Raw genomic sequence first — 230,686 nt, forward strand, 5'->3', positions numbered from 1 at the left:
GCACCATCCGCATCCCGGTGCACATGATCGAGACGATCAACAAGCTCAACCGCATTTCCCGCCAGATGCTCCAGCAGTACGGCCGCGAGGCCACGCCGGAAGAGCTGGCGAAAGAAATGGACATGCCCGAGGACAAGATCCGCAAGGTCATGAAGATCGCGAAGGAACCGATCTCCATGGAGACCCCGATCGGCGACGACGAGGATTCCCACCTCGGCGACTTCATCGAGGACACCAATGTCGAGTCCCCGATCGAGAACACCACCAACATCAACCTGTCGGAAACGGTCCGTGACGTGCTCGCCGGCCTGACCCCGCGGGAAGCCAAGGTGCTGCGCATGCGCTTCGGCATCGACATGAATACCGATCACACGCTGGAAGAGGTCGGCAAGCAGTTCGACGTCACCCGCGAGCGCATCCGCCAGATCGAGGCGAAGGCGCTGCGCAAACTGCGCCATCCGTCGCGTTCCGAGCAGCTTCGCAGCTTCCTCGATATCGACTGACGCTGCAGACCGCGTCCCGTTGCACCAATGAAGCGCGGCCCCGATGGGCCGCGTTTCTTTTTGGTGCATGGCGTGCGATGCCCGGTACGCGAGCCTTGCCATCTTCGTCACGCGTGCGTGCCTACACTTGGCTTGCCCCACGAGCCAGACTTCCGCGTGCAGCGACGGGATGCAGTGAAATCCGTCCTCGCCATCGCATTGCTGAGCGGCATGCCGCGCGCGATGGCACAGGCCTCAATGGCGGCGGACAGCGCGACGGACGCCATGCGATTCACCTTGGAAACGGTTCCACGTCTCGCGCAGGCGATGGCGGCGCAGCCGTATCGCGCGTCGGATGAGCGACTGCCTGCCGCGCTGGATACCGGGTACGACGCTTATCGCGACCTGCGTTTCGACCCGGCACAGGCGATCTGGCGCAAAGAAGGCCTGCCGTTCCAGCTGCAGATGTTCCATCGCGGCTTCCTCTTCAAGCAGCGCGTCGAGTTGTATCGGGTGGAGGCTGGTCGCGCGACGCCGATCGCGTACACGCCGGAATTCTTTTCGTTCCCGCCGGGCGTGAAGCTCTAACTCGGCAGCGATCTGGGCTTCGCCGGCTTCCGCGTGCATACGCCGCTCAATCGACCGGATGTCTACGACGAACTGGTCGCCTTCCTCGGCGCAAGCTATTTCCGCGCGCTGGGCAAGGGCCATGCCTATGGTTTGTCGGCGCGCGGCCTGGCGCTGGGCAGTGGCGATGCCGGCGCCGAGGAGTTTCCGGTCTTCCGCGCGTTCTGGATCGAGCAGCCTGCGCCAGGCGACGATCATCTGGTCGTGCACGCGTTGCTCGACAGTCCGAGCGTCGCCGGCGCGTTCCGCTTCGACATGAGGCCGGGTGCCGACACGGTGATCGAGGTGCAGTCGAGGCTGTATCCGCGCGTCGACCTGACCCGTGCCGGCATCGCGCCGTTGACCAGCATGTTCGAGTTCGACGCCGGCGACCGCGTCGGCACGGACGACTACCGGCCCGCCGTGCACGATTCGGACGGTCTTGCGATCCTCAACGGCCATGGCGACCAGATCTGGCGCCCATTGAGCAATCCGCCGCGCGTGCAGGCCAGTGCATTCAGCGATGCGCGACCCCGCGGCTTCGGCCTGATGCAGCGCAAGCGCAGCTTCGCGGATTACGCCGACATCGAAGCGCGCTACCACCAGCGTCCCAGCCTGTGGATCGAACCGATCGGCGACTGGGGGCGAGGCGCGGTGACGTTGGTGGAAATTCCCACCGGCGACGAATACCACGACAACATCGTTGCGTTCTGGCGGCCGGAGCGGCCGCTGCGCGCCGGCCGCGAACACCGTTTCGATTACCGCATGCACTGGTGCGACACGCACCGCTGGAAAGCCGATCTCGCGGTGGTCACCGATACGCGCATCGGCGCGGCTCCGGATCCCGCACGACGCCTGGTGGTGATCGATCTCGACGGCGGGCGTCTTGCGTCCACGCCCAGGGACGCGGTGCTGATGCCGGATGTCTGGGCCACGCGGGGCGATGTCGTCGGTGCGGTGGTCTATCCGAATCCGGAAACACAGGGGTGGCGCCTCAGCTTCGAGTTCCGTCCGCATGCGGAAAGCGCGGATGGACGTGATGTGGAACTGCATGCGCGCGTGCTGGAGGGCCACGTGCCGCTGTCCGAAACCTGGCTGTATCGCTGGAGCCGCTGACCATGAGCAGCCATCGCCCCGTTTACTCGTCGCAATCCACATGGCTGCCGCCGGAGTCGCCGCTGCCCATGCCGGTGCAGGCACTGCGGACCGGCGGTCGGTCCGCGCGATCGCTGCCCACGTCGCCCGCCGGGATCGGCCTGCGGCGTGCACTGGTCATGGGGGCCGCGCTCCTGCTGACGCTGTTCGCGACCTATCAAGTCTGGTGGGTGTTGCGTGGCGACGGCATCGATGTGCTGGAAGGCGTCCTGCTGCTGCTCTTCGTCGCGCTGTTCGCCTGGATCGCATTGTCGTTCTCCAGTGCGCTCGCGGGCTTCGTGCAGATCGTGTCTGGACGGGCGCCTGCGCTCGGCATCGACGAAGCGACGCCGTTGCCGCTGCTGACCACGCGCACGGCCTTGCTGGTGCCGACCTACAACGAAGATCCATGGCGCGTGCTGGCGGGCGTGCAGGCGATGCACGAATCGCTGTCCGGCAGCGGACAGGGGAATCGCTTCGACTTCTTCATCCTCAGCGATACCACGCGCGAGGATGTCCGGCAGGACGAGGTCGCCGCAGTGCGCGCGCTGCGGCATCGGCTGGGCGACGATGCGCGCGTGTTCTACCGTCGTCGCGACAAGAACACCGAGCGCAAGGCCGGCAACATCGCCGACTGGGTCCGTCGCTTTGGCGGCGCGTATCCGCACCTGCTGATCCTGGATGCCGATAGCCTGATGACCGGCGATACGCTGGTGAGGCTGGCTGCGGCCATGGAACGGCACCCCACGCTGGCGCTGATCCAGACGTTGCCGATGATCGTCAACGGCCGCACGTTCTTCGCGCGCATGCAGCAGTTCGCCGGACGCGTCTATGGCCCGGTCGTCGCGCACGGCATCGCGTGGTGGCACGGTGCGGAAGGCAACTACTGGGGCCACAACGCGATCATCCGCACGGCGGCGTTTGCGCGGCATGCGGGTCTGCCGCACCTGGGCGGCGGCAAACCGTTCGAAGGCGCGGTACTGAGCCATGATTTCGTCGAGGCTGCCCTGCTGCGCCGCGGTGGTTGGGCGGTGCACATGGCGCCCGGGCTTGGCGGCAGCTACGAGGAGGGGCCGCCTTCGTTGACCGACATGCTGGTCCGCGACCGGCGCTGGTGCCAGGGCAACCTGCAGCACGGCGCGGTGCTGCCCGCGCGTGGCCTTCACCCGGTCAGCCGATTGCACCTGCTGGTGGGGATCGGGCACTACTTCACTGCGCCGATGTGGGCGATGTTGATGCTTGTCGGGCTGGCGATTCCGCTGCAGCAAGCCGGCTTCAACCTGGGCCAGCTGCATCTGGAGGGGTTCACGCCGGCGCTGTACTGGCGTGGCGGTGATCCGGAGCGTTTCCTCTGGGTGTTCTATTTCACGATGGCGGTCCTGCTGGCACCCAAGGTGATGGGTTGCATCGCCACGGTGCTCGACCCGGCCTTGCGCCGCCAGTGCGGCGGCGCGTTCCGCATCGCCGGCAGCGCCTTGCTGGAAACGGCGATGGCCGCGCTGATGGCGCCGGTCACCATGTACGTGCAATCGCGCGGCGTGGCCGAGGTGTTGGCGGGCCGCGATTCGGGCTGGGAAACGCAGCGCCGTGACGACGGCAGCGTCCCGCTCGGCAGCCTGCTGCGGCGCTATCTCGGCCTCACCGTGTTCGGCATCTTCACTGGCGTGCTCGCCTACCTGGTGTCGCCGGCACTCGCGGCGTGGATGGCGCCAGTGGTGCTGGGCATGCTGCTGTCCATCCCCATCAACCTCGTGACGGCGTCCCCCCGCGTGGGCGACGTCCTGCGAACGTCGGGATGGCTGCGCACGCCCGAGGAAATGGCGCCTCCCCTCTTGCTCGAACGCGCGCTGCAGCTGCGCACGCTGCACGCCGCGATGCCATTGTCCGCCGTCGCCTCCGGTACAATCGCCGCGGCGGGGGCCTATAGCTCAATGGTTAGAGCAGAGGACTCATAATCCTTTGGTTCCAGGTTCGAGTCCTGGTGGGCCCACCAATCGCATCCCCTCAAGTTGAGTTTTGATGCCGACCTCGCAAGTTGGAACATTGTTTCAACTTGCGATGACAGGAAAGGCAATAGTCGCAACGACTTGCCTCTACGACGACCGGATGGAACGCTCTGGCGGCTTTCTGCCAGGGATTCAGTCGATAAACATCGCAGCGTATACAGCGTGCGTGCTTGGCTATGCAGGCCAACCTTGAAGACAATTCAGCTGCTGGCACGGAAGCATGCCAGTTGACGCGGCTGGTCTTGGGGCGGCTCAACACGACACGCGACTGGCGTACGGATTTGACCCGTCCTCCACATGCATTGCTTGCACAACAGAAGCCTCCCTTTCTTGTGCGAATGCCACCTTCAGGCCGACAGTAAATTGACGGTTGCTGCGCCGGGAAAATGACACTACTGGTGTGATCCGATCCTTTGTTACCCTGCCGTTTCGGCGCCATTGCCAGACACTCCCACCGCTCCCCCAGCATGGTCTTCCGGCGCAGGCCTGGACTGCCCGGATGGCGCAGCAGTGGTGGTGCATGAGGCGCCTCGACGATGGCGAACAGGTCAGGGGACGAGGCGTCGGCGCGCTCGCATACATTGAGAATGAAACTGCAGAGCGAACCGAGAAGAGAAAAGGTGGCGGCCATCCTCACACTGGCCGGCGCGGCATGCGTCAGCCTGGGGCTGGCGTGGACATTCTGCTATTTGTATTTCGGGCGCCAAGAGCTGTCGGTGGTCTTCGTCGCCCTGACAGGGGTGGGCGTACTCGCCATCTATTGCAGCAAGCGGAGCAACGGCGCATCGCTTCTTCTCGTCGCGCATGGGGTCCTCGCCGTCATCTGCGCCATCGCACTGATCGACGCGCCAATCGCCTGGGTTCCACGATCCGCCCATCTCTTCCTGCTGCCGCTTGCAGCGGGTGCGGCGTTCACTTTCGAGCGGCGCGAGCGCTACGGCGCGCTGTTCTTCCCGATGGCGTGCCTTGGCGCTTTCGCCGCATTCGCGGTAGGCGCGCTGGACTCGCTTGCGCCCAACATCTCGCCGCCGGTGGAGGTGCGCGCATGGGGGGCGAGGGCGAATACGACGATTTCAATGATGCTGCTGGCCGCGATCTTTGCCATCTACCGGATCGACAGCGGAAAACGGCTCAGGATGGAGCGCGAGTTGGGGCGGGCCGTTCGCAACGGTGAAATCGAGATCCATTATCAGCCGCAGGTGCGCGACAGCGGCATCGTGAGTGGTGCGGAGGCGCTGGTCCGCTGGCGGCACCCATCCGGCAGGTTGCTGTCGCCCGATGCCTTCATCCACTTGGCCGAGGAAAGCGCGCTGATCCGCGAAATCGGGTTGGAGGTGCTTCGCCAGGCCTGCGAGACCCTGAAGCACTGGTCCGGCGATCCCCGGACGCAGGCACTGCGCCTGGCAGTGAACATCAGTCCGGTGCAGTTGCTGGACGATGCATTGGTCTCTTCGGTCTCCGCGATCATTCGGGCTGCCGGTGTCGATCCGGCATTGCTGGAGTTCGAACTGACGGAGTCCGCGTTGTCCACCGATACTGCGGCGATGATCGAACGGATGGAGGAACTGGAGTCGACGGGTGCTTCCTGGGCGCTCGACGACTTCGGAACGGGCTACTCCTCGCTGGCGACGTTGCGCACGCTCCCGGTCCGCAAGCTCAAGATCGATCGGCAGTTCCTGGTCGAGGCGACAAGGCAGGAAAGCGCGCAGCGGCTTCTCGGGAAGATCATTGAGATATCGCATGTCATGGGGATGAGTGCCCTGGCCGAAGGGGTTGAGACACTTGAGCAGCGCGAACTATTGCTTCGCCTCGGCTGCGATCACTTCCAGGGCTACCTGTTCGCGCGGCCGATGCCGCGCGCAGAACTGCAGGCGTGGCTGGATACGCAGCCGCTGCCCGCCACGTCTACGGATCCCCGTGCTGCGGCAGGGCTGCGACTTGTCCACGGTGCGCTTCATCGGCGCGTAACGCAGGGTTTGGACGGCATATGAGAGGATGCGGGCAGCAGTGTCGGCTGCGTATCGAACCGACGATGCCCTCGTATTGAACTTCCATCTGCCATCGGGTCGAACATGCGCGTGCTTGCCGGATGCGAACTGGTAGTTGAATCGGTCGAGGACTGCGCGGTGGTGGCGATGCTGCGGCCCCGCAGTGGCGAAGCGCAATGGCTGATCAGCGAAACCTATACCTTCGATCCCAACGTTCGCCCGACAGAGTTCGTCGACGTGTTCGGCAACCTGTGCCAGCGTTTCGTGGTGCGGCGTGGGCGCATGCGGATCCGCGCCGAGCTTGAGGTCGAGACCGAGCGCGACGTCGCCATTGCGCCGTGGGTCGCGCCGGCACCGGCCGCGCTCCTGCCCGATCACGTACTGCAGTATCTGTTGCCGAGTCGTTACTGCCCGAGCGATCGTGCTTTCAACCAGGCGCAGGCCATCGTCGATGCGGCCGATCCCCGCAGCGGCCAGGTCGGTGCGATCGTGGCGTGGATCCTCGCGCACATCGCGTACCGGTACGGCGTGAGCGACGCCAGCACGGACGCGCTGGGTACCATGGAGGCGGGTGCAGGCGTCTGCCGCGACTACGCCCATGTCGGGATCACGCTATGCAGGAGCTTGCGCATTCCCGCCCGGATGGTGGTTGGGTATCTGTACGGGCTGGAACCCATGGACCTGCATGCCTGGTTCGAGGCGTACCTGGACGGCCGCTGGTATACGTTCGACCCGACACAGTCGGCACCCCGTGGCGGCCGGATCGTGGTCGCCTATGGTCGTGATGCTGCCGACGTGGCGTTCCTGACCAATTACGGCTGGCTGCAGACGGTGGAAATGCAGGTATGGGTGGGCGAGCGAACGAGCGAAGCGCCACCTTCATTCACGGATGGCAGCCGGTAGCGGTCGGGTAGCGTCCGGGTCGGCATTCGAATCCGCAGCCGGAAGCCGGCATCGCCCGATGGAACGCGATCCAAGCGAGCGCTGGGCGCGGTCCACCGCGGCTGCCGAGCAAGCGGTTGGCCTCCAGGCTGGTCAACGGGTTGGACAGGCCGGCCTGTACGTAGGCGTGTGCTGAAGCAAGACGTCCGGGACGTGCTCGTCAGGCGTACGTACGGCGACTTGCGGCTGCCATCACCGTGCCGCTCTTCGGTGCGCTGCGCTGCTGTGGCCTGATCCAGTTGCCGCGCTTCCATATCGGGCCGTATCTGGAGGATGGGCGCCTGGTCGAATCCCGTTCTCTTGCCTCTTGAGTCCGTCCGCCTCTGGCGCCTGGCGCGTCCCGGCACTACGCTGGACACGGCCACTCGCACTGGGGAGCAAGCGCTTGGCCGCATCCCGACCCACAGCGTGACGCAGTCGACCTGCCGCAATCGTTGAAGCTCGCGGCCTGTATTTCCAGGCATTGGACGGGGCAGCCGGTCGCCGAACTGCCTCCGGCAACCCCGTCAGACACAGCATCACCACCCACCTGATCCATCCAGCATGGAGATCCGCCGTGAAAATGCTTGCCATCGGACTAAGCCTGGCCGCTCTTGCGCTGGCCGGTTGCTCCAAGGGACCTGCCGAAGCAGCGCCCGCCGGTTCGACTGCCGCAGCCGCCGGCCAGGCGGCCGATTCGATCTATTTCGGCGGTGAGATAATCACGGTGAACGATGCGCAGCCCAGCGCGGAAGCCATCGCGATCAAGGACGGGAAAATCATCGCCGTAGGCCGCCTCAGTGAACTCACCGAGAGTTCCAAGGGCGCGGATACGAGGATGGTGGATCTCGAAGGCAGGACGCTGCTGCCCGGTTTCATCGACCCGCACAGCCACTTCATCAATGGCATGGCGATGGAAGATCAGGCCAACATCACCGCGCCACCGGTAGGCCCTGCCAGCACGGCTGCCGAGATCGTTGCCGAGTTGCAGCGGTTTGCGGAAGCAAAATCGAAGAAGCCCGGCGACATCATCCTGGGCTACGGCTACGACGACAACATGCTTCCCGGCGACCACCCGCTGACCCGCGACGATCTGGACCCGGCATTCCCGGACAACCCGGTCATCGTCGTGCATGTATCGACCCATGGCGCAGTGCTCAATTCCGCCGCGCTGAAGAAGTTCGGCATCTCGGCGGCGACCAAGACACCGGAAGGTGGCGTCATCGCGCGCAAGCCGGGCAGCCAGGAGCCTACCGGCCTCCTGATGGAGACCGCGTGGATTCCGCTGCATGAGCAACTGCCTGCCTCGTCCAGGGACCAGGAACCGAGCCAGATCAAATACGCCCAGGACCTCTATGCCGCTGCTGGCGTCACCACCGCACAGGACGGCGCATCGATGGCGCCGCACGTGGAGATACTGCAGCGCGCGGCCAATCGTGGCGAACTCTTCATCGACGTCATCTCCTATCCCTTCATCGGGGACCTGGAGAAGGTCCTGCAGGCGCACCCGGCGAACACCTTCGGCCGCTACGGCCATCGCTTCAAGCTGGGTGGTTGCAAGATCCTGGCCGATGGATCGCCACAGGGAAAGACCGCCTACTTCACGACGCCCTACCTGACCGGAGGTCCAAGTGGCGAGAAGCACTGGAGGGGTGAACCCACCTTCCCGCAAGAGGTGCTCAACGGCATGTTCAAGACCTGCTACGACAACGGCCTGCAGGTCATTGCGCATGCGAACGGCGACGCCGGCATCGATGCCGTCCTGAAGGGTCATGAGTCCGCAATCGCGGGCGCCGCCGGCAAGGACCGCCGCACGGTCATCATCCATTCCCAGTTCGTCCGCAAGGACCAGCTCCAGAAATACGTGGAATACGGAATGATCCCGTCCTTCTACACCGAACACACGTTTTTCTTTGGCGAAGCGCACATCAAGAACCGCGGGCTCGAACAGGCGTCCTTCATCAGTCCGATGAAGACCGCGATCGGCATGGGCCTGCGCCCCACCAACCACACCGACTTCAGCGTGGTGCCCGTCGACCAGATGATGGTGGTGTGGTCGGCCGTCAACCGGACATTGCGGAGCGGCGAAGCGCTTGGCCCATCGGAGCGCATCAGCCCGATGGACGCCATCAAGGCCATCACGATCAATGCGGCCTACCAATATTTCGAACAGGATCGCAAAGGCTCCATCGAGCCAGGCAAGTTGGCCGACCTCGTCATCCTGGACAAGAATCCACTCACCGTTGCGCCCGATGACATCAAGTCGGTCAAGGTCCTGGAAACGATCAAGGAAGGCAAGACCATCTACATCGCGCCGTGATTGAAGACGCGGGACCAGCGTCCCGCGTCTGGCGAGGCGCCGCAAGCAGCGGGTGCTAGCCCGTCGTCTTGCGCGCTCGCGATACCTTAGGCAGCGCGTTGAGCTGGACGGCGACGTAATCCATGTGGCCGCCCGCGGTGTCGCGCGCGCGTTCGGCGTCGCGTGCGAGGATCGCGGACAGGAGCGCATCGTGCTGGCTGCGCAATTGCCGGGAAACCGGTGATTGCGGCGACAGGCCGGCGAGGCTGGCCTGCACGTGGTCGTGCAGCAGCGCGAGCAGCGAGGCGACGAGGTAGGAGAACACGGGGTTGTGGGTCGCATCGGCGATGGCGCGGTGGAAGGCGACATCGCTGCGGATCTGTGCCTGGCGGTCGCTGCCGCTGTATGCCGCATCGACGGCGGCATGGGCGGCCTGGAGGCGGATGCGATCGTCGTCGTCGTGGCGAAGCGCGGCGAGTTCGGCGGTGCGGCCTTCCAGCATCGCGCGGAATTCCACCAGGTCGGCCTGCAGCATCGGATGCTGGCGCGCCATGTCCTGCCAGATCTCGGCCATGTGCCGCTCGGCTGCCGCGACCACGTAGGTGCCATCTCCCTGTCGGCGCTCCAGCACGCCGCGGGCGACCAGCAAGCCGATCGCTTCGCGCACGGTCGCGCGCGATACCTGCAGGTGCCCGGCCAGCGTGCGTTCGGCGGGCAACCGGCGGCCGGCGGCGTAGCGTCCGGCGGCAATGCCCTGCTCGAGGTGCAGGACCACCTGGGCGACCTGGGACGGCATGGCGATGCGCTCCGCAACGGAATGGTCAGACCAATATACCGGCGGAGGAAGGACCGTCGGAGACTGCGTGCCGGACAACCCGGACCGCCCGCCATGCGCTCGCCAGATCCTGCCGGCTCCTCCCCTCGTCGGGACGTGTACCTGTTCGCCACGTGCGTGGTGGACCTGTTCATGCCCGATGCCGGCCTCGACGCGATCGCCGTGCTGGAACATCTTGGTTGCCGCGTGCACCTGCCCGAGGCGCAGACCTGCTGCGGACAGCCCGCCTATACCAGCGGCTTTCCCGAAGAGTCGCGCAAGGTCGCGCGGGCGCAGCTGGACCTGTTCCCGCAGCGCTGGCCGATCGTGGTGCCCTCGGGCTCCTGCGCGGGGATGATGCGGCACCACTGGCCACGGCTGTTCGCGGACGATCCCGTCCTGCTGGCGCAGGTCCGCGACATCGGGGCGAGGGTGGTGGAGTTCAGCGATTTCCTGGCGGCCACCGACCTGCCGATGCCTGCGGCCACCACCACGGGCCCGGTATCGGTGTGCCTGCACACCTCGTGCAGCGGGCGCCGCGAGACCGGTGCGCTGGCCAGCGGGCGCCGACTGCTCGAAGCGCTGCCCGGCGTGGAGTTGAAGATCCAGGCCTACGAGTCCGAGTGCTGCGGCTTCGGCGGCACGTTCGCGGTCAAGCAGCCGGACATATCGGCCGCAATGGCCGGCGACAAGGTGGATGCGCTGACGGACAGCGGCTGCGATGCCTTCGTCAGCGGCGATTGCGGCTGCCTGCTCAACCTCAATGGCACCCTGGCGCGTCGCGACAGCGCCCTGCAGGGCCGGCATATCGCCAGCTTCCTGCGCGAGCGCTGGGGCCTGCCGGCACCGGATGGCGACGCATGAGCACGCAGGTCGTATCGTCGCGAGCACGCGCTTCGATCCTGTCGCGGCTGCGCGCGGCCGCACCGGTCGAACTCCCGGCGCCGGACGTGGCGGCGTACTACGCCGATGCCGGCGCGCCATCGGCCGCCACGATGCGCGAGCGCTTCATTGCGCAGGCGCGCGGCTGGCGTGCCGAGGTGATCGAGACCGATGCCGCGTCGTGGCCAGCGGCACTCGCCACGGTGCTGGCGGACAAGGGCGTGCGCCGGCTGATGGCGGGTCGCGACACGGCGCTGGTCCACGGCCTGCACGCTGCCGCGCAGGCGGTGACGCTGGACTGGTACGACGCGCCCATTGAAACCCTCAAGCCGGTGTTGTTCGACACCGTCGACGCCGGCATCACCACCGCGCTGGGCGGCATCGCGGACACCGGCAGCCTGATCCTGTGGCCTGACGCGCGCGAACCGCGCACGCTGTCGCTGCTGCCACCGCTGCATATCGCCGTGCTGCGCGAGGAAGACCTGCAGCCCACGCTGTACGCGGCCATGCGCCACCGGCAATGGGCGGCGGGCCTGCCCACCAATGCATTGCTGGTGACCGGGCCGTCCAAGACGGCCGACATCCAGCGCCTGCTGGTGTACGGCGCGCACGGCCCGCGCGAACTGGTCATCCTGCTGCTGCGCGCGGAGGTCGCGGCATGAGCGCGACAAGGCCCGCCGCCGATCCGGTCGCGTTCAAGGACAACGCGCGGCTGGTGCTCGCCGATCCGGTGCTGCGTCGCGGGTTCCGCGGCGCGATGGATTATCTGGCCGACAAGCGCGCCGCGCAGTTTCCCGAGCAGGACGCGTTCGAACGCCTGCGCACGCTGGGCGAGCACCTGCGCAAGCGCGCGCTGTCGCGGCTGCCGGAACTGCTTGAACAGCTGGAAAGCGCGCTGCAGGCGCGCGGGGTGCAGGTGCACTGGGCCGAGGATGCGGCCGATGCGAACCGCATCTTCCAGGAGATCGCCGCGCGCCACGACGCCACCATGATGGTCAAGGGCAAGTCGATGGTCAGCGAGGAGATCGAGCTGAACCACCGCATGCAGGAGCAGGGCATCGCCTGCGTCGAGACCGACATGGGCGAGTACATCCTGCAACTGGATGGCGACCGTCCCAGCCACATCATCATGCCGGCGATCCACAAGACCAAGGAAGACGTGGCGAAGATCTTCGCAGAGCACATTCCCGGCGCCGGCTATACCGAGGACGTGGACGAACTGATCGCGATCGGCCGCGTCGCGCTGCGCGACAAGTTCCGCCAGGCGAAGATCGGGGTATCGGGCGTCAACTTCATGGTCGCCGAGACCGGCTCGCTGGTGCTGGTGGAGAACGAAGGCAACGGGCGGCTCTCGACCACGGTGCCGGACGTGCACATCGCGATCACCGGCATCGAGAAGGTCATCGAGAAACTCGAACACGTACCACCGCTGTTCACGCTGCTGACGCGCTCTGCGACCGGCCAGGCCGTCACCACCTACCTCAACATCATCAGCGGGCCGCGTCGCGAGGGCGAGAAGGACGGGCCGCGCGAAGTGCACCTGGTGCTGCTGGACAACGGCCGCAGCCAGGCCTTCGCAGAAGAACGTTTCCGCGCGACGCTGCAGTGCATCCGCTGCGGCGCGTGCATGAACCACTGCCCGGTCTACGCGCGCATCGGCGGCCTGTCGTACGGCACGACCTACCCGGGACCGATCGGCGCGATCATCTCGCCGCATCTGCTGGGACTGGAGTCGACCCGCGACCTGCCGACCGCGTCCAGCCTGTGCGGTGCCTGCGGCGACGTATGCCCCGTCGGCATTCCCATCCCCGAATTGCTGATGCACCTGCGCGAAGCCGGACGGCACCATCGTCCCGCAATGCAGCAGCACAAAGCGTTGAAGGGACAGGGTGCAGTGCGTAGCATCCCGGAGGTCCTCGCTTGGAAGGCGTGGCGACTGCTGTATTCGAGCCCGATGCGGTATCGCCTTTTTACCTGGATCGCCTCCCGGCTGCGCGGCCTGACGCCTGCGCGCCAGGGTGGCTGGACACGCTCGCGCATTCCCTTGACGCCCGCGCCGCGTTCGCTGCGCGAGCGGCTGCGGGATGCGCGCAATACCGCATCGCACGACACACGGGAGGAGTAGGGGAACACGATCAAGCCGACCGCGGACCGGGAGCATCCGCAGTCCATACACACGAACGGCACGCAAGCGGGAGCGTTTTCGGCCGGCCTTGGGAGGGGTGGCATGGCAACTGTCCAACAACACGTCGAAACGGTATTGCGGGTGATCCATTCGGGATCGCCGAACACCGGAAGCAACGCCAATACCGATCTGATCCACCGTTCGTGGCGCCGCTGCGCCACCGAACACGCACTCGATCCGGCGATGCGCCCGGACGTGCGGATCGAAACGAATTCGCGCCTGCGCGAATGCCGCCAGCAGGTGGAAGACCATCTGCACGTGGCGCGCGCCGGCATGGAGCAGCTCTACAAGCACGTTTCCGAACTCGGGTACGTCTTGCTGCTGACCGATGCGGAAGGCGTCACCCTGGATTTCATCGGCAACGACACCTGGGATGCGCCCCTGCGCCGCGCCGGCCTGGCGCTGGGCGCCAACTGGAACGAGATCCATGCCGGCACCAACGGCATCGGCACCTGCATCGCCGAGCAGTCCACGGTGATCTGCGACCGCGAGGACCATTTCTACATCGGCCACATCGGGCTCAGCTGTACCAGCACGCCGCTGTACGATCCCGACGGCGCCTTCATGGGTGCGCTGGACGTGTCGGCGCTTTCTTCGCCCGATCGGCGCGAAAGCCTGCACCTGGCCCGCCACCTGACCGTGCTGCACGCGCGGATGATCGAGGACGCCAACTTCATCCGCCAGTTCCGCGCGCACTGGATCCTGCGCCTCGGCACCGTCGGTCCGCTGGTCGATGTCTGCGGTGAGCTGATGCTGGCGGTGGACCGCGACGGCCGCATCGTCGGTGCCAACAGCGGTGCCCGCCAGCAGCTGCGGCTCCTGGAGTCGCTGCACACGCGCGACGCGGCGCGTGCGCAATTGGTCGGGAACCACCTGACCGGCGTGTTCGGTACGCGGATCGACGACATCTGGCGCCTGACCAAGGGCACGTCGCACGATTCGCGTGGCGTGGTGACCACGTGGGACGGCCAGGGCTACCACGCGTCGATGATTGCGCCCAAGACTGCACCGCGCATGCAGGTCGTCGATGCCGGCGAGGCGCAGCGGAATCCCACGCAGGACAGTGCGCTCTCGCGGCTGTCGGGCGGCGATCCGCGCATGGACCAGCTGCTCGAGCGCGCGGCGCGCCTGGTCGACAAGCCCGTCAGCATTTTCCTGCAGGGCGAAACCGGCACCGGCAAGGAGGTCCTCGCCCGGGCGCTGCATGATGCCAGCCGTCGTGCGGAGCGTCCGTTCGTGGCGGTCAACTGCGCGGCCATCCCGGAATCGCTGATCGAGAGCGAGTTGTTCGGCTATGCGCCAGGCACGTTCACCGGCGCTCGCAGCAAGGGCATGAAGGGGCTGATCCAGCGTTCCGATGGCGGCACGCTGTTCCTCGACGAGATCGGCGACATGCCGCTGCCGCTGCAGACCCGTCTGCTGCGCGTGCTGGCGGAACACGAGGTCCTGCCGCTGGGTGCGGATGCCCCGGTGCGCGTGGACCTCAATGTCGTCGCGGCCTCGCACCGCGACCTGCGCCGGCAGATCGTGGCGGGCACGTTCCGCGAGGATCTGTACTACCGCTTGTGCGGTGCCACGCTGGCGTTGCCGGCGCTGCGCGAACGCGGCGACAAGGCATTCCTCATCCAGCGCATCCTGAAGATGGAAGCGCAGGCGATGGGCGTGCGTGCCGAGATCGATCCGCAGGCCGTCGCCGCACTGCTGCGGCACGAGTGGCCGGGCAACATTCGCGAACTGCGCAATGCGCTGTGCTATGCGCTGTCGATCGCCGATGGCGCCACCATCGGCGTGGATCATTTGCCGCAGGAGGTCATGGAAGACGATGCGCTGTCCTCGCAGATGACGGCGACGGTGATCCCGTTCCCGCGCGAGGCTGCGGTTGGCGACGACGAGCGCGCGCTGTTGCTGGAGGTGCTCCGCCGCAACCGCTGGAACATCAGCGAGGCCGCGCGCGACCTGGGCGCGTGTCGCGCCACGGTCTACCGGCGGATGAAGCGCTTGGACATCGTGTCGCCGACACAGACGGAATAACGCCGCTTTCCTGCTGCTCCGCATGGTGGTTGCCATGCGATGACCCGACGGCCCGTCCATGACGGGCCGTCTTCGTTTGCGCCGTCGATGCGGACGTTGAAGGCCGGCGGGGTGCGACACCTGTCGCAGGGGGCTGCGACAGGTGGTCGCACCTACCTGTCGCATACGCATTGCACTGCCGCATGGATTCTGCGGCATTCGCCGATGCCGTTGGCGACAAGTCATTGATTCGACACGCATGCACGCCCAACGCTCCGTTGCACTGCAACGTGGCACGCGGCTTGCGCTAACGCCTGCGTGGACCTGATGCGCGTGCGCAGCGGTCCCGGAACCACCGCCGCCGCACGGACGAAGTTCCGCGAGCCGGGCGGTCCATTCACTCGGGAGGGAAGCACCACCATGAAGAGAGAGACGATGCCGTCGCTGCCGCGCCTGCTGCCGCTGGCCTTGCTGCCGCTGCTGGCGATCGCGGGCACGGCCAGCGCGCAGACCACGTTCGACGTGATCGGTCCGCGCGAATACGAGTTGCCGGTCGGCTTCGAGCCGTTCAACGTGTTCGTGCAGTACGCCACGTACCAGGACAACGGGCGCATCTTCAACGCCGATGGCGACCGCGTCGACGGTTCCGGCAGCAAGGCATTGACCGGCCTGTCCAAGTACGTGCGCTTCTGGACGCCGGAATCGAACAAGAAGATCGGCGTGGCCTGGGAAGTGATCGTGCCCGAGGTCTCCATCCGCAACCGGCGTGCCCCGGAAGGCGACCGCCACATCAGCGGCATCGGCGATCCGCTGACCGGCTTCGCCATCTGGTACAAGCCCAGCGAGAAGGCCACGCTCGGCTTCCAGTCGTTCGTGCAGATCCCCACCGGCACCGAGCGCGTCAGCGACACCAACTGGAAGAACCTCTCTAGCTTTTTCTGGGACTGGCGCATGGGCGACAAGTTCGGCTGGACCGGCGACGCCGGTTTCGTCTGGCAGAGCCGGCGCGACAGTGGCATCCAGCCCGGCCTGACGCTGCACACCAACAACCGCTTCGCCTACCGCGCGTCGCAGCGGCTGGAGCCGTTCCTGGCACTCGATGCCGAGCACACGGAATCGAACGACGGCCTGCCGACCGGCTGGGCCGTAGACGCCGGCGCCGGCCTGATGGTGCATACATTCGACAACCAGTCGATCACGTTGCGCTACTCGACCTCGCTCGACGGCAAGAACCACAGCGTCAACGACAGCTTCAACCTCAAGTACGCCTACGTGTGGTGATCGCCGCACACGGCGCGCCGTTCCCCATGGACGGCGCGCCCGCAAGGACAACGCAAGCCAAGGAAACCCCATGACACAGACCTACCAGAACTACATCGATGGCGCGTTCGTCGCCGGCGGCGGCGCGACCGTCGACGTCACCAACCCGGCCGACGGCGCCCTGCTGGCGCGCATTCCCGACAGCGATGCCGCGACCGTGGACGCCGCGGTATCCGCGGCGCGGCGCGCGCAGCCGGCGTGGGAGAAGCTGGCGCCGATCGAACGCGCCGGCTACCTGCGCAAGATCTCCACCAAGCTGCGCGAGCACCGCCAGGACCTGGCCGGCGTGATCGTCCGCGAGCAGGGCAAGATCCAACAGCTGGCGCAGGTCGAAGTCGACTTCACCGCCGACTACATCGACTACATGGCCGAGTGGGCGCGCCGCCTGGAAGGCGAGATCCTCACCAGCGACCGCGCCAACGAGAACATCTTCCTGTTCCGCAAGCCGATCGGCGTGGTCGCCGGCATCCTGCCATGGAACTTCCCGTTCTTCCTGATCGCCCGCAAGCTGGCGCCCGCGCTGATCACCGGCAACACCATCGTGATCAAGCCCAGCGAGGAAACGCCGATCAATGCGTACGAGTTCGCCAAACTCGTCGCTGAGACCGACCTGCCGAAGGGCGTGTTCAACCTGGTCGGCGGCCTCGGCCGCAGCACCGGGCAGGCGCTGGTCGAGCATCCGCAGGTCGACCTGATCACCTTCACCGGCAGCGTGGCCACCGGCAGCCGCATCATGCAGACGGCCGGCCGCAATCTGACGCGGGTGAACCTGGAACTCGGCGGCAAGGCCCCGGCCATCGTGCTGGCCGATGCCGATCTCGACCTGGCGGCCAAGGCGATCTACGACTCGCGCGTGATCAACACCGGGCAGGTCTGCAACTGCGCCGAGCGCGTCTACGTCGAGCGCGGTGCGCACGAAGCGCTGGTCGAGCGGCTGGTGAAGCTGTTCCGCGACACGAAGTACGGCGATCCGTCCGAACGCGACGACCTGCAGATGGGGCCGCTGGTCAACCAGGCCGGCCTGGACAAGGTGTCGGCGGCAGTCGAGCAGGCCAAGCGCGACGGCGCCACCATCGTCACCGGCGGCAAGCCGGCCGAGCTGGGCAAGGGCTTCCACTACGAGCCGACGCTGATCGTCGACGCGCGCGCCGACATGGCGATCATGCGCGAAGAGATCTTCGGGCCGGTGCTGCCGATCCAGGTGGTCGACAGCCTCGACGAGGCCATCGCGCTGGCCAACGATTCCGAGTACGGGCTGACGTCGTCGATCTTCACCCGCGACATCAATGCCGCGTTCAAGGCGGCACGCGAGCTGCGCTTCGGCGAGACCTACATCAACCGCGAGCATTTCGAAGCCATGCAGGGCTTCCACGCGGGCCGGCGCAAGTCCGGCATCGGCGGTGCCGACGGCAAGCACGGCCTGCTCGAGTTCACCGAGACCCATGTGGTCTACCTGCAGACGCCCTGAAGAAGAGAGTAGCCACGATGAGCGAAGCGAAAGAACAGGGCGGTTGCGCGTGCGCATGCGCCGGACATCCCGACGACAAGGGGCGACGCAGCATGCTGAGCGGCGCCCTCGCGCTGGCGGCGCTGGCGCCGCTGGCCGCGGTCAGCGGCGGTGCGCAGGCGCAGGCGGCCGCACCGCCCGCCACGCGTAGTCCGAAGCCCGAGCCGGGCGACAAGCTGGCTTTCATGATCGGGCCGAAGGCGGGCAAGGAAGTGAAGCCTGCCGATATCGAAGTCGGCAAGCCGCCGGTGCTCGCGTATCCGATGGATCCGGCGACCGGCAAGGTGCTGATCTCGAAAGCCAACCTGCTGACCGTGGTGCGGCTGAAGCCGGCCGACCTGAAGCCGACCAGCGCCCGCAACGCCGCCGACGGCATCGTCGCGTTCTCGTCGTTGTGCACGCACTACGGCTGTCCCATCACCACGCTGCACCCGAGCCAGACGCAGATCGTCTGCAACTGCCATGGCTCGGTATTCGACGCGGCCAACCGCGGCGCCGTCACCACCGGGCCGGCCACGCGCCGGCTCGCGATGCTGCCGGTGACGATCAAGGACGGCGCGCTGGTGGTCAGCGGCAAGTTCGACGGACCGCTCGGTCCGCCGACCACCTGATCAGCGCGCCGTTCCACATCCACGTTCCTTTTTGCACCACACACACCAACGCTTCACCCGGGAGGAGACCCATGCACCTGAAACTCATCACGGCCGCGCTTGTCGCGTCCCTCGCTTCGGCCCCGCTCGCGGCGGCCGATTACCAACCCGTCACCGACGCGCGCCTGGCGAAGCAGGAGCCGGCGAACTGGCTGCTGACCAAGGGCAACTACGCCGGCTGGAGCTACAGCGAACTGGACCAGGTCACCACCGCCAATGTCGCCAAGCTGCGGCCGGTGTGGTCCGCAGCCACCGGCGTCAACTCGGGTCATGAGGCGCCCGCGATCGTCAACGGCGACTACATGTTCGTGGCCACGCCGCACAACCAGGTGATTGCCTACGACACGCGTACCGGCAAGGTCCGCTGGAAGTTCGTGCGCGAAGTGCCGGAAGGCCTCGGCGCGCTCCATCGCACCAACCGCGGCGTATCGCTGTACGGCGATAAGGTGTACGTCGGCAGCATCGACTGCATGCTCAGTGCGCTGGATGCGAAGACCGGTGAGCTGGTGTGGGAAGCGCAGGTCTGCGACTGGGAACAGGATAGCGCCTACATCACGTCCGCACCGCTGGTGGTCAAGGGCAAGGTGCTGATCGGACCGTCCGGCGGCGAGTTCGGCGTGCGCGGCTTCCTCAAGGCGTTCGATGCCGAAACCGGCAAGCTGGCGTGGACGCGCTACAGCGTTCCGGGGCCGGGCGAGAAGGGCTTCGAGACGTGGCCGCAGGACGGCGAGTGGAAGGACGCGTGGAAGAACGGCGGCGGCACCATGTGGATGCCGGGCAACTACGACGCGACCAACAACGTCATCTACTGGGGCGTCGGCAACGGCGCACCGTGGCTGGGCGACCAGCGTCCGGGCGACAACCTGTATCTCGCCTCGGTGCTCGCGCTCGATCCGGAAAGCGGCGACATCGTCAGCCACTTCCAGTACCACTGGAACGATTCGTGGGACTGGGCAGGCATGAACGCGCCGACGCTGGTGGAGTTCAACCGCAACGGCAAGAAGGTCTCCGGCCTGATCAGCGCGCAGCGCAACGGCCGCCTGTACTGGCTGGACCGCGACGACAAGGGCCAGATCACCTACAACAAGTCCGAGCCGTACGTGACCAACACGGTGTTCACCAGCATCGATCCGAAGACCGGCCGTCCGACCTACAACGAAGAGGCCAAGCCGGCGACCGGCAAGACGCGCACCTACTGCCCCAGCCTGTGGGGCGGCAAAGACTGGCCGTACGAGGCGTACAACCCGAAGACCGGCATGCTGTACATCCCGTACAACGACAACCACTGCCTCACCCTGACCGGCATGATCCAGCCGCGTATCCCGGGGCAATGGTCGGCGGGCGTGGACATCAACCGCCTCGACCTGTCGGTGAAGAAGGACTTCGACCACATCGGCGGCATCCAGGCGTGGAGCGTGGACGGCGGCAAGGAAGTGTGGCGCGAGAAGTATCCGCACTCGTGGAACTGGGGTTCGATCATGACCACGGCCGGTGGCGTGCTGTTCGCCGGCGGCACCAACGACCGCATGTTCCGTGCGTACGACGCCAAGACGGGCAAGCTGCTGTGGGAGTTCCCCACGCCGTCCGGCATCATCGCGCCGCCCAGCACCTTCACCGTCGATGGCAAGCAGTACATCGCCGTGGTCTCGGGCTGGGGTGTGGATGCGCAATGGATCCAGGGCAAGATGCACGGCTTGGCGGGATGGGAGAAGGCGGTGCCGGAAGGCGGTTCGGTGTGGGTGTTCGCCCTGGGCGACTGATCCGCGCAACCGTTGTCTCCTGACTGCGCGGCCCCGATGACGGGGTCGCGCAGTGCAATCACCACGATTTTCAGGCACTCCCCCATGTCACCGAACTACACGATCCCTTCTCTCGCGGTGGCCTTGCTCGCGCTGCTTCCGCTGCACGCGGCGGCCAAGATCTGCAACGTGGCCATCGGCAGCAACGATGCGATGCAGTTCGACAAGCAGGAGATCCGCATCGCCGCCGACTGCACGCAGGTGAAACTGACGCTGCGGCATACTGGCGCCCTTCCCGCCGACGTGATGGGCCACAACTGGGTGTTGACCACCACCGCCGATCTCGAGGCGCTCGCCACCGCCGCCGGCAAGCTTCCCTCCAGCAGCGATCATGTACCCAAGGGCGACGCGCGCGTGCTCGCGGCCAGCAAGGTGGTGGGCGGTGGCCAGTCCACTACCTTCACCTTCCCAACGTCGGCGCTGCGCAAGGGCGGCGACTACACGTTTTTCTGCTCGGTACCGGGTCACTGGATGATGATGAAAGGCAAGCTGGTGTTCGGGTGATCCGCGCATGCGCATGAGGTCGCGCGTGTCGCCGCTGCTGGGTGCTGCGCTGCTGGCGCCAGGTGCCATGGCAGCATCCACGGGCGAGCCGGCGGCGCCGATGGAAACGCTCGATCGCGTGGTCGTGACCGCGACGCGGCTGGAGACGGTGGACGCCTTCGATGCGCCGGCCTCGACCAGCGTGGTCGCGCTGGGCGACGGCGGCGCGCGTCCGCAGGCGGCGCTGTCGGAAGTGCTGGACGGGATTCCCGGTCTGCTCGCGCGCGAACGGCAGAACCTCGCGCAGGACATGCAGCTGTCGATCCGCGGCTTCGGTGCGCGTTCGACCTTCGGCGTGCGCGGGCTGCGGCTGTACGCCGATGGCGTGCCGGCGACGATGCCGGACGGGCAGGGACAGGTCTCGCACGTCACCATGCTCGCGGCGGACCGCGTCGAGGTGTTGCGCGGCCCGTTCTCGGCACTGCACGGCAACTCTTCCGGCGGCGTGATCCAGGTGTGGAGCGATATTCCCGACGAAGGACACGAAGCGCGCGTGCAGGCCAGCGTGGCCAGCCACGACAGCACCGTGATCGGCGCGCGCTTGCGTGGCGCGGGCGACGTGCTGGGCTACAGCGTGGCCGCCTCGGTGCTGGATACGCAGGGCTACCGCGACCACAGTGCGGCGCGACGGGAATCGTTGAATGCCAAGCTGCGGTTCCGTCCCGGCACAGGCACGCTGGACCTGCTGCTCAACCATTTCAATGCGCCCAATGCCAAGGATCCCCTGGGCCTGACGCGGGTGCAGGCATGGCAGGATCCAAGCCAGGCCTCGCCGGTCGCGACCCAGTACGACACGCGCAAATCCGTCCGCCAGGACCAGCTGGGCGCGGTCTACGAGTGGCCCTTCGCCGACGGTCACCGCCTGCGCGCGATGGCCTATGGCGGACGGCGCGAGGTGGAGCAGTACCTGGCGTTGCCGATCGCGGCGCAGGCCAACCGGCTGAATTCCGGTGGCGTGATCGATCTCGACAACGACTACGGCGGCGCCGACCTGCGCTGGTCGTGGAGCGGCGATCTGGCCGGGCGCCCGTTCGAACTGAGTGCAGGCGCCAATGCGGACCGCCAGCGCCAGCATCGCCGCGGCTACGAGAACTTCGTCGGCACGACGCTGGGCGTGCGCGGTGCGCTGCGTCGCGACGAGCGCAACCAGGTATGGAACGTGGACCAGTACGCGCAGGCGTGGTGGCGCATCGCACCGCGCTGGTCGCTGCTGATGGGCGCGCGCCACAGCCGGGTCGGTTTCCGTTCGGACGACGACTACATCGCGACCGGCAATCCCGACGACAGCGGCCGCGTGGCCTACGAGCGCACGACGCCGGTGGCTGGCGTGGTGTTCGCGCCGGTGGATGCGTGGCGCGTGTATGTCTCGTTCGGCCGCGGCTTCGAAACGCCGACGTTCAACGAGGTCGGTTATCGCGCCGATGGCGGCGCCGGGCTAGCGTTCGACCTGCGCCCGGCGACCACCCGCAATGCAGAGCTGGGGATGAAGTGGCGCGGCGAGCACGGCGCCCGCGTCGAAGCCGCGTTGTTCCGCGCCGATACCGACGACGAACTGGCGGTCGCGCGCAATGTCGGCGGCCGCAGCAGCTTCCGCAATGTCGGCGCCGCCCGCCGGCAGGGCGTGGAGATGCAGGCGGACATGCCGCTATCGGAGGCCTGGCAACTGCAGGCCGCCTACACCTGGCTGGATGCGACCTTCCGCGACAGCTTTCCCATCTGCACGGCGAGTGGCTGTACGTCGCCCGTAGTGCAGGTGGCGGCCGGTACCCGCATCCCGGGCGTCGCACGGCAGCAGGCCTCGCTGCGGCTGCGCTGGCAGGGCGCACACTGGAACGCCGCGGCGCAGCTGCTCGGCGTGGGTGATGTGACCGTGAACGATACCGGCAGTGAGCGGGCACCCGGCTATGGCTTGCTCAACCTGGAAGTCGCGCGCGACTGGTTGGTAGGCAGTGGACGCCTGCAGGGCTTCGCGCGCATCGATAATGCGCTGGACCGCTTCCACATCGGGTCGGTCATCGTCAACGAAGGCAACGGGCGCTTTTACGAACCGGGTGCGGACCGCACGTTCACCGTCGGCCTGCGCTGGCTGTGGGCGGACGGCTGACGTACAGCCGGCTCAGGGCGGTGATGCGTCTTTCGCAGGCTGCCGGGAAGCGACGTACTGCATGATGTCGATGAAGGGCGCCACCCAGTAGACATCCGGGTGCGCGGCGAGATGGCGCAGCAGCTGCTCATGCGCCTCGTTCGACACCGCGAGGTGGTCGCCGCCGATGCCGTGGAAGGTGAAGCTGACCATCGTGCCGCGACGCGCGGCCTCTTCCACGCGTGCGATCAGCTGTTCGCCGGTCACGTCCACGGGCACATCGACCGGTACGGCGGCGGGATCGAGCGTGGCCATGTCGGCGACCACGCCGCCACTGCCGCGCTTGATCGCCACGAACTCCGACGCGACGGCATCGACATAGTTGCCGTCGCTCGCCTGCGTATCGCCGCAGGGCACGGTCATGGTGCGTGTGGTGCGGCCGTCCAGCGCCATCAGCATCACGTTCGCCAGCCGTATCTGGTCGGCCATCTGCCCGACCGTGGTGGTGTCGAGGTTGCGCTGCGGTTCCACCCAGGCGCGATCCGGGAGCGAGGCCGAGCACTGGTGGAACAGGCTGTGGTTGCCGAGCTCGTGGCCGTTGCGCGCGGCGGCGACCCATTCCTGCTGCCGCGTGCGTAGCGTGTCGGCCGCCAGTGTCAGGTAGAAGCTGCCCTTCAGCCCATGACGGTCGAGCGCGGGAATCGCGTTGTCGAGTTGCGACGGTGCGGCGTCGTCGTAGGCGAGGCTGACGGCGGCCTTCTGGCCGTCGGGCCACGGGAACGGTTCGGCCGCCTGCACCGTGCCGGCGACGGTCGCCAGCACAAGCAGGGCGAAGCGCCGTGCGCCGCGCATGCCTACTGTACCAGCGTCTGGATGGCGCGGGCAGGAATCGTTACCACCGCCGAATCCTGCCCGACATAGAAGTTGTACGCGATCTCCTTGTCGGTCGGGTTCATCACCACCGTTGCCAGGCGTCCGTCGGGATTGACGAAGGCGGTGGCCAGCAGGGTGCTGCGGCTGCTCGCCGTGCTGACGCGACGCGCTGCCGGCCGGATGAACCTGGAGAAGTGGCCGATGTAGTAGTAGCTGGGCGTGTAGATCAGTTCGCCCGTGCGCGTGTCGGCGTGCAGCGGCGCGAAGCAGAAGTTGCCGACGTGATTCGGGCCGCCGGTCTGGTCGAGCAGCATGTTCCAGTCGGTCCATCCCACGGCGCCGTTGTTGAAGTCGTTGATCATGGACGTGCCGTAGCGTTCGGCGTTCGGCCAGTGCTGGTAGCGGGCCGGGTCGAACTTCTCCACCGCCGCTTCGGTCAGCAGTACCGGCTTGTCGGGGAAGGCTTCTGTCACCGCCGCCACGTTGCGGAACATCGGATCGAAGCCGGCCCACGTCTCGTACCAGTGGAAGCCCAGGCCCCACGCATACTTCGCCGCTTCCGGATCGCCCAGGATCACCTGCGCGCGGTACAGCATCATGTCGCGGTTGTGGTCCCATACGATGATCTTCTTGTCCGCATAGCCGGCGGCATGCATCGTCGGGCCGAGGTGCAGCTTGAGGAAATCGCGCTCCTCTTCGGCCGTGTACAGCATCGACTCCCACGTCTGCGTGGCCATCGGTTCGTTCTGGATGGTGATGCCCCAGATCGGGATGCCTTCCTTCTCGTAGGCCTGGATGAACTTCACGAAGTAGTTCGCCCATGCGTCCCGGTACTCCGGCAGCAGCGCGCCGCCCTTCAGCATGTGCCGGTTGGTCTTCATGAAGGCCGGCGCGCTCCACGGGCTGGCGTACAACGGCAATGCACCACCGGCGGCCGCGATGGCCTGTTTGATCATCGGGATGCGCGCCTGGCGGTCGTGGTCGATGGAGAACGTGGCGAGCGCCTTGTCGCCCTCTTCGACGTAGGTATAGCTGGCGGAACTGAAATCGGAGCTGTGGATGGTGGTACGCGCGATCGAATAGCCGATCCCGTCCTGCTTGTCGTAGTACGCACGCATGAACTCGGCGCGCTTCTCCGGCGACAGCGTGGCGTAGACCTCGGCGGTGGAATCGGTGATCGCGCCGCCGATGCCGAGCAGCGCCTGGTGCCGCTTCGACGGGTCGACGAAAATCGAGTTCTCCACCTCGGTCAGCTTGTGGCCCGGCTTCAGCGTGGCGGTGCCGGTGCGCGCAAGCCGCTGTGTGCTGTCCTGTGCCGTGGTGTAGATGGTGACGATGGCGGGTGCGCCGGCGGCGCGCGCGTCAGGCGCGTCCGCCATCATCGACAGGCCCAGCACGGCGGCGGCGAACAGGGGGGTATGGCGCATCGGCAGGGTCCTCGTGGGCGCGACACGGCGTCCCGCGCAGTACGGCGGGCGATGTCGGATCGGATAGTTGACAGCGCTGTCATACAGTTGCTACACCATGCTGTCAACCGGGCGGTGTCGGCGCCCGCGCGAGCGCGTCGTGCAGCGGGGATTTTGCGTGTTGTGCGTCGCGCGGCGTGCTGCCATGCAGCATGGGAGGTGCGTCGCCTGCCGGTCCTGTTCGCGATGGACACGATACCCACCGACGCGTGGCGCTGTCAGAATCCGGCCTCGTTGTCGGAAGGGATGGATGAAGTGGAGCGGAAACCGTCTTATGCGTAGTCGGATCGAGGATGTGGCCGCCGCCGCAGGCGTTTCGATGAAGACCGTGTCGCGCGTGCTCAACAACGAGCCCAACGTGCGCGACGAGATGCGCCAGCGGGTCATGGCCGCGGTCGAGAAGCTGCAGTACCGCCCCAACCTGTCGGCGCGCAGCCTGGCGGGCCAGCGTTCCTACGTGATCGCGCTGGTCTACAACAATCCTTCGCGCAACTACCTGATGGAGATCCAGAGCGGCATGCTGGATGCCTGTCGTGACAACCACTACAACCTGGTCCTGGCACCCGTGGGTGCGCCGAAGCAGCGCAAGGCCGACGACCTGAAAGTCGTGTTCGAGCATTTCTCCCCGGATGGCGTGGTGCTGATTCCGCCGTTGACGGACGATCCCGTGGTGCTGGAGTTCCTGGAATCGCACGACGTGCCGTTCGCCTGCATCGCGCCCAAGCATCCCAGCGACCGCATCGGTGTGATGATGGACGAGACGGCAGCGGTGCTGGAACTGATCGAGGGGTTGGTGGCGCAAGGCCATCGCCGCATCGCCCACATCAAGGGACCGCCCGCGCACGGTGCATGCCAGTGGCGCTACAAGGGCTACAAGGATGCGCTGCGCAAGGCGGGGCTGGACTACGACGCCGACCTGGTCGTGCAGGGCGCTTTCTCGTTCGAATCGGGTATCGAGGCGGGCGACCGGTTGCTCGATCTGTCCGCACCGCCGACAGCCATCTTCGCCGCCAACGACGACATGGCCGCGGGCGTGATCCGCGCCGCCTGCGAGCGTGGCCTGGCGGTGCCGCGCGATATCTCCGTATGCGGCTTCGACGACACGCCCATCGCGCGCCACATCTATCCCGCGCTCACGACGGTACGCCAGCCCACGTCGGAAATGGGCCGGCTGGCGACGCTGCAATTGCTGGCCCGCATCCGCGCCGATGACGGTGGCTGCATGGTGCACGTCGAGCACGAAGTCCTTTTCCGCGAGTCGACACAGCCACCCGCCAAGCGTTGACGCGTGCGTCGGCGCTGGTCGATCTGGACCTTTTCTGGCCTCTGTGGTCGTGCCACGGCATTGGCGTCCATCATGTCCGGATGCCATACCAATAGAAAACCTTAGGCGTCGCGGTCAGAAAAAAATGTTGTGAAGTCGTGTTGCGTCGATAGTCCGGAAAACGGTTTCAGCTGCGTCGCAACATCGACTTCATGGCTTAAAACAAGCGGTTTTTTCGCTTATGTAAGTCGATTGGCGAAAAGTTGACAACGCTGTCAATCGCGCGTCCAATGCGGCCCAATGTGAGGGGCGAAGGGGTCCTCGAGCACGTTCATCCACGTCATTCGTGAATTTCCGGAGAGGGGAAAGTCCATGAAGCAAGTGCAATCCGTTCCAAGGAAGCGGGTGCTGACATCCGCATTGTTGCTGGCGCTCGCCGGCCCCGCGTGGGCGCAGCAGGCAGAGCCGCAGAGTGCAAGTCCCGCACCCACCACCGCCGAACAGGCAGATCCCACCGAGCTCGACACCATCGTCGTCACCGGTATCCGGGCCAGCCTTGAGTCGTCGATGAACCTCAAGCGCGATGCGCAAGGTGTCGTCGATGGCATCGTCGCGGAGGACATCGGCAAATTCCCCGATACCAACCTCGCCGAGTCGCTGCAACGCATCAGCGGTGTATCGATCGATCGCACGCCCAGTGGCGAAGGCTCGAAGGTCACGGTGCGCGGTATCGGGCCAGACCACAACCTCGTGCTCCTCAACGGCCGCCAGATGCCTGGCGCGCTGTTGAACGGTTTCTCCGCTTCCAACTCGCGCGCGTTCGATTTCGCCAACCTGGCGTCGGAAGCGGTGTCAGGCATCGAGGTCTACAAGACCGGTCTGGCCTCCAATCCGACCGGCGGCATCGGCGCGACCATCAACATCAAGACGGCCCGGCCGCTGGAAAGCGGGACGCTGGCGAATGTGGGTGTGAAGACCGTCCACGACACGTCCAACGGCAACCTGCCGAAGATCATGCAGGGCGACGATTGGACCGGTGAGATGTCGGGCATCTTCAGCCAGACGTTCGCCGATGGAAAGTTCGGTATCGCCGTCAACGGCAGCTACCAGGAACGCGACAGTGGCTTCAGCCAGGTCGGCGTGACCGCGGGCTGGCGCACGCATTTCGGTGGCGAGGGTGGTTGGGGTGCGATCGCGCCGGGAACGCCAGGCAATGCCAACCTGCCCGGTCCGGCCGATCTGTACTCGGTACCGCAGAACCTCAACTACAGCGTCAATGGCATCTCGCGTCAGCGCACCAATGGCCAGGTGACCCTGCAGTGGGCGCCGACGGACCGCATCACCACGACGCTGGACTACACGTACTCCGAAAACAAGATCCAGACGCGCCGCAACGAGATGTCGGTGTGGTTCAACTTCGTCGGCGTTGAGAGTGCCTGGACCGACGGCCCTGCCGCGGGTCCGGTGTTCTACCGTGAAAACATCCCGTGCACCGGCACCCAGAATGCCAACGGTACCTACGAGGGATGCAGCGATCTCGCCATGGCTGGCGGCATCAGCGCAACCAAGGCCGAGAACGAATCGGTTGGCTTCAACGTCGAATGGGAAGTGTCGGACGCGCTGGACCTGGCGTTCGACTATCACCGCTCCACCGCTGAGTTGAAGCCCGATAGCGACTGGGGGACGTCGGGCAACATCGGTACCGCCGCCTGGATCCGTGGCGATACGACGGTCTATTTCGATGGCGAACTGCCGATCCTCAGCTACGAGCTGGCGCCGGGTGTCACGGGCGTGAATCCGTCGCAGGCGCGCCCGACCGGCCGCCAGTTCGTGAACGGCTACTCGCGCGGCGAAGTAGATCAGGGCCAGCTGAGCGGTACGTTCAAGTTCGGCGACTACTCCGACCTGAAGTTCGGCGTCGCCAATACCGAGGTCAAGAACCGGACGGCATGGGGTATCAACGAGAATGCGGACTGGGGCGGGATTGGGTCTGCATCCGATTTCGACGACAGCCTCTGGCAGATCGACGACATGTCGCGATACTTCAATGCGTTCCCCGGTTACAAGGATCCGCGTTTCAACAGTCAGTCCTGGTCTTCGACTACGAGCGCATGCGCCAGGCCGTCGGTAATTTCACCGGCAGGCCGGACTTGGCACGTCGCCCAGACGATTACAATCGTGCCGACCTGCGTACCACTGAGAAAACCCGCAGCGCCTATCTGCAGTACAGCACCAGCTGGCAGACACGGATTCCCGTCAACCTGGCGGTGGGCGTGCGTTACGAAAAGACCGAGATTGAATCCGGAGCCCAGGTCGATACCCCGGTCCTCGTGCGCTGGGTAGCGGACAACGAGTTCTTCACCGACATGGGCGACAAGTCGTTCACCACCATGACCGGCGAGTACGACTACGTGCTGCCGAACATCGATACCAGCTTCGAACTTACGGAAGACATGGTGTTGCGCGCCAGCTATGGCCACTCGCTCGGCCGTCCCGGCTGGCAGGATATCCAGGGTGGACAGACCGTCAGCCCGCTGCTTCGCGTCAACGGCGGCAGCGGCAACTCGGGCAATCCGAACCTGAAGCCGCTGCTGTCGAAGAACATCGACCTGTCGTACGAATGGTATTACGCCGATGCCAGCTACTTCTCGGTCGGGTACTACCGCAAGAATATTTCCAACTACATCGACAGTGGTGCGGGATCGTTCCAGGACACGCTGTTCAGTCTACCCACGCCCGTGGGTGGGGCGTACTGGAACGCTGCCATCGGCGCCGGAGGTTGCGGCAGCGCGGACGTGGGGTGCATCCGCGACTACATCTTCGCCAACTTCGATGGTCAGCCGGGCGTGGACAGCACGGCGGGAAGTGCCGGCGAAATCACCGGCGTCGCCGGCGACCCGCTGGTGGTGTACAACGTTACCATCCCGGGCAACGCTGGTTCGCACAAGCTCAATGGTTTCGAGCTCAGCGTACAGCACATGTTCGGCGACAGCGGTTTCGGCTTGGCCGCCAACTACACCATCGTCGATAGCGACAGCCTGTCTTACAACAACAATGCCAAGGGTCCGCAGCAGGTGCTGATCGGCCTGAGCGACTCGGCCAACCTCGTGGGCTTCTACGACAAGGGGCCGTGGCAGGTACGTTTGGCGTACAACTGGCGCGACAAGTTCCTCAACGCGCAATACGACGGCGATGCTTCCGACGTCGCGAAGAACAATCCGGTGTATGTCGAGGATTATGGGCAGCTCGACTTGAGCGTCGGCTACAAGTTCAGCGATCGCTTCTCGGTCCAGTTCGAGGGCATCAATCTCACGGATGAAACCATGCGCCTCAGTGAACGCAACAAGAACACGCTGTTCTACGGCACTCAGACCGGCCCGCGTTACATGCTCGGTTTCCGCTACAACTTCCGCTGACGTTCGACGGCTTGCCCAGGCCCTACACTGGCCTGGGCGGCATCGCCAAAGCCGCTGGTTTTCAGCGGCTTTGGTTTTTGGGGCGGGCGTCATGCATGCCGCCAGGCGAGCGCACACACGAGGGAGCAGCGTGGATCTTCCTGTCAGGCACATAGTCATCCTAGGAGGCGGTTCTGCCGGCTGGCTCACGGCCGCCGTGCTGGCGGCCGAGCACCAGGCCGCTTCGGACACCGGGTTGCGGATCACGCTGATCGAATCGCCCGATGTCGCGACGGTAGGCGTGGGTGAAGGCACCTGGCCGACCATGCGCGACACCTTGCGCAGGACCGGCGTCAACGAAACGGATTTCATCCGCGAGTGCGACGCAGCGTTCAAGCAGGGATCCAAGTTCGTCCACTGGCGCGAAGAGGTGGAGGGCGACTACTACCACCATCCCTTCGTGTTGCCACCGGGATTCCTGGAAACCCACCTGGCCACCGGCTGGATGGCGCACCGCGACGTGCCCTTCAGCATGCTGACGTGCTTCCAGGCACATCTCTGCGAGGCAGGCAAGTCGCCCAAGCAGTTCGCCACGCCGGAATGGGCGTCCGTGGCCAATTACGCCTACCACCTGGATGCCGCCAAGCTTGGCGTGTTCCTGCGCAAGCACTGCGTCGAGAAGCTCGGCGTGCGGCACATCGCGGACCACATGGTCGAAGTGGAAACGCACGAAAACGGCGACATCGCGGCGTTGCGGACGCGCGAGCATGGGGCGATCGAAGGTGACCTGTTCGTGGACTGCAGCGGCATGCGGGCGCTGCTGATCGGCCAGCACTACGGCGTCGAAATAGAATCGCAGAAAGACGTACTGTTCAACGACCGCGCCATCGCCACGCGGGTGCCTTACGCAGATCCTTCCGTGGAGATCGCCTGCCAGACCATCTCGACCGCGCAGGAGGCGGGATGGATCTGGGACATCGGGCTGCAGAGCCGGCGCGGCATCGGTCATGTCTATTCCAGCACCCATACGACCGACGAGGCCGCAGAGGCCGCACTGCGCCGCTACATCGCAGCGACAGGCGGGCGCGAACAGGACATCGAGTCGTTGCCAAAGATCGTGATACGTCCGGGCTTCAGGCGGGGGGCATGGCACCGGAACTGCGTGGCCATCGGCCTGTCCAGCGGCTTCATGGAGCCGCTCGAAGCCTCGTCGCTGGTCATGGTGGAACTCGCCGCGGGCATGCTGGCCGACCAGATGCCCGCCACGCGCGCTGCCGTGGACATCGTCGCCAGGCGCTACAACGACACGTTCAGCTACCGCTGGGATCGCATCGTCGATTTCCTGAAGTTGCACTACGTGCTCAGCAAGCGCGACGACAGCGCGTACTGGCGCGACAACCGCAGGCCGGAAACGATCCCGGAGCGTCTGCGCGATCTGCTCGAGTTCTGGCGCCATCAGCCGCCTTCGCGCTACGACCTCAACCGGGTCGAGGAAGTGTTCCCTTCGGCGAGCTACCAGTTCATCCTCTACGGCATGGGATTCATGCCTGACGCACGGCCGACCACGCGGCGCATGGATGACGTGCGGCGCTCCGAAGAGTACTTCCGCCAGTCCGCCGACATCGCAAGGAAGATGCTGGCGGCATTGCCCGGGCATCGCGAGATGCTCGATCATGTGATGACGCGCGGAATGCCGCGCATCTAGGACAGCCCAACGATGCCCCGACACGCCCAGGTCAACAACATCGACCACAAGGATCTGAAGATCGATACCCGGCGCAGCGCTGCGCTGGGCGACGATGTCGGTTTTGCCGCCACGTTCCCGGCCGAGTTCCGCGACCTGCAGGCCTGCTATCCCATCGTGTTCCGCAAGGACGCCCACGGTGTGTTGTCGCCGGTCGCCTTGCTCGGGTTCGAAGAAGGGCGGAACCTGTTCCTCGACGGCGAGCGCTGGGATGCGCACTACCTGCCGCTGGCGATCGAACGGCAGCCGTTCCTGATCGGGAGAAACGGCGACGAGTTGACGGTGCATATCGACCTCGACAATCCCAGGGTCGGCCGCACCGATGGCGAGCCATTGTTCCGCGAACACGGCGGCAACACCGAGTACCTGGACCGTACCGCCTCGGTGCTTCTCACTCTGCACAACGGGCTGGAACGCGTGCCTGCCTTCGTCGATGCCCTGATGGCACTCGATTTGCTGGAATCTTTCGCGCTGGATGTGGAGCTGGATGATGGCTCGCTCAATCGCCTGGCCGGCTACTACACCATCAACGAAGACCGCCTCCGCGGCCTCGATGCCAAGGCGTTGGGCCAGTTGCACGCAGCGGGCCACCTGGAGCCGATCTTCATGGCGGTGGCATCGATTTCGAACTTCCGTTCCCTGATCGACAGGATGAATCGGAGCCGTGCTGGCGGACGCTAAGCCAATCCGGGAGCAGCGCGGTGATGTGGGTGATGCGCTGTCCAGCGTGTTGCCGGCCTCATCCGGGCCGGTCGTGCTGCGAGGGCTTGTTGCGCATTGGCCGATGGCCGCGGCAGCGCGCGAATCGCCGCAGGCGGCCGTGGCCTATCTGCATGGCTTCGTACGCAAGGACGCGCCGCCGGTGGTCGCGACGGTCGCGGCCCCCGAGGTCGGCGGAAGGGTGTTCTACAACCACGACCTGAGCGGACTCGATTTCCGCCAGGAACAGATTCCGCTGGGCACAGTGCTCGATACGCTGCTCAAGTACGCCGGGCATCCGTCGCCACCGATGATCTACGTCGCGTCGACGACGATCGATACCTGGCTGCCGGGCTTCAGCGACGACAACGGCCTGTCCCTGGGCGGGCGCGATCCGCTGGCCAGCATCTGGATCGGCAACCGCACCCGCATTGCCGCGCACCAGGATGTCCCCGACAACATCGCCTGCGTGGTGGCGGGGCGTCGCCGCGTCACCCTGTTTCCCCCGGACCAGTTGCGCAACCTGTACATCGGTCCGCTGGACCTCACGCCCGCCGGGCAGGCCATCAGCTTGGTCGATTTCGCGGCGCCCGATCTGGACCGTTTCCCGCGCTTCGCCGAAGCGATGCGGCATGCGCAGGTGGGCGAACTCGAGCCGGGAGACGCGGTACTGATCCCCAGCATGTGGTGGCACCACATGGAAGGACTGGAGCCGTTCAACGTGCTGGTCAACTACTGGTGGCGCGACGCGCCGGACTGGATGGACACGCCGATGAACGTGCTCATGTACGCACTGGTGGCCATCCGCGACCTGCCACCGCACGAGCGCGAGACCTGGAAAGAGGTGTTCCGCCATTACGTGTTCGAGGCCGACGCCGATACCGCCGCCCACATCCCCGAACACGCTCGCCGCCTGCTTTCGCCTTTCGACGAGATGCGCGCCCGCGATCTTCGCGCACGCTTGCTCAAACGCATCAACCGCTGACCAGAGACCACCAAGGAATCCGCTCGTGAGCGACCACGACAACGACATCCGCAACCGGCGCGTGAAGCGCGTGGTCATCGCCGGCGGCGGGACGGCAGGCTGGATGGCTGCGGCCGCGGTCTCCCGGGTCCTGGGTGCGACGCTGGACATCACGCTGGTGGAGTCCGAGGAAATCGGCACCGTGGGCGTCGGCGAAGCCACCATCCCGACGCTGCTGAGCTTCCACCGGATGATCGACATCGGCGAGCAGGAGTACATGGCCGCGGTGCAGGGCACCGTCAAGCTTGGCATCTCGTTCGAGAACTGGCTGGATGTCGGCCATCGCTACATCCACTCGTTCGGGTTCAGCGGCAAGGAGCGGGGAACGACCGGTTTCCAGCATTTCTGGCTGCGCGGGCGAAACGAAGGTACCGCCAGCGGCTACGAGGACTACTGCCTTGAACTGAAGGCGGCGACGGAGGACCGCTTCGCGCATCTCCCCAACGGGGGCCTCAACTATGCGTACCACATGGACGCCAGCCTGTACGCCAGGTTCCTGCGGAAGTTCAGCGAACGCCATGGCGCCACGCGCGTGGAAGGCAAGATCGCCGAGGTCCTGACCGACGCGGAATCGGGCTACATCACCGCGCTGAAGATGGAGAACGGCGACACGATCGAAGGCGATCTCTTCATCGACTGCACCGGCTTCCGTGCGCTGTTGATCGGCAAGACACTGGGCGTGGGGTTCACCGACTGGTCGCACTGGCTGTTCAACGACAGCGCCCTGGCCACCCAGACCACGGCGGTGCGCGATGCCGTGCCGTATACCCGTGCCATCGCGGGCACCGCCGGCTGGCAGTGGCGCATCCCGCTGCAGCACCGCGTGGGCAACGGCATCGTCTACTCGAGCCGCCACATCAGCGACGACGAGGCGCGCGAGCAGTTCCTCTCGAGTGTCGAGGGCGAGGTCATCAAGCAGCCGTGGCCGATCCGCTTCAAGCCCGGCCAGCGGCAGCAATGCTGGGCGAAGAACTGCGTGGCGCTGGGACTGGCCGGCAGCTTCATCGAGCCGCTGGAGTCGACCACCATCCACTTGATCCAGCGCGGCATCGTGCACCTGCTGCAGAACTTTCCGCAGGTGATCACCCAGCCCGCAATCGATGAGTACAACGCACGGCTTGATGAAGAACTGCAGCACGTGCGGGATTTCGTGGTGATGCACTACCACCTCACCGATCGCCGCGACTCGCCCTATTGGCGCGAGATCGCGGAGATGGAGATTCCCGCCACGCTGAGCCACCGCATCGAGCTGTTCCGCGAAACCGGGACGGTGTTCCATGTGCCGGGCGAGTTGTTCGGCGAGAACTCCTGGATCCAGGTGATGATGGGGCAGGGCATCGTGCCGAAGCGCTACCACCCGACGGCAGACGTGTTGTCACCGGATGAACTGAAGCGTTTTCTCGATGGCGTACGCCACCACGTGCTGGGGAACGTGCAGCGGATGCCGGCGCACATGGATTACCTGCGCAACTATTGTCCCGCGCCCAGACCCTGATCCGGGCCGACGCCGGCATGGCCTATGCTGCCGGCATGGACGACGCGAGACTCGAGGATTTCGTGGCGGCGCACCGCCGCCTGTTCGTGTTGACCGGGGCGGGCTGCAGCACCGCGTCCGGTATTCCCGACTATCGGGACGAGCAGGGCGCATGGAAGCGCACGCCGCCGGTGACCTACCAGGCCTTCGTCGGTGACGCAGGCACACGCCAGCGCTACTGGGCGCGTAGCCTGCTGGGCTGGCCGCGCATCGCGGACGCCCGGCCGAACGCGGCGCATCGCGCGCTGGCCGCGCTGGAATCGCAAGGCCGCTGCGAGCTGCTGCTGACCCAGAACGTCGATGGTCTGCACCAGGCCGCCGGCAGCGCATCGGTGATCGATCTGCATGGCCGGCTGGACGGCGTGGTCTGCCTGGCGTGCGGCGCATCGTCCGCGCGTGCCCGGCTGCAGGTGCGCCTGGCGCAGGCCAATGCGGCGTGGCTCGATCTGGAGGCAGGCACGGCACCGGACGGCGACGCGGATCTGGAGGGAATGGACTTCGGTACGTTCCAGGTACCGGCATGCGAGACCTGTGGCGGCATGCTCAAGCCCGACGTGGTGTTCTTCGGTGAGAACGTGCCACGCGACCGCGTCGAGACGGCGATGGCGCATGTGGGTCGTGCCGACGCGATGCTGGTGGTCGGGTCGTCGCTGATGGTCTATTCGGGACTGCGCTTCGTGCATGCCGCCGTGCGCCAGGGGCTGCCGGTCGCAGCGGTCAGCCTGGGTCGCACGCGCGCCGACGATCTGCTGCAGTTCCGGGTGGCGGCGCCGTGCGCCGATGCGCTCGGCTTCCTGCTGGAAGGCGCCGGGCCTCCCTCGCTCACTCGGCAGGTGGCTGCAGGCTGACCCAGCGTTCCAGCGAATGCGGCGACAACGGGCGCGAGACGTAATAGCCCTGCAGCAGATCGCAGTTGAGGGACGCCAGCACGGCCCGTTGCGCGGCGTTTTCCACGCCTTCGGCGACGACCTTCAGCGACAGGCTCTCGCCGATGCGCAGGATGGACGTGGTGAGCGCCCGCGCGGATTCGCTGTGCTCCAGGTCGCGGACGAAGCTCATGTCCAGCTTCAGTTCGCTGATCGGCAGGCGGTGCAGATGGCTCAGGCTGGAATAGCCGGTGCCGAAATCGTCGATCGACAGGCTCACGCCCATCCGGTGGATCGCATCGATGTTGGCCAGCACTTCCGGCTTCTGCGCCAGCATCACGCTTTCGGTCACCTCGACCATCAGTTCGTCCGGCGACAGGCCGCACTTGCCGAGCACGCTGCCGATGAACGTGGGCAGGTCCTGCTGCTCGAAGTTGATCGCCGACAGGTTCACCGATACGCGCGGCACCGGCACGCCGCGGCGACGCCAGTCCGCCATCTGCGTGCAGGCCTCTTCCAGCGTCCAGCGGCCCAGTTCGTCGATCAGGCCGCACTCTTCGGCCATCGGGACGAAGGTCGCGGGCGAGATTTCGCCGATCTCCGGGTGCCGCCAGCGCAATAGCGCTTCCACGCCATGCAGGCTCGCGACGTCGTCCAGCGCGACCTGCGGCTGGTAGTGCAGGCGCAGCTGGCCGCTACGGACGGCTTCGCGCAGTGCATTCTCGAGCGCGAGGCGTTCCTGCATCGCCTGGTTCATTTCCAGGCTGTAGAAGACGATGCGCGCGCCGCCTTCGGACTTGGCGCGGTACATGGCGATGTCGGCATGCCGCACCAGCGAGTCGACATCCCAGCCATCGGCAGGGAACATCGCCACGCCCACGCTGGCCTGCGGGGTGAGCATCATCCGGCCGGCATTGAGCGGTTCCGACAGCCTCGCCATCAGCCGGTCGGCGAGGTTGGCGGCCTCTTCCGCCGTGCGGTCGGGGATCGCCAGCACGAACTCGTCGCCCGCCAGCCGTGCCACCACGTCGACGTCGCGCAACTCGCCGCCCAGGCGCTTGGCGAGTTCGCGCAACAGTGTGTCGCCGGCCGTGTGTCCCTGCGTATCGTTGACGATCTTGAAGCGGTCGATGTCGACGAACAACAGCGCCACCTGGCTGTCGCGGCGCGCGGCCCCGAGCAGCATCTGCTCGACCTTGCTGTTGAACAGCGCGCGGTTGGGGAGCCCGGTGAGCGTGTCGAAGAAGGAGAGCTGGTGCATGCGGGCACGGGCGCGTTCGCGCTCCATGGCCAGGGCGCACAGATGCAGGCAGACATCGGCCACGCGCTGGTGGAATTCGTCCGGCGCGCGGTTTTCCCAGTAGTACAGCGCGAACGTACCCAGCACGCGGCCATCGTTGCCCTTGATCGGGCTGGACCAGCAGGCGCGGATGCCGAGCGCAAGGAAGGGGGCGTTGTGCGCCTGCCAGCGCGGGTCGCGCTCGATGTCGCTGCACTCGACCGGTTGCCCGCTCCAGGCGGCCGAACCGCAGGCGCCGACCATCGGGCCGGCCAGTTCGCCATCGATCATCGTGGCGATGTGGTCGGGCAGGCTGGGCGACGCCAGTGGCCGCATGCGGCCGTAGTCGTCCAGCCCGATCACCGAGGCCACCGCCTCCGGCATGACTTTTTCGACTTCGCGGCAGACCAGGGTCAACACGTCCTGCAGCGGTTGCTCGCGGACGATCGCGCCGAGCACCTTGCGGTGCATCTCCTCGTGCAGCTTGCTGTGGGTGATGTCGGTGTAGACGCCGAGCAGGTAACGCACGTTTCGTTCGGGATCGTAGACCGGGTTGACCACGGCGGAGATCCACAGCGGCACGCCGTTCTTGGCGTAGACCAGCAGTTCGGTGCGATAGCCCTGCTGCGCATGCAGTTGTCCGCGCACCCATTCGACGGTTTCGGGATCCGTATGCGGACCCGCGAGGAAATCACTGGGCCGGCGCCCCACGGCGTCTTCCCGTGTGTAGCCGAACATGCGGGTGAAGCCCTGGTTGGTCCAGGTGACGCGCGCCGTGTCGTCGCAGACCACGATGGCGTTGTCGCTGTGGTCGATGACCCAGGACACGTCCGGTTCGCCGTCGGCGATGTGCGAAGGCATGGCGATGGCAGTAGGCCTCACGGTCGGTTCTTCCCCAAAAGAACGGTTGCCGCCAGATGGACCGGGTACGCCACTGCATTCCCTGCCAAGTCGCCCCCGAAACAGGACATGACGTTGCGGCATCGCCCTTGTTCGCAGCACTTTACCTGAAGTTCTCCGCCACGCGGGCGCTTGGCGGGATGCAAACGATTCCAGTCTCACATCACGACGCGCGTGCGTTACAGGAGTAAGCCATCGACCCACGACGTCGCGCGCCGCGTCGGGGAGCGCATGACGGGGGCGCCCCTGCGTGCGGCCGAAGCGCCGGGCGCACGCCTGCCGGTATCCGGACAGGCGCGCACGCGGGCCGCACTGGCCGGACTGCCGCCTTGCGTGCTGATCGCCGCCAAGCAGGCGCATGCATCGAGCTGCGACGGCCGAGTGGTGTCGGCCGGCCTCTGCGGCGAGAATGGGGGCATGACGACCTCTTCCGCTTCCGACGTACTCGATACCGCCGAACATGAAACCGGCCCCGCGCCACAGTGGTCCGTGCTGTGGCTGCACGGACTGGGTGCCGACGGCCATGACTTCGCACCGCTCGTGCCCGAACTGGTACGGCCGGGCTGGCCGTCGCTGCGGTTCGTGTTCCCGCATGCGCCGGTGCGCGCGGTGACCATCAACAACGGTGTGCGCATGCGCGCGTGGTACGACATCGTGGGCATGGATTTCCCCACCCGGGCGGACAGCGCCGGCATCGAGGAATCCATCCTCCAGGTGGAGGCACTGATCGCACGCGAGCAGGCGCGCGGCATCGCGCCGGAGCGCTTGCTGCTGGCGGGTTTTTCGCAGGGGGGCGCCATCACCTTGGCCGCCGGGTTGCGCCGCAAGGTGCCGCTGGCGGGTCTGATCGCCCTGTCGACCTACCTGCCCGGTGCCGCACAGGCCGCCAGCCACCTGGACCCGGCGGCGACCGCGCAACCGGTCTTCATGGCGCACGGCAGCGGCGACCCGGTGATCCCGCTGGTCCATGCCGAACAGAGCGCGCGCGTGCTGGGCGAACTCGGCTTTGGCGTGCAGTGGCACCGCTATCCGATGGCGCACCAGGTCTGCGCTGAAGAGATTCGTGACCTGGGTGACTGGATGGCGGAGCGATTTGCGTTGTAATTCCCACGCGCCCCCCGCGGGATGACGCGTGGCGTCGCCACGGGTACCCTAGGCCACGGGGGATCACGCCAACGTTCACCGAGGACGCCTTTGCCGTGAAAGTGGTCATCGCAGACGACGAATTCCTTGCCCGCGAACGCCTGCGCGCGCTGCTCGCAGAGCATCCCGGCGTCGAGGTGGTCGCCGAGGCCGAGAACGGCCTCGATGCGCTGCAGGCGTGCTCGCAGCATCGCCCCGACATGGTGCTGCTCGACATCGCCATGCCTGGCGTGGACGGCCTGGAAGCCGCGCGCCATCTGGCGGCGTTCGATCCGCGGCCGGCGGTGGTGTTCTGCACCGCGTACGACGAGCACGCGCTGTCCGCCTTCGAGGCGGCCGCCATCGATTACCTGATGAAGCCGATCCGGCCCGAGCGGCTGGCCGCCGCGCTCGAACGCGCACGCACCCTCATCGCCGGTCGCGAGAGCCATCCGCCGGCGTCGAGCAGCCAGCCGCGCACCCATCTGTGTGCCCGCCTGCGCGGCAGCCTGCGGTTGATCCCGGTCGACGAAGTGCATTACCTGCAGGCCGAGGAGAAATACGTGGTGGTGCACCACGCCCGCGGCGAGGACCTGATCGAAGAATCGCTGAAGTCGCTGGAAGAAGAGTTCGGCAGCCGCTTCGTACGCATCCACCGCAACTGCCTGGTCGCGCGGCACGAACTGGTCGAGATCAAGCGTATCGGCGACGGCCACGTGCAGGCCATCCTGCGCCATGGCAAGGCCCCGCTCGAAGTCAGCCGCCGCTGCGTGGCCGGCCTGCGCGAGACCGTCAAGGCGCTCTGATCCCCGCGGGCGCCCTGCCATGCGGGATAATGCCCGCATGACCACGTTGCGCATCGCCACCCGCAAGAGCCCGCTCGCCCTCTGGCAGAGCGAACACGTCGCCGACCGCCTGCGTGCCGCCCATCCCGGGCTGGTGGTCGAGCTGGTGCCGATGAGCACGCGCGGCGACGAGGTGCTCGACCGTTCGCTGGCCGCGATCGGCGGCAAGGGCCTGTTCCTCAAGGAGCTGGAGCTGGCGATGCTGCGCGGCGAAGCCGATTGCGCCGTCCACTCATTGAAGGACGTGCCGATGGAACTGGAAGGCCCGTTCGCCCTACCGGCCATCCTCATGCGCGCCGATCCCGCCGATGCCTTCGTTTCCAATCGGTACGCCGGTGTCGTCGCGCTGCCGCAGGGTGCTCGCGTGGGGACGTCGTCGCTGCGCCGGCAGGCGCAACTGCGCGCGTGGCGGCCCGACCTCGAATTGCTCGACCTGCGCGGCAACGTCAACACGCGCCTGGCCAAGCTGGATGCGGGCGAGTACGACGCCATCGTCCTGGCCTGTGCCGGCCTGCAGCGGCTCGGCTTCGAATCGCGTATCCGCGCGCGGCTGGACGCGCCTGACTGGCTGCCGGCGCCTGCGCAGGGAGCGGTCGCGGTCGAGTGCCGCGCCGAAGATCCCGACACGCATGCGCTGTTCGCCGTGCTGGACGATGCCGCCACCCGCGTCTGCGTGGAAGCGGAGCGGGCGATGAACCGCGCACTGCACGGCAGCTGCCATGTGCCGGTGGCGGCCTTCGCGCAACGCGACGGCGACGATCTCGTCCTGTCGGGGCTGGTGGGTTCGGCGGCGGACGGGCAGGTGCTGCGTGCCGAAGCGCGTGGACCCGCCTTCGATCCCGATGCACTCGGTCGCCGGGTCGCCGCGCAGTTGCTGGAGCAGGGTGCGGGTGCGTTCCTCGCCTGACCCTGCGCGACGCTTTTACTTGAAGCGGTAGACCACGTTCATCGTGGTGAGCGTGTCGGTCTTCTTGATGTCCGGCGCCACGTCGCTGTTGTGGCGCGCCTGCCAGCCGGCCTTCAGGGCCAGGTGCGAATTCATCGTCACCGACACGCCCAGGTCGTTCTGCGCGAACGTGTTGTATTCGCCGGATTCGACCAGCAGCTTGTTGACGATTTCGGTGTTCTCGCTCAGCGCGTAGCGCATGTCGATGAGGCCACGGCCGATGAAGCTGGCCTCGTTGCGCCCGTCCAGCGTGTCGTAGGCGCGGCGGAAGCCGGGGCCGACCTGCAGGTCGAGGTGCGCGCGCTCGTTCTCGATCACCCGGTTGCCGTAGCTCAGGCTGATCGACTGTTGCCGGCTGTAGGTACCGAAATCGTCTTGCTCGTGGCGCACCGACGTATTGAGCGTGCCGCGGTCGTCCATCAGGTAGGCGCTGTTGGCGGTCACCGTGTAGCGGTTCGCCGTCGTGCGCCTGTCGCGGACCACGCTGCCATCGTCCTGTGTGCGCGTGTATTCCGAGCGCGAATGCAGGCCGAACAGGCTGGCGCTGTGCCGCCATGCGCTGCCGTCGTTGTAGGTCAGGTCCAGCCGGCCGTTGAAACTCTCGTTGTTGGTGTTGCCGCTCGCGGCCGCGAAGCCCAGTTCACCACCGCCGGTAAGGGTCGGTGCGGGAGGCGCGGGCGGCGGCGGTTCGGGAGGCGCTTCCGGGATCGGGCGCACGGCCATGGCGACCACCGGCAGTGCCATGCCTTCCTGCTTGCCGAATCCCTTGCCCGCCCGGGGCGCGTCGACCTTCTCGTTGCGCGGCAGCAGGACGTCGGTGGCCTGCGCCTGGGCCGCGCCCGCCAACAGGGCAATGGCGAGCAGGGAAAGGGGCATACGGGGGAACATGGCGAATCTCGGGGCAGCGGGTTGTAATCGGTTACATGTTAGGCGGCGACGTGTGACGCCACAACCCAAGTGCTTGTTCCGATTCAGGTTTGCGACATGGATTGTGCCATGGACGGCGTCCGGATCCCGGATGTCCGTCACGGTCGGCGGGATGCGGCGGCGCGCGTCGAAGGGCTGCCGACGGAACGGCCGACTCACCTCGCCCGTCTGCGGGTTCATCCGGTTCGCGAACACGGTGCTGCGGGGCGGGCGGGATACGCGGGCGCACGGATTCCGTCGCGGGGCATTCGCGCCCCGTTCGCCTGACTTTCCATGTGCCGATGCTGGCGGAACGAGTGCGGGTGCTGTCGCCAGCGGCCGGGAACCATACAGCGCCTTGGGTCCGTGCGTTGAGGGCGCCACGGCGGCGAGGACACGCCGCAGTACCAGGCACCGCACGGGCCCAAGGCGCCGTCGGCGCAGGTCCCCTGTCTCTGTTCCAACGCCAGGCAGGCGACGAAAACGGCCACCCGTCGGTGATAATCCCGCCACGCCCCCTGCCGTGCCGCTCATGGACAAGATCGAACGCATCACCGCCCTGCACCGCATCCTCAAGGCGGCGCGCTATCCGGTCACCGTAAAGCGCCTGCAGGAAGAACTGGGCTGCTCGCGCGCGACGGTCTATCGCGACCTCGCCTACCTGCGCGACGCGCTGATGGCGCCGATCGAAGGCGATGGCGAGGCGGGCTTCCGCTACCACGCTGCCGAAAGTGACCGCTTCGAACTGCCCGGTCTGTGGCTGAGTTCGGAAGAACTCTATGCCTTGCTGGCGGCGCAGCAGTTGCTGGTGCGGACCGGCGGCGGCGTGCTGTCGGGCGCGCTGGCGCCGCTGCAGAAGCGCATCGAAGGCCTGCTCGCCGACCATGCCGGCGTCGACCAGTGGCCGGTCGACCGCGTGCGCGTCATCCCGCATCGCGGCCGCACGCTGGACGAAGCCAGTTTCCGCACCGTCGCGTCCGCCGTGCTGGCGCGCAAGCAGCTGCAGTTCGAGTACCGTGCGCGCTCCACCGACGAGCGCACCCGGCGCACGGTGTCGCCGCAGCGCATCACCCATTACCGCGACAACTGGTACCTGGACGCCTGGGACCACGAGCGCAACGCGCTGCGCAGCTTCGCGGTCGACCGCGTCGGCCATGCGCGCATGGCCGAAGAGGCCGCCCGCGACCTGCCCAACGAGCAACTGAACCAGCACCTCGCCTCCAGCTACGGCATCTTTTCGGGCGAACCGAAGGGCTGGGCGACGATCCTGTTCAGTGCCAAGGCCGCGCGCTGGGTGGCCGACGAGCAATGGCACTCGAAGCAGCAGGGGCGCCACCTGCCGGATGGCCGCTACGAACTGAAGATCCCCTACAGCGTTTCGCGCGAGCTGTTGATGGACATCCTGCATTACGGCGCCGACGCCGAGATCGTCGAACCCGCCGTGCTGCGCGAGCAGGCCAAGGCACTGCTGGAACTGGCGCTGTCGAACTACGAGAAGAGATGATCTTCTGTAGGAGCGACGTCAGTCGCGACCGTTGATCTTGAGTGTCTTGATCCTGGTCGGCTCGGCAAGCGAACGCCACTTTCCTAAAGGAACGCCAAGGACCACTTCCTCATCCGGTCGCGACTGACGTCGCTCCTACAGGGAACCGAATCACGGCTCCTTCGGTCCGCCGAATCCCGGCTTGCCCACCTGGGCGGGCACCTGCGGCACGCGGACCAGTTGTCGGGCGTTGATGCCGTGGTCGCGGGCGCGCTTCACCAGGTCCTGGTACTGCGCATCGTCCATCACGGCATCACGGGACAGGATCCAGCCCATGTCACGGCCCGGGTAGTCGGCCAGCGCCCAGGAATAGTCCGGGGCCACGTCGACGATGCGCCATTTCGCCGGCACCACGCCGACGAACCACAGCGTCCATTCGCGGTTGCCGGACGCGCCCTTGACCGACGCGCGCGCTTCGCGCGACTGCTCGGGCTGATCGAAGCCTTCGCGGTAGTGGTAGGTCACGCCGACCTTGTCGGCGTCGCGCAGGACGTATTCGTAGCGTGCGGCGACGTGTCCGCGTTCGGCGAAATACGGGATGTGCGCCACCACCTGCCACGTCCCCATGAAGCGGGGCAGGTCGACCGCGTCCGGCACGTCCGGCACCGCGCCGCGGCTGGCACAGCCACCCGCCAGGCCGGCCACCAGGACAACCAGGGCGATGCGGGCCACGCGGTTAAACGACGCCAGGGACATGCGGAACTCCTTCCTTCCTCATACGGGCACGCTAGCCATCAGGATGCGAGGGAGATGTTAACCGGTGATGTCGCAACCCGTGAGATCTGCGTGCGCGACCGTGACGCCGTACTGACATCACACAAGGGAGTCCTTCACCATGTCCACGCTGTCGCTGACGTCTTCGCACGCGGTTGTCCGGGATCGTCCGGATGTCCATCTCGATCGCGTGTTGCGCAGGCTCGTGGTCACCGGCCTGGCGCTGGTGCTGCTGGTGCCGCTGGCGCGGGCAAGCACCGACTGGCTGGGCTGGCTTCCGCTGTGGCTGGTCGGCATGCCGGCGGCGGCCTGGTGGGCACTGCATCGTTTCCGCCTTCCGTCGGGTTGGACGGCGCGCGCAGGGCTGCGGCGGCGTCGCAGTCCGCAGGCGCGGCGGGTCCGGCCCCGGCGCGCGGCCGCCCTCCTGCGGGCGGCCTGACCTTCGGCATGGGGTGGCCTCCGGGCCTTGTGCTAGCGTGACATGTTCATGAACTGCACCTCCGGAGCCCCATCCGATGTCAAAACTCGCCCATGCCTGCCTGGCGGCAGGCTTCGCCGTTGCCGGCGCGCTGTCGGTTCCAGCCCATGCCAAGGACACTGACGTGTCCGACGACCCGTATGCCTGGCTGGAAGACGTCGAGGGCCAGAAGCCGCTCGACTGGGTGAAGGGCGTCAACGCCAAGGCCGAGGCCGAGATCGCGTCGACCCCGGCCTTCAAGCAACTGGAAGCCGACATCCGCGCCATCCTCGATTCCGACGCCAAGATCCCCGGCGTGCAGAAGATCGGCGACCACTACTACAACTTCTGGAAGGACAAGCAGCACGAGCGCGGCCTGTGGCGGCGCACCACGCTGGCCGAGTACCGCAAGGCCCAGCCGCAGTGGGAAACCGTGCTCGACCTGGATGCACTGAACAAGGCCGAAGGCAAGAACTGGGTGTGGCACGGCGCCGACTGCCGCAAGCCTGACTACGCGCGCTGCCTGATCGCGCTGTCGCGCGGCGGCGCCGATGCCGACGAGACGCGCGAGTTCGACCTGGTCAACAAGAAGTTCCTGGCCGATGGTTTCTACCGGCCCGAAGCCAAGGGCGGCATGGGCTGGAAGGACGCCGACACGGTCTACGTCTACAGCGATTTCGGCGCCGGCAGCATGACCAGTTCCGGTTATCCGCGCATCGCCAAGGAATGGAAGCGCGGCACGCCGCTGGACAGCGCCACGGTCGTCTACGAAGGCAAGCCGGACGACATGTACATCGCGGCATACCACGATGACACGCCGGGCTTCCAGCGCGATTTCGTCAGCCGTACGCTGGCCTTCTACAACGACGAAATGTATGTGCGGGGCAAGGATGGCACGCTGACCAAGATCGACGCGCCGAACTCGGCCAGCAAGGGCGTCTTCCGCGAATGGCTGACGCTGGAACTGCGCGAGCCGTGGACGGTCGGTGGCAAGACCTACGCGGCCGGTTCGCTGCTGGCGGCGAAGTTCGACGACTTCATGGCGGGCAAGCGCGCATTCGACGTGCTGTTCGAGCCGACCGCCACGACCTCGCTGGCCAGCGCCTCGGTCACCAAGAGCCATGTGGTGCTGAACGTGCTGGACGACGTCAAGAACAAGCTCAGCGTCCTGACGCCGTCGGCCAACGGCTGGAAGCGTGGCGAGTTCGTCGGTGCGCCGAGCTTCGGCACCGTCAGCGTGAGCGCCGTGGATGCCGACAGCAGCGACGCGGTGTGGATGACCGTCACCGACTACCTGACCCCGACCACGCTGTCGCTGGTGGAACTGGGCCAGAAGCCGGAGCAGTTGAAGTCGATGCCGGCGTTCTTCGATGCGGCGGGCAAGAAGATCGAGCAGCACTTCGCCACGTCCAAGGACGGCACCAAAGTCCCGTACTTCCTGGTGCGACCCGACAACCTGAAGTACGACGGCAGCACGCCGACGTTGCTGTACGGCTACGGCGGCTTCGAGATCTCGATGACGCCCGGCTATTCCGGCGGCGTCGGCAAGGGCTGGCTGGAGAAGGGCGGCGTGTACGCAGTCGCCAACATCCGCGGCGGTGGCGAATACGGACCGCGCTGGCACCAGGCGGCGTTGAAGGCCAACCGCCACAAGGCGTATGAAGACTTCGCCGCGGTCGCGCAGGACCTGATCGCCCGCAAGATCACCTCGCCGAAGCACCTGGGCATCCAGGGCGGCAGCAACGGCGGCCTGCTGACCGGCAACATGCTGACGCAGTACCCGGAGCTGTTCGGCGCGGTCGTGGTGCAGGTGCCGCTGCTGGACATGAAGCGCTACAGCCACCTGCTGGCCGGCGCGTCGTGGATGGCCGAGTACGGCAACCCCGATACCTCCGACTGGGAGTTCATCAAGACCTTCTCGCCGTATCACCTGTTCGATGCGAAGAAGGACTATCCGCCGACCCTGTTCATGACCTCCACGCGCGACGACCGCGTGCATCCCGGCCACGCCCGCAAGATGGCGGCGATGATGCTGGACGCCGGCAAGGACGTGCGCTACTACGAGAACATCGAGGGTGGCCACGGCGGTGCGGCGAACAACGCCCAGGCCGCGCACATGAGTGCGCTGGCCTACACCTTCCTCTGGCAACAGTTGTCGAAGTAAGTGTTTGCTCCCTTCCCCCGCCTGCGGGGGAAGGTGCCCGAAGGGCGGATGGGGGCAGCGCCGACGTCAAACGGAGTCGCTCGCCCCCCACCCCAACCCTCCCCCGCACGCGGGGGAGGGTGCCGATTCCCGCCGCCATTGCATCCCGCATTCCCGGACCCCATCCATGAAGACGACATCTTTCCTGCTTGCCGCGACCGTCCTGATGAGTACCCCGATCACCTCCGCCCTGGCCGCCAGCGCCACCCCGCCCGACGTGGCGAAGAAGCCGCACGTCGTGAAGGCGCCGCACGGCGCCGAGCGCAACGACGAGTACTACTGGCTGCGCGACGACAAGCGCGAGAACAAGGAGATGCTGGCGTACCTCAACGCAGAGAACGCCTACACCGATGCGCTGATGGCGCCGCTGAAGCCGCTGGAGGACAAGCTCTACAACGAGGTCGTCGCACGCATCAAGCAGGACGATGCCAGCGTGCCGTACCGCGAGCGCGGCTGGTGGTACTACGCGCGCTTCGTGACTGGCAAGGACTACCCCGTGCACGCGCGCCGCAAGGATGGTCCGGGCGTGGATGCGGTCTCCATCCAGAAGGCCAACGCGGCCGGCGACTTCGCCGGCGAGCAGGTGCTGCTTGACGTCAATGCGCTGGGTGAAGGCAAGGACTACTACAGCGTCGGCGACTACGAGGTCAGCCAGGACAACCGCCTGCTCGCCTACGCCGACGACACCAACGGCCGCCGCCAGTACACCATCCGCTTCAAGAACCTGGACACCGGCGAGATCCTGCCGGATACCGTGACCAACGCCGAGCCGAACCTGGTCTGGTCCAACGACGGCACCACGCTGTTCTACGTGGACAAGGATCCGGAGACCCTGCTCAGCAAGCGGGTGAAGTCGCACGTGCTGGGCACCCCGGCCAGTGACGACAAGCTGGTCTACGAGGAAGAAGACGACAGCTTCTACATGGGCATCGGCCGCACCCGCGACGACCAGTTCATCTGCATCGGCGTGGAAAGCACGGTGTCGTCGGAGATGCGCTGCACGCCGGCCGCCAGCCCCGGCGTGTTCACCGTGCTGGCGCCGCGAGAGCGCGACGTCGAATACCAGGCCGACCACCTGGGCGGCCGCTGGGTGATCCGCACCAATGCCGGCGGTGCCACCAATTTCAAGGTCGTCACCGCGCCGACCGGTTCGACCTCGCGCAAGGACTGGAAGGACTGGATCGCGCACCGCGACGACGTGTTCGTGGAAGGCATCGAACTGTTCGACGGCTTCAGCGTGGTGTCCGAGCGCGCCAACGCGCTGGAGAGCCTGCGCGTGGTCAAGGCCGACGGCAGCAGCGAGGCCATCAAGGCCGACGAGCCCGCGTATTCGATGGGACTGGCCGCCAATCCTGAGACTGGCACGGACTGGGTCCGCTACAGCTACACGTCGATGACGACGCCAGCCACGACCTACGAGATCAACACGAAGACCGGCGAGCGCCGGCAGCTGAAGCAGCAGCCCGTGCCGGGCTACGACGCGTCGAAGTACGTGACCGAGCGCGTGTGGGCGCCGGCCCGCGATGGCAAGACGAAGATCCCGGTGACGCTGGTATACCGCAAGGACGTGGCCCGCGACGGCAAGGCGCCGATGCTGCAGTACGCGTACGGCAGCTACGGCTCGTCGATGGATCCGAACTTCAGCATCACCAACATCAGCCTGCTCGACCGCGGCGTGGTCTACGCGCTGGCGCACATCCGTGGCGGCCAGGAAATGGGTCGCACCTGGTACGACGACGGCAAGCTGTACAACAAGATCAACACGTTCACCGACTTCATCGATGTCACCGATTACCTGGTGAAGGAAGGCTATGCGGCGAAGGATCGCGTTGCCGCGATGGGTGGCAGCGCCGGCGGCCTGCTGATGGGCGCGGTGTCGAACATGGCGCCCGAGAAGTACAAGGTCATCCTGACCCTGGTGCCGTTCGTCGACGTGGTCACCACCATGCTGGACGCCAGCATTCCACTGACCACCAACGAATACGACGAGTGGGGCAATCCGGAAGAGAAGGGCTACTACGATTACATCCTGACGTATTCGCCCTACGACAACCTGCAGGCCAAGGCGTACCCGGCGATGTTCGTCGGTACCGGCCTGTGGGATTCGCAGGTGCAGTACTGGGAGCCGGCCAAGTACGTCGCCCGCCTGCGCGACCTCAACACGGGTACGGGCCCGGTGGTGTTCCGCACCAACATGGAGGCCGGCCACGGCGGCAAGTCGGGCCGTTTCCGCCAGTACCGCGAGCGTGCGGAGATGTACGCCTTCATGCTCGACCAGCTGGGCGTCGCGTCGAAGTAAGCACGGCGGACGGGACTGCGGAGAGCCGGGGAAACCCGGCTCTTTCCGTTTCGGGCACTGGCCGACGGATGGTGCTTCAGGCCAGTGGTGTCATCGCCGATATCCGGAGAGGCGACGTCGGGTGAGGGTGGTGTGTCATGGCAAGGTGGGGCGCGGTCGTCCGGTCCGCGCAGATCGTATTTGCGCCGTCCGCGATGGATTTGGGGTACAAGGTCGCCGTGCACGAGCCGTCTCCGCCACCGCGTGACCTGCCCGAAGCGCGCCCGGTGCGTTTCCGCTGGGCGTGGTGGCTGCTGGCGTACGCCAGCCTGGGCCTGGGCATCGTGGGCGTGTTCGTGCCGGGCCTGCCGACCACGGTCTTCATCCTGATCGCGGCCTACGCGGCATCGCGCGGCTCCGAACGGCTGCACCGCTATCTGGTCACTCATCCGCGCTTCGGCCCGATGATCCACGACTGGCACCTGCATCGCGCCGTCTCCCGGCGGGCCAAATGGGCGGCCACGTGGACCATGCTGGCCAGCGCCGCCATCCTGCTCACGCTGATGCTCTGGACCGGATCGCACCGGTGGTGGATGGTCGCGTTGCCGATCGGCTGCATGGCCACGGTCGGCGCCTGGCTGTGGCGGCGTCCCGAGCCGCCGCGCACCGGCTGACCCGCCGCCGCGTTCATCGCGCTGTGGCTATACTCGCGGCATGAACCGGAATGCCCGACTCTTCTTCGCCGCCGCCCTGATGGCGGTCCTGTCCGCCTGCGGTGCCAAGGGCCCGTTGTTCATGCCGGAAAAGCCGGCGGAGGAAGCGCCGGTCGCGCCCGCCGAGAGCGCACCGGCGAGTACCGACACGGCGCCGGCGGAACCGCCGATCGATCCCGCCACGGTGCCTGCCACCGACGGGAATGGCTGAGTCCGCGCACGCGCGCTCCACGGCGATGCGGTTCACCAAGATGCACGGGGCCGGCAACGATTTCGTCGTGCTGGACCTGCGTGACGGCCTGCCGCCGCCCGACGCGAGGCTCGCGGCCGCACTGGCCGACCGCCACCGCGGCGTGGGCTGCGACCAGATCCTGACCATCGAGCCGCCACGCAGCCCTGGTTCCGTGGCGGCGTACCGCATCTGGAATTCGGATGGTTCACCGTCGCAGCAGTGCGGCAATGGTGCGCGCTGCGTGGCGGCATGGCTGGTCCGCGACGGTGCCGCCCGCAGCGACACGTTCGATGTCGACAGCCCGCTGTCGACGCACGCCGTCGAGCGGATCGGCGACGACCGCTATGCCATCGCCATGGGCGTGCCGGAGTTCGTGCCGGCACGCATTCCGCTGGTGGGCTTCGAGCAGGTCCGCGCGGAGTACGACGCCGACGTGGACGAAGGCCTGCGCCTGCGTTTCGGTGCCGTGTCGATGGGCAATCCGCACGCCGTCATCGAGGTCCCGTCGGTCGACACCGCGCCGGTGCAGCACTACGGCCCGCTGTTGCAGCGCTCGCGGCATTTCCCGGAATCGGTCAACGTCGGGTTCGCCGAGGTGATCGCGCGCGACCGCATCCGCCTGCGCGTGTACGAGCGCGGCGTGGGCGAGACGCTGGCGTGCGGCAGCGGCGCCTGCGCCGCGGCGGCGGTCCTGATCCGTCGCGGTCGCGTGGACCGTGACGTGGCAGTGGCCTTGCCTGGCGGCGAGTTGCACATCCGCTGGCCCTCCGATGACGCAGCGGTCATCATGTCCGGACCGGCGGCGTTCGTATTCGAAGGGGAATGGAAAGCATGAGCGACACACAGGAGAAGCTGGGCGCCCACGAGGTCGCGGCGTGGCTGCGGCGGCATCCCACCTTCCTGAAACAGTTCCCGGACCTGGCGATGAGCATGGTGGTCCCGCGCGACGAAGGTCCGACCGCTTCGCTGGCCAGCTACCAGCTGGAAGTGCTGCGCGACAAGAACCGCGAGTTGTCCAAGCGCCTCGGCGATCTGTTCGCCAACGCGCAGGAGAACGAACGCCTGGCGGTGCGCACGCACCAGTTGGCGCTGACGTTGATGAAGCAGGGCACCGCCGCCGACACGGTCCGCGCGATGGCGGCATCGCTGGCCGAGGACTTCAATGGCGACCGCGTCAGCATCGTGTTGCTGCATCCGGTGGCCGGACTGGAGGACAGCGAGTGGCTGCAGATCATTCCGGCGGACAATCCGCACATGGCGCCGTTCCGCGACTGCCTGCGCGACGGCGAGCCGATCTGCGGCCGCCTGCAGCCGGAGAAGCATGTGCTGCTGTACGGTGCGCGCGCCGATGAAGTGGCTTCGTCCGCGTTGCTGCCGCTGCCGGGCATCGGCCTGGTCGCCGTCGGCAGCCGTGATGGCAACCGTTTCTATCCCGGCATGGGCACGCTGTTCCTGCGCATGATGGGCGAGACGCTGGTGACGGCGTTGAAGCGGTTCGATGGTTGAGCGCGGGCCGGCGCTCCCTGCCGTCATTCCGGCGAAAGCCGGAATCCATGTTGCTCTTGCTCTTTCGGTGGACCGCGCAAGACAAACGCAAAGGCAACATGGATTCCGGCTTTCGCCGGAATGACGGATCACCGGAATGTACGCAGTCGCCGACTTCCTTGCCCATCTTGAGGTCGAACGTCGCGTCTCCGCGCACACGCTGGATGCGTATCGGCGTGATCTCGCCGCGCTGACGGACTGGGCGCAGTCCCAGGGCACCGCGGATCTCGCCGAGGTGCAGACGGAACAGCTGCGCGGCTTCGTCGCCAGCGAACACCGGCGCGGTCTGTCGCCGAAAAGCCTGCAGCGCCGCCTGTCGGCGTGCCGGAGTTATTACCAGTGGCTGCTCAAGCATGGCCGCATCGCCGCGAGTCCGGCGGCGGCGTTGCGCGCCCCCAAGGCGCCACGCAAGTTGCCGCAGGTACTGGATGCCGACGAAGCGGTCCGGCTGGTCGAGGTGCCGGTCGACGTGCCGCTGGGCAGGCGCGATCGTGCGTTGCTCGAACTGTTCTATTCCTCGGGCCTGCGTTTGAGCGAGCTGTGCGCGCTGCGCTGGCGCGACCTGGACATGGCCGGCGGCATGGTCACGGTGATGGGCAAGGGCAGCAAGGAGCGCAAGGTGCCGGTCGGTTCGCATGCGCGAAATGCGCTGGTCGAGTGGCGACAGGAACGGCCGGCGGCGAACGAAGCCTTCGTGTTCCCGGGTCGCAGCGACGGCCCGATCTCGCAGCGCGCCGTGCAGATCCGCATCAAGCAACTCGCGCAGCGGCAGGGCCTGTTCAAGCACGTGCATCCGCACATGCTGCGGCACAGTTTCGCCAGCCATATCCTCGAATCCTCCGGCGACCTGCGCGGCGTGCAGGAATTGCTCGGTCATGCCGACATCGCCACCACGCAGATCTACACGCACCTGGACTTCCAGCACCTGGCCAAGGTGTACGACGCCGCGCATCCGCGGGCGAAGCGGAAACGCTGAATCCCTGGCAGGCGCGACGTGGGTCGTGGCCGCAGATCCGCACCGAAAGGGCGACTTCATCAGGCGCGGTCTGGCGGATGATGCATGCCCCGCGTCCTGGGATCGTGGCCGCGACTCACGTCGCTCCTGAAACGCCTCCAAAGGTCACGCTTGAACCCGGAATCGGCGTCCCCACCTCAGGGTTAACACCCCGGAGGCCTCCATGGACCCCAGCCAGAATCCCAACGTCTTCCACGCCACCACCATCCTGTCCGTGCGCCGCAACGGACATGTCGCCGTCGCCGGCGACGGTCAGGTGACGCTGGGCCACACGGTCATGAAGGGCAACGCACGCAAGGTGCGCCGGCTCGGACGCGACGGCCAGGTGCTGGCGGGTTTTGCCGGCGCGGCGGCCGATGCGTTCACGCTGTTCGAGCTGTTCGAAGCCAAGCTGGAGAAGCACGGACAACTGACGCGCGCCGCCGTGGAACTGGCCAAGGACTGGCGCACCGAGCGCCGCCTCGGCAAGCTCGAAGCGCTGCTCGCCGTCGCCGACAGGGAGACCTCGCTGATCATCAGCGGTACCGGCGATGTCATCGAACCGGAAGACGGCATCATCGCCATCGGTTCGGGTGGCTCCTACGCTCTGTCCGCCGCGCGCGCATTGCTGGCGCACACCGAACTGGACGCGAAGTCCATCGCCGTCGAATCGCTGAACATCGCCGGCGACATCTGCATCTACACCAACCGAAACGTGGTGGTTGAGGAGCTGTGATCGGTGATTCGTGATTGGTGATTCGCTGAAGCGAACGCCAAGCTGAAGCCGCCCAGCGTCCCCGCCCCCCTCTTACGCATCCCGAATCCCCATGACTGAAAACACCTCCTCCACCATGACCCCGCGCGAGATCGTGCAGGAGCTCGACCGCCACATCGTCGGTCAGCACGCCGCCAAGCGTGCGGTCGCCATCGCGTTGCGCAACCGCTGGCGTCGCATGCAGCTCGACGCCGGGCTGCGCAACGAAGTGATGCCGAAGAACATTCTGCTGATCGGCCCGACGGGCGTCGGCAAGACCGAGATCGCGCGCCGCCTGGCCACGCTGGCCAACGCACCCTTCGTGAAAGTGGAAGCCACGCGTTTCACCGAGGTCGGCTACGTCGGCAAGGATGTCGAACAGATCGTGCGCGATCTGGCCGATACCGCGGTGAAGATGTACCGCGAGCAGGCCAAGGCGCGCATGCGCACGCAGGCCGAGGAGCGCGCCGAAGACCGCATCCTCGATGCGCTGCTGCCGCGGCGCGACGCGGCCGGCGGCAATGGCTTCGGTTTCGGCGCGGCCACGACGACCGTCGATATCGGCGCAGAGCCATCGTCGAAGGAATCCGAGACGCGGCAGAAGCTGCGCCGGCAATTGCGCAGCGGCGACCTGGACGAGCGCGAGATCGAACTGGAACTGGCCGCCAACGTCGGCGTCGACATCATGACGCCGCCCGGCATGGAGGAAATGGGCCAACAGCTGCGGCAGATGTTCTCCAACCTCGGCGGGCAGAAGACCCACAAGCGCACGGTGACGATCAAGGCCGCACGCCCGCAGCTGGTCGAGGAAGAGGCCGCGAAGCTGGTCAACGAGGACGACATCCGCGCCGCCGCCATCGAATCGTGCGAGCAGCACGGCATCGTGTTCATCGACGAGATCGACAAGGTGGCCAAGCGCAGCGGAAACATGAGCGGTGCCGACGTCAGCCGCGAAGGCGTGCAGCGCGACCTGCTGCCGCTGGTGGAAGGCAGCAACGTGTCGACCAAGTACGGCACGGTGAAGACCGACCACATCCTGTTCATCGCGTCCGGCGCGTTCCACCTGGCCAAGCCCAGCGACCTGATCCCGGAACTGCAGGGCCGTTTCCCGATCCGGGTCGAGCTGTCGGCGCTGAGCAAGGAGGATTTCATCCGCATCCTCACCGAACCCAAGGCGGCGCTGAGCAAGCAGTACGTGGAGCTGATGAAGACCGAAGGCGTGTCGCTGCGCTTCACGGACGACGCCATCGACCGGCTCGCCGAGATCGCCGCGCTGGTCAACGAGCGGCAGGAGAACATCGGTGCCCGCCGCCTGCACACCGTCCTGGAGCGGTTGCTGGATACGCTGAGCTACGAAGCGCCCGATCGTGACGGTCAGAGCATCACCATCGACCGTGCCTACGTCGACGCGCACTTGGGCGAACTGGTGCAGGACCCCGACCTGAGCCGCTACATCCTGTAGCGTGCGCCATGCGCACGACCGCATGAACCCGTCAGCACGCGGTCGTGCGCGCAGCGCACGCTACGGTGACGGCGTGCGACAATCCAGGCCGTCCCTGCTTCCCGGTCCGCGATGTCGACGCTGCCTCCCTGCCCCCAGTGCCAGTCTGCCTACACCTACGAGGACGGCGCCCAGCTGGTCTGTCCGGAATGCGGACATGAATGGTCGGCCGAAGCGCCTGTCAGTGGTGACGAGGAACGCGTCATCAAGGATGCGAACGGCAACCTGCTGCAGGATGGCGATACCGTCACCGTCATCAAGGACCTGAAGGTCAAGGGTTCTTCGCTGGTGGTGAAGGTCGGCACCAAGGTCAAGAACATCCGCCTGGTCGATGGCGACCACGACATCGACTGCAAGATCGACGGCATAGGCGCGATGAAGCTCAAGTCGGAGTTCGTGCGCAAGGCCTGATCCCGCGTTTCTCCTCCTCTCGACGGACACGGAAGACCGCATGGAAACCCTCCCGCGGACATCGCCGGATAACGCGGGCCGGACCGTGCTGGTGGTGGGAGGCGCGGGTTTCATCGGTGGCTACCTGGTGGCCGCGCTTCGTCGCCACGGCTGGAACGTGGTGCGCGCGGTGCGGCGGAAAGGGCGCCCGCTTGCGGACGACGAGCGCGCCTGCGACCTGCAGGCGATGGTGCGCAGGGAAGACTGGCTGCCGCTGCTCGATGGCGTGGATGCCGTCGTCAACGCTGCCGGCATCCTGCGCGAGGGCGGCGGCCAGACGTTCGAGGCGATCCACGTCGATGCGCCCTTCGCACTCGCGCAAGCCTGCATGGCATGCGGTGTAGGCCGTTTCGTGCAGGTCTCGGCGCTCGGCCTTCCCGAGGACGGTCCGTTCATCGCCTCCAAACATCGTTTCGACGAGCGACTTGGCGGCCTCGCATTGTCGTCCGTCGTGCTCCGTCCCTCGGTGGTGTATTCGGTCAGCGGTTCGTATGGCGGCACCTCGCTGCTGCGTGCGCTGGCGGGATTCCCGGGCGTGCAGTGGCTGCCCGGTGATGGCCGCTGGCAGGTGCAGCCGCTGGCGGTGGAAGACCTCGGCGAACTGGTCGCGCGCGCGGTGTCGGGCACCGTCACCGGCATCTACGACGTGGGCGGTCCCGCACCGCTGTCGTTGCGCGACTACCAGCGGCAGTGGCGGCGCTGGCTGCGGGTTCCCGGCGCGCGCGTCATCGCCGTGCCGGAAGCGGTCGTATCTGTCGCCGTCACCGTCATGGAGACACTCGGACGCGGTCCGGTTGGACGCACCATGTGGCGCATGCTCCGGCGGGGCAATACGACGGCGGCGGACGCGGGCGAACGGCTGGCGGCCGATTTCGGCATGCGGCCAAGCACGCTGGAGGATGCACTCGCATCGGCGCCGAGCCAGGTGCAGGACCGTTGGCAGGCGCAGCTCTATTTCCTTGCGCCGACCTTGCGATGGTCCGTGGTGGCGCTCTGGCTGCTGTCCGCGCTGGCCGGCTTCCTCACCCCGGCGGCCGATATCGTGCGCCTGTCGTCCGGCACGCCGCTGTATGCGATGAATTCTGTACTGATGGCCCGTGGCGGCGGCGTGGCCGACCTGCTGCTCGGCCTGTGGCTCGCCAGTGGCTGGCGGCCCCGTGCCGCCGTCTCCGCGATGCTGCTGTTGCTGCTCGCCTATACGCTGGTGCTGGGCACCGCCGTGCCGGCGCTGTGGTGGGACCCGTTGGGTGGATTGGCGAAGAACCTGGTGCTGGTGCCGGCCCTGGCCATGCTGTGGGTCCTGGCGGAGCGACGCTGATGACGTACCTGTGGGTGAAGTGGATCCATATCCTGGCCTCGACGCTACTGTTCGGCACCGGGTTGGGAATCGCGTTCTTCATGTGGCTGGCGCACCTGCGCGGCGATGCACGCGTCATCGCGGCCACGGCACGCACGGTGGTGATCGCCGATGCCTGCTTCACCGCACCTGCCGTCGTGGTGCAACTGGGCACGGGCCTCTGGCTGACGCACCTGCTCGGCATGCCGTTGGACGTCTTCTGGGTGAAAACGGCGCTGATGCTCTTCTTCGTGATCGGCGCCTGCTGGTTGCCGGTGTTGTGGCTTCAGGTCCGCGCGCGTGATCTGGCGCAACGTGCCGCCGCGGAAGGCGCGCCGCTGCCGCCGGCCTATCACCGCGCGATGCGGTTGTGGTTCTGGCTTGGCTGGCCGGCGTTCATCAGCGTCGTCGCGATCTTCTGGCTGATGGTGATGAAACCCGTCTGAGCGTGCGCGCGGCGAGCTCAGTCCTCGCCGATATCCTCGTTCCACACGTCGGGATTGGCGTGGATGTAGTCGCCAAGCATCTCGATGCACTCCTGGCTCTGCAGGTCGATGACCTCGACACCGGATTCGCGCAGCCAGTCGATGCCACCCTGGAACGTCACCGATTCGCCGACGACCACGGTGCCGATGTTGAACTGGCGCACCAGGCCGCTGCAGTACCAGCACGGTGCCAGTGTGGTGACCATGATGGTGTCGCGATAGCGGCGCTGGCGGCCGGCCTTGCGGAAGGCATCGGTTTCGCCGTGCACGGAGGGGTCGCCTTCCTGCACGCGGCGGTTGTGGCCGCAGCCGAGCAGCCGGCCGTCCTGGTGGTACAGCGCCGCGCCGATCGGGATGCCGCCTTCTGCCAGTCCCTGGCGGGCTTCGGCGATGGCGGTTTCCAGCAGGGCGCGGTAGTCGGGGGGGGTATGCATGGCAGGCAGGCAGCGGTGACGGACAGGTGCGCCGGATCATACACGCGGGGATTGTGATGCCACGCACGGCACGCCACCGCCATACCCGTTAGAACGCGTGATCCAGTGCGCGACGCGCGCAGATGCCAGGGGAGTCGGGGACCGTGAAAAGGAATGCAGGGGGCGCATCGCGAAGCGGGGTCGTCGCGGTACTGGGGTTCGCATGGAGCATGTCGTTCGCGATGGCGCTGCATGCGCAGACCATCGAACAGGGTCTGCTGCAGCTGGAGTGGGGCGATCCACCGCGCGCCGCCATGGGGGAACCACGGCTGGCGCCCCGCTTCAACGCCTCGCTGCTGAAGGACGATGGCACCCGCATCGCGCTCGACCCCGCGCAGGCGAAGCTCGCCGCCGGTGATCTGTACGTGCTGGCCAACCGTCGCGTCGCGGTGGCGTTTGCGCCGCAGGAGCGGGTGATGTCGTCCGCACCCGCGATCCAGGCCATCGTGCCCGCCGATCGCACCACCCAGCTGGCGCAGGTGCATCCTGCGAACGCGCGTGTCATGGCGGCGGCGCCGATCAGCGGGACCACCCGTTGGGTGACACTGATGTGCAAGTTCGGCGACGCGACCGAAGAACAGAAGGACCAGGCCTTCTTCCAGTCGCAGTACGGCGAGGGCGTCGGCCAACTCGGCCACTACTGGCGCGAGGTGTCGTACAACAAGATCAACCTGGCCGGCAGCACGGCGCATGGCTGGTACACCCTGCCGAGTCCCCGCTCGACCTACGTGACGAAGGTGGACGGCAAGGACAAGGCCGACCTCAACAAGCTGTTCGCCGATTGCGCGTCCGCTGCGCCCGAAACCGTCGACCTGAACGCGCCGGTCGGCATCAACATGATGTTCAACGGCGATCTCGACGGCTTCGCGTGGGGCGGCCAGAGCTGCGCCACCGTGCGCGGCGCACGCCTGTGCAAGCGGGTGACGTGGAATCCACCGTGGTCGTTCCGCAACCTGGCGCCGCTGGCGCACGAGATGGGCCATGGCTATGGCCTGCCGCACTCGGACAACTCCGATCGCGATGACGATACCTACGACAACCCGTGGGACGTGATGAGCGACAGTTGGTCCAACGCGGTGGGGGACACCACCTACGGCACTCGCCCGAAACACATCAACATCTTCCAGCGCCACCGGCTGAGCTGGGTGGATGCGCCGCGCCAGCGGATCATCGGGCTGGGCGACCTGACGACGCGCGAGATCGTGCTGGACTACGCGCACCTGGCCAATTCGACCAATGTGCAGATGCTGGTGCTGTCGCTGTCGCCGCAGGCCGATCCGTACGCGACCGTGGTCTATACGCTGGAGGCGCGCAAGCGCGAAGGCACCTACGAGGGCGGCCTGGCAGGCGATGCGGTGATCATCCACAAGGTGGAGCGGTCCGGTACCGCCTACAGCATCGATGCCGATGTGCCTCCCGCCACCCGGTCCAACAACGAAGGCTCGATGTTCAAGGTGGGCGAGCGCTGGATCACGCCGGAGGCATCGCATCTGGTGACGATCCGGTCGCAGACGGCGACCGGCTTCGTGCTGACCGTGGGCCAGGCGCGGGTGATGAGCAGTCCGTTGCCGGCGCTGGTGAAGCCTGCGGCGGCTTCCGCGTCGTCGCCGATCCCGTCGGGCACGGCACCCTCCCCGCCGCTGACGGCGACGCGGGACGACGCACGCGGAGCGACGTCCACGCGATGCCTGCAGCCGCGCGGACGCATGTCGTCCTGCGCACTGCGCGAGCGCTGAAGCGTAGGTATTTCTCCTACACGTTCCGGACAATCCCGACATCGCGGGGCGGTGCGATGTCGGGGGTGAGTCGAATGCGCTTCGCAAGCGAACCACGACCTGCATCGCAGTTCGGAACATCCGCACGCAAAACATGTCCTGTGGCACCGTAGTGCCCTCAAGACCCTGCGTTCCCTGCCGACACCCCGACCATGGCGGCGTCATCTCGACCCGCCGTCGTGAATGGGGTCGCGCGTGGTCAAGCACGGATCAGCCGACACACCGCGCAAGGGCATTCGGGTGCTCCTCGCTGCGGCAATGTCGGCCATGGCATGCCTTCTTCCGAATCTTCCCTTGCGGGCGGAGACGGTGGTGCAGGGAACGTTGCAGCTGCAATGGGCGGATCCTCCGCGCGCGCTGCCTGGACGCGCGCAGGCGGCGCCGCAGCTGGATGCCTGGCTGGACATCGGTCCTGGACACCGCATTCCGCTGGACGTGACCCAGGCCAAGCGTGCCGCGGGCGATCTGTATGCGTTGTCCAACCGTCGCGTGGCGGTGTCGTACACCGCGCGCGCGGATATCGCTTCGTCATCCAGGGTCATGTCCGCATCCGGTGCGCTCGCCTCGATCAGTGCGATCGTCCCCACGGACCGGTTGCCGGCGCGCGCGCTGGCGACGGGAGCCGACGGACGCGTGATGGCGTCCGCGCCCGTACTGGGTGCGACGCGCTGGATCACGCTGATGTGCAAGTTCGCGGACGTCGCGGTCGAGCAGAAGCCGCGAAGCTTCTTCCAGAACCAGTACGGCAATGCGCCCGGCCAGCTGGGCCACTACTGGTCGGAGGTGTCCTACGGTCAGGTCAATCTCGCGGGCAGTTCCGCGCACGGCTGGTACACGCTGCCCAAGCCGCGCGCGGCCTATCTCGCCGACGTCAACGGCAAGCAGAAGGCGCAGCTGTCGGAACTCTTCGCCGACTGCGCTTCGGTCGCGGACGCCGAGGTCGATTTCAGCGGTATCCAGGGCGTCAACCTGATGTTCAACGGCGAACTGGACGGCAACGCCTGGGGCGGCGGTGCCTGCACGACGCTGGATGGCGTGTACGTCTGCACGCGCGTGACCTGGAGTCCGCCGTGGTCGTTCGCCAACCTCGCGCCGCTGGCGCACGAGATGGGGCATGGCTACGGCCTGCCGCACTCCAACAACTCCGATGGCGACAGCGACACCTACGACAATCCGTGGGACGTGATGAGCGACGCGTGGCGCAATGCCACCAGCGATGCGACCTATGGTCTGCTGCCGAAGCATCCCAACATGTACCAGCGCGAGCGCCTGGGCTGGCTTCCTGCGTCGCGCAAGCGGGTGATCGCGGCCGACAACCGCGAGACGGTCGAGGTGGTGCTCGATGCCGGCAGCGTGCTGAAAACGGTCAATGCGCAGCTTGTGGTGCTGGCCATGCCGGCACAGCCCGATCCTTACAGGACGGTGATCTATACGCTCGAAGCGCGCCGGCGGACCGGCACGTACGAAGCGAACCTGGCCGGCGACGCGGTGATCATCCACAAGCTAGAAGACTATGGCATCGCCTACAGCATCGATCGCGACACGCCGCCGGCCAATTTCTCCAGCAACGAAGGCTCGATGCTGAAAGTCGGCGGACGCTGGAACACGCCCGACGAGTTGCACTGGGTGGAGGTGGTCTCGGCGACGGCACAGGGCTTCGTGGTGCGGGTCGGCCCGCGTCCACGCTCGATGAGTTCGCCGGCACCCGTACTCGAGCGGCCCGTGCCGGTGGCCGCGGCATCCTCCCCTGCACCCGGTACAGCGTCATCGCCGCCCGCAGCGGTGCGCGTCGTCCGTGCAGGCCGGCGCGCATGCGTCGCGCTGCCGTCGCGGTTGCGGGCATCGCCGTTGTGCGTTTTGCTCGAGCGTTGATGTCGTCAAGCGATTGGCGCGCATGGGTGCAAGTGTCGACGGGATCGCATTTGCGTGTGACAGCGACGAATCCTTGGCGCGTCGCTGCATTCGTATGCATCGCACCGTAATGCGGGCTGTGACGCAGACGAAGACGGACGTGCATTCCAGAAACGGAATGTGGTTGCGATAAACGCGAATCCGCTTGCCTCGTTGCGTATCGCTTGCCGATGTCCCGGGTAGTAGCGCAGCACGGCGCGCATTCGGAGAGCGACATGGTGTCGGAACAGCGGGTGGCCCGCAGTGCGATCGCGTGGATGGGCATCCTGCTGGCGGGCCTGGCGACGTGCGCCGCCGCGGTCGCCGATGCAAAGGCGGACGAGATTGTCCAGGGCGTGCTGCAGGTGCGCTGGGGAGATGCGCCGCACGCTCCCCATTCGCGGATGGAGGCGCATGCGCAGGTCGAGGCATGGCTCGATGCCGGGCCGGGTCGCCGTTATCGCCTGGATGTCGAGCAGGCACGCCGCGCGGCAGGCGACCTGTATGCGTTGTCGAACCGCCGCGTGGCCGTGGCGTATCGCCCGTCCTCGCGCGTGATGGTCGGCGCGAAGGCGTCGTCGCCGGTGGCGCCGGAGATCAGTGCGATCGTACCGACGGATACGTTGCCCTCGCGCACGATGGCGAAAAGCGAAGCCAACGGCGGCGGCGCGATGGTGCCGTTGTCGGGCAGTACGCGCTGGATCACGGTGATGTGCAAGTTCGCCGACGTCGCCCCGGAGCAGAAGCCGCGCGCGTTCTTCCAGTCGCAATATGGCGCTGCGCCTGGACAACTCGGCCACTACTGGTCCGAGGTGTCCTACGGTCGCATCGACCTCGCCGGCAGCACCGCGCATGGCTGGTACACCTTGCCGCGTCCGCGCGCAGCCTACCTGTCGGATGCGGGCGGGCGGACCAGGGCGGACCTGTCGCTGCTTTTCGCGGATTGCGCGGCGCAGGCAGACGCGGAGGTCGACTTCCGTGGCGCACAGGGCGTCAACCTCATGTTCAATGCCGAACTCGATGGCAGCGCATGGGGCGGTGGTGCCTGCGCCACGCTGGACGGCAGCTACCAGTGCACACGCGCGACCTGGAATCCGCCGTGGTCCTTCAGCAACCTCGCACCGCTGGCGCACGAGATGGGGCACGGCTACGGCCTGCCGCATTCGGACAACTCCGATGGTGATGGCGATACCTACGACAATCCATGGGATCTGATGAGCGATGCCTGGCGCATGGCGACCAGCGACGTGACGTACGGCCTGCTGCCGAAGCATCTGAACATGTACCAGCGGGAGCGCCTGGGTTGGGTGGCGGCCGCACGCAAGCGCACCATCCCGGCGAACAACGCCGACACGCACGAGATCGTGCTGGACGCGGCCAGCCTGCAGAACGCCGGGGGTGTGCAGCTGCTCATGCTGGCATTGCCCGCGCAAGCGGACCCCTTCGCGACGGTCCTCTATACGGTGGAAGCACGCCGGCGCACCGGCAAGTACGAAGCGGCGCTCGCGGGCGACGCCGTGATCATCCACCGGCTCGAGGACTACGGGATCGCGCGCAGCATCGACCGCGATACGCCGGTCGCATCGTTCTCCAGCAACGAAGGATCGATGTTGAAGGTGGGTGGTCGCTGGAATACGCCGGACGAGCGGCACTGGATCGAGGTGGTAGCCAGCACGGACAACGGGTTCGTGCTGCGCGTGGGGCCGCGTCCCCGTTCGATGAGCGCGCCGACACCGGCCCTGGAGCGTCCCGCGGTCACGGTCGCCTCGGCTCCGGCTCCGGCCGTCGTCGCAGTCCGCACGGCCCCGGCTACCCGGCCGGCACGCGGGGCAGTCGTCCCCCCCATGCGCAGGCGCGCATGCGAGGTGCTGCCGCGTGCGCTGCGATTGCCGACCCTGTGTGCCCTGCTGTAGCGCCGTACCTGATGGCGGCGGACCGTGATGCCGCTCGTGGCGGCCGGACACGGGTGGGTAAGCGAAAGAGGTTGAACGCGGTCGCAGAACGGACCCGTTGCGGGCCAAGGGTCCGTATCGCGTAGCCGCCTTTGGCACTCCACCGCGATATCCCGGGTAGCCGTGCGTTTTCTTGTCATATCACGGCGGGGAGGCGGTCGTGGACGTGTCGGGGCGGATCATCGGTGTCAACCGTATGCAGGTGCGGTGCGGGGTCGTGCTGTTGATCGCCCTGTGCAGTGCCGTACCCCTGGCCAGGGGGGATGACATCGTGCAGGGCACGCTGCTCGTGCGTTGGGGCGACGGGCCGCAGGCAACGGTCGGTCGTGCGCCGGCGACGTCGCAGGTGGAGGCATGGCTCGAGGTGGGTCCCGGACTGCGTTACCGGCTGGATGTGGGTCAGGCCATGCCCGCGGCGGGAGATCTGCCTGCGCTCTCCAATCGTCGGGTAGCTGTGTCCTATGCATCCCGTCGCCTGCCTGCCGGGAATGCGGATGCGAGACAGGCAACGACGCCCGCCATCGACGCCATCGTGCCGGTGGACCGGTTGCCGGCGCGCGCGCTCGCGAAGGCGGCGAACGGTCGCATCGCCCTGGCCGCACCGGTGACGGGCAGTACGCGCTGGGTCACGCTGATGTGCAAGTTCGCCGACGTGGCGACCGAGCCGAAATCACGGGCGTTCTTCCAGTCGCAGTATGGCGATGCCCCCGGGCAGTTGGGCCACTACTGGTCGGAGGTGTCGTACGGGACGATCGATCTGGCCGGCAGCAGCGCACACGGGTGGTACACGTTGCCCGCACCCAGGTCGACCTACGTCACCGTGGTCGGCGGCAAGGCGCGCGCGGACCTGTCGCTGCTCTTCAACGATTGCACCGCCCAGGCCGAGTCGCAGGTCGATTTCCGCAACGTGCAGGGCATCAACCTGATGTTCAACGCCGAACTCGATGGCCGCGCCTGGGGTGGCGGTGCCTGCGGCCTGCTGGAGGGCGTGCATACATGCACGCGCGCGACATGGAGTCCGCCCTGGGCCTCGGACAACGTCGCCAGCCTGGCGCACGAGATGGGGCACGGTTACGGATTGCCGCATTCGGACAATTCCGACGGCGACGCCGATACCCACGACAACCCGTGGGACCTGATGAGCGATGCCTGGCGCCATGCCGCCACCGATCCCGTGCTGGGACTCCTGCCCAAGCACCTGAGCATGCATCAGCGCGACCGCCTGGGCTGGGTGTCCCCGGCACTGCGATACGTGGTGCCGGAAAACAATGCAGCGGTCCACGAGATCGTACTGGAGACCGCCGGCGTGTCACCGCCGGGCGGCGTGCGCCTGGTGGTGCTGGCCGGCGCGGCGCAACCGGACCCCTACCGCACCGAGTCCTACACGCTGGAAGCGCGGCGACGCAGTGGCACCTACGAATCCGGGCTGGCGGGCGATGCCGTCATCATCCATCGGGTGGCGGACAACGGCGTTGCCTACAGCGTCGACACGGATACGCCGCCCGCCGACCTGTCCGGCAACGAAGGCTCGATGCTGCGGGCAGGCGAGCAATGGAACACGCCGGATGGACGGCACTGGGTGTCGGTCATCGCATCGACGCCCACCGGCTTCCAGATTCGCATCGGACCGCGCCCGCGCGTGATGAGCGCCCCCGCGCCCGCGCGGGAACGCGCCGCGGCACCGCAGGCGTCGGCCGTGGGGCGGATCGGCGCCATGCAGGAGGGCGTTCGCAGGCTCTTGGAGGGGCATGCACGCGATACGCCGACATGCGGCACCCTCGTGCGTCGGTGGCAGGCATCGCCGGCGTGTGCCCCGTTCGAGCGATGAGCGGGCCGTGGCCGGCGGGTAGTGCGATAATCCGCCCATGAGCGAATCCCCCTACGAACGCGGCACCACCCACTTCGGCTTCCGCGACGTCGCCGCCAAGGACAAGCAGAAGCTCGTGGGCGAGGTCTTCACCTCGGTCGCCGGCAAGTACGACCTGATGAACGACCTGATGAGCCTCGGCATCCATCGGGTCTGGAAGCGCTACTTCGTCGGCACCTGCCAGGTGAAACGCGGCGACCGCGTGCTGGACCTGGCCGGCGGCACCGGCGACATCGCCGCGCTGCTGAAGGACCGCGTGGGCGACACCGGGCAGATCGTGCTGGGCGACATCAACGCCGGCATGCTGTCGGTCGGCCGCGACCGCATGACCGACCGCGGCGTGGTGCAGGGGCTGGAATACGTGCAGTGCAACGCTGAGGCGCTGCCGTTCCCGGACGCCAGCTTCGACCTGGTCACGATCGCTTTCGGCCTGCGCAATGTCACCGACAAGGCGGCCGCCCTGCGCGACATGCACCGCGTGCTGAAGGTCGGCGGACAGGCGCGCGTGCTGGAGTTCTCCGAGGTGACCGTGGACTGGTTCAAGCCGGTCTACGACTTCCACTCGTTCAAGGTGCTGCCGAAGCTGGGCCAGCTGTTCGCGCAGGACGCCGGCAGCTACCAGTACCTGGCCGAAAGCATCCGCCAGCATCCACCCCAGGCCGAACTGAAAGGGATGATGGACGAGGCCGGGTTCGCGCGGACCAGCTACAAGAACCTGTCCGCCGGCATCGTGGCCATCCACACCGGCTACAAGGTCTGACGACGCGCGCCGTCCCCCTGCTGGAGGGACTTCAGCCCCGACCGCCGCGATGGTCGGGGCTGAAGCCCCTCCAGCAGCAACGGGAATGGCGGGAATCGGGAAAGCGGCTCAGGGGCCGGGGAAGGTAAACTGCCCGCTTCCCCCGTATCACTGGAAGTCCCCTGATGCGTTCTCTGGCTTTGCTGTTGTCCTGCGCCGCCGTGCTGGCGGCCGGTTGTTCCAAGGAACCCGAACCCGCCCCCGTGGCCGCCACCCCCAAGCCCGCCATCGAGGCGCTCGTCGACCAGGACGAGCACTCCTACGCCGAACCGCGAAAGGTCGCCATCGACGACCTGGCGCTCGACATCGCCGTCGATTTCGACGCCAAGACCATCGGTGGCACCGCGACCTACACCCTGGACTGGAAGGACAAGGCCGCCACCCAACTGGTGCTGGACACGCGCGACCTGACCATCGCCAAGGTGGAAGGCGAGGCCAACGGCGCCTGGGCCCCGTTGCAGTACGCACTGGCCGCCAAGGATCCGGTGCTCGGCAGCAAGCTGACCATCGAGACGCCGGCCCGCAATGCCAAGGTCCGCGTCACCTACACCAGTTCGCCGGACGCCTCGGGCCTGCAGTGGCTGACGCCGGCGATGACCGAAGGCAAGCAGTTGCCCTTCATGTTCAGCCAGTCGCAGCAGATCCACGCCCGCAGTTGGGTGCCGCTGCAGGACACGCCGCAAGTGCGCTACACCTACACCGCGCACGTCACCTCGCGTCCGGACGTGATGGTGCTGATGAGCGCCGACAACGATCCGGCCGCCGTGCGCGACGGCGACTACACGTTCAAGATGCCGCAGAAGATCCCGTCGTACCTGATGGCGATCGCCGCCGGCGACCTGGTGTTCAAGCCGATCTCCGCGCGCAGCGGCGTGTGGGCCGAGCCGGCGATGGTCGACAAGGCCACCAAGGAATTCGAAGACACCGAGAAGATGATCGCCGCCACCGAGCAGCTGTACGGCCCCTACCGCTGGGACCGCTACGACATGCTGGTGCTGCCGCCGTCGTTCCCGTACGGCGGCATGGAGAATCCGCGCCTGAGCTTCATCACGCCCACCGTCATCGTCGGCGACAAGACGCTGGTCTCGCTGATCGCGCATGAACTGGCGCACAGCTGGTCGGGCAACCTGGTGACCTTCTCCAGCGCCAAGCATGGCTGGCTCAACGAAGGCTTCACCAGCTACGTCGAGAACCGCATCGTCGAGGCGCTATACGGCAAGGAAACCGCGAGCATGGAGTACGCCATCGCCCGCAATGCACTGAAGAAGGAAATCGGCACCATGCCCGAGGCGACCCAGTCGCTGGCGGTCAAGCCGGGCACGCAGCTGGACGCCGACGACGCGCTGAGCGCGGTGTCGTATGACAAGGGCGCATGGTTCCTGCAGTTCCTGGAAGAGCGTTTCGGCCGCCAGGAGTTCGACGCCTTCCTGCGCGGTTACTTCGACCACTTCGCGTTCCAGAGCATCACCACCGAGCAGTTCCTCGACTACGCGAAGAAGAACCTGTTCGACAAGCATCCCAACCTGGTGACCGACGCCGAGATCCAGGCCTGGGTCTACGGCACGGGCATCCCGGCCAATGCGCCGCAGGTGCAGTCGCGTGGCTTCTCCAACACCGATACCGCGCGCATCGCCTGGCAGGGCAGCGGCCAGTTGCCGAATGCCCAGCTGACCGATACCTGGGTGACCCAGCAGTGGGTGCATTTCCTGGAGGGCATGGGCGACAAGCTGACCGTCGAGCAGCTGAAGCAGCTGGACGGTGCCTACCACTTCACCGGCACGGCCAACGGCGAGATCGCGATGCGCTGGTATCCGCTGACGATCCGCAGCGGGTATGTGGAAGCACGCCCGGAGATCGCGAAGTTCATCGAGCGCGTCGGCCGTCGCAAGTTGATCATGCCGATCTACGAAGAACTGGTGAAGACGCCGGAAGGCCTGGCACTGGCGAAGGAAAGCTTCGCGCGCGCCAAGCCGGGCTACCACCCGATCACGACCGGTTCGGTCGAGGCGTTGCTGGCGAAGGCGTCGGCAGGCCAGTAAGGCATGGCGTCGCGCCTGACCCGCACACGGACGGTCGCCTTGCTGGCGGCCGTTCTTGTTTGCGCGCTGGCCGTGTGGATCTGGCGCGATCCGATGGCGCCGTTGCGCAACGGGCTGGCGCTGCAGGGCTGGTGGATCGACCTGTCCGAGCGGCACGTAGTGGTGGGCGACCATCGCTGGGTCTACGACACGCGCGAAGCCGACGACCCCGCCGCACCCACCGTGGTGATGGTGCATGGTTTCACCGGCGGCAAGGAGAACTGGTATCCGCTGGCGACCCGCCTGCGCGGCCGCTATCGGCTGGTGATCCCGGACCTGCCCGGCTGGGGAGAAAGCCAGCGCATCGCCGGTGCGGATTACGGGTTCAAGGCGCAGGCCGCGCGGCTGGCGGATTTCCTGCATTCGATCCGCCGCGATGGCAGCCCCGTGGTGCTGCTCGGGCATTCGATGGGCGGCGGGATCGTCGCCATCACCGCGGCGGAGCATCCCGAACTGGTCGCGCGCGTGGCCCTGATCGACGCGGCGGGCGTGCGGTTCGCCGACAATGCCTTCGGCCTGGAGGTGCTGGCCGGACGCAATCCGTTCGCGGTGTACGACGCGGCGTCCCTGCAGCGCTACCTCGATACCGTGTTCCACGACCGCGCCGCGCAGCCCGCGATTCCGTGGCCGGCGTCGAAGGCGGTGATCGACTGGCGCATCGCACAAGCACCGTTCGAGCAGCAGGTGCTGGACCGTATCGGTCGGAGCGATGAGCGCTTCCTGCCCGGCGAGATGGCGGCCTCGATCCGCCAGCCGACGCTGCTGCTGTGGTGCCGGCAGGACCGCGTGATCGATCCCAGCGCGATGGCGCTGTACGCGGAAAGAATCCCGCAGGCGCTCCAGGTTTCACTGGACGGTTGCGGTCACATGTCCATCATGGAAAAACCCGATGACGTGGCGGCTGCGGTCGCCCTGTTGATCCAGCAAGGAAATCCCCGATGACGATGAAGAACGCGATGTCTCCTTTCCTGTTGGCCGTCGCCTGCGCGCTGGCCGTGTCGGCCTGCGGCGACCGCGAGGCCGAGCGTGCCGCGGCGGCCGCCGCGCAGGCCGCGGCCATCGAGCAACAGGCCGACGAGCTGGCGAAGAAGTACGACAGCGCGGTGGCATCCAACGACTGGGACATGGCGCGCATCCACGGTGTCGCGCTGGTCGACCAGTACCCGCAGAGCGCGGCGGCCGAACGCATCGGTCCGTTGCTCGACGAAGTGAAGGGCAAGGCCGAGGGCGCGCGCGACCAGCGCCGGATGGAGGCGCTGTGGGCGTACGCCCAGGTGGCGGCCGATGGCGGTACCCAGCGTTCGGCGATGATCTACAGCAAGGAGCCGGTGGACGTGGACGGCAGCGGCGCCAAACCGGTGCAGCTGGTGTTCCGAGATCATCCCAAGTGGAAGCGCAGCAGCTACCTGGTGCTGCAGGCCAGCGACTTCGCCAAGGCCTGCTACCGCGGCTGCCAGGTGACCGTGGTGGCGGACGCGGCGGCACCGAAGCGCATGGCGGCGCACCGGCCGGATACCGATGAAGCCACCGCGATGTTCATCGACGACAACAAGGCACTGTGGCGCTTGGTGCGCAAGACGAAAGTGCTGGAAGTCGAGTTCATGGTGAAGGACGGCAGCACGCGCAAGGCCGTGTTCGAAACCGGCGGGCTGGATGGCAGCCAGATGCCGGGATGGGATTGACGTCCGTGCCGGCCAGTGCCGGGGCGCCGGCGCTGGCGAGCCTGCGCCACTGGGTGTTCGACCTGGATGGCACGCTGACCGAACCGGTGCACGACTTCGCGCTGATCCGGCGCGCGCTGGACATCCCGCCTGATGCGGACATCCTGGAGCACCTCGCGGCGCTGCCGCCCGGCCAGGCGAGCGCAAAGCACGCCTGGCTGATGCGGCACGAACGCGGCCTGGCCGAAGCGGCGACGGCCGCCGCAGGTGCCGTCGCGCTGGTAGGCGCCCTGCACGCACGCGGCTGCCGCCTCGGCATCCTTACCCGCAATGCACGCGAACTGGCGGCGGTGACGCTGGCGGCCATCGGCCTGGCGGACGTGTTCGATGAAGCCGACATCATCGGGCGCGATGAAGCGGCACCCAAACCGGCGCCGGATGGCCTGCACTACTTCGCAGGCCGCTGGAACGTATCGCCGGCGCAGATGGTGATGGTTGGCGACTACCGCTTCGATATCGAATGCGGCCGCGCCGCCGGCACGCATACCCTGCTGGTGAACGGCAGCGATGAGGCAGGGCAGGTGCAGGCGACGTGGCGACTGGCGAATTGCGCGGCGGTCCTGGCGGGCCTCGACCCCACGCATGCGTGAGCCGGGTTTTACGGACGCGGAGAGTCGAGGAAGCGCGCCCGGACAGGGCCGACGGATGCGCTAGGCGACCACCCGGTTCCGGCCCATCGCCTTGGCCCGGTAGAGCGCGGCATCGGCCTGGCTGAGCAACTGCTCCAGCGTATCCAGCGGCATCGACCCCGATGGCGAGGCCAGGCCGACGCTGACGGTGATGTCGAGCACGCGGCCATCGTCCAGCGCGATCGGTTGGCTGGCCGCCACGCGCAGGCGTTCGGCGACCTGATGTGCGTCGCCGGTACCCAGGCCCGGCAGCAGTGCCGCGAACTCCTCGCCGCCGAACCGCCCAAACAGCCCGTCGTCGCGCAGGTGCTCGCGCATGCGCGAGGCGAACGCCGTCAGCACGGCATCGCCGGCGGCGTGGCCATGGCGGTCGTTGACCGACTTGAAGTGGTCGATGTCCAGCATCATCGCGACGAAGGGCGTACCGCTCGCCTGCGCCTGTTCGGCCACCGTGCGACCGCGTCGCAGGAAGGCGCTGCGGTTCAGCGCGCCGGTCAGCGCGTCGTGGTCGGCCGCGTGGTTGAGCGTGGCCAGCAGTCGGTTGCGCGCCGCATTGACGCTGGCCACGGTCAGGGGCGCCACGGCCAGCAGCGCCATGCCCATGCGCAGCGAGATCACCGGCAACGGGCCTTCGGCCTGCACCTGCAGGTCGATCACGCCATGCGCGATGGCGATCAGCGTCCACATGCACAGCAACAAGGTGACCAGGGCGGTGGTGAACAAGCGGTAGGCCAGCGCGCACCACAGCAGCGCCGGTACCGGGAAGGCGATGGCGCCGGGACCGCCGATCACCACCCCCAGCACCACCGCCAGCGCGAGCGCCGCCAATGGCAGCAGTCGGGCCGGCCGACGCCGCAGGCGTGTCCATGTATCCGCCAGGCGCGCGACCGCGCCGGCCGGTGACGGCGCCAGCAGCACGACCGGCAGGATCGCCACGTAGCTGACCAGTTCGGCCGAGAACCAGAAGCCGCTGGCCTTCAGCATGTCCATGCGGACCAGCGTGTGCGAGGTCAGCGCGCCCACCACGCTGGCGCCCAGCGCGGCCACCGCCGACACCGCCAGTACGCCCAGCATCGATAGGGGGTGCTGCAGGTGGCGGTCTTCCTGGCGGACGTGGCGGAACAGCAGGAAGCCCGCCGCCACGCCGGCCAGGTTGGCGAGCGTCAGCCGCAAGGTGATGGGCAGCGAACTGCCGGTCAACACATCCGCCGCCACGTAGCCCAGGGCGGCGGCGGCCCAGCCGGCCGGCGATGCCAACGCCGGGCGCCGGGCGAACAGGCCCAGCAGCAGGGCATTGGTCGGCCAGAAGGTCGCCAGCTGATGCTCGGGCCGCGTCAGGATGCCGAGTCCGCTGGCGAGGAAGACGAGGGTGGCGACGCCGAGCGCCCGTCCCGCGAGCTGGCGGAATGCAACGGCGGACGAGACAGGGACGCCGACGTCCTGCGAAGGAGGTTGCCGATGCTGCGCGACCATGCTGCCCCTGCCCGTTGCCGACTGCGCGGGGCGCGACCGTCGGGCCGTCCCCCGGCCTTACCTTACGTTACAAACAGGGGGCGGTGGTGATCCGCGGCGCGGCTGGAAGAAGGCCGCACGCGCGGCCTCGGATCACACTTCACATTCAGAGCGCGTAGCCGAACTGCTGCTTGAACTGTTCGCTGAACTCGGCGAAGTCGAAGCGCTGGTTCTGCGTGCCCGGGTGCTCGACCTTCAGCGCTCCCATCAGGTTGCCCATGCGGCCGATGGTCAGCCAGTCGTAACCCTTCTCGATGCCGAAGATCAGGCCGGCGCGGAACGCGTCGCCGCAACCGGTCGGATCGGTCACGCGGCGCTCGTGCGCTGGCGGGATGTCGTAGGTCTTCTCGGGCGTGTGGATCTGCGAACCGTGCGGGCCGCGGGTGGTGATGTAGGCCTTCACCCGCTTGACGATGTCGGCCTCGCTCCAGCCGGTGCGCTCCTGCAGCAGGTTGGACTCGTAGTCGTTGACGGTGACGTAGTCCGCCAGTTCGATGAAATGGCGCAGTTCCTCGCCGTTGAACAGCGGCATGGCCTGGCCCGGGTCGAAGATGAAGGGGATGCCGGCCTCGGCGAACTCGGCGGCGTTCTGGATCATGCCCTCGCGGCCATCCGGACTGACGATGCCGAAGGTCACGCCGGCCACGTCCTTCACGTGGTTCTCGTAGCTGCGCATCATCGCGCCCGGATGGAACGCGGTGATCTGGTTGTTGTCGTGGTCGGTAGTGATGAACGCCTGCGGGGTGAACAGTTCGTCGATCACCTTCACCTGGGACAGGTTGATGTCCTGTTCGACGAAATGCTCGCGGTACGGGCCGAAGTCCTGGCCCACCGTCGCCATCGGGATGGGATCGCCGCCCAGCAGCTTCAGGTTGTAGGCGATGTTGCCGGCGCAGCCGCCGAACTCGCGGCGCATGCGCGGCACCAGGAACGACACGTTCAGGATGTGCACCTTGTCCGGCAGGATGTGGTTCTTGAACTGGTCCGGGAACACCATGATGGTGTCGTAGGCAAGGGAACCACAGATCAGTGCGGACATCGGCAGACTCGGCTGGAGGCGGGAGCGGCCGCAGGGGCCGCAGGAAAGCGGGACGTGCGCCCCATTCCCGGCGCGCCGGTGCGAAGGTTACCGGGTGGGCCGGGCCGGGGCCAGTCTTGATCGGCGTCGTCGGAGCGTGCGGCGCCGGCGCCCGCAGCCGCTCGCAGGCTGCACGAACACCGGTTTTCCCCGTGGATTCACGAGATTTTTCCTTGCCCGCGCCATGCCGCATTGTTAGGCTAGCGGACTTCGTTTTTGTGCAAAAAATCGCCAGCCCCGCGCGATTTTCACAGCCCCCAGCAGGAACCCGTCCCCCGATGTTCAAGAAGCTCCGCGGCATGTTCTCCAACGACCTGTCCATCGACCTGGGCACGGCCAACACCCTGATCTACGTGCGCGGGCAGGGCATCGTGCTGAACGAGCCGTCGGTCGTGGCGGTGCGCCAGGACCGTGCCATCGGCGGTTCGCGCTCGGTCGCCGCGGTCGGCGCCGAGGCCAAGCAGATGCTGGGCCGCACGCCGGGCCACATCACCACCATCCGCCCGATGAAGGACGGCGTGATCGCCGACTTCACCTACACCGAGGCGATGCTGAAGTACTTCATCAAGAAGGTGCACAAGTCGCGCTTCCTGCGCCCCAGCCCGCGCGTGCTGGTCTGCGTGCCGGCCGGCAGCACCCAGGTGGAGCGCCGCGCGATCAAGGAATCGGCCGAAGAGGCCGGCGCCCGCGACGTCTACCTGATCGAGGAACCGATGGCGGCCGCGATCGGCGCCGGCATGCCGGTGACCGAGGCGCGTGGCTCGATGGTCATCGACATCGGCGGCGGCACCACCGAGGTGGCGGTGATCTCGCTGAACGGCATCGTCTACTCGCAGTCGGTCCGCATCGGCGGCGACCGCTTCGACGAATTCATCACCAACTACGTGCGCCGCAACCACGGCATGCTGATCGGCGAGGCCACCGCCGAGCGGATCAAGCTGGAGATCGGCTGCGCCTATCCGCAGGCGGACGTGCAGGAAATGGAGATCTCCGGCCGCAACCTCGCCGAGGGCGTGCCGAAGATGATCAAGATCAACTCCAACGAAGTGCTGGAAGCCCTGCACGAGCCGCTGTCCGGCATCGTCAGCGCGGTCAAGCTGGCGCTGGAACAGACCCCGCCCGAACTGTGCGCCGACGTCGCCGAGCGCGGCATCGTGCTGACCGGTGGTGGTGCGCTGCTGCGTGACCTGGACCGCCTGATCAGCGAGGAAACCGGCCTGCACGTGCAGGTGGCGGACGATCCGCTGACCTGCGTGGCCCGCGGTGGCGGGCGCGCGCTGGAACTGGTCGACATGCACGGCAACGAGTTCTTCGCGCCGGAATGAGGCAGGGAATGGGGAATCGGGAGTGGGGAATCGGCGTTTCGCCTTTCCGTGTGCCTGATTCTTCCCTCCGACAACCGCTTTCGCGCCTCGTATGGGAGGCGCACGATCCGGAACGCCCTCCACGCGCGCTTCGCCATTCCCGAGTCTCCCTTCCCGATTCCCGGCCCTGATGCCTGCCTACGCCGGTCCTCCCGTCGCCACCCGCGGTGAAGTCACCAGCACGCTGCGGCTGCTGGGCTATCTGGCGCTCACCATCGCGCTGGTGATCCTGGACCACCGTGGCGGCTGGCTGTCGCAGCTGCGCGCGCAGGCCAACGTGGTGACCCAGCCGCTGTGGTGGGTGGCGGGCTTGCCCGGACGCGTAACGACGCGCGTACAGGACGATGCGGCCACCCGCACCGGCCTGATCGAAGAGAACCAGCGCCTGCGCAACGACATGCTGGTCGCCAACGCCCGGCTCGCCCGCCTGCAGACCGCGGCGGCCGACAACGCGCAGCTGCGCGCGCTGCTGGGCGTGAAAACCTCGCGCGGCCTGGACGTGCAGCTGGCACCGATCCTCGACATCGACCTCGCGCCGGGCCGCCAGCGGCTGGTGCTGGATGCGGGCAGCCGTGCCGGGGCGACGGTCGGCCAGTCGGTCATCGATGCCGGCGGCCTGATGGGCCAGATCATCCAGACCACCCCCGCCCACGCCACCGTGCTGCTGCTGACCGATCCCGACCACGCGGTGCCGGTCGTGGTCGCGCGCAACGGCGTGCGCCTGATCGTCTACGGCCGTGGTCGCAGCGATCTGCTGGAGCTGGCGGACGTGCCGCTCAACAGCGGTGTGGAGGTCGGCGACGTGCTGGTGACCTCGGGCTTGGGCGGCCGCTTCCCGGCCGGATTCCCGGTCGGCACGATCGCCGCGCTGCGCCCGGACGACAGCCATGCCTTCCTCGTCGGCGACGTCACTCCGGCCGCGCGCCTGGACCGCGGCCGCGACGTGCTGCTGCTGAAGTCGGCGCCGCCGCTGCCGTTGCCGCCGGCGGATCCGTCGCGCTTTTTGCCCGAGGCGGCGTCGCCAGCGTCAGGCTCAGCCGGTCCGGCGGAAACGGGACCGGCCGCGTCCGCAACCCAAAGCCCCTCTCCCACCGGGAGAGGGGTTGGGGTGAGGGGCAACGAAGGCAGTAATGCTGGTGCGACCAACACCGCATCCGCGCCCGCGACAGCTGCTCCGCAAGCCCCACGCTCCACGAACGCCCCGGCCCTCACCCCAACCCCTCTCCCGGCGGGAGAGCGGCTCAACGCGCGCCCGCGAAGCACTGAAACACCGCCCCGGGAGCCGCAGCGATGAGCCGCGCGCGTACCGGCTGGCTGATGCCGCTGAGCATCATCGTCGCGCTGCTGCTGGGCCTGCTGCCGCTGCCCGATGTGCTGCAGCCGCTGCGCCCGTACTGGCTGGCGCTGGTGGTGGCGTACTGGGTGATCGAGGCGCCGGACAGCGCCGGCCTCGGGTTCGCCGTGATCGTCGGTCTGGTCGCCGACCTGATGTTCGGCACCCTGCTGGGCGAACAGGCGCTGCGCCTGCTGATCATGGCCTTCATCCTGCAGCGCTTCCGCGCGCGGCTGCGGTTCTTCCCGATGTCGCAGCAGGCGCTGGCCATCGGCGGCCTGCTGCTCAATGACCGCATCGTCACCACCGTGGTGCACCTTGCGCTGGGCGAGCCGACGCTGCCCTGGGCGTACTGGTGGGCGCCGCTGGTGGGCATGCTGCTGTGGCCACCGCTGTTCGTGCTGATGGATGCGGTGCGGCTTGGTCGCCGCAAGCGGGGCTGATCGATGATCGGAACCCGCCGGCGCGGCAAGAACCCGCACGCCGAAGCCGACCAGTTCCGTCGGCGGGCGGTGACCGGCTTCGCCGTGGTGGCGCTGTGCCTGATAGGCCTGGGCGCCTGGTATTTCAAGCTGCAGGTGGTCGACCACGACGAGTACGCGACGCGCTCGGAAGCCAACCGCATCCGTCCGCGGCCCGTCGTGCCCGGGCGCGGCACCATCTACGACCGCAATGGCCTGCTGCTGGCCGAGAACGTGCCCGCGTTCCGCCTCGACGTCACGCCGGACAAGGTGAAGGAGCCGGCGAAGCTGGTCGCCGATCTGGCGAAGATCATCGCGCTGTCGCCGGAGGACATCGAACGCTTCGAGGCCACGCGCAAGGCCACGCGCGGCTTCCGTCCCATCACGCTGAAGCTGCGCGTGAGCGAGGAAGAGATGGCGCGCTTCGCGGTGGACCGCTGGCGCTATCCCGGCGTGGAACTGGTGCCGTACCTGACCCGGCGCTATCCCTATGGCGAGCTGTTCGCGCACATCGTCGGCTACGTCGGGCGCATCGACGAGAAGGATCTCGAAACGCTGGGCGAGATCAATTCGGCGTTGACCCATATCGGCAAGACCGGGCTGGAGCGCTACTACGACGAGCAGCTGCGCGGCAGGATCGGCTACGAGAAGGTCGAGACCAACGTGGAAGGGCGCGCGCTGCGCGTGGTCGGCCGCGTGCCGGCCCAGGCGGGCACCGACCTGCGGTTGAGCGTGGACGCGAAGCTGCAGCAGGCCATCGTCGATTCCTTCGGCGAACTGGAGGGTTCGGCCATCGCCGTGGATCCGCGCACCGGCGAAATCCTGGCCATGGTCAGCCTGCCCAGCTACGACCCCAACCTGTTCGTCAACGGCATTTCCAGCACGGACTTCAAGCGGCTCAACGACAACCCGTCGCGGCCGCAGTTCAACCGGCTGGTGCTGGGCGGCGTGGCGCCCGGGTCGACGCTGAAGCCGCTGATCGCACTCGCCGGCCTGGACAGCGGCAAGCGCAGGCCCGAGGACACGGTGGTATCCACCGGCATGTTCTACCTGCCCGGCACGAGCCGCGGCTGGGGTGATGCCAGCCGTCGCGGCCACGGCGTGACCAACCTGCGCAAGTCGATCTCGCAATCGGTCAACACGTACTACTACCGGCTGGCGCTGGATCTCGGCATCGCGCAGTTCGACGACTACATGGAGCACTACGGCTTCGGCCAGCCGACCGGCGTGGACCTGCGCGGCGAGATCGGCGGCATCCTGCCGTCGCCGGCGGCCAAGCTGAAATCGCGCAAGGAACGCTGGTATCCCGGCGATACCGTCAACGTCGCCATCGGCCAGGGCGACTGGAAAGTCACGCCGCTGCAACTGGTGCGCGCCACTGCCGGCATCGCCAACGGGCAGCTGCGGCGCCCCCATCTGGTCGGCGAGGTGCGGCACGGGTTCGACCGGCCGTGGGAACCGTTGCCGCAGCCCGCGCCCATCGCGATCAGCCCGAATCCCGCCAACGTCGAGGTGGTGCGGCTCGGCATGCAGGACACCATGCAGCCTGGCGGCACCGGCTGGCGCGTCGCGCTGAACGCGCCGTACCTGATGGCGGGCAAGACCGGTACCGCGCAGGTGATCAGCCGTCGCGGCACGGCTGCGGTCGATCCGCGCAGCCTGCCGATGCACCTGCGCCACCGCTCGCTGTTCGTCGGCTTCGCACCGGCCGACAACCCCACCATCGCCATCGCCATCGCGGTCGAAGGCGGCGGCTACGGCGGCAGCACCGCCGGCCCGATGGCGCGCAAGATCTTCGATGCGTATCTGCTGGGGAAGATGCCGGAGCAGGAGGGTGGGGAAGGGGTTCCTGCAGGCACGGCGCCCGCGACACCGCCGGCATCGCCGACAACGGCACCCGTGCAGCAGACGAATCCGACTCCAAGCCAGGCTCCGAGTCCCGCTCCCTCTGGCGGAGTGCCCGTTCAAAGCCCCTCTCCCTCCAGGGGAGCGCCCGCCCAAAGCCCCTCTCCCCTCGGGAGAGGGGTTGGGGTGAGGGTCGGCGGAGAGGGGATGCGCGCAGGTGTTCATGGCATGGCCGTGCTCGTACCTTTTCGCTCGAACATGCCCGCCATCGCGCATGCCCCGACCCTCACCCCAACCCCTCTCCCGGGGGGAGAGGGGCTTGAAGCGGCATCCGCGCCGAGTACCGCGGCATGACCGACCTCCTGCGCTGGGGCTTCGACCTGCTGCGACATCTGCTGCGCACGCTGGACTGGTGGCTGCTCGGTGCCTTGCTGGCATTGATGGCGATCGGCCTGGCGGTGCTTTACAGCGCGGGGGGCGAGGCGCTGGGCGAGCGCCTGGTGCTGGCGCAGGGCGTGCGTTTCGGCGTGGGCCTGGTGGCGATGTGGGCGCTGTCGCGCGTCACCCCGGTGCGCCTGCGCGCGTGGACGCCGGGCGTGTTCGCGGTGGCGCTGCTGCCGCTGGTGCTGGTGTTGTTCATCGGCACCGGCAAGCACGGCGCGCACTGGATCGACCTGAAGTTCTTCTACCTGCAGCCGTCGGAGCTGCTGAAGATCGCGCTGCCGATGATGCTGGCGTGGTACCTGCACCGCGAACCGCTGCCACCGGGCTGGCGCACGACGCTCGTCGCGGCATTGCTGATCGGCCTGCCGACCGGGCTGATCCTGCTGCAGCCGGACTTCGGCACGGCGATGCTGGTGGCGGCCAGCGGCGTGTTCGGCCTGTACCTCGCCGGGCTGTCGTGGTGGTGGTTCATCACCGCCGGCGTGTTCGGCGGCACCGCGGTGGGGCTGGTGATGTTCGCGCCGATCTCGTGGTTCTCGTTCCTGCGCGAGTACCAGCAGAACCGCATCCTGACCTTCCGCGATCCCGAGAACGATCCGCTCGGCGCCGGCTGGAACATCCTGCAGTCGAAGATCGCCATCGGTGGTGGCGGCTGGACCGGCAAGGGCTGGGGGCAGGGGTCGCAGTCGCACCTCGACTACCTGCCGGAACACACCACCGACTTCATCTTCTCGGTGCTGTCGGAAGAGTTCGGGTGGGTCGGCGTGGCGATCGCGCTGTCGCTGTACCTGTTCGTCGTCGGCCGCTGCCTGTGGATCGCGATGGACGCGCGCGATACCTATTCACGGCTGCTTGCCGGCACGCTGGGCATGGCGCTGTTCGTCTACGTCATCGTCAACGGCGGCATGGTGTCGGGCCTGCTGCCGGTGGTCGGCGTGCCGATGCCGTTGCTGAGCTATGGCGGTACGTCGGCGGTATCGCTGCTCGCCGGCCTGGGGCTGGTGATGGCGGTGCGAGCGCATCGACCCGTGCACGGCTACTGAGCGCGTCGCCTCACGTCCGCATCGCGTGTGCTGTTCACCCTGCCGCGAAAGGTGCGTGCTACCCTCGCGCCGATGATGCGAAACGCACTTTCCTGTCTGCTGGTGCTGGGCCTTGCGTCCTGTGCCACACCGCAACCACCGCCGCCGGCAGCGTCGGCGACGCCTTCCACGCCCGCCCCGACGACCCCGGCCGAAACCTCGGTCGAACGCGTCGCCGAGGTGCCGCCCGAGGCCTTGAAGCCGGTCGATTTCCCCACCGCCCGCGCGCAGTTCGTGCGCGACACGGCGGCGAAGTACGGCATCGCACCCGCCGAGATCGAAGCGACGCTGGCGAAGGCGCAGTTCCTCGACAGCGTGGTCGCGGCGATGTCGCGTCCCGCCGAGCGGGTGAAGCCGTGGAGCGAATACCGCGTCGGCTTCCTCACCCAGGCGCGCATCGACGGTGGACGCAAGTTCATCGCCGCGCATCGCGACGAACTGACCCGTGTCGAGCAGCAGTACGGCGTGCCCGCCGAAGTGATCGTCTCGATCATCGGCGTGGAGACCAACTACGGCGGCTTCACCGGTCGGCACAAGGTACTGGACGCGCTGTACACGCTGGCGTTCCGCTATCCGCGCACCGGTGATCCGGCACGCGCTGCCTACGAGCATCGCCGCGAGCAGTTCTTCCGCGACGAACTGGCGCAACTGTTCGCGCTGGGCCGCGAGGAGAAGCTGGACATCGCCTCGCTGACCGGCAGCTATGCCGGCGCAATGGGGCTGGGCCAGTTCATGCCGTCGAGCTACCGCGAGTTCGCGGTGGACGGCAACGGCGACGGCCGCCGCGACCTGTTCACCACCTATCCGGACATCTTCGCCTCGATCGCCAACTACTTCCGCAAGAAGGGCGGCGAGCGCGGTGGCTGGGTGCCGGGCGGTGCGGTGGTGGCGCGCGCGCAGCTGCAGGATGGTTTCGCCGAGTTCAATCCGGAGACGTGGACGCCCGACTACACGCTGGCGCAGCTGGCCGAGAAGGGTTACCGCCCGTTGGAGCCGGTGGCGCCTGACGCGACGGCGACGCTGGTGCAACTGGACGGTGCCGACGGCAAGCAGTACTGGCTTGGTTTCCAGAACTACTACGCGATCACCCGCTACAACAATTCCAAGATGTACGCGATGGCGGTGTACCAGCTGTCGCAAGCCATCGCCGGCCGCGAGATCCCGCCGGCATGAAGTGGCTGGTACTGCCGCTGCTGGCGGTGGCCCTGGCCGCGTGCAGCACGGCGCCGAAGAAATCCCCGTCGCCCGCTTCTTCCGGTCACGCGGGCAAGCCGTCATCCACCGCGTCGTCGTCCACTGCAGGCAGGGACTGCTCGCGCTATGCCCCGGCGCAGGAAGATCTGTCCACGCGCGGCAACTACACGGCGGGCGGGCTGTACAAGCCGGGGGTGTCGGATACCACGCCCGACCACGTGCCCGACCTGGACTGCATCCGCGAACCCGTCGTCACTGCCGAAGCGCGTTCGAGCGTGGGCAACAAGTCGCCGTATTCGGTGCTCGGCAAACAGTACAAGGTGCTCGACCGCGTCGATGGTTATGTCGAGCAGGGCACGGCGTCGTACTACGGCAACAAGTTCCATGGCCGCCGGACCTCCAACCAGGAGGTGTACGACATGTACGCCTACAGCGCCGCGCACAAGTCGTTGCCGCTGCCGAGCTTCGCGCGCGTGACCAACCTGGACAACGGCAAGTCGGTGGTCGTTCGCGTCAACGACCGCGGACCGTTCCACGAAGGCCGCGTGATCGACCTCAGCTATGCCGCCGCAGTCCGTCTGGGCATCACGCAGCGCGGTACCGGCCGCGTGGAAGTGCGCGCCCTGACGCCGGACGGCAGCGTGCTGGCCACCGCGCCTGCCGCCGAGCCGTCGGCGATGGACCACCTGGTGGGGCAGTTGCCGAAGGATGCCGTCCGCTACCACGTGCCCGCCAAGCCGGGCGATACGCCCAGTGCCGCCGGTTTCGACGAATGGATGAAGGCCAACGGCGTGCGCGTGGCGTCGGGCAAGCCCGGCATGCCGGTGGCGTCAGTGACGCCACCCGTGGCGTCCGCCGCCCGGGCGGCCGTCGTTCCCGCCGTCCCGTCGGTCGCCTCGATGCCCGCGGCGTTGCAGTTGCAGGTCGCCAGTTTCTCCAGTCGCGACAACGCCGATCGCGCACTTGCACGGCTGACGGCGGCGGGCATCGCCGATGCGCGGCTCAGTGACGTGCCCGGCGCCGACCGTCCGCTGTGGCGCCTGCGCGTGGGGGCGGCCGATGCCGCATCGGCGGAGGCGCTGGCGGGCAGGATCGCCAGCCTGGGCTTCGGTCGCCCGCAGATCGTCCGCGAGTAGCGGCAGCCGCGCCGGGCGCCGGCTTTTTTACGTCTTTCCAACCCAAGTCGCGATCGTCGTCCCTACAATATTCGCTTGAATCGTCAGGCCCACGGCCTTGCCAGGAGTTTTCCGCCGATGAAGTTCCGTTTCGCTCTCGCCGCGCTCGCGACCACCGCCATGGGGCTGGCCATCGCCCAGACGCCCGCGCCGACGCCGCAACCCGCCGCGCCTGCCGCTGCCGTGGCGATTCCGCCCGCGCCCACGCCCACCGCCACCGCCTGGGTGCTGATGGATTACATCACCGGGCAGGTACTGGCCGGCGAGAACTACAACGAGCGCGTCGAGCCGGCCAGCATCACCAAGGTCATGACGTCGTACGTGCTGGCCGCCGAGCAGAAGAACGGCAAGATCAAGCCCGACGACCAGGTGATGATGAGCGAGCGCGCCTGGCGCGAAGGCGGCGCAGGCACCGACGGCAGCTACAGCGGGTTCGCCGTCAACAAGACCGCGCCGCTGCTGGACATGGAAAAGGGCATGGCCGTGCAGTCGGGCAACGATGCTGCCATCGCGCTGGCCGAGCATGCCGCCGGCAGCCAGGAGGCCTTCGCGTCGCTGATGAACAACTATGCCGCGCGCATCGGCATGAAGGGCTCGCACTTCGTCAACGCGCACGGCCTGTCCGCGCCGGAACACTACTCGACGGCGTACGACCTGGCGCTGCTGGGCCGCGCCTTCATCCGCGAGTATCCCGAGCAGTACGCGTTCAACAAGATCAAGGAATTCACGGTCGGCACCATCACCCAGCCGAACCGCAACCTGCTGCTGTGGCGCGACCAGAGCGTCGACGGCATCAAGACGGGCCACCATTCCGGCGCGGGTTACTGCCTGATGAGTTCCGCCAAGCGCGGCGACCAGCGCCTGATCGCGGTGGTGATGGGCTCGACGTCCGAGAAGCAGCGCGCCGACGACAGCCTGGCGTTGTTGAACTGGGGCTTCCGCTTCTACGAAACGCACCGCCTGTACGAGCCGGGCAAGGCCATCGCCACGCAGCGCGTGTGGAAGGGCCAGGCCAAGGAGGTCCAGCTGGGCGTTTCACAGCCGATGCTGGTCAGCGTGCCGCGCGGCCGCTACGAAGAGTTGAAGCCGACGATGGACGTGCCGAAGACGCTGGTCGCCCCGATCACCGCGGGCCAGGCCATCGGCACGGTGAAGGTCACGCTGGACGGCAAGGTCGTCGCGGAATCGCCGCTGGTGGCGATCACACCGATCGAAGAGGCCGGCTTCTTCAAGCGCCTGTGGGATGCGTTCTGGATGTGGTGGGAGTCGGAGTGATCCGGCGTACCACCTGCTGAAGAAAAGGCCGGCGCATGCCGGCCTTTTTCATTGCGGCCCCTACAACCCCAGGGCGATCAGCGCGATGGCGGCGATCGCCAGTGGAATCGCCAGCAGGTTCATCCGGCTCAGTCGCTCATGGAACAGCAGCATGCCGGCCAGCGCCCCCAGCACGACCACGCCGATGTTCATCGTCGAGAACACCACGGCCGGGTTGTCAGGCAGCGCACGGTGCGCCTTCACGTAGAAGAGGATGTTGCCGAAGTTCAGCGCGCCCAGCAGCAGGCCCGCACCGAGCGCGGACAGCGTGAGCATCGGGCCACCCCGCGCGCGTCGCACGGCCTGCACCGCCATCATCACCACGAACGCGGCGACGAACGCGACCTGCAGCGAAGCCGCGAACGGCGTACCGGCGGCCGCGATGTGCTTCAGCAGTACGTCGATACCGGCATAGCCGACCAGCACGACCAGCGGCAGTGCCCAACCAGACCAGCCTGCTGTGCCCGAAGGTGTGGGCGTTTCCGTGCGTGGCCTCAGCACCAGCAGCACGATGGCGATCAGGCCGAACGCGAGGCCCGCCAGACGCTGCGCATCGGCCCGTTCGCCGAACCAGAGGAACGCGGCCAGCAGCGACAGCACCAGCGACATCCGCTGGGCGATGTCGGTACGCACGATGCCGGCCGCGCGCACCGACGCCGACAAGGCCAGGAAAATGCCCGGCAGCAGCACCGCGAGCAGCGCCAGCGCACGCCAGGGGGCATGCGGTGCGGCGAGCGACGCCAGCGGTGGGTCCAGCAGGGTGAAGCACAGCAGCGAAGCGGCGAGGTAGTTCCAGGCGATGCCCTGGGCGGTGTCGATGCCGCGCCGCTGCATGAGCTTCAGCAGGACCGAGACGAGCACGCTGCACACAACGCTGGAAAGCAGGTAGGGCACGGTGGACCTCGCGGACGTGGCCGGCATTATCGCCGCATCGTCGTTCCGTGCCGGGTCCGGTGGCCTTCGACTCTCACTCTTCGCGTATGTAGCCAGCGAAACCGCATTCTTCGCCTATCATCGCGTTCGGGCGACCCGGCACGCGAAGGCAGGCCACGCCCGCAACGGAAGGTCCGCGGGGTGCGGGCACTATCATTCTGAAGGAGAAGCACGCGTGAACAGGGGAACCTGCAAGAAGGTAACGATGACGGCCTGCCTGCTGATGGCGGCCGCTGCGACAACGCCCGCGTGGGCGCAGCGCCAGAGCGCACAGGACCAGCGCAAGCAGCAGACCGCTGAGATCCCGACCTGCAGCAAGCCGCTCGGCACGATCTCGGTGATCGAGCCGGAGGACGGCGTGAACTGGTGGAGCGGCCAGCAGCTGCCGGCACCGTCGAAGCTGATCAAGGTGTTCGTCAACAAGTCGCGCTGTTTCACGCTGGTGGACCGTGGCGTGGGCATGGGTGCGGCGATGGCCGAGCGTGGCCTGGCCGCCAGCGGTGAGCTGCGCAACCGCTCCAATGTCGGCAAGGGCCAGATCCGCGCCGCCGACTACGTGCTGGTGCCCGACCTGATCTCGCAGAACAGCAACGCCGGCGGCAACGCCATCAGCGGCCTGCTGGGCGGACTGGTGGGCGGCAACCTGGGCCGCGTGGTCGGTGGGTTGGACATGAAGAAGAAGACCGCCGACGTGGTGCTGACGGTCACCGACGTGCGTTCGTCCGAACAGGTCGCGATGGCCGAGGGCAGCGCCAAGAAGACCGACATCGGCTGGGGCGCGGGCGGCAGCCTGTTCACCGGCAGCCACTGGGGCGGCGGCGGTGCGAGCGGTTACGCCAACACCGAGATCGGCCAGGTGATCACGCTGGCCTACCTGCAGGCCTACACCAACCTGGTGAGCGAGTTGGGCGGCCTGTCCGGCAACGCCTCGGCGTCCAACGCCCAGCAGGCGGTCGAGATGACCAAGCCGGGCCGCCTGTTCGCCAACCCGAAGGGCACCGGCAAGGCCGTGCGCGACCTGGATCCGGGCATGATGCTGTACCCGACCGGCAACAAGGACGGCGTAATGTGGGAAGTCGAGGACGAACTCGGCAACAAGGGCTGGGTCTCGTCCAGCCTGGTGCAACTGGCGCGCTGAACCGCCGTGCTGCAGGAACGAAGGGCCGCGCAAGCGGCCCTTCGTCATTCCAGTGCCGCGTGGCTTGGCTTTCGTTGCCGGTGTCCCAATAATCCGGGCATGGAAATCAAATCAGACAATCCCGAACACGGCTTCCAGTTCCCCGGCACGTTCGAGCTCAGCGCGATGGGCACGGCGGGCACCGGCCTGGAAACCGAGCTGCCGCGCCTGCTGGAATCCAAGGGTGTGGAGGTCGTCCACGAAGACATCAGCTGGAAGCATTCGGCCAACGGCAAGTACGTGTCCGTGCGCATCCGCTTCCAGGCCAACGACCGCGCACAGTACGACGCCGCCCATGAAGCCCTGCGCGACCATCCCGAAGTGAAGTGGACGCTGTGACGGCGACCTGCATCGTGCGCGAGCTCGGCCGCCAGCCGTACGAGCCGGTCTGGCGCGCGATGCAACGCTTCACCGATGCGCGGACCGAAGCCACCGCCGACGAACTGTGGCTGGTCGAGCACGACCCGGTGTTCACCCTCGGCCAGGCCGGCAAGCCAGAGCACGTACTCGCGGCGGGCGACATTCCCGTGATCAACGTCGATCGCGGCGGGCAGGTGACGTACCACGGCCCCGGCCAGATCGTCGCGTACCCGCTGTTCGACCTGAAGCGCCTCAAGGTGGGCGTGCGCGAGTACGTCTGCAAGATCGAGCAGGCGATGATCGACACGCTCGCCGACTGGAACATCCATGCGGAACGCAAGGACGGCGCGCCGGGCGTGTACGTGGCCGGCGCCAAGATCGGTGCGCTCGGCATCCGTGTGCGCCGTGGCTACACGTTCCATGGCCTGGCGTTCAATATCGCGATGGACCTGGAGCCGTTCCATCGCATCAATCCCTGCGGTTACCAGGGCCTGCAGGTCGTCTCGCTGGCCGACCTCGGCGGTCCGGCCGGCATGGACCAGGTGAAGCCGGTGCTGCTGAAGCACATGGCCGAGCAGTTCGGGCTGTCGTTGCGGCACGAAGCTGCCTTGCCGGATCTGTCGCAGGCGGCGTGATCCTGCCTGTTGTAGGAGCGACGTGAGTCGCGACCGCACGGCTGGGTAGTCAATGACGGCTGGAAGCAATAGAAGCGCATGCGTCCCCGGCGGGCGCATCTTTGCCGCAGGTTGTTGCGGTCGGGCGGCGTGCGGTCGCGACTCACGTCACTCCTACATCGGCGGCTACTGATCGGGTGTGTTGCGCCACCCCATGCCACAATCGGTCGCCATGAACGACGCGAACCTTTCCCTCGATGCCGAACGTACCGCACTGACCGAGCGCGGCCTGGCGCGTCTTCGCGCATCGTCGCCCGGCAGCGATGCGTTGCTGGTCGATGCGGGACATGTCGAGCGCGTGTCGCGCGTGATCGCGACCAGCGACTTCGCACTCGAAACCCTGCGTCGGCAACCCGACCTGCTGGCTGCCTTGCTGCACGATGATGGCGCCGCACCGTGGCCGACGCCCGCGTTGACGGCCGACAACAGCGGGCAATGGCCCGAGTTGCTGCGCCGCTACCGCACCGCGGAATCGACGCGGCTGGTGTGGCGCGACGTCCATGGCCTGGACACCGTCGACGACACGCTGGCCGGCACCACGCGGTTGGCGGAAGTCTGTCTGCAGACTGCCCTCGAGGCCCTGGAAGCGGAATTCGCACAGCGCCACGGCGTGGTGCGTGCGGCCGATGGCAGCGCACAGCGGCTGGTCGTGTTCGGCCTGGGCAAGCTGGGCGGCGGCGAACTGAACTTCTCCTCCGACATCGACCTGGTCTACGCCTATCCGCAAGGTGGCGAGTCCGATGGCGCGCGGTCGCTCGCAGCCGAGGATTACTTCATGCGGCTGGGCCAGCGGCTGGCGAAGCTGCTGGACGAACCGACGGTCGATGGGTTCTGCCACCGCGTCGACCTGCGCCTGCGGCCGTTCGGCAATGCCGGCCGCGTGGCGTTGTCGTTCGCCGGCATGGACCAGTATTTCCAGCGCGAGGGCCGCGACTGGGAACGCTACGCATGGCTGAAGGCGCGCGCGGTGGCGGGCGACATCATCGCAGGCGAGCAGTGGCTGGAGTCGCTGCGTCCGTTCGTCTATCGCCGCTACCTGGACTACACCGCGCTCGACGGACTGCGCGAGATGAAGGCGGCCATCGCCGCCGAAGTCGCGCGTCGCGAGTTGGCGGACGACATCAAGCGCGGACCGGGCGGCATCCGCGAGATCGAATTCCTGGCGCAGGCGCTGCAACTGATCCGCGGCGGCCGCGAACCGGCATTGCGCGAACGCCGTCTGCGCGTCGCGCTGCCGGCGCTGGTCGCGGCACGGCAGGTGTCGGTGGAGGAGGGCGATGCATTGCTGCAGGGGTATCGCTTCCTGCGCCGGTTGGAGAACCGCCTGCAGATGCTGCGTGATGCGCAGACGCACGGGTTGCCGGAGGATCCGCTGGATCGCCACCGCGTCGCGCGCGGCCTCGACTATCCGGACTGGGACAGCTTGCGCGCCGCGCTGGATGTACAGCGCGCCCGCGTATCCGCCGAGTTCGCCGAATTGCTGGCGCCGCGCCGGCGTGACGTGGCGCCAGGCGTGCTGGCGCTGTACTGGCGCGCGCTGCCCGACGGCGGTGAAGCGGAGACGCTGGCGTCGTCGGGTTTCGCCGATGCGGGCAGCGCCGACGGCGCGTTGCGCGAGTTCGCGCAGTTCAGTGGGGTGCGTGCGTTGTCCGACGGCGCGCGCGCGCGGCTGGATCGCGTGGTGCCTGCGCTGCTCGATGCGTGTGCGCGCTCGTCGCAACCCGATGCCGCGCTGCGCCGCGTGCTGTCGTTGTTGCAGGCCATCCTGCGTCGCGCCAGCTATCTCGCGCTGCTCGACGAACAGCCCAGCGCGCTGGGCCGGCTGGTCGACGTGCTGGCGCGCAGCGCGCTGCTGTCCGAGCGCCTGGCGCAGTATCCGCTGCTGCTGGACGAACTGCTCGACACGCGCGTGTCCGGCCCGATGCCGGACCGCGACGAACTGCGCGCCGAGTGCGAAGCCGCGCTGCAGGAAGACGATCCTGAGACCTGCCTGCGCGTGTTGAACGAGCGCAGGCTCGCGTTGAGTTTCCGCGTCGCGCTGGCGGCACTCGATGGGCGGCAGTCGGCGCGCGACAGCGTGCGCCAGCTGGCATGGCTGGCGGACGAGGTCGTCCGCGTCGTGGTGCAGGTCGCCACGCGCGATGTCGCCGCGTCGCACGGCGTCGTCGCGGCGGGCCGGTTCGCGGTGATCGGCTACGGCAGCCTGGGTGGCGAGGAACTGGGCTTCGGGTCGGACCTCGACCTGGTGTTCCTGTTCGATGCGCCCGCCGAGGTGGAGTCGGATGGCGCGCGCCCGCTGGAAGCCGGTCGCTGGTATGCGCGGCTGGCGCAGAAGGTCGTCGCGCTGCTCGGCGCGGTGACCGCGGCCGGCCGTCTCTACGATGTCGATGTGCGCCTGCGTCCCGACGGCGCGAAAGGTCTGCTGGTGTCGTCGCTGGCCAGCTTCGCCGAGTACCAGCGCGATCGCGCATGGACCTGGGAACACCAGGCGCTGGTGCGCGCCCGCGGCGTGGCCGGCGACGCGACGCTGCGGCAGGCGTTCGAGGACATCCGCACGGCGACGCTGGCGCGGCCGCGCGAGTTCGAAACCCTGCGCAGCGACGTGGTGAAGATGCGCGCACGCATGCGTACCGAACTGGATCGCAGCGATATCGCGCGCTTCGACCTGAAGCAGGGCGCCGGCGGCCTGGTCGACCTGGAATTCCTGCTGCAGTACCTGGTGCTGCGCGATGCGGACGCACAGCCCGCCCTGCTGGCACCACGCGACACGCCCGGGCTGGTGATCGCGCTGGCGACCGCGGGCGCGTTGTCCGCGGAGGAAGCGCCGGCCCTGGATGCGGTCCACGCGACGTTCGTGGCCGAAGGCCTGGCCTGCACGCTGGACCGGCGTCCGCGTCTGGTCGTCGAGAACGCGGCACTGGCGACGGCGCGCGCGGTGGTGATGCGGACGACGGCCGCGCATGGACTCGACTTCGAGGTGCGCGACCCGTAGCTCGGCGTCAGATCGCCAGGCGCAAGCGCACGTCCGCGGCGATGCGTGCGGTCTCGCGCAGGGGTTGGCCCTCGAATGGCGACGGTCCATCGGCGGCATCGCGGAGGCGTCCGCGCGCATGCAGTGCGTCGAGGAAGCGGCGTGGCCGCCCCGTCACGCGATCGCGTTCGAACACCTGCACCGGCGCACGCGTGCCGCAGGCTTCCGACACCATGTTGACCGACTCCGGCGTGCAGACGATGCGGTCGGCCCAGGCCAGCAGGCCGGCGTAGGGATTCGGGCCGTCGGACGGGCCGCACCACAGCACCGTGTGCGACCGCTGCACCCAGCGCCGGCGCACGGCGTCGACCACGGCGGTGGGCGTGCGTCGCGACGTGGTGACCAGCAGGCTGCCGCCGTCCGCCATCTCATCGAGCAGGATCGCGAGCCGCGCGAACGCGTCGGCGTCGAACCGGTAGTGCGCGCTGTCGCCACCGAGCAGTACCGCCGTGCGGGGCGACGGCAGGGTGGCGAAGGACGGAAAGGCGGCGCGTGCGTCGGCCAGCCAGGCATCGTCGACCGGATTCAGGCTGCCGAGCAGGGTCAGCACGTTCGGGCCGGCCAAGCCATCGTGCTCCGGCGCGATGACGAGGTCCCAGTGCGACGGGTCGATGCGCGGATCGAGGATCTGCACGACGCGGCTGCCGCGGGCGCGCAGCAATCGTGTCGCCAGCGCGGCCTGGCGGCCGCAACCGATCGCCAGTGCGGGTGGCTGGCGCAGCAATGGGGCGAAGGTGGAACCGAAGGCGCGCGTCGCGCCGGGCAGCACGCGGGGTGCGAGCCAGCGCCACGGCGCACGCGGCGCGAGCACGACGTCGCGCGCCTCACCGCCGAGTGCGCGCGCCAACGACTGCGTCTGGCGTACGTTGCCGGCGTGGCCATCGGTCAGTGTGCAGAGGCCGCGCGATTCGGCCTGGACGGGGCTTGTTTGTTCCACTGGTTAAAACAATCCGTTCCGGGTCGATTGGATGTTGCCATAGTCAGGACACTCTACACTGCCCCTCCGCGCCGCCGGCCCCGCCGCTGCGGTCGTTTCCTTCTTCGCGACAGGTAACCCATGTCCCACGCCCTTGATGCCGCCTCGCTCGACCAGCTGTTCCGCACCGCACGCACCTACAACGCCTTCACCGGCGAGGTCAGCGACGACGCCCTGCGGCAGCTGTACGACCTGCTGAAGTTCGGGCCGACCCAGGCCAACACCACGCCCGCGCGCTTCGTGTTCGTCAAGTCGGCCGAGGCCAAGGCCAAGCTGGGTCCGGCGCTGTCCGAAGGCAACTACGAGAAGACGATGGCGGCGCCGGTCACCGTCATCATCGGCCGCGACGAGGATTTCCACGAAAAGCTGCCGTTCCTGTTCCCGCACACCGATGCGAAGGCCTGGTTCGACGGTCCGCGCGAAAACCGCGGCAAGCCTTCGCTGCGCAACATGAGCCTGCAGGCGGGCTACCTGATCATCGCCGCGCGTGCGCTGGGCCTGGATGCCGGTCCGATGACCGGCTTCGACGCCGACAAGGTCGACGAGGCGTTCTTCGCCGGCACCGCGATCAAGTCCGACATCCTGGTCAACCTGGGCCACGGCGATCCCGCCAGCATCTTCCCGCGTTCCCCGCGCCTGGGCTTCGACGAAGCCGCGCGCATCCTCTGACACCCCACCACCCGGAGACATCCCCATGCGCAAGACCCTGCTCGTTGCCGCCCTGTTCGCGTTCGCCGGTTCCGCCTTCGCCGCGCCGGTGACCTACAAGCTCGATCCCAGCCACACCAACGTACTGGCCAGCTGGAACCATTTCGGCTTCTCCAACCCCAGCGCCAACTTCGGCCAGGCCGACGGCACGCTGGTGTACGACGCCGCCAACGTATCCAAGTCCAGCGTGCAGGTCACGCTGCCGCTGACCGGCCTGAGCGCGCTGGCCGACCAGTTCTACGACCACCTGACCAGCGACAAGTGGTTCGATGCCGCCAAGTATCCCAACGCGACTTTCAAGAGCACCAAGGTCGAGGCCGCGGGCGAAGGCAAGCTGAAGGTCACCGGCGACCTCACCATCAAGGGCATCACCAAGCCGGTTGTGCTGGACGTGACGCTGAACAAGGTGGGTGAGCACCCGATGAAGAAGGTGCCGGCGATCGGCTTCGACGCCACGGCCACCGTCAAGCGCAGCGATTTCGACGTGGGCGCGTATGCGCCGATGGTCAGCGACGAGGTCGCGCTGAAGATCACCACCGAAGCCACGGCCGACGCGAAGAAGTAATCCGTCCCCCGGTCGATGCGCTCCGGAACGCCGCCCTCTCCCGGGCGGCGTTCTTCGTTCCGGACCCCGCGCCTTGGGGCGTCCGGGAGCGGCTGCTAGACTGACCACCCCTGTTTCGCCACTGTCCACCGCCATGAGCCAGACCGCCACCGCGCCCGCCAACGCCCAGAAGCGCTACACCGTGTCGCGCGCCGACCTGCCGCTGAGCTGCCCGCTGCCGTCGATGGCGCTGTGGAACTCGCACCCGCGCGTGTACCTGGCCATCGAGGATGCGCCGGGCGGCGAGGTGCAATGCCCGTATTGCGGTTCGCACTTCGTGCTGGCCGATTGACGTTCTGATGCGGTCGCGCCGCATCGCCCCCCGACCATGCGCCGGTTGACCGTCGTCCAGTTGCTGCCGGCGCTGGAATCCGGTGGTGTCGAACGCTCCACCCTCGAGATCGCCGACGCGCTGGTACGCGCCGGCCATCGTGCCGTGGTGGTTTCCGCAGGCGGCCGGCTGGAACCGGCATTGCGTGCCACCGGCGCGGAGCACGTCGTCCTCGACATCGGCCGCAAGTCGCTGCTCAGCCTGCGCCATGTCGTCGCGCTGCGGCGGCTGTTCGCCGAGGTCGGTGCCGATATCGTGCATGCGCGTTCGCGCCTGCCGGCCTGGCTGGGTCTCTGGGCCGTGCGCGGCCTGCCGGCGACGACGCGGTCGCGCTTCGTCACCACCATGCACGGACTCAATTCGCCAGGCCGCTACAGCGCGGTGATGACGTACGGCGAGCGCGTGATCTGCGTGTCCGACACCGTGCGCCGTTACCTGCTGCATCACTATCCGCGAACCGATCCCGCCCGGCTGGCGGTGATTCCACGCGGGATCGATCCGGCCCAGTTCCCGCGCGCCGCGCATCCCGATCTGGATGCGCGCGCATGGGCGGCGGCGCAGCATCCTGCGTTGTCGGGCGATGGACCGCTGCTGCTGTTGCCCGGACGGGGAACGCGCCTGAAGGGACATCGCGAGGCGATCGCGCTGCTGGCTCGCCTGCGGGCGACGGGCATGGACGCGCGGTTGTGGATGCCCGGCACCCGTGAAGCGGGGCGTGGGCCATACGTGGCAGCACTGGAAGCGGAGGCGCAGTCGGGTGGCGTCGCCGATGCGCTCGTGATCGCGCCGCCGATCACGGAGATCGCGCGCGCGTATGCGGCCAGCGATCTGGTGCTGCAGCTGTCGCGCAAGCCGGAAGCGTTCGGTCGCACGGTGATCGAGGCGTTGTCCGTCGGGCGGCCGGTCGTTGGCTGGGCGCATGGCGGCGTCGGCGAGTTGCTGGCCGAACTCCAACCGCCCGGTGCGGTACCGGCCTTCGACGAAGATCGCCTGTTCGATACCGTGAAGGCGATGCTCGCCCATCCGCCACCGCCATTGGCTACGATGCACGCCTACACCCTGCGCGCGATGCAGGACGCCACGCTCGCCCTCTACCACGATCTCGCCGATGACCGCTGATTCGCCATCGATCCCTGCCTCGCCCGCACGCCAGGACGCGCATGGCTGGCGCTGGGCGCCGGCCTGGGTGCTGACCTACGTCGCGCTGTGGCCGGCGCCGGGTTATGCCGAAGCGGTGATGGTGCTGGGCGCGCTGGCGGCGATCGTGCACCTGCTGCTGGGACGCTTCCGGGGCGGTACGCGGTTGTTGAGCGGTGCCGCGTGGGCGCTGACCAGTGCCCTGTTCGCCGCGTACTGGTTGCCGCAGGCCATCTCCGCCGTGGATGCGGTCGATACGCCGCGCGCCCTGCGCGAAGCGGCGGTGGACCTGCGTTACCTGCCGTTCCTGTGGCTGGTGGCGGCATCGGTCGCCAATGCGCAGGAACGTCGCACGACGTTCAATGGCCTGGCGATCATCGTCGCGGTCTGGACGCTGGACGCGCTGGCGCAGGTGGTGTTCGGTACCAGTCCGCTGTTCTGGGGGCTGGACCAGTTGAAGCAGCTGATCAGCGGGCGACCGATGTGCACGCTGGAGCAGATGGCCGGCATCGATCGGCTCAGCGGGTTCCTTGGCCCCTGCAACCGCAAGCTGGGCATGGTGATAGCCAGCCTGTCGCCGTTCCTGCTGTTCGCGGCTGCACGGCGCATGCAGGTTGCGGGCTGGCTGCTGGCGTCGATGGCGATCGGCGTCGTCGTGCTGTTGGCCGGCGCACGTGCGGCATGGATCACCTACGCGCTGGTGCTAGTGTTCTCCGGCTGGAAGCTGCTGGGCTGGCAACGGCTGGTGGGCGTGTTCGCGTTCGGTGCGGTGCTGTTGGTCGGCCTGACGCTGGTGTCGCCGCAGGTGCGTGAGCGCATGCGCCTCACCACGCATGCACTGACGGCAAGCGAGTCCAGCGTCGATACCGCCCTGTCCGGTCGTGCACAGATATGGTCGGCGGCGGGCTGCATGATCGCGCAGCATCCGGTCAACGGCGTCGGCGCGCGCGGCTTCCGCGAAGCCTTCCCCGCCTGCGATGCGAATGCCGAGGGGCGGCCTGCGTGGGGCCAAGGCCCGGCGTTCCACGCGCACCAGATCGTCCTCGAAATCCTCAGCGAAACCGGCATCATCGGCCTGCTGCTGTGGCTGGCGGGCGCGGCACTGGCCTGGCGCGCGTGGCGATACGCCACGCCGCAGGCGAAGGAACGCGCGCGGCCGGCGATGCTGGCGCTGGCGGTGACGGTATTTCCGATCAACACCCATTTGGCGTTCTATTCCACCTTCTGGGGCGGACTCACCCTGATGCTGGCGGCCCTGTATGCGGGCAGCCTGCTGGCGCGCGATGACGAGTGAGCGCGCGTCCGGCGTGCGCTGCTGGTTCGTGGCGCCCGCCAATCTGCTGGCCTCCGGCATCGCGCGCCTGCCGCAATCCTGGCTGCTGGCGCTAGGCAGGCTGGCGACTGCGCTGTTGTGGCCCCTGCTTGCCAAGCGAAGGCGTCATGCGGCGACCAACCTGTCGCTGTGTTTTCCCGAACTGGACGATCGCGCCCGCGCGCGCCTGTTGCGCGACACGGTGCGCGCGACGGTGACCGGCGCGTTCGAACTGGTCCGCGGCTGGTACGCGCCTGCGCGCGTGCTGCGTGGACTGGCCGATGTGCAGGGACTGGAGCACGTGCGCGCTGCACAGGCGCAGGGACGCGGCATCCTGTTGTTCGGCGGGCACATTCCGCATTCGGAACTGTGCGCGCGCCTGCTGGGCGAGGCGCTCGGCCAGCGCGTGACCATCGTCGCGCGGCGCAACAACGATCCCTGCATCGAGCGCCTCATGGACGGCGCGCGCCGCCGCGTGTTCGCCGATGTCATCGGCAAGAAGGACGTGCGCGGCCTGCTGCGCGCGCTGTCGCGCGGCGCCATCGTCGCGTACTCGGCGGACCAGGATTTCAACTACCAGAACGCCTTCGTGCCGTTCTTCGGCATCCAGGCCGCAACCCTGACCGCGACGCCCGACCTTGCACGCCGCGGCGATGCCGTCGTGCTGCCGTTCTGGTTTTATCGCGACGCTCAGGGACGCTATCAACTGCGCGTGGAGCCGACCTGGAGCGGATGGCCGAGCGGAGATCCCGTGCAGGACGCGGCGCGTTACATGGCCGAACTGGAGGCCGCCGTCCGCCAGCACCCGGAGCAGTACCTGTGGGTGCATCGCCGCTTCAAGACGCGGCCGCCGGGCGAGCCGGATCTCTACCGGTAGAGTGCGCCGCGCCCGTCGGGCTGGCGCTTGAAGCGCCGGTGTATCCACAGATATTGCGTGGGAGCGTCGCGCACCATGTCCTCGATCGCGGCGATCACGCGCGCCGTGTCCGCCGTGGCATCGGAAGACGGAAAGCCCTCGAATGCCGGCGACAGTTTCAGCGTGTAGCCGCCGTCCTCGCGGCGCACGTGCGAGAACGCGATGACCGCCGCGCCCGACAGCCGGGCCAGCTGGTGCGTGGAGGTCAGGCTGTAGGCGGGATGGCCGAAGAACGGGACGAACACGCTCTCGCCGCGGCGCGTGTCCTGGTCCGGCGCGAACCACAGCAGGCCGCCCTGCTTGAGGTGCTTCAGCGCGGGTCGCAACTCGTCGCGGGTGAACATCGCGGTGGCGTAGCGCAGGCGGCCGCGCTTGACCGCCCATTCCATCGCGCCCTGGTTGTGCGGGCGGTACATGCCGGCCAGCGGCGCGTAGTCGCACATCAGCCGTGCCGAGATTTCCAACGTGGTGAAGTGGCCGGACACGACGATCACGCCACGGCCGCCAGCGCGCGCCGCGGCCAGGTGTTCCAGGCCTTCCACCCGCAAGCCGCGTCGCATCGGGTCGACGCTGCCCCACCAGGCGCGCGCGAACTCGAACAGGCCGATGCCGAGCTCGGCGAAACTCGTCCTGGCCAAGGCGTCCTGTTCGGCGGGGGTCAGCGCCGGGAAGCACAGCGCAATGTTGCGGCGTGCGATCTCGCGGCGCTCGCGCATCGTCATGAAGAACAGCGCGCCGGTCAGGCGACCGAGTGCTCGCTGCAGCGCCCACGGCAGGCGTGCGACCAGCCACGCCAGTCCGATGCCGATCCAGGCCGGCCACTGGCGCAGCCCCCGCGGGGGGCGTTCGCCGGCGTCGGAGGGTCGTTTCTCGGATTCGGCCATGGCCCATTGTAGCGGCGGCCCCGGGTATCCTTGTCGCCCATGTCGAACCGTACCGCCGAACGCCTGCTGCGCGCCCTGTATTCGGCGGTGCTGTACGTGCTGACCCCGTTGACCATCTACCACCTGATCTGGCGCGGTTTCCGTTACCCGGACTACTTCCAGCGCTGGAACGAGCGCTACGGCAGCTACGCCATGCCCGGCGGCACCGTCGACGTGTGGCTGCATGCGGTGTCGGTGGGTGAAGTGAACGCCGCCGCGCCCGTCGTCGATGCGTTGCTGAAGCGGCATCGCGGCCTGCGCCTGCTGATCACCACGATCACGCCGACCGGCTCGCAGCGTGTGCAGGCGCTGTGGGGCGAGCGCGTGTCGCACGTGTATTCGCCGTACGACCTGCCCGGCGCCGTGTCGCGGTTCCTGCGGCAATTCCCGCCGCGCCTGGCGCTGATCATGGAAACGGAATTGTGGCCCAGCCTGCTGTTCGGCTGCCACGATCGCCGGGTGCCGGTGTACATCCTCAATGCGCGCCTGTCCGCACGCTCGCTGCGCGGCTACAGCGTGTTGCGGCCCTTGATCGCGCGCACGCTGCGCACGGTGCGCAAGGTGGCGGCGCAGTCGGAAGCGGATGCCGAGCGCTTCATCCAGCTCGGCGCGGCGCCCGCGCAGGTGCGCGACGTCGGCAACCTGAAGTTCGACATCCCCGTGCCGGCCAACGTCGCCGAGGTGGTCGCAGGCTTTCGCCAGCACCTGTCGCCGGGACGCCGCGTCTGGATCGCCGCCAGCACCCACGAGGACGAAGAGGGGCCGGTGCTCGCCATCCACGCACGCCTGCGCCAACGCTGGCCCGACCTGCTGCTGCTGTGGGCGCCGCGGCACCCGGAACGGTTCCCGCGGGTGGCGGATGCTGCACGCGAGGCGGGCTGGAACGTCGGTACCCGCCGCGGCGATCGCTGGCCGGACGCGCACAACGATGTCTTCGTGCTCGACACGCTGGGCGAACTGATGGCGTTCTACGCCTGCGCGGATGTCGCCTTCGTCGGTGGCAGCCTGCAGTCCATCGGTGGCCACAACATGCTGGAACCTGCCGCCGTCGGCACCCCGGCGGTCACCGGCCCGCACCTGCACAATTTCAGCGAGATTTCCCGCCGTCTCGAGGAGGCCGATGCGCTGGTGATTGCGCCGGATGCGGCGGCAGTGGGCGATGCGGTCGGCGACCTGCTGGCGGACGACACGCGACGCCATGAGGTCGCGGCCCGTGGCCGCGCGCTGGTCGAGCATGGCCGCGGCGCACTGGCGCGCACGCTGGCCATGATCGCCCCGCACCTGCCGGCGCCGGTGGCATGACCAAGCACGCGCCGCGCGCGCTGGAGGGCGTGCGTGTGCTGGACCTGACGCGCGTGCTCGCCGGGCCTTGGTGCACGCAGGTACTCGCGGACCTCGGCGCCGACGTGATCAAGGTGGAACGCCCCGGCGCTGGCGACGACACGCGCGGCTGGGGTCCGCCGTTCCTGCGCGATGTCGACGGCAACGAGACGTCGGAGTCCGCGTACTACCTGTGCGCGAACCGCAACAAGCGCTCGCTGACGGTCGACATCTCCACGGAGGAGGGCCAGGCCGTCATCCGCCGGCTGGCAATGCACAGCGACGTGCTGGTGGAAAACTTCAAGGTCGGCGACATGGCGCGCTACGGCCTGGACGCGGCAACGCTGCGTGACGCGCATCCGCGCCTGGTCTACTGCTCGATCACCGGCTTCGGCCAGGAGGGTCCGTACGCGCACCGCGCAGGCTACGACGTCGCCGTGCAAGGGCTCGGCGGCCTGATGAGCGTCACCGGTACCGCCGATGGCGAGCCGCAGAAAGTCGGTGTGGCCGTCGCCGACCTGTTCACCGGCATGTACGCCACCGTCGCGATTCTCGCCGCGCTTCGCCACCGCGACGCCACCGGCGAAGGCCAGGCGATCGACATGGCCCTGCTCGATGCGCAGGTGGCGATGCTGGCCAATCTCGGCAGCCACTACCTGGTCGGTGGTGAGGTGCCGCCGCGGCAGGGCAACGCGCATGCCAGCATCGTGCCGTACCAGGTCTTCGCCGTGGCCGATGGGCACCTCGTTGTCGCGGTCGGCAACGACCGGCAGTTCGCGCGCCTGTGCGAGGTGCTGGGGGATTCCACATTGGCCGGCGACGCGCGTTTCGCGACCAATGCGGGACGCGTCCGCCATCGCGACGTGCTGGTGCCGATGTTGCAGTCGGCCTTCCGGTCGCGCGACCGGCAAGCATGGCTGGCGCTGCTGGAAGCGGCCGGCATTCCGTGTGGACCGGTCAACGACATCGCCGATGTATTCGCCGATCCGCAGGTACAGGCGCGCGGCATGGTGGGGCAGGTGGCGTATCCGCACGTTGGCACGGTGCCGCTGGTGGCGAGCCCGTTGAAGCTGTCGGCCACGCCGGTCGATCTGCGGCGTGCGCCACCTCTGCTTGGCCAGCATACCGACGAGGTGTTGCGCGAGGCCGGCTACGGCGATGATGAAATCGCCGCGTTGCGCGCGCATGGCGCGATCTGAGTTGCCGTTGTAGGAGCGACGTAAGTCGCGACCGCGAGCCACGATGACCCCGCAGCGTAGAAGCAGGGCGGAAGATTCCCGGTCGCGACTTACGTCGCTCCTACAGAAACGCCCATAACCGGAAACGACAACGGCGGGCCGAAGCCCGCCGTCGTGATCGCGTGGGACGCGAGGGGTTACTGCGAAACGGGCTGCGACGACAGGCGCGCCTCGGCGTCGGCGGTCAGCAGGCGATTGACGTCCTGTACGTCGGCGCCATCCAGCGTGCCGGCGGCCTGTTCCAGCAGCAGCCGGTTCTGCAGGAAGTTGTAGCGCGCCCGCGCGTACTCGACCTGCGCCTGGAACAGCGTGCGCTGGTTCTGCAGCACGTCCAGCACGGTACGGGTACCGACTTCCAGGCCGACCTGCGAGGCATCCAGCGCGCTCTGCGCAGACACGACCGCCAGGCGGCGCGCCTCCACTTCGGTGACGCCTGCGACCAGCGCCTGGTAGGCATTGCTGGTGTTGCGCACCAGCGCGCGACGGGTCTGCTCCAGGCCATCGGCGGCGCGGTCGCGCTGCGCCAGTGCCTGGCGCACGCCGGACTGGGTGGCGCCGCCGGAGAAGATCGGCACGGTCAGCGTGACGCCCCAGTTGTAGCCCTCGCCATCACGCGACAGCGTACCGGGCACGCTGTCCCAGTCGGTGCCATTGGAATAGCCACCGCGGAAATTCAGCGTGGGGTAGTGGCCTGCGCGAGCGCTGGACACGCCATGCTGCGAGGATTCCAGCACATACTCGGCCGACTTCAGGTTCGGATTCTGCTCCAGGGCGCGGTCCACCCACGACTGCGCGCTCTGTTCCACCGGCAGTTCCGGGCGGAAGTCGTCCGGCAGGCCCTTCAGGCCGCTGATCGGCTGGCCGGTGATCTCGGCCAGGGCGCGGTAGCTGTCGTCCAGTGCGTTACGGGCCAGGATCGTATTCGCACGCGCACTGTCGTACTGCGCGCGGGCTTCGTGGACGTCGGTGATCGGGGCCAGGCCGACGTCGAGGCGCTTCTGCGCGTAGTCGAACTGCTTCTTCGATGCAGCCTCGTTGGTCTCGGCGGCAGCAAGCGACTCGATGCCGATCAGCACGTTGAAATAGGCGGCCGAGGTGCGCGTGATCAGTTCATTGTTGGCGGACGCCAGGTCGAAATCGGCGGCGCGGCTGATGGCGCGCTGGCCGCGCAGGTTGGCGATGCGGCTCCAGTCGAAAATCGTCTGGTTGACCGAGGCGCCGTAGCTGCGGCTCTTGCCGTCGCCGGTCGGATCCCCTGGACGGCTGCTGTGGGTCAGTTGATAGCCCGCGCTGCCGGTGATCTGCGGCAGCAGGGCCGCACGCGCCTGCACCGCCCCTTCCTTGTCGATCAGGCGGGTCGATTCCGCGATCGACAGGGTCGGGTCGCCGGTGCGCGCCAGCTCATAGGTCTGCATCAGGTCGGTGGCGTTGGCCGCGGACGGCAGGGCCAGGGCGAGCGCGAGTACGAGGGGGCGACGGCTCATGCGGGGTTCCTTTTTGTATTTCTTCAGAAGACGAACTGGGGCGCCGGTGCGGCGCCGACCAGATAGGGGAGGTCGGTTTCGAACAACGATTCGATGCGTGCACCGTTGACATCGGCGATGTGCAGCACGGCTTCCATCACCGGCGATGCGCCCTGTACGACGAACAGGCGGCCACCGGGACGCAGCCACTGCAGGAAGCGGGCCGGCACGGTCGACACGGCGCCGGTCACGCAGATCACATCGAAGCGGCGGTCGCTGTTCCATGCCAGCGCGTCGACCGATTCGATGCGCACGTTGCTGCCGAGGCCGGTGGCGTCCAGGCGCGCGCGCGCGGCATCGGCGAGGTCGGGATGGATCTCCAGGCTGACCACGTCGCGCGCCAGGTGCGCGAGGCAGGCGGTGAGGTAGCCGCTGCCGGTGCCGATCTCCAGCACGTCTTCGTCGGCCTGCGGTTTCAGTGCCTGCAGGGTGCGGCCCTCGATGACCGGCTTGGCCATCGACTGGCCGTGGCCCAGCGGCAGTTCCAGGTCCGCGTAGGCCAGCGCACGGTGCGACTCGGCCACGAAGGCCTCGCGCGGCAGCGTGGCCAGCGTCTCCAGCACGCGCGCATCCAGCACGTCCCAGGGACGTACCTGCTGCTCGACCATGTTTTCGCGGGCCTGGGTGTAGTTGATCGTCATGGGGGTGGTCATCCGACGCGGAAGGCTGGGCCGGGCATTTTACCGGGCTGGCTGCGTCCGCGCTGCGCAAGGATCGCGGCAGCCGCGGCGGCGGGCGCAGTGCCGGAAGTCACCGCAACCTCCGTCGCCCGGGACGCGCTTCAGTTTCAGCGCCGGCCATAGGCCCTCAGGAACATGTCCACCGTGGCATCGACATGCCGGCGTGCGTCGAGCGGGCCGGGCTGGCTGCACAGGCCGCAGGTCATGCGGGCATGCACCTCGCCCTTGATCAGGGTGAAGAACTGCATCGAGGCCGTGGCCACGTCGGGGATGTCCAGCTCACCCTTCGCTACCAGCGCCTGCAGCATCGCGGCGAACGCGTCGTGCGTGCGCTGCGGGCCGGCTTCCCAGAAGGTCTGCTTGAGTTTGTCGTCGATGTTGCCCGGGACCATCATCATGCGGTGCGTGCTGATGGCCTCCTCGCTGGTGACCAGCGCGAAGAACGCCTGTGCGATGGCCTTCAGCTGGTCGCGCAGGCTGCCCGTCAGTTCGATCTCGAACAGCGCATCCGGCAGCATTTCCTCGCACTTCGCCTGCACGGCGGCGGCGAACAGGGCGTCCTTGTCGCCGAAATGGCTGTACACCGTCAGCTTGGAGACGCCCGCCTCGGCGGCGATCTGGTCCATGCTGACGCCGTTGAACCCCTCGCGCGCGAACAACTGCTTGGCGGCTTCGAGGATGGCGGCGCGCTTGCCCAGGTCCTTGGGGCGGCCGGGACCGCTGGCGGCGGACTTGATGGGGGGCTTGGGGCGGCTGGCGGAGGAGCGTGGGCTGACCATGACGTAATACTAGACTACCCGGTTCGATATTTATACTATACCGTCAAGTCTACTAATTAAGTCGCAACGGAGAGCGGTCATGCGCCAGACGCGCTGGAACGGAATGTTCGGAATCGTACTGGTCGGCCTGGCCGCCTGCAGTGCGGAGCAGCCGGCGGAAACGCCACGGCCCGCCCTGGTGGTGCACCCGGGAGGGGGTTCAGAAGCAGCGCTGTCGGCGTACGCCGGCGAGGTCCGCGCCCGTGAGGAGAGTCCGCTGTCGTTCCGGGTCGGCGGCAATCTGGTCCGGCGCAATGTCGATGCCGGTGCACGCGTGCAGAAGGGCGAGGTGCTGGCCGTGCTGGACGCGGGCGACTTCGCCCTGCAGGCGCAGGCCGCACAGGCGCAGCAGGCTACGGCGGAAGCCGATCTCGTCCGCGCGCGCGGCGACCGCGACCGCTACGCGAAGCTGGTCGGCGACAAGCTGGTCAGCCAGTCCGCGTACGACGCGCAGGTCGCCGCCTACAAGGCGGCCGAAGGCCAGGCGCGCGCAGCACGCGCGCAGATGGACGTGATGCGCAACCAGGAGGGCTACTCGCAGTTGCGCGCGCCGCGCGACGGCGTCATCGCCAGCCGCCAGGCGGAAGCAGGCCAGGTGGTCGCCGCCGGCCAGACCGTCTTCACGCTGGCGGCCGATGGTGGTCGCGAAGTGGCCATCGGCCTGCCGGAAAACCGCATCCGCGACTTCAGCGTCGGCCAGCCGGTGGTGATCGAATTGTGGAACGCGCCCGGACAGCGCCTGCCCGGCGCGATCCGCGAAATTGCGCCCGCCGCCGATGCGCAGACGCGCACCTATGCCGCACGCGTCAGCCTGGTGGGCGACGCGCAGCAGCAGGTCGAACTGGGCCAGAGCGCGCGTGTCTACGTGCAGGAGTCCGGCAACAAGGCCGCGTTGACGTTGCCGCTGTCGGCGATCCAGCGCGGCGAAAACGGCACGACCACGGTATGGGTCGTCGATCCTGCCACCGGCAAGGCGCGTGCGCAGGCCGTGCAGCTCGGTCCTTACGGCGATGCCTCGGTGCCGGTGCTGGGCGGCGTGAAGGCGGGCGACTGGGTGGTCGCCGCCGGCGGCCACCTGCTGCGCGAAGGCCAGGCCGTCGCACCGGTGGACCGCAACAACCGGCCGCTGGCATTGCGGTCGACGAAGCCGCAGGAGGCGCGCTGATGGACGTGTCGATGCACTCTCCCGCCTCGGGACGCGCTCCTTCCCCCGCGTGCGGGGGAAGGTCGGGAGGGGGGCAGGGTGCCCTCGGACTTTCCGGACAAAGACTGCACACGTTCGCCCCTGCCCCAACCCTCCCCCGTGAACGGGGGAGGGGGCTGATCGCGGGGAGTCATTGACCCATGCGCCGCTTCAATCTTTCCGAGTGGGCGCTGACCAACCGCAGCCTGGTGCTGTTCACGATGATCCTGCTGGGCCTCATCGGTGCGTGGTCGTACAAGCACCTGGGCCAGTCCGAGGACCCGCCCTTCACCTTCAAGGCGATGGTCGTGCGTACGGTGTGGCCGGGCGCGACCGCCGAAGAGGTCTCGCAACAGGTCACCGAGCGCGTCGAGAAGGCGCTGATGACCACCGGCAACTACGAGTACATCCGCTCGTACTCGCGTCCCGGCGAATCGCAGGTGATCTTCGCCGCACGCGACAGCCTGCGCTCGCGCGACATGCCGGAGCTCTGGTACCAGGTACGCAAGAAGGTGGGCGACATCCGCGCCACGCTGCCGAGCGGCGTGATCGGTCCGTTCTTCAACGACGAGTTCGGCGACACCTTCGGCAACATCTATGCGCTCACCGGCGAAGGCTTCGACTACGCGGTGATGAAGGACTACGCCGACCGCATCCAGCTGGAACTGCAGCGCGTGGATGACGTCGGCAAGGTCGAACTGGTCGGCCTGCAGGACGAGAAGATCTGGGTCGAGCTGTCGAACACCAAGCTGGCCACGCTGGGCATTCCGCTGAGCGCCGTGCAGCAGGCGCTGGAAGAACAGAATGCGGTCACGCCGGCCGGTTTCTTCGAAACTCCCAGCGATCGCGTGCAATTGCGCGTGAGCGGCGAGTTCACCTCGGTCGACGAGATCCGCGAATTCCCGATCCGCGCCGGGGGCCGCACGGTGAAGCTGGGCGACATCGCCGAGATCAAGCGCGGCTTCGCCGATCCGGCGGCGCCGCGCATGCGCTTCATGGGACAGCCCGGCATCGGCATCGCGGTGGCGATGAAGGACGGCGGCGACATCCTCAAGCTGGGGGAGACGCTGGAAGCCGAGTTTCATCGGCTGCAGAAGACGCTGCCGCTCGGCATGGAACTGCGCAAGGTGTCCGACCAGCCGGCGGCGGTGGAGGATTCGGTCGGCGAGTTCGTCCGCGTGCTGGCCGAGGCCGTCATCATCGTGCTGCTGGTCAGCTTCTTCTCGCTGGGTCTGCGCACCGGTCTGGTGGTGGCGGTATCGATCCCGCTGGTGCTGGCGATGACGTTCGCGGTGATGCATTACTTCGGCATAGGCCTGCACAAGATCTCGCTGGGCGCGCTGGTGCTGGCGCTGGGCCTGCTGGTGGACGACGCGATCATCGCGGTCGAGATGATGGCCATCAAGATGGAGCAGGGCTTCGACCGCTTGAAGGCGGCCAGCTTTGCCTACGAATCCACCGCATTCCCGATGCTCACCGGCACGCTGGTGACGGCGGCCGGCTTCCTGCCGATCGCGACCGCCGCGTCCAGCACCGGCGAGTACACGCGCTCGCTGTTCCAGGTGGTGACCATCGCGCTGGTGGTGTCGTGGATCGCCGCCGTGCTGTTCATTCCGTACCTGGGCGACAAGATGCTGCCCGACCTCGGCAACCCGCAGCCGCCGAAACCGGGATCGCTGGCGGCGCGCTGGCATGCGTTCCGCGCGGGACTGGCGGATCGCTGGCCGCAGTACGTCGGCATGCTGGCGCCGAAGCCGCATGACGCGCACGACCACAACCCGTACCACACGCCGTTCTACCAGCGCTTCCGCGGCTGGCTGGCGTTCTGCCTGCGCCACCGCTGGCTGGTGATCGGCGTGACCGCGGCGGCGTTCGTGGCGTCGATCGCGCTGTTCCGGTTCGTGCCGCAGCAGTTCTTCCCGGATTCGGTGCGCCCCGAACTGATGGTGGACCTGGAACTGGCCGAAGGCAGTTCGCTGAAGTCCACCGACGCGCAGGCGCGCAAGCTCGAAAAGCTGCTGGCCAAGCGCGACGGCATCCTCAATTACGTCGCCTACATCGGTACCGGTTCGCCGCGCTTCTACCTGCCGCTCGACCAGCAGCTGCCGCAGGCGAACTTCTCGCAGTTCGTGGTGCTGACCGACGACACCGCATCGCGCGAATCGACACGCCGCTGGCTGATCGACGAGGTGGCGCCGCAGTTCCCCGAACTGCAGTTCCGCGTGACGCGGCTGGAAAACGGTCCGCCAGTCGGCTATCCGATCCAGTTCCGCATCTCGGGCGAACATATCGATCGCGTGCAGGCGATTGCGCGGCAGATGGCGGAGAAGGTGCGCGCCAATCCGCACGTCACCAACGTCAACCTGGACTGGAGCGAGCCGAGCAAGATCGTGCGGCTGCAGATCGACCAGGACCGTGCGCGCGCCCTCGGCGTGAGCACCGCGCAGGTGTCGCACTTCCTGTCTGGTTCGCTGTCGGGACTGAGCGTCAGTACCTACCGCGAGGGCAACGAGCTGGTCGAGATCCTGCTGCGCGGGCCGGAAGAAGAACGCACGCGGCTGGACCTGCTGGGCAGCCTGGCCGTGCCGACGAGCAGCGGCGGCAGTGTGTCGCTGTCGCAGATCGCCAATCTGGAATACGCGTTCGAGGACGGCATCATCTGGCATCGCGACCGGCTGCCTACCGTCACCGTGCGCGCCGACCTGAACAGCGATGGCGTGACCGCGCCCACCGTGGTCGCGCAGATTTCGCCCACCCTGGACGACATCCGGGCCACGTTGCCGCAGGGCTACCTGCTGGAGACCGGCGGCACGGTCGAGGATTCGGCGCGCGGCCAGAAGTCGATCGCCGCCGGCATGCCGCTGTTCCTGCTGGCCGTGACCACGCTGCTGATGCTGCAGCTGCGCAGCTTCTCGCGGATGGCGCTGGTGCTGCTGACCGCGCCGCTGGGCCTGATCGGCGTGACGCTGGCGCTCCTGGTCTTCCGGGTGCCGTTCGGCTTCGTCGCCATGCTGGGGACCATCGCGCTGGCGGGCATGATCATGCGCAATTCGGTGATCCTGGTGGACCAGATCGACCAGGACATCCGCGCCGGGCACGACCGCTGGCACGCGATCATCGATGCGACCGTGCGCCGCTTCCGGCCGATCGTGCTGACCGCGCTGGCGGCGGTGCTGGCGATGATCCCGCTGTCGCGCAGCGCGTTCTTCGGTCCGATGGCCGTCGCCATCATGGGCGGCCTGACGGTGGCCACGGTGCTGACGCTGTTCTTCCTGCCGGCACTGTATGCGACCTGGTTCAAGGTCCGGCCGGAAGAGCGCGCCGTGGAATAGGGGGCGCGAGGCGGGGGGTTCAAGAAGCCCCCCGTTGCAGCCGATACTGGAAAGGTCGAAGTCCTCCGGACCCCGTGCCCGCCGTGCGCCGCCTGTTCACCACCGGCCTGTGTCTGCTGGTCCTGCTTGCCGGCGCGCCAGCGTGGGCGCTCGACCCCGCGCGCAAGGTGGACGAGTACACGATCGCGCGCTGGACGATGGAAGACGGGTTGCCGCACAACCTGGTGCACACCATCAGCCAGGATGCCGACGGTTACCTCTGGGCCGGCACGTGGGAGGGCGCGGCGCGTTTCGATGGCCGCCGCTTCACGCCCTACGATGCCGGCACCGTGCAGGGACTGGAGGTCGAGGGGGTACGCGCGATCACGCCGCATCCGCAGGGCGGCATGGTGCTGAGCCTGGGCCGGGTGGGTCCGGGCGTGCTGCGTTTCCACCAGGGGCGCTGGCAGCGCCTGCCAGGACAGGCCGGCACGCTGGCGGACGTGTCGGTGCTGCGGTTCGGGCCGGACGGCGCCCTGTGGATCGGTACGGACCACACCCTGTTCCGGATGACGCCCACGGGCGAACTGCACGAGATCGGCAGTACCCATCCGCGGCTGGCGAACGAGCGCGTGCTGGCGATCCTGCCGCTGCCGGGCGGACGGGCGCTGGTCGGCAACCGGCACGGGTTGTTCCGGATCGATGGCGGCCGTGCCAGCGAGTGGGGACGTGAAGCGGGCTTGCCGGAGACCTCGGTGCTGGCGATCCAGGCCTCGCGGTGGGGCGGCATCCTGGTCGGCGGAGGCGGGGGCGTGTGGCGGCTCGAAGCCGGCCGCGCCCAGCAGATCACCGGCGAGCGCGCGGAAGCCATGCTGGAGGACCGCCATGGCAACCTGTGGATCTCCACGCTCGATGGCCTGCGGCGCTACGCGCAGGGGCGTTACGAAACACTGGGCGAGCGCAACGGCCTGATGGGGCGGCTGGCGCCGGCATTGTTCGAGGATCGCGACGGCCTGCTGTGGGTCGGCACCACCAATGGCCTGTACCGGATCTCCGACGGACCGTTGTTCGGACTGACACGCAGCAGCGGCCTGCGCGACATCTATGTGCGCGCGATCATCGAACGGCCTGGGCAGGGCGTCTGGATCGGCCATCCGATGGGCGTGGACGTATGGCAGGCAGGCCAGAGCCGCGCCGTGTCGCTGGCATTCGATGGCAAGACGGACCCCTCGGTCCTGTCGATGGCCAATGCGCGCGACGGCGGACTGTGGATCGGCACCTACGACCAGGGCGTGATCCACCTGCCCGCCACCGGCAGTGCGCAGGCCCGGCCATGGCGCATCGACGAGACGCATGGCCTGCCCTCCAACCATGTGCGCGCGCTGCTGGAGCGCGCCGACGGCTCGCTCTGGATCGGCAGCAATGAAGGCGTGACCGTCTATCGCGATGGGCGCATCGCACGCCATTACGACGCGGACGACGGCCTGCCGAAAGGCAATGTGTACGTGCTGTACGAAACGGCGCAGGGCGTGCTGTGGATCGGCACGAGCAATGGCATGGCGATGATGCGCCGCGACGGCAACGTGCAGCGGTGGGAGCCGATGTCCGATTTCCCGGCCGTCGCGGCGTTCGACTTCCTGGCCGATCCCGACAGCAGCCTGTGGATCGCCACCGACCGCGGCCTGCTGCACTGGCGCAACGGCATCTTCGTGCAGTTCGACCATCGCCAGGGCCTGCCGAACAACCGCCTGTTCCGCCTGCTGGAGGACGACAACGGCGACTTCTGGACGTCCAGCAACCGCGGCGTGTTCCGCATCTCGCGCGCAGCGCTGACGGCGGTGGAGAACCATCATCTGGCGCGGTTGCCGGTGGAAGCGTTCACCCAGGCCGATGGCCTGCCGAGCAGCCAGGCCAATGGCGCCTCCGCGCCCGCGGGCTGGCCGATGCGGGACGGCAAGCTGTGGTTCGCGACGGCGAACGGGATCGGCGTGATCGATCCCGACGACGCGCGGCGCCAGCGCGCCCAGGGCATCACGCTGGTGGTGGAGGCGGTCGAGGCCGATGGCGTTGTACTGCCCCTGCAGGAGCACTACGCGCTGGCCGCGGACACGCGGCGCGTGGTGATCCGCTTCACCGGCCTGAACCAGCGTGCGCCGGAACGCCTGCGTTACCGTTACCGGATGGTCGGCTTCGACCGCGACTGGATCGAGACCGACAACGGCGCCGCCCATGACGCGGTCTATACCAACCTTCCTTCCGGAAAACTCCGCTTCGAAGTCCAGGTGATGAATGCGCCGGCGGACTGGAGCAAGCCGGAGGACGTGGTGACGCGCGCGGTGGTGCTGGACAAGGCGGCACCGTGGTGGATGCGGGCGTGGGCGGTGGCGATGTATGCGGTGCTGCTGGGCCTGATGGGCTGGGGCGTCCTGTTGCTGGCGATGCGTCGCCACCGGCACCGCCAGCGCCGGCTGGAAGCGCTGGTGGATGCGCGGACCGCAGAGCTGAGCGACAAGAACGCGCAACTCGAGCAGGCGGGCGAAGCGCATGCGCGCCTGCTCGAACAGTTGGCCTACCAGGCGCGCCACGATCCGCTGACGCGGCTGGCCAACCGCCGCGCAGGCGATATGTTCCTCGCCGATGCGCTGGAGGTCAGCCGGCGCGAAGGGCGTCCGCTGTGCGTGGCCTTGCTGGACATCGATCATTTCAAGGCCGTCAACGACCGCTACGGCCACGCGTTCGGCGACGACGTGCTGTCGCAGGTGGCCGCACTGGCCGAACAACTGGTGGGCCACCATGAAGGCGTACTGATCGCGCGCTATGGCGGCGAGGAATTCCTCGTCTGCCAGCAGTTGCCGTGGTCCGTGGCGCGTGCACGCCTGGAAACGCTGCGCGAAGGCATCGCCCAGGCGGACATCGATACACCGGATGGCGGCAGCCTGCGTTGCACGGTCAGCATCGGCGTGGCGGAGCTTGGCGCCGGGCAGGACCTGCGCGACCTGCTGCGCATCGCCGACGAACGCCTCTACCGCGCCAAGCAACAGGGGCGCAACCGTCTCGTGTCGGGATGAGGCGCGCGCGTCGTCAGCGTCCGACGAAGCGCAGACCGCTCGCCTCGCCTTCGCCCACCGTTTCCGGATCGGTCAGCAACGCGTTCTCGAAGCCGCCGCCACTGCCGTTGTAGAGCAGGTAGACCGGCTTCTCGTTGCGCAGCAGGTCGATCGCGTTCTGGAAGTCGTCCAGGTGGTAATGCAACTGCGGTTGCGTGCCATTGAGGCCGTCGGCGGGCAAGGCAGCACCGTTGGCATGGAAGACCAGCTGGCCGATGTAGGCGCCGCCGGCCATCAGGCCGATGCGGCGCCGGAACGTGTTGGCGGAATAGATGACGTGGTACTTCTCGATCTGCGTGGTAGGCATCGTGCCCCTCCCGTTCGTGCATCCCCTGCATTCGGTTCAACGCAGGGGACGACGGGCTCAGGTCACGGCGAGCGTCAGTCGCGCAGTTCCGCCACGTAGCACCGCGCCTGCATCTGCTCGAGCACGGCCTGCGTCGCCACCTGCGTGGAGACGCCGCGGCCGCCGGTCGCCAGGTCGTTGGTGAACACCTGTGCGTTGAGCGCGCCATCGACCGCGCGTTCGATGCAGTCGGCTTCCTCGTGCAGGCCCAGCGAGTGGCGCAGCAGCAGCGCGCAGCTGAGGATGGTGGCGTAGGGATTGGCGATGCCCTTGCCGGCGATGTCCGGCGCCGAGCCGTGGATCGGTTCGTACAGGCCGATCTTGCCGTCGCCCAGCGACGCCGACGGCAGCAGGCCCAGCGAGCCGGCCAGCATCGAGGCCTCGTCGGTCAGGATGTCGCCGAACATGTTCTCGGTGACGATGACGTCGTACTCGCGCGGCTTGGACAACAGGTGCATGGCCATCGAATCGACCAGTTGGTGTTCCAGCGCGACGTCCGGGAACTCCTCGCGACCGATACGCGTGGCGACGTCGCGCCACAGGCGCGAGGTTTCCAGCACGTTGGCCTTGTCCACCGACACCAGGTGGCTGCGTCGTTGGCGCGCCAGCCTGAACGCGCTGCGCACCACGCGTTCGATCTCGGTGACGCTGTAGCTGCACAGGTCGCTGGCGCCGCGCGCATCGCGCGTCTTCTCGCCGAAGTAGATGCCGCCGGTCAGTTCGCGCACGACCACGATGTCGACGCCGGTCAGCAGGTGCGGCTTGATCGGCGAGGCGTTGAGCGCGGCCGGGTGCGGGCGCACCGGGCGCAGGTTGGCGAACAGGCCCAGTCCCTTGCGCAAGGCCAGCAACCCTTGCTCGGGACGGACCTTCGCATTCGGATCCGACCACTTCGGTCCGCCGACGGCGCCCAGCAGCACCGCATCGGCTTGCTGGCACCCCTGCAGCGTGGCCTGCGGCAGCGGCTCGCCATGCTTGTCGATGGCGATGCCGCCGATGTCGTATTCGTGGAAGTCGAACGTGTGGCCGTGGCGTCGCGCGAGCGCGCGCAGCACGGTCACGGCGGCGGCGGTGACCTCGGGACCGATGCCGTCACCGGGCAGGAGGGCGATGTCAGCGTGCATGGCGGGTGGCCTCGTAGCGTTCGATATCGGGGTGGCGGGCCAACAGGTAGCCCAGTTCGTCGACGCCCTGCAGCAGGCAGGTCTGCGCGAAAGCATCGAGCGGGAAAGCGAAGGCGGCACCGTCGGGCGTGCGCAGTTCCTTCGCGGCGACATCGACGACCAGCTCGTCGTCCGGCCGCTGCATCAGCGCCTGTACCGTGGCTTCCGGCAGTACGACCGGCACCAGGCCGTTCTTCAGGCTGTTGTTGCGGAAGATGTCGGCGATCTCGCTGCTGACGATGGCGCGCAGGCCCAGGTCGGTCAGCGCCCACGGCGCATGCTCGCGCGAGGAGCCGCAGCCGAAGTTGCGGCCGGCCAGCAGGATCTGCCGGCCCGCGTTCTGCGGCTGGTTGAACGCGAACGCCGGGTTCGGCGACCCGTCGGCCTGCCAGCGCCAGTCGTTGAAGGCATTCCTGCCCAGGCCGGCGCGTTCGGTCGTCGACAGGAAACGCGCGGGAATGATCTGGTCGGTATCGATATTGGTCTGCGCCAGCACCACGCTCTGCGAGCGCACTTCGTTGAAGCCGGCCATCACGCCACCGCCTTCTGTGCATCGAACAGGTCGCGCGGATCGCTGACGCGTCCGTTCACCGCCGCCCATGCGGCCGTCAGCGGCGACGCCAGCAGCGTGCGCGCGCCGGGACCCTGGCGCCCCTCGAAATTGCGGTTGCTGGTGCTCACGGCCAACTGGCCGGGCGCGACCAGATCGCCGTTCATCGCGATGCACATCGAGCAGCCGGACTCGCGCCATTCGGCGCCTGCCTCGCGCACGACGGCGTCGATGCCCTCGGCCTCGGCCTCGCGCTTGACGATCTCCGAGCCGGGCACGACCAGCATGCGCACGCCATCCGCGACCTTGCGCCCGCGCAGTACCTGCGCCACCTCGCGCATGTCGCGCAGGCGGCCGTTGGTGCACGAACCGACGAACACCACGTCCACCGGCGTGCCTTCCAGCGCGTGGCCGGCGCTCAGGTGCATGTAGTCCAGGCCCTTCTGGTCGGCGGCGTCGGCGGGTGCGGGAATCGGCGCATCCACCGCGATCGCGGTGCCGGGATGCGTGCCCCAGGTCAACGTCGGCCGGATGTCGGCGGCGTCGACGCGCACTTCCGCATCGAAGGCGGCGCCGTCGTCGCTGCGCAGCGTCGTCCAGTACGCGACCGCGCTGTCGAAGGCCTCACCCTTCGGCCCGCGTGGCGTCTTCGCCACCCAGTCGAAGGTGGTCTGGTCCGGCGCCACCATGCCGGCACGTGCGCCGGCTTCGATCGACATGTTGCACAGGGTCATACGCTGCTCCATGTCCAGCGCCTCGATGGCGCTGCCGCGGAACTCGATGACATGGCCGGTGCCGCCGTTGACGCCGATCACGCCGATCACGTGCAGGATGATGTCCTTGGCGCCGACACCCGGCGCCAGCGCGCCATCGACGGTGATCGCCATGGTCTTCGGCTTGCGTTGCAGCAGGCATTGCGTGGCCAGTACATGGCCCACCTCGCTGGTGCCGATGCCGAACGCCAGCGAGCCGAACGCGCCGTGCGTGCTGGTGTGGCTGTCGCCGCAGACGATGGTCATGCCGGGCAGGGTGAAGCCCTGTTCCGGCGCGATGACATGGACGATGCCGCGGTTCGGCGACGCCATGTCGAACAGTTCGATGCCGTATTCGGCGCAGTTGCGGGCCAGCGTTTCGACCTGTGTCTGCGCAGCGGCCGTGTAGTACGGCAGTTTGCCGTCCGCACCGGCGGGCAGGGTCGGGGTGGAGTGGTCCATCGTCGCCTTGGTGCGGTCCGGGCGGCGCGGCGACAGGCCACGCGCCTTCAGCTCGGTGAACGCCTGCGGCGAGGTGACCTCGTGGATCAGGTGCAGGTCGATGTACAGCACGGCGGGCGCCGCGTCGGTCTCGGGGACGACGACATGGGCGTCCCACAGTTTGTCGAACAGGGTGCGGGGTGAAGGAGAAGCACTCATCGGATGTTTTCGCGGTCTTTCGGCAGTGGGTTCAAGCTCCTTCCCCCGCGTGCGGGGGAAGGCTGGGATGGGGGCGGAACGAAGTCACGGATGTTCAAGGAAAGAGATGGCGCCGGATAGGGCAAGCGGCGTTGCGTTCGAAGCGGTGCAGTCGGGAAGGGGCGGCCGGCTCCGGTTCGCCCCCACTCCAGCCCTCCCCCGTGAAACGGGGGAGGGGGCTTGTACGGAGCAGTGGATACCCCTCACGCCGCCGCCACTTCCTGCCGCTCGACGCGGCGCTGGCGCAGCAGCCGGTTGGCGACATCCAGCCAGGCCAGCGCGCTCGCCTCGATGATGTCCTTGCTGGTGCCGGTGCCTTCGTATTCTTCGCCTTCGCAGCGCACCGACAGGCTGGCTTCGCCACGCGCATCCGCGCCGATCCCGACGCTGTGCACCTGGTAGCTCTCCAACTGCAGTTGCACGCCGGTCGCCGCAGCGAGCGCGCTGAACAGCGCGTCGACCGGACCATTGCCCTGTGCGGTTTCGGAGATGCGGTTGCCGTCCGGATCCGACAGTTCGACCAGCGCGTTCGCGCGGCTGCCAACGTCGCTGATCGTCATCGAAGACAGCCGGTAGCCGTCGCTGACCGCCGCATCCTGCATCAGCGCCTGCAGATCGGCGTCGCCGACCACGCGCTGCCGCTCGCACAGCGCCTTGAACTGCTCGAACACCAGCTTCAGTTCGTCCTCCTCCAGCCAGTAGCCCAGCGCGCGCAGGCGCTGCTCGACGGCGGCGCGGCCGCTGTGGCGGCCCAGCACCATCTGCGACGACGGCCAGCCTACGTCCTGCGGCTGCATGATCTCGTAGGTGCCGCGGTGGCGCAGCATGCCGTGCTGGTGGATGCCGGACTCGTGCGCGAACGCGTTGGCACCGACGATCGCCTTGTTGCGCTGGACCGGCATGCCGACCAGCCGCGACAGCAGCTGCGAGGTGGGCACGATGCGCTGCGTGTCGATGCGGGTGTCCAAGTTGTAGAACGCGTTGCGCACCTTCAACACCATCACCAGTTCTTCGATGGCGCAGTTGCCGGCGCGCTCGCCGATGCCGTTGATCGAGCCTTCCACCTGCCGCGCGCCGCCTTCGATGGCGGCCAGCGAGTTGGCCACCGCCAGGCCCAGGTCGTTGTGGCAGTGCGTGCTGAAGACCACGTTGCCGGCGCCTGCGACGTTGGCGATGGCGCGCTCGAACATGCGGCGGATCTCCTCCGGCGTGGTGAAGCCGACCGTGTCGGGCAGGTTGATGGTGGTGGCGCCGGCGGCGATGGCGGTGGCGATGGCCTCGTGCAGGAAGTCTTCCTCGGTGCGGGTCGCGTCCTCGGCCGAGAACTCGATCTCGTCCACATGGCCGCGCGCCAGTCGCACGTGCGTGTCGATGGACTGCAATACCTGCTCGCGGCTCATGCGCAGCTTGTGCTCGCGGTGCAGCGGGCTGGTGGACAGGAACAGGTGCAGGCGCGGCCTCGCGGCGGACGACAGGGTGCGCAGCGAGGTCTCGATGTCGCCGGGCAGGCAGCGCGACAGCACCGCCAGGGTAGTGTCGCGCAACTCGCGCGCGATCAGCGCATGCGCCTCGCGGTCGGACTGCGAGCTGGCGGGAAAGCCGGTCTCGATGATGTCCACGCCCAGGTCGGCCAGGCCACGGGCCATCACCACCTTCTGCTGGGGCGTCATGCTGCAGCCGGGGGATTGCTCGCCATCACGCAGGGTGGTGTCGAAAATGCGGATCTGCGCGGGGGTGGGAATGGTCGTATTCACCAGATGGATTCCTCGTGTACTTCTGTTTCCGTGGCGGCGACCGCGATGCGGCGCGCCCCGGTCTTGATGGGGGGCTTCGGGGCGGCCGCGCGGCTGGGCGCACGACCGGTGGCAAGCGAGGGGTCGCCGTCGACGCTGCGGCGGCGTGGCTTGCGCGGCGCACGTGGACGCACGTCGGACAACAGCTGGGCGAGCACCATCGCGTCGATGTTGCCACCCGAGACGACGGCGCACTTGCGCTTGCCGGCGACGCGACGGCCGGCGGCCAGCGCCAGCGCCCCCGCGCCTTCCGCGATCAGGTTCTCTTCCAGCGCCAGCCGCACCAGCGTCTCGCGCAGTTCGGCTTCGCGCACGATGACGACATCGTCCAGCAGTTGCGTGCACAGGCGGCGGGTGATGAAGCCGGGCACCTTCACCCGCACGCCGTCGGCGAGGGAGGCGACGGGATCCTTCGGTGTGGTGTCTCCCTTCATCGCGCGGATCATGGAGTCTACGCCCTCGACCTGCGCGCCGACGACGCGCACGCCCTGCGACTTCAATGCCAGCGCGACGCCGGAGGCCAGGCCGCCGCCACCGATCGGCACGATCACCACGTCCGGCGTGTGCGGCGCGATCTCGATGCCGACCGTGCCCTGGCCGGCGATCACGTCCGGGTCGTCGAACGCGGACAGGAAGCGGTAGCCGTTCTGCTCCGCCAGTTCCTTCGCGAAGGCGAACGCTTCGTCGTAGCTGTTGCCGTGCTGGCGCACGGTGGCGCCCCAATGGGCGACGCCGGCGATCTTGGTTTCCGGCGCGCCGTGCGGCATCACCGTGATGGCCTGCACGCCCAGGCGGTAGGCGGCCCAGGCCAGGCCCTGCGCATGGTTGCCGGCGGACGCGGCGATCACCGGACGATGGTCGCCACGCTCGCGCGCTGCCAGCAACGCGTTCAAGGCGCCACGCACCTTGTACGAGCCGGTGCGCTGCAGGTTCTCCAGCTTCAGCATCACGCCGAAGCGCTCGGCATGGTGCATCGGCGTCGGCGGCAGGTAGCGGCGCAGGCGCGCCTGCGCCGCCAGCACGTCGGCCACGGTGACGACGACGTCGCCTACGTCGGGGTCCTTGCCGGCGGTGGCGCGACCGGCATCAGGCATCGCGGCACGCGAACGGCTGATGTCGAAGAAGACGCCTCCGGACCGCTACGACCGCGTTGGCGGGTACGGCCTTCATGCAGCACGGTCCTGGTGGCGGCGATCCCGGCTCAGTTCCTGCACGGCACTGAACGACAATTCCTCGACATCGTAGATTTTCAACAGCTGCTGGCGCAGGGTCTCCGGGGCGCGGGTACTGTCGATCACCAGCGCCAGTGCCCAATAGCCTTCGCTATCGTGGGTGGCGTGCACCGCATGGGGCGGGAAACCGCGGCGCTCGATCATGCCCAGGACGCGCAGCAATGCGCCCTCGGCAGGTTTGAGCTTGAGTTCAAGCCGGTAACGCATTCTTCTTCTCCGGTCCGTCGGCCGCGACGGCAGGCTCGGCGGGCTGTTTTGCGGGATTGGCATCCAGCATCGAGCTGTTGGCGTGGTTCGGCGGCACCAGCGGCCAGACGTTGGCCTTGATGTCGATGGTGACGTGCAGCAGCGCCGGACCCGGCTTCGCCAGCAGGTCGGCCAGCGCGCTTTCGACCTCGTCGCGCTGGCTGATGTGGTGCGCGGGGATGCCGAACACGCGCGACAGCGCGGCGAAGTCCGGGTTGTCGGACAGGTCGATCTCGCTGTAGCGCTCGGCGAAGAACAGTTCCTGCCACTGCCGCACCATGCCCAGCGCGCTGTTGTCGATCAGCACGATCTTCACCGGCAGCTTGCAGCGGGCGATGGTGGCCAGTTCCTGCACGTTCATCATGAAGCCGCCATCGCCGTTGACCAGGACGACGGTGCGGTCGGGACAGGCGAACTGCGCACCCATCGCGGCCGGCAGGCCGAAGCCCATCGTGCCCAGCGCGCCGCTGGTCAGGTGGTTGCGCGGATGGGTGAACTTGCAGTGCTGCGCCACCCACATCTGGTGCTGGCCCACGTCGCACGCGATGATCGCGTCGGCCGGCGCCACTTCGCTCAACCGCTTCAGCAGGCCGGGCGCATAGATGTCGGTGCCGGGTGCGTCGTAGCGGAAGCCGAAACGCTCGCGGTTGCCCGCGCAGCGCGCGCGCCATGCGTCGCAGGTGCTGCGTGCCGCCGTCAGCGCCTTCAGACTGGTGGCGACGTCGCCGGGCACCGCGATTTCGGCGGTGCGCAGCTTGCCGATCTCGTAGGCATCGGCGTCGATGTGCAGCACGCGCGCGAACGGGGCGAATTCGGCCAGCTTGCCGGTGGCGCGGTCGTCGAAGCGCGCACCCACCACGATCAGCAGGTCGCTTTCCTGCACTGCCATGTTGGCCGCGCGGGTACCGTGCATGCCCAGCATGCCCAGGTAGTGCGGATGGTGGGCGGGCAGCGCACCCAGGCCTCGCAACGTCAGCACGGTGGGGATCTTCGTCGCGTCGACGAACTGGCGGAACGCGTCCACCGCGTCGGCGATGCCGATGCCGCCGCCGCCGTAGATCACCGGCTTCTCGGCACCGGCGATCGCGGCCAGTGCGTCGGCCAGCTTCGCGTCTTCCGGCGCCGGGACCGGATCGACGCTGGCCGGCACGTGGTCGGGCAGGTGCGAGGCATCCGACATCTGCACGTCCTTCGGCAGGTCGATCAGCACCGGCCCGGGTCGGCCCTCGCGCGCGATGCGGAAGGCCTCGCGGACCATCTCCGGCAGGTCGTCCACGCGCCGGGCGACGAAGCTGTGTTTCACGATCGGCAGGGTCAGGCCAAAGACGTCCAGTTCCTGGAACGCGTCGGTGCCCATCAGCGTGGTGGCGACCTGGCCGGTCAGGCAGACCATCGGCACCGAGTCCAGCATCGCATCGGCGATGCCGGTCACCAGATTCGACGCGCCAGGGCCGGAGGTGGCCACGCACACGCCGACCTTGCCGCTGGCGCGTGCGTACCCGTTCGCGGCCAGTGCCGCGCCCTGCTCGTGGCGCACCAGGATGTGCTTGAGGCTGGAATCCACCAGCGCGTCGTAGAACGGCATGATGGTGCCGCCCGGGTAGCCGAACAGCGTGTCCACGCCCTCGGCTTCCAGGGCGTGGGCCAGCCAGCGGGCGCCATTGCGTGGGGCAGTGGCCGCAGCGGCGTTCATGCGGCGGCCTGCTCGTCTGTATCGGGTTGGGCGGCGTTGGCCTGCAGCCACACCATCTTCGCGCGCAGTTCCTTGCCGACCTTCTCGATCGGGTGGTCCTTGTCGGCCTGCTGGAACTTCTTGTAGTTCGGCAGCCCGGCGTCGTACTCGGCCTGCCAGTTGCGGGTGAAGGTGCCGTTCTGGATGTCGGTCAGCACGTCCTTCATGCGCGCCTTGACGCTGGCGTCGATGACACGCGGGCCGCTGACGAAGTCGCCGTACTGCGCGGTCTCCGAGATGAACTCCAGCATGCGGGTGATGCCGCCTTCGTAGAACAGGTCGACGATCAGCTTCAGCTCGTGCAGCACTTCGTAGTAGGCGATCTCGGGCTGGTAGCCGGCTTCCACCAGCGTCTCGAAGCCGGCCTGCACCAGCGACGACGCGCCGCCGCACAGCACAGCCTGCTCGCCGAACAGGTCGGTCTCGGTTTCTTCCTTGAAGGTGGTCTTGATGATGTTGGCGCGCGCGCCGCCCAGGCCGCCGGCATAGGCCAGCGCGAACTGTTCGGCCTTGCCGCTCTTGTCCTGGTGCACCGCGTAGATGCAGGGCACGCCGCGGCCGATCTCGTATTCGCGACGCACCAGCGCGCCCGGACCCTTCGGTGCGACCAGCACCACGTCCAGGTCGGCGCGCGGCTCGATCATGCCGAAGTGGACGTTGAGGCCGTGCGCGAACAGCAGCACCGCGCCCTGCTTCATGTTCGGCGCCAGCACCTCGGCGTAGAGCTTCTTCTGCACCATGTCCGGCGTCAGCACGGCGACCAGGTCGGCGTCCTTCACCGCGTCGGCCGGTGCCTTCACCACGAAGCCGTCGGCTTCTGCTTTTGCTTCGGTCGGGCCACCCGGGCGCAGGCCGACGATGACATCGAAGCCGGAGTCGCGCAGGTTCAGCGCGTGCGCGCGGCCCTGGCTGCCGTAGCCGACGACGGCGATCTTGGGTTGCGGGAGTGCGTTGGCGGTGGTCATGGAGCGTGCTTCCTGGAGGGTTGAGGTAAAGGGAAAGGCGCTTAAACAAAAAACCCCGCACTTCTCAGTGCGGGGTTTTGCGAATCTGGCGTTGCTTGTTGCTTACACGCCGGTCCGTCCCGCAGTTGTGGGCGAGGTAATAAGGACGAGTACGAGGACAGGGGCCGCAGTGAGTGCGGTCAGGTCGGTCGTCATGGGCGTGTGGCGCTGCAACATGCGGCAAGAGAAACATGCCGCTTGGAAGCGTGTCAAGCAATTCGGCAGGCTTTTCGACGATTGGATGATTTCACTCGAAATGGTTGCAACTGAAACCGTGGAAAGCCAGCAGAATCAAGGCCTCCCACGTCGTCGCAGCACTGCTGGTTTTCATGCCCGAGTACCGTTCCAAGACCTCCACCCACGGCCGCAACATGGCCGGCGCCCGCGCGCTGTGGCGCGCCACCGGCATGAAGGACGAGGACTTCCACAAGCCCATCGTCGCCATCGCCAACTCGTTCACCCAGTTCGTGCCGGGCCACGTGCACCTCAAGGACCTCGGCCAACTGGTCGCGCGCGAGATCGAGCGCGTTGGCGGCGTGGCGAAGGAATTCGACACGATCGCCGTCGATGACGGCATCGCGATGGGCCACGACGGCATGCTGTATTCGCTGCCGTCGCGCGAGGTGATCGCCGACTCGGTGGAGTACATGGTCAACGCGCACTGCGCCGACGCGCTGGTGTGCATTTCCAACTGCGACAAGATCACGCCGGGCATGCTGATGGCGGCGCTGCGGCTGAACATCCCCACCGTGTTCGTGTCGGGTGGGCCGATGGAAGCCGGCAAGACACGCCTGGCCGACCACAAGCTGGACCTGGTTGATGCCATGGTGATGGCGGCCGACCCCAACGTGTCCGACGAAGAGGTCGCGGCGGTCGAACGCAGCGCCTGCCCGACCTGTGGCTCGTGCAGCGGCATGTTCACCGCCAACTCGATGAACTGCCTGACCGAAGCGCTGGGCCTGTCGTTGCCGGGCAACGGTACCGTCGTCGCGACGCATGCCGACCGCGAGCAGCTGTTCAAGCGCGCCGGCGTGGTGGCGGTCGAGCTGTGCCATCGCTGGTACGGTGGCGAGGACCCGACGGCATTGCCGCGCGGCATCGCCACGTTCGAGGCGTTCGAGAATGCGATGACGCTGGATATCGCCATGGGCGGTTCCACCAACACCATCCTGCACCTGCTCGCCGCCGCCCAGGAAGGCGACGTGCCCTTCGACATGCGCGACATCGACCGCCTGTCGCGGCGCGTGCCGCAGCTGTGCAAGGTGGCGCCGAACACGCAGAAGTACCACATCGAGGATGTGCATCGCGCCGGTGGCATCATGGCGATCCTCGGCGAACTGGCGCGAGGCGGATTGCTGCACACCGGCGTCGCGACCGTGCATGCGAAGACATTGGGCGATGCGATTGCGAAGTGGGACGTGACCACGAACGACGACGAAGCCGTCGCCACGTTCTACAAGGCCGGCCCGGCGGGTATTCCCACGCAGGTCGCCTTCAGCCAGGCCACGCGCTGGCCGTCGCTGGACACCGACCGCGCCGAAGGCTGCATCCGCAGCGTCGAGCATGCGTTCTCGCAGGAAGGCGGCCTGGCCGTGCTGTACGGCAACATCGCAGTCAACGGCTGCGTGGTGAAGACGGCCGGCGTGGACGAATCGATCCATGTCTTCGAGGGCAGCGCCCGCGTGTACGAAAGCCAGGACGCGGCGGTCACCGGCATCCTTGGCGACGAGGTGAGGGCGGGCGACATCGTCGTGATCCGTTACGAAGGCCCGAAGGGCGGGCCGGGCATGCAGGAGATGCTGTATCCGACCAGCTACCTGAAGTCGAAGGGCCTCGGCAAGCAATGCGCACTGCTGACGGACGGGCGCTTTTCCGGCGGCACCTCCGGCCTGTCGATCGGCCACGCCTCGCCGGAAGCGGCGGCGGGTGGCGCGATCGGTCTGGTGCGCGAGGGTGACCGGATCCGCATCGATATCCCGCAGCGGTCGATCGCCTTGCTGGTGTCCGACGAGGAACTCGCCACGCGTCGTGCCGAACAGGATGCGACGGGTTGGAAGCCCGCGCAGCTGCGTCCACGCAAGGTCAGCACCGCGCTGAAGGCGTATGCCCTGCTGGCCACCAGCGCCGACAAGGGCGCGGTGCGTGACAAGGCGCTGCTGGATGGCGTCTGATAGACGGATGCATCTTCGCTCCGTTGTTGTCCTGCTGTTCGCACTCGTCGTCCTTCCCGTCTGCGCGAAGGAGGAACCGCGCAAGCCGTGGGTCGTCGCCACCTACGCCTATCCCGAGCGCGACCGTATCGCGGCGATCCAGCCGCTGGCCGACTATCTGGCAAAGCGCGGCCGCCATCCGGTGCAGGTGAAGCTGTTTCCGTCCCCGACCGCGCTGGCACAGGCGATGCGCGAGGGGCAGGTCGATGTGGCTGTCCCCAATCTGCACGGTTACCTGCAGGCGCGCCGCGACATCCCGCAGGTGACCACGCTGCCGGTGCCCCAGGTGCCGGCGCTGCAGGCGGATCGTTACCGTGCCGTGCTGGTCGCACGGGATGCCGAATCGCTCGCCGAGGTGAAAGCGAAGGCCGGCCAGCTGCGCTTGATGCTGGTCGGTCGCGATTCCGCCTCCGGTGGTTTCGTGCCGGTCCGCTACCTGCGCAGCCAGGGGCTGGATCCGGCGAAGGCATTCGCATCGGTCGCCTATGCAGGTTCGCACGCCGCAGCGTTGCAGGCCGTCGCCGAGGGGCATGCCGACGTGGCGGCGTTGGCGGCCGATGTGCACGACGCGGCGCGCCCGGACGGCGTCAACGAACTGTGGCGCTCCGATCCCATCCCGCCCGGCCCATTGCTGTGCCGTGCGGCCACCGATGTGCCCTGCCAGACCATCGCCGCGTGGCTGCTGGAGGCGCACGAAGAAAGCCCTGCGGTCATGGCGGCGCTGCGGGCCGGCTGGCCGGAGTTCGGGGATGCGACGGTGTTCATTCCCGCCGATCTCGGTCGCCTGTCCGGGATCGCGCTGGAGCGGGACTGAGCATCGCTCCGGCCTGAACAGGCCCCTCAACCCACTGCTTCTGCGGCCGCTACCTATAGGCGGAGGGGGGCGATGGCAGCGATCGAAGACAGGCAGGCCGATAGTGTGGCCGAAGCGGGCGTCCTGCCGGACGCACCCGTGGGACTGGTGCGCCTGGATGCGGCCACCCGCGTGGTGGCCGCCAATCGCGTCGCCTGGGATCTGCTGGCCGTATCGCCCGACACGTTGCTGGGCCAACCCTGTGAATCCCTGTGGGGCCTGCCGGCGGGCGTGCTGAACGACGAAGAAGGCAACTGGTGCGCGCCCGGCAACGACCCGGCGCGCCGCATCCGTTACCAGGCCGACCGCGATGGCGAGGGCTGGCTGCTGTCGTTGCCGCATCCGGAAACCGCCGCGCTGCTGCGCGATGCCGCACGGCTGGCGCAGGGCGAGGTTCCGCCCGCCGTGACGCCGCCACTGCGTGACCTCGCGCAACGCCTGGCCCAGGCGACGACCGAACGTGCGTTGCTGGAGCGCATCGGCGGCCTGCTGGGTGGCTGCGATCTGGATCTGGCACTGCCCGACACGCAGGCCGCGCATCCGCTGTCGCGGCAGATCGCGGCCGGCTTCGGCAACCTGGCCGAAGCGATCCGCCAGGCGGTGGCGCTGTCGGTGCAGGTGGCGGCGGAAGTACCGCACCTGGTCGGCGACAACGATGAGCTGCTGACCCAATCGCAGGCGCAGGTGGCTGCGCTGGACACCGTGCTCGATGCCACCCGCCGCCTCCTGCAGGGACTGCAGGGCGCGGGCGATGAATTGCAGGCGGTGATCCGCGTGGCCGCGAGCGCCGACGCCAGTGCGCGCGAGGGTGTCGTGGCCGCGCGCCAACTGGGCGATGCGATGCGCGAAGTGGAGCGTCGCTCCGCGCGCGCCGGCGACGTCATCGAGGTCATCGACGCCGTCGCGTTCCAGACCAACATCCTGTCGATCAACGCGAGCATCGAAGCCGCACGCGCCGGTCCGGCCGGTCGTGGCTTCGCCGTGGTCGCCACCGAGATCCGTCGCCTCGCCGAGCAGGCCGCCACGGCGGCGCGCGACGTGCGCGTGATCCTGGACGAAAGCGGTCGCGCGCTGACCGAAAGCGCGGCCTCGGCCGAGGCGACCGGGCAGGTGCTGGATGGCATCGGTCAGCTGATGGCACGCGCAAGCCAGGCCATGGAATCCGTGGCCGGGCGCGTCACGGCGCAGGACGACGAGATCATCGCCATCGATGCCGCCGTCGAGCGCGTGGCGTCGCTGAGCCGAAGCAACCTGCAGCACGCCGGGCAGGTCGCCGCGCGCGGCACGGCACTGGCACAGGGCACCGATACGTTGCGGGACTGCGTCGGCCTGTTCCGCTTGCCAACCGATCCGCTCGGGCATCGTCGCCACGCGCGTGTCCGTGACCTGGCCCAGGCGGCGTCGCTGCGCATCGGCGATGCGCTCGCGCAGGCGCTGCGGCAGGGACGCATCGACGAAGAGGCGCTGTTCTCCCGCGACTACGTGTCGGTACCGGGCGTCGAGCCGGCGAAGTTCACCACCCCGTTCGACGCGCTCTGCGACGAACTGCTGCCGCCCCTGCAGGAGCCGGTCGCCGCGCGACACCCTTGGATCGTGTTCGCGATCTGCGCCAATCCCGACGGTTACGTACCCACGCACAACCTGCGCTTCACCCGGCCGCTCACCGGCGACCGTGCGCAGGACCTGGTCGGCAACCGCACCAAGCGCCTGTTCGCCGACCGCGTCGGCCGCAGCGTGGGCGCCCATACGGACCCTTACCGCCTGCAGGTCTATCGACGCGATACCGGCCAGATCATGTTCGACCTGTCGGTGCCGGTCTTCGTCGGCGAGCGGCACTGGGGCGGCTTCCGCGTGGGTTATACGCTGGAGTGACCTCCCCGTCCCGGCGTTTGTGGTCTAATTCGCGCCGAAGCGGGGGTATCGCCGGCCGGGCCGGCGATTGAGACAGACCCTTCGAACCTGATCCGGTTGAGACCGGCGTAGGGAAGCTTCGCAGGATGCGCCGTGTTGCCGAGCCACCCGTTCCAGGCCCGCCATCCGTCCGCCGCCGCGCCGCCGCTTCGTCCGTGATGCGATCCCCTCGCGTCCCACTACGCGAATTCCCCGCAAGAGCCCTGCGGGGATTCAAAAAGGACGATGCCGATGAATGCCATTCCCAAGCCCGCCACCGACCTGTTGCAGCAGACCGGCCAGCTCTCCGAATCCGTTACGCGGCCCATTCCGGGCTCGCGCAAGATCTTCGTCGAGGGATCGCGCCCCGACCTGCAGGTACCGATGCGCGAGATCGCGCTGACGCAGACGCCGACGATCTTCGGCGGCGAAGAGAATCCGGCGGTCACGGTCTACGACACCTCCGGCCCGTACACCGATCCCGACGCGCGCATCGACCTGGCCTCGGGCCTGGCCGCGCTGCGCACGAAGTGGATCGAGGAACGCGGCGATACCGAACAGCTCGACGGATTGAGTTCCGAGTTCGGCCGCAAGCGCGAACACGATCCGAAGCTCGACGCCGTGCGTTTCCCGGGTCGCGTGCTGCCGCGCCGTGCCAAGGCAGGCGCCAACGTCAGCCAGATGCACTATGCCCGGCGCGGCATCGTGACGCCGGAAATGGAGTACGTGGCCATCCGCGAGAACCAGCGGCTCGACGCGGTGCGCGATGCGATGCTGCTCAAGCAACACCCGGGTGAATCCTTCGGCGCCAGCATCCAGAAATTCATCACGCCGGAGTTCGTGCGCGACGAGATCGCCCGCGGCCGCGCCATCCTGCCGAACAACATCAACCATCCCGAAAGCGAGCCGATGATCATCGGCCGCAACTTCCTGACCAAGATCAACGCCAACATCGGCAACAGCGCAGTGTCGTCGGGCATCGCCGAGGAAGTCGAGAAGCTGGTGTGGTCGATCCGCTGGGGCGGCGACACGGTGATGGACCTGTCCACCGGCAAGCACATCCACGAGACGCGCGAGTGGATCATCCGCAACTCGCCGGTGCCGATCGGCACGGTGCCGATCTACCAGGCGCTGGAGAAGGTCGATGGCCGCGCCGAGGCGCTGACGTGGGAGATCTTCCGCGACACGCTGATCGAGCAGGCCGAGCAGGGCGTGGACTACTTCACCATCCATGCCGGCGTACTGCTGCGCCACGTGCCACTGACCGCGAAGCGCGTGACCGGCATCGTGTCGCGCGGCGGTTCGATCATGGCCAAGTGGTGCCTGGCGCATCACAAGGAGAACTTCCTCTACACGCACTTCGAAGACATCTGCGAGATCATGAAGGCCTACGACGTGGCCTTTTCGCTGGGCGACGGCCTGCGTCCCGGCTGCATCGCAGATGCCAACGACGCCGCGCAATTCGGCGAACTGGAAGCGCTGGGCGAGCTGACCAAGATCGCGTGGAAGCACGACGTGCAGTGCATGATCGAAGGCCCCGGCCACGTGCCGATGCAGCTGATCAAGGAGAACATGGACAAGCAGCTGCGCGAGTGCGGCGAGGCGCCGTTCTATACGCTCGGCCCGCTGACCACCGACATCGCGCCCGGCTACGACCACATCACCAGCGCCATCGGCGCGGCGATGATCGGCTGGTACGGCACGGCGATGCTCTGCTACGTCACGCCGAAAGAGCACCTGGGCCTGCCGAACCGCCAGGACGTGCGCGACGGCATCATGGCGTACAAGATCGCCGCGCACGCCGCCGACCTGGCCAAGGGCCATCCCGGTGCGCAGGTGCGCGACAACGCGCTGAGCAAGGCGCGCTTCGAATTCCGCTGGGAAGACCAGTTCCACCTGGGCCTGGATCCGGAGAAGGCGAAGGAGTTCCATGACGAGACGCTGCCGAAGGACGCGCACAAGCTCGCGCACTTCTGTTCGATGTGCGGCCCGCATTTCTGCTCGATGAAGATCACCCAGGACGTGCGCGACTACGCCGCCGAGCATGGCGTGGAGGAGCAGGCGGCGCTGGAGGCCGGCATGGCGGAGAAGTCGGCGGAATTCCTGGCGCAGGGCGCGCAGGTGTATCGTCAGGGCTGACCGGGCAGGGGCGGTCGCATCCGTCCCGGGCCTGCTGCCGTAGCGTTCACGGGACGTCCGCCATGCTGGCGGCGTCCCCGACAGGAGCACGATCATGGCCCGTTTCGCCCGTAATGCCGGCCGCTGGATGGCCGCCGCCGTTGTCCTCGTCCTGGCCGCCTGCGCGACCGGTCCACGCGTCACCAGCGACGTGGATCCGTCCGCCAACTTCGGCCAGTACCGCAGCTTCGCCTTCTATTCGCCGCTCGCGATCGAAGGGCAGGGCTACGCCACGCTGACCAGCGGCCGCATCAAGGACGCCGCGCGCAGGCAGATGGAGTCCCGCGGTTACGTGTACGACGAGAAATCCCCCGACCTGTGGGTCAACCTCAACGCGTACATGCAGGAGAAGACCGACGTCGTCAGCACGCCGGAAGTCGACTACGACTACTACTACAGCTACCGCGCGCGCCGTTACGTGGCGGTGCCGACCTGGCGCGACCGCACCGACGTCTACAAGTACACCGAAGGCACGTTGAACGTGGACCTGGTGGACGCGAAGCAGAACCGCCTGGTCTGGACCGGCGTGGCGGTCGGGCGCGTCGGCCGGACCAAGCCGGAAGAGCGCGGCGCGAAGATCGATGCCGCGATCGCCGAGATCTTCCTGCGCTATCCCTACCGGGCGGGTGCAGGTACGCCGGCGACGGCGCCATGAAAGGAAACGGCACCGTCATCGCGAAGGCGGGCATCGGCTTCGGCACCGCGCTGGCCATCACCATCTCGTGGAGCGCGAACAAGTCGCTGCTGTGGGCGGTGATCCACGGCCTGCTGTCGTGGATCTACGTGGTGTATTACGCGCTGGTCTACCACTTCAAGTGAGGCGCGCATGACCACCTGGACCCGGTTGCGCTGGATGGTGACGGCGCGGCGGCACCCTTGCGCCTTCCTGCTCGTCGTCCAGCTTGCCGGCATCCTGCTGTATCCGGTGATGGAGGATACGCAGGCAGGCCGCGCCCTGTTCGGCGCATTCGGCATCCTGGTATTGGCGCTGGCGCTGTGGGTCGTCAACCGGAGTGCGGCGGTGAACTGGATCGCCTGGTCGCTGGCGATCCCGTCGGTGTCGTTGTCGATCTCGGCCGCCCTGTTCGATCTTCCCGCGCTCGGCATCTACGCCCACCTGCTGGAAAGCGGGCTGTACTTCTATACGGCCGGCAGCCTGATCGCCTACATGCTGCAGGACCATTCGGTCAGCAGCGACGAACTGTTCGCGGCCGGCGCCACGTTCACGCTGCTGGCGTGGGCGTTCGCGTTTTCCTTCTCGGTCTGCCAGCAGTGGTATCCCGGCAGCTTCACTGCGGCGGTCGATCCGCAATCGCCGCGCAGCTGGATGGAGCTGCTGTTCCTGAGCTTCAGCCTGCTCTCCGGCGTGGGCCTGAGCGATGTCGTGCCGATCCTGCCGCAGGCCCGTGCGCTGGTGATGCTGGAGCAGTTCGCCGGCGTGATGTACATCGCCGTGGTGGTGTCGCGACTGATCGGATTGACGGTCCTGAAGATGCCCGCACGCAAGGTGGAATGAGCTTCGTCCGGCGGATAAAAAATTCGCGCCTTTCGGCGCGAATGCTGGAACTCATGTAATAGGACGTCGGCGGAGAGAGAGTTGCCTGTGATGCTCCCATTCAGGGGGAGCATGCCGGCCACTGTAAAATGCGCCGCGACGGTGCGCTTTCCCGGTGCTGCCTTTGAACTTTGCCGAATCTGCCGGATCGCTTGGCCGTACCAGCGGCAGTCGATGGCACATGACGGACCCCGGAAGACAGCGCAGCATTCGCCCCCGATGAAACCCCCCGATTCCGCCACCCCTCCGCCGGGCGATCGCCTGAAGGTGGGGGAATGCATCGTTGACGTTCCGCTGCGTGAAATCCATGCGCCGGACGCACGCAGGCCTGCGCGCATCACGCCGAAGTCGATGGGCGTGTTGCGCGTGCTGGCGGACAACGCGGGTCGCGTGGTGACCCGCGACGCGCTGCTGGCGGCCGTCTGGCCCGACACGTTGCCCACCAACGATGTGGTCACGCAGGCCATCACGCAGTTGCGCAAGGCGTTCGGCGAGCGGACCGACGGCCCGCGCTACATCGAGACGATCGCGAAGAGCGGCTACCGCCTGCTGGTGGATGTCGAGTGGATGCCGCATGCGACGGACAGCGAAACTGCCGACGTCGTCGACGTCGTCGACGTTGCCGCGGTGTCCGCAGCACCCGGTGCGGTGACCGTGCCTGCTCCGGTGCCGGCGCGCCAGGCGCTCCTTTTCAGGCGCTGGACGTGGGGCATCGGCCTGGGCGTGCTGGCCATCCTGTGCATGGTCGCTGCGTTCTGGTGGTTCGGCGGCGGGAAAGGGGCGCAGCCCGGCGTGCAGGATGAACTCACGGCGTTGTTGCCGGCGCCCAAACCCTACCGGCTGATCACCTCCGCGCCCGGATTCGAGCTGGCGCCCACGCTGTCGCCGGACGGTTCGCAGGTTGCGTACCTGTCCGGCATGACCGAGGAACTCGCGGGTACGGCGATCCTGGTGCAGACCACGGAGCCGGCGCAGCCGCGCAGGCTGACCTTCCCGCCCGAGGGGGCCTGGGATACCAACCCCGAATGGTCGCCCAATGGCCGCGAGATCGCGTTCCTGCGCCGCTCGCCTGGCGAGGACTGCCGCATCATGGCGGTGCAGGCCAGCGGCGGCGAGCCGCGCGTACTGGGGAGCTGCGATCCGCACAACCGCCCTTCCTTCGACTGGACGCCGGACGGCAATGGCCTGGTGTTCAGCAGCCCGCTGAGCGGAAACGGGGAGCCGGGCCTGCGCCTGCTGGACCTGGCGAATGGCCGTTGGCGTGCGATCGAGTACGGCGCGGCCGCGCAGGACGTGGACACGGCACCGCGGTTCTCGCCGGACGGGAAGTGGATCGCCTTCATCCGCAATACGCCGCTGGGCGATCTCTGGCGGATTCCCGCCGGTGGTGGCCAGGCGGAGCGGCTGACCCACCAGCGTGCCGAGTTTCGGGGCTGGGACTGGACGACCGATGGCAAGGCGATCGTCTTCGGCCGGCGCGTGGACAGCCATACGCGCCTGTACCGCCTGGATGTTTCCGCCCGCACGATCGCCGACCTCGGCATCGAGGACGCGCAGGCGCCCGCCATTGCCGCCCAGGCCAACCAGTTGGCGTTCGTGCAGAGGAAGCCGGCGTTCGGCCTGTATCGCATCGGCGATGCGACCGCGGGCGACGGCAAGGCGCCGACCCTGCAGCGCCTGTTCGCCTCCACGGGCCGCGATTCGCTGCCGTCGGTCGCGCCGGACGGGCGCCAGATCGTCTTCACCTCCGACCGTTCCGGTGAATTCACCCTCTGGTGGGCCGACATGGAACGGCCGGCATCGCTGCGTCCCATCGAAGGCATCCGGCCCGAGTCCCGGCATCTCCCGGCCTGGTCGCCGGACAGCCGCCGGCTGCTGGTGATCGGCACGGATGCGCGCGGCGATTACGGGCTGCACGAACTGGAACCGGCCAGCGGCCAGCTGCGTCAGCTGCCGGTCCCAATCCCGCGCGAGGATCTGCTGTTCGCGGCCTACATGCCGGATCCCGCGCAGGTGCTGGTGGTGGCAGGGCGTGGTGATGGCCAGCAACTGGTGCTGTTCGACCGGCGCAGTACCCCCTGGCGCCGCATGGGCAGCATCGACGGTGTCTCGTTCGCGCTTCCGGACCCGGCGCGGGGCCGCGTGCTGTTCACCCGGCTGGGGCGTGACGGACTCTGGCAGTCCGACGCCGGCCTGTCGGCGGCCAGCATCCGCCAGGTGGACGGCCGCCGTCCTGCCAGCCAGCGCTACCGGACCTGGACGGTGACCGAGGACGGACAGGTGGACTACCTGGAGCAGGCGCCGGATTGCTATGTCAGCGTGCGGCACATCGGTGCCGGCCGCGCCCATGCACCACCCAGGTGCCTGGAGCCCACGCACCTGGCCACCATCAACGGGTTCAGTGCGGACGCGCGCAATGGTGTGACCTATGTCGCCATGGCGGTCGTCGACGGGTCGGACATCGGCCTGCTGTCGCTGGAGCCCACACCTCCCGATCCCGGCGGCGGCTTCTGGTAACTTCCTGACAGGAAAGAGGAAGTTTCCTTCGTAACTTTGTCGGATCGGCGTTCGGCGAGATTTCGTGCGCTTTTCCGCCAAACTTCCTGCCGCCCTGGTCCCGATCCGGCACACCGCTTCCACACGTCATGCAAAGTGGAAGGGCCGATGGAGCAAACACGATGGGGAGACCGCGGGCAGCTGGTCCGGCTGGACGCGGCAGAAGGAGCCGTTTCGAATGGCTGCATCGCCGTTTCGCGGCTGGGAGGCGCGCAGGCGAGCGGTGACCTGTTCACGATCTGGGTACAGCTCAGGGGCGCTTCCTGGGTCGAGGCGAAGGAAGGACGCTTCCGCCTGCGGCGCGGGCAATGGATCGCGCTGGAGCGCGACTCGAAGCCGCTGGTGCAGAGCGACCGCTACGGCCTGTGCATCGGCATCGTGCTGAGCAGCGAGGGCATGAAGGCGATGGCGCGATTCGCCGATGGTCCCTTGTACGCGGGGCGCGGGCGGCTCGGTCGCCGCGATGCGCTGACCATGTTGCGGCTGTGGCGCGCGGCCTCCGAACGCGGCGCCGAGGGCACCGATGCCTATGCGCTGCGTCCCCTGTTGCTGCATTTCGCCGCCGTCCAGCAGGAACTCGATGGCTACATCCAGCGCTGCCCGGGACGCTCGCGCACCCGCAAGCGCCAGGTGTTCGGCCGCCTGCAGCGTGCCCGCCTCTATCTGGAAGGGAATTGCGACCGCGTGGTCCGCATCAGCGAACTGGCGGAACTGACCAGCTTCTCGAGCTGGTACTTCTCGCGCACGTTCTACAGCCTGTACGACGAAAGCCCGCAGGCGGCGGCCGCGCGCATGCGCCTCGAACATGCGGCCGACCTGCTGCGCAGCACGTCGATGATGGTGGGCGAGGTCGCGGCGGCGTCGGGCTTCGACAACTGCTGCAGTTTCGCGCGCGCATTCCGTGCGCGCTTCGGCACGTCGGCCAGCCGTTACCGCAGCGCCTCCGCGACGTCGAGGACAGAGTCGGCAAAGTCATCGGGCGTCGGCCGCAAAGCGGTATCGAGGACTGGAACGTAAGTTTGCAAGGCGTTTTAACACGCCCATAACGCTACACGTTCCTCTGAGGAGAGATTGAATGAACCACCGCAATTCGCGTCGTGCGATGCGGGTCGGCATGCTGCCGGCCGGTATCGCCATCGCATTGATCCCGGCGTTCGCCAGTGCACAGGAAGCCACGACCGAAGCTTCCAACACGACGACGCTGGATCGCCTCGAAGTCACCGGCTCGCGCATCCGCACGGTCGACACCGAGACCCAGCAGCCCGTGCTGACGATCAGCCGTGACGACATCGAGAAGCAGGGTTTCAAGTCCGTTGTCGACATCCTCCAGAACGTCACCGCCGCCGGCTCTCCCGCCATCAGCCGTTCGGAACCGCTGTCCTCGGGTGAAATGGTGGGCGGCGCGTACATCGACATGCGCAACCTCGGCACCACCCGTACGCTGGTGCTGGTGAACGGCAAGCGCCTGGGCGCGAGCGTCAGCGGCTGGCAGGATATCTCTCAGATCCCGGCCGTGATGGTCGAGCGCATCGAAGTGCTGAAGGACGGCGCGTCGTCGATCTACGGCTCCGACGCGATGGCGGGCGTGGTGAACATCATCACCCGCAAGAACTTCGAAGGCGCCGAGGCCGGCGCATATATCGGCCAGTACAACGAGGGCGACGGACAGAAGGAGACCTACGACTTCATCATGGGCTTCTCGGGCGACCGCGGCTCGCTGACCCTGGGCGCCGAGTATTCCAAGGAAGAGGGCGTATGGGCGAAGGACCGTTGGTACTCCTCCAGTTCACGTACCAACCGCCACCCGACCCAGGGCTGGACACCGGTCGGCCAGTGGGGGGCCCTGAGCAACGGCGATGAGGATGCCGACGGCAATCCGATCTTCTACTCTCTCGACCGTGGCGCCAATCCGTACGATTTCGGCAACTTCCACGAGCAGGATCTGACGCCCATCACCGGCGACGTCAGCAACTCCAACCAGCAGATGCACCTGGTGACGCCGACCGAACGTCGTTCGGTGTTCGTCAACGGTACTTTCGACATCACCGACAACGTCCGCTTCAACACCGATGTGCTGTATTCGCGTCGTGAGAGCCAGGCGCAGGTGGCGGGCTATCCGCTGCAGTCGGGCGCGTACGGCATCACCATGTCCGCCGACAGCTACTTCAATCCGCTGGGCAACCAGTGGAACCCGGGTGCGGGCCAGGAAGTGGGCTTCAACCGTCGCGGCTGGGAAGTGCCGCGCGTCTCCAACAACCAGCTGACCACGTACCGCTTCACCGGCGCGCTGGAAGGCAGCTTCCAGGTCGGCGAGCGCTACTTCGACTGGGATGCGGGCTACCTGTACAACAATGCCGAACTGGTCCAGCGCCAGACCGGCAACTTCCGCGTCTCCGCCGTCGAGCAGGCCACGGGCGAGTCCTTCTACAACGCCACCACCGGCCGCGTGGAATGCGGTTCGGTCGCTGGCCTCGCCGCAGGCACCAACCCGGCTTACGGCGCGGGTCCCGGCGCCTGCACTCCCTGGAATCCCTTCATCCCCTATGGCCGCACCGGCGATGGTGGCCTGACCGGCAACGCAGACCTGATCGCGTTCCTGTTCCCCACCTCGCACGCCACGGGTGAAGTCGAGACCACGAGCTACTTCGCCAACATCTCCGGTTCGGTGCTCGAACTGCCGGCCGGGGATCTGGGTTTCGCGCTGGGCTATGAATACCGCAAGGAAAAGGGTTCGTTCGAACCCGACGCGCTGGCGCAGACCGGTGACTCCACCGACCTCGCAGCAGGTCCCACCGGTGGTGGCTACGATGTCAACGAAGTCTATGCCGAGTTGAACATCCCGGTGCTGTCCGACCTGCCCGGTGCGCGGGAGTTGAGCTTCAACCTGGCGACCCGCTACTCCGACTACAACACCTTCGGCGACACACTGAACAGCAAGTTCGGCTTCAAGTGGAAGCCGATGGAATCGCTGCTGGTGCGTGGTACGTGGTCCGAAGGCTTCCGTGCGCCGACCATCGCCGACCTGTACGGCGGAAGCTCGCAGTCGTTCGAATACTTCACCGATCCGTGCGACACCCTGTTCGGCGACGCGGCCACCAACGCCGCCACGCTGGCGCGTTGCTCGCAGGACATCGCCAACGCGGCGACCTATCGTCAGCTCAAGCAGGGCTTCGTGGTCGCGGAAGGTCCGGACGAGCAGAGTCCGGTGCCGTTCACGGCCGGCTCCAACCCGGACCTGACGCCGGAAACCTCGACTTCCAAGACGCTGGGCGTGGTATGGAGCCCGGGCTTCGCGCAAGGTTTGAACATCGCGCTGGACTGGTGGGCGGTCAAGGTGGAGAACACCATCATCGACGACACCCCGACCGACCAGCTCAACGACTGCTACATCCTCGGCATCGCCGAGCGTTGCGGTACCTTCACGCGCGACGCCAGCCGCGGCTACGTCAACGCCCTGTCGTACGGCAGCCGCAATGCCGGTTACCTCGATACCGAGGGCTACGACATGGAAGCCACGTACCGCTGGGAGACGGAGGGCTTCGGCCGCTTCGACTTCAACTGGCAGACCACGTACGTGTCCAAGTACGAGCTGAAGACCACCAACGATGCCAACCTGCCGGTCAACATCGAGAACGGCTTCGGTGCCTACTTCCGCGTGCGTTCGAACCTGAGCACCAACTGGACGATGGGCAGCTTCGGCGTGGGCTGGAACATGCGGTACTACTCCGGCACGAAGGAGCGCTGCTACTACGCTGATCGTTGCTCGGAGCCGGATTACGTCTCGGCCGATCCGACCAAGAACTACGCGATGCACCGCATGGGTGCCAACACGTTCCACGACCTGCAGGTCCGCTGGAACGCGCCGTGGAACGCGGTCATTTCGCTGGGTGCGAACAACGTGTTCGACCACTACGCCGCCCCGGCGTATTCGGCGCCGAACTCGCAGTTCTCGTACTACGGCGGTTTCGACATCGGCCGTTTCGTCTACATGCAGTACAAGCAGAGCTTCTGATTACGGCAAGCGACAAAGCCCTGCACCAGCACCATCGCCACGGCCCCTCTGGGGCCGTGGTTTTTTTTGCCTTGGCGGTGGACTACGGCCGGTTCCTGCAGGACCCGCAGCGCGAGGCGCAGCGCCTGAGCGGGTTCGCCGGCAGGTCGTGGGACCGCGAACTCGGTGCGCAGTTGCCGCTGTCGCGCTACACGCTGTCGAAGCCGGACCCCGACAAGTGGCGGCGGCATGCGGCCGAGATCGAGCCGCGCCTGGTGCAGTGGAAGGCCACGATCGACCGCGCGGCGCGCGCCGCTCTCTGACCGGTCAAAAAAAGAAGGCCGCCCAGGGCGGCCTTCCCGTCCACGAGCGCGTTGCCGCGCCGGGGCTCAGAACTTGTGCTTCTCGTCGTCGGGCTGGGCGGCCTGGCGGGCGATGGCATCGACCAGCACGGCCTTGGCTTCGGCGGCGTTGCCCCAGCCGTCGAGCTTGACCCACTTGCCCTTCTCCAGGTCCTTGTAGTGCTCGAAGAAGTGGCCGATGCGCTCCAGCCAGTGCGGGCTGACCTGGTCGATGTCGCTGATGTGGCTGTAGCCGGCGAACACCTTGTCCACCGGCACGGCCAGCAGCTTTTCGTCGCTGCCGGCTTCATCGCTCATGCGCAGCACGCCGACCGGGCGGCAGCGGATCACCGAGCCGGGGATCAGCGGCAGCGGCAGCACGACCAGCACGTCGGCCGGGTCGCCATCGCCGCACAGCGTGTGCGGGACGTAGCCGTAGTTGCAGGGGTAGCGCATGGGGGTCGACAGGATGCGGTCGACGAAGATCGCGCCGCTGGCCTTGTCCACCTCGTATTTCACCGGCTCGGCGTCCTTCGGGATCTCGATGATGACGTTGATTTCGTCCGGCGGGTTCTTGCCGGCGCTGACCAGATCCAGGCCCATTGATTGCTCCGAGGGGTGCGGTGAGTGAGGGCCGGCATTTTACGCGGTTGGCTGTTGCGGCGCAGCAGGACCATCGGCGGACGTGCCGGTGGTCGGCATCGGCCGCGTGGTTCAGGTTGAACTTCAGGCGCCGGGCCTAGAATCCGCCGCCCATGCCCTTCCATCGATCCGCCGCCAGCCTGCTGCTGACGGTGCTGGCCTTTGCCAGCACCGAGGCGGCTGCGCGTACGGTGTACCGCTGTGTGCAGGGTGGGACGGTCAGCCTGGCCACGGCGCCCGAGCCGGGGTCGAAGTGCGTGGCCAGGGAGATCGACGACAACGCCGTCAGCACGCCCAACCTGTGGGGTTCGATGGGCGTCTTCAGCGGCACGCTGTACGAACGGGAGCAGGACGGGCAGAAGGTCTACTCCACCCGCAACCTGCCGGGTTCCACCCCCTACCTGAAGTTCACCGTGCAGACCCCGCCGGGCGAACCTGCGCATCCCGGGCTGGGCCGCGTCGGCAAGCCGCGGCTGGACCGCTATCCCTCGGAATTCAAGGCCGCCGCGCGGCAGACCGGCGTCGACGATGCCTGGCTGCGCGCCGTGGCGCATGCGGAAAGCGATTTCGACGCCAGGGCGGTGTCGCCGAAAGGGGCGATGGGCGTGATGCAGCTGATGCCGGATGTAGCCAAGGAATACGGCGTGGCGGACCCGTTCTCCTCCACCGAATCGATCAACGCGGGCGCGCGCCACCTGCGGCAGTTGATGCGTCGCTACAAGGGCGACCTGACCCTGGTCGCTGCCGCGTACAACGCCGGCATCGGTACGGTGACGCGCTATGGCGGCGTGCCGCCGTACGCGGAAACGCAGGAGTATGTCTCCAAGGTCACCGCGCTGTACGAACTCTACCTGCGTGCGCTGGGCCGCAAGCAGGCACCGGAGCGTCCGGCGCTCTGAAGCGGGCGCCGCCTGCGGCCGCGTCCGCAGCCGCGCGCCCAGGTGCTACCGCACGGCCTGCAGCAGTAGCCTGGAACGGGACGTATCATCCCCACGACACCGGAAGAGGAAGGGCGCATGAAGCGTTGGGCGATCACGGGAGTGCTGTTCTTCGCCGGGGCGGCGATCGCGTCGGCCGCGTCGCCGTGGGAGAAGTACGGCGCCGACCTGCCCGCAGGGCCGGTGGTGCCATTGGCGCAGGCGCTGGCCGATCCGGCCGCGCATGAGGGTCGTCCCCTGATCTTCAGCGGCCGCGTCGTCGACGTGTGCCAGAAGAAAGGGTGCTGGGTGATGCTCGAGGACGAAGGGCAGGGCGCGCGCGTGCTGCTGGGCGATCATGCGTTCTACGTGCCCAGGGATGTGCGCGGCCAGGCGCAGGTGCATGGGGTGCTGTCGAAAGTGGCGCTGTCGCCCGCGGCCCGTGCGCATACCGCGCAGGAAACCTCCTCCCCCGGCACCGCAGTGGCGGACGTCGAGTACCGCATCGTGGCCGACGGCGTGCAGGTGCTGGCCGACGATGACGGCGCCTGACCGGAGCCTTCAGCCGAGCAGACGCTCGGACGGGATGACGTGCCGCCCCGGCGCCGCATCCAGTGCGGCCTGCAGCAGCGACTCGGCGACGCGATCCGCCGGCACGATGCGGTAGCGCGCCGGCAGCACCGCGTCCAACACCCCCATTACCCGCAGCGCCAGGCGCTCGCCGCCGCGATGCTGTTTGCGTTCGCCGCCCAGCAGGCCGGGGCGCAGCAGGCTGAGCGACGTGAAGCCGATGCCCGCCGATGCTTCTTCCAGCTCGCCTTTCGTGCGCGAGTAGAAGATGCGCGACCGGATGTCCGCGCCCATGGCCGAGACCAGTGCGAACGTCGTCGCGCCGTGCGCATGGGCATGGCGTGCGATCGCGAGCGGATAGTCGTGGTCCACGCGGCGGAAGGCGTCGCGAGAACCGGCATCGCGGATCGTGGTGCCAAGCGCGCAGGCCACGGCGTCCACCCGCCACCAGTCGGCGTCGGCCGGCAGCGCGTCGAAGTCCACCACCGGGTTCAGCAGTTTCGGATGCGGCGCGAGCGGCCGGCGCGTGGGGGCGACGACCTGCTGTACGCGCGTGGAGCCAAGGGCGCGCCGCAACGTGGCGTCGCCGACGAGGCCGGTCGCGCCGGCCAGCAGTAAACGCGTCATGGGATGCCTGATGTCCGGGATGGAGAGCGGCCATCTTGCCAGCTGTCGCTGCGGTGTCGACGGCATCGGTTACCCTTCCGCGACGGGCAACGCCCGATGACACGGGATTCCCGCATGCGCCATTGCACCGACCTCGCTTCCTTCGCCGCGGGCCTCGTCCGATGAACCTGCCGCTCCACTTCGGCGTGCTGGGCGCCCTGGAGGCGGGACTGATCGCGCTCCTTGTTGGACTGTCGTGCTTCCTGTTCTGGCATTGGCTGAGTGCCACGATGCGCTGGTCGATGGGCCACGCCATCGGCTGGGCGTGCGTGTCGGCCGTGGTGATCGCCGCAGGCATCGACACCTGGAACCTCTTCTACCTGGGCATCGCGCGTCTCGAATCGCCGCTCTATGCGCGTATCGCGCTGCAGGGCATCCATGATCCCGACGGCCTGGGGTCGCGCGTGGTGCTGGAAATCGCCGGCGCGTTGACCGGCGTGGTGTTGGGTTGGCAATGGTTCAGCAAAAAAACCGCGGATGCGGGTGATGCGAACGGCACCGGAAAAACGGATGCGTAACACCAAACCCGGTGCAAGGTCACGCATTCGACGGCGTGATGACGGTGCGCTCACGGACCGCTAACACCGGTTTAGTCGACAACGCGGACGGTGTGGTTAAGCAGGCGTGCACGTTCATGTCACGCCGCAAATTTCGTTCAGACGCGTGGCGGCAAGGTGGGGCCGTGCGCAATCGGACGCACTCCCACAGAACGGAGCACTGACATGACGAACAACAACCGCAAGCCGCTGATCGCCCTGGTCGCCTTGAGCGCCGCGTTGGCCATGCCGCTGGCATTCGCACAGGAGGCGACCGAAGACGCCGCCCAGGCCCAGACCGAACAGAGCGCCGAGCAGGCTGCCACGGGTTCCGCCACCACGCCGACCCAGAGCACCGATGCTTCCGCCACCCAGGCCAAGCAGGGCTGGGCTGAAGTGGATACCAATGGCGATGGCAACATCAGCAAGGAAGAAGCTGCCGCAAACCCGGGCCTGAGCCAGGTGTTCGACCAGGCTGACGCCAATGCCGATGGTTCGCTCACCGCCGACGAATACAAGGCGTTCGTGAGCAAGAACTACGGCGACCAGCAGAAGTAATCGGCATCAGCACCACGGGCAGGCGCCGCGCGTGACCGCGCGCCGGCCTTGTCCGAAGGAAGGGGGTGGCCTTTCGTGCCGCCCCTTTTTTTCGGAACACGACAGGACTGGAGCGATCGATGACGACCATGAAGAAGTTTCCGCTACTCGGTGCGGCATTGGCGCTGGCATGCGCTGCCGTTCCCGTGGCACTGGCGCAGGACGCCAGCGAGCCGACGCAGGAGCGCACCCCGACCACCGCGCCGCTCACGGCGACACCGCGGCCCTTCGAGGAACTCGACCGGAACGCCGATGGAGCGATCAGCAAGGACGAAGCGGCAGTCGACCCGCCGCTCGCGCAGGCATTCGGCACGCTGGACAAGGACGCCGACGGTCGCCTCAGCCCTGAAGAATATGCGGTGCATGCGCAGGGCACGCCCTGACCGCATCGCCGTTTCCCACATCGCCATGCTTGATGGAGGAACCCATGAATCATTCCACCCACCGATTGACGCTGGGCCTCGGCCTGGCACTGTTGAGTGCAGGCCTGATGACGGCCTGCGGCCCGAAACCGGAAGACATGCCGCCGCCGCGTGCGCCAGAGCCCATGGAGACGGCACCGCCGACCGACCACATGACGCCGCCCGCACCATTGCCGACGGATCCCGCGGTACCGCCGACCGATGATGCGACGTTGCCGCCACCGGCCAATCCGAATGCACCGGAAACCACGCCGCCGCCCGCCGATGGCGCGCCGCCGCCCGGTTCGGGTGGCTGACCGCGGACCGGTTCGCAACCATCTGCCGGCGACACGACGGCCACCCTCCCGAGGGTGGCCGTTTTTCCATGTGTCGCGCGACCGGCTGCTATCCTTCGCGGCCTTCAGGCAAGTGGTACAGGACGGTATCCGATGGCGCGCATCCGATGGGTAGGCTTCGACGGCGACGACACGCTGTGGAAGAGCGAGGACTACTACCGGCAGGCCGAAGCGGATTTCGAGGCCATCCTGGGCGCCTACGTCGATCTCGCCGACGCCCGCACGCACCAGCACCTGCTGGACGTGGAGCGGCGCAACCTGAAGATCTTCGGCTACGGCGTGAAGGGCATGACGCTGTCGATGCTGGAAACCGCCATCCAGGTGACGGGCGAGCGCATCAGCGCGCGCGACCTGCATCGGGTCATCGAGATCGGCCGCACCACGCTGCAGCATCCGGTGGACCTGTTGCCCGGCATCCGCGACGCGGTCGAACGGATCGCCGTTGACCACGAGATCGTGCTGATCACCAAGGGCGACCTGTTCCACCAGGAAGCCAAGATCGCGCAATCCGGATTGGCCGATCTGTTCCATCGCATCGAAGTGGTCTCGGAGAAGGACGAAGCCACGTATGCGCGCGTGCTACGCGAACTGGACGTCGCACCTGCGGATTTCGCGATGGTCGGCAATTCGCTGCGGTCGGACATCGAGCCGGTGCTCGCGCTGGGCGGCTGGGGCATCCACATGCCTTACCACGTCACCTGGGCGCTGGAGACCGAGCACGGCGTGGCAGACGACGCGCCCCGGCTTCGCGTGGTCGAGAACGCCGGCCAGCTGCCGGACGCGGTGGCGGGGATCGAAGCGGCGAGGATCGCGTAGCCGTTCGGCGGATGCCGCCGTCGTGGGGCACAATGACGGCGTGAAGCGCGCCTTGCCCGTCCTTTTACTGCTGTCATGCCTGGCTGGCGCCGTTCGCGCGCAGCAGCAGGCACCGGCCTACATGCCCGCCACGGGCGATGCCTCGGTGGATCGTCGCCTCGCCGACATCAACGAGTATGCGAGCCGCTACCCGGCGGCGTTCGCGGACGAGATGGGACGCTACTACGCCGTGCCGCGCGCCTACGTGGAAGCGATGCAGCAACAACCCGACTGGACGGCGGGCGACATCTTCATGGCGTGCGCCCTGGCCCAGATCGTGGGCCAGCCGTGCCGTGCGGTCGTGCGTGAGTGGTCGCGCGACCACGAAGGCGGATGGAAAGCGGTGGCTGCCCGTCTGCAGGCGGAACCCGGCAATCCCCAATACCGGCGCCTGCGCAGCGCCATCGACGCCAGCTACGCGCGTTGGGGCAGGCCGGCGCCTGCGGGCGAGAAGTGAGTGGAGAGGCGTGAGTCAAGGCGCGCTTCCGCTCACTCCTGCTTCTTCGCGTACATGATCAGCAGTACCAGGTCTTCCTCGCCTTCCTGGCGTATCGCATGGGTGCTGCCTGGCCGCGTCAGCATCGCATCGCCGGCGCGCACGTCCTGCGGCGTGCCGTCCAGTTCGTAGATGCCGCGGCCGCTGAGCACGTAGTAGATCTCGTCCTTGTGGTGCTGGTGCAGGCCGATGCCTGCGCCCCGGTGCAACACACGCTTGCGGAATTCGAAGCCCAGCGCCGGCGCATCCTTGAAGAAGGGATAGGCCGTGGTGGTGCCCGCACCGCCGTGCGGGCCTGGCTGGTCGATGGCGATGTCGCGCTCGTGCACGATCAACGAGGGATTCGACTGCGCCTTGCGATCGGCAAGCGCGGTGTCCGGCGCACCGCAATCGGTATCGCGCTTCACATGCGCGTCGAGCGATGGGTCGATCCGTTTCCAGCCCGCGACCACCATGCACGCAACCATCACCGCGCCGCGTTGCTGGAAATGGGTGTCGTCCTGTTGCGCCTGTGCCGGCACATGCATGAAGTAGGCCTTGCTGGCGTCGTCGCCGGTGGCGCGCAGCCAGTCCATGCTCAGGGCCGTCAGGTCGATCAGACCCACCTGTTCGCGCTGCGCGAGATCGCGCAGCGCCTGCGCGTACATGCCATGCGTGTCGAGCAACTGGCCATGGTCGAACTTGCGACGCGCTACCGGCGTCACCAGGATCGGCGTGGCGCCCTTGTCGCGGGCCAGTGCGACATAGCGCATCAGCCATGCGGGAAACGCGCGCTGCGGTTCGTTGTAGCGGGTCGGGTCTTCGATCTTCTCGTCGTTGTGGCCGAACTGGATCAACAGCACGTCGCCGGTGCGCATCTCCTTCGCCATGCCGTCGAACCAGTCCTCGGCGATGAAGCTGCGCGAGCTTCTCCCGCTCTGCGCATGGTTGCGGACGACGTAAGCGCCTTCATCGAGGAAGCCCTGCAGCTGTTGGCCCCAGCCCTGGCGCGGTGCGCGTTCCGGACCGTAGTGGCTGGCGGTGGAGTCGCCGGCGATGAAGACTTGCCGCGGTGGGGTGGCGAGCGCGGGCATGCAGCAGATGAAGAGCGTCGCGATGACGAGACAGCGCAGCATCGGCGGCCTCCTCGACCGGCCCCCTGTGGGAGCGACGTCAGTCGCGATGACGAATCGGGATGCCTGCTTCGCGACTGACGTCGCTCCCACAGGATCCCGTGCAGACATGCGCCGCGTCAGCGTGCCAGCCAGCCGCCATCGACCGGAATGACCGCGCCATTGACGTAGTCGGATGCACGCGAGGACAGGAACACCGCCGTGCCGCCGAGGTCCGACGGCTCGCCCCAGCGCGCGGCGGGGATGCGATCCAGGATGGCCTTGTTGCGGTCTTCGTCCGCGCGCAGTTGCGCGGTGTTGTCGGTAGCCATGTAGCCGGGCGCGATGGCGTTGATGTTCACGCCCTTGGCGCCCCACTCGTTGGCCAGCAGGCGCGTGATGCCGGCGATGCCGCTCTTGGACGCGGTGTACGACGGCACGCGGATGCCGCCCTGGAACGACAGCATCGAGGCGATGTTGATGATCTTGCCGCTGCCCTGCGCGATGAAGTGGCGGCCGGCGGCCTGCGACATGAAGAACACGGACTTGATGTTGACGTTCATCACGTCGTCCCAGTCCTTCTCGCTGAAATCGACCGCATCCGCGCGGCGGATCAGGCCGGCGTTGTTGACCAGGATGTCCAGCCCGCCCAGGCCGTCGACCGTCTCCTTCACCAGGCGCTCGACCGGATCGATGCTGATGAGGTTGGCTTCCAGGTTGAGGAAGCGGCGACCGAGCGCGCGCACTTTTTCGCCCGTCTCGGCGGCTTCCACGATGCCGGCCGCGGCGATATCGGCGCCGGCTTCGGCCAATGCCACGGCGATGCCCTGGCCCAAGCCGGTGTTGGCGCCGGTGACCAGCGCGATCTTGCCTTCGAGACTGAACGGATTGCTTGCCATCATGGATTCCCTCGTGTGGTGCGGTGCAGGTAGAGCGGAGCTTGCTCCGCTGCGCGTGGTGCATCGACTTCGGATGCTGGTTCAGCCGAGCAGGCTCGGCGCTACGCAGCGTCGATTACTTCAGCTGGCAGATGTCCAGCACGTGCATGTCGGTGTAGTCCAGGTTCTCGCCGCCCATCGCCCAGATGAAGGCGTAGTTGCTGGTGCCGGAGCCCATGTGGATCGACCACGGCGGCGACACCACGGCTTCGTCGTTCTGCACCACGATGTGGCGCTGCGCATCCGGCTCGCCCATGAAGTGGTAGACGCGGTCGTTGTCGGCCAGGTCGAAGTAGAAGTAGACCTCGCTGCGGCGGTCGTGCAGGTGCGGCGGCATGGTGTTCCACACACTGCCGGTCTTCAGCACGGTCAGGCCGAGCAGCAGCTGCGAGGACTGACAGGTGGCGGGCACGATGAACTGGTAGATCGTGCGCTCGTTGCTGGTTTCCAGTGCGCCGCGCTCGAGCGCGACGGCGTCCTTGATCGACAGCTGCTTCGTCTCGAAGCGCGCATGCGCCGGCGTCGAGGTCAGGTAGAACTTGGCGGGGTTCGCCGCATCGTCGGATTCGAACACCACATCGGTGCTGCCCATCGCGACGTACAGGCCATCCTTCGGACCGAGCGCGTAGGGGGTGCCATCGACGGTGACCTTGCCTGCGCCGCTACCGACATTGATCACGCCCAGCTCGCGGCGTTCGAGGAAGGGATGTCCCGCGGCCGACGCCGGTTCGGTCTGGTGCGGCAGGGCGACCTGCTTCGACACCGGCGCGGCGCCGCCGATCACGAAGCGCTCGTTGTGCGAGTAGTTCAGCTGCACCGTGTCGGTGACGAACAGGTCGCCGATCAGGTAGCGGTCGCGCAGTTGGTCGTTGCTGGCGCCGTCCATCATGTCCGGGTGGGTGGCGTGGTAGGTCTTGCAGAACATGGGCGGGGCTCCGTTTGATGCGGATGCCCTTGGACAGGGCATCGGGGAAGGTCGTGGGAAGAGAGTCTAAAGTCTTTGGTAACCGGTGTCATTTTGCGTTGCGGCACTGCGGCGGCCTTGGGCGCAGCGGGATCGGGCTTACTCGGGGGGCTGCGACGAGTCGCGGATGACCAGGTGCGGGCGGATGCTGGCGGCGGCCAGCATCGGCGTGCCTTCCGGCTGGATCAGCATGGCGGCGGCGGTGCGGCCGGTGTCGCGGGTGTTGCGGCGCACCGAGGTCAGCGAGGGCCACAGGCGCGAAGCCAGCGGACTGTCGTCGAAGCCGACCACGGACAATTGGCGCGGGATGCTGATGCCAGCGCGCATGGCCACCTTGTAGACGCCGGCGGCCATTTCGTCGTTGCCGGTGAAGATGGCGGTGGGCCGGTTCTTCGCCGACAGCAGCTTTTCGGCGGCGACCACGCCGGATTCGAACGTGTAGCCGGCTTCGATGATGCGCGATTTCGGCAGTTCCAGCCCGCGCCTGGCCAGCGCCTGCACGAAGCCGTCGGTGCGTTCGATCGACGACCGGTACGCCGCGGGGCCGGTGATCAGGGCGATGTCGGTGTGGCCCAGCGACAGCAGGTATTCGGCGGCTTCGGCGGCACCGTCGCGGTCGTGGGTGACCACCATGCGCGCGGGCGTGTCCATCGACACCGAGGCGATGCGCGTGTAGCGGCAGCCGATCTCGGCCAGCATGTCGGCCAGCGCCTGGTCTTCCGAGGCGCGAGGCACCAGCATCACGCCGTGCAGTTTCTGCTGTTGCACGAAGCGGCGCACGCCATCGATGTAGCCCGGGCTGCGGCTGTCGCAGGGATGCACGACCAGTTCGAAACCGGAATCGCGCAGCGCGTCCAGCGCGCCGTACTGCATGTTCACGATGTACTGCGCGGTCGGATTGTCGTAGACCATGCCGATCAGGAACGAGCGGCGGAAGGCGAGGCCACGCGCCATCGGATCGGGCGAGTAGCCGACCTCCCGCATCAGCGCTTCGACCTTCTCGCGGGTGTCCTTACGGACCAGCGGCGAATGGTTGATGATGCGCGAGACGGTCTTCTTGGAAACGCCGGACAGCCGCGCGATGTCGTTGATGGTCGCGGCCTTGCCGCCGGTCGGCAGGGCGGCGGGGGTGTCGGGCTTCTTGCGCGCGGGCATGGGGCAGGGCGGGTCCGTTCGTCTGTCGGAAGGATTCTAGCGGCTGGCGGTCAGTCCAGCGCGCGATAGCGGAAATTACGGCATCCCTTATCCCTTGAGCGCCTTCGGAAGCCAGAGCGACAGCTCCGGACACAGCGTCACCACCATCAGGACGGCCAGCCCCGCCAGCCAGAACGGCCAGATCGTGCGCATGCTCTGGGCGATCGTGATCTTGCCGATCGCAGTGCCGATGAACAGCACCGACCCCACTGGCGGGGTCACCAATCCCAGGCCGCCGGTCAGGACCAGGACCAGGCCGAAATGGATCGGGTCGATACCGTAAGCGCGTGCCACCGGCAGGAAGATCGGCGTACAGATCAGGATCATCGGCGCCAGGTCCATGAAGGTGCCCAGCAACAGCAGCACCAGCACGATCAGCAGCAGGACGGTGTACTTGCTGTGCGCGATGGACTGCAGCGCGTCGACGGCCGCGGCCGGTACCTGCAGGTAGGCCAGCAGCCAGCCGAACACCGCCGCCGTGGCGATCACGAACAGGATGACGCCCGTCGTGCGCGCGGCATGCGTCACCGTGGCGAAGAATTCCTTCAGCGACAGCTGGCGATACAGCACGCTGGTCACCAGCAACGCATACACCACGGCGATGGCCGCGCTCTCCACGGCAGTGAAGATGCCCGCGCGGATGCCGAAGAAGATCAGGCCCACCAGGCCCAGGCCGGGCAGCGCCGCCACCAGCCGCAGCATGACCGCACGCAGGCCGGGGAACGGTTCGGTGCCGTAGCCGCGCTTGCACGCCACCGCCCAGCCCGTGACCATCAGGACCGCCGTCATCAACAACGCGGGCACGATGCCGGCGGCGAACAGGTCGGCGATGGACAGCCCGCCGCCCGCCGCGGCCGAGAACAGGATCAGGTTGTGCGAAGGCGGCACCAGCAGCGCCACCAGCGCTGCCGTGATGCTGACGTTGACGGCGAAGTCGCGGTCGTAACCGCGCTTGACCATCTGCGGAATCATCGTGCCGCCCACCGCGGAGACGTCGGCGATCGCCGAGCCCGACACGCCGCCGAAGAACAGCGACGACAGGATGCTGACCTGGCCCAGGCCGCCGCGCAGCCGGCCGACCAGCGAAGCCGCCAGGCTGATCAGGCGTTCGGAAATGCCGCCGCGCAGCATGATCTCGCCGGCGAAGATGAAAAGCGGAATCGCGATCAGCGACGCCGAGCCGGTGCCCGACGAAATCTGCTGCACCAGCACGATGCTGGGCAGGTCCAGGTAGAGCAACGTCGCCAGCGACGCGGCCGCCAGCGCATACGCGACGGGCACGCCGACCAGCAGCAGGATCACGAAGACAGAGAAGAGCAGGGTGATCGCCATGGGTCAGCGGGCCTCGTCGGTCGACGGCGCGCGCAGCACCAGCAGCAGGCGGTACAGGGCGAACACCACCATCAGCACGCCGCCGATCGACAGCGGCAGGTAGCCGATGCTCTGCGGCATCGGCGCGCCGGCGATGCGGATATCCAGGCCGTCCAGCAACAGCACCGCGCCCCAGTACGCCATCACTGCGCCGATCGCCGCGATCACCAGCGGCGACAGCGCATGCAGCACCTTCTTCAGGCGTGGCCCCACCGCGTCGGCCAGCAGGAAGAAGCCGAAGTGGCGGTTCGTGTGCACGCCCGCCGCGGCGCCCAGGCTCATCGCGGTGGTCAACAGCAGCACCGTGACGGGTTCGGTCCAGCTGGGTGAGTCGTTGATGACGTAGCGGGCGATCACCTGCCAGCCCTGCACGACGACCAGGCCCAGCAGCGCAGCGACCGCGAACGCGATGGCCGTGTTGGACAGCAGGTCCATGCCGCGCTGCAGGGGCGCGGCGGGAGACAGCGTGGTTTCTTCGGACATCGTCGGGTCTCAGGCCAGGTCGCGGATGCGGCGGTACAGGGCGTCGATCGCCGGATCGGCGCAATACTCGGAAAGCAGCGGCTGCGATGCGCGCGCGAACGCGGCCAGATCGGCCTCGTTGTGCTTCACGCCGGACGCGAACACGGCCTCGCGCGCCTTCGCCTCCGACGCGTCCCAAAGCGTGCGCATCACGCCGACCGACTGGCGTGCCGTCTCCACCAGCAGCTCGCGATCGCGCGGCTGCAGGCCGTCCAGCGTGCGCTGCGATACCAGCAGCACGTCCGGTGCATAGGAGTGGTTGGTCTGCGACCAATAGTGCGCGGCTTCGAAATGCCGGCTGGAATGGAAGCTGCGGATGTTGTTCTCGGCGCCATCGATCATGTGCGTTTCCAGCCCGGAAAACACTTCGCCCAGCGAGAGCGGCGTTGCGTTCGCGCCGAACAGGCGCAGCATGCGGATGAAGATGTCCGACACCGGCACGCGGACCTTCAGGCCGTGCAGGTCGGCGGGCACGCGAATGGCGTGCTTGGTGTTGTAGAAGCAGCGCGCACCCGAATCGTAGATGGCCAGTCCCACCAGGCCGCGGCGGGCGAAGCCGTCCAGCACCGCCTGGCCGACACCGCTGTCCATCGCCCGCCGCATGTGCGGCACCGAGTCGAAGACGTACGGAAGGCACAGCGCCTGCGTCAGCGGGAACGCATTGTTCAGCGCGCCCGCATAGACGCGGGTGATGTCGATGGCGCCGAAGCGCGCCATGTCGATGGCCTCGGACTCGCGGCCCAGCTGGCCGGAGTGGTACTGGCGCAGGGTCACGCGACCGCCGGTCTCGCGCGCCATCGTGTCGCCGATCCAGCGCACCGCTTCGACGGTGGGGTAGTCCTTCACGTGCACGTCGGTCGCGGTCAGTACGTGCCGGCCGTCGTCGGCGAAGACGCGGCCGGTGGCCAGCGGCAGGGCCATGGCGGCACCGAACCCGGTACCGAGGAAACGACGACGGTTCATCATGCGCGCCAGTCTCCTTCGTCCTTCGGTGTGGCGGCGGTGGCCAGGCATTCGATGCTGCCATGCCCGTCGAAGTCGATGCGCGCCTGTTGCCCCGGCAGGATGTCGTGGATGCCGGTCGCGTTGCCGGTCGCGATCAGGTCGCCGGCCTTGAGCGGACGACCGCGTCGCGCGGACCGCGCCAGCGCGAAGGCAAAGGCCGCGCGCAGGCCACCCGGCAGCGTGGTCGCGCCGCCCTGGCCCACGTGTCGGCCATCGATCCAGGTCGTACAGGTCAGGGAGGCGTCGCTACGGTCGGTCCAGTCCGGGATTGCCGCGCCCATGACCAGTCCGTTGTTGTTGCCGAAGTCCGACACGACTACGCGGGGTCCCAGTTGGTTGATGGTCGCCAGCGGACTGCTGGCCACTTCCATGCCGATGAACAGGGTGGACGGAACCGATGCGGCTTCCTCGGGCGTCCAGTCGGTCTTGCTGGCGGGCGCGTCCGCCTCCAGGCGCAGGACGTACTCCGCTTCCACCGCACCGAAGCCGCCCCCGAAGACCTGGAAGCGTGTCTGACCACCGGTGGTCAGCTGCAGCTGGCGGGCGAAGATGGGGCCGAGCAGGCGCTCGTCGCCGGACACATCCCGCCGCTCGGGCGCGATGAAGCCGACCTTCCAGCCCACCACCCGGTCCGGCCACTGCGCGATCGCGAGATCCTGCACGCGATAGGCCGCAACGAGGTCTTCCGGGACATCGCCGGGAAACCCGGGCAACGCCCGCCCTTCGCGGCGTGCACCCACGAAGGCATCCGCAATGTCGGCCAGCGCGGGCGCGTCGGCGCGTGCATCGGCAAGGGCGTTCTGGTCATTGCTCAAGTGGGTTCTCCCCGCGGTGTTTGTTGCACTGCCGAGTGACAGTGCAGGCTGGTGACCTGTATATGGTAAACCGGTGTCATTGACAATGTGCACTGCCGCAAAATCCATCCCGATGCCACGATGCGTCGCTTACTCCTGGGAGGGAGCCAATGCTTGATCTTCGTTTTCCCGCGCCTGCGCGGTTCCGCGCGCTGGCCCATGGTGTGGCCGCCTTGCTGATCGCGTTCGCCACGGCCACGGCATGGGCCGCCGACACGCGTCCGGTCGCCTTCCCGGGCGCGCAGGGCGCCGCCGCACATACGCCCGGTGGGCGGGGCGGCAAGATCGTCCGCGTCACCAGCCTGGCGGCCGATGGCCCCGGTTCGTTCGCGGAGGCGGTGACCGGCACGGGTCCGCGCATCGTGGTGTTCGAGGTCGGCGGTGTCATCGACCTGGGCATGAAGGAACTGCGCATCACCGAGCCGTTCCTGACCGTGGCCGGCCAGACCGCGCCACATCCGGGCGTGACGATCATCAAGGGCGGCCTGACCATCGCCACCCACGATGTGGTCATCCGCCATCTCCGCATCCGGCCCGGCGACGGTGGCAGGCCGAAGCGCTCAGGCGACATCGACGCCGTCACCACCGTGCGCGGCGCGCATGACGTGATCGTCGACCACTGCTCGCTCACCTGGGCGACGGACGAAAACCTGAGCGCTTCCAGCACGCGTTTCCATGGCGAGAACGAAGCCGAGTGGATGGCCAACGCGTCGCGCCGGATCACCTACAGCAACAACATCGTCAGCGAAGGGCTGGCGCATTCCACCCATGCCAAGGGCGAGCACTCCAAGGGTTCGCTGATCCACGACCATGTCAACGAGGTGCTGATCGTCGGCAACCTCTATGCGCACAACTACGAACGCAGCCCCCTGTTCAAGGGCGGCGCACGCGGCCAGGTGATCAACAACCTGATCTACAACCCCGGCCAGCGCGCCATCCATTACAACCTGATCGCCGAAGAGTGGCTGGGCCATCTGTACTCGAAGGGCGAGATGGCCGTGCGCGGCAACGTCATGCGGGCCGGCAAGTCGACCGAACCGCTGGCCTTCCTGATGATCGGCGGTTCGGGCGACCTCGACCTCTATTCGCAGGACAACCTGATCGTCGATCGGGTCGGCAACACGAGCATCCAGGAAACGGGCAGCTATACGACCGCGCCGGTGAAGCTCAACCGCGTGAAGACCGCGCCCCCCTTGCCGTTCGGCGTCATGCTGCTGCCGTCGGCGAAGGTGCAGGACGCCGTCATCGAGACCGTCGGTGCCACGCCCTGGAACCGCGACCTGATCGACCGCCGCATCGTGGCGGATGTCATCGAAGGACGTGGCGAGATCATCGACAGCCAGGAACAGGTCGGCGGCTATCCGCAGTACAAGGAGGGCCGGAAGCCGTTCGTCGAAAGCGAATGGAACCTGGAGGTGATGGAACCGGTCTCGGGCGTCTATCCGCGCGGTGAGCCGCTGCGCTAGGGTGTCATGGCGGACGACGGCGTCCGCAACCGGCATGCATGCGAGCCCGCCGTCAGGCGGGCTTTCTTTTTCCCTGCTTCCGGCTTGGGCCGGGTGGCTGCGGATGGACTCGCGTCGCATCCGCGCATTGGCCGAGCCGCCGTCATCCGCCGCAGTGGGTGGCGTGTTGCGCATCAAGGCGGACGTGGCAACCGTGGTGGCGAAAGACGGGGCGATAGCGCGTGCCGCCGCCCGCCGGCATTGCGCAAGGGCATTGCGCCGCAAGCGCCGAGTCGCCTTGCGCACGGATCACCGGCTTCGTCGGAGCGGGTGGCAGGTGGTGACGATCGGTGCGACGTCTCGTGGCGGCGTCCCCGGCCGCTGTTCCGCAATCCGCGGACCGTGCCGGTTGTGCAAAGCCATGCAGGCACTTAGCCCCTCGCATGCAGTCGAATCCCGGACAGCAAGAAGCCCGGCCGGGAGAGGCGGCCGGGCTTCGAGTGCGTCCGGTCCACCGGACGCCAAACGGTCAACGCATCAGAACTTGTAGCGCAGGCCCAGCAGGTACTGGCGGCCGGTCTCGCTGTACTCGAGCGGCAGCTGCACGGCCGGATTGGATACCCACGACGCCTGCGCCTCGTTGGTCAGGTTGCTGCCTTCGAGGCTGACTTCCAGCCTGTCGCTGATCTTGTAACGGATCGAGGCGTCGAGGATGGTGGTTCCGCTCTGCCCGTGCACGCCATTGGCCTCGCTGTTGAAGCCCACTTCCGTGCCGGGCACCAGGATCAGGTAGTCGGAACGGTTGGTCGCCGAAATGCGGCCGGACAGGCGCTTGCCTTCGTAGTACAGCGAGGCGTTCCACCCCGTCCTGGAGGTGCCGGTCAGCTCTTCCTTCTGCGCCAGCGCGCCCGAGGACAGCATGTACTGCACTTCCGAGTCGACGTAGGTGTAGTTCAACTGCATGCCGACATCTTTCAGGGCGCCCGGCAGGAACGTGAACGGCTGCGTGTAGTTCAGCTCGATGCCGCGCAGCGATCCGCCCGGGGTGTTGATCGGCACCGTGAAGACGAAGTCCTCCGTGGGCAGCGCGATGGTTCCATCCAGCAGGCTGTTGGGCAGGCCGCTGGTGTTGTACGGACGCGTTTCACGGGTGTTCTGGATGAAGCTGTCGATGTCCTTGTAGAACAGTACGGCGCCCAGCATCGCTCCCTGGTTGAAATACCACTCGAAGCCGAGGTCGTAGGTCTTGGCGCGCTGCGGATCCAGCAACGGATTGCCGGCGGAAACAGTCCGGGCCGTACCGCTGACGCTGACCGCCACGCCGGGGCTGAGGTTGCCGAGCGGCGGGCGTGCCATCACTTTTGCCGCGCCGAAGCGGACCAGGAAATCAGGCGTGATTTCGGCCACCAGGTTCAACGACGGCAGCACATCGCTGTACTCGCGGTCCACCGTGATGACGGTAGGCGTGCCGTTGACGGTGCCGACGCCGGTCGATGTCTGGCTGGTCCGCACATAGCGCACGCCGACGTTGCCGGAGAACGGGATTGCGCCGATATCCGTGTTGAACTCGCCCATCACATACGCGCCGCGATCCTTCTCGTAGACGCTCTGGTCGCTGGGGTTGTAGTTGATCATCGCGAACGTGCCGCTGTCGCTGAAGATGTCGTACATGCCGGCGATGGCGTCGAAGTCCGGCACCACCCAGGTGCCCGGCGAGCCGCTGACGCCGCGCAGCCGGGCCTGGATGATCTGGTTGCCCGGCAAGGGCACCGGCGTGGTGGACGTGCCGCCGGCGGTGTTGGTCGGCACGATGGTTTCGGTCGCACCGCGGCGGCGTTCGCTGGACACGAAGCCGAAGTTCTTGGCCTGGAGACCACCCTTCAGGGTGAACGTCGGCGACATGAACCAGGCGAAATCCAGCTGCCCGGTGTCGTAGTCGTTGCTGACGTAGTTCTCGCGCAGCCGGATGACCGACAGGTTCCAGCCGTTGGGATCGGTGGGGTTGATGCCGTAGTTGAAGACCGGCAGGTTCGGGTTGCCGCGGTAGTCGTAGCTGTAGCCGTTCACGCCATAGCGATCCATCATCACTGTCGCCTGGATCGGATTGCTGTGTTCGGACTTCGAGGTGCCGATCTTGCCGCTGACGCGGAAGCTGTCGCTGAAGCGGTGTTCGCCGTCCAGACTGACCTGCCTGAAGGTCGTTTCCCATTCGTCATGGCGGTTCTCGGCGCGCAGGCCGACGTTGTCCATGACCGCATAGACCAGCGCCCCGTTCTCGACCACGCCGTCGATCACCCGGATGTCGTTCTTCCTGCCGAGACCGCTCGGCTTGCTCAGGCTGTTGGCTTCGATATAGCGCTCGTCGCGCACCGCGTCGATCTTCGAGTACAGCGCGTCCAGACTGAAGCTGGTGTCGGACGAAGGCTTGAACTGCAGGGCGGCGGTCACGCCCAGGCGCTTCTGGTCGTGCTCCATCAGCGTGTAGCGCGGGAAGCGCGGCGCGTAGACATTGGCCGCCAGCGCCGGGGCGAAGGGCGACGTCGAATTGAAACCGCCATTGGTGGTGCCGCCCGCCCAGCGCACCGTACCCGAGCCTTCCTCCACGGTGTCGCGTTCGGAGTAGGCCACCGAGAACAGGGCACCGAACCTGCCGTCGGCCCAGCTGTTGGAAATCAGGCCGGCGAAGCGTGGGCTGGTGGTCTTGGCGGCATCGTTGAAGCTGCCCTGCAGGTTGCCGGTCGCCGTGAACCCGTCGAAATCGAACGGACGCGCCGTGCGCAGGTCGACGGTCGCGCCCAGCGACCCTTCTTCGATGTCGGCCGATGCGGTCTTGCGCGCGATCAGCTGCGAGAACAGGTCGGAAGCGAACACGTTGAAGTCGAAACTGCGGCTGCGGTTCGCGCCGCCCTGGCCATCGCTGCTGCCTACCGAACTCATCGCCTCAAGGCCGTTCAGGCGCACGCGGGTGAACTGCGGTCCCAGGCCGCGCACGGTGATGTTGCGGCCTTCGCCTGCGTCGCGGGTGATCACCACGCCCGGAATGCGCTGCAGCGATTCGGCCAGGTTGAGATCCGGGAACTTGCCGATGTCCTGGGCCACGATGGCATCCACGATGCCCTTCTCGCCGCGCTTGATGTCGAGCGCCTTCTCCAGGCTGGCGCGATAGCCGGTGACGCTGATCGTGTCGAGCGTCTCCACGCTTTCCGCCGGCGCGGACTGGTCGGGACCGGCCGGCTGCGTCGCCTCCTGGGCCTGTGCCGCTGCACTCATCTGCAGCGCAACACCGATCGAGACCGCAAGCAAGGTAACCGGTGTCTTCCGGCGTTGATGAATGACTGGCATGTTATCCCCTCCTCAAAGGACCATGGCCGCATGGCGCGACTGTTTTGATGGCAAAAATCGCTGTTTTTTCCCTTCCAGCGTGCGTCCGGTGGTAAAATGACACCGCTGGTCAAAAACAACGCTAACAGAGTGTGCGCTGCAACAACAACTGTTAGTCGAGCCGGTTTATCTTGTCCCATGGACAAGCGGAAACCGGTCTGCAAGCGCAGCATCAACACCACGGGAGAAGCGGGGCATGGGGAAGATCGTCTGTTTCGGTGAGCTGCTGCTGCGGCTTGGAGCACCGGGTCGCCAGATGCTGTTGCAGTCGCCCGTGCTGGAGGTCCACGTGGGGGGGGCGGAAGCGAACGTGGCGGTCTCGCTGGCACGCTTCGGCCACGACGCGCACATGGTGGGACTGGTCGCGGACAACGCATTGGGCGAAGCGGCGCTGGGCGAACTGCGCCGGCATCGGGTCGAAGCGCGGGCCGTGCGGCAGGCACCCGGACGCATGGGACTGTATTTCCTCACCCCGGGTGCCATCCAGCGCCCCAGCGAGGTGTTGTACGACCGCGCGGATTCCGCCTTCGCGCGTGCCGGCGGCGGTACGCATGACTGGCCTGCGCTGCTCGCGGGTGCCGATTGGCTGCACGTGTCGGGCGTGACGCCGGCACTGGGCCAGCGGGCGGCGGATGGCGTACTTGCCGCGGTGAGGGAGGCGCGCTCGGCCGGGGCAAGCGTGTCGTTCGACGGCAACTTCCGTCCCAAGCTGTGGGAAGCGTGGGGCGGCGACGCGCCGTCGATCCTGCGCGGGCTGATGTCCGAGGCCGACCTGCTGTTCGCCAGCCACCGCGATCTGCAGGTGGTGCTCGGCCTCGACTTTCCGCAGGCAACGCCGCAGGAACGGTTCGCGGCAGGTGCGGCGGCTGCCTTCAAGGCGTTCCCGCACCTGCAGCAGATGGCGGCGACGGTGCGCGTGCAGCACAGCGTCGATCACCATGCCCTGTCCGGCATCACCGCGTTGCGGGACGGTTCGCTGCATACGACGCCCGCCTATGAGGTGTCGCCGATCGTCGACCGCATCGGCACCGGCGACGCGTTCGCGGCCGGCGTGCTGCATGGCGGGCTGGCGGGCATGACGAAGGAGGACGCGCTGCACTTCGGCGTGGCGGCGGCCTGTCTGAAGCATTCGCTGCCCGGCGACTTCAATCTGGTGACGGTCGCCGACGTGCAGGCGTTCCTCGGCGAGAACAGCCTGGACGTGAAGCGCTGAGCGCGGGGAAATACACGGGATGTTGCGTTGCGCAATTCCCGGACGAAGTAAAAACTATCGTTTGAAAATGCCGCGGCGGGCTTTGCCGCCGGACGGTTTCCCGCAGACTGCGCGCCATGATGAGCGCCGTCCATGCGTAGCAAATTGTTTGTTCCCGGCAGTCGTCCCGCGCTGTTCGACAAGGCGCTGGCGAGCGCGGCCGACCTGGTGTCCTTCGATCTGGAGGATGCCGTCGCCGGCGCCGACAAGGATGAAGCGCGCGCCCAGGTATCGGCACTGCTGCGGACCGGAACGCACCGCGCCGCCGGCAAGCGAGTGGTCGTGCGCGTCAACGGATGGAACACGTCGGCGTGGGAGGCGGACCTGCGCGCCGTGCTGCCGCTGGAGATCGACCTGGTCAACCTGCCGAAAGTGGAATCACCGCTGCAGTTGCAGCAGGCCATCGCGGAGATCGAGGCGATCGAGGCCCATCTGCCCAGGCGCGCACCGCTGGGGCTGCTGATCAATATCGAGACGCCGCGCGCGCTGCGGCATGCCGGCGCGATCGCACGCGCGCATCCGCGGGTGCGCGGGCTGCAACTGGGGCTGGGAGACCTGTTCGAACCCCATGGCATCCGCCGCGGCGACCTGCGCAACGTGCATGCGGCGCAGTACGCGCTGCGCATGGCAGCAGCGGAAGCGGGCGTGTTCGCCTACGACGCCGCGTTTCCAGGGCTTGACGATGAAGCGGGTTTCGTCGCCGAAGCGGAATCCGCGCGCGCGCTGGGCTATGCCGGGAAAAGCTGCGTGCATCCGCGACAGGTCGCGTGGGCGAACACCGTGTTCGCGCCATCGCACGAGGAAATCGAGGCCGCACGTCGCACGGTGGATGCGGCGGCACGGACGGGCGATGGCGCCTTCGCGGTCGATGGCCGCATGGTCGACGCGCCTTTCCTGGCCCGCGCACGCGACGTACTGACCATCGCAAATCGCAACGAGGGAACGGCATGACGCAGCAGGCAACACGTTCGGCGCGGACGCAGGTCCGCCGCCTGGCCCGCTGCGCCATGGCCATGCTCATGCTGTGCGCACTGTCGTGGTCGTGCCTGGCGCGGGCCGACAGTCTGGCGACGGTTCGGCAGGACGCGTTGCCGGCCGTGCCGGGCGGCCAGGTGGATGGCCTGCATGCGGTGGGGACGTCACTGTTGGCAATCCACGCCGGCAAGGCGTGGCGACTGCCCGCTGGCGCAACCGCGTGGACCCCGGTCTCGCTGCCTGCGGACGTTCCCGCCAACGCCGTCTGGCTCACCGCCAGGAACACGCTCTACCTGGTGCGTCCCGCGCAGGGCGGATCCTCGTTCGTCGGCGTGTCGACCGCGATCCTCGAAGGGGATCGACTCGTGTTGCGCGCCTTGCCGGCGTGGCCGGTGCCGCTGCGCGACACCAGGCTGGCCGAAGGGGATGGCGCCCTGCATGCCACCGGGTTGGATGCGCATGGCACGCCGCATCTCTTCCGGCTGGCACTGGACACCGCGTCGGCGCGCTGGACCGCGGTGACGCCATGGCCGGGCAGGGAGGCGGCGTCGAGCCTGCTGGCGCAGCGCGGCGACCTGTTCGCCACTGTTCCATCGGTTGCCGGAACGATGCTGTGGCGCTGGCATCGCGAGACGGGCTGGTCGCGCATGCCGCCGGTTCCCGGCAGCCTGGTGGGAGATGGCGCGCGCGCCCTGGGGCAGGCGCACCTGCTGTACCTGGTCGCCGAAGGCGGTGGCGCGCCGCGCATGCTGACCTTCCATGCCATCACCAAGGCGTGGGCGACGCTGCCGGCGGATCTCCCGACCGGCATCGCAGGCGTCACTGCGTGGAGCGACGGACTGGCATGGCGCAGCGCCACCGGCACACTGCACAGCGTGCAGGTGCAGTCCCGCAAGCACCTGCTGGCCTGGCTCGACTGGCTGGTGATCGTGGTCTACCTGGCGGCGATGATCGGCATAGGCCTGTACTTCTACCTGCGCGAGAAGCGCAATTCGACGGAGAACTTCTTCGTCGGCAGCCGCACGATCCCGTTCTGGGCGGCGGGCCTGAGCCTGTACGCCGTCAACACCAGTTCGATCAGTTTCATCGCGATCCCGGCGAAGGCGTTCGAGACCAACTGGCAGTACCTCACCAACAACCTGATCGCGGTCCTCGGCCTGATGTTCGTCGCGGTCTGGATCGTGCCGCTGCTGCGCCGGCTGGACCTGATGTCCACGTTCTCCTACCTGGAGACGCGCTTCCACCCGTCCATCCGCATGCTGGCCAGTGCGCTGGCCATCTTCATGCAGATCGGCAGTCGCATGAGCGTGATCCTGTTCCTGCCCGCGCTGGCCATCTCCACCATCACCGGCATCGACGTGATCTGGAGCGTGCTGCTGATGGGCGGCTTCACCATCATCTATACGGCGATGGGTGGCATGAAGGCCGTGATCTGGACCGACGTGGTGCAGGTGATCGTGAAGATGGGCGGTGCGATCTTCGCCATCCTCTTCATCGTCTGGACCTTGAAGGGCGGTTTCGGCGAGTTCACCCAGATCGCGATGGCGGAAGACAAGACGAAGCTGTTCGACTTCAGCTTCGACCTGACCAAGGCCACGGTGTGGGGTTTCATCTTCCTGGTGCTGTTCGAGGTGGTGCTGACCTTCCCGAAGGACCAGGTGCTGATGCAGCGCGTGCTGTCGACCAAGTCGGACAAGGAAGCGGGCCGTTCCATCTGGGCCTTCGCCGCCATCATGATTCCCGGTGGTTTCGTGTTCTACGGCATCGGCACGGCGCTGTTCGTCTATTACAAGAACAATCCCGAGCGGATGAATCCGCTGCTGCCCGTCGACGCCACGTTCCCGCTGTTCATCGCCGCGGAGCTGCCGATGGGCGTCACCGGCCTGATCATCGCCGGCATCTTCGCCGCGGCGATGGCCACGCTGTCGGGCATCATGAACTCGGTGGCCACGTTGATCACGGTCGACTTCTACGAGCGGTTCGCCAAGGACAAATCGCAGAAGAAGGGCGTGTTCTTCGCCGAGGTCATGACGGTGGTGGTGGGCCTGGTCGGCATCGGTGCCGCCCTGGTGCTGTCGCGCTTCGACATCGGCTCGCTGTTCGACGTGTCGATCGAGCTGGCCGGCCTGCTCGGCGGTGGCTTTGCCGGTGCCTACACGCTGGGCATGTTCACCCGGCGCGCCAATTCGCAGGGCGTGGCGATCGGCATCGTCTCGGCGATCGTGCTGACCTTCATCGCCTGGTGGTACGACCTGGTGCATCCATACTTCTATCTGGCCATCTCGATCCTGGTCTGCGTGGTCGTGGGCTATGTGGCCAGCCTGTTCTTCCCGCCACCGTCGCGCTCGCTGCAGGGCCTGACCATCTACCGGCAGGGCAGTCAGGACCCGGCGGTCTGAGCGCATGGGCCGAATGTCCCATCGTGTGCCTTGCGGTCCTCGTGTAGCCTGACGGCAGCAAGGGGAAGCACGTGGACACCCAGTTCCTGAATACCTTCGTGGTGGTGGCCGACCGCGGCTCGATGGCGGCGGCGGCCCGCGTGCTGAACATCACGCCGGCGGCGGTCGCGCAGCAGATCCGCACGCTGGAGCGCGAACTCGGTGCGCCGCTGATCGCGCGCGCCGGCCGCACCGTCAGCCTGACCGAAGAGGGGTCGCGCATCCTGCAGCGGGCGCGAGACCTGCTGCGCGACGTCTCCGACATGCGCAGCGTGGCCAACGACAGCGAAGTGTCGGGCGAGCTTCGCCTCGGCGCGTGTCCCACCGCGCTGGCCGGCATGCTGCCGGACATCCTGGCGCGCATGGTCGACGCGTTCCCGCAGATCAACGTCTACATCCGTCCCGGCTATTCGGCCGAGCTGTACCGCGCGGTCGAGACCGGCGAACTGGATGCGGCATTGGTGCTGCAGGCGCCTTACAACCTGCCGAAGACCTGCGACTGGCAGCTGCTGCGCGAGGAGCCGCTGGTGATGATCGCACCGGCGCGGATGGCCGGGCGCGATCCGCATGAACTGCTGCGCGAGGAGCCGCTGATCCGCTACGACCGCACGCAGTGGGGCGGCCGCGTGGCGGACGACTACCTGCGGCGCGCCGGCATCGTGCCGCGCGAGCGCTTCGAACTGAACGGCCTGAACGCCATCGCGGTGATGGTGGATCGCGGCCTGGGCGTCTCGCTGGTGCCGGACTGGGCGCGTCCGTGGCCCGAAGGCCTGGACCTGGTGCGCATGCCGTTGCCGCTGCCAAGCGAGCCGCGCCGGATCGGCATGGTGTGGTCGCGCGCCACCGTGCGCATCCGCCTGGTCACCGTGCTGCTGCAGGAGAGTCGCGCCGCCACCGGACAGGGCTGATCGCCGGCCGCGGTCCGCGATGCTGCATTGCACGCTACAAAAACTAGCCTGTGAACATATCCGCGGGCGATTCTTCCGTGACGGACGTTTACCTAGGCTGTGGCCATCGTCGGGTTCGAGCGTCTGGGAGGAACGCTGGGCACGCCGGCCGCCTCCGCGGCCTTCTCGTACACCTACCAGCCACGCGCCGACGCGCACGCGCGCTCGCCGTCCACCGAAGCATTCCGAGAACAGACCATGAAACAGGTACCCGCCGCGTTCGGCGTTTTCCTGCTGGCCGCCGCCGTCAGCGCCAGCGTCCAAGCCCAACAGAACACCCCGTTGCCAGAGGATAAGGCGGCCGAACAGGAGCGCGGTAAGGACGCCGTCAACCTCGACCGCATGATCGTCACCGGCACGCGCGCGCTCAAGTCCGTGGACAAGATCCCGGGCGCCATCAACGTGGTGTCGAAAGAGGATATCCAGCGCACCCTGCTGGTGACCGAAGATGCGACTGCGGTGCTGGCGCGCACCGTGCCCGGTTACTCCGAAGCATCCCAGGCCATGAGCAACACCGGCGAAAACCTGCGTGGGCGCATCGCACTGCGCCTGTTCGACGGTGTGCCGCAGGGCTCGCCGCTGCGCGAGGGGACACGGAACGCCACGTTCACCGACATGGGTATCGTCGAGCGGATCGAGGTGATCAACGGCCCGTCGGCGTCGGAAGGCATCGGCGCGGCGGGCGGCATCATCAACTACATCTCCACCCAGCCGAGCGAGGACGGCACCAAGTTTCGCCTCGTGACCCGCTACTCGACCCAGTTCAAGGATGACAGTGCGGGCTGGAAGATCGGCGCCAACATGTCCCACAAGAAGGACGACTTCGACGTTGTCGTGGGTGTTTCCCGGATCGATCGCGGCATGAGTTACGACGGCAACGGCGTCCGCCTGGGCATGAACACCAGTGGCTCGCTGCATGATTCCGAGGCCAACAACCTCTTCGTCAAGGCTGGTTTCAACTTCGGCGAGGCCGGCGAGAAACGGCTACAGGCCAGCTACAGCGACTTCAAGATCGAAGGCAAGGGCAACTACCGTCAGGTCGACGGTTGCCGCTATGAACCCGTCTGGTGCGAGGATCCGCGACCGAATACCTCGGAGCGTGGCCACCTGTTCGAGACCAAGGCCGAGTTCAACGACTTCAAGCAGTTCAACGCGGTCTACACCGATGCCGATTTCCTCGGTGGCACGCTCGTGCTCAATGGCTACTGGGCGGACCAGGCCATGCGTTATCCGCCCGAAGACGGCAATGATCGCCAGGATCCCGACATTCCGCCGAACGGTCCCAACGGCCGCATCTGGGACCAGTCCGAGATCCGTTCGGACAAGCGCGGACTCCGTGCTTCCTGGACGCGTCCTGACTTGTTCAACATCGACGGGTTGGAACTGCATACGGGCGTGGACTGGGTGAAGGACACTGCCGACCAGCGACTCGCGTTGACTGATCGTCTGTGGGTACCGCCGATGGAGTACATCAGCCTGGCGCCCTATGCGCAGCTGAGCTACGAAATTGGACCGGTGACGATCAGCGGCGGCCTGCGCCGTGAAGATGGCGAACTGAATGTCGACTCGTACACCACCACCTGGTACCGAGGCAGGAAGTTCGTCGAAGGTGGAACGCTGAGCTACACCGACACGATGAAGAACCTTGGCGCGGTCTGGCAGATCACGCCGCAGTTGTCGGCGTTCGTCGCCTACGGCGAAGGCTTCGGCCTGCCCAACGTCGGCATCCCGTTGCGCAACGTGGATACCGATGGCCAGACCGTCAAGGGGATTGTCGACCTGCAGCCTATCGTCGTGGACAACAAGGAAATCGGCTTCAACTGGTACGGCAAGCACCTGTCCGTCAGTGCGTCCTACTACGAGTCCAACGCCGATTTCGGCAGTTCGCTCGCGGTCGACTGGCGCACCAACGATTTCGTGTTGAACCGCGCGCCGACCCGCATCAAGGGTTACGAGGCGACGGTGGACTGGTACGTCAACGATGACTGGAAGCTCTCCGCCGTCTACGCCCACACCGAGGGCTGGACCTCGTTCTGGACGTCCGACTTGGAAGGGCGCTGGGATGCGGGTGGCCTCAACAAGCCGATGGGCGCACTGGATACCAACCCGGACAAGCTGGTGCTGACGGCGCGCTGGAAATTCTCGCCGAAGGGCGACATGACACTCAGCTCCGCGACGCAGATGTCGCGCGACCTATACGGCAGCGACTACCGCGAGTACAACGACACGAGCTTCAAGTACGAAGAGCACACCACCGGTTACACGCTGTTCGATTTCAGCGCGAACTACGCCGTGGACAAGGTGGGCCGCTTCTCGCTCGGCGTCGAGAACCTGCTCGACAAGCAGTACATCCTGACCTGGTCGCAGGTGCCCGGCTTCCGCAACTACTGGGCGGGCCGCGGCCGGATGTATTCTTTCACCTACGAGCGCTCGTTCTGACGAATCGCAGACAGCGCGTCGACAAGGGTGCCGGCGCAGACTTGCTGGCCGGCGCCCCGATGTCGGGCCATCGCATGATGATCCGACATCGATACGACGCGTTCTGCACCGCAGCTGATCCAGGAGGAAATACATGATCCCGCGACACGGAGCGTGCCTGCGGGCGTTGCTGGTGCTGTCCGCCGTGCTGATGCCATCGCTTGCCGCCGTTGCGGCGAAGCCGACAACGGATACGCATGCATGGTTGCAGGCGAATGTGGTGGATGCCGGATATCCCGGTGCACGGATGATCGTGCTGCACGATGGCAAGGTAGTGCGCGACGAAGCATTGGGATTCGCTGACATTGCCCGCACCCGCCCGTTGCGGGGCGATGCCATCTACCGCATCTATTCGATGACCAAGCCCGTGGTGTCGGCCGCCGTGCTGCGGCTGATAGGCGAGGGCCACGGTGCGCTGGACGATCCTATTGGAAAACACCTGCCGGAACTGGCGGGGCTGAAAGTGATGGGCGTCAGTGGCATCGCGCGGGCACCGGTACAGGTTCCCACGATCCGCCATCTACTCACCCACACCACCGGTTTCCCGATCGCGGAAGGAAAAGCCATGCGCCGTCGCATCGAGGCGCGTCTTGAGTACAGCCTCGACCTGGCCACTTACGTCCAGCGCGTTAGCAAGGTGCCGCTGGCTTTCGAGCCGGGGACGCAGCGCGGCTATGACAGCATCAACACCGAAGTGCTTGGCCGGTTGGTCGAGGTCTGGAGCGGGCGGTCGCTGCCGCTCTACCTGCACACCGAGTTCTTCGTGCCGCTAGGCATGGTCGATACCGGATTTGAAGTACCGGTCGACAAGCGCGACCGCATCGTCGAACTTAGCCGCATCGACGACGACGGACGACTGGTGTTGTCCGACGAGCCGACCGCGCGCTACCCCGGCACCCGGCCTCACCCCTATTTCAGTGCCGCGGGCGGGTTGTACTCCACGGCGTCGGACTACCTGGCCTTCGCCCGCATGCTGCTGGCGCACGGTCGCATGGGCGAGCGCCAGTTCGTACCGGCGGCGCTGATGGAAGACATGTTCCGTGAGCAGCTGGCGCCGATGGGACTCGAACGTCCGTGGATCGATGAAATCCCGGGACGCGGTTTCGGCCTGGGGCTGTCGGTGCTGCTCGACCCGGCCGCGCAGGGGCGCTCGGGTGCGGCCGGACAGGTCGGCTGGACGGGCGCGGCATCGACCGCCTTCGTGATCGATCCGGCCACGCAGTCCATCGGTATCCTGCTGCTGCAGCATCTGCCCAACGACAAGCCCGGCGACCTGCCGCGCGTGGCGAAGGCGTTCTACAACCACGTGCAGCAGGTGGTCGCGCCATGACCCCGCCCACCACCGTACTGGTGGCCGGCTCCGCCAACCTCGATTTCGTCGTGCGCGCGCCGCATGTCCCGGCGCCTGGCGAAACCGTGCTGGGCCGCGACTTCGCCACATTCCCGGGCGGCAAGGGCGCCAACCAGGCGGTGGCCTGCGCGCGCGCCGGCGGCGCCTACACGCGCATGCTGCTGGCGCTGGGCGACGACCCGTATGCGGCCGTGCTCGACAGGGCGCTGGCTGAGGCCGGCGTGGAACGGCACGTCATTCGCGTGCCCGAGGCCGCCAGCGGCACGGCCTTCATATGCCTATCCGACGATGCCGAGAACGCCATCACCGTCGCGCCCGGCGCGAACGCCGCGTTGCGGCCGCACCACCTGCCATCGTTGCGCGGCGTCAGTCACCTGCTGCTGCAACTGGAAACCCCGCTGGACACGGTCGTCAGCTTCGCGCACATCGCGCGCGCGGCCGGCGTCCGCGTCATGCTCAATGCGGCCCCCGCGAACGCGTTGCCGGCGGGCCTGCTGGACGACGTCGACCTGCTGGTCGTCAACGAAGGCGAACTCGCCACGTTGGCCGGCCCCGGTACGCTGGCCGAGCAGCTCGCGCGCCTGCCGGTGCCCTGTGTGGTGGTCACGCTGGGCGCGCGCGGCTGCATCGCACGGCGTGGCGGCGAACTGTTCATGCAGCCTGCCTTTCCGGTGGAAGCCGTCGACACCACGGCGGCCGGCGACACCTTCTGCGGCGCGCTGGCCGCGCGCCTGGCGCAGCATGCCTCGCTTGCGGACGCGCTACGCTTCGCCAGTGCCGCGTCGGCGCTGGCCTGCACGCGCCTGGGTGCGCAGACCAGCGTGCCCACGTGTGCCGAGGTCGATGCCTGGCTCGCCGAGCAGGCAAACGAAACACCGCGCCGCGAGGCGCTCGCCGCGTACAGCGGCCTCCCCGGTTCCTGATCCGATACCCCATGACCGTCCCCATGCCCTCCGATGCTTCGCCTGCCGCCCCGTACGACGACGATCGCGCGCCGCCGCCGGTGAAGACCGAATACAAGTTCTCCCACGTCACCACCCAGCGCTACCTGCCTACGCCGGGCAAGGCGCCGGGCTGGCCGTTCGCGGACATCGGCCAGTGGAAGATCGACGCCAACGCGTCGGCCGACGACTGGGTGGCCGAGCTGAAGGACTGGCGCCGCGAGCACCTCACCCGCATCGGCTACGACGACGCCAACTACCGCCGCCCGGAACTGCAGTGGGCGCAGCGCAACTTCGTGCATGCGCAGGTGATGGTGGAGGACCGCTACCTCTACGATCCCGTCGCCGGCCACTACACGGTCGACCGCTACCTGGACGATCTGGAGGCGCGCTACGGCGGGCTCGACAGCGTGCTGCTGTGGTGCGTGTATCCGAACATCGGCGTGGACGACCGCAACCAGTTCGATTTCGCGCGCAGCCTGCCGGGCGGGCTGGAGGCATTGTGCGGCGCGGTCGACGATTTCCATCGCCGCGGCGTGCGCGTGTTCCTCACCACCATGCCGTGGGACAATGGCACGCGCGACGAGGGCGAACCGGACTGGCAGGCCATCGCGAAGATCGTCAAGGCGGTCGGCGCCGACGGTATCAACGGCGACACCTACAATGGCGTGCCGCGCGCGTTCTTCGACGCCTGCGATGCGCTGGGCCATCCGGTGGTGGTGCAACCGGAATCGACGATCAGTGCCGAGGAGCACCTGATCTGGAACGTGCAGAGCTGGGGCAAGAAGGCACCCAACGAGGTCGTGCCGCCGGTGGCGAAGTTCAAGTGGCTGGAACCGCGCCACATGATCAACTACGAGAACCGCTGGGGCCGCGACCGCAACCACGACCTGCAGTACATCTTCTTCAACGGTGTGGGCTACAACGCGTGGGAGAACGTGTGGGGCCTGTGGAACCAGCTGACCCCGCGCGACGCCGCGTCGCTGCGCCGCATCGCCGCGATCTACCGCCGCTTCCCGTCGCTGTTCGTCAGCCTGGACTGGCGCCCGTACGAGCGCACGCTGCAGGCCGGCATCTTCGCCAGCCGCTTCCCGGGTGACGACCGCACGCTGTGGACGCTGGTCAACCGTCACGAGTACCCGATCGAAGGCGAGCAACTCGCCGTGCCGCATGTCGAAGGCACGCGCTACGTCGATCTGTGGAACGGCGAGGCGCTGCAGCCCCGCGTCATCGGCGGCCAGGCAATCCTGGAGACCGCGCTGGAAGGCCGCGGCTTTGGCGCGTTGCTGGCGCTGCGCGACGGCGCACAGGAGGCCGGACTGGAGGACTTCCTTGCGCTGATGGCGAAGGAAGCGGCGACACCGCTGGCCTCGCTGTCCGCCACGTGGACGGCACTGCCGCAGACCTTGCAGCCGATCGCGCCGACCACGCCACAGGCCACCGCGCCGGCCGGCATGGTGACCATTCCCGCAGGCGAATTCCTGTTTGCCGTGCAGGGCATCGAGATCGAAGGGCAGGTCTGGGAAGGCGTGGATGTGCAGTTCCCGTGGGAACCCACGGCGCGTCGCCACCATCGCCGTCGCATGCAGGTCGCGTCGTTCCACATCGACCGCCATCTGGTGACGAATGCGCAGTTCAAGGCCTTCATCGATGCGACCGGCTACGCGCCCCGGGACGTGCAGCACTTCCTCCGCGACTGGCGCGATGGCGCGCCGCAACCAGGCTGGGAAAACTGTCCGGTGACCTGGGTGTCGATCGAGGACGCGCGCGCCTACGCCGCATGGGCGGGCAAGCGCCTGCCGCACGGCTGGGAGTGGCAGTACGCGGCGCAGGGCACGGATGGTCGCCAGTATCCGTGGGGCGATGCCTGGCGCGACGATGCGGCGCCGCCGGTGTTCCGCGGCCGCGTGCTGCCGCCACCGGCGGAAGTGGGTGCATTCCCCGCGGGTGCCAGTCCGTTCGGCGTGATGGATCTGGTCGGCCATGTCTGGCAGTGGACCGACGAATTCCACGACGAGCACACCCGCGCTGCCATCGTGCGCGGTGGCAGCGACTACGAGCCGCGCACCTCGCACTGGTACTTCCCGCAGGCCAAGCGCCTGGATCAGCACGGCAAGCTGCTGCTGATGGCACCGGGCAAGGACCGGTCCGGCCGCATCGGTTTCCGCTGCGTGGTGGACGCGGCGTGACGGACATGAAGGTCACCCTGGAAGGGCTGCTGGGCGAGGCGCTCGACGCGAACCGCCGCGGCCGTCTTTCGCACTTCATCACCGGCGCCGACAGCCCGGCCATCGCGCTGTTCTCGCCCGCGCACCGCGCGCAGAACGCCGAGGGCGACTGGTACGGCGAACACGCCGGCAAGTGGCTGTGCGCCGCCGCACGTGCATATGCGCGTAGCGGCGACGCGACGCTGGGCGAGCACCTGCGCGAGGTCGCCGACTACCTGCTGTCCGTGCAGGAAGACGATGGCTATCTCGGCACCTACGCGCCCGAACGCCGCTTCATGCAGCCGCAGCCGCCGGGGCCACCCAGCTGGGACGGCGCGCCGGCACTGCGCACCTGGGACATCTGGGTACACGCCTACCTGATCCTCGGCCTGGTCGAGACCGCACGCGCGCTCGACGACCCGCGCTACACGCAGGCCGCCGGCCGCATCGCCGACCTGTGCGCGCGCACGCTGCAGGACGGCATCGACATCACCACGCTCGGCAACCACCACGGCATGTCGGCGACCGTGCTGATGGACGCCGCACTCGAACTGTACGAAGCCGCCGGCGAGCCACGCTTCCTCGCACTGGCGCAGCACGTGTTCGCCCAGGCCAATGCGCATCCCGCGCTGCGCCTGCTGCCGGCCATCGAAGCCGGCGCCGACGCCTCGGAGATCGCCACCGGCAAGGCCTACCAGCTGCTGTGGAACCTGGTCGGCGTGGCCAAGCTGTGCCGCGCGACCGGCGACGCCACGCTGCGCCGTGCGGTCGAAACGATGTGGGACAACATCCGCGAATACCACCTCACCCTCGGCGGCGGTCCCTGGGGCGGCGTGGCGCACCGCTCGCGCGAAGTGTTCAACGCACGCGGCACGTTCAGCCCGCTGGCCTATGTCGAAACGTGTTCGCTGCTCGCGTGGATCCAGTTCAACCGCGAACTGCTGCGCCTGACCGGCGACGCGCGCTACGCCGAGGAGATCGAGCGCACGGCCTACAACGACCTGCTCGGCGCGCATGCGCCCGACGGCGAAGACTGGTGCTACTACTCGTTTCCGAATGGCCGCCGCGTGCACACCACGTACTGGCGCTGCTGCAAGTCCAGCGGTGCGATGGCGCTGGAGGAACTGCCGGCGCTGGCATACGCGGTCGACGGCGACGTCGTCCGCGTGCAGCTGTACGGTCCCGGCGAGGCGCGTCTCGCGCACCCGGCCGCGGGCACGTTGCTGCTGCGGCAGCAGACCGGCTATCCGTTCGAGGGCGACATCACCCTGGACGTGCAGCCGGCACATGCGTCCACGTTCGAACTACGCATGCGCATTCCCTCCTGGGCCGAGGGCGCCACGCTCGCGATCAACGGCGAAGCGGTGGACGTGCCGCTGGTGCCCGGCACCTTCGCATCGCTGAATCGCCGATGGCATGGGGGCGACCAGGTATCGCTGCGGCTCCCGCTACGGCCCGTGCTGCATCGGCAGGTGTTGCGCAACGTGCAGGAATCGCGTGCGCCGGACGGGTCCGCGGTGCACCAGCAGGTGCTGGACCTGCACTATGTCGGCCTGACGCGTGGGCCGATGGTGTATGCCACCGAGCTGATCGACGGATTCAAGACCGAGGACACCATCCGCCTGCCCGACGCGCCACAGGACGACTGGCTGCAGGTACTGCCGGTGGCCGACGACGAGGAAGGGCCGGGCATTGCGCTTGAACTCGGCTACCGGCCCCCGTTGCTGTTCTGGCCGTACTACCGTACGGGAGGCCGCGTGGATGGCGCCTGGCGCCTGACCTGGCTGTCGCTGCCGCCGGCATCATGAACGCTGGCGCGCTCGCAAGAATTTGTGGCCGCAGAAGCTACGGCGGCCGACTGTATCCGCCGCACCACCTGCAACAGACTGATCATCGGCCTGCAGGCATCGGTTGAAGGAGCCTTTCCCCATGGACACCGCCTCTCCCTTCCGCGCGCCCCGGCGCCACGGCCCGGCCGGGCCGCTGAGCGGGGTCAAGGTGCTCGACCTGAGCGCCTACATCGCCGGTCCCTACGGCTGCACGTTGCTGGCCGACCAGGGCGCCGACGTGGTCAAGGTCGAGCCGCCCGACGGCGACAACCTGCGCCAGTACCCGTCCACGCTGGTGAAGGAAAGTCGCGCCTTCCTCGGCGTGAACCGCAGCAAGCAGGGCATCGTGCTGGACCTGAAGCAGGCGGCGGACCACGCCGCGCTGCTGCGCCTCGTGCGCGAGGCCGACGTGCTGGTGCACAACTTCCGCCCCAGTGTGCCGAAGCGGCTCGGCATCGACTTCGACAGCCTGTCGGTGATCAACCCGCGCCTGATCTACTGCGCGGTGACCGGCTACGGTGAGACCGGGCCGATGAAGGACAAGGCCGGCTACGACCAGGTGCTGCAGACCATGACCGGCATGTGCACGCTGCAGGGCAAGCGCGGCGGCGCGCCGGAAATCATCTACGGCTCGGTCGTGGACTACTACGCCGCGGCGCTGCTCGCCGGCGGCGTGTCGTCGGCGCTGTACGAACGCGAGCGCAGCGGGCTGGGCCAGTTCGTCGGCGTCTCGCTGCTGCGCAGTGCGCTGACCATGCAGTCGGCGCGCATGATCTGGGCCGAGGGCGAGGCACTCGACATCGGCCGCGACATGCGTTCCGGCGGCGTCACCGGCATCCATCCGGCGCGCGACGGGTACCTCTACCTGTCCGCCAACACCGCGCGCTTCTGGAAGGCGTTGTGCCGGCTGACCGGCCTGGATGCGCTGGCCGACGATCCGCGCTACGACACCGTGCGCAAGCGCGCCACGCATGCGGCCGACATCGTCCCGCAGCTGCACGACGCGCTGCAGGCGCGCACCGCCCAGGAATGGGAAGCGCATTTCGGCGACGAAGTGCCGTGCGCGGCCGCACGCCGCGTCGAGGACATGTTCGAACATCCGCAGGTGCTGGCCGAAGACATGGTGGCGGAGATCGCCCATCCCGTTGTCGGCAGCTACCGCGGCGTCACCCGGCCGATCGCCTTCGGCCGCACACCGGGTCCGGCGCCGTTCGCCGCGCCCACCTTCGATCAGGATGCGGACCATGTCCTCGGCCGCGGCGGCAGGACGCGCGCGTCGGGCTGAGATGTCCAGGCATTCAAGCGTCGCTGGAGGCGCCCGTGCGTCATCGTGGCGGTCTGACGCCCGGAAGCCGCACGTTACAATGGCGGCATGAGTTCTCCCCGCATTTCCCACGACGCCCTGCGCCTCTCGGTCGCCCCGATGATGGACTGGACGGACACGCATTGCCGCGTGTTCCACCGGTTGCTCGCGCCCAACGCGCGCCTGTACACCGAGATGGTGCACGCGCAGGCGGTGATCCATGGCGATCGCGACCGGTTGCTGGGCTTCGATACCGTTGAGCATCCCGTTGCCGTGCAGCTCGGCGGCAGCGAGCCTGCACAATTGGCACAGGCCTCGCGCATCGCGCAGGACTGGGGCTACGACGAGGTGAACCTCAACGTCGGTTGCCCGTCCGACCGCGTGCAGGCCGGTCGCTTCGGTGCCTGCCTGATGAAGGAACCGGCGCTGGTGTCCGACTGCGTGGCGGCGATGATCGAGGCCGTGAGCATCCCGGTCACGGTGAAGTGCCGTCTCGGCGTGGATGAGCAGGAGGACTACGACCTGTTCCTCGCCTTCATCGACACGGTGGCGGCGACCGGTTGCAACACGTTCTTCGTGCATGCGCGCAAGGCGTGGTTGCAGGGCCTGTCGCCGAAGGAGAACCGCGAAATCCCGCCGCTGCGTTATGACTGGGCGTACCGGCTCAAGTGCGAACGGCCGGCGCTGACCGTGGCGCTCAACGGTGGCATCACCACGACGGCGCAGGTGCACGAACACCTGCAGCACAGCGATGGCGTGATGATCGGTCGCGCGGCGTATCACGAGCCTTATGTGCTGCACGAGATGCAGGTGGCGCTGTTCGGCGGCGAGCTGCGCTCGCGCACGGAACTGTTGCGCGCGTGGCGGCCCTATGTGGAAGCGCAACTGGCGAGGGGCGTGGCGTTGAAGCATCTGACCCGCCACGTGCTGGGCCTGTTCCATGCGCAGGCGGGAGGGCGTGCCTTCCGCCAGATCCTCAGCGAAGGCGCGCACAGACCGGGCGCGGACTGGTCGCTGGTGGAGCAGGCGCTGGCCGCCACCTCCCGCGAATTGCGCCCTGCGGCCTGAGCATGATCACCCGCGACCTCGCCGCCTTCACCGCGTTCGCAGGTTCGCTGGCAGCGGATTTCGGGCCGGCGACCGCACGCGCGGCCTTCCTGGTGTCGCCGGATGGCTTCATGCGCGCCGAGCAGTCGGCGCAGGACAACCGCTACATGGCCGACGCCGGCGCCTTCGATACCGGCGCGGCGTTGCGCGAACACCATGCGCTGCATCGCGCATTGGCGCAGGACGTACCGGTGATCTGCTTCCCCGGCGACGAGGCAACGCCGGATGCGGTGTTCCCCAACAACGTGTTCGCCACCGCGCGCGTGGACGGCGAAGCGCGCCTGATCGTGGGCCGCATGCGTCACGACGTGCGCCAGCGCGAGGCGGGACGGGCGGACATCCGCGCGTTCTTCCGCGACACGCTGGGCTATGCGGAAGTGGACCTGTCCACCCAGGCGCATCCCTGCGAGCTGACCGGGGCGCTGGTCATCGATCGCGCGCGGGGTATCGGTTTCTGTGGCCTGTCGGAGCGCTGCGACGAGGCTGGCGCGGCACGGATGCACGCGGCTTTCGGTCTGCGCGCCACGCTGATGTTCGACCTGGCGCCGGGCGAGTACCACACCAATGTGCTGCTGGCGGTGCTGGCCGGCCGTGCGGCGTTGGTCTACCCCGCTGGCGTGGTGGCACCGGATATCGAGGCGGCGCTCCAGGCCATCTATGGCGGTCACGTGGTCGTCCTCACGACGGACGAACAGGCTGCCTTCGCCGGGAATGCCATTGCGTTGGACCCGGACAAGGTCTGGATGAGTCGGCGCGCCCACGACGCGCTGCGGCCGTCCGCGCTGGCGCAGTTGTCGGCAGCGGGCCTTTCGGTGCATAGCGTGGCGCTGGATGCGATCGAAGCGGGTGGTGGATCGCTAAGATGTTGTATAGCAGAGGTTTTCTGATCATTCAGCTGTCTGAATGGGCGATACGGTCCTGTGGATAAATTCAGAACGGATTCACCGCCGCCGTCCAAGACTTCGCTTCCCTTCCACAAAGGCGGTTTCGGGTTTCGTTCAGTTTCGCGACCCCAGTTCCGTTACGATTCCGTTATGCGTTTTCGTACCCCGACCCTAGCCGCCCTCGCCCTGGCGGCACTCACCGCCATCGCCGGCACCCACGTGGTGCATGCGCAGGATGATCGCGGCCGCGGCGACGCTGAGCCTTCGCGGGAACGCAGCAGCGCGCAGCGCAGCGACGATCGCGGCCACCGCAGTTCCATGTCGGACTCCGTACGTCGCGTACGCAGCGAATCCGGCAACCAGGTGTTGAGTGTCGAACGCATGCAGTACGACGGTCGTGACGTCACGCGGGTCAAGTACATCGATGACCGTGGCCGCGTGCGCACGCAGGACGACATGGGACCCGCGCGACGCGACGTCGATTCGCCCGTGCGCCCGCGTCGCGACATGGCGCCGCCGCAACCTCCACGCGGCGATAACCCCCCGCGCCCGTAGTCTTACGTAGAATCACTGCTCATACGAGCATGTCCCGCGCGGTGGCAGACGCCGCGCCGCATTCCCAAGGAGAGTCCATGCGTATCCTGCTGGTCGAAGACGAAGCCCCCCTGCGTGAAACCCTCGCCGCGCGCCTGAAGCGCGAAGGCTTCGCGGTGGACGCGGCACAGGATGGCGAAGAAGGCCTCTACATGGGTCGCGAAGTGCCGTTCGACGTGGGCATCATCGATCTCGGACTGCCGAAGATGTCGGGCATGGAGCTGATCAAGGCACTGCGCGACGAGGGCAAGAAATTCCCGGTCCTGATCCTGACCGCGCGCTCGAGCTGGCAGGACAAGGTCGAGGGCCTGAAGCAGGGCGCCGACGATTATCTGGTCAAGCCGTTCCACGTGGAGGAGTTGCTCGCACGCGTCAATGCGCTGCTGCGCCGCGCGGCCGGCTGGAGCAAGCCGACGCTGGAATGCGGCCCGGTCGCGCTGGACCTGGCAGCGCAGACCGTCAGCGTCAACGGCAGCAATGTCGACCTGACCAGCTACGAGTACAAGGTGCTCGAGTACCTGATGATGCATGCCGGCGAACTGGTCTCGAAGGCGGACCTGACCGAACACATCTACCAGCAGGACTTCGACCGCGATTCCAACGTGCTTGAAGTCTTCATCGGCCGCCTGCGCAAGAAGCTGGACCCGGACGGCGAACTGAAGCCGATCGAGACCGTGCGCGGCCGCGGCTACCGCTTCGCCATCCCGCGCAGCGGCGAAGGCTGATGCATCGCGCCGGCATCGCCTGCATTTGATGCCTGCGCCACCCTCCGGCGGCGAGGCTTCCGCTCCCGCCGGACGTGATCGGTTCGGTGGATGGCGGCCGCGCTCGTTGCGTGCCCGCCAGTTGCTGGCGGCCAGCCTCGCGTTGCTCGCATTCCTGGCGCTTGCCGGCTACGCGCTCGATCGTGCGTTCGTCGACACCGCCGAGGACAACCTGCGACAGCGCCTGAAAAGCTACGCGCTGTACTACACCGACAAGGTGGAGTTCGGCCGTAACGGTACGCTGATTCCGCCCTACAACACGCCGGATCCCCGATTCGACATGCCCGACAGCGGCATGTATGCGCAGGTGGCCCTGCAGGGCGTGCCGCCCTGGGGTTCCAATTCCACGCTGGGTCCCGAACTGCCGGCGCCGCGGATGCTCGGTGCACTGGAGGAATCGTTCGAAGGTCCGTTGCCGATCCGGCGCGCCGACGGCAGCGAGAGCGAGGCCTACCGCTATGGCGTGGGCTATGCCTGGCCTGCGACCCACCAGCATGCGGAGATTCCGTACAGCATCTACATCTTCGAGGACGCCCAGGCGCTGAGTGCGCAGATCCGCGTGTTCCGCGGTTCGCTGTGGGTCTACCTCGGTGGCGCCGGCGTGATCCTGCTGCTGTTGCAGATGTTGGTGCTGCGCTGGAGCCTGCGCCCGCTGCGGCGGGTGATCTTCGAACTCAGTCGCGTGCAGCGCGGCGAGCTGTCCGGCATGACCGAAAGCCATCCGCGCGAGTTGGAGCCGCTCACCGACAGCATCAATGCCTTCATCGAAAGCGAGCGCGAAAACCTGGAGCGCCAGCGCAATACGCTGGCCGACCTGGCGCACAGCCTGAAGACGCCGATCGCGGTGCTGCGCACGCAGCTGGACAGCGGCGGCGGTGATCCGCAGGCGCTGCGCGAAGAGCTGGACGTGCAGCTCAAGCGCATGAACAACCTGGTCTCGTACCAGTTGGCGCGCGCGGCCTCGAGCGGCCACAAGCTGTTCTCCGCCGCCATTGCCATCGAACCGCATGCGGAGGAGATCGTGCGCGGCCTGGAGAAGGTCTATGCCACGAAAGGCGTGATCTGCGAATTCGAAATCGACCCGCGCGCGCGTTTCCACGGAGAGACCGGCGACTTGCAGGAACTGATGGGCAACCTGTTGGAGAACGCGTTCAAGTGGGCGCGTTCGCGCGTGCTACTGACGGTGACGGTGGGCGCGACGGCGCCGCAGCGTCGTCCAGGCGTGTTCATCGCCGTGGACGACGACGGCCCGGGCATTGCCGAGGACGATGTCGCCAAGGTCCTGCAGCGCGGCGTGCGCGGCGACGAGCGCGTGCAGGGGCATGGCATCGGCCTGTCGATCGTGCAGGACCTGATCCGGGACTACCGTGGCGAGTTGCACGTGCGGCGCTCGGACGAGCTGGGCGGCGCGCGCTTCGAGGTCCGGTTGCCGCCTGGCCTGTGATTCAGGCCACCGCGCCCGCCATCGGCGAGGGGCCGTAGAAGCGTTCCAGATGCGCCGCGACGTCCGGCATGGCCTCGGCCAGCATGGCGGGTGCGGAGAAGTGGTACTCGGTGGCGACCGCGAAGAATTCCTCTGGCGCCTCCGCGGCATACGGATCGATGGCGGTCTCGCGGCCGAGATCGACCTGCATGCAGAACTCGTCGTAGGCGCGCTGGAAGTCCCGCGCCCAGCGGGCACGCCATGCATCGGGCAGTGGGGGCGTGCCATCGAGTTCGCCGTCGAGGACATCCAGCTTGTGCGCCATCTCGTGCACGGCGACGCAAAAGCCCGCATCGGGTTCGGCCATGTCCGCCTGCACGTCGGCCCACGACAGGATCAGCGGTCCCTGGTCCCATGCCTCGCCTGCCAGGTCGTCTTCCCACTCATGCAGCACGCCTGCGGCATCGGTGTGCGTGCGCTGCACACGGAAGGCGTCCGGGTAGACGATCAGCTGCGACCAGCCGCGCAGGCCGGCCTCGCCGTATTCCAGCAGGGGCAGGCAGCACAGTGCTGCCAGCTGCGCGCGCTGCACCTCGTCCAGGCTTAGGCCGGCCAGTGGCGTGATGGTTTTCTGGTGCAGGAAGCGCGCCGCCAGCGCACGCAGCCGGTCTGCGCGTGCGTCGTCCAGCTGGGAGACCCAAGGGGTCGTGGAGCGCACGTGATGCCAGAGGCGGTCTTCAAGCGTTGGGGCAGGACGCCGCAGGCGACGCAGGAGTCCGATCACCGGGTGACGCCCGCGTCAGCGGAACATGCCCGGCAGGAAGCTGTGCCATTTCGAACCACGGCTGCGCGGCAGCGGCGTGTCGTCGTCGTCGCCACCGCCGCGGGTGGTGGACGGTGTCAGCGAGGCAGGCATGCCGTATTTGCTGCGCACGGCGGTGGCGCGCGCACGGCGTGCATCCGGGGCGATCGGTACTGCATCGCCGGGCCGGTCGGCAACCGCACGGTCGGCGACATCCTGGCAGGGAGACGTGTTGCCGTTGACGATGCCGCGTCCGTTCTGGGCGAACACCGTCGCCGAGGCACACAGGAGCAGCAGGGCAAGGCTGGCGCGAAGCATCGGAAGGACTCCTGTCGGTCGGTTACAGCGGCCAGATGACGCCGCCGACTATAGCCGGTATGGCCTCGACAGGCATGAATGCGGCCGCGCCTTGCGACGAACCGCCGGCCTGCGGCGACGGATCGAGGACCTCCGCGTTCGGGCTGCTGCGTCGCAGCAGGCGGGGGCCGGTGCTTGCGTCAGACTCGCGCCATGCCGACCCCTTCCGATCGTCCATTGACCGCCCCCGCCCTGCGCCTGGCGTTGATCGCGGGAGCACGGCGGGTGATCGCCTCGCGCGACGGGCTGAACCGCATCAACGTGTTCCCGGTGGCCGACGGCGATACCGGCAACAACCTCGCTTCGACGCTCGGCAGCGTGCTCAACGGCGCGCTGAGCCAGCCCAGCCAGCATGCCGGCGATCTGCTCAGTCGCGTCGGCAACGATGCGATCGATGGTGCGCGCGGCAATTCCGGCGCCATCCTCGCGCAGTTCCTCCACGGGGTGGCCGAACGCGTGCGCCCCTTGCCTGAACTGGACGTGCGCTCGCTGGCTGCCGCCGTACGCCAGGGGGCGCAGAGCGCCCGCCAGGCGCTGGCACAACCGGTCGAAGGCACGATCCTGAGCGTCATCGCCGCCTTCGCCGACGAACTGGATGCGGCGGCGGCCGACAGCACGCAGCCCGACGCGCGCAGTGGCTTCGTCCGCGCACTGGTCCGTGCCCGACGGGCGCTGGCCGATACGCCGCGCCAGATGGCGCTGCTGCAGAAGGCCGGGGTGGTGGATGCGGGGGCGCAGGGATTCGTCGACCTGCTGGAAGGCATCGCCGAATTCGTCGAAGGCGGGCCGCGGGCGGTCCGCATGCGCACGGGCGCGCCGGTGGCGGCCAACGATGCCGCCGTCCCCTTGGTGCACGACCATGAGATCGATCCCGAGCGCCGCTGGTGCACGGAGTGCCTGCTGCTCGGCGAGGCGCTGGATCGCGAGCGCCTGCGCGTTGCGCTGGAAGCGGCCGGTGCGGATTCCATCGTCATCGCCGGCGGCGCGTCGCGGTTGCGGGTGCACGCCCATGCCGGCTCGCCGCAGGCGCTGTTCGATGCCTGCGCGCAGCAAGGCCGGGTGGAAGGCATGAAGGCGGACGACATGATCCGCCAGCAGGCGGTCGCCGCCGCACCGCAGCCGCTGGTGGTGGTCACCGACAGCGCCGCCGACCTGCCGGACGACATCGCCGAGCGGTATGCGATCGGCGTGGTGCCGGCGCGCGTGGATCTGGACGGTCGCGATTACCTGGACAAGGTGGGACTGTCGACGGCCGAGTTCTACCGGCGCATGGCCGCATCGCACCAACTGCCGCGTACCAGCCAGCCGCCACCGGGCGACTTCCGCCGGCAATTCGAACTGTCGCTCGCGCACCATGCGCGCGTGCTTTACGTAGGCCTGTCGCGCGCTCTCTCGGGCACGCTGCAGTCGGGCGAACACGCCGCGGCGCGCGATCCCGGCCGTCGCGTGCGCGTGTTCGACACCGTCAATGCGGCCTGCGGACAGGCCTTGCTGGTATGGCGTGCCGCCGAACTCGCGGCGGAGGGGTGCGACGATGCCGCGGTGGTGGCGGAACTCGAACGCCTGCGTCCGTTGACGCGGATGTGGGCCATCGCTCCCGACATTTCCCATGCGGTGCGCGGCGGCCGTATTCCGCGCTGGGCGGCGCCGATCGCGCGGCTCAGCGCGCTGACCCCGATGGCGAAGATGAGTGCCGATGGGCGCATGGTGGTCGCCGGCCTGCTGCTGACCCGCGCCGGAGCGCTGGAAGCGTTCGCGCACCGTGTCGCCCGCCAGCTTCCGGCGGGAAAGCGCTGGCGTCTCATCGTCGGGCACTGCGACGCGCGCGCGGGAGCAGAGCGTTTACTGACCGCGTTGCGTGCACGCGTCTCCATCAGCGAGGACAGGCTGGTGGAAACGGGGGCGGCCATCGGCGCACATGCGGGGCAGGGTGCGCTGATCGTGGCCGTGCAGCCGGCATCCGACGCCTGAGCCTGCGGGCGCGTGGCCCATAATGGCGCCATGCCGACCACCTGCCTGCTGTTGCTGTTCGCCTACCTGATCGGGTCCGTATCGGGCAGCCTCGCGCTGGGCCGCCTGCGTGGCGTCGATATCCGCACGCAGGGCAGCGGCAATGCAGGAGGAACCAACGCGTTCCGCACGCAGGGAGCGACGTTCGCACTCGGCGTGGTGGTGATCGATATCGGCAAGGGCGCACTGGTCGCCTGGCTCGCATCGCGCTTCGCTCCCGTCGATGGTCCGTTCTCGCCGCGTGCGTTGGGATTCATGGCGGCCCTGGCCGCCACCGTCGGCCATGTCTGGCCGATCTGGCATGGTTTCCGCGGCGGCAAGGGCGTGGGCACGCTGCTGGGCGGCATGGCGGTGCTGTGGCCGATGGCGTTGCTGCCGCTGTTCGCGGTGTGGACGGGGGTGCTGGTGGCGACCGGCTATGTGGGGCTGGCGTCGATCATCGCCACGGCCTGCCTCGTGCCGCTTGCGTGGTGGATGCAGGTCGACCGTGCCGCGCAGCTGTTTTCCCTTGCTGCCGCACTGCTGGTGCTGTTCACCCACCGGGTGAACATCCGCCGCCTGTGCGATGGCACGGAGTCGCGTTTCGAACGCGTGCGCCTGTGGCGTCGTCGCGCATGACCGGCGAACGCGACCTGCTGGCGCGCCTGATCGAAGGCCCGGTGTCCGGCGACGCATGGGCGCGCGATGCGGGCCTGACGCGTGCCGCCGTGTGGAAGCGCATCCAGGCCTTGCGCGACGGCGGCCTGCGCATCGATGCACGAGCGGGGCGCGGCTACGCTTTGGGCGAACCTGTCGAGTTGCTGGATGCCGGGCGCATCCGCGCGCAGCTGGCGGGTGCAACAGCTTCGGCACTGTCGTCGCTCGAAGTGGCATGGTCCCTGGATTCGACCAACAGCGAGCTGCTGCGTCGGAAGGCGCCCGAACGCGGCGTGGACGTGCTGCTGGCCGAGCAGCAGACAGGTGGACGCGGCCGGCGCGGTCGCCTGTGGGCATCGCCGATCGCGGCCAACCTCTACCTGTCGCTGTCGCGGCAGTTTTCCGGCGGCCTGGCGCGGCTGGGCGGGGTGAGTCTGATCGTCGGCGTGGCCGTGGCCGAAGCGCTGCGCCACGTCGGTTACGACGCCGTGGGGGTGAAGTGGCCCAACGACCTGCTCGCGCATGGCCGGAAACTGGGTGGCATCCTGGTGGAAGGCGGTGGCGAGCATGGTGGCCCGGTGCGCGCAGTGATCGGGATCGGCATCAACGTGCGCATGCCGTCGCCCGTCGCCACCGCCATCGACCAGCCATGGACCGACCTCGCCGCGCTTGCCGACGGCGTGCCGTCGCGCAACACGCTGGCGGCGCAGGTGCTGGATACGTTGTTGCCGGCACTGGATGCATTCGACCGCGACGGACTTCCCGCCTTCCTCGCGCGCTACGCGGCGCTGGACGTGCTGGCGGGGCGTGCCGTCACCGTGCATGGCCCGCAGGGTGACGAGCAGGGCGTCGCCGATGGCATCGGCGATGACGGTGCGTTGCGGGTGAACATGGGGCAGGTCATGCGGCTGGTGCATGCGGGGGATGTAAGCGTGAGGGCGACATGACGCAGTGGCTGTTCGATCTGGGGAATTCGCGGGTGAAGTGCGCGCCGCTGCATGCCGATGGCACGTTGGGCGAGATGCATGCCATCGCCTACGGAGAGAATGTCATCCCAGCGCTCGATGTTGTGCTGTCGACGGCGACACGCGATGAAGCGGCGTCGGCCGTCCTCGCCAGTGTCGCGTCGCCAACCCGCACGGCCGCCATCGTGGACTGGCTGGCCACGCGCTTCACTACCATTTCCATCGCGCGCACCGCGCCTGTACTGGCAGGCGTGCGCATCGCGTACGAGGAGCCTGCGCGGCTGGGTGTCGACCGCTTCCTGACCCTGCTGGCGGCACGCCGTCGTGGAGCGCGGCCTTGGCTGATCGTGGGCGTCGGCACGGCGGTCACCGTCGACCTGCTGGATGCGCAGGGGCGCCACCGGGGTGGGCGCATCGCGCCCTCGCCACGCCTGATGCGCGACGCGTTGCACGCGGCCGCCGTGCAGCTGCCGGCACAGGGCGGCCGGTATGCCGAGTTCGCCAACGACACCGTCGACGCGCTGGCGTCGGGCTGCGAAGGTGCGGCATGGGGGTTGATCGAACGCAGCCTGCGGCAGGCGCACGACCTGCTGGGCGAACGCCCCGTGCTGCTGATGCACGGCGGGGGCGCCGACGCGCTTCGGGAGCAGATGCGTGAGGGCGAACTGGCCCCGGCCCTCGTGCTGGAGGGGCTGGCCGTGTGGGCACGGCTCGGAGTGGATGCATGAGCAACGCTAGAATCGCCGCATGCTGATTCGCGCCCTGATCGTCCTGCTCGCCGTGCTGAACCTGGGTGCCGCCGCGTGGTGGTTGACCCGTCCCGCGCCGGCACCCGAGCCGGAGCCCGTCCTGCCATCGGGCGTGGCCCGCCTGCAACTGGTGGAAGATGCCGTACCGCCGCGCGCTGCCGCTGCCCCGACATCCGCCGCGCCGTCCGCGACGGTCGCGACGTGTTTCAGCCTGGGGCCTTACACGAGCCAGGCTGCCGCGCTGCAGGCGCAGGCCGCGACGTCGCGTCAACTGTCGAGTGCGCGCCTGCGCGAGATCCCCGGCGCCAGTGCCAGCGGCTATCAAGTGGTGATCCCGCCGGCCGCATCGCTGGAAGACGCGCAGGCGACTGCTGCGCGCATCGGCGCGGCCGGTTTCGATGATTTCCTGGTCGTGCGTCAGGGCGAACAGGCGAACGGTATCGCCTTGGGGCGGTATCGCAGCCGCGAGGCCGCGGAGCGTCGCCTTGCGCAACTGCAGGCGGCCGGCTTCGGTGTGCAGCTGCAGGCGGTGGGCCGTGCCGGTCCCAGCCTGTGGTGGCTGGATGCCGGCGTCGTGGAAGGCGTGGATCCGGCCGTGCTCGCGCGTACCGCCTCCAGCGCCGCGCCACAGCCCCTCGAATGCGCCGCGCTGCGCTAGAATTGCGCCCCACGCCGCTTTAGCTCAGCTGGTAGAGCAACCGCCTTGTAAGCGGTAGGTCATCCGTTCGATTCGGATAAGCGGCACCATCTCGTTGTCCTATGACATCCAGACCAGTCCAGGATTCACAATAAGCCCGCAGAAATGCGGGCTTTTTTGTGCGTCGTGTGGCGAGGATGCCCAGCCCCATACGAGGGAGTGGGGGTGCAACCGGGGGTGCTTTTCGGAAATCGGAGATTCCCAAGGAGGATGTACCCCCAATGGGTGCTAAGCAATTGACGGATATGGCAGTTCGAAATGCCAAGGGTAAAGACAAGCCTTACAAGTTGACCGTTGGCGCGGGACTCTATTTGCACGTTATGCCAAGCGGAGCGCGTTACTGGCGGGTGAAGTAAAGGTTTGACGGCAAGGAAAAGCTGCTGTCGATCGGCGTATATCCGGAGATCTCCTTGAAGGAGGCGATCGGCAAGCGAGACTCGGCGCGCGTTGAGTTGCGGGAGGGGAAAGATCCCTCCGGGCAGCGGCAGCTAGTGAAGCTGAAATCGAAGCTCTCAGCGGATACCAAGTTTGAGGCTATCGCGATTGAGTGGTGGGATACGCGTCAGGACCTGGCGCCGACGACGAGAGAAAAAGCTAAGTGGATGCTAGAGACATATGCTTTTCCCTGGCTCGGCAAGCGCCAGATCGAGGAAATCACCACAGCCGAAGTGCTGGCCATCCTGCGAAGGCTCGAGTCGCAGGAAAAGATTGAATCCACTCAGCGCTTGAGACAGATATGTGGCCAGGTGTTCCGCTACGCGGTCGCTACCGGGCGCCTGGATCGCGATCCCACTAGCGCTCTCCGCTGAGCATTGAAGACCGTTAAGAATCGGCACTACGCCGCCATTACGGACCCTGTCAAAGTCGGAGAACTGTTGCGAGCAATAGAAGGGTATTCAGGTCAGTTCGTGACTTTGTGCGTACTAAAGCTTGCCCCCTTAGTCTTCACGCGTCCTGGAGAGCTGCGAAAGGCTGAGTGGAGCGAGTTCAGCCTGGAGGCGGCACAGTGGAACATCCCGGGAGAAAAAATGAAGATGGGGTCGCGCATGTCGTGCCCCTGTCCAAGCAGGCGGTCGTAGTGAATCGCCCCTGGTTCGAGGCACCCCCAGTGGCATGTTGGTCCAAAGAATCCGAACTTTGGAAAGGAAAACTTCAGTTGGTGGTCTTGGGTCAAGGCAGGAATGCCAATGAGATGGAAATGAATACGTCAACTCCGCGCGTCAGCTACGTTTTCGAGAACGAGTCAAACCTCGGCGGCAAAGAGCACGAGGCAGCTTACGTCGCAGCCCTCGTTCAAGTGCTAGCCTCCATTAGAGTTCTTTTGGACTCTCCCGCGACTGTGCAATTAAAGCAGGATTTCCTAGGTGCTGGAGACAGTAGCGAACGCGCATCAGAGTTTGCCCGTTCCATATATTGGGACGGAAAGGATGCGGTGAGACTGCCTTTGATAGGGACGGACCTAGAGTTGCTATGCAACGCAGACCCTATAGCGTTTGCATTGCTTTCGAGAGGTGAACGGTTTCCCTAGCGATGATTGCTTCGCCACACAGCTCAGGTGCTGGATTCTCCCTGCGCCACCTTCCTGAATCCCATGCGCCGGGCGATGAAGTCGTCTCCTCGCGTCCACTGGCGGAATATCGCTGCGAGTGCGTGGAGGCACACCAGCCCCAGCAGGATCCAGGCGCCGTATACGTGTACGTACCAGGCGAGGGCGCGTCCGGTTTCGTCGTCGGGCGGGACGAACAGCGCCGGCACCTCCAGTCCGACGAACAAGGTCCGGTCCGCGCCCATCCATACCCAGATGACATGGCCGCTGATCGGCAACGCCAGCGCCAGCAGATAAAGCAGGCCATGGACCCAGGATCGCGCGCGGCGTAGGCCGGGTGGTTCGCCGGTGTCCACCGCCGGCATGGGCAGCACCAGGCGCAGGCAGAGGCGTAGCACCGTCAGTCCCAGGATCAGCACGCCCAGCTTGAAATGCAGCGGCAACAATGCCTCCGACAGTCGCTGGGCGCCGTATTCCACCCCGAAACCGAGCGCGAATTGCACGACCAGCATCAGCGCGAGCAGCCAGTGCAGCACGCGCAGGGCGCAGGGATAGCGTCCCACCACGGGCTGCGTCATGGCGCGCACCCGGGATACCCCGGGATGTTCCGGCCCAGCACGATGTCGCGGCGTGCCAGCCATCCGTCGGTGGTCCGCACCGGCGTCACGATCCCGCCGCCACCGCGTCCCTTGTCCGCCTTGCGTGCGGCCGATGCCGTCAGGTGCGGGTCGTCGCGGAACAGCACGTCGTCGATGTAGTACAGCGCGCAGCCGGGCTCGATGACGTACAGATGGATGTGCTGGGGCATTGTGCTGCCCGGGTAGCTGCCGGGACGGATGGTCAGGAAGGTGTACCTCCCGTCCGCATCGCTCGTGGCCCAGGCGCGCAGTCGCCCGTGCTGGCGGATGCCTGCATCGCGGTCGGCACCTGCGTCCGGATAGACACCTTGCCGGTCCGTCTGGTGCGCATACACCACCACGCCGCGCCGCGGCGCGCCCTCCGCATCGGTCACCCGCCCGGTCAGGCGCAGGCGCTCGCCAGGCTCGTCGTCGGGCGCCAGTTGGACGATGGCGGGCGGGTCGGCGGGCAGGCCGAGCAAGGGGACTTCGCAGTCCTCGCAAGGAAGTCCGACGACGGGCGTCGTGGCGGCGCCCGATGGTGCACACGCGGCAACCAGCAACAGGACGAGTGCGCGTGCGACGCGGGACAGGGTCGAGGGCGTGGGGTGTGGCATGGGCGGTCTCCGGAGGGTGCAGAAGGGAAGAGACGGCATCGCCACGCGCCGTTAACCGCGCCTGGCGTGTTAACACTTCCATCCGGCATCCCCTCTACTTCCAGGCCACCCCGGACCCCATGGGCCATGAAGGCCACGATCGATCCCGCTGACATCGCCAGGCAGGTGCAGGACGCGCAGCGAGGCTCGCAGGCGGCATTCGCGTGGCTCTACCGCACCTTCGCGCCGCTGGTGCATGCCATCCATCTGGGCATGACCTCGCGCGCCCGGGCGGAAGAGCTGACGCAGGAGACCTTCGTCATCGCGTTCGACCGGTTGGCGCAACTGCGCGACCCCGCGTCCTTCGGTCCGTGGGTCGCGATGATCGCCCGCAGGAACCGTCCGGCCTCCGGGGTGGAGGAACGGGACCTTGCGGAAGCCGACGATCCCGCGTGGCCAGGTGCGGGTCCCGAATCGGCCGCCCAGGCCAATGAAGCCCTGCGCGCGATCCGGCGCTTGCCCGAGGCCTATCGCGAGACGCTGATGCTGCGACTGGTCGAAGGCCTGAGTGGTCCGGAGATCGCGGACCTGACCGGACTGACGCCGCAGTCGGTCCGCGTGAACCTCCATCGCGGCATGGCCCGGCTGCGCGAGGCGCTGGGCATGATCACGCAGCACGAGGAGAGGGGTGATGATCGAGCAACCTGATCCGCTGTGGGACCCGGACCAGCCGGGTGACGAGACGCTGGAGCGCCTGGCGTCGTTGCTAAGTCGATATCGGCATGTTCCGGTACCCGGTCACGCATGGTCGGCAGGGCCGACGGTCGTTCCGCGCAGGCGCCGGCGCCGCGCCTTGCTCGCCGCTGCCGTCGCGCTTGCGGCGTGCGTGGCGGCCGTCGCCGTCTGGGTGCCGTGGCGCCTGCACTGGGATGAACGCCGGCAGTGGACGGTCGACGCGGACGCCGGTCCGGTGCCGGCCCCGTTGGGGGTCGGCAGGACGCTGACGACGGCCGCCGGCGAATCGGCCACGGTCCGGGTAGCACGCATCGGCCGCATGGACGTGCTGCCGGGAACGCGGATCCGGTTGCTGGATACGCGCGCCGGCCATCATCGTCTGGAACTGCTGGAAGGCCGCGTGCGTGCGCGTATCTGGGCGCCCCCCGGATACTTCGGCATCGCAGCGGGCGCCAGCGAAACCGTCGACCTGGGCTGCGAGTTCGAGATGAGCCGCAATCCGCAGGGCGAAGGGTCGATTCACGTCACCAGTGGCTGGATCATGCACCGTGTGAACGGGCAGGAGACGCTGGTGCCTGCGGGATCGCGCCTGGATTTCGATGCGGCACGCAGCGGCATTCCACTCGCGACCACGTCGAGTGCCGCCTTCCGGGCCGCCGTCCAGCGTCTCGACCTGGCGATGGCGGAAGGAAGGCGTCCGCCCGGCGCCGAGGAGGCCGTCGTCCGCGAAGCGAGCGGATCGGACAGCTTCGCGCTGCTCAGCCTGCTGACACGCTATCCCGCACTTGCCAGCGGCCCGGTCTATCCGACGCTGGCGGCGCTTCTTGATGCGCCGGCTGACGCCAGGCACCAAGAGGCGTGGTCACGTGGCAGCATGCATGCGATGGACCTGTGGTGGCAGCGCATTCCACGTCCACCCAAGGCATGGTGGTTGAACTGGCAAGACGTATTCGGGTAGATCAAGCCCGGGAATCAGGGATGCGCCGGGTTGGTTGGCTGGATGGCGATAACGAACTGGAGCATCCATGTTGGAAGATCTCATATCCCTCGGGTTCAAGATGGTCTGGGCGTCTGTCGGACTCTTCTGGCTGTGGAGCGCGCGCGATGTGAAACGCTCCAGCCGCACTGAACCCATGTTGCTTCAACTTGCCGTCTACTGGACGCCATTGCTCCTGGCCTTTCTGCTGCTCGGCCCAAGCGACTGGTTCCAGGGCGGCTTCCTCAACGAGCGCTTCATTCCCAAGGCGTTGTGGGTGAAAGGGCTTGGCCTGGCCCTCGCCGCCTCGGGTGTAGTGCTGGCCTGCTGGTCGCGGCATCTCCTGGGACGCAACTGGAGCAGCGTCGTCCAGCTCAAGCAGGATCACGAACTCATCGAAGCCGGCCCTTACCGGTACATCCGCCATCCCATCTACACCGGCCTGCTGCTCGCATTCCTGGGCACGGCGTTGAAAGTGGGCGACTGGCGGGGTCTCCTTGCCGTTGCGATCGTGCTGGCATCCTTCTGGCGAAAACTTGGCGTGGAGGAGCGTTGGCTCAGTGAAAGATTCGGCCATGTCTATGTGGCATACCAGCGACGCACCAAAGCGCTGGTTCCGGGCATCCTCTAGATGGCTGATCAGCTGCGCCGGGGCGGGTGCGTGCGTGATCCGGCCGATGTCTGGTGTCGACGGTAGCGCACCCTCGCGTCGAGGGACGGATGGCCTGCCAAGCAGGTGCAACCCGGACTCGTCGGCCATGGTCGGGCCGTGGCTCGCCGCACTACAGGCGTCGATGAGGATGCGCGCGAACCGTCTTGCCGTGCTGGCGGCCGCCTGTCTGTTGGCTGTTCCCCTGGTGGGTGCCACGACGGAGGCGATTCATTCCGAAGAAGTGCCTCTGTGGCCCGAGGATTCCCAGGTGCTGAAGGATGGGATCAGGGAACTCGCCGGGGAGACATGGGCTTTCACCCGTCCGACACTTCTGGTCTATCGCCCGCATACCAAATCGGAGCGCGCGGCCATCCTCGTGTTCCCCGGTGGCGGCTACAAGGCTCTTGCGATTGGACCGAACAGCACGATCGGACCGAATGGGGCCGAGGTCTGCCGATGGTTGACGGACTCCGGGATCACCTGCGTCCTCGTGAAGAACCGCGTTCCCAACACCGGCTGCAACTGGAACAAGAAAACCAGGAGACACGAGACACCCAGGGTGCCGATGGCGCTGCAGGACGCGCAAAGGGCTGTCTCGCTGGTCCGGTTCAACGCCGCGGAGTACGGCATCGAACCGGACAGGATCGGCGTCATGGGGTTCTCGGCAGGCGGCAACCTGGCAGTCCTGTCCAGCACGGCGTTCGACTCGCGATCCCATGATCCGTTCGATGATGTTGACCGCATCAGCAGTCGCCCCGACTTTGCGATTCCCGTTTACCCGGGGCACCTGACGATGGAGCACAAGAACAAAACGCCCAAAGCCGTCGCGGCGCAAGAGCTCAATACCGACATCGTCGTTTCGAAGCAGGTGCCTCCTACGCTGCTGGTACATGCCAGAGACGATCCCGTCGATCCGGTTCACTACTCGGAGGTGTATGCGAGGGAACTGGGTAAGGCTGGGGCTGACGTCAAGCTCATCGTCTACGAAACCGGCGGGCATGCCTTCGGGGTTTGGAAGCAGGGCAAGGATTCCGACCGATGGACAGAGGATGCGATTCGCTGGCTGCGTGAGATAGGAATCCTCTGAGTTCCTGCCTGCTGCGCAGCGGGTCGCTTGCCTGATGTCCGGTAGTGGCCATCGGCACACATGCGCTGGTCTGATCCATCCGCGCAATTCCGCTCAGGAAACATCCGATTCCGGCGTTGTTGCAGATGCCGTGGGTCGCCGTACCTGGCCGTTCAGCAGCTTGCCGATCATGGTATGTCGGACCATCACCTGGTAGCTGGCGAATGCCAGCAAGAGCGTGGCCGCGAGCGACAAGGTGAACTTGGCCAGCCAGTGCCACGGCGTGTCCAGAAGGCGGTACTGGATAGCCAGCAACAGCGGCAGGTGGACGATGTAGACCCAGTACGCGCTGTCGGCGAGCCAGCGCATCCACACACTGCGCGAACCCAGCCATCGTCTTGCGGCAAGCAGGCACCAGAACGTCATCCAGCATCCCGCGCAGGCTTCCAGCAGCGCATGCAGTGCATGCGTCATCGCGTGCGGCGGTGCGGCCGTGAAGCCGTCCGTCAGGTGGAACAGCACCAGACAGGAAACCACCGCGCCTGCCAACAGCAGCGGCGCTAGCGGCTGCAGGCGATCGAGCAGCCGGTGGTGGTGGAACAGTTGGTAGCCGAATGCGAAGTACAGCCCGAAGAACACCAGCGCCCACAGCGCGGGCACGAAGAACTCCGGCGCAGGCCATGGTGTGCCGACCAGCACAAGCGCGGGCGTCGTCAGCATGGGAAACACCAGCACCAGCGCCGCAGCGGGCATCTCGGCGACCTTGGCGCCCATGCGCCCCAGATCAAGGGCCGAAGCGATCCAGACCATGAGCGTGAACAGCAACAGGTAGAACAGGAACCAGAGGTGCGCCCACCCTGGCATCGGTGGCAGGGCACCGTGCTGGTCGACATAGGTACGGATCCATGCCAGCGCCGGTGAGGGTCGCAACACCGTTTCCGCCGCACGTTCGGTCAGCCACGCCATGCTGACGAGCACCGGAGGTGCGAACAACGCCAACGGCAGCAGCACGCGTGCGCAACGATTGCGGAACAGGCCCGCCATGCCGCGGCGCGCCACCAACAGGGCCGCGAAGTAACCCGCGAGTGCGAAGAACAGCGGCATCCGGAACATGTGCATGAACCAGGCGGCCGCATCGACGATGACCGATCCTCCTGCATCCGCCGCCGGCCAGACCGGATGCATCAAGGGGCTGTAGGCGAGCGCCGCATGGAACACCACGCCGGCCAGCATGGCCAATGCGCGGAGGTTGTCCAGGTAATGGACGCGGCCGTCCCCCGGTACGTCACCGTTCTCACAGGAAAGATGGTTTGCGCGCATGCACCCAACCGGCGGCGAGGATCGCGATCGCGATCACCGCCAGTTCTCCCGCCAGGATGCCCAGCACGGATGCGTTCCAGACGACCTGGTCGGTCTGCAGGTGACGGGAGACGCCATCCATCCGGCTGACCCAATAGATGTACGGGCCGATCAATGTCATCAGGGCGAGCATCGTGAAGACGTTCCAGCCCTCGGAATCGATGGCGATCGCCACGCACAACGACACGCAGAAATTCGTCAGCAGGAACATCGCGACCAGCACCATCCAGGGCACGGCACCGTCCGGGCGCGGCGTGGTCAGCACCAGGGCGAGCAGGCCACCGACCACAAGCAGGAAAGGCACCAGGTAGATGACGAGGTTGGCGAGCAACTTGCCCCAGAACACGTCCATGGGCGTCAGCGGCAGGCTCATGACGAAGGGCTGCGTCTGCTGCTTGCGCTCCGCCATGATCGAGGACTGGATCGCGTACGAGCCGACCACGACCAGCAGCACGAGCGACAGCAGGGCGCCGGTCGCGGACAGCAGCGGCGTGCCCATCCCGACCAGGCCGAGCGCCAGCAACAGGCCGGCGACATAGCCGGCCAGCTGCTTCTGGTAGACCTGCCAGTCCTTGACGATCAGCCTGCGGACCATCGCGGCATCCGATGCGAGCCAGTTCATGCGTTGTTTCCTGCGCGGACGGTGGTGACGAAGATGTCTTCCAGCGACATCGGTTCGACCGAATCGACGGAGAGTCCGAGCGCCTGCAGCGAGGCCACGGCGGACGCATCGAATGCGCCGATCTTCAGCTCGACCAGCGGCGCGCTGCTGCGGACCGAAGCAACGCCAGGAAGCGCGCGAATCGCGTCTGTGTACTCACCGCGGCACAGGACACGCCGCCAGCCATCGAGGAACGATTCCTTGTCGCGCGATGCGACCACGCGGCCGCCGTGCAGGAAGGTGATGGAATCGGCGATCTGTTCGATGTCGGCGGTGTTGTGCGACGAGAACAGGATCGCGCGCCGCTCGTCGCGCAGCACCTCCGCCAGCGCGTCCAGCACCTCGCCGCGCGCGACCGGGTCCAGCCCGGTGGTCGGCTCGTCCAGCAACAGCAGGCGCGGATGGCGCGCGAAGATCAGCAGCAGCAGCGCCTTGACCCGCTGTCCGTGCGAAAAGCCGCCCAGTGCTTGCTGCGGCCGCAGGTCGAAGCGCTTCAGCAGGTCCTGCGCATAGGCCTCGTCCCATCCGGGATAGACGCTCCGGATGAAATCCATGTGCCAGCGCAGCGTCTGCCCCCGGTAGAGGCGCATGTCGTCGGAGGCGAATCCGATGTCGCGCTTCACGGCGACCTGCGCCTGCGGCAGCCGCTGGCCGAACACCTCGACCTTGCCGCCGTCGGCACGGACCAATCCCATCAACAGGCGCAGCAGGGTCGACTTGCCGGCGCCGTTGACGCCGACCAGGCCCATGACCTGGCCCTCGGGAAGTTCGAGGTCGATATCGTGCAGGGCGAACTCGTCGTACTGCTTGCGCACGCCTTCGAGCGCGATGGCAGGGGTCATCCTGGTTTCCTTCGATCGGGATTCGTGGGTGCCGACGTGCCCGGCTCGCTGGACAGGGCTTGCTCCACCCGGTCGATGATCTGCTGCCGGTCGAGTCCGAGTTTCCTGGCCGTGTCCAACAGGCCTGCAAGCTGCGACTGGAATTCCTGGGCAGCCAGGGCCTGTGTCGCGTCCAGCGTTTCGGCCACGAACGAGCCTTTGCCTTGCCGCGTCACGATCACGCCGGCCCGTTCCAGCTCCAGATACGCCCGTTTCACCGTAATCACGCTGACCTGGCTGCCTGCGGCCAGTTCACGGATGGACGGAAGGGGAGCGCCGGCTTTCCATTCGCCCGCCATCACCTTGGCGACCACCTGCTCCATGATCTGCACGTACATGGGCGTGATCGAATGGGGAGACAGCAGCAGTTCGGTACGCATGCAATCCTTGGAGGACGGAATCAAGCCGCGTTGCCCGGCGGCAGCGGCGCTCACGCCGACGAACCGTCGCATGGCGCTTTCTCTGGCGCCTGTGTATAGTGAGTATATACAGTGGTTTGCGGTCGTCAACCGGGGGGGTAGGGCGTGCTCACCGTGCCAAGCACCCGGAGCATTGCGGTGTAGCGCACTCCGATGGCGCTTCCCGTCGCCGCGCGCCCACACGGAAGCCTGGCCTTTTACTGCAGATCCGTTCGTGACCGGGAGTGGTCATGAGGTGCATGCAGTCCTGCAGAGAAATCAGGGGGACGTTCCGATCGCGCTGGTTGGATGACACACCGGTTTCCTGCCACCGCGGGGGCGCACGTGCTGCGATGCCACAGGCCCGTCATCGCCGGCGGCATAGACTGTGCGCCTGTTTTTTCGCAGGACGTACCCATGAGTCGAGCCTTTCCTCCTGTCTCCCTGATCGGCGTGCCCACCGATATCGGTGCTGGCCACCGGGGTGCACGCATGGGTCCGGATGCGCTTCGCATCGCCGGCCTGGGCGAAGCACTGGCTGCGCGTGGCGTGGAGGTGATCGATACCGGCAACGTGCAGGGACCGTCCAATCCATGGACTGGACCGGTTGCAGGCTATCGCCACCTGGATGAAGTGGTGGCGTGGAACCGCGCGGTAATGGACGCCACGGCGGCCGAACTGGCGAAGGGGCGGCTGCCGGTCATGCTGGGCGGCGATCACTGCCTGGCGATGGGTTCCATCACCGCCGTCGCGCGGCATTGCCGCCAGACCGGCAAGCAGCTGCGCGTGCTGTGGCTGGACGCGCACTCGGATTTCAACACCAGCGAGGTCACGCCCTCGGGCAACATCCATGGCATGCCGGTGGCGTGCCTGTGCGGAATCGGACCCGAGGCATTGACCAGGCTCGGCGGCGACTCCCCGGCCATCACGCCTGCGATGGTGCGGCAGATCGGCATCCGCTCCGTGGATCCGGAAGAGAAAAAGCTGATCAAGGACCACAAGGTGGATGTCTACGACATGCGCTACATCGACGAGGTCGGCATGAAGCGCACGATCGAAGCGGCGCTGGACGGCGTCGACGACAACACCCACCTGCACGTCAGTTTCGACGTGGACTTCCTCGACCCCAGCATCGCGCCCGGTGTCGGCACCACGGTGCCCGGCGGCCCCAACTACCGCGAGGCGCAGCTGGTGATGGAAATGATCGCCGACACCCGCCTGATGGGATCGCTGGATATTGTCGAATTGAACCCGGTGCTGGACCGCCGCAACCGGACGGCGAAGCTGACGGTAGACCTGGTGGAAAGCCTGTTCGGCAAGTCCACGCTGATGCGGGACTGAGCCGTCGCCGCAGGGAAAACTGCGACTGAACGGTGCTATGCGGGCTTCACGCAGCCTATACGGCGCGACGCAGAAGGTGGGCGCACACGCCGCTGCACTGTGGGACGCACGTGCAGCGGCACCCCATCACCCAGGAGATAGATGTATGAAGCGTGCAATGATGCTGCTGCTGACGGCGATGTTCTCGATGGCGGTCCTGTCGGGCTGCAACACCGTGGCCGGTGCCGGCAAGGACGTGCAGAAGGTCGGTGAGAAGGTCGAGGACAAGGCGCAGGACTGCAAGGACGGCAAGTGCTGATGCACGCGGCCTGACGGCTCCCTCCTGGCTGGAGGCGGGCGGAATGAAGGGCCGGGCAACCGGCCCTTCTGCTGTCCGGGAAGCCTTGTGGTCGCAAGCCGCATGGTCAGTTGCCAGCCAGTATGGTTGAATCAGACTTGCTGAACGCGACGACGGGTCAGCCGGCCCGGCATCGCGCCCCTTCACCACTATCGAGGAGTCCTGCCATGAAGCGTTTTCCCGCATTGATCGTACTGGCCCTGCTGTCCGTCGCCGTTCTTTCCGGTTGCAACACCGTCAAGGGCGTTGGCAAGGACGTACAGAAGGTCGGCGAGAAGGTCGAGGACGCATCCGGCAAGTGAGCGCCGGGTCTTCGCGTGATCTGGAACGGGCCGCATCGCGGCCCGTTTTCTTTTGGAACAGGCGTATTCAGGCCCGCGAATCCAGCGCTGCGAATGCGCCTTCATGCCACTGAATGCTTCGGCCATCGTAATGCCGTGTTGACGCGTGGTTGATCGCATCGAAACAGACCCCTTGCGATGCTGTCCGTGCGGCGCCCCCAGCCGCTCAATCAAGCGAGGCAACACCATGAATCAGGACATCATCGCCGGCAACTGGAAGCAGCTGAAAGGCAAGATCCAGGCGAAATGGGGCGACCTGACCGATGACGATTTCAAGGTCGCGGAAGGCAATGCCGAGTACCTCACCGGCAAGCTCCAGGAGCGCTACGGCTACGATCGCGACCGCGCGCACACGGAAGTCGAGGATTTCAAGCGCACCCTGCGTTCGGACAGTTCGTTCAAGCACTGACCGCGTTCCGAACGCATGACATCCGGAAGGACGGGCCGCTTCGTGCGGCCCGTTCCTGTTTGTGCATGATGATTGGCGCGTGCTCAGCGATAGCGCGGCGGATCGGCGACGAATCCGCCGGGAAACGCACGCGGGGTTTCATCGCGCCAGGTCGGTCCAGGGCGGCGCGGCACTACGCCGAGGGCGACGAGTCGACGGTATTCGTCGTACCGCACTTCGCTGATCTGTTCCGGCTGGCGGGTCGCGCGGTTGAAGCCCGTCCGCGACGTCGGCGCCCATTCGCGGCCGCCATGCCCGGTGCCGATGCTCTGCTGCCTGGCGGCGTCGTTGGCGGCGGTGCCGCGGGATGATCCCGCCGGTGCGGCCGCTTCGGCCTCTACCCGCTTCTCCATCGATCCGCGCGCGATCGGCGGCGGTGCGTACGGCGGATAGCGGTACGTACGTGCCTCGCGGAAGGCGGCAACGCCGATCACGCCGACATTGCGCGGCCGGCCTGTCCGTGCGGCGTAGCTGTCGCCAAGGTCGGTGAACACGAACTGCGCGACGTCGTCCATCGACTTGCGCCAGCCGGTGACATCGGTGGTCTGCCAGGGTTCGAGCACGTAGCCGGCCTGCGAGGGGTTCGCGGTCTGGCCGGTGATCGCATTGACGCCGTCGACGGACAGCACCACCAGCACGCGTTCGCCCGTGGTGTTGGTCAGGCGGACGCTGTAGCGGTGCCCGGGCGTGCCGGCGATCCAGAGGTCGCCCCGGTGCGGATGCCGTGCCAGCCATTCACCGGTATCGCGGTCGACCACGCTGACATCGACCAGCGGGCCGGCGTGGGCGGGCGCGCAAGCCAGCAGGGCCAGCGTGGCGAGGGATGCAAGGAAGCGATGCAGCATGTCCGTTCTCCAGGTGGGGACGATGCTGGGAACGGCCGGCCGGAGGCAGTGGGGTTGCGGCGGCGGCAAGGCGATGCCGGCGCCGGTTGAGGGGTGGACGGGCCGACGCCTGCGACGCCGTGTCGCAGTGCCCCCATCCGCATGTCCGGCCCCCAGCCGGTAAACTGCCCGCTTTCCCGCATTCCCCCGCTTCGCACATGACGATCCGCGTCCTCACCGGTATCACCACCTCGGGCACGCCGCACCTGGGCAACTACGTCGGCGCCGTCCGCCCTGCCGTGGCGGCCAGCCGTGCGCCGGACACAGAGAGTTTCTACTTCCTGGCCGACCTGCACAGCCTGATCAAGTCGCAGGACCCGGCGCGCACCCAACGCTCCACGCTGGAGATCGCGGCGACCTGGCTGGCGTGCGGCCTGGACCCGGACAAGGTGTGGTTCTACCGCCAGAGCGACGTGCCGGAGATCACCGAGCTGACGTGGTTCCTGACCTGTGTGGCGGGCAAGGGCATCCTCAATCGCGCGCATGCCTACAAGGCGGCGGTGGACAAGAACAACGCCGAGGGCGAAGACCCGGATGCCGGCGTCAGCGCGGGCCTCTTCATGTATCCGGTGCTGATGGCCGCCGACATCCTGATCTTCAATGCGCACCAGGTGCCGGTGGGTCGCGACCAGATCCAGCACATCGAGATGGCGCGCGACTTCGGCCAGCGCTTCAACCACGTGTACGGCAAGGACTACTTCACCCTGCCGGAAGCGCTGATCGACGACAACGTGGCGACGCTGCCCGGCCTCGACGGCCGCAAGATGAGCAAGAGCTACAACAACACCATTCCGCTGTTCGCCCCGCGCGAGGAGTTGAAGAAGCTGGTGTTCTCCATCCTGACCGACTCGCGCGGCCCGGGCGAACCGAAGGATACCGAGGGTTCGGCACTGTTCCAGCTGTACCAGGCGTTCGCCAGCCCGGAGGAAACGCGTGCGTTCGCCCGACAGTTCGCCGACGGCATCGGCTGGGGCGATGCGAAGCAGCAGCTGTTCGAGCGCATCGATGCGGAAATCGCCCCGCTGCGCGAGAAGTATGAAGCACTGATGGCGAAGCCGGCCGACATCGAAGCGATCCTGCGCGACGGTGCGCGCCGCCTGCGCGAACGGTATGCCGCGCCGCTGCTGGCCGAACTGCGCCATGCCGTGGGCCTGCGCGACCTGTCGCAGCAGACGGTCAACGAAACGAAGGTCGCGAATGCGAAGGCGGCGCTGCCGGCCTTCAAGCAGTACCGCGACACCGACGGCCGTTTCTATTTCAAGCTGGCGGATGCGGACGGCAAGGTGCTGGTGCAGAGCAACGGCTTCGACTCGCCGAAGGATGCCGGCAGGCTGATCGGCGTGCTGAAGCAGGCCGAGCAGGCCGATGCGATGGAAACGCCGGAGATCGTGCTGCAGGTGTCGGCCGCGGACGTGCTGGCGGCGCTGGCGGCGCTGCGCGCGGCGGAGGCCTGAGGCCATGCCTTATCTGGCGGTGATCCTGTTCCTGCCGTGGTTCCTGCTGCTCGGCTCGCTGTTCTGGCTGTTCCCTCGCCAGCCACGCAACGCACGCCGCAAGGGCTTCGACCTCGCCGTGCTGGCGGTGGCCTTCGTGCTGAGCTTCATCGGCATGCAGTGGGGCTATGCCCTGGGTGCCGCCGATGTCGGCACCGGCGCGATCTGGAAGCAGGTGCTGGCCACGCTGGTGGCGTACGGCGCATTCCTGTTCGTGCTGACGCTGGCGGTGCCGCTGCGTGGCTGGTGGTTGTCGCGCGGCTGACGCCGCATGCGGATGGACCGTTCCACCAAAGGCGGGTCGTGCGGATGCGACGCGCGGACTAGAATCGGAGCATCCGTTCCACTGCAGGCCTGCGGATGAGCCTCCACGGCATCCATACCATCGACGCCGCGTTCCATCGCGACCATTTCGACGCCGCCTACCTGGTGGTCGAACAAGGGCGCGGTGCCTTCATCGATTGCGGCACCAATCATTCCGTTCCGCACCTGCTGGCCACGCTGGAGCATGCGGGGCTGGCGCCGGAAGACGTCGACTTCCTCATCGTCACCCATGTGCACCTGGATCACGCCGGCGGTGCCGGCCTGCTGATGCAGCACCTGCCGAATGCCACCCTGATCGCACACCCGCGCGCCGCGCCTCACCTGATCTATCCGGCGAAGCTGGTCGAAGGTGCCACCGCAGTCTATGGCGAAGAAGAGATCCAGCGAAGCTACGGGGTCGTCCAGCCGGTGCCGAAATCGCGCGTGCGCATCGTCGGCGATGGCGAGAGCGTCATGCTGGCGGGGCGCCCGCTGCTCTGCATCGACACGCCGGGACATGCGCGCCACCACCATTGCATCTGGGACGAGCGCAGCCGCTGCTGGTTCACCGGCGACACCTTCGGCCTGTCCTATCGCGAACTGGACGGGCCGAATGGCGCCTTCATCCTGCCGACCAGCACGCCGGTGCAGTTCGAGCCGGTCGCGCTGAAGGCGAGCATTGCGCGCATGGTCGCGTACGCGCCGGACGGCATGTACCTGACCCACTACGGCCGCGTCGACGACGCGCCTCGTTTGGCGCAGGCGCTCTACGAGCAGATCGATGCGATGGTCGCGATCGCGGACGCCTGCGACGGACGCGCGGATCGCCACCGCTGCATCGCGGCGGGCCTGTCCGCGTTGTACCTGGAACGCGCGCATGCGCTGCAGGTGCCGCAGGCGGACGAGGAGGTGCTGCGCGTACTCGCGATGGACATCGAATTGAATGCGCAGGGATTGGGCGTGTGGCTGGATCGCGGACGGCCGTGAGGCTCGAGATTCCGTGGGCGCCCATGTGGGAGCGACGTCAGTCGCGATGACGCCATCTGGACATCGGCGTCGCGATTGACGTCGCTCCCACGTCGATCACTTAGAATTCCGATGTCTTCACGTCAGGCGAATCCGATGAAATTCTCGTTCCCGCTGCTACTGGCATCCCTGTGCGCGATGCCGGCGTTCGCCACCGACATCCCCGGCGGCGGGGTCAGCGCCGACAACCTCTCGCGTCATGTGCGCGTGCTCGCATCCGATGAATTCGAGGGTCGCGCGCCGGCCACGCCGGGCGAGGAGAAGACGATCGCGTACGTGATCGATGAACTGAAGAAGGCGGGTGTACAGCCGGGTGGCGAGCAGGGAACCTGGACGCAGGATGTCCCGCTGGTGCGTGCGCAGGTGGACGGTGCCGTGACGTCGTCGGTGACGCTGGGCGGTACCGTCCAGCCGCTGGTCAACGGCGATGACGTGGTCCTGCAGAGCCTGAGCCCGGTCGATCGTGTCGACATCGTCGATGCGCCGCTGGTGTTCGTCGGCTATGGCATCACCGCGCCCGAACGCGGCTGGGACGACTACAAGGGCGCAGACCTGAAGGGCAAGGTCGCGGTGGTGCTGGTCAACGATCCGGATTTCGAAACGGACTCGTCAGGTGCTTTCGATGGCCGCGCGGTGACCTACTACGGGCGCTGGACCTACAAGTACGAAGAACTCGCACGGCAGGGTGCGGCCGGCGTGCTGATCGTCCACGAGACCGCACCGGCGGCCTATGGCTGGGCCACCGTGCGCGCATCGGGACTGTCGCCGGTGTTCGACATTCCGCGTGCGGACGCCGATACCTACCACACGCGACTGCGCGGCTGGGTGCGGCGCGGCTTGGCGGTATCGCTGTTCGAGCGCGCCGGCCTGGATTTCGAAACGGAAAAGCGTCGCGCACAGACCGCCGCCTTCGTGCCGGTGCCGCTGGGCGATGCCACCCTGTCGGCCGCGTTCGCCGTGAAGCGCGACCGGGTGGTGACGCGCAATGTCATCGGACGCCTGGAAGGGACGGAGCACCCGGACGAGACCGTCATCTACTCCGCGCACTGGGATGCGTTCGGCGTCGGCGAACCCGACGCGGCGGGCGACGGGATCCGCCACGGCGCCGTCGACAATGCCACTGGTGTCGCGGCGGTGATCGAACTGGCGCGCGTGTTCGCCGCCGGCCCGCGTCCGCAGCGCACCCTGCTGTTCATGGCGCTCACCGCCGAAGAGAAAGGCCTGCAGGGTGCGACGTACTACGCTGCGAATCCGCTGGCGCCGCTGGAGAGGACGGCGGCGGTGCTCAACATCGAGATGCTCAGTCCGGATGGCCCCACTCGCGACATCGCTTCGTGGGGCAATGGCCGCGTGTCGCTGGAAGGAGACCTGAAGCGCGTGGCCGAGGCGCACGGCCGTACCTATTCGCCCGATCCGAATCTCGAAGCGGGCTTCTTCTATCGTGCCGACCATTTCGCCTTTGCACGCGCGGGTGTTCCGGCGATCACCGTGGGCGCAGGACTGGACCGTGCAGACGGTGGCGTGGCCAGCGGGAAAGCGCTGCGGGACGCTTACTTCGCCAGGTGCTACCACCAGCCTTGCGATGCGTGGACGACGCAATGGAACGCGCGCGGGCAGGCGCAGGATGTCGCGCTGCTGTACGCGCTTGGCCGGGAGATCGCAGACAGCCGCGCATGGCCGCGCTGGCTGAACGGTTCAGAATTCAGGGCAGTGCGCGAACGCAGCGAGACTGAACGCGAATAGCGGCGCTGGCGCACGTCGTTCATGTGATCCGCTGCGCTATGCTGCGCGCCCCTTTCGATCGACCGGAACGCCCGTGGCTCCTCTTCATGTACTGGTCTACCAGAGCCAGGCCACGCGTCCGATGGAGGCCGGCGATCTCGACCAGTTGCTCCTGGACGCGCGCGTGGCGAACGAACTGGCGGAAGTGACCGGCGCACTGCTCTACGGCGATCAGCGCTTCTTCCAGTATCTAGAAGGCGCACGCGCCGACGTCGAACAGATCTACGCGCGCATCGCGCGGGCCAGCCAGCACCATCGCCTCGAGATCCTGGAGCAGGGGCGCGTGGACAAGCGCCTGTTCCAGCGCTGGCACATGGGTTTCGCCAACGCGCCGCAGACGCTGGTGCAGCAGCTCAGCCAGTCGCAGTGGAAGCGCGAGATGCCCTGGCTGGAAGACGAGGCCGCCTCGTCTCCAGGCTTGGCGCGCCTGCTGGCGTTCTGGAAGGACGAAGCCGTTCCGACGCGCTGAGGCGCGTCACGGCCAGCGGTTCGGCTTGGCCCGCGCGCTGTCCTCGTCCATCGGCACCACGCAGAAGCGGTGGCCGGTCGGCGCTTCCATCACCCACCAGCGGTTGCGCACGTGCCGCACGCGTTTCGCGCCGAGGGCTTCCAGACGCGCGACTTCCGCTTCGATGTCGTCGGTTTCGATGTCCAGGTGCACGCGGGCTTCGTGCTTCACTTTCTGCACCTCGATATGCAGGCCGCCGGGACCGGGTTCGAACTTGTCGTAGATGCCGAGATCGCCATCGTCCGGGTGCGTGATTTCCAGTCCGAGCGCAGCACTCCAGAACGCGGACGCGGCGGGCAGGTCGTCGACCTGGCTGTCGATGATGAAACCGGCGAGGCGGCTGCGGTGGGCCATGGCGGATTCCTGGCGGAGGGCGACGGGCGTCATCCTGCCATCGTTCGAGGTCAGGCGTCGTCGCAGACCGGCGTGCCGAACTGCAGCAGGTAACCGTTGTTGTCGTACACCGCGAACTCGCGCATGCCGTAGGCGAAGGTTTCCGGCGTGTAGCAGACGCGCGCATGGTCGCGCACGGCGTCCCACAGCGCATCGACGTCGGCGACCTCCAGGTACAGCGAGCCGGTGAAGCCCGTTGCGGCGTCGCCCTCGTGAGCGTTCAGGCCCGACAGCATCAGGTCGGCGCCGTCGCGGCGCAGCGCCAGCCAGCCGTGTTCCGGCGCACCCGAGGCCAGTTCGAAACCCAGCACGTCGCGGTAGAACGCGAGCGTGCCGGGCAGATCCGGCGTACGCAGCATCGGGGTGAGCCGGCGGAACATCACGCGGGCAGGGCGAGGTCGTCGATCAGCACCTTGAGGAAGCGCGCGGCTTCGCCACCGGTGCAGGCGCGGTGGTCGAACGTCACCGACAGCGGGATGACCTTGTGCGATTCGAAACCGCCCATCACCGGCGTGACCTGGTGGCGTGCGCGTCCGGCGGCGACGATGGCGACGCACGGCGGCACGACCACGGGCGTGGCGTAGCGGCCCGCGAACATGCCGAAGTTGGACAGCGAGATCGTGTAGCCGGTCAGTTCCGACGGCGGGATGCTGCGGTCTTCCACCTGCGTACGCAGGCGGTTGATGCCGTCGCGCACGCCACCGGCTTCCAGCAGGTCGGCGTTTCGCAGCGCGGGGACGAACAGGCCGTCATCGGTGTCCACCGCAATGCCGATGTCCACGTGCGGATGCAGCGTGCGGGTCAGCTTCTCGCCGTCGAACCAGGCATTCATTGCCGGCACCGTCTTGCAGGCGCGCACGATGGCGCGAACGAGGCGGCCGGTCATGTCGTTGCCGGGCATCCACGCATGCACGTCGGCATCGTCGCTCAGCGTGGTCGGCACCACCCTGGCATGCGCATCGGCCATCACGCGCGCCATGTTGCGGCGCACGCCCTTCAGCTGTTCCGGCTGGCCGCTGACGGACACACCCGGTGGCTGCGTGCGCATCGGCTTGCCACTGGCGGACAGCGCGGTGCGCTCCTGAAAATCCCTTCCTCCGCTTGCGGGGGAAGGTGCCCGGAGGGCGGATGGGGGCGTGCTTTCAGTCGCATGCGCCGCCGGAACCACGGCCCCGATCTTCGCCGAGCCATCCGCGGCCGCCTGCTTCACGTCCTGCATCGTCACCGCGCCATCGGCACCGGTCGCACGCACGCGCGACAGGTCCACGCCCAGCTTCTTCGCCATCGCGCGCACGGCCGGCATGGCCTTCACGCCACCGACGGCGACGGCCTGCTCGGTGTGGATGGCATTGGAGGACTGCATGGCACCGACGACGGTGCCGGCGTCGGCTTCTGTAGCGGTGGCATCTGCTTCGGTGCGCGCCACGTCGCCCCCATCCGCCCCTCGGGCACCTTCCCCCGCAGGCGGGGGAAGGGTGGAGGATGCAGCAGGCTTCGGCGGGCCGTGGTGGTGGCCGGTGTCCTGGCCTTCCGCGCGCTGCGGCAGGCTGGCGTCGGGTTCGAACACCGCCAGCATGCTGCCGGTGATGACGATGTCGCCTGCCGCGCCCGCCAGCTTCGTCACCTTGCCGGAAACGGGCGAGGGTACTTCGACGATGGCCTTCGCCGTTTCCATCGACACCAGCGGTTCGTCCAGCCGGATCACGTCGCCTTCCTTGACGAACCACTCGACGATGGTGGCGTCCGGGAGGCCTTCGCCCAGGTCGGGAAGGTGGAAGGTCTTGCTCTCGCTCATTCGGATGTCTCTTCGAAGATTCTTTCGTTGATCGATGCGCGGCGGATCAGCCCGCCGCCATCGCCCGCTTCGCCGCGGCGACGATCTTGTCGACGCTGGGCAGGTACTTCATTTCCAGGCGGAACAGCGGGATGTGCGTGTCGTAGCCGGTGACGCGCTCGACCGGCGCGAGCAGGTCGTACATCGAATGCTCGGCCAGGCGCGCGGCGATCTCGGCGCCGAAGCCGGCGGTACGCGGCGCTTCGTGCACGATCACGCAGCGGCCGGTCTTGGCCACGGATTCGGCGATGGTGTCGAAGTCGAGCGGGCGCAGCGTGGCGACGTCGATGACTTCGGCACTGATGCCCTGGCCGGCCAGCGCATCGGCGGCTTCCAGTGCTTCCTTCACCTGCGCGCCCCAGGTCACCAGGGTCACGTCGGTGCCGTCGCGCAGCACGAAGCACACGTCCAGCGGCAGTGCCTCGCCGTCGTCGGCGACCACTTCCTTGTACTGGCGGTAGATGCGCTTGGGTTCCATGTAGATGACCGGATCCGGATCGCGGATCGCGGCCAGCAGCAGGCCGTAGGCGCGCTGTGGCGAGGACGGCATCACCACGCGCAGGCCCGGCACGTTGGTGAAGATGGCCTCGTTGGCTTCGCTGTGATGTTCCGGCGCGCGGATGCCGCCGCCCCACGGCACGCGCAGCACCATCGGGCAGTGCAGGCGGCCGCGCGTGCGGGTGCGCAGGCGGGCGGCGTGGCAGATGATGTGGTCGACCATCGGATAGACGAAGCCGTCGAACTGCGCTTCGGCGACCGGCTTCATGCCCTGCGCGGCCAGGCCGATGGTCAGGCCGGCGATGGTGGTTTCGTCCAGCGGCGTGTCCAGCACACGCTCCGGGCCGAACTTCTGCTGCAGGCCGGCGGTGGCGCGGAACACGCCGCCGTTCACGCCCACGTCCTCGCCCAGCACCAGCACGGTGTCGTCGTGCGCGATCTCCCAGGCCAGTGCCTGGGTGATGGCTTCGATCAGGGTGATCGCGGTCGGGGTTGCGGCGGCATCCGGTTTCGCGACTGACGTCGCTCCCACGGTCTTGTTGTCAGGCTTCATCACGGTGCTCACGGGCGGTTCTCCGCAGCGATGGCCGCCGCGCGCTGCTGCAGCAGTTCCGGCGGCGGATCGGCGTACAGGTAATCGAACATCGCTTCGACCGGTTGTACCGGCGTGTTGAGATAGGCGTTGACCTCTTCGTCGACGCGTGCGCCGCATTCGTCTTTCCACGCGGCTTCCTCGGCTTCGCTCCATGCCCCCTGTGCGGTCAGCCAGGTGCGCAGGCGCGTCATCGGCTCGCGCTCCCAGCCGGCCTTCACTTCGGCATCGTCGCGGTAGCGGCGCGCGTCGTCTGCGGTGGTGTGGTCGGACAGGCGGTAGGTGACGAATTCGATCACCGTGCCGCCCTGGCCCTTGCGGGCACGCTCGGCGGCGCGGCGCATGCCTTCCAGCACGGCGATCAGGTCGTTGCCGTCGACTTGCAGACAGTGGAGGCCGCCCGCCAGGCCCTTCTGCGCCAGCGTCTGCGCGCCGGTCTGCGCGCTGCGCGGCACCGAGATGGCCCAGCCGTTGTTGATCACGCCCAGCACCAGCGGCAGTTCGTAGGCGCCGGCGGAATTCAGCGCGGCATAGAAGTCGGTCTTCGACGAACCGCCATCGCCGCAGGTCGCCACCGCGATGTGGTCCTGCTTGCGCAGCTTGAACGACAGCGCCGCGCCGGCCGCGTGCAGGCACTGGGTGGAAATCGGCACGCAGAACGGGAAGTCGTTGCGGGCGTCGCTGGCGCGGTCGTAGTCGCTGCCGCGCTCGTCGCCGCCCCAGTACATCAGCACGTCGCGCGGCTTCACGCCGCGCATGAACATGGCGCCGTACTCGCGGTAGCTGGGGGCGTACACGTCGCCGGTGCGCATCGAGGCGCCGATGCCGACGTGGGTGGCCTCGTGGCCCAGGCAACTGGCGTAGGTGCCCAGCTTGCCGGTGCGCTGCAGAGCGATGGCCTTGGTGTCGAAGGTGCGCACCAGCAGCATCTGCTTGAACAGCTCGCGCAGGCGCTGGACGTCGCGCCCGGCTTCCGGGAGGTCGTCGCGTACCAGGGTGCCGTCAGGCCCGAGGTACTGCAGGTATTCGATGGTGAAACTTGCGGCGGTGGTCATCTGGACGGTGTTCTCGTCGGCCGGCGGAATTGGTTTCAAATGTAATTTTAGGGACGGAGCGCCCGGCAGCCTTCGTGCAATGCAGCAAGACGACGGCGGATGGCAGCGGCGCGACACGGGAAACCGGTTCGGAAGCAGCAGCTTGGCCCGCTGTCGTTCGGTGTCAGTCCGCCTGCGGATGGCGTGGGCCGGACGTGATGCGCATCGCGTGCTGCGCAAACGACAAGGGGCGCGGTTGCCCGCGCCCCTGTCGACCCCACGATCCCGCGAAAGTTCAGCGGATGCGCTGGACCAGCGTGTCGTGGTTGTTGGCCTGGTTCGGATCCGGCGTGTCGCTGCTCACGGTGGCTTCGAACTCGAAGGACGTCCCGCGCTTCGGCTTGCCGGGCACGATCATCGCGAAGGCCAGCGTCTGCACGCCCTTGGCCATGGCGCCACGGCGCGTGCATTCGGCCTTGGAGCCGTCCGCCGTGTCCTGCACGCGCGTGCACGACCAGCCGCTCGGCGCGGCGACCGCGGCGTAGCGGGCATCCACGTTGCTCGACAGCACCACCTTGACCTGCTCGGCGGTGTCCGGACCGGCGTTGCGCACCGGCACCAGCAGGGTGGCGATGGTGTTGCGCAGCAGCGGCAGCGCACCGCCGGCCAGCTTCACCGACAGGTCGGCCTTGCGGGTCGGCAGGGCAGCGATGACCACGCTGGCGGCAGCGGTGTTGTCGCCGTTCGCCGGGTCGAGCACGGTGGAGTTGGCCGACACGCCCAGGCCCAGCGTGGTGCCGGAGGCACTGGCGGGAACGACCGCGTCGAGCACGAACGTCGCGTTGGCACCCACGGCCAGCGACGGCACGGTGCAGGCGACGCGCGTGGTACCACCGGTGACTTCCGCGGCGGCGCAGCTCCAGCCGGCGGGCAGCGTGGCCAGCGACGGCGACAGTCCGGCCGAGAACACGAAGGCGACTGCGGCCGGCGACGCCGCACCGGGGCCGGCGTTGCGCACGGTAGCCGTGTAGCGCACGGTCTCGCCGACGTTGGCGGTGGCGCGGTCGGCCGACACCGTCGCCGACAGGTCGGCGCGGGCGAACGACGGCACGCGGATGCTCAGGCGCACCGGATCGTGGTCGGACGATCGCACCGCCAGCGTGGCGTCACCGAAGTTGTCCACGCCGAAGTCCGCATTGATGCGCGGATGGTCCACGCGCAGCGCGGCGTCCATCACCAGCGACTCGTTGACCAGCACGTGGTCCAGCGTCTGCGCATTGCCCTCGAACGTGTACGAGTAGCGCTGCGCCGGGTCGGCGATCAGCTGTGACCCGTCCACCAGCGGCGTGGTCAGCGGGCTGGCCATGTACGTCAGCACCTGGTCTTCCGGCGCCGCCTCGCCCTTGATGATGCCGAGCACGTCGACGTAGCCGTCGTTGAACTCGAACGCGTTGAAGTCGCCGACCAGCACGATCTTCTCGTCCGGGTTCGCCTGCTGCATCTGTTCCACCAGGCCGGCCAGATACACCGCCTGCGCACCGCGCTTGACGCGGACACGTTCGCCGCCGGTCGCCCAGCCGCTGCTGCCCGGCAGGGTGTCGTTGATGTCGTTGAGCGAACGCAGGTGGTTGACGATCACCGTCAGCGGATAGCTCGAGGCCGCGTCCTGGTGCACGCGGGCGCGCAGGCGCAGCGGTGGACGGTCGTTGAGCAGGCTGGTGGTGCCGTTCGGGTTGATGATGGTGGTTTCCTTGCCGAACTGCGCGACGTCCAGCACTTCGACGCGGGCCGCACCGCCGGCGATCTGGCGAGAACTCACCAGGAAGCCGACATTGATGCCGCCGACGTCGTTGCCCGGCTGCAGGTACGGCACGTAGCCCGGGCGCGCGGCGCAGGTGGCGTCGATGCGCTCGGACAGCAGCTGCAGCACGCGCAGGTTCTCCACTTCCACCGCGCCCACGATGTCCGGGGCCTTCAGGTAGTCGCAGATCGCCAGCGCCGCCTTGGACAGGCGTTTGTCCAGCGCGGCCGGCGTCAGCGTCACCGCGCCGTTGCTGTCGTTGACCTCGTCGAACAGGCGCAGCAGGTTGAAGCTGCCGATGGTGACTTCGTCGTAGCTGGCGTCGTTCACGGCTTCCGGCAGGCGACCGCCGGTAACGGTCGGCGGTGTGGCCGTGTCGGGCAGCAGCGCCCACGTGCCGGCGAAATAGTCGAGCACGCCGATCAGCCCGGCGACAGCCGCGCCGGTATCGACCGACAGCGGGACCGCGCCGACCTGGCCGCGGCTGCGCACCATCAGGCGTTCCTGGTTGGTGTCGAAGCGCGGCGGATTCTTGCCGGCGGGCAGGCTGATGGCGTCCATCACGGCGATGCCGGCTTCGCGGAACGGACGCGCGACGCCGGGCAGGACCACATGGAACACGCCGTCGCTGCTGGACGTGGCATTGGCTTCGCTGAGGCTGCCGCCGGACGGCGCGATGGCTACCGCTTGCGCCACGCTGACACGCATGCCTTCGAACCGCTCCAGCGTGCCGGGAAGGGCGTCGGGACCCAGCTCGGCAGCGGTCAGTTCGATCGCGGCAGGCAGGGAGACGCCGGTCTCCAGCATCTCGACCGACGGGGTGACGATCTCGGTGATCGCCAGTTGGTGCGGGTTGGCGGACGGCGTGTATTCCTCGACCGTGCCGGTCACGCGCACGCGGTTGCCGACGGCGGCGGTGGCCGGCGGCGCGCTGCTGGTGAACACGAACACGGCGTCGGACGTGGCCGGGTCGCCGTCATCGTTGGCGGCCTGCAGGAAGAAGCCGTTGTTGAACTTGATGGCGGTGACGATGCCTTCGGTCACCACGCGCTTGCCGTTGTACGGCGACAGCAGGCCGCTGCCCTGGATCTGCGCGATGGTCAGGGCCACCGGCGGATCCGGCGGTTCCGGCGGCGCGGCGCCGCTGTTGCGCGGGTTCGGCGCACCGACCGCGAAGTCGGCACCGTTATTGTCGGTGTCGATGCTGCCGTCGCCGCCCCGCAACGCAGCGGTGGTGTTGCCGAGCGTGCCGGTGGGTGCGCTGCCTTCGAAACAGTTGGCCGCGCTGCCGAAGCCGACGAAGTCGACCACGTTGGCATCGGTGAGCGGGCAGGCGCCGGCCAGTGCGGCGGTGCTGCGGCTGAGCGCGACCTTGCCCGCGCCTGCAGCCATCGCGATGGTGCCGGTCGCATCCGGCGTCGGCAGGTCCAGCGTACCGCCGGCGCCCTGCGCCTGCTGCACCAGGTAGAAGCCGCCGGCCGGGATGCTGCCGCTGAGGGCGGTGCGGTTGGTCCAGGTGGCGCCGGTCGACGAGGTGTACTGCACGCTCCAGCCGGTCAGGTCGACCGCAGTGGGTCCGTTGTTGCGCAGTTCGATGAAGTCTTGCTTCAGCGTGGCGCCGCTGTTGCCGCCGCCGCCGTAGACCTGGCTGATGACCACCTGTGCCTGCGCCGACGAGGCGGCGAACAGCAAGGCGAATGACGCAAGCACGGCCGCAACGCGGCCCCGTGGCATATCCATGTAACGGACTCTCCCTCAGTGGTGTGGATGCCGCCCCCCGTCGGAGGCGGATGCCACCCCCGGCTGACGCAATGTAACCAAAGCCTGGGGTACACGCATTTCATCGGCGTGACATAAGTGCCGGATTTTGTTCGCCTTGCGCGGACATCGGGGCGCCATCGGTTACGCTGGCGCCCCCGCTGCCGGCCCGGTGGCGCACCGGTGCAACGACGGATGGCCGTAGAGAAGAACGAGCGCCCGCTGGAAGCGGGCATCCACACCGACCTGTCGGGCCGCCTGAGCTATGGCGGCTACCTGCACCTGGACCGCCTGCTGTCGGCGCAGCACCCGGTGTCGGATCCGCCGCACCACGACGAGATGCTGTTCATCGTGCAGCACCAAGTCTCCGAGCTGTGGATGAAGCTGATGATCCACGAACTGCGGGCCGCGATCGGGTTCCTGCAACGCGACCAGGTCTGGCAGTGCCGCAAGGTGCTGGCGCGCGCGAAGCAGGTGCTGCGCCAGCTGACCGAGCAGTGGTCGGTACTGGAAACGCTGACGCCGTCCGAATACATGGGCTTCCGCGACCTGCTGGGGCCGTCGTCCGGTTTCCAGTCGCTGCAGTACCGCACCATCGAGTTCCTGCTGGGCAACAAGAACGCGGCGATGCTGAAGGTGTTCGAGCACGATCCGGAAGGCCATGCCGGGCTGGAAGCGGTGCTCGATGCGCCCAGCCTGTACGACGAATTCCTGATGTACCTCGCGCGCTGGGGCCATGCGATCCCCGGGCAGCATGTGCAACGCGACTGGCGGCAGACGCATGCGGCGGATACGGCGCTGTTGCCGGTGTTCGAAGCGATCTACGAAGACACCGACCGCTACTGGCGCGAGTACTCGCTGTGCGAGGACCTGGTGGACCTGGAAAGCCAGTTCCAGCTGTGGCGCTTCCGCCACATGCGCACGGTGATGCGCATCATCGGCTTCAAGCGCGGCACCGGCGGTTCCAGCGGCGTCGGCTTTCTGCGGCAGGCGCTGGAACTGACGTTCTTCCCGGAACTGTTCGACGTACGGACCTCGATCGGCCCCGGTCGCTGAAGGTTCGCGCATCGCCGTCGCATCGCGATGACGATGGACGCCGGCGTGATCGATCGTCGTCGTCGGGCCGTCAGGCGGCCGCACGCTGTTAGCATGCGGGAACCGCCACGACAGGAAACGACCGCACGATGACCGACGTCCGTCCGGAGAACGCCCCGCGCAGCCTCGCCACCCGCCTGCTTGACCTGGTCGAACGGACCGGCAACCGGTTACCCGATCCCGCCGCCCTGTTCCTGCTGCTGATGCTGTCGGTCTGGGTCCTGTCCTGGTTGCTGTCGAGCGTGGAATTCGAGGCGATCAATCCGACCACGGGCGAGCCTATCCGGATCGTCAACCTGCTGGCCGGCGAGTCGCTGACCGCCTTCATGGCGAACCTGTACAAGGTCTTCATGGCGTTCGCGCCGCTCGGCGTGGTGCTCACGGCGATGCTGGGCCTTGGTGTGGCCGAGCACACCGGCTACATCAACGCGGCGTTGCGGCGGATGCTGTCGGTCACGCCGAAGTCGCTGCTGACGCCGGCGCTGGTGGCCGTGGCGGTGCTGAGCCATGTCGCGGTGGATGCCGGCTATGTGCTGGTGATCCCGCTGGGCGGCGTGATCTTCTACGCAGCGGGGCGGCATCCGCTGGCAGGCATCGCGGCGGCGTTCTGCGGCGTGTCCGGCGGGTTCTCGGCGACGCTGTTCGTGCCGTCCTCGCTCGATCCGCTGCTGGCCAGCTTCACCCAGGAGGCCGGGCGCATCCTCGACCCTGCGCTGGTGGTGAATCCGCTCAACAACTGGATCTTCACCACCGTGTCGAGCGCGCTGATCGTCGCCATCGGCTGGTTCGTCACCGACCGCATCATCGAGCCGCGCCTGGCGCGGACGGCGGTGGATGGCGACACGAAGGACCTGCCGAAGATGGAGCCGCTCACCGCCGCCGAGCGCCGCGGCCTGCTGTGGGCGACGCTGGCGATGCTGGCCGCGCTGGGGCTGTTCGCACTGACGCTGCTGCCGGCGACCTCGCCCTGGCGCGCGCCGGCCGACACGCCTGCGGTGCTGGCGGGCGGCAATGCGCTGCTGGTCGCGCAGGCCCCGGTGATGCAGTCGATCGTGGCGCTGATCTTCATCCTGTTCCTGATCCCCGGCGTGGTCTACGGCTACGTTGCCGGCACGGTGAAGACGCATCGCGACATCATCGCGGCGATGACCAAGGCGATGGGCGGCATGGCGTACTACATCGTCATCGCGTTCTTCATCGCGCAGTTCCTGGCCGGCTTCAACGGTTCGGGACTCGGCACGCTGATGGCGGTGGAAGGCGCGGACCTGCTGAAGTCGCTCGGCCTGCCGATGTGGATGACGATCATCGGCCTGATCGCGATGACCGGCATCGTCAACCTGTTCATCGGCTCGGCCTCGGCCAAGTGGGCGCTGCTGGCGCCGATCATGGTGCCGTTGATGATGCAGTTGGGCGTGTCGCCGGACCTTACGCAAGCCGCGTACCGCGTCGGCGATTCGATGACCACGATCATCACGCCGCTGATGCCGTACTTCCCGCTGATCGTGGTGTTCTGCCAGCGCTACGTGCGGTCGGCGGGCATCGGCACGCTGGCGTCGATCATGCTGCCCTACTCGATCGCATTGTCGGTGCTGTGGACCGGGCTGCTGCTGGCGTTCTGGGGCCTGGGCATCCCGCTGGGGATCGGTGCGCGCTACGACTACGTACCTGCCTGAGCGCCCGGACTGCCGGGAAAACCGTTTCCCGGCAATGGCTTGCGCGTCTGAACAGGGTAGGATGGCCCCGCGGCGGTGCACAGGCTCCGATTGACGCGCCCGGGCCGGTCGGTAATCCTCGCCCGTCTCCTGCGGTTGCAGGGGAAACCGAAATCCTGAACTACTTTTTTAGGGGGAGCCCGCATGAGCGGAGCCGTCGAGTCACCAACGCCGGAACGGATACCGGAGTTCAAGCAGGTCCTGGGTCATCCGCGTCCGCTGTGGATGCTCTTCATGTCGGAGTTCTGGGAGCGCTTCGCGTTCTACGGCATCCGCTGGGCGATGGTGCTGTACATCGTGTCCCAGTTCCACGGTGGCGACGCCTCGGGGCAGAAGCCGGCCAGCGAGATGTACGGCGCCTACCTGGCGCTGGTCTACGCCGGCGCCATCTTCGGCGGTTACGTGGCCGACAAGCTGATCGGTTTCCAGCGGTCGATCCTGCTGGGCGCGGTGTTCATGGCGCTGGGCCTGTTCCTGCTGGCCTCGCCGACCGAGCCGCTGTTCAAGCTGGGCCTGGCCACGATCATCGTCGGCAACGGCCTGTTCAAGCCGATCATTTCGACGATGGTCGGCAAGCTGTACTTCCAGGGCGATGCCCGCCGCGATGCCGGCTTCACCATCTTCTACATGGGCATCAACATCGGCGCGATGATCGCCCCGGTCATCACCGGCTGGCTGGCGCGCAAGGTCTTCGGCACCAATGAAGACCCGCATTACCAGTGGGTGTTCATTTCCGCCGGCATCGGCATGATCGTCAGCCTGATCTGGTTCTGGATGGGTCGCGGCCAGCTCAAGGGCATCGGCCTGCCGGCACCGGGACAGGAGGGCCTGGGCCGCGTCGGCCTGGTCGCGCTGCTCGGCCTGGTGGTCGGCATCCCGCTGTTCTACTTCCTGCTGACCATCGACGCGAGCGCGCTGCAGGCGATCCTGATGGCGCTGTTCGTCGTGCCGGCGGTGATGCTGCTGGTCGAAGGCGCCCGCAACGGCAAGGTCGCGCGCGACATGGTCGTGGCGATGCTGATCATCTTCGTGTTCAACGTGCTGTTCTGGATGTTCTTCGAGCAGGCGGGCAGCTCGTTCACCTTCCTCGCCGACCAGATCGTCAACCGCGACTTCGGCGACTGGGTGTTCCCGCTGGAGTGGTTCCAGTCGGTGAACTCGATCGCCATCATCACGCTGGCGCCGATCATGGCGTGGATGTGGGTGCGGATGGGCAAGAACAATCCGTCGATCCCGCGCAAGTTCGGCCTGGGCTTGATCTTCAACGGCCTGGCGTTCCTGCTGCTGATGATCGCGTTGAACAGCATGGTCGACGGCAACGGCAAGATCCCGTTCTGGACACTGTTCATGGTCTACGTCATCCAGTCGGTGGGCGAGCTGTGCCTGTCGCCGATCGGCCTGTCGATGACCACCAAGCTGGCGCCGGCGCGCCTGGCCGGCATGGCGATGGGTTGCTGGTTCCTGTCGATCGCGATCGGCAACAACCTGGCCGGCATCTTCGCCGGGCATGTCAGCGGTACCGGCGGCATGACCGTGCAGTCGGCGCATTCGGGTTACACATTCGGCTTCTGGGCGCTGGTCGGCTCGGGCGCGCTGCTGTTCCTGATCGCACCACTGGTCAACCGCCTGATGCACGGCGTGAAGTGACGCATTGGCCCGTGCGCATAGCGCACGGCTTTGCCAATGCATCCCCGCGAAGAGCCTGCCCTCGAGTGCATGAATCGGGGGCGGGGATCCAGGGAAACGGCGGCTTCGGCCGCCGTTTCTCGTAGAAGGTGACGCGCCTCACGGGCGCGCCTTTGCCGATGCGTCATCCCCGCGAAGAGCCTGCCCTCGAGTGCTTGAGTCGGGGGAGGGGATCCATGAAAAACGGCGGCCATCGGCCGCCGTTTTTCATCTGCCGGCCGCGAAGGCCTCAACCCTCGATGCGCTTGACGCCTTCCCCGGCCAGCTTGTCGATCAACTGGTCAAGCATCGCGCGCTCTTCATCGGTCAGCGGCTCCAGCATGCGCTGGTGGTACTCGATGACCATCGGCGCGACCTCGTCGTAGACCCGGAAGCCCTCGTCGGTCAGCGCCAGCACCGAGCGGCGACGGTCGTCGCCGTGGATCTCGCGCTGGATCAGCGCCCGTTCCAGCAGGCGGGCCACCGCCCGGCTGACCGCCACCTTGTCCATCGCGGTGCGGCTGGCGACCTCGCCGGCCGACAGGCCCGGGAAGCGTCCCAGCACCGCCATGACCCGCCATTCGGTGATGGCCAGGCCGAACCGGCGGTGGTATTCGCGGGAAATCGCGCTGCTGATCCGGTTGGACAGCACGCTCAACCGGTAGGAAAACAGGCGGTCGAGGTCGAAATCGGCGTGGATGGCGGGGCTGTCTGGCTGGCTCATGCTGCGCTGCTACTTGTTGTTGGTTTCAGCTGAAACTATAGAATGGGTCAAATCCCGGCAAGCCTAGCGAGGCGCCCCATGACTGCACAACCCAATTCTGGCATCCAGCCCACCACGTTCGACAATCCGATGGGCATCGACGGGTTCGAGTTCGTCGAGTTCGCCGCGCCCCAGGGCCAGGCTCACCAGCTGCACGACTATTTCCGCAAGCTCGGCTTCGTGCAGGTCGCGCGCCACAAGACGCGCGCCATCAGCACCTACCGCCAGGGCGACTGCACCTTCCTCATCAACGAGGATCCGGACTCCTTCGCCGCACGCTTCGCCGCCGAGCACGGCCCCAGCGCCTGCGGCTTCGCGATCCGGGTGAAGAAGCTGGCCGAGTGGGCGCGTGTGCAGGCACTGAAGAACGGTGCGGAATCGTTCGGCGCCGCCGACGAGCTGACCAAGGCCGTCGCCGCGCCGGTCATCAAGGGCATCGGCGACTGCATGCTCTACATCGTCGACCGCTACGACGACCAGGGCACGATCCATGATCCGGACTACGAGTACCTGCCGGGCGTGGAGCTGCTGCCGAAGGGCTTCGGCCTGACCTTCATCGACCACCTGACCCACAACCTCTACCACGGCAACATGGCCAAGTGGGCGGACTACTACGAGCGGCTGTTCAACTTCCGCGAGATCCGCTACTTCGACATCAAGGGCGCCAAGACCGGCTTGCTGTCGAAGGCGATGACCGCGCCGGACGGCATGGTGCGCATCCCGCTCAACGAGTCGAGCGATCCGAAGAGCCAGATCAACGAATACCTCGACGCCTACAAGGGCGAGGGCATCCAGCACATCGCCTGCTTCACCGACGACATCTACACCACCGTTGAAAAGATGCGCGAGGCGGGCGTGGCGTTCCTCGATACGCCGGACACGTATTTCGACGTGATCGACCAGCGCATTCCGAACCATGGCGAAGACGTCGCGCGGCTGGCGCGCAACAAGATCCTGATCGACGCCGACGTGGAGACGAAGCAGCGCAAGCTGCTGCAGATCTTCACCCAGAACGCGCTGGGCCCGATCTTCTTCGAAATCATCCAGCGCAAGGGCAACGAAGGCTTCGGCGAAGGCAATTTCCAGGCGCTGTTCGAGAGCATCGAGCGCGACCAGATGAAGCGTGGGGTGTTGTGACACCTTGAGCCCCTCTCCCTCCGGGAGAGGGGTTGGGGTGAGGGTGCGGCGGAATCCGTATCCGGCACCAACGACGGTCCCACCACAGGCGGACAGGAGGTCCGGCATGGTCAATCCACCGCTACCGACGCGGACATTGGCGAATGCAAGGCGATTGCGCAAGGAGATGACGGATGCGGAGCGCAGGTTGTGGCAGCATCTCCGTGCGGGCAGGCTGGAGGGCTACAAGTTCCGACGGCAGCATGCGCTCCATCCCTACATCGTCGACTTCTGCTGTGTGGAGGCTGGCGTGGTAATCGAACTGGATGGTTCGCAGCATGGCGAACCTGTGGACGCGGGGAGGACACGCCATCTCGAAGCACAAGGTTGGCGGGTTGCAAGATTCTGGAACAACGATGTGCTGAACCAGGTGGATGTCGTGGTCGAAGCGATCTGGAACCTTCTGTCGCGACCGACCCTCTCCCCAACCCCTCTCCCTGAGGGAGAGGGGCTCAAGCAGCGAGATGAGTGAATGAGCCAGATGCACGACAGATACCACACCGGCTTCGGCAACCACTTCGCCAGTGAGGCGATTCCCGGTACGTTGCCGGAGGGGCGCAACTCGCCGCAGCGCGTGGTGCATGGGCTGTACGCCGAGCAGCTGAGCGGCACCGCCTTCACCGCGCCGCGCGCGGAGAACCGGCGCAGCTGGCTGTATCGCATCCGTCCGGCGGCGATGCACGGGCCGTTCGCGCCCTACGCGCAGCACCGGCTGCACAGCGACTTCAGCGCGGGACCGGTGTCGCCGGACCAGATGCGCTGGTCGCCGCTGCCGATGCCGGAAACACCGACCGACTTCGTCGATGGCCTGTACACGATGGCCGGCAATGGCTCGCCCGACGCGATGCACGGCGTCGGCATCCATCTGTATGCGGCCAACCGGTCGATGCAGGGCCGCTACTTCTACGATGCCGACGGCGAATTGCTGATCGTGCCGCAGCAGGGCAGCCTGCGCATCGCCACGGAATTCGGCGTGATCGAGGTCGAGCCGCAGCAGATCGCGGTCATTCCGCGCGGCGTGCGTTTCCTGGTCGAGCTGCCGGAGGGCGAAGCACGCGGCTACGTCTGCGAGAATTTCGGCGCCGCGCTGCGGCTGCCGGACCTGGGGCCGATCGGTTCGAATGGCCTGGCCAATCCCCGCGATTTCGAAACGCCGGTGGCCGCGTACGAAGACATCGAGGGCGAATTCGAACTGATCGCCAAGTTCCAGGGCCACCTGTGGCGCGCCGACATCGGCCATTCGCCGCTGGACGTGGTGGGCTGGCATGGCAACTACGCGCCGTACCGCTACGACCTGCGCCGCTTCAATACTGTCGGGTCGATCAGCTTCGACCATCCCGATCCATCGATCTTCCTGGTGCTGACCTCGCCCAGCGATACGCCGGGCGTGGGCAACATGGATTTCGTGATCTTCCCGCCGCGCTGGCTGGTGGCGCAGGACACGTTTCGACCGCCATGGTTCCACCGCAACATCGCCAGCGAGTTCATGGGCCTGATCCACGGCGTGTACGACGCCAAGGCGGAGGGCTTCGCACCCGGCGGCGCCTCGCTGCACAACTCCATGACGGGTCATGGCCCGGATGCGGCGACGTTCGAGAAGGCATCGAGCGCGGACCTGTCCAGGCCTGACGTCATCACCGGGACGATGGCCTTCATGTTCGAAACGCGCGCGGTGATCCGGCCGACGCGGCAGGCCGCGGAGGCACCGCATCGCCAGCGCGACTACCAGGCGTGCTGGGCTGGCTTGCGCAAGCACTTCGTCCGCCCGGACTGAGTCGCCTCAGCGCTCGGCGGCTTCCAGACGCGCGTCCAGCAGGCGCTGCAAGCGAGGCGCCGCGTCCTGCGGCAGCGCCTCCAGCAGGCGTTCGCGGATGCGGGCGGCGAGCGTCGTGGCCATGCGCGCCTGGAGGAAGCGCAGTGCGTCGGCAAGCGCGTCCAGCATCGCGTCATCGTCCAGTCGCGCCTGCAGGTGCTGGCGATGGTGGCGTGCCTCGTCATCGCGTTGCAGTTCCAGCATGCCGGACAGGTAGACCTTGGCCGCGACCAGCGAGCGGCGCGGTCCGGCAGAGACAGCGACAGGGATGCCCGGGCGCGTCGCCGCAAGCGTTGGCGACTGCGGGCGCGCCGCATCGACCAGATATCCGCCGCGTACCAGCCGCTGCACCAGCAGCGGCGCATCCTCGCCCAGCAGATGGACCAGTTCCGCCAGGTCGCGCCGCCCGTCGCACAGGATCAGCGTGCGCCGTTCACGCATGCCGAGCGCGCCGGTATGGGCCTGCAGGGTCTGGCGGGCGAGGTCGGTCTTGGAAGGGCGCATGACGCAGCAAAGGAGTGGCCGCGCGCAGGCTAGTGGCGTGCGATGAAGTGCGGATGACAGCGCTTCATCGCGGTGACTTAACGCGCAAACGCTAGGATTCAGGTTTGTGCACTGGAGAGAGCCAATGAAGTCGATGTTGCCGATCGTGATGGTCGTCACGCTGTTGTCCGCCTGCCAGCGCGACGGAGCGCCCGCACCGGCGGATGCCGAACCGCAGACGACCGCGACCAGCACGCCGATGGCCGAAGCCGCCGTTCCTGCGCCCGCCGTCGACGACACGGCCGCGCCCGCCGGACCCGTGAGCCAGGCGAGCTTCCTCGGCTATGGCGACATGAAGCTGGGCAGCACCGTCGACGAGGCGCGTGCGGCGTGGGGCGGCGAACTCAATGGTGCGCCGATGGAAGGCACGACGTGCCACTACCTGTGGCCGAAGTGGATCACCCGTCCGTCCGACTTCGCTTTCATGATGGAAGAAGGCAAGTTCGTGCGTTACGACGTCGGCATCGACAAGGAAACCGCGCCCGGTGGCGGCAAGGTGGGCATGAGCGTCGATGAACTGCAGAAGCTCTACGGCGGCGCGCTGAAGGCGACACCGCACAAGTACACGCAGGGCGGCCAGTACCTGTCCATGGATGCGGGCGACGTGGCACCGACCCGGCTGGTATTCGAGGCCGATGCCGACGGCAAGGTCACCGCCTGGCGCGTGGGTCTGTCGCCGCAGGTCGACTACGTGGAAGGCTGCTCCTGAGGCATCGCGTCCGCGACCGCGGGGCGACTGGCCCTGCGGTCGAGGGCGGGCATAGAATCGCGGCACACCACACGGCAAGGGGGCGGCGATGACGGAAGCCTGGGGATATTTCGTGCTGGGCCTGGTGTTGCTGGCGCTCGGTGGCGATTCGATCGTCAAGGGCGCATCCGGGCTCGCGCAGCGCGTCGGCGCTTCTCCGTTCGTGGCGGGGCTGCTGTTGATCGCCTTCGGCACGTCGTTGCCGGAACTCGCCGTCAATGCCCGCGCGGTCTGGGTGGGGGCGCAGGATCTCGCGCTCGGCAATGCCGTCGGCAGCAATATCGTCAACCTGGGACTGACGCTGGGTGTCGCCGCCCTGGTCGCGCCGCTGGTGGTGCGGATGCGCGTGCTCTCGCCGCTGCTGGTGCTGCTTGCGCTGGCGTCGCTGGCGCTGATCGTGTTCGGCCTGGATGGCGTCATCAGCCGCACCGAGGGCGTGGCGCTGCTGATCGGTTTCGTGGCTGCGCTGGCATTCCTGCTGGTGCGCGCACCGCGCGAGGACGCCACGGTCCGCGTGGAGGTCGAAGGGTTCGCGGCCACGCACACCGTCTTGTGGATGAACCTGCTGCGCTTCCTCGTGGCCACAGCGCTGCTCTATTACGGCGCGCGGTTCGTGGTACAGGGTGCGCCGGTGATCGGCGCGCATTGGGGCCTGTCGCCGCTGCTGACGGGCCTGTTGCCGGTGGCGATCGGCACCGCGCTGCCCGAGGTCGCCGCCGCTGCGATGGCCGCACGCCGCGGCCAGGGCGACATGGTCGCCGGGCACGTGATCGGTTCCAGCCTGTTCAACCTGCTGGTGGTGGTGGGCGGCATGGCGGCGTTCCGGCCGCTGGCGCTGCCGGAGTCGTTCGTGCGGCTGGAACTGCCTGCCGCCATCGCCTTCGTGCTGGTGCTGTATCCGATGCTGCGCGGCGACCTGCGCATCAGCCGCGTGGAAGGCGGCATCCTGCTCGCCGCGTTCGTCGGCTGGGTGATCCTGGAGATCGCCCTGCTCGCGTGACCTGAACAGTGGGTCAGGCATGTGTGAACGGGTTTGTTAAACTCGGGGCGATTGCTCGCGAATGACGCATTCCCTGCAACGCAAGGCGGTTGATGATCCCTTTTCTTGAAATCCTGCTGGCGCTGCCGTTCGTGCTCGCGCTGGTGGTGGCGCTGGCGCGCGGTCTTCCGCGCGGGGCGACCGCATGGCTGGCCGGCCTGGCACCGCTGCTGGGGCTGGTGCTTCTGGCCTGGATGACGCCCAGCGTGCTGCAGGGCTGGAACGTGCGTGCCGAGCATGCCTGGATCCCGCAGATCGGATTGTCGTTCACCCTGCGCCTGGACGGGCTGGCGTGGATGTTCGCCGGCATGGTGCTGGCGATCGGTGCGCTGGTGGTGATGTACGCGCGCTACTACCTCAGCGAGAAGGACAGCGCGCCGCGCTTCTTCGCCTGCCTGCTGCTGTTCATGGGTTCGATGCTGGGCGTGGTGCTGGCGGGCAACCTGTTGCTGCTGGTGGTGTTCTGGGAACTGACCAGCATCAGCTCGTTCCTGCTGATCGGCTTCTGGTCGCACCGGCAGGACGCGCGCGAAGGCGCGCGCATGGCGCTGGCGATCACGGGTGCCGGCGGGCTGGCGCTGCTGGGTGGCGTGCTGCTGATCGGACGCATCGTCGGCAGCTACGACCTGGACGTGGTGCTGGCGTCGGGCGACCTGATCCGCGCGAGCACGCTGTATCCGTGGGCGCTGGCGCTGGTGCTGGCGGGCGTGTTCACCAAGAGCGCGCAGTTCCCGCTGCACTTCTGGCTGCCGCATGCGATGGCGGCGCCGACCCCGGTCTCGGCCTACCTGCACTCGGCGACGATGGTGAAGGCCGGCGTGTTCCTGCTGGCGCGGTTGCACCCGGCGCTGGCCGGCACCGACCTGTTCTTCTACGTGGTCACCAGCGTCGGCGCGATGACGCTGCTGGTGGGTGCCTGGTTCGCGATCTTCCAGCACGACCTGAAGGGCCTGCTGGCGTATTCGACCATCTCGCACCTGGGCCTGATCACGCTGCTGTTCGGCATCTCCACCCCGATGGCGGTGGTGGCCGGCGTGTTCCACATCCTCAACCACGCCACGTTCAAGGCGTCGCTGTTCATGGCGGCGGGCATCATCGACCACGAGACCGGTACCCGCGACATGCGGCGGCTCGGCAACCTGCGGCGCTACCTACCGATGACCAGTGCGCTGGCGATCGTGGCCTCGCTGGCGATGGCCGGTATCCCGCTGCTCAACGGCTTCCTGTCGAAGGAGATGTTCTTCGCCGAGGCGCTGGACATCGACGGCCACCGCGGCATGCGCAACGCCATCACGGTGGCGGCGCTGCTGTACGGGATGTTCGGCGTGGCCTACAGCCTGCGCTTCGTCTACGAGACGTTCTTCGGCCAGGGGCCGCGCGATCTCGACGTGGTGCCGCATGAGCCGCCGCGCTGGATGAAGATCCCGGTGGAAGTGCTGGTGGTGCTGTGCGTGGCCGTCGGCGTGTTCCCCGCGTGGACGGTGGCGCCGGTGCTGCATGCGGGTGCCGGCGCGATCCTCGGAGACGCCATGCCGGCGTACAGCCTGTCCGTCTGGCACGGCATCAACACGCCGCTGCTGATGAGCCTGGCCGGCATCGCCGGTGGCGTGCTCCTGTATTTCGGGCTGCGCCGGCTGTTCGACCTGCACGCCATCGTGCGCCGCTCGCTGGGGCGCCACCTGTTCCGCTGGAACATGGAGGCGCTGTACGCGCTGGCCGGCCGTTTCACCACCCGCATCGCCAATGGCAGCCTGCAGCGCAGCCTGCTGTTCCTGGTGCTGGCGGCGCTCGCCGCCGGCGCCGCGCCTTTCGTCGCCGGCGACGCCCCGCCATTGCAGTGGCGCGCGCCGCAACCGATGCCGCTGCTGGGCTGGCTGCTCTGGCTGGTGCTGGTGGTGTGCGCGGTCTGGACGATCCGCCTGTACCGTCAGCGGCTGCTGGCCGTCATCGTGCTGGGTGGCGCGGGACTGGTGGTGAGCCTGACCTTCGTGTTCCTGTCCGCGCCCGACCTGGCGCTGACCCAGCTGATGGTGGAAATGGTCAGCCTGGTCCTGTTGCTGCTGGGCCTGCACTACCTGCCGCCACGCTCGCCGCCGGAACGCACGCCGCAGCGCCGCCTGCGCGACATCGCCGTGGCGCTGGTCGCGGGCGGGGGCGCCGGCTTGCTCGCCTACCAGATGATGACGCGCCCGGCCGACACCATCAGCGGCGAACTGCTGGCGCGCTCGCTGCCGGAGGCTTACGGCAGCAATGTGGTGAACGTGATCCTGGTGGACTTCCGTGGCTTCGACACCTTCGGCGAGATCACCGTGTTCGGCATCGCGGCACTGATCGTGCATGCGTTGCTGCGCCGCGCGCGGATGGCGCCCGAGAAGGTCATGTCCGGCCCTCCGATCTCGCTGCCGGTGCCGGCGGACCTGGCGCAGATCATGTTCCCGCTCACGCTGACCGTCTCGGTGTTCCTGTTCCTGCGCGGCCACAACGCGCCGGGCGGCGGCTTCATCGCGGGTCTGGTACTGGCCGTGCCGCTACTGGTGCAGTACGTCATCCAGGGCGCGGCGTCGGTGGAATCGCGTTTCGGCTTCGACTACGTGCGCTGCATCGGCGTGGGCCTGCTCGTCGCCGGCCTGAGCGGCGTGGTGTCGATGGGCTTCGGCGTGCCGTTCCTCACCAGCGGCCACCTGGACCTGGAACTGCCGATCATCGGCACGGTGCCGCTGGCCAGCGCCATCGGCTTCGACACCGGCGTCTACCTGGTCGTGTTCGGTGGCGCGATGCTGATCCTGTCGATGATGGGCACCATCAAGCCCTCGCGCACGCGCGTGTCGCACCTGGGCGTGATGGAGCCGGGCGAACGCTCGACCCGCACGGGGGAGCTGCGCTGATGGAGGAGACGCCGTAATGGAACTGGCCATGGCGAGCGCGATCGCGATCCTGACCGCGGCGGGGGTGTACCTGCTGCTGCGGGCGCGCACGTTCGACGTCATCCTCGGGCTGACGTTGCTGTCGTACGCCACCAACCTGCTGATCTTCGCGGGCGGGCGGCTGGCGCCCGGCAAGCCGGCCGTGCTGCGCGAAGGCGTGGCGCCCACGCTGGCCAACTACACCGATCCGTTGCCGCAGGCGCTGGTGCTGACGGCCATCGTGATCGCGTTCGCGATGACGGCGGTGACCGTGGTGCTGTCGATCCGCAGCCGTGGCGACAACGACAGCGACCACGTCGACGGCCGCAAGGCCGAGCGCGAGTTCCTGGCCAGCGAGCAGCGCCGGCACGAGGAAGCGCGCGACGCTGCCAGGACGGACGAAGCGGAGCCGCGCGCATGAACCACCTGCCCGTGCTGCCGATCCTGATCCCGCTGTTCGCCGCGTCGATCGCGCTGTTCTTCGAGCACCGCCGTTTCGGCATGGTCCCGCAGCGCATCGTCGCCTGGGCGTCGGTGGCCGCCATGCTGGCCGTGGTCTGCATGCTGGTCGCGTCGGCGGCGTCCGGCGAGGTTTCGGTCTACCTGCTCGGCGACTGGCCGGCACGGCTGGGCATCGTGCTGATGGTGGACCGGCTGTCGGCGCTGATGCTGCTGGTCGGCCTGCTGCTCGCCGCCGCCTGCCTGCTGCACGCGTGCGCGGGCTGGGACCGGCGCGCACCGCACTTCCACGCGTTTTTCCAGTTCCAGCTGATGGGACTCAACGGTGCGTTCCTCACCGGCGACATTTTCAACCTGTTCGTGTTCTTCGAAGTGCTGCTGATTTCCTCGTACGGCCTGATGCTCAGCGGCGGGCGCGGCGAACGCATGCGCGCGGGCCTGCACTACGTCACTTTCAACATCGCCGCATCGACGCTGTTCCTGATCGCGCTGGGCCTGCTGTACGGCCTGCTTGGCTCGTTGAACATGGCCGAACTGTCGGTGCGCGTCGCGCAGTTGCCGCCGGGCGACGTGGCGCTGGTACAGGCGGCCGCCGGCCTGCTGTTCGTGGTGTTCTGCGCGAAAGCCGCATTGCTGCCGATGTACTTCTGGTTGCCCGAGACCTACACGCACGCGCCCGCGGCGGTCGCCGGACTTTTCGCCATCATGACCAAGGTGGGCCTGTATGCCGTGCTGAGGCTGGGCACGCTGAGCTTCGGCGTGTCGGGGCCGCTGGACGGCTTCGCGTGGCCGGCGTTGCTGGCGTTGGGTGCGGTGACGCTGGTGCTGGCCTCATTGGGCGTGCTGGCGGCGAACCGGCTGCGTGCGCTGGCGGCCTATCTGGTGCTGGGTTCGGCGGCCACGCTGTTCGTCGCGTTCTCGCTGCACACCGCCGGCACGGTAGGCGCGGGTTTGTATTACCTGGTGCACAGCAGCTTCGCCGGTGCCGCGCTGTTCCTGCTCGCCGACCTGATCCGCCGGCGTCGCGGCCGCGCGAGCGACCGCAAGGACCTGATCGCCGCGCTGCCGGACAAGACCGTGCCCGGCCTGCTGTTCCTGGTCGCTGCGGTCTCGCTGGCGGGCCTGCCGCCGCTGTCCGGCTTCATCGGCAAGCTGCTGCTGCTGGAAGCGGTGCCGGTTGGGCCGCATACGCTGTGGATCTGGATGCTGGTGCTCGGCACGAGCTTCATGATGCTGGTGGGACTGGCCCGCGCGGGTACGCGACTGTTCTGGCGCGTCGAGCCGTGGCCCGATGCGGGCGTGCGGAAGCTGGAAGCCTATGTCCCCGAGCAGGACCAGGTGTCGGCGCCGTCGCGCCCACTGGAGACCTCGGCCATCGTGCTGCTGCTCGCCTATGGCGTGGCGCTGGTGCTGGCCGCCGCGCCGGTACTGGACTACACGCGCGCCACCGCGGCACAGCTGCAGTCGCCCGGCGATTACGTCGAACACGTGCGCGCCGCCGCGCCGATCCTGAGGGAGCCCTGAGCATGGTGGCGACATGGCGCAAGCGCTGGCTGCCTTCGTTGCCGCTGAGCGTGGCGGTGTTCTGCTTCTGGCTGTTGTTGAACGACGATGTCAGCGCCGGACATGTCGTGATGGCGCTGCTGCTGGCGCTGCTGATCCCGCCGTTCGCGGCGCGGCTGGACCGCGAGTTCGCCCGCATCGGCCGCCTGCGCAGCGTGCCCCGCATGCTGGGCGTGCTGGCGTTGGATATCGTGCAGGCCAATGTCACCGTGGCGCTGCAGGTGCTCGGGCCGGAGCGGAAGATCCACCCCGACTTCATCTGGGTACCGCTGGACATCGACAACATCCACGGCATCGCCGCGCTGACCAGCATCATCACGCTGACCCCCGGCACGGTGTCGTCGGCGCTGTCGGACGACCGCCGCTACCTGCTGGTGCACGTGCTGAACCTGGACGATGCCGACGAGGTGATCCGCCAGATCAAGACGCGCTACGAGGCGCCGCTGATGGAGATCTTCCCATGACCCCGCAGATCCTGGTGATGTACGCCATCGTCGCGTCGATGCACGTGGTCGGCCTGGCGATGCTGCTCGCGCTGGTCCGGCTGGTGCGCGGCCCCAGCGTGCCCGACCGCATCCTGGCGCTGGACACCCTGTTCGTGTCCGCGATCGCGCAACTGGTGCTGTTCGGCATGTACCTGGGTACTGCGGTCTATTTCGAGGCCGCGCTGATCATCGCCATGCTGGGCTTCGTCGGCACGGTGGTGCTGAGCAAGTACGTGCTGCGCCGGGACATCGTCGAATGAGCTGGGTCTTCGCCATCCTGCTGGTGCTGCTGCTGGCGGTGGGCAGCTTCTTCATCCTCGTCGGTTCCTTCAGCCTGCTGAAGCTGTCGGAGTTCTTCAAGCGCCTGCACGGGCCGACCAAGGCCAGCACGCTGGGTGTCGGCTGCATGCTGATCGCCTCGGTCGGTTACCACGCGCTGAGCGGCACCGATCCCCAGCCGCGCGAGCTGCTGATCACGGCGTTCCTGTTCATTACCGCGCCCATCAGTGCGCACCTGATGGCCAAGGCCGCGCTGTCGCTGCACATGGCGGAGCGTCCGCCGATGCCGGGCGGCGAACCTCCGCAGCCGATCGATGCGGTGGACGAAGGCGCCAGGCCGGACGCCTGACCCCATCATGCGCACGGCCCTCGTCTTCGGTGCCAGCGGACAGATCGGTGACGCGTTGCTGGCGCGGCTCGATCCTGCCGAATGGCAGGTCTTCGCGGTGTCGCGCATGGCGCGTCCGTCATCGTCGGCGGTGCGCTGGCTGCAGGGCGAGTTCGCCGGCATCGAGGGGCTGCCCCCGGCCGTCGACGTGATCTTCAGTACAGGCCCGCTGGACGGATTCGCGCAGTGGTACGCGCGCGGGCTGGCCGCGACGCCGCGCGTGGTCGCGTTCGGATCCACCAGTCTTGAGACGAAGCTGGCATCGCAGGATGCGCATGAGCGCGACATCGTGGCCCGCCTGCAGGCGGCCGAGCGCGTGGTCTTCGATGCGGCGTCGGCGAATGGTGCTGCGGCTACCCTGTTGCGGCCCACGCTGGTCTATGGCGCGGGCCGCGACCAGACCCTGGCGCGGATCGCAGCGATGGCGCGGCGCATGGGGTTCTTCGTGCTGCCGCGTGGTGCGGAAGGAAAGCGGCAACCGGTGCATGTCGACGACCTGGCCGAGGCGGCACTGGCCGTGGTCGATGTGCCGGCGACGTTCGCGCAGGCGTATGCCTTGCCGGGAGGCGAAACCCTGGCCTACCGCGAGATGGTGGCGCGCACGCTGTTGGCGCTGCAGCCTCCGGTGCGGCTGCGGGAGGTGCCGCTACCGCTCTTCAAGTCGGTGCTGGCGCTCGCCCGCAAGGCGGGCATGATGGGCGGACTCACCGACGATGCGGTCGCGCGCATGCGCGATGACCTGGTGTTCGATGCCTCCCCTGCGCAGCGTGATTTCGGCTACGCGCCGCGCGCCTTCATCGTGGACGCACGGGCGGTGCGGCAGGGGTGAGTCGGTCGCGGGCGGCTCAGTACTTCCAGCCCATCTTCCGGTAGAACTTGCTGAGCACCCACACGGGGCCGATCAGCAGGTAGGTGAGGTCGGTGAGGAAGCTCGGCTTCTTGCCTTCGATCTTGTGGCCGATGAACTGCGCGATCCACGCGATCACGAACACCGCCACCGCAACGAAGAACAGTTTCTGCAGGCCGAGGAGCGCTTCCAGCCAGCGCGTCAGCCAGGCCATCGCGACGAAGATCGCCAGCATGCCGAAGCCCAGCGGGCGCGACAGCTTGTAGTAGTACATCCACGCGCCAAACATCGCCAGCGCCGCCCACATGCCGGACTTCACCCACGTGCCGAACACCGGTATGCACCACAGCAGCGCCACCACGGTCCACAGGATCGCCGGCACGGCGAAGACGTGGATCAGCTGGTTGGTCTCGTTGACGTGGTCGCCGGAATAGCTGGCGAACCAGCGGTCCACCGGACGTTGTGTGGTCGCGTTCATTCACCCCTCCCGAGGATGGCAATGCGGCAGGGTATGGAGCATACCCCAGCCCGTCAGCCGTTGCCGGGACGGCCGTCAGGCCGGCGGAGAGACGCCACCGCGGGAGCGACGTCAGTCGCGATGGAACGTGCCGCCAGCCCCGATCGCGACTGACGTCGCTCCCACAAGACCCGTCAGCTCAGTCGACGACGATGCCAGCCAGCTTCTGCAGCGCTTCCGCATACTTGGCGCGTGTGCGCTCGATGACCTCGGCCGGCAGCGACGGGCCGGGCGCGGTCTTGTTCCAGTCCAGCGTTTCCAGGTAGTCGCGCACGAACTGCTTGTCGTAGCTCGGCGGGCTGGTGCCGACTTCGTATTCGTCGGCGGGCCAGTAGCGCGAGGAATCCGGCGTCAGCATCTCGTCCATGATGTAGAGGCGACCGTCTTCGTCCGTGCCGAACTCGAACTTGGTGTCGGCCAGCAGGATGCCGCGCTCGGCGGCGAAGTCGGCGGCGAAGCGGTAGATGCGCAGCGTGGCGTCGCGCACGCGCTCGGCCAGTTCCGCGCCGACGGTCTTCACCATCGCGTCGAAGTCGATGTTCTCGTCGTGGTCGCCGACAGCGGCCTTGGTCGAGGGGGTGAAGATCGGTTCGGCCAGCTTCCCGGCCTGGCGCAGGCCGTCGGGCAATTCGATGCCGCTGACCTTGCCGGTGCGCTGGTAGTCCTTCCAGCCGCTGCCGATCAGGTAGCCGCGGGCGATGGCTTCCACCGGCACCGGCTTCAGTTTCTTCGTCACCACCGCACGCTTGGCGTACAGCGATGCGTCCACGCCGGCCGGCAGCACGCTGGCGACGTCGATGCCGGTCAGGTGGTTCGGCATCAGGTGCGCGGTCTTGGCGAACCAGAAGTTGGAAATCTGGCAGAGCATCTCGCCCTTGCCGGGAATGGGGTCGGGCAGCACCACGTCGAACGCGCTCAGGCGGTCGGTCGCGACCATCAACAGGTAGTCGCCGGTGGGCGCATCGGCGGGCAGGCGGTCGCGGGGCAGGTCGAACACGTCGCGGACCTTGCCGCGATGGCGCAGGGTGAGGCCGGGCAGATCGGATTGAAGCAACGTCGTGGGCACAAACACTCCTTGGGGAGTCCGGAAACCAGCGAGGCGGTACAGCGTCGTGGGGGCGTGCGGCAGGCCGTGCGCCCGTGCCCCGGGGCGGCCGTCTACCCGCTGCTGCGGGGCCGGGTACCTGACCGGGCCGCGTAGTGTACGGCGCTTGGGGCCGCCGTGTGCCGTAAAATGCCGCGATTGCCGGAGAAGGCGGGCCGAATGAAGCGCTGGTACGGAAAACTGCTGGGATTCGTGGCCGGCTGGCTGCTGATGCGCCATCCGCTCGGCGGCCTGGTGGGCCTGATCATCGGGCATGCCTTCGACGAGGACTGGTTCAAGCTCAGCCGCGATAACCCCTATCGCGTGTTCGGCCTGACCAGCGATGCCAGCGATGCCGAGGTCGACCAGGCCTATCGCCGGCTGATTTCCCAGTACCACCCCGACAAGATGGCCGGCGCCGCGGAAGACCTGCGCCGCCAGGCCGAACAGAAGGCCGGCGAGATCAACGCCGCCTACGACCGCATCAAGACCCTGCGCAAGCGCAAGTGAGCCCCTCCATGTCGAACTGCATCATCGCCCCGTCCATCCTGTCCGCGAACTTCGCCCGCCTCGGCGACGAAGTCGACAACGTGCTGAAGGCCGGCGCCGACTGGGTGCACTTCGACGTGATGGACAACCACTACGTGCCCAACCTGACCATCGGCCCGCTGGTGTGCAGCGCGCTGCGCAAGCACGGCGTCACCGCGCCGATCGACGTGCACCTGATGGTGGAACCGGTGGATCGCATCATCCCCGACTTCGCCGAGGCCGGCGCCAGCATCATCAGCTTCCATCCGGAAGCCTCGAAGCATGTGCACCGCACGATCCAGCTGATCAAGTCGCTGGGCTGCAAGGCCGGCCTGGTGCTCAACCCCGGCACGCCGGTCGAGGTGCTGGACTGGGTGCTGCCGGAACTCGACCTGGTGCTGCTGATGTCGGTGAACCCGGGTTTCGGCGGGCAGGCGTTCATCCCGTCGGCGCTGGACAAGCTGCGTGCCGTGCGCGCGATGATCGACAAGACCGGCAAGGACATCCGCCTGGAGATCGACGGCGGCGTGAAGGCCGACAACATCGGCGAGATCGCGGCGGCGGGCGCGGACGCCTTCGTCGCAGGCTCGGCGATCTTCAATGCGCCCGACTACAAGGACGTGATCGACCGCATGCGTGCCGCGGTCGCCGACGCGCGCGGTTGATCGTTTCTGTAGCGCCGAGCTTGCTCGGCTGGCGTCGTGCCGCACAAGGTCGCCGGCAGCGGAGCAAGCGCCGCTCCATGCGCATGGAAAAGGGCGATGGCCTGCGCCACCGCCCCGGAAGAATTGGAGGCTGATCCTGCCTCCGCCCGTCGTCCCTGCTATGACCTTCCACGTTACGGACGGTCTGTGACCGGACGATGACAGTGGTCCTGGCTGTTGTAGGAGCGACGTCAGTCGCGACCGTAGATCATCAGCGCCAGGATCCTAGGGTCGACAGCATCCCTTTCAGCCATGGCGTGCGGTCGCGACTCACGTCGCTCCTACAGGGGGAAACGCTATGCTCGCGCCTCTCCCAAGGAATCTCCCATGACCGCACCCCGCTGGCGCCTGATCCTCAACGGCAAATCCGCGGGCGATGACGACCTGCGCGCGGCCGTGCGCGCAATGCGCGAGGACGGCATCACGCTCGACGTGCGCGTGACCTGGGAAGACGGCGATGCCGAACGCTACGTCGCCGACGCGATCCGCGATGGCGTGGACACGGTGATCGCCGGCGGGGGCGACGGTACGTTGAGCGAAGTGGCCACCACGCTCGCGCATCGCGACGAGCCGGCCGAGGCGTTGCCTTCGCTGGGACTGGTGCCGATGGGAACGGCCAACGATTTCGCCACGGCGGCCGGCATTCCGGACGACGCGCTACCCGCCTTGCAGCTGGTTCGCGATGTCGCCGCGGCGCCGATGGATCTGCTGCGCATCGACGCCGACGATGGCGAACACTGGTGCGCCAACCTGGCCAGTGGCGGCTTCGGTACCGAGGTCACGGTGGAAACCGATGAAGGGTTGAAGAAGATGCTCGGCGGCCTGGCCTACCTGATCACCGGCATCGCCAGGCTCGGGCGCATCGAGCCGATGGCGGCCCGGGTCCGCGGTCCGGACTTCGAGTGGGAGGGCGAATTCATCGCGCTGGGCATCGGCAACGGGCGCCAGGCCGGTGGCGGGCAGGCGCTGTGCCCGGATGCGCTGGTGGACGACGGTCTGCTGGACCTGACCATCGTGCCCGAGCTGTCCGGCGAGGTCGCCGCCACCGTCGGCACGCTGGTCAAGGACGGCAAGCACGCCGCACTGGACCGTGTGGCCACCCGTGCGCGACTGCCCTGGGTCGAACTGGAAGCCGACCAGCCGATGACGCTGAATCTGGACGGCGAACCGGTGAAGTCCCGGCGTTTCCGCATCGAATGCGTCGCGGGCCGCGTTCGCATGCACTTGCCGGTGAGCTGTCCGTTGCGTCTGCAACGTTAGGAACGCGCTGAAAGCGCTCGCTAGCTCGTCATTCCCGCGTAGGCGGGAACCCAGCGACTTTGCCTTTCAGCGACGTCAATTCACTGGGTCCCCGGCTGACCAGACGTGCGTCTGTTGAAAGCCGCGGGGATGACGGAAACAATTCATGCGCTCCCGAGTGGCCGGCGGGTCGATGCCTCGGGTAAAGTAGGCCCGTGTCCCATCCCGCGCTCCCGCTTTCCAAAGATTCCGCACGCCTTGGCTGGCGATGGTGGCCCGTAGCCGTCGCCCGTACCGCCACCGTGTCCCGGAAGGAAAGCCCGCTTGATCTCGCACGCCCAGTTCCAGCAGTACGCTGCTGAAGGTTTCAACCGCATCCCCGTCGTCCGTGAAGTGCTGTCCGACCTGGACACGCCGCTCTCGGTCTACCTGAAACTCGCCGACGCGCCGCATACCTACCTGTTCGAATCGGTGGAAGGCGGCGAGCGTTTCGGCCGCTATTCCATCATCGGCCTGCCGGTGCGCCGCGTGGCCACCTTCCGCGGCCACACCCTGCAGATCCACGACCATGGCCAGCTGGTCGAGACGCGCGACGTCGCCGATCCCTTCGCCGAAGTCGAAGCGCTGCGCGCTGCCTACGCGGTGCCGAAGCTCGACGGCCTGCCGGGATTCACCGGCGGCCTGGTCGGTTGGTTCGGCTTCGAGTGCATCGGCTACATCGAGCCGCGGCTGGCGACCGGCGACAAGCCCGACGAACTCGGCACGCCTGACATCCTGCTGATGCTGTCGGAAGAAGTGGCGGTGTTCGACAACCTCAAGGGCCGGCTGTACCTGATTGTCCATGCCGACCCACGCGAACCGGATGCCTGGGCGCAGGCGCAGGCGCGGCTGGATGCGTTGACCACCAAGCTTCGCCAGCCCGGTTCGTACCCCACGCCGATCACCCGCGACGTGCTGGACGAGAGCCACTTCGTCTCCGGCTTCACCCATGACGGCTTCATCGCCGCGGTGGAGCAGTCGAAGGAATACATCCGCGCCGGCGACATCTTCCAGGTGGTGCTGAGCCAGCGCCTGAGCGTGCCGTTCAATGCGCGCCCGGTGGACGTCTACCGCGCGCTGCGCGCGCTGAATCCGTCGCCGTACATGTACTTCCTCGACGTCGGCGACGTGCAGGTGGTCGGGTCGTCGCCCGAGATCCTGGTGCGGCTGGAGCAGGGCGAAGTCACCGTGCGCCCGATCGCCGGCACGCGTCCGCGAGGGAAGACGCACGATGAAGACGTCGCGCTGGAAGCCGAGCTGCTGGCCGATCCCAAGGAGCGCGCCGAGCACCTCATGCTGATCGACCTCGGCCGCAACGACACCGGCCGCGTGTCGGAGGCCGGCACCGTGCAGGTGGGCGAGCAGTTCGTCATCGAGCGCTACAGCCACGTCATGCACATCGTCAGCGAGGTCACCGGCAAGCTGCTGCCCGGTCTGAGCTATGCCGACGTGCTGCGCGCGACGTTCCCGGCCGGCACGGTCAGCGGTGCGCCGAAGATCCGCGCGCTGGAAGTGATCCGCGAACTGGAACCGATCAAGCGGAATGTCTATGCCGGCAGCATCGGCTACATCGGCTGGCACGGCGATGCGGATACCGCCATCGCCATCCGCACTGCCGTCATCAAGGACGGCCGCCTGCATGTGCAGGCCGGCGCCGGCATCGTCTACGACTCCGATCCCGAGAAGGAATGGGACGAGACGATGAACAAGGGGCGCGCACTGTTCCGTGCCGTCGCCGAAGCCGCCAAGGGTCTGTGATGGACGTCGCCACCGACAATGCGAAGATCAGCCTGCGCAACGACTACAGCGAGGGCGCGCATCCGCGCCTGCTTCAGGCGTTGGCCATGGCGAGCGCGGAGGTGAATCGCGGCTACGGCCTGGATGCGCACAGCGAGCGTGCCGCAGCGCTGATCCGCGACCGGCTTGGCCGCGATGCCGACGTGCATTTCCTCGCCGGTGGCACACAGACCAACCTGGTCGCGCTGGCCGCCTTCCTGCGCCCGCACGAAGCGGTGGTCGCGCCGGCCAGCGGCCACATCGCCACGCACGAGACCGGCGCCATCGAGGCCAGCGGCCACAAGGTGCTGACCGTCGCCACGCCCGACGGCAAGTTGACCCCGGAACTGATCCAGCCCTGCATCGACGGCCACAGCGGCGAGCATATGGTGACGCCGCGGCTGGTCTATATCTCCAACACCACCGAATGGGGCACGTTGTACAGCGCCGCCGAGTTGCAGGCGTTGAGCGACTTCTGTCGCGATCGCGGCCTCCTGCTCTACATCGATGGCGCGCGCCTCGCCTCTGCGTTGACGGCGCCCGGCAATGATGTCGACCTGGCGTTGCTCGCCGCGCAAGCCGATGCGTTCTACATCGGCGGCACCAAGAACGGAGCGCTGCTCGGCGAGGCGTTGGTCATCGTGAATCCTGCGCTGCGCACCGATTTCCGCCACATCATCAAGCAGCGCGGCGCGATGCTGGCCAAGGGCATGGTGGTCGGCGCGCAGTTCGAGGCATTGTTCGAAGATGGCCTGTACTTCGTGCTGGCGACACATGCGAACGTCATGGCCGAGCGGCTGCGGGAGATCCTGCAGCAGGCCGGCGTGCCGCTGGCCGTGGATTCACCGAGCAACCAGGTGTTCCCGGTGCTGCCGGACGCGATCGTCGAGCACCTGCGGGAGCAGGTCGGGTTCGAGACCTGGGAACGGCGCGGCGACGGCACCACCGTGATCCGGCTGATGACATCGTGGGCGACACCGGAGTCGGCCATCGAGGCGTTTGCAGAGGTGTTTGCACGGCTTCAAGCGGACGGAGCAGGTCAATGAGTACGAGCGGAACCCCGAAGCCGTTGTTGGCGCGTTCGCCAGTGAGGTCCACGAACCGGAGTGTTTCCATGAATATGCGCAACCTGCTGCTCGCCCTCTCACTGATGGCATCGCCGCACGTGACGGCCCAGGTCAATGCGCTTCCACCGACGCGCCATATCCTGGTGTACGGCGATGCGCAGGCGCGTGCCATTCCGGACCGCTTCAAGATTGCGATCCAGTTCGAGGCCACGGATCCGAATCCCGACGTCGCGCGCCGTATCGTCGAA

General features: G+C 67.5%; 197 protein-coding genes, 2 tRNA genes, 4 pseudogenes and 1 riboswitch (1 of these 204 cut by a window edge). Of the genes and pseudogenes, 149 read left to right on the top strand and 54 right to left on the bottom strand.

All coding sequences use genetic code 11. The annotated features are described in order from the left end of the window. From V7060_RS10170 to V7060_RS10200, 7 genes and pseudogenes are all read left to right on the top strand, one after another. Positions 1–503 (top strand): sigma-70 family RNA polymerase sigma factor (locus V7060_RS10170; protein WP_334179131.1); only part of this gene is annotated, 503 nt, incomplete at its 5' end. Positions 504–809: 306 nt separating this feature from the next. Continuing rightward, positions 810–2,204: pseudogene (locus tag V7060_RS10175) on the top strand (glucan biosynthesis protein G). A gap of 2 nt (positions 2,205–2,206) precedes the next feature. Continuing rightward, positions 2,207–4,177: a glucans biosynthesis glucosyltransferase MdoH gene (gene mdoH, locus V7060_RS10180; RefSeq protein ID WP_334179333.1), complete on the top strand. Its 1,971-nt coding sequence runs from the start codon at positions 2,207–2,209 to the stop codon at positions 4,175–4,177. Further along, positions 4,140–4,215: transfer RNA gene (locus tag V7060_RS10185), tRNA-Ile, on the top strand. The genes mdoH and V7060_RS10185 overlap by 38 nt, the downstream gene beginning before the upstream one ends. A gap of 600 nt (positions 4,216–4,815) precedes the next feature. After that, positions 4,816–6,219 carry an EAL domain-containing protein gene (locus tag V7060_RS10190; RefSeq protein ID WP_334179132.1) on the top strand — a complete coding sequence of 468 codons (1,404 nt, stop codon included), beginning with the start codon at positions 4,816–4,818 and terminating at the stop codon, positions 6,217–6,219. 81 nt (positions 6,220–6,300) lie between these two features. Beyond that, complete coding sequence (locus V7060_RS10195) at positions 6,301–7,119, top strand: transglutaminase family protein (protein ID WP_334179133.1); 819 nt, start codon at positions 6,301–6,303, stop codon at positions 7,117–7,119. Positions 7,120–7,720: 601 nt separating this feature from the next. Next, positions 7,721–9,457 (top strand): amidohydrolase, encoded by a 1,737-nt coding sequence (locus V7060_RS10200; protein ID WP_334179334.1) that lies wholly within the window; start codon positions 7,721–7,723, stop codon positions 9,455–9,457. A gap of 55 nt (positions 9,458–9,512) precedes the next feature. On the opposite strand, the gene V7060_RS10205 is transcribed toward V7060_RS10200, so the two are convergent. Then, positions 9,513–10,232: an FCD domain-containing protein gene (locus tag V7060_RS10205; RefSeq protein WP_334179134.1), complete on the bottom strand. Its 720-nt coding sequence runs from the start codon at positions 10,230–10,232 to the stop codon at positions 9,513–9,515. Between the two features lie 93 nt (positions 10,233–10,325). On the opposite strand from V7060_RS10205, the gene V7060_RS10210 reads away from it, so the two are divergent. The 10 genes from V7060_RS10210 to V7060_RS10255 all read left to right on the top strand — a co-directional run bounded on the left by V7060_RS10210 (position 10,326) and on the right by V7060_RS10255 (position 23,250). Beyond that, positions 10,326–11,114: a (Fe-S)-binding protein gene (locus V7060_RS10210; protein ID WP_334179135.1), complete on the top strand. Its 789-nt coding sequence runs from the start codon at positions 10,326–10,328 to the stop codon at positions 11,112–11,114. Further along, positions 11,111–11,794 carry a lactate utilization protein C gene (locus V7060_RS10215; RefSeq protein WP_334179136.1) on the top strand — a complete coding sequence of 228 codons (684 nt, stop codon included), beginning with the start codon at positions 11,111–11,113 and terminating at the stop codon, positions 11,792–11,794. Before V7060_RS10210 ends, V7060_RS10215 begins: the two co-directional genes overlap by 4 nt. Beyond that, the gene (locus V7060_RS10220) at positions 11,791–13,257 is read left to right on the top strand and encodes a LutB/LldF family L-lactate oxidation iron-sulfur protein (protein WP_334179137.1); all 1,467 of its coding nucleotides are present in this window, start codon (positions 11,791–11,793) and stop codon (positions 13,255–13,257) included. The genes V7060_RS10215 and V7060_RS10220 overlap by 4 nt, the downstream gene beginning before the upstream one ends. Before the next feature lie 102 nt (positions 13,258–13,359). After that, positions 13,360–15,348, top strand: a complete 1,989-nt coding sequence (locus V7060_RS10225) for a sigma-54-dependent Fis family transcriptional regulator (RefSeq protein ID WP_334179138.1) — start codon at positions 13,360–13,362, stop codon at positions 15,346–15,348. A gap of 399 nt (positions 15,349–15,747) precedes the next feature. Beyond that, the gene (locus V7060_RS10230; protein ID WP_334179139.1) at positions 15,748–16,608 is read left to right on the top strand and encodes a transporter; all 861 of its coding nucleotides are present in this window, start codon (positions 15,748–15,750) and stop codon (positions 16,606–16,608) included. A gap of 70 nt (positions 16,609–16,678) precedes the next feature. Further along, positions 16,679–18,115, top strand: coding sequence for an aldehyde dehydrogenase (aldA, locus tag V7060_RS10235; RefSeq protein WP_334179140.1), 1,437 nt, complete (start codon positions 16,679–16,681; stop codon positions 18,113–18,115). 17 nt (positions 18,116–18,132) lie between these two features. Beyond that, positions 18,133–18,765: a Rieske (2Fe-2S) protein gene (locus V7060_RS10240; protein WP_334179141.1), complete on the top strand. Its 633-nt coding sequence runs from the start codon at positions 18,133–18,135 to the stop codon at positions 18,763–18,765. A gap of 71 nt (positions 18,766–18,836) precedes the next feature. Next, the gene (locus tag V7060_RS10245) at positions 18,837–20,564 is read left to right on the top strand and encodes a PQQ-dependent dehydrogenase, methanol/ethanol family (RefSeq protein ID WP_334179142.1); all 1,728 of its coding nucleotides are present in this window, start codon (positions 18,837–18,839) and stop codon (positions 20,562–20,564) included. A gap of 84 nt (positions 20,565–20,648) precedes the next feature. Beyond that, positions 20,649–21,107 (top strand): azurin, encoded by a 459-nt coding sequence (gene azu, locus V7060_RS10250; RefSeq protein WP_334179335.1) that lies wholly within the window; start codon positions 20,649–20,651, stop codon positions 21,105–21,107. A 67-nt stretch (positions 21,108–21,174) separates the two neighbouring features. Then, complete coding sequence (locus V7060_RS10255; protein WP_334179336.1) at positions 21,175–23,250, top strand: TonB-dependent receptor; 2,076 nt, start codon at positions 21,175–21,177, stop codon at positions 23,248–23,250. A gap of 12 nt (positions 23,251–23,262) precedes the next feature. On the opposite strand, the gene V7060_RS10260 is transcribed toward V7060_RS10255, so the two are convergent. After that, a complete protein-coding gene (locus V7060_RS10260; RefSeq protein WP_334179143.1) occupies positions 23,263–24,081 on the bottom strand; it encodes a polysaccharide deacetylase family protein in 819 nt (272 codons plus the stop codon). Positions 24,082–24,083: 2 nt separating this feature from the next. Further along, positions 24,084–25,481 (bottom strand): glycoside hydrolase family 30 protein, encoded by a 1,398-nt coding sequence (locus V7060_RS10265; RefSeq protein ID WP_334179337.1) that lies wholly within the window; start codon positions 25,479–25,481, stop codon positions 24,084–24,086. A gap of 361 nt (positions 25,482–25,842) precedes the next feature. On the opposite strand from V7060_RS10265, the gene V7060_RS10270 reads away from it, so the two are divergent. From V7060_RS10270 to V7060_RS10300, 7 genes and pseudogenes are all read left to right on the top strand, one after another. After that, positions 25,843–26,853, top strand: a complete 1,011-nt coding sequence (locus V7060_RS10270) for a LacI family DNA-binding transcriptional regulator (protein ID WP_334179144.1) — start codon at positions 25,843–25,845, stop codon at positions 26,851–26,853. Positions 26,854–27,204: 351 nt separating this feature from the next. Next, a pseudogene (locus V7060_RS10275) lies at positions 27,205–30,248 on the top strand (TonB-dependent receptor). A gap of 130 nt (positions 30,249–30,378) precedes the next feature. Beyond that, complete coding sequence (locus V7060_RS10280) at positions 30,379–31,932, top strand: tryptophan halogenase family protein (RefSeq protein WP_334179145.1); 1,554 nt, start codon at positions 30,379–30,381, stop codon at positions 31,930–31,932. Between the two features lie 12 nt (positions 31,933–31,944). Next, a complete protein-coding gene (locus tag V7060_RS10285; protein WP_334179146.1) occupies positions 31,945–32,652 on the top strand; it encodes a SapC family protein in 708 nt (235 codons plus the stop codon). 4 nt (positions 32,653–32,656) lie between these two features. Beyond that, positions 32,657–33,655: a cupin-like domain-containing protein gene (locus V7060_RS10290; protein ID WP_334179338.1), complete on the top strand. Its 999-nt coding sequence runs from the start codon at positions 32,657–32,659 to the stop codon at positions 33,653–33,655. A 25-nt stretch (positions 33,656–33,680) separates the two neighbouring features. Beyond that, positions 33,681–35,189, top strand: coding sequence for a tryptophan halogenase family protein (locus tag V7060_RS10295; protein WP_334179147.1), 1,509 nt, complete (start codon positions 33,681–33,683; stop codon positions 35,187–35,189). A 17-nt stretch (positions 35,190–35,206) separates the two neighbouring features. Then, entirely contained in the window at positions 35,207–36,076 is an 870-nt protein-coding gene (locus tag V7060_RS10300; protein ID WP_334179148.1) for an NAD-dependent protein deacetylase, read from the top strand. Here V7060_RS10300 and V7060_RS10305 read toward each other — a convergent pair. Further along, on the bottom strand, positions 36,051–38,255 hold the full coding sequence (locus tag V7060_RS10305) for an EAL domain-containing protein (protein WP_334179149.1): 2,205 nt from the start codon (positions 38,253–38,255) through the stop codon (positions 36,051–36,053). The two genes, V7060_RS10300 and V7060_RS10305, sit on opposite strands and share 26 nt — an antisense overlap. 435 nt (positions 38,256–38,690) lie before the next feature. On the opposite strand from V7060_RS10305, the gene V7060_RS10310 reads away from it, so the two are divergent. The 3 genes from V7060_RS10310 to hemC all read left to right on the top strand — a co-directional run bounded on the left by V7060_RS10310 (position 38,691) and on the right by hemC (position 41,147). After that, positions 38,691–39,377 (top strand): alpha/beta hydrolase, encoded by a 687-nt coding sequence (locus tag V7060_RS10310; RefSeq protein ID WP_334179339.1) that lies wholly within the window; start codon positions 38,691–38,693, stop codon positions 39,375–39,377. 95 nt (positions 39,378–39,472) lie between these two features. Next, positions 39,473–40,201, top strand: a complete 729-nt coding sequence (locus V7060_RS10315; RefSeq protein WP_334179150.1) for a LytTR family DNA-binding domain-containing protein — start codon at positions 39,473–39,475, stop codon at positions 40,199–40,201. Between the two features lie 37 nt (positions 40,202–40,238). After that, the gene (gene hemC / locus V7060_RS10320) at positions 40,239–41,147 is read left to right on the top strand and encodes a hydroxymethylbilane synthase (RefSeq protein WP_334179151.1); all 909 of its coding nucleotides are present in this window, start codon (positions 40,239–40,241) and stop codon (positions 41,145–41,147) included. Positions 41,148–41,162: 15 nt separating this feature from the next. Here the strand turns inward: hemC and V7060_RS10325 are convergent, their stop codons facing one another. After that, complete coding sequence (locus V7060_RS10325; RefSeq protein ID WP_334179152.1) at positions 41,163–42,074, bottom strand: DUF481 domain-containing protein; 912 nt, start codon at positions 42,072–42,074, stop codon at positions 41,163–41,165. Between the two features lie 550 nt (positions 42,075–42,624). Between V7060_RS10325 and V7060_RS10330 the strand changes: the two genes are divergently transcribed. Next, on the top strand, positions 42,625–43,596 hold the full coding sequence (locus V7060_RS10330) for a YafY family protein (RefSeq protein ID WP_334179153.1): 972 nt from the start codon (positions 42,625–42,627) through the stop codon (positions 43,594–43,596). 150 nt (positions 43,597–43,746) lie between these two features. Here the strand turns inward: V7060_RS10330 and V7060_RS10335 are convergent, their stop codons facing one another. Then, positions 43,747–44,331 (bottom strand): lipocalin family protein, encoded by a 585-nt coding sequence (locus V7060_RS10335; protein ID WP_334179154.1) that lies wholly within the window; start codon positions 44,329–44,331, stop codon positions 43,747–43,749. Positions 44,332–44,470: 139 nt separating this feature from the next. On the opposite strand from V7060_RS10335, the gene V7060_RS10340 reads away from it, so the two are divergent. The 13 genes from V7060_RS10340 (at position 44,471) to V7060_RS10400 (ending at position 57,258) form a co-directional block, all read left to right on the top strand. After that, positions 44,471–44,788, top strand: coding sequence for a hypothetical protein (locus tag V7060_RS10340; RefSeq protein WP_334179155.1), 318 nt, complete (start codon positions 44,471–44,473; stop codon positions 44,786–44,788). 76 nt (positions 44,789–44,864) lie between these two features. Continuing rightward, the gene (locus tag V7060_RS10345) at positions 44,865–46,970 is read left to right on the top strand and encodes a prolyl oligopeptidase family serine peptidase (RefSeq protein ID WP_334179156.1); all 2,106 of its coding nucleotides are present in this window, start codon (positions 44,865–44,867) and stop codon (positions 46,968–46,970) included. A gap of 166 nt (positions 46,971–47,136) precedes the next feature. After that, a complete protein-coding gene (locus V7060_RS10350; protein ID WP_334179157.1) occupies positions 47,137–49,308 on the top strand; it encodes a S9 family peptidase in 2,172 nt (723 codons plus the stop codon). A 218-nt stretch (positions 49,309–49,526) separates the two neighbouring features. After that, on the top strand, positions 49,527–49,961 hold the full coding sequence (locus tag V7060_RS10355; RefSeq protein WP_334179158.1) for a YbaN family protein: 435 nt from the start codon (positions 49,527–49,529) through the stop codon (positions 49,959–49,961). A 40-nt stretch (positions 49,962–50,001) separates the two neighbouring features. Beyond that, positions 50,002–50,211, top strand: a complete 210-nt coding sequence (locus V7060_RS10360; RefSeq protein WP_334179159.1) for a lipoprotein — start codon at positions 50,002–50,004, stop codon at positions 50,209–50,211. Next, positions 50,204–51,067 (top strand): diaminopimelate epimerase, encoded by an 864-nt coding sequence (gene dapF, locus V7060_RS10365; protein ID WP_334179160.1) that lies wholly within the window; start codon positions 50,204–50,206, stop codon positions 51,065–51,067. The genes V7060_RS10360 and dapF overlap by 8 nt, the downstream gene beginning before the upstream one ends. Then, entirely contained in the window at positions 51,064–51,738 is a 675-nt protein-coding gene (locus V7060_RS10370; protein WP_334179161.1) for a DUF484 family protein, read from the top strand. Before dapF ends, V7060_RS10370 begins: the two co-directional genes overlap by 4 nt. Before the next feature lie 136 nt (positions 51,739–51,874). Next, positions 51,875–52,753, top strand: a complete 879-nt coding sequence (xerC, locus tag V7060_RS10375; protein WP_334179162.1) for a tyrosine recombinase XerC — start codon at positions 51,875–51,877, stop codon at positions 52,751–52,753. Between the two features lie 202 nt (positions 52,754–52,955). After that, positions 52,956–53,507: an ATP-dependent protease subunit HslV gene (gene hslV, locus V7060_RS10380; protein ID WP_298127729.1), complete on the top strand. Its 552-nt coding sequence runs from the start codon at positions 52,956–52,958 to the stop codon at positions 53,505–53,507. Positions 53,508–53,598: 91 nt separating this feature from the next. Then, positions 53,599–54,987, top strand: coding sequence for an ATP-dependent protease ATPase subunit HslU (gene hslU / locus V7060_RS10385; protein ID WP_334179163.1), 1,389 nt, complete (start codon positions 53,599–53,601; stop codon positions 54,985–54,987). A 111-nt stretch (positions 54,988–55,098) separates the two neighbouring features. Continuing rightward, positions 55,099–55,437, top strand: coding sequence for a zinc ribbon domain-containing protein YjdM (locus V7060_RS10390; RefSeq protein WP_334179164.1), 339 nt, complete (start codon positions 55,099–55,101; stop codon positions 55,435–55,437). Positions 55,438–55,477: 40 nt separating this feature from the next. Continuing rightward, positions 55,478–56,794: a DoxX-like family protein gene (locus tag V7060_RS10395; RefSeq protein WP_334179165.1), complete on the top strand. Its 1,317-nt coding sequence runs from the start codon at positions 55,478–55,480 to the stop codon at positions 56,792–56,794. Beyond that, positions 56,794–57,258 (top strand): DUF2269 domain-containing protein, encoded by a 465-nt coding sequence (locus V7060_RS10400; RefSeq protein WP_334179166.1) that lies wholly within the window; start codon positions 56,794–56,796, stop codon positions 57,256–57,258. The genes V7060_RS10395 and V7060_RS10400 overlap by 1 nt, the downstream gene beginning before the upstream one ends. Positions 57,259–57,275: 17 nt before the next feature. Here the strand turns inward: V7060_RS10400 and V7060_RS10405 are convergent, their stop codons facing one another. Next, positions 57,276–57,731 carry a nucleoside deaminase gene (locus V7060_RS10405; protein ID WP_334179167.1) on the bottom strand — a complete coding sequence of 152 codons (456 nt, stop codon included), beginning with the start codon at positions 57,729–57,731 and terminating at the stop codon, positions 57,276–57,278. A gap of 209 nt (positions 57,732–57,940) precedes the next feature. Here V7060_RS10405 and V7060_RS10410 point away from each other — a divergent pair, with 209 nt between their 5' ends. The 9 genes from V7060_RS10410 to V7060_RS10450 all read left to right on the top strand — a co-directional run bounded on the left by V7060_RS10410 (position 57,941) and on the right by V7060_RS10450 (position 70,442). Beyond that, a complete protein-coding gene (locus tag V7060_RS10410; protein WP_334179168.1) occupies positions 57,941–59,506 on the top strand; it encodes a hypothetical protein in 1,566 nt (521 codons plus the stop codon). Between the two features lie 351 nt (positions 59,507–59,857). Continuing rightward, a complete protein-coding gene (locus tag V7060_RS10415; RefSeq protein ID WP_334179169.1) occupies positions 59,858–61,417 on the top strand; it encodes a hypothetical protein in 1,560 nt (519 codons plus the stop codon). Positions 61,418–61,671: 254 nt separating this feature from the next. After that, positions 61,672–63,348, top strand: a complete 1,677-nt coding sequence (locus V7060_RS10420) for a hypothetical protein (protein WP_334179170.1) — start codon at positions 61,672–61,674, stop codon at positions 63,346–63,348. Positions 63,349–63,604: 256 nt separating this feature from the next. Beyond that, complete coding sequence (locus V7060_RS10425; protein WP_334179171.1) at positions 63,605–65,215, top strand: hypothetical protein; 1,611 nt, start codon at positions 63,605–63,607, stop codon at positions 65,213–65,215. 37 nt (positions 65,216–65,252) lie between these two features. After that, positions 65,253–66,014: a bifunctional demethylmenaquinone methyltransferase/2-methoxy-6-polyprenyl-1,4-benzoquinol methylase UbiE gene (gene ubiE, locus V7060_RS10430; RefSeq protein WP_334179172.1), complete on the top strand. Its 762-nt coding sequence runs from the start codon at positions 65,253–65,255 to the stop codon at positions 66,012–66,014. A 164-nt stretch (positions 66,015–66,178) separates the two neighbouring features. Beyond that, the gene (locus V7060_RS10435; RefSeq protein WP_334179173.1) at positions 66,179–68,092 is read left to right on the top strand and encodes a M1 family metallopeptidase; all 1,914 of its coding nucleotides are present in this window, start codon (positions 66,179–66,181) and stop codon (positions 68,090–68,092) included. A gap of 3 nt (positions 68,093–68,095) precedes the next feature. Further along, a complete protein-coding gene (locus V7060_RS10440; RefSeq protein WP_334179174.1) occupies positions 68,096–69,073 on the top strand; it encodes an alpha/beta hydrolase in 978 nt (325 codons plus the stop codon). A 14-nt stretch (positions 69,074–69,087) separates the two neighbouring features. Beyond that, on the top strand, positions 69,088–69,813 hold the full coding sequence (locus tag V7060_RS10445) for a hypothetical protein (RefSeq protein ID WP_334179340.1): 726 nt from the start codon (positions 69,088–69,090) through the stop codon (positions 69,811–69,813). Next, positions 69,810–70,442 (top strand): HAD family hydrolase, encoded by a 633-nt coding sequence (locus V7060_RS10450; protein WP_334179341.1) that lies wholly within the window; start codon positions 69,810–69,812, stop codon positions 70,440–70,442. Before V7060_RS10445 ends, V7060_RS10450 begins: the two co-directional genes overlap by 4 nt. A gap of 60 nt (positions 70,443–70,502) precedes the next feature. On the opposite strand, the gene V7060_RS10455 is transcribed toward V7060_RS10450, so the two are convergent. After that, positions 70,503–71,954 (bottom strand): diguanylate cyclase, encoded by a 1,452-nt coding sequence (locus V7060_RS10455; protein WP_334179175.1) that lies wholly within the window; start codon positions 71,952–71,954, stop codon positions 70,503–70,505. 145 nt (positions 71,955–72,099) lie between these two features. After that, positions 72,100–73,032 carry a carbohydrate kinase family protein gene (locus V7060_RS10460; RefSeq protein WP_334179176.1) on the bottom strand — a complete coding sequence of 311 codons (933 nt, stop codon included), beginning with the start codon at positions 73,030–73,032 and terminating at the stop codon, positions 72,100–72,102. Positions 73,033–73,349: 317 nt separating this feature from the next. Between V7060_RS10460 and V7060_RS10465 the strand changes: the two genes are divergently transcribed. From V7060_RS10465 to V7060_RS10500, 8 genes and pseudogenes are all read left to right on the top strand, one after another. After that, positions 73,350–74,396 (top strand): rod shape-determining protein, encoded by a 1,047-nt coding sequence (locus V7060_RS10465; RefSeq protein WP_192270868.1) that lies wholly within the window; start codon positions 73,350–73,352, stop codon positions 74,394–74,396. Positions 74,397–74,565: 169 nt separating this feature from the next. Continuing rightward, the gene (gene mreC, locus V7060_RS10470; RefSeq protein WP_334179177.1) at positions 74,566–75,729 is read left to right on the top strand and encodes a rod shape-determining protein MreC; all 1,164 of its coding nucleotides are present in this window, start codon (positions 74,566–74,568) and stop codon (positions 75,727–75,729) included. Then, positions 75,726–76,211, top strand: coding sequence for a rod shape-determining protein MreD (gene mreD, locus V7060_RS10475; protein ID WP_334179178.1), 486 nt, complete (start codon positions 75,726–75,728; stop codon positions 76,209–76,211). Before mreC ends, mreD begins: the two co-directional genes overlap by 4 nt. 3 nt (positions 76,212–76,214) lie before the next feature. Continuing rightward, a pseudogene (gene mrdA, locus V7060_RS10480) lies at positions 76,215–78,050 on the top strand (penicillin-binding protein 2); the annotation flags it as partial. Positions 78,051–78,424: 374 nt separating this feature from the next. Beyond that, positions 78,425–79,561 (top strand): rod shape-determining protein RodA, encoded by a 1,137-nt coding sequence (rodA, locus tag V7060_RS10485; RefSeq protein ID WP_334179179.1) that lies wholly within the window; start codon positions 78,425–78,427, stop codon positions 79,559–79,561. Positions 79,562–79,633: 72 nt separating this feature from the next. Next, positions 79,634–80,773: a lytic murein transglycosylase B gene (mltB, locus tag V7060_RS10490; RefSeq protein ID WP_334179180.1), complete on the top strand. Its 1,140-nt coding sequence runs from the start codon at positions 79,634–79,636 to the stop codon at positions 80,771–80,773. After that, a complete protein-coding gene (locus V7060_RS10495; protein WP_334179181.1) occupies positions 80,770–81,930 on the top strand; it encodes a septal ring lytic transglycosylase RlpA family protein in 1,161 nt (386 codons plus the stop codon). The genes mltB and V7060_RS10495 overlap by 4 nt, the downstream gene beginning before the upstream one ends. Positions 81,931–82,047: 117 nt before the next feature. Next, the gene (locus tag V7060_RS10500) at positions 82,048–83,244 is read left to right on the top strand and encodes a D-alanyl-D-alanine carboxypeptidase family protein (protein ID WP_334179182.1); all 1,197 of its coding nucleotides are present in this window, start codon (positions 82,048–82,050) and stop codon (positions 83,242–83,244) included. A 60-nt stretch (positions 83,245–83,304) separates the two neighbouring features. On the opposite strand, the gene V7060_RS10505 is transcribed toward V7060_RS10500, so the two are convergent. Further along, positions 83,305–84,177: an EamA family transporter gene (locus V7060_RS10505; RefSeq protein ID WP_334179183.1), complete on the bottom strand. Its 873-nt coding sequence runs from the start codon at positions 84,175–84,177 to the stop codon at positions 83,305–83,307. A gap of 244 nt (positions 84,178–84,421) precedes the next feature. Here V7060_RS10505 and V7060_RS10510 point away from each other — a divergent pair, with 244 nt between their 5' ends. From V7060_RS10510 to glnE, 4 genes are all read left to right on the top strand, one after another. Next, positions 84,422–85,354: a CsgG/HfaB family protein gene (locus V7060_RS10510; RefSeq protein WP_334179184.1), complete on the top strand. Its 933-nt coding sequence runs from the start codon at positions 84,422–84,424 to the stop codon at positions 85,352–85,354. A 99-nt stretch (positions 85,355–85,453) separates the two neighbouring features. Then, positions 85,454–85,732: a DUF493 family protein gene (locus tag V7060_RS10515; RefSeq protein ID WP_192310976.1), complete on the top strand. Its 279-nt coding sequence runs from the start codon at positions 85,454–85,456 to the stop codon at positions 85,730–85,732. Further along, positions 85,729–86,388, top strand: coding sequence for a lipoyl(octanoyl) transferase LipB (gene lipB / locus V7060_RS10520; RefSeq protein WP_334179185.1), 660 nt, complete (start codon positions 85,729–85,731; stop codon positions 86,386–86,388). The genes V7060_RS10515 and lipB overlap by 4 nt, the downstream gene beginning before the upstream one ends. Before the next feature lie 211 nt (positions 86,389–86,599). Beyond that, on the top strand, positions 86,600–89,419 hold the full coding sequence (gene glnE, locus V7060_RS10525; protein WP_334179186.1) for a bifunctional [glutamate--ammonia ligase]-adenylyl-L-tyrosine phosphorylase/[glutamate--ammonia-ligase] adenylyltransferase: 2,820 nt from the start codon (positions 86,600–86,602) through the stop codon (positions 89,417–89,419). A gap of 7 nt (positions 89,420–89,426) precedes the next feature. Here the strand turns inward: glnE and V7060_RS10530 are convergent, their stop codons facing one another. Then, positions 89,427–90,395 (bottom strand): mitochondrial fission ELM1 family protein, encoded by a 969-nt coding sequence (locus V7060_RS10530; RefSeq protein ID WP_334179187.1) that lies wholly within the window; start codon positions 90,393–90,395, stop codon positions 89,427–89,429. Positions 90,396–90,515: 120 nt separating this feature from the next. Here V7060_RS10530 and V7060_RS10535 point away from each other — a divergent pair, with 120 nt between their 5' ends. The 6 genes from V7060_RS10535 (at position 90,516) to V7060_RS10560 (ending at position 95,403) form a co-directional block, all read left to right on the top strand. Then, positions 90,516–91,103 carry a malonic semialdehyde reductase gene (locus V7060_RS10535; protein ID WP_334179188.1) on the top strand — a complete coding sequence of 196 codons (588 nt, stop codon included), beginning with the start codon at positions 90,516–90,518 and terminating at the stop codon, positions 91,101–91,103. 25 nt (positions 91,104–91,128) lie between these two features. Next, positions 91,129–91,707, top strand: coding sequence for a YceI family protein (locus V7060_RS10540; RefSeq protein ID WP_334179189.1), 579 nt, complete (start codon positions 91,129–91,131; stop codon positions 91,705–91,707). Positions 91,708–91,840: 133 nt separating this feature from the next. Further along, complete coding sequence (locus V7060_RS10545; protein WP_334179190.1) at positions 91,841–92,038, top strand: zinc-finger domain-containing protein; 198 nt, start codon at positions 91,841–91,843, stop codon at positions 92,036–92,038. 36 nt (positions 92,039–92,074) lie between these two features. Then, positions 92,075–93,196 carry a glycosyltransferase family 4 protein gene (locus V7060_RS10550; RefSeq protein WP_334179191.1) on the top strand — a complete coding sequence of 374 codons (1,122 nt, stop codon included), beginning with the start codon at positions 92,075–92,077 and terminating at the stop codon, positions 93,194–93,196. Beyond that, positions 93,186–94,508: an O-antigen ligase family protein gene (locus V7060_RS10555; protein ID WP_334179192.1), complete on the top strand. Its 1,323-nt coding sequence runs from the start codon at positions 93,186–93,188 to the stop codon at positions 94,506–94,508. Before V7060_RS10550 ends, V7060_RS10555 begins: the two co-directional genes overlap by 11 nt. After that, positions 94,498–95,403 carry a lipid A biosynthesis lauroyl acyltransferase gene (locus V7060_RS10560; protein ID WP_334179193.1) on the top strand — a complete coding sequence of 302 codons (906 nt, stop codon included), beginning with the start codon at positions 94,498–94,500 and terminating at the stop codon, positions 95,401–95,403. Before V7060_RS10555 ends, V7060_RS10560 begins: the two co-directional genes overlap by 11 nt. Here V7060_RS10560 and lpxL read toward each other — a convergent pair. Continuing rightward, positions 95,394–96,326 carry an LpxL/LpxP family Kdo(2)-lipid IV(A) lauroyl/palmitoleoyl acyltransferase gene (lpxL, locus tag V7060_RS10565; protein ID WP_334179194.1) on the bottom strand — a complete coding sequence of 311 codons (933 nt, stop codon included), beginning with the start codon at positions 96,324–96,326 and terminating at the stop codon, positions 95,394–95,396. The genes V7060_RS10560 and lpxL overlap by 10 nt on opposite strands. Positions 96,327–96,365: 39 nt before the next feature. Between lpxL and waaA the strand changes: the two genes are divergently transcribed. Then, positions 96,366–97,667 carry a lipid IV(A) 3-deoxy-D-manno-octulosonic acid transferase gene (gene waaA / locus V7060_RS10570; RefSeq protein WP_334179195.1) on the top strand — a complete coding sequence of 434 codons (1,302 nt, stop codon included), beginning with the start codon at positions 96,366–96,368 and terminating at the stop codon, positions 97,665–97,667. After that, positions 97,664–98,884 carry a CaiB/BaiF CoA-transferase family protein gene (locus tag V7060_RS10575; RefSeq protein WP_334179196.1) on the top strand — a complete coding sequence of 407 codons (1,221 nt, stop codon included), beginning with the start codon at positions 97,664–97,666 and terminating at the stop codon, positions 98,882–98,884. The genes waaA and V7060_RS10575 overlap by 4 nt, the downstream gene beginning before the upstream one ends. A 176-nt stretch (positions 98,885–99,060) precedes the next feature. Here V7060_RS10575 and V7060_RS10580 read toward each other — a convergent pair whose 3' ends face one another. The 3 genes from V7060_RS10580 to V7060_RS10590 form a co-directional block, all read right to left on the bottom strand. After that, a complete protein-coding gene (locus tag V7060_RS10580; protein WP_334179197.1) occupies positions 99,061–100,407 on the bottom strand; it encodes a TolC family outer membrane protein in 1,347 nt (448 codons plus the stop codon). A 23-nt stretch (positions 100,408–100,430) separates the two neighbouring features. Continuing rightward, positions 100,431–101,087, bottom strand: coding sequence for a protein-L-isoaspartate O-methyltransferase (locus V7060_RS10585; protein ID WP_334179198.1), 657 nt, complete (start codon positions 101,085–101,087; stop codon positions 100,431–100,433). Positions 101,088–101,233: 146 nt separating this feature from the next. Beyond that, a complete protein-coding gene (locus V7060_RS10590; protein WP_334179199.1) occupies positions 101,234–101,905 on the bottom strand; it encodes a TetR/AcrR family transcriptional regulator in 672 nt (223 codons plus the stop codon). Between the two features lie 79 nt (positions 101,906–101,984). Between V7060_RS10590 and V7060_RS10595 the strand changes: the two genes are divergently transcribed. The 3 genes from V7060_RS10595 to V7060_RS10605 all read left to right on the top strand — a co-directional run bounded on the left by V7060_RS10595 (position 101,985) and on the right by V7060_RS10605 (position 109,506). After that, positions 101,985–103,109 (top strand): efflux RND transporter periplasmic adaptor subunit, encoded by a 1,125-nt coding sequence (locus V7060_RS10595; RefSeq protein ID WP_334179200.1) that lies wholly within the window; start codon positions 101,985–101,987, stop codon positions 103,107–103,109. A gap of 179 nt (positions 103,110–103,288) precedes the next feature. Beyond that, positions 103,289–106,459, top strand: coding sequence for an efflux RND transporter permease subunit (locus V7060_RS10600; RefSeq protein WP_334179201.1), 3,171 nt, complete (start codon positions 103,289–103,291; stop codon positions 106,457–106,459). 83 nt (positions 106,460–106,542) lie between these two features. Then, positions 106,543–109,506 (top strand): two-component regulator propeller domain-containing protein, encoded by a 2,964-nt coding sequence (locus tag V7060_RS10605; protein WP_334179202.1) that lies wholly within the window; start codon positions 106,543–106,545, stop codon positions 109,504–109,506. A gap of 13 nt (positions 109,507–109,519) precedes the next feature. Here V7060_RS10605 and V7060_RS10610 read toward each other — a convergent pair whose 3' ends face one another. The 9 genes from V7060_RS10610 to ilvC form a co-directional block, all read right to left on the bottom strand. Continuing rightward, positions 109,520–109,852: a hypothetical protein gene (locus V7060_RS10610; protein WP_334179203.1), complete on the bottom strand. Its 333-nt coding sequence runs from the start codon at positions 109,850–109,852 to the stop codon at positions 109,520–109,522. Positions 109,853–109,926: 74 nt separating this feature from the next. Beyond that, positions 109,927–111,015 carry a 3-isopropylmalate dehydrogenase gene (gene leuB / locus V7060_RS10615; protein ID WP_334179204.1) on the bottom strand — a complete coding sequence of 363 codons (1,089 nt, stop codon included), beginning with the start codon at positions 111,013–111,015 and terminating at the stop codon, positions 109,927–109,929. After that, positions 111,005–111,586 (bottom strand): 3-isopropylmalate dehydratase small subunit, encoded by a 582-nt coding sequence (gene leuD, locus V7060_RS10620; RefSeq protein ID WP_334179205.1) that lies wholly within the window; start codon positions 111,584–111,586, stop codon positions 111,005–111,007. The genes leuB and leuD overlap by 11 nt, the downstream gene beginning before the upstream one ends. After that, positions 111,586–113,016 (bottom strand): 3-isopropylmalate dehydratase large subunit, encoded by a 1,431-nt coding sequence (gene leuC, locus V7060_RS10625; RefSeq protein WP_334179206.1) that lies wholly within the window; start codon positions 113,014–113,016, stop codon positions 111,586–111,588. Before leuC ends, leuD begins: the two co-directional genes overlap by 1 nt. A gap of 242 nt (positions 113,017–113,258) precedes the next feature. Continuing rightward, positions 113,259–114,809 (bottom strand): 2-isopropylmalate synthase, encoded by a 1,551-nt coding sequence (locus V7060_RS10630; protein WP_334179207.1) that lies wholly within the window; start codon positions 114,807–114,809, stop codon positions 113,259–113,261. Further along, positions 114,806–115,942, bottom strand: coding sequence for a threonine dehydratase (locus tag V7060_RS10635; RefSeq protein ID WP_334179208.1), 1,137 nt, complete (start codon positions 115,940–115,942; stop codon positions 114,806–114,808). Before V7060_RS10635 ends, V7060_RS10630 begins: the two co-directional genes overlap by 4 nt. A gap of 72 nt (positions 115,943–116,014) precedes the next feature. Then, positions 116,015–116,287, bottom strand: a complete 273-nt coding sequence (locus V7060_RS10640) for an ACT domain-containing protein (protein ID WP_142123274.1) — start codon at positions 116,285–116,287, stop codon at positions 116,015–116,017. Further along, complete coding sequence (ilvG, locus tag V7060_RS10645; protein WP_334179209.1) at positions 116,271–118,019, bottom strand: acetolactate synthase 2 catalytic subunit; 1,749 nt, start codon at positions 118,017–118,019, stop codon at positions 116,271–116,273. Before ilvG ends, V7060_RS10640 begins: the two co-directional genes overlap by 17 nt. After that, on the bottom strand, positions 118,016–119,023 hold the full coding sequence (gene ilvC / locus V7060_RS10650; protein ID WP_334179210.1) for a ketol-acid reductoisomerase: 1,008 nt from the start codon (positions 119,021–119,023) through the stop codon (positions 118,016–118,018). The genes ilvG and ilvC overlap by 4 nt, the downstream gene beginning before the upstream one ends. Positions 119,024–119,391: 368 nt before the next feature. Here ilvC and ilvD point away from each other — a divergent pair, with 368 nt between their 5' ends. The 11 genes from ilvD to V7060_RS10705 all read left to right on the top strand — a co-directional run bounded on the left by ilvD (position 119,392) and on the right by V7060_RS10705 (position 134,618). Next, positions 119,392–121,233, top strand: coding sequence for a dihydroxy-acid dehydratase (gene ilvD, locus V7060_RS10655; protein ID WP_334179211.1), 1,842 nt, complete (start codon positions 119,392–119,394; stop codon positions 121,231–121,233). A 7-nt stretch (positions 121,234–121,240) separates the two neighbouring features. Further along, positions 121,241–122,086 (top strand): PhnD/SsuA/transferrin family substrate-binding protein, encoded by an 846-nt coding sequence (locus V7060_RS10660; RefSeq protein WP_334179212.1) that lies wholly within the window; start codon positions 121,241–121,243, stop codon positions 122,084–122,086. Positions 122,087–122,158: 72 nt separating this feature from the next. Then, entirely contained in the window at positions 122,159–123,997 is a 1,839-nt protein-coding gene (locus V7060_RS10665) for a methyl-accepting chemotaxis protein (protein ID WP_334179213.1), read from the top strand. 31 nt (positions 123,998–124,028) lie between these two features. Then, positions 124,029–124,129: riboswitch (TPP riboswitch) on the top strand. Between the two features lie 138 nt (positions 124,130–124,267). Beyond that, positions 124,268–126,154, top strand: a complete 1,887-nt coding sequence (thiC, locus tag V7060_RS10670; RefSeq protein ID WP_334179214.1) for a phosphomethylpyrimidine synthase ThiC — start codon at positions 124,268–124,270, stop codon at positions 126,152–126,154. 94 nt (positions 126,155–126,248) lie between these two features. Next, complete coding sequence (locus V7060_RS10675) at positions 126,249–126,848, top strand: DUF4136 domain-containing protein (RefSeq protein WP_334179215.1); 600 nt, start codon at positions 126,249–126,251, stop codon at positions 126,846–126,848. Next, positions 126,845–127,012 (top strand): hypothetical protein, encoded by a 168-nt coding sequence (locus tag V7060_RS10680; protein WP_334179216.1) that lies wholly within the window; start codon positions 126,845–126,847, stop codon positions 127,010–127,012. The genes V7060_RS10675 and V7060_RS10680 overlap by 4 nt, the downstream gene beginning before the upstream one ends. Before the next feature lie 7 nt (positions 127,013–127,019). Further along, positions 127,020–127,709: an ion channel gene (locus V7060_RS10685; RefSeq protein ID WP_334179217.1), complete on the top strand. Its 690-nt coding sequence runs from the start codon at positions 127,020–127,022 to the stop codon at positions 127,707–127,709. Between the two features lie 258 nt (positions 127,710–127,967). After that, positions 127,968–130,265: a winged helix-turn-helix domain-containing protein gene (locus V7060_RS10690; protein WP_334179218.1), complete on the top strand. Its 2,298-nt coding sequence runs from the start codon at positions 127,968–127,970 to the stop codon at positions 130,263–130,265. 147 nt (positions 130,266–130,412) lie between these two features. Further along, positions 130,413–131,321 carry a helix-turn-helix domain-containing protein gene (locus tag V7060_RS10695; protein ID WP_334179219.1) on the top strand — a complete coding sequence of 303 codons (909 nt, stop codon included), beginning with the start codon at positions 130,413–130,415 and terminating at the stop codon, positions 131,319–131,321. 58 nt (positions 131,322–131,379) lie between these two features. Continuing rightward, entirely contained in the window at positions 131,380–134,316 is a 2,937-nt protein-coding gene (locus V7060_RS10700) for a TonB-dependent receptor (protein ID WP_334179220.1), read from the top strand. A gap of 56 nt (positions 134,317–134,372) precedes the next feature. After that, positions 134,373–134,618 (top strand): hypothetical protein, encoded by a 246-nt coding sequence (locus tag V7060_RS10705; RefSeq protein WP_334179221.1) that lies wholly within the window; start codon positions 134,373–134,375, stop codon positions 134,616–134,618. A gap of 66 nt (positions 134,619–134,684) precedes the next feature. Here the strand turns inward: V7060_RS10705 and ppa are convergent, their stop codons facing one another. Next, a complete protein-coding gene (gene ppa, locus V7060_RS10710; RefSeq protein ID WP_162337113.1) occupies positions 134,685–135,239 on the bottom strand; it encodes an inorganic diphosphatase in 555 nt (184 codons plus the stop codon). Between the two features lie 152 nt (positions 135,240–135,391). Between ppa and V7060_RS10715 the strand changes: the two genes are divergently transcribed. Together V7060_RS10715 and V7060_RS10720 are read left to right on the top strand one after the other, a co-directional pair. Beyond that, entirely contained in the window at positions 135,392–136,177 is a 786-nt protein-coding gene (locus tag V7060_RS10715) for a lytic transglycosylase domain-containing protein (protein ID WP_334179222.1), read from the top strand. Between the two features lie 117 nt (positions 136,178–136,294). After that, positions 136,295–136,747, top strand: a complete 453-nt coding sequence (locus tag V7060_RS10720) for a DUF4920 domain-containing protein (protein WP_334179223.1) — start codon at positions 136,295–136,297, stop codon at positions 136,745–136,747. A gap of 9 nt (positions 136,748–136,756) precedes the next feature. On the opposite strand, the gene V7060_RS10725 is transcribed toward V7060_RS10720, so the two are convergent. After that, positions 136,757–137,392, bottom strand: a complete 636-nt coding sequence (locus V7060_RS10725) for an NAD-dependent dehydratase (protein ID WP_334179224.1) — start codon at positions 137,390–137,392, stop codon at positions 136,757–136,759. Between the two features lie 161 nt (positions 137,393–137,553). Here V7060_RS10725 and V7060_RS10730 point away from each other — a divergent pair, with 161 nt between their 5' ends. From V7060_RS10730 to V7060_RS10755, 6 genes are all read left to right on the top strand, one after another. Continuing rightward, a complete protein-coding gene (locus tag V7060_RS10730; protein WP_334179225.1) occupies positions 137,554–137,949 on the top strand; it encodes a hypothetical protein in 396 nt (131 codons plus the stop codon). Between the two features lie 204 nt (positions 137,950–138,153). Next, positions 138,154–138,525 carry an EF-hand domain-containing protein gene (locus tag V7060_RS10735; protein ID WP_334179226.1) on the top strand — a complete coding sequence of 124 codons (372 nt, stop codon included), beginning with the start codon at positions 138,154–138,156 and terminating at the stop codon, positions 138,523–138,525. 119 nt (positions 138,526–138,644) lie between these two features. Continuing rightward, entirely contained in the window at positions 138,645–138,947 is a 303-nt protein-coding gene (locus V7060_RS10740; RefSeq protein ID WP_334179227.1) for a hypothetical protein, read from the top strand. Between the two features lie 44 nt (positions 138,948–138,991). Then, the gene (locus tag V7060_RS10745; protein ID WP_334179228.1) at positions 138,992–139,282 is read left to right on the top strand and encodes a hypothetical protein; all 291 of its coding nucleotides are present in this window, start codon (positions 138,992–138,994) and stop codon (positions 139,280–139,282) included. A gap of 132 nt (positions 139,283–139,414) precedes the next feature. Then, positions 139,415–140,137: an HAD family hydrolase gene (locus V7060_RS10750; RefSeq protein ID WP_334179229.1), complete on the top strand. Its 723-nt coding sequence runs from the start codon at positions 139,415–139,417 to the stop codon at positions 140,135–140,137. 52 nt (positions 140,138–140,189) lie between these two features. Next, a complete protein-coding gene (locus tag V7060_RS10755) occupies positions 140,190–140,633 on the top strand; it encodes a hypothetical protein (RefSeq protein ID WP_334179230.1) in 444 nt (147 codons plus the stop codon). A 32-nt stretch (positions 140,634–140,665) separates the two neighbouring features. Here the strand turns inward: V7060_RS10755 and V7060_RS10760 are convergent, their stop codons facing one another. The 8 genes from V7060_RS10760 to V7060_RS10795 form a co-directional block, all read right to left on the bottom strand. After that, the gene (locus V7060_RS10760; protein ID WP_334179231.1) at positions 140,666–141,787 is read right to left on the bottom strand and encodes a cupin domain-containing protein; all 1,122 of its coding nucleotides are present in this window, start codon (positions 141,785–141,787) and stop codon (positions 140,666–140,668) included. 116 nt (positions 141,788–141,903) lie between these two features. Further along, positions 141,904–142,662 (bottom strand): 2-dehydro-3-deoxy-D-gluconate 5-dehydrogenase KduD, encoded by a 759-nt coding sequence (gene kduD, locus V7060_RS10765; protein WP_334179342.1) that lies wholly within the window; start codon positions 142,660–142,662, stop codon positions 141,904–141,906. Between the two features lie 115 nt (positions 142,663–142,777). Continuing rightward, positions 142,778–143,626: a 5-dehydro-4-deoxy-D-glucuronate isomerase gene (gene kduI / locus V7060_RS10770; RefSeq protein WP_334179232.1), complete on the bottom strand. Its 849-nt coding sequence runs from the start codon at positions 143,624–143,626 to the stop codon at positions 142,778–142,780. A gap of 138 nt (positions 143,627–143,764) precedes the next feature. Continuing rightward, on the bottom strand, positions 143,765–144,820 hold the full coding sequence (locus tag V7060_RS10775) for a LacI family DNA-binding transcriptional regulator (RefSeq protein ID WP_334179233.1): 1,056 nt from the start codon (positions 144,818–144,820) through the stop codon (positions 143,765–143,767). 87 nt (positions 144,821–144,907) lie between these two features. Then, positions 144,908–146,191 (bottom strand): TRAP transporter large permease, encoded by a 1,284-nt coding sequence (locus tag V7060_RS10780; RefSeq protein ID WP_334179234.1) that lies wholly within the window; start codon positions 146,189–146,191, stop codon positions 144,908–144,910. A 3-nt stretch (positions 146,192–146,194) separates the two neighbouring features. Continuing rightward, on the bottom strand, positions 146,195–146,713 hold the full coding sequence (locus V7060_RS10785) for a TRAP transporter small permease (RefSeq protein WP_334179235.1): 519 nt from the start codon (positions 146,711–146,713) through the stop codon (positions 146,195–146,197). Positions 146,714–146,722: 9 nt separating this feature from the next. Next, positions 146,723–147,718, bottom strand: coding sequence for a TRAP transporter substrate-binding protein (locus V7060_RS10790; RefSeq protein ID WP_334179236.1), 996 nt, complete (start codon positions 147,716–147,718; stop codon positions 146,723–146,725). After that, positions 147,715–148,521 carry a 2-keto-4-pentenoate hydratase gene (locus V7060_RS10795; RefSeq protein ID WP_334179343.1) on the bottom strand — a complete coding sequence of 269 codons (807 nt, stop codon included), beginning with the start codon at positions 148,519–148,521 and terminating at the stop codon, positions 147,715–147,717. The genes V7060_RS10790 and V7060_RS10795 overlap by 4 nt, the downstream gene beginning before the upstream one ends. Positions 148,522–148,721: 200 nt before the next feature. Here V7060_RS10795 and V7060_RS10800 point away from each other — a divergent pair, with 200 nt between their 5' ends. Next, a complete protein-coding gene (locus V7060_RS10800) occupies positions 148,722–150,077 on the top strand; it encodes a hypothetical protein (protein ID WP_334179237.1) in 1,356 nt (451 codons plus the stop codon). Between the two features lie 516 nt (positions 150,078–150,593). Here the strand turns inward: V7060_RS10800 and V7060_RS10805 are convergent. Then, positions 150,594–153,398, bottom strand: a complete 2,805-nt coding sequence (locus V7060_RS10805; RefSeq protein ID WP_334179238.1) for a TonB-dependent receptor — start codon at positions 153,396–153,398, stop codon at positions 150,594–150,596. A 235-nt stretch (positions 153,399–153,633) separates the two neighbouring features. Here V7060_RS10805 and V7060_RS10810 point away from each other — a divergent pair, with 235 nt between their 5' ends. From V7060_RS10810 to V7060_RS10880, 15 genes are all read left to right on the top strand, one after another. After that, the gene (locus V7060_RS10810) at positions 153,634–154,650 is read left to right on the top strand and encodes a sugar kinase (protein WP_334179239.1); all 1,017 of its coding nucleotides are present in this window, start codon (positions 153,634–153,636) and stop codon (positions 154,648–154,650) included. A gap of 132 nt (positions 154,651–154,782) precedes the next feature. Beyond that, positions 154,783–155,640: a CoA ester lyase gene (locus V7060_RS10815; RefSeq protein ID WP_334179240.1), complete on the top strand. Its 858-nt coding sequence runs from the start codon at positions 154,783–154,785 to the stop codon at positions 155,638–155,640. Next, complete coding sequence (locus V7060_RS10820; protein ID WP_334179241.1) at positions 155,637–158,063, top strand: sodium:solute symporter; 2,427 nt, start codon at positions 155,637–155,639, stop codon at positions 158,061–158,063. The genes V7060_RS10815 and V7060_RS10820 overlap by 4 nt, the downstream gene beginning before the upstream one ends. A 71-nt stretch (positions 158,064–158,134) precedes the next feature. Continuing rightward, on the top strand, positions 158,135–159,010 hold the full coding sequence (locus tag V7060_RS10825; protein WP_334179242.1) for a LysR family transcriptional regulator: 876 nt from the start codon (positions 158,135–158,137) through the stop codon (positions 159,008–159,010). 237 nt (positions 159,011–159,247) lie between these two features. Beyond that, positions 159,248–161,488 (top strand): TonB-dependent receptor, encoded by a 2,241-nt coding sequence (locus tag V7060_RS10830; protein WP_334179243.1) that lies wholly within the window; start codon positions 159,248–159,250, stop codon positions 161,486–161,488. Between the two features lie 133 nt (positions 161,489–161,621). After that, entirely contained in the window at positions 161,622–162,857 is a 1,236-nt protein-coding gene (locus V7060_RS10835; RefSeq protein WP_334179244.1) for a serine hydrolase domain-containing protein, read from the top strand. Beyond that, on the top strand, positions 162,854–163,801 hold the full coding sequence (locus V7060_RS10840; RefSeq protein ID WP_334179245.1) for a ribokinase: 948 nt from the start codon (positions 162,854–162,856) through the stop codon (positions 163,799–163,801). Before V7060_RS10835 ends, V7060_RS10840 begins: the two co-directional genes overlap by 4 nt. Before the next feature lie 11 nt (positions 163,802–163,812). After that, positions 163,813–166,008, top strand: coding sequence for a formylglycine-generating enzyme family protein (locus tag V7060_RS10845; RefSeq protein ID WP_334179246.1), 2,196 nt, complete (start codon positions 163,813–163,815; stop codon positions 166,006–166,008). A gap of 5 nt (positions 166,009–166,013) precedes the next feature. Then, positions 166,014–167,834, top strand: coding sequence for a beta-L-arabinofuranosidase domain-containing protein (locus V7060_RS10850; RefSeq protein ID WP_334179247.1), 1,821 nt, complete (start codon positions 166,014–166,016; stop codon positions 167,832–167,834). Between the two features lie 121 nt (positions 167,835–167,955). Then, on the top strand, positions 167,956–169,140 hold the full coding sequence (locus V7060_RS10855) for a CoA transferase (protein WP_334179248.1): 1,185 nt from the start codon (positions 167,956–167,958) through the stop codon (positions 169,138–169,140). Positions 169,141–169,227: 87 nt separating this feature from the next. Beyond that, a complete protein-coding gene (gene dusA, locus V7060_RS10860; protein WP_334179249.1) occupies positions 169,228–170,226 on the top strand; it encodes a tRNA dihydrouridine(20/20a) synthase DusA in 999 nt (332 codons plus the stop codon). Positions 170,227–170,228: 2 nt separating this feature from the next. Then, positions 170,229–171,152: an arginine deiminase-related protein gene (locus V7060_RS10865; RefSeq protein ID WP_334179250.1), complete on the top strand. Its 924-nt coding sequence runs from the start codon at positions 170,229–170,231 to the stop codon at positions 171,150–171,152. Positions 171,153–171,299: 147 nt separating this feature from the next. After that, entirely contained in the window at positions 171,300–171,704 is a 405-nt protein-coding gene (locus tag V7060_RS10870) for a hypothetical protein (RefSeq protein WP_334179251.1), read from the top strand. Between the two features lie 77 nt (positions 171,705–171,781). Next, entirely contained in the window at positions 171,782–172,468 is a 687-nt protein-coding gene (locus tag V7060_RS10875; protein WP_055937106.1) for a response regulator transcription factor, read from the top strand. Positions 172,469–172,496: 28 nt separating this feature from the next. Then, positions 172,497–173,951 carry a sensor histidine kinase gene (locus V7060_RS10880; protein ID WP_334179252.1) on the top strand — a complete coding sequence of 485 codons (1,455 nt, stop codon included), beginning with the start codon at positions 172,497–172,499 and terminating at the stop codon, positions 173,949–173,951. Position 173,952: 1 nt separating this feature from the next. Here V7060_RS10880 and V7060_RS10885 read toward each other — a convergent pair whose 3' ends face one another. After that, positions 173,953–174,648 carry a M90 family metallopeptidase gene (locus V7060_RS10885; RefSeq protein WP_334179253.1) on the bottom strand — a complete coding sequence of 232 codons (696 nt, stop codon included), beginning with the start codon at positions 174,646–174,648 and terminating at the stop codon, positions 173,953–173,955. 81 nt (positions 174,649–174,729) lie between these two features. After that, positions 174,730–175,050: a hypothetical protein gene (locus V7060_RS10890; protein WP_334179254.1), complete on the bottom strand. Its 321-nt coding sequence runs from the start codon at positions 175,048–175,050 to the stop codon at positions 174,730–174,732. A gap of 192 nt (positions 175,051–175,242) precedes the next feature. Between V7060_RS10890 and V7060_RS10895 the strand changes: the two genes are divergently transcribed. The 7 genes and pseudogenes from V7060_RS10895 (at position 175,243) to V7060_RS10925 (ending at position 180,955) form a co-directional block, all read left to right on the top strand. Further along, positions 175,243–177,060, top strand: a complete 1,818-nt coding sequence (locus tag V7060_RS10895; protein WP_334179255.1) for a DegV family protein — start codon at positions 175,243–175,245, stop codon at positions 177,058–177,060. Between the two features lie 30 nt (positions 177,061–177,090). Then, positions 177,091–177,717: a glycerol-3-phosphate 1-O-acyltransferase PlsY gene (gene plsY, locus V7060_RS10900; RefSeq protein ID WP_334179256.1), complete on the top strand. Its 627-nt coding sequence runs from the start codon at positions 177,091–177,093 to the stop codon at positions 177,715–177,717. Beyond that, positions 177,714–178,682, top strand: coding sequence for a bifunctional biotin--[acetyl-CoA-carboxylase] ligase/biotin operon repressor BirA (gene birA, locus V7060_RS10905; RefSeq protein ID WP_334179257.1), 969 nt, complete (start codon positions 177,714–177,716; stop codon positions 178,680–178,682). Before plsY ends, birA begins: the two co-directional genes overlap by 4 nt. Further along, positions 178,679–179,428, top strand: a complete 750-nt coding sequence (locus V7060_RS10910; RefSeq protein ID WP_334179258.1) for a type III pantothenate kinase — start codon at positions 178,679–178,681, stop codon at positions 179,426–179,428. Before birA ends, V7060_RS10910 begins: the two co-directional genes overlap by 4 nt. A 19-nt stretch (positions 179,429–179,447) precedes the next feature. Then, a complete protein-coding gene (locus tag V7060_RS10915; RefSeq protein ID WP_334179259.1) occupies positions 179,448–180,107 on the top strand; it encodes an SPOR domain-containing protein in 660 nt (219 codons plus the stop codon). A gap of 13 nt (positions 180,108–180,120) precedes the next feature. Continuing rightward, positions 180,121–180,196: transfer RNA gene (locus V7060_RS10920), tRNA-Thr, on the top strand. A gap of 195 nt (positions 180,197–180,391) precedes the next feature. Next, positions 180,392–180,955: pseudogene (locus V7060_RS10925) on the top strand (Arm DNA-binding domain-containing protein). Between the two features lie 742 nt (positions 180,956–181,697). Here V7060_RS10925 and V7060_RS10930 read toward each other — a convergent pair. Beyond that, positions 181,698–182,270, bottom strand: coding sequence for a cytochrome b/b6 domain-containing protein (locus V7060_RS10930; protein ID WP_334179260.1), 573 nt, complete (start codon positions 182,268–182,270; stop codon positions 181,698–181,700). Further along, on the bottom strand, positions 182,267–182,926 hold the full coding sequence (locus V7060_RS10935; RefSeq protein WP_334179261.1) for a hypothetical protein: 660 nt from the start codon (positions 182,924–182,926) through the stop codon (positions 182,267–182,269). Before V7060_RS10935 ends, V7060_RS10930 begins: the two co-directional genes overlap by 4 nt. A 126-nt stretch (positions 182,927–183,052) precedes the next feature. Here V7060_RS10935 and V7060_RS10940 point away from each other — a divergent pair, with 126 nt between their 5' ends. From V7060_RS10940 to V7060_RS10955, 4 genes are all read left to right on the top strand, one after another. Next, on the top strand, positions 183,053–183,613 hold the full coding sequence (locus tag V7060_RS10940) for a sigma-70 family RNA polymerase sigma factor (protein WP_334179262.1): 561 nt from the start codon (positions 183,053–183,055) through the stop codon (positions 183,611–183,613). After that, the gene (locus tag V7060_RS10945; RefSeq protein WP_334179263.1) at positions 183,597–184,598 is read left to right on the top strand and encodes a hypothetical protein; all 1,002 of its coding nucleotides are present in this window, start codon (positions 183,597–183,599) and stop codon (positions 184,596–184,598) included. The genes V7060_RS10940 and V7060_RS10945 overlap by 17 nt, the downstream gene beginning before the upstream one ends. A gap of 67 nt (positions 184,599–184,665) precedes the next feature. After that, positions 184,666–185,247, top strand: a complete 582-nt coding sequence (locus V7060_RS10950) for an isoprenylcysteine carboxylmethyltransferase family protein (protein WP_334179264.1) — start codon at positions 184,666–184,668, stop codon at positions 185,245–185,247. Between the two features lie 169 nt (positions 185,248–185,416). Further along, entirely contained in the window at positions 185,417–186,355 is a 939-nt protein-coding gene (locus V7060_RS10955; RefSeq protein ID WP_334179265.1) for an alpha/beta hydrolase, read from the top strand. Positions 186,356–186,448: 93 nt separating this feature from the next. Here the strand turns inward: V7060_RS10955 and V7060_RS10960 are convergent, their stop codons facing one another. Genes V7060_RS10960 through V7060_RS10975 form a run of 4 tightly spaced genes read right to left on the bottom strand, consistent with a single transcriptional unit; the run spans position 186,449 to position 189,687 of the window. Further along, positions 186,449–187,654: an acyltransferase family protein gene (locus V7060_RS10960; protein ID WP_334179266.1), complete on the bottom strand. Its 1,206-nt coding sequence runs from the start codon at positions 187,652–187,654 to the stop codon at positions 186,449–186,451. Further along, positions 187,629–188,315 carry an ABC-2 transporter permease gene (locus V7060_RS10965; protein WP_334179267.1) on the bottom strand — a complete coding sequence of 229 codons (687 nt, stop codon included), beginning with the start codon at positions 188,313–188,315 and terminating at the stop codon, positions 187,629–187,631. The genes V7060_RS10960 and V7060_RS10965 overlap by 26 nt, the downstream gene beginning before the upstream one ends. After that, the gene (locus V7060_RS10970; RefSeq protein ID WP_334179268.1) at positions 188,312–189,196 is read right to left on the bottom strand and encodes an ABC transporter ATP-binding protein; all 885 of its coding nucleotides are present in this window, start codon (positions 189,194–189,196) and stop codon (positions 188,312–188,314) included. The genes V7060_RS10965 and V7060_RS10970 overlap by 4 nt, the downstream gene beginning before the upstream one ends. Further along, entirely contained in the window at positions 189,193–189,687 is a 495-nt protein-coding gene (locus tag V7060_RS10975; RefSeq protein ID WP_334179269.1) for a GntR family transcriptional regulator, read from the bottom strand. Before V7060_RS10975 ends, V7060_RS10970 begins: the two co-directional genes overlap by 4 nt. Before the next feature lie 363 nt (positions 189,688–190,050). On the opposite strand from V7060_RS10975, the gene rocF reads away from it, so the two are divergent. From rocF to V7060_RS10995, 4 genes are all read left to right on the top strand, one after another. Further along, positions 190,051–190,974, top strand: a complete 924-nt coding sequence (rocF, locus tag V7060_RS10980; RefSeq protein ID WP_334179270.1) for an arginase — start codon at positions 190,051–190,053, stop codon at positions 190,972–190,974. 145 nt (positions 190,975–191,119) lie between these two features. Continuing rightward, complete coding sequence (locus V7060_RS10985; protein ID WP_334179271.1) at positions 191,120–191,272, top strand: entericidin A/B family lipoprotein; 153 nt, start codon at positions 191,120–191,122, stop codon at positions 191,270–191,272. 206 nt (positions 191,273–191,478) lie between these two features. Next, on the top strand, positions 191,479–191,613 hold the full coding sequence (locus V7060_RS10990; RefSeq protein ID WP_334179272.1) for an entericidin A/B family lipoprotein: 135 nt from the start codon (positions 191,479–191,481) through the stop codon (positions 191,611–191,613). A 226-nt stretch (positions 191,614–191,839) separates the two neighbouring features. Then, on the top strand, positions 191,840–192,061 hold the full coding sequence (locus V7060_RS10995) for a CsbD family protein (protein ID WP_334179273.1): 222 nt from the start codon (positions 191,840–191,842) through the stop codon (positions 192,059–192,061). Between the two features lie 83 nt (positions 192,062–192,144). Here V7060_RS10995 and V7060_RS11000 read toward each other — a convergent pair whose 3' ends face one another. Further along, entirely contained in the window at positions 192,145–192,945 is an 801-nt protein-coding gene (locus V7060_RS11000; protein WP_334179274.1) for a hypothetical protein, read from the bottom strand. 197 nt (positions 192,946–193,142) lie between these two features. Here V7060_RS11000 and V7060_RS11005 point away from each other — a divergent pair, with 197 nt between their 5' ends. The 5 genes from V7060_RS11005 to V7060_RS11025 all read left to right on the top strand — a co-directional run bounded on the left by V7060_RS11005 (position 193,143) and on the right by V7060_RS11025 (position 198,057). Continuing rightward, complete coding sequence (locus tag V7060_RS11005; protein ID WP_334179275.1) at positions 193,143–194,438, top strand: tryptophan--tRNA ligase; 1,296 nt, start codon at positions 193,143–193,145, stop codon at positions 194,436–194,438. A 4-nt stretch (positions 194,439–194,442) separates the two neighbouring features. After that, the gene (locus tag V7060_RS11010; RefSeq protein ID WP_334179276.1) at positions 194,443–194,742 is read left to right on the top strand and encodes a hypothetical protein; all 300 of its coding nucleotides are present in this window, start codon (positions 194,443–194,445) and stop codon (positions 194,740–194,742) included. 95 nt (positions 194,743–194,837) lie between these two features. Beyond that, entirely contained in the window at positions 194,838–195,767 is a 930-nt protein-coding gene (locus V7060_RS11015; protein ID WP_334179277.1) for an MBL fold metallo-hydrolase, read from the top strand. A 135-nt stretch (positions 195,768–195,902) separates the two neighbouring features. Further along, a complete protein-coding gene (locus V7060_RS11020) occupies positions 195,903–197,549 on the top strand; it encodes a M28 family metallopeptidase (protein ID WP_334179278.1) in 1,647 nt (548 codons plus the stop codon). A 73-nt stretch (positions 197,550–197,622) separates the two neighbouring features. After that, entirely contained in the window at positions 197,623–198,057 is a 435-nt protein-coding gene (locus tag V7060_RS11025; protein ID WP_334179279.1) for a BLUF domain-containing protein, read from the top strand. A gap of 6 nt (positions 198,058–198,063) precedes the next feature. On the opposite strand, the gene V7060_RS11030 is transcribed toward V7060_RS11025, so the two are convergent. From V7060_RS11030 to V7060_RS11055, 6 genes are all read right to left on the bottom strand, one after another. Then, a complete protein-coding gene (locus V7060_RS11030; RefSeq protein ID WP_334179280.1) occupies positions 198,064–198,450 on the bottom strand; it encodes a VOC family protein in 387 nt (128 codons plus the stop codon). Between the two features lie 50 nt (positions 198,451–198,500). Beyond that, positions 198,501–198,848, bottom strand: a complete 348-nt coding sequence (locus tag V7060_RS11035; RefSeq protein WP_334179281.1) for a VOC family protein — start codon at positions 198,846–198,848, stop codon at positions 198,501–198,503. 20 nt (positions 198,849–198,868) lie between these two features. Beyond that, positions 198,869–200,284 carry a dihydrolipoamide acetyltransferase family protein gene (locus tag V7060_RS11040; protein ID WP_334179282.1) on the bottom strand — a complete coding sequence of 472 codons (1,416 nt, stop codon included), beginning with the start codon at positions 200,282–200,284 and terminating at the stop codon, positions 198,869–198,871. Between the two features lie 46 nt (positions 200,285–200,330). Continuing rightward, positions 200,331–201,374 carry an alpha-ketoacid dehydrogenase subunit beta gene (locus V7060_RS11045; RefSeq protein WP_334179344.1) on the bottom strand — a complete coding sequence of 348 codons (1,044 nt, stop codon included), beginning with the start codon at positions 201,372–201,374 and terminating at the stop codon, positions 200,331–200,333. 8 nt (positions 201,375–201,382) lie between these two features. Beyond that, positions 201,383–202,468, bottom strand: coding sequence for a pyruvate dehydrogenase (acetyl-transferring) E1 component subunit alpha (gene pdhA / locus V7060_RS11050; RefSeq protein ID WP_334179283.1), 1,086 nt, complete (start codon positions 202,466–202,468; stop codon positions 201,383–201,385). Positions 202,469–202,742: 274 nt separating this feature from the next. Then, on the bottom strand, positions 202,743–205,988 hold the full coding sequence (locus V7060_RS11055) for a lamin tail domain-containing protein (RefSeq protein ID WP_334179284.1): 3,246 nt from the start codon (positions 205,986–205,988) through the stop codon (positions 202,743–202,745). A gap of 213 nt (positions 205,989–206,201) precedes the next feature. Here V7060_RS11055 and V7060_RS11060 point away from each other — a divergent pair, with 213 nt between their 5' ends. The 3 genes from V7060_RS11060 (at position 206,202) to V7060_RS11070 (ending at position 210,460) form a co-directional block, all read left to right on the top strand. Next, positions 206,202–207,062 carry a tryptophan 2,3-dioxygenase family protein gene (locus V7060_RS11060; RefSeq protein ID WP_334179285.1) on the top strand — a complete coding sequence of 287 codons (861 nt, stop codon included), beginning with the start codon at positions 206,202–206,204 and terminating at the stop codon, positions 207,060–207,062. A 128-nt stretch (positions 207,063–207,190) separates the two neighbouring features. Next, complete coding sequence (locus tag V7060_RS11065; RefSeq protein ID WP_334179286.1) at positions 207,191–208,774, top strand: AbgT family transporter; 1,584 nt, start codon at positions 207,191–207,193, stop codon at positions 208,772–208,774. Positions 208,775–208,957: 183 nt separating this feature from the next. After that, positions 208,958–210,460 carry an oligopeptide:H+ symporter gene (locus V7060_RS11070; RefSeq protein WP_334179287.1) on the top strand — a complete coding sequence of 501 codons (1,503 nt, stop codon included), beginning with the start codon at positions 208,958–208,960 and terminating at the stop codon, positions 210,458–210,460. A gap of 268 nt (positions 210,461–210,728) precedes the next feature. Here the strand turns inward: V7060_RS11070 and V7060_RS11075 are convergent, their stop codons facing one another. Beyond that, the gene (locus V7060_RS11075; RefSeq protein ID WP_334179288.1) at positions 210,729–211,202 is read right to left on the bottom strand and encodes a MarR family transcriptional regulator; all 474 of its coding nucleotides are present in this window, start codon (positions 211,200–211,202) and stop codon (positions 210,729–210,731) included. Between the two features lie 78 nt (positions 211,203–211,280). On the opposite strand from V7060_RS11075, the gene hppD reads away from it, so the two are divergent. The 3 genes from hppD (at position 211,281) to hmgA (ending at position 214,191) form a co-directional block, all read left to right on the top strand. Next, on the top strand, positions 211,281–212,378 hold the full coding sequence (hppD, locus tag V7060_RS11080) for a 4-hydroxyphenylpyruvate dioxygenase (RefSeq protein ID WP_334179289.1): 1,098 nt from the start codon (positions 211,281–211,283) through the stop codon (positions 212,376–212,378). A gap of 106 nt (positions 212,379–212,484) precedes the next feature. Next, complete coding sequence (locus V7060_RS11085; protein ID WP_334179290.1) at positions 212,485–212,889, top strand: DUF559 domain-containing protein; 405 nt, start codon at positions 212,485–212,487, stop codon at positions 212,887–212,889. A 9-nt stretch (positions 212,890–212,898) separates the two neighbouring features. Continuing rightward, positions 212,899–214,191, top strand: coding sequence for a homogentisate 1,2-dioxygenase (gene hmgA, locus V7060_RS11090; protein ID WP_334179345.1), 1,293 nt, complete (start codon positions 212,899–212,901; stop codon positions 214,189–214,191). Positions 214,192–214,197: 6 nt separating this feature from the next. Here the strand turns inward: hmgA and V7060_RS11095 are convergent, their stop codons facing one another. Beyond that, entirely contained in the window at positions 214,198–214,734 is a 537-nt protein-coding gene (locus tag V7060_RS11095) for a hypothetical protein (protein WP_334179291.1), read from the bottom strand. A gap of 124 nt (positions 214,735–214,858) precedes the next feature. Between V7060_RS11095 and V7060_RS11100 the strand changes: the two genes are divergently transcribed. From V7060_RS11100 to V7060_RS11140, 9 genes are all read left to right on the top strand, one after another. Further along, positions 214,859–215,482: a lectin gene (locus V7060_RS11100; protein WP_334179292.1), complete on the top strand. Its 624-nt coding sequence runs from the start codon at positions 214,859–214,861 to the stop codon at positions 215,480–215,482. Positions 215,483–215,570: 88 nt separating this feature from the next. Further along, entirely contained in the window at positions 215,571–216,521 is a 951-nt protein-coding gene (locus V7060_RS11105) for a calcium/sodium antiporter (protein ID WP_334179293.1), read from the top strand. Between the two features lie 92 nt (positions 216,522–216,613). Next, on the top strand, positions 216,614–219,445 hold the full coding sequence (locus V7060_RS11110) for a monovalent cation/H+ antiporter subunit A (RefSeq protein WP_334179294.1): 2,832 nt from the start codon (positions 216,614–216,616) through the stop codon (positions 219,443–219,445). A gap of 16 nt (positions 219,446–219,461) precedes the next feature. Further along, positions 219,462–219,884, top strand: a complete 423-nt coding sequence (locus V7060_RS11115) for a Na+/H+ antiporter subunit C (RefSeq protein ID WP_334179295.1) — start codon at positions 219,462–219,464, stop codon at positions 219,882–219,884. After that, complete coding sequence (locus V7060_RS11120) at positions 219,881–221,446, top strand: monovalent cation/H+ antiporter subunit D (RefSeq protein WP_334179296.1); 1,566 nt, start codon at positions 219,881–219,883, stop codon at positions 221,444–221,446. The genes V7060_RS11115 and V7060_RS11120 overlap by 4 nt, the downstream gene beginning before the upstream one ends. A 2-nt stretch (positions 221,447–221,448) precedes the next feature. Beyond that, positions 221,449–221,949 carry a Na+/H+ antiporter subunit E gene (locus tag V7060_RS11125; protein ID WP_334179297.1) on the top strand — a complete coding sequence of 167 codons (501 nt, stop codon included), beginning with the start codon at positions 221,449–221,451 and terminating at the stop codon, positions 221,947–221,949. After that, positions 221,946–222,230, top strand: coding sequence for a K+/H+ antiporter subunit F (locus tag V7060_RS11130; RefSeq protein ID WP_334179298.1), 285 nt, complete (start codon positions 221,946–221,948; stop codon positions 222,228–222,230). The genes V7060_RS11125 and V7060_RS11130 overlap by 4 nt, the downstream gene beginning before the upstream one ends. Beyond that, positions 222,227–222,598, top strand: coding sequence for a Na+/H+ antiporter subunit G (locus V7060_RS11135; protein WP_334179299.1), 372 nt, complete (start codon positions 222,227–222,229; stop codon positions 222,596–222,598). The genes V7060_RS11130 and V7060_RS11135 overlap by 4 nt, the downstream gene beginning before the upstream one ends. 7 nt (positions 222,599–222,605) lie before the next feature. Then, entirely contained in the window at positions 222,606–223,466 is an 861-nt protein-coding gene (locus V7060_RS11140) for an NAD-dependent epimerase/dehydratase family protein (protein ID WP_334179300.1), read from the top strand. Positions 223,467–223,482: 16 nt separating this feature from the next. Here V7060_RS11140 and V7060_RS11145 read toward each other — a convergent pair whose 3' ends face one another. Both V7060_RS11145 and V7060_RS11150 read right to left on the bottom strand, forming a co-directional pair. Beyond that, positions 223,483–223,962 (bottom strand): Mpo1-like protein, encoded by a 480-nt coding sequence (locus tag V7060_RS11145; RefSeq protein WP_334179301.1) that lies wholly within the window; start codon positions 223,960–223,962, stop codon positions 223,483–223,485. Positions 223,963–224,140: 178 nt separating this feature from the next. Beyond that, positions 224,141–225,067 carry a phosphoribosylaminoimidazolesuccinocarboxamide synthase gene (locus V7060_RS11150; RefSeq protein ID WP_334179302.1) on the bottom strand — a complete coding sequence of 309 codons (927 nt, stop codon included), beginning with the start codon at positions 225,065–225,067 and terminating at the stop codon, positions 224,141–224,143. 198 nt (positions 225,068–225,265) lie between these two features. Between V7060_RS11150 and V7060_RS11155 the strand changes: the two genes are divergently transcribed. The 6 genes from V7060_RS11155 to V7060_RS11180 all read left to right on the top strand — a co-directional run. Beyond that, positions 225,266–225,595, top strand: coding sequence for a DnaJ domain-containing protein (locus V7060_RS11155; RefSeq protein ID WP_334179303.1), 330 nt, complete (start codon positions 225,266–225,268; stop codon positions 225,593–225,595). 8 nt (positions 225,596–225,603) lie between these two features. Then, positions 225,604–226,278: a ribulose-phosphate 3-epimerase gene (gene rpe / locus V7060_RS11160; protein ID WP_334179304.1), complete on the top strand. Its 675-nt coding sequence runs from the start codon at positions 225,604–225,606 to the stop codon at positions 226,276–226,278. A 366-nt stretch (positions 226,279–226,644) separates the two neighbouring features. Then, positions 226,645–227,577 (top strand): lipid kinase YegS, encoded by a 933-nt coding sequence (gene yegS / locus V7060_RS11165; protein WP_334179305.1) that lies wholly within the window; start codon positions 226,645–226,647, stop codon positions 227,575–227,577. 303 nt (positions 227,578–227,880) lie between these two features. Beyond that, positions 227,881–229,353, top strand: a complete 1,473-nt coding sequence (gene trpE, locus V7060_RS11170) for an anthranilate synthase component I (protein ID WP_334179306.1) — start codon at positions 227,881–227,883, stop codon at positions 229,351–229,353. After that, on the top strand, positions 229,353–230,417 hold the full coding sequence (locus V7060_RS11175) for an aminotransferase class I/II-fold pyridoxal phosphate-dependent enzyme (protein WP_334179307.1): 1,065 nt from the start codon (positions 229,353–229,355) through the stop codon (positions 230,415–230,417). Before trpE ends, V7060_RS11175 begins: the two co-directional genes overlap by 1 nt. A gap of 68 nt (positions 230,418–230,485) precedes the next feature. Further along, positions 230,486–230,686 carry the 5' portion of an SIMPL domain-containing protein gene (locus tag V7060_RS11180; protein ID WP_334179308.1) on the top strand. 567 nt of this gene lie beyond the right edge of the window, so only the first 201 of its 768 coding nucleotides appear in the window; the start codon lies at positions 230,486–230,488; its stop codon lies beyond the right edge, outside the window.

Origin of the sequence: Pseudoxanthomonas sp. (assembly GCF_036845285.1) — a bacterium.
GTDB lineage: Bacteria > Pseudomonadota > Gammaproteobacteria > Xanthomonadales > Xanthomonadaceae > Pseudoxanthomonas_A.

Excerpts from the sequence above, each read along its gene's own strand:
- hemC (WP_334179151.1), top strand. The coding sequence starts at position 40,239 with ATGACCACGTTGCGCATCGCCACCCGCAAGAGCCCGCTCGCCCTCTGG.
- V7060_RS10800 (WP_334179237.1), top strand. The coding sequence starts at position 148,722 with ATGCTTGATCTTCGTTTTCCCGCGCCTGCGCGGTTCCGCGCGCTGGCC.
- hmgA (WP_334179345.1), top strand. The coding sequence starts at position 212,899 with ATGCACGACAGATACCACACCGGCTTCGGCAACCACTTCGCCAGTGAG.
- V7060_RS10220 (WP_334179137.1), top strand. The coding sequence starts at position 11,791 with ATGAGCGCGACAAGGCCCGCCGCCGATCCGGTCGCGTTCAAGGACAAC.
- V7060_RS10435 (WP_334179173.1), top strand. The coding sequence starts at position 66,179 with ATGCGTTCTCTGGCTTTGCTGTTGTCCTGCGCCGCCGTGCTGGCGGCC.
- mreC (WP_334179177.1), top strand. The coding sequence starts at position 74,566 with ATGCCTGCCTACGCCGGTCCTCCCGTCGCCACCCGCGGTGAAGTCACC.
- mdoH (WP_334179333.1), top strand. The coding sequence starts at position 2,207 with ATGAGCAGCCATCGCCCCGTTTACTCGTCGCAATCCACATGGCTGCCG.
- V7060_RS10750 (WP_334179229.1), top strand. The coding sequence starts at position 139,415 with ATGGCGCGCATCCGATGGGTAGGCTTCGACGGCGACGACACGCTGTGG.
- azu (WP_334179335.1), top strand. The coding sequence starts at position 20,649 with ATGTCACCGAACTACACGATCCCTTCTCTCGCGGTGGCCTTGCTCGCG.
- V7060_RS10790 (WP_334179236.1), bottom strand. The coding sequence starts at position 147,718 with ATGATGAACCGTCGTCGTTTCCTCGGTACCGGGTTCGGTGCCGCCATG.
- V7060_RS11045 (WP_334179344.1), bottom strand. The coding sequence starts at position 201,374 with ATGAAGCCTGACAACAAGACCGTGGGAGCGACGTCAGTCGCGAAACCG.
- V7060_RS10545 (WP_334179190.1), top strand. The coding sequence starts at position 91,841 with ATGAGCCAGACCGCCACCGCGCCCGCCAACGCCCAGAAGCGCTACACC.
- V7060_RS10395 (WP_334179165.1), top strand. The coding sequence starts at position 55,478 with ATGGAAACCCTCCCGCGGACATCGCCGGATAACGCGGGCCGGACCGTG.
- V7060_RS10775 (WP_334179233.1), bottom strand. The coding sequence starts at position 144,820 with ATGCCCGCGCGCAAGAAGCCCGACACCCCCGCCGCCCTGCCGACCGGC.
- V7060_RS11040 (WP_334179282.1), bottom strand. The coding sequence starts at position 200,284 with ATGAGCGAGAGCAAGACCTTCCACCTTCCCGACCTGGGCGAAGGCCTC.
- V7060_RS10350 (WP_334179157.1), top strand. The coding sequence starts at position 47,137 with ATGAAGACGACATCTTTCCTGCTTGCCGCGACCGTCCTGATGAGTACC.
- V7060_RS10405 (WP_334179167.1), bottom strand. The coding sequence starts at position 57,731 with ATGCATACCCCCCCCGACTACCGCGCCCTGCTGGAAACCGCCATCGCC.
- V7060_RS10990 (WP_334179272.1), top strand. The coding sequence starts at position 191,479 with ATGAAGCGTTTTCCCGCATTGATCGTACTGGCCCTGCTGTCCGTCGCC.
- V7060_RS10680 (WP_334179216.1), top strand. The coding sequence starts at position 126,845 with ATGAAAGGAAACGGCACCGTCATCGCGAAGGCGGGCATCGGCTTCGGC.
- hppD (WP_334179289.1), top strand. The coding sequence starts at position 211,281 with ATGACTGCACAACCCAATTCTGGCATCCAGCCCACCACGTTCGACAAT.
- V7060_RS10540 (WP_334179189.1), top strand. The coding sequence starts at position 91,129 with ATGCGCAAGACCCTGCTCGTTGCCGCCCTGTTCGCGTTCGCCGGTTCC.
- V7060_RS10735 (WP_334179226.1), top strand. The coding sequence starts at position 138,154 with ATGACGAACAACAACCGCAAGCCGCTGATCGCCCTGGTCGCCTTGAGC.
- V7060_RS11140 (WP_334179300.1), top strand. The coding sequence starts at position 222,606 with ATGCGCACGGCCCTCGTCTTCGGTGCCAGCGGACAGATCGGTGACGCG.
- V7060_RS10635 (WP_334179208.1), bottom strand. The coding sequence starts at position 115,942 with ATGCCTGATGCCGGTCGCGCCACCGCCGGCAAGGACCCCGACGTAGGC.
- V7060_RS10950 (WP_334179264.1), top strand. The coding sequence starts at position 184,666 with ATGTTGGAAGATCTCATATCCCTCGGGTTCAAGATGGTCTGGGCGTCT.
- V7060_RS10960 (WP_334179266.1), bottom strand. The coding sequence starts at position 187,654 with ATGCGCGCAAACCATCTTTCCTGTGAGAACGGTGACGTACCGGGGGAC.
- V7060_RS11005 (WP_334179275.1), top strand. The coding sequence starts at position 193,143 with ATGACGATCCGCGTCCTCACCGGTATCACCACCTCGGGCACGCCGCAC.
- V7060_RS11115 (WP_334179295.1), top strand. The coding sequence starts at position 219,462 with ATGGAACTGGCCATGGCGAGCGCGATCGCGATCCTGACCGCGGCGGGG.
- V7060_RS10420 (WP_334179170.1), top strand. The coding sequence starts at position 61,672 with ATGGTGTCGGAACAGCGGGTGGCCCGCAGTGCGATCGCGTGGATGGGC.
- leuB (WP_334179204.1), bottom strand. The coding sequence starts at position 111,015 with ATGCACGCTGACATCGCCCTCCTGCCCGGTGACGGCATCGGTCCCGAG.
- V7060_RS10930 (WP_334179260.1), bottom strand. The coding sequence starts at position 182,270 with ATGACGCAGCCCGTGGTGGGACGCTATCCCTGCGCCCTGCGCGTGCTG.
- V7060_RS10330 (WP_334179153.1), top strand. The coding sequence starts at position 42,625 with ATGGACAAGATCGAACGCATCACCGCCCTGCACCGCATCCTCAAGGCG.
- V7060_RS10340 (WP_334179155.1), top strand. The coding sequence starts at position 44,471 with ATGTCCACGCTGTCGCTGACGTCTTCGCACGCGGTTGTCCGGGATCGT.
- mltB (WP_334179180.1), top strand. The coding sequence starts at position 79,634 with ATGATGCGAAACGCACTTTCCTGTCTGCTGGTGCTGGGCCTTGCGTCC.
- kduD (WP_334179342.1), bottom strand. The coding sequence starts at position 142,662 with ATGGCAAGCAATCCGTTCAGTCTCGAAGGCAAGATCGCGCTGGTCACC.
- leuD (WP_334179205.1), bottom strand. The coding sequence starts at position 111,586 with ATGGCCGGCTTCAACGAAGTGCGCTCGCAGAGCGTGGTGCTGGCGCAG.
- V7060_RS11130 (WP_334179298.1), top strand. The coding sequence starts at position 221,946 with ATGACCCCGCAGATCCTGGTGATGTACGCCATCGTCGCGTCGATGCAC.
- V7060_RS10820 (WP_334179241.1), top strand. The coding sequence starts at position 155,637 with ATGACGCAGCAGGCAACACGTTCGGCGCGGACGCAGGTCCGCCGCCTG.
- V7060_RS10660 (WP_334179212.1), top strand. The coding sequence starts at position 121,241 with ATGCATCTTCGCTCCGTTGTTGTCCTGCTGTTCGCACTCGTCGTCCTT.
- V7060_RS10890 (WP_334179254.1), bottom strand. The coding sequence starts at position 175,050 with ATGCTTCGCGCCAGCCTTGCCCTGCTGCTCCTGTGTGCCTCGGCGACG.
- V7060_RS10985 (WP_334179271.1), top strand. The coding sequence starts at position 191,120 with ATGAAGCGTGCAATGATGCTGCTGCTGACGGCGATGTTCTCGATGGCG.
- V7060_RS10400 (WP_334179166.1), top strand. The coding sequence starts at position 56,794 with ATGACGTACCTGTGGGTGAAGTGGATCCATATCCTGGCCTCGACGCTA.
- V7060_RS10460 (WP_334179176.1), bottom strand. The coding sequence starts at position 73,032 with ATGTCCGCACTGATCTGTGGTTCCCTTGCCTACGACACCATCATGGTG.
- V7060_RS10345 (WP_334179156.1), top strand. The coding sequence starts at position 44,865 with ATGTCAAAACTCGCCCATGCCTGCCTGGCGGCAGGCTTCGCCGTTGCC.
- V7060_RS11110 (WP_334179294.1), top strand. The coding sequence starts at position 216,614 with ATGATCCCTTTTCTTGAAATCCTGCTGGCGCTGCCGTTCGTGCTCGCG.
- V7060_RS10845 (WP_334179246.1), top strand. The coding sequence starts at position 163,813 with ATGACCGTCCCCATGCCCTCCGATGCTTCGCCTGCCGCCCCGTACGAC.
- V7060_RS10245 (WP_334179142.1), top strand. The coding sequence starts at position 18,837 with ATGCACCTGAAACTCATCACGGCCGCGCTTGTCGCGTCCCTCGCTTCG.
- V7060_RS10720 (WP_334179223.1), top strand. The coding sequence starts at position 136,295 with ATGAAGCGTTGGGCGATCACGGGAGTGCTGTTCTTCGCCGGGGCGGCG.
- V7060_RS10190 (WP_334179132.1), top strand. The coding sequence starts at position 4,816 with ATGAAACTGCAGAGCGAACCGAGAAGAGAAAAGGTGGCGGCCATCCTC.
- V7060_RS10740 (WP_334179227.1), top strand. The coding sequence starts at position 138,645 with ATGACGACCATGAAGAAGTTTCCGCTACTCGGTGCGGCATTGGCGCTG.
- V7060_RS11060 (WP_334179285.1), top strand. The coding sequence starts at position 206,202 with ATGGCCGTAGAGAAGAACGAGCGCCCGCTGGAAGCGGGCATCCACACC.
- V7060_RS11015 (WP_334179277.1), top strand. The coding sequence starts at position 194,838 with ATGAGCCTCCACGGCATCCATACCATCGACGCCGCGTTCCATCGCGAC.
- V7060_RS10815 (WP_334179240.1), top strand. The coding sequence starts at position 154,783 with ATGCGTAGCAAATTGTTTGTTCCCGGCAGTCGTCCCGCGCTGTTCGAC.
- lpxL (WP_334179194.1), bottom strand. The coding sequence starts at position 96,326 with ATGGCCGAATCCGAGAAACGACCCTCCGACGCCGGCGAACGCCCCCCG.
- V7060_RS10785 (WP_334179235.1), bottom strand. The coding sequence starts at position 146,713 with ATGTCCGAAGAAACCACGCTGTCTCCCGCCGCGCCCCTGCAGCGCGGC.
- V7060_RS11010 (WP_334179276.1), top strand. The coding sequence starts at position 194,443 with ATGCCTTATCTGGCGGTGATCCTGTTCCTGCCGTGGTTCCTGCTGCTC.
- V7060_RS10560 (WP_334179193.1), top strand. The coding sequence starts at position 94,498 with ATGACGAGTGAGCGCGCGTCCGGCGTGCGCTGCTGGTTCGTGGCGCCC.
- leuC (WP_334179206.1), bottom strand. The coding sequence starts at position 113,016 with ATGAGTGCTTCTCCTTCACCCCGCACCCTGTTCGACAAACTGTGGGAC.
- V7060_RS10260 (WP_334179143.1), bottom strand. The coding sequence starts at position 24,081 with ATGCGCGGCGCACGGCGCTTCGCCCTGCTTGTGCTGGCGACCGTCGCC.
- V7060_RS10955 (WP_334179265.1), top strand. The coding sequence starts at position 185,417 with ATGCGCGCGAACCGTCTTGCCGTGCTGGCGGCCGCCTGTCTGTTGGCT.
- V7060_RS10300 (WP_334179148.1), top strand. The coding sequence starts at position 35,207 with ATGGCCTATGCTGCCGGCATGGACGACGCGAGACTCGAGGATTTCGTG.
- V7060_RS10515 (WP_192310976.1), top strand. The coding sequence starts at position 85,454 with ATGGAAATCAAATCAGACAATCCCGAACACGGCTTCCAGTTCCCCGGC.
- V7060_RS10225 (WP_334179138.1), top strand. The coding sequence starts at position 13,360 with ATGGCAACTGTCCAACAACACGTCGAAACGGTATTGCGGGTGATCCAT.
- thiC (WP_334179214.1), top strand. The coding sequence starts at position 124,268 with ATGAATGCCATTCCCAAGCCCGCCACCGACCTGTTGCAGCAGACCGGC.
- V7060_RS11120 (WP_334179296.1), top strand. The coding sequence starts at position 219,881 with ATGAACCACCTGCCCGTGCTGCCGATCCTGATCCCGCTGTTCGCCGCG.
- ilvC (WP_334179210.1), bottom strand. The coding sequence starts at position 119,023 with ATGACCACCGCCAACGCACTCCCGCAACCCAAGATCGCCGTCGTCGGC.
- V7060_RS11065 (WP_334179286.1), top strand. The coding sequence starts at position 207,191 with ATGACCGACGTCCGTCCGGAGAACGCCCCGCGCAGCCTCGCCACCCGC.
- glnE (WP_334179186.1), top strand. The coding sequence starts at position 86,600 with ATGAACGACGCGAACCTTTCCCTCGATGCCGAACGTACCGCACTGACC.
- ilvD (WP_334179211.1), top strand. The coding sequence starts at position 119,392 with ATGCCCGAGTACCGTTCCAAGACCTCCACCCACGGCCGCAACATGGCC.
- V7060_RS10855 (WP_334179248.1), top strand. The coding sequence starts at position 167,956 with ATGGACACCGCCTCTCCCTTCCGCGCGCCCCGGCGCCACGGCCCGGCC.
- V7060_RS10640 (WP_142123274.1), bottom strand. The coding sequence starts at position 116,287 with ATGCGTTACCGGCTTGAACTCAAGCTCAAACCTGCCGAGGGCGCATTG.
- V7060_RS10995 (WP_334179273.1), top strand. The coding sequence starts at position 191,840 with ATGAATCAGGACATCATCGCCGGCAACTGGAAGCAGCTGAAAGGCAAG.
- V7060_RS11135 (WP_334179299.1), top strand. The coding sequence starts at position 222,227 with ATGAGCTGGGTCTTCGCCATCCTGCTGGTGCTGCTGCTGGCGGTGGGC.
- V7060_RS10445 (WP_334179340.1), top strand. The coding sequence starts at position 69,088 with ATGTCTCCTTTCCTGTTGGCCGTCGCCTGCGCGCTGGCCGTGTCGGCC.
- V7060_RS10455 (WP_334179175.1), bottom strand. The coding sequence starts at position 71,954 with ATGGTCGCGCAGCATCGGCAACCTCCTTCGCAGGACGTCGGCGTCCCT.
- aldA (WP_334179140.1), top strand. The coding sequence starts at position 16,679 with ATGACACAGACCTACCAGAACTACATCGATGGCGCGTTCGTCGCCGGC.
- V7060_RS10285 (WP_334179146.1), top strand. The coding sequence starts at position 31,945 with ATGCCCCGACACGCCCAGGTCAACAACATCGACCACAAGGATCTGAAG.
- V7060_RS10390 (WP_334179164.1), top strand. The coding sequence starts at position 55,099 with ATGTCGACGCTGCCTCCCTGCCCCCAGTGCCAGTCTGCCTACACCTAC.
- V7060_RS10600 (WP_334179201.1), top strand. The coding sequence starts at position 103,289 with ATGCGCCGCTTCAATCTTTCCGAGTGGGCGCTGACCAACCGCAGCCTG.
- V7060_RS10875 (WP_055937106.1), top strand. The coding sequence starts at position 171,782 with ATGCGTATCCTGCTGGTCGAAGACGAAGCCCCCCTGCGTGAAACCCTC.
- V7060_RS10780 (WP_334179234.1), bottom strand. The coding sequence starts at position 146,191 with ATGGCGATCACCCTGCTCTTCTCTGTCTTCGTGATCCTGCTGCTGGTC.
- V7060_RS10715 (WP_334179222.1), top strand. The coding sequence starts at position 135,392 with ATGCCCTTCCATCGATCCGCCGCCAGCCTGCTGCTGACGGTGCTGGCC.
- V7060_RS11125 (WP_334179297.1), top strand. The coding sequence starts at position 221,449 with ATGGTGGCGACATGGCGCAAGCGCTGGCTGCCTTCGTTGCCGCTGAGC.
- V7060_RS10240 (WP_334179141.1), top strand. The coding sequence starts at position 18,133 with ATGAGCGAAGCGAAAGAACAGGGCGGTTGCGCGTGCGCATGCGCCGGA.
- V7060_RS10370 (WP_334179161.1), top strand. The coding sequence starts at position 51,064 with ATGAGCGACACACAGGAGAAGCTGGGCGCCCACGAGGTCGCGGCGTGG.
- V7060_RS11000 (WP_334179274.1), bottom strand. The coding sequence starts at position 192,945 with ATGCTGCATCGCTTCCTTGCATCCCTCGCCACGCTGGCCCTGCTGGCT.
- V7060_RS10270 (WP_334179144.1), top strand. The coding sequence starts at position 25,843 with ATGCGTAGTCGGATCGAGGATGTGGCCGCCGCCGCAGGCGTTTCGATG.
- V7060_RS10895 (WP_334179255.1), top strand. The coding sequence starts at position 175,243 with ATGCCGACCCCTTCCGATCGTCCATTGACCGCCCCCGCCCTGCGCCTG.
- V7060_RS10840 (WP_334179245.1), top strand. The coding sequence starts at position 162,854 with ATGACCCCGCCCACCACCGTACTGGTGGCCGGCTCCGCCAACCTCGAT.
- V7060_RS10590 (WP_334179199.1), bottom strand. The coding sequence starts at position 101,905 with ATGGTCAGCCCACGCTCCTCCGCCAGCCGCCCCAAGCCCCCCATCAAG.
- V7060_RS10500 (WP_334179182.1), top strand. The coding sequence starts at position 82,048 with ATGAAGTTCCGTTTCGCTCTCGCCGCGCTCGCGACCACCGCCATGGGG.
- V7060_RS10835 (WP_334179244.1), top strand. The coding sequence starts at position 161,622 with ATGATCCCGCGACACGGAGCGTGCCTGCGGGCGTTGCTGGTGCTGTCC.
- birA (WP_334179257.1), top strand. The coding sequence starts at position 177,714 with ATGACCGGCGAACGCGACCTGCTGGCGCGCCTGATCGAAGGCCCGGTG.
- V7060_RS10935 (WP_334179261.1), bottom strand. The coding sequence starts at position 182,926 with ATGCCACACCCCACGCCCTCGACCCTGTCCCGCGTCGCACGCGCACTC.
- V7060_RS10810 (WP_334179239.1), top strand. The coding sequence starts at position 153,634 with ATGGGGAAGATCGTCTGTTTCGGTGAGCTGCTGCTGCGGCTTGGAGCA.
- V7060_RS11155 (WP_334179303.1), top strand. The coding sequence starts at position 225,266 with ATGAAGCGCTGGTACGGAAAACTGCTGGGATTCGTGGCCGGCTGGCTG.
- ilvG (WP_334179209.1), bottom strand. The coding sequence starts at position 118,019 with ATGAACGCCGCTGCGGCCACTGCCCCACGCAATGGCGCCCGCTGGCTG.
- V7060_RS11085 (WP_334179290.1), top strand. The coding sequence starts at position 212,485 with ATGGTCAATCCACCGCTACCGACGCGGACATTGGCGAATGCAAGGCGA.
- V7060_RS10610 (WP_334179203.1), bottom strand. The coding sequence starts at position 109,852 with ATGCCTACCACGCAGATCGAGAAGTACCACGTCATCTATTCCGCCAAC.
- V7060_RS10690 (WP_334179218.1), top strand. The coding sequence starts at position 127,968 with ATGAAACCCCCCGATTCCGCCACCCCTCCGCCGGGCGATCGCCTGAAG.
- V7060_RS10325 (WP_334179152.1), bottom strand. The coding sequence starts at position 42,074 with ATGTTCCCCCGTATGCCCCTTTCCCTGCTCGCCATTGCCCTGTTGGCG.
- dusA (WP_334179249.1), top strand. The coding sequence starts at position 169,228 with ATGAGTTCTCCCCGCATTTCCCACGACGCCCTGCGCCTCTCGGTCGCC.
- V7060_RS10745 (WP_334179228.1), top strand. The coding sequence starts at position 138,992 with ATGAATCATTCCACCCACCGATTGACGCTGGGCCTCGGCCTGGCACTG.
- mreD (WP_334179178.1), top strand. The coding sequence starts at position 75,726 with ATGAGCCGCGCGCGTACCGGCTGGCTGATGCCGCTGAGCATCATCGTC.
- V7060_RS10210 (WP_334179135.1), top strand. The coding sequence starts at position 10,326 with ATGCGCTCGCCAGATCCTGCCGGCTCCTCCCCTCGTCGGGACGTGTAC.
- hslV (WP_298127729.1), top strand. The coding sequence starts at position 52,956 with ATGGACCCCAGCCAGAATCCCAACGTCTTCCACGCCACCACCATCCTG.
- V7060_RS10335 (WP_334179154.1), bottom strand. The coding sequence starts at position 44,331 with ATGTCCCTGGCGTCGTTTAACCGCGTGGCCCGCATCGCCCTGGTTGTC.
- hslU (WP_334179163.1), top strand. The coding sequence starts at position 53,599 with ATGACTGAAAACACCTCCTCCACCATGACCCCGCGCGAGATCGTGCAG.
- V7060_RS11070 (WP_334179287.1), top strand. The coding sequence starts at position 208,958 with ATGAGCGGAGCCGTCGAGTCACCAACGCCGGAACGGATACCGGAGTTC.
- V7060_RS10685 (WP_334179217.1), top strand. The coding sequence starts at position 127,020 with ATGACCACCTGGACCCGGTTGCGCTGGATGGTGACGGCGCGGCGGCAC.
- V7060_RS11095 (WP_334179291.1), bottom strand. The coding sequence starts at position 214,734 with ATGCGCCCTTCCAAGACCGACCTCGCCCGCCAGACCCTGCAGGCCCAT.
- V7060_RS10830 (WP_334179243.1), top strand. The coding sequence starts at position 159,248 with ATGAAACAGGTACCCGCCGCGTTCGGCGTTTTCCTGCTGGCCGCCGCC.
- ubiE (WP_334179172.1), top strand. The coding sequence starts at position 65,253 with ATGAGCGAATCCCCCTACGAACGCGGCACCACCCACTTCGGCTTCCGC.
- V7060_RS10945 (WP_334179263.1), top strand. The coding sequence starts at position 183,597 with ATGATCGAGCAACCTGATCCGCTGTGGGACCCGGACCAGCCGGGTGAC.
- V7060_RS11075 (WP_334179288.1), bottom strand. The coding sequence starts at position 211,202 with ATGAGCCAGCCAGACAGCCCCGCCATCCACGCCGATTTCGACCTCGAC.
- V7060_RS10970 (WP_334179268.1), bottom strand. The coding sequence starts at position 189,196 with ATGACCCCTGCCATCGCGCTCGAAGGCGTGCGCAAGCAGTACGACGAG.
- V7060_RS10310 (WP_334179339.1), top strand. The coding sequence starts at position 38,691 with ATGACGACCTCTTCCGCTTCCGACGTACTCGATACCGCCGAACATGAA.
- V7060_RS11100 (WP_334179292.1), top strand. The coding sequence starts at position 214,859 with ATGAAGTCGATGTTGCCGATCGTGATGGTCGTCACGCTGTTGTCCGCC.
- V7060_RS10665 (WP_334179213.1), top strand. The coding sequence starts at position 122,159 with ATGGCAGCGATCGAAGACAGGCAGGCCGATAGTGTGGCCGAAGCGGGC.
- V7060_RS10910 (WP_334179258.1), top strand. The coding sequence starts at position 178,679 with ATGACGCAGTGGCTGTTCGATCTGGGGAATTCGCGGGTGAAGTGCGCG.
- V7060_RS10675 (WP_334179215.1), top strand. The coding sequence starts at position 126,249 with ATGGCCCGTTTCGCCCGTAATGCCGGCCGCTGGATGGCCGCCGCCGTT.
- V7060_RS11055 (WP_334179284.1), bottom strand. The coding sequence starts at position 205,988 with ATGGATATGCCACGGGGCCGCGTTGCGGCCGTGCTTGCGTCATTCGCC.
- V7060_RS10360 (WP_334179159.1), top strand. The coding sequence starts at position 50,002 with ATGAACCGGAATGCCCGACTCTTCTTCGCCGCCGCCCTGATGGCGGTC.
- V7060_RS10580 (WP_334179197.1), bottom strand. The coding sequence starts at position 100,407 with ATGAGCCGTCGCCCCCTCGTACTCGCGCTCGCCCTGGCCCTGCCGTCC.
- V7060_RS10230 (WP_334179139.1), top strand. The coding sequence starts at position 15,748 with ATGAAGAGAGAGACGATGCCGTCGCTGCCGCGCCTGCTGCCGCTGGCC.
- V7060_RS10870 (WP_334179251.1), top strand. The coding sequence starts at position 171,300 with ATGCGTTTTCGTACCCCGACCCTAGCCGCCCTCGCCCTGGCGGCACTC.
- V7060_RS10865 (WP_334179250.1), top strand. The coding sequence starts at position 170,229 with ATGATCACCCGCGACCTCGCCGCCTTCACCGCGTTCGCAGGTTCGCTG.
- V7060_RS11030 (WP_334179280.1), bottom strand. The coding sequence starts at position 198,450 with ATGGCCCACCGCAGCCGCCTCGCCGGTTTCATCATCGACAGCCAGGTC.
- V7060_RS10725 (WP_334179224.1), bottom strand. The coding sequence starts at position 137,392 with ATGACGCGTTTACTGCTGGCCGGCGCGACCGGCCTCGTCGGCGACGCC.
- V7060_RS10730 (WP_334179225.1), top strand. The coding sequence starts at position 137,554 with ATGAACCTGCCGCTCCACTTCGGCGTGCTGGGCGCCCTGGAGGCGGGA.
- V7060_RS10975 (WP_334179269.1), bottom strand. The coding sequence starts at position 189,687 with ATGCGACGGTTCGTCGGCGTGAGCGCCGCTGCCGCCGGGCAACGCGGC.
- waaA (WP_334179195.1), top strand. The coding sequence starts at position 96,366 with ATGTCGAACCGTACCGCCGAACGCCTGCTGCGCGCCCTGTATTCGGCG.
- V7060_RS10495 (WP_334179181.1), top strand. The coding sequence starts at position 80,770 with ATGAAGTGGCTGGTACTGCCGCTGCTGGCGGTGGCCCTGGCCGCGTGC.
- rodA (WP_334179179.1), top strand. The coding sequence starts at position 78,425 with ATGACCGACCTCCTGCGCTGGGGCTTCGACCTGCTGCGACATCTGCTG.
- V7060_RS10555 (WP_334179192.1), top strand. The coding sequence starts at position 93,186 with ATGACCGCTGATTCGCCATCGATCCCTGCCTCGCCCGCACGCCAGGAC.
- V7060_RS10410 (WP_334179168.1), top strand. The coding sequence starts at position 57,941 with ATGTCGTTCGCGATGGCGCTGCATGCGCAGACCATCGAACAGGGTCTG.
- pdhA (WP_334179283.1), bottom strand. The coding sequence starts at position 202,468 with ATGACCACCGCCGCAAGTTTCACCATCGAATACCTGCAGTACCTCGGG.
- V7060_RS10805 (WP_334179238.1), bottom strand. The coding sequence starts at position 153,398 with ATGCCAGTCATTCATCAACGCCGGAAGACACCGGTTACCTTGCTTGCG.
- xerC (WP_334179162.1), top strand. The coding sequence starts at position 51,875 with ATGTACGCAGTCGCCGACTTCCTTGCCCATCTTGAGGTCGAACGTCGC.
- dapF (WP_334179160.1), top strand. The coding sequence starts at position 50,204 with ATGGCTGAGTCCGCGCACGCGCGCTCCACGGCGATGCGGTTCACCAAG.
- rpe (WP_334179304.1), top strand. The coding sequence starts at position 225,604 with ATGTCGAACTGCATCATCGCCCCGTCCATCCTGTCCGCGAACTTCGCC.
- plsY (WP_334179256.1), top strand. The coding sequence starts at position 177,091 with ATGCCGACCACCTGCCTGCTGTTGCTGTTCGCCTACCTGATCGGGTCC.
- V7060_RS11105 (WP_334179293.1), top strand. The coding sequence starts at position 215,571 with ATGACGGAAGCCTGGGGATATTTCGTGCTGGGCCTGGTGTTGCTGGCG.
- V7060_RS11035 (WP_334179281.1), bottom strand. The coding sequence starts at position 198,848 with ATGCTGCGTACGCCGGATCTGCCCGGCACGCTCGCGTTCTACCGCGAC.
- V7060_RS10880 (WP_334179252.1), top strand. The coding sequence starts at position 172,497 with ATGCCTGCGCCACCCTCCGGCGGCGAGGCTTCCGCTCCCGCCGGACGT.
- V7060_RS10940 (WP_334179262.1), top strand. The coding sequence starts at position 183,053 with ATGAAGGCCACGATCGATCCCGCTGACATCGCCAGGCAGGTGCAGGAC.
- V7060_RS10575 (WP_334179196.1), top strand. The coding sequence starts at position 97,664 with ATGACCAAGCACGCGCCGCGCGCGCTGGAGGGCGTGCGTGTGCTGGAC.
- V7060_RS10850 (WP_334179247.1), top strand. The coding sequence starts at position 166,014 with ATGAAGGTCACCCTGGAAGGGCTGCTGGGCGAGGCGCTCGACGCGAAC.
- ppa (WP_162337113.1), bottom strand. The coding sequence starts at position 135,239 with ATGGGCCTGGATCTGGTCAGCGCCGGCAAGAACCCGCCGGACGAAATC.
- V7060_RS10585 (WP_334179198.1), bottom strand. The coding sequence starts at position 101,087 with ATGACGATCAACTACACCCAGGCCCGCGAAAACATGGTCGAGCAGCAG.
- V7060_RS10695 (WP_334179219.1), top strand. The coding sequence starts at position 130,413 with ATGGAGCAAACACGATGGGGAGACCGCGGGCAGCTGGTCCGGCTGGAC.
- V7060_RS10760 (WP_334179231.1), bottom strand. The coding sequence starts at position 141,787 with ATGCTGCGCTGTCTCGTCATCGCGACGCTCTTCATCTGCTGCATGCCC.
- rocF (WP_334179270.1), top strand. The coding sequence starts at position 190,051 with ATGAGTCGAGCCTTTCCTCCTGTCTCCCTGATCGGCGTGCCCACCGAT.
- V7060_RS10205 (WP_334179134.1), bottom strand. The coding sequence starts at position 10,232 with ATGCCGTCCCAGGTCGCCCAGGTGGTCCTGCACCTCGAGCAGGGCATT.
- V7060_RS10965 (WP_334179267.1), bottom strand. The coding sequence starts at position 188,315 with ATGAACTGGCTCGCATCGGATGCCGCGATGGTCCGCAGGCTGATCGTC.
- V7060_RS10700 (WP_334179220.1), top strand. The coding sequence starts at position 131,380 with ATGAACCACCGCAATTCGCGTCGTGCGATGCGGGTCGGCATGCTGCCG.
- V7060_RS10595 (WP_334179200.1), top strand. The coding sequence starts at position 101,985 with ATGCGCCAGACGCGCTGGAACGGAATGTTCGGAATCGTACTGGTCGGC.
- V7060_RS11175 (WP_334179307.1), top strand. The coding sequence starts at position 229,353 with ATGGACGTCGCCACCGACAATGCGAAGATCAGCCTGCGCAACGACTAC.
- V7060_RS10465 (WP_192270868.1), top strand. The coding sequence starts at position 73,350 with ATGTTCAAGAAGCTCCGCGGCATGTTCTCCAACGACCTGTCCATCGAC.
- V7060_RS11020 (WP_334179278.1), top strand. The coding sequence starts at position 195,903 with ATGAAATTCTCGTTCCCGCTGCTACTGGCATCCCTGTGCGCGATGCCG.
- V7060_RS10195 (WP_334179133.1), top strand. The coding sequence starts at position 6,301 with ATGCGCGTGCTTGCCGGATGCGAACTGGTAGTTGAATCGGTCGAGGAC.
- yegS (WP_334179305.1), top strand. The coding sequence starts at position 226,645 with ATGACCGCACCCCGCTGGCGCCTGATCCTCAACGGCAAATCCGCGGGC.
- V7060_RS10265 (WP_334179337.1), bottom strand. The coding sequence starts at position 25,481 with ATGGCGGACGCGCCTGACGCGCGCGCCGCCGGCGCACCCGCCATCGTC.
- V7060_RS10510 (WP_334179184.1), top strand. The coding sequence starts at position 84,422 with ATGACGGCCTGCCTGCTGATGGCGGCCGCTGCGACAACGCCCGCGTGG.
- kduI (WP_334179232.1), bottom strand. The coding sequence starts at position 143,626 with ATGTTCTGCAAGACCTACCACGCCACCCACCCGGACATGATGGACGGC.
- V7060_RS10535 (WP_334179188.1), top strand. The coding sequence starts at position 90,516 with ATGTCCCACGCCCTTGATGCCGCCTCGCTCGACCAGCTGTTCCGCACC.
- V7060_RS10550 (WP_334179191.1), top strand. The coding sequence starts at position 92,075 with ATGCGCCGGTTGACCGTCGTCCAGTTGCTGCCGGCGCTGGAATCCGGT.
- V7060_RS10440 (WP_334179174.1), top strand. The coding sequence starts at position 68,096 with ATGGCGTCGCGCCTGACCCGCACACGGACGGTCGCCTTGCTGGCGGCC.
- V7060_RS11145 (WP_334179301.1), bottom strand. The coding sequence starts at position 223,962 with ATGAACGCGACCACACAACGTCCGGTGGACCGCTGGTTCGCCAGCTAT.
- V7060_RS10915 (WP_334179259.1), top strand. The coding sequence starts at position 179,448 with ATGCTGATTCGCGCCCTGATCGTCCTGCTCGCCGTGCTGAACCTGGGT.
- V7060_RS10255 (WP_334179336.1), top strand. The coding sequence starts at position 21,175 with ATGGCAGCATCCACGGGCGAGCCGGCGGCGCCGATGGAAACGCTCGAT.
- V7060_RS10200 (WP_334179334.1), top strand. The coding sequence starts at position 7,721 with ATGCTTGCCATCGGACTAAGCCTGGCCGCTCTTGCGCTGGCCGGTTGC.
- V7060_RS10215 (WP_334179136.1), top strand. The coding sequence starts at position 11,111 with ATGAGCACGCAGGTCGTATCGTCGCGAGCACGCGCTTCGATCCTGTCG.